The following is a 230,686-nucleotide window of genomic DNA, read 5'->3' on the forward strand; positions in this document are numbered from 1 at the left end:
GGCACAACTCGCTCAACTGCTGTTTGTAAGTCCACAGGCAGTTGGAAAATGGGAACGCGGAGAATCAATCCCCGACATCATTACATTTAACCGGCTGGCAGAAATTGCAGGCCTTGATCTTAATTATTTTTCCGAAAACTTTCACTCTACAGACGAGGAGATGACTGTCAAGATGCCCGCCACCGTTATTGATAGGGAGCAGGCGCAACAGGAGTTAAGCAGCACCTCAGGGGCACAACAGCTACTCGCCAACTTCAGCGGGAGCGACCTGGCTAAGAGTGACTTTGCAGGCCTTACCGCCCATAAAATGAAATTTAATGGCTGCTCCCTGCAGGGCGCTGACTTTTCCGGTGCCGATATCAGCGGCAGTTCATTTGCGGCCAGCGATGCTCATGAAGTCAATTTCGACGGAACAAATCTGACAGATTGTACCCTGACTGCCGTTAACCTTACCGACGCCAGCTTCAACAAGACCATTCTCCTACGCACTGAATTCAGCGCATCCGAGTTGACCCGCGCAAAGTTTACCGATGCAAAACTGATTGACGCAAAGCTGGTCAAGACGGATCTTAGAAACACCATCTTTGAAAACTGCGCCTTTAACGGCGTGGACTTTAATTATTCCGATCTGAGGGCATTATGTCTGGACGGGCAGACCTTTACCGGTGTCAAGTTTCACAACACAGCCTTAAACGATACCACCTTTAATGGCGCAACACTCAAAAATGTCTCCTTCCGCTCCACATTCGCTTTAACTAATAAATACTACCGGGCCATCAAAACCATCCGCTTTGACGGTGCGATGATGGATAAACTGACCTTTGCTGCACTCAAGGGCATGGGAGCCGATCTGTCAAAGGTCACAATCATATAACGAGGAAAATATATGGAAAACAAGCCTTTCAAGTGACTGAACGCCTGAAATCCCATATTGCGAAAGGTGTGGATCTCCTTTCTGAAAAGGACAGTAATGTCCTTTTTGGGCTTGTACATATGGAAGACTTAAATTTGCACAACGTTGAAGACAATAGCAAAATGTTAATATAAAACAAGTAATGTGTTGATGAACGTTTCAGATTTTATTATAAATGACAAAGAACAAGTATCACTCAACGATGTCTTATTAAGTCATGACAACAGGACCGGCATTGAGCAGCTTATAAAAGAGCACTTATACATAGAAGAACTGCATAAGTTTGGACTTCCTGTAAATAATAAATTATTACTACATGGTAGTTCCGGTTGTGGTAAAACAACAACGGCCAAGGCAATTGCAAAAGCATTAAACAGAACATTACTGATATTGGATCTGAGTAGTATTGTGTCTGCCCGCATCGGAGAAACCTCACAGAACATCAAACAGGTTTTCGACAAAGCGATCAGGGAAAGAGCTGTATTGTTCCTGGACGAATTTGACCAGGTCGCTAAAGCGCGTGGCAATGACGACAAAGACGTTGGTGAAATGCGGCGATTGGTGAACACCCTTATACAGCTTATCGATTATTTCCCTGAAAAAGCTTTGCTGGTCGCAGCCACTAACCATGCACACATTATAGACAAAGCACTGCTAAGACGATTTCAACTGCAAATAACGTTCGATATGCCTGGCGAAACGGAACTGGATAAATATTATGACAGGCTGTTAAATAAATTCCCGCATGATATGCAGAATATTAAACGCCGGTATAATATATCCTACGCAGAAGCGAAAGATGACGCATACACACAGATAAAAGCAACACTGCTGGCGAACCTGGAGAATAAATTAAACATGCCTGCATAATACATTACTTGCCGGAAGCTTCCGATATTTTCATGCCCCGGTCGCGAGCCTGCCTGCGACCGGGGCATGGCATGTAAGTCCTGCGGTCCAAAAACTTTGTGCAGGAACAATTTGCCTGCAACTATTTAGCCTTTATCTACAATATCTCTCACCATCTGCCTGATCCTGAGACTGACCTGGTTACTTTTCTTACCCGAGGTCCGTGTGAAGATAATTCCAACAAGATGATGCCTGGTATCCTGCCAGGGATGCGTACCAAACAACCCCGGGCTGCTGCTTTCCTGTACATGACCGCTGGCGTCAACAACATCAAGCCAGTTACCTATTCCATATCTTACGACGCTCAAAGGATAAGTTGCAAACGGATTTGCAGGATAGGGCGTACTCCGGATAACTGCATTGTTCGTCTGATCTTTCATCATCTGATCAATGGCCTGCGTGCTTAACACCTGCCTGCCATTAAAACGCCCCTTATTCTCCAACATTTCCAGGAAATTCAGGTAATCATTCGCTGTCGTATGTACTCCGCCGGCAATTAAAGGGTTCAATATATTCGTCGTCGAGTATACTGCGTTCATCTCACAAGGTTTCCCGATCTTTTCATTAAACAGCACCTGCCAGGATTTACCTGAAACAATTTCAGCGATCCTCCCGGCTATCTGCATGCTGGTACTACCATAGCTGAAGGCCGCACCCGGAGTATTCGCCAGTGGTGTATAAACAGCAATAGAATCCACCGCCTGGGCAAGGGTCAAATTACGTCTGTATTCATATTTATTGCGCAGATTAGTGGCATTCTCATCTCCTGCAAAACCCGCAGTGTGAGAAAACAACTGCCTGATGGTGATACCTCCTTTGCCATATTGTGAGAAAACCGGTAAAAACCGGCCGACGCTATCGTCCAACACCAATTTCCTGTCATCCACCAGGGACATGATCACAGCGGCCGACAACCACTTGGAGGCAGAAGCTATGGGGAAATTAGTATTGGCAGTCATGTTGATTTCCTTATGATAGATCAGTTCTCCATTCCGCGAAATAAGCACAACTATATGATTGTTATACACACCCAGGTTATCCTCAATATAGCGGTCAACAGCCGAAAAATCGTATTTGCCGCCGGAAGCGGGCGGCCGGGCCGTATCATCAGCACTACAAGCCAGTAATACAATTACAGTCAACATTGTAAGTAAAAAAAACCTTTTCATGGTTGCTCAGCTATTTAATTGTTACGTCGGTTTTCCTTTAATTCCTGCCGCATCTCTTCTTTAAATTTTTCATACTGGCTGAACTGTTCATCATTCAGCACGGCCTCCATTTGCCTGTCCTTCTCGGAATTCAGGGATTTGAATTGTTTAAGCTTAGCCAATTTACCAGAAGAGGACCTTTTCACGTTTGCAAGACCTATCAGGTAACTGGAATCTATTGCCCTTACTTTTTGCGCCTGGTCTGCCGATAAATTCAGCTTCGATTTATATTCCTGGAATCGTTCCTTCAAGGCCTCCTTTTGTTCTTCGGTAAGACGCGACTGTGCTTTTAATGTAAAGCCGATACTCATCATTAGGATGAATATGAAAATTTTTCTGTTCATGACATTGTTGGTTTTAATAATTCTGATGATAAGACGTATCAAATAAGCGTTTGTTAGCATTGAACCGGTTAAACGAACAAATTGCACCCCGAAACGTCATATTGCAGGGGTGAAATATAGTTGTCTCATCATTTGTTCACCGCCCCTTAAATGTAGCCTAAGCCATCAGATATAGCAAACATTATCCATATAACGGGTTAACACAGAACAAAAATCGGGTGAAACGCGTCTATTTATATGATCATAATCATACTTAATAGGCAACAATGATGACAATATTCACAAGATACATTGATCCACATCATATATAAACAACATAACCACCCCGACTTTTGTAGAGTGAAGTTCACCAAAAATCTTTCCTTTATGAAACTAAAACTTTTCTGTATTGCCTGTTGTGCAATGGTCGTGGCGCTCTTTAGCTGCGGGACCTCGGAACAAAAATCGTCTTCAGATGAAACGGCTCAAACTTCCCCGGCGGAGCCAGCTCCTGCTCCATCTCCGGCACCCGCGGGAGATCCAAAAGGCGTTGGAAAATTTACGAATGTTCAATTAACACATCCCCTGGATGAAAAGATGATCGCTGCAGGCCAGCAGACCTACGATGTCAAATGTGCCTCCTGCCACAAGACTACCAATGAGAAACTGGTAGGTCCCGGCTGGAAAGGAGTTACTGACCGGAGAACACCCGAATGGATCATGAATTTCATCACCAATACCGATGAAATGTTAAACAAAGACGCCGAAGCGCAGGCCATGCTGGAAGTCTGCATGGTCAGAATGCCAAACCAGAACTTAAAAGATGAAGATGCGCGTGCCATCCTTGAATTCATGCGCAAAACAGATGGTAAGAACTAATTGAATCCTCTTTCCAATTATATAAATAAATTTTATGAAAAGGCTTTCTTTTCTCGTGATTTGCTGTGCCGTTTTAGGCGGTATGCAAAGTTGTAAAATGAAGAATACGGAATCTGCCGTAAGTGGCGATGCTGCTTCCAAAGTATATGTAGCGCCCGGCAAGTATGATGAGTTTTACAACTTCGTCTCCGGCGGTTTTAACGGTCAGGTATCGGTGTATGGCCTTCCTTCCGGAAGATTACTTAAAGTGATCCCCGTATTTTCGCTGAACCCGGAGAACGGGTATGGATATAGTGAGGAAACCAAAGAAATGTTGAAAACAACTGCCGGTTATGTTCCCTGGGATGATCAGCATCACCTGGAGCTGTCGCAGACAAACGGTGAACATGATGGCCGCTGGCTGTTCGCGAATGCTAACAATACTCCCCGCATTGCCCGTATCGATCTATCCACCTTTAAAACAATGGAGATCCTCGAAATCCCTAACAGCGCAGGTAACCACTCTTCTCCTTTCATCACTGAAAATACAGAATATGTAGTGGCCGGTACCCGTTTTGCCGTACCTATGGGCAACGAAGATGTTCCTATCAATTCATTTAAACAGAACTTCAAAAGTACCGCCACCTTCGTACGTGTAGATAAAAATACCGGCAACATGGATATCGCCTTCCAGATCATGCTGCCAGGTATGAACCTTGACCTGAGTCATGCAGGTAAAGGCCCGTCTCACGACTGGTTCTTCTTCTCTACCTATAACACCGAACAGGCAAACACATTGCTGGAAGTGAATGCTTCACAAAAAGATAAGGACTTCATCGTAGCGGTGAACTGGAAAAAAGCAGAAGAATATGCCAATGCCGGGAAAGGTAAAAAAGTACCTGCAGGATACATACACAACACCTTTGACGAGCACACACAAAACACTACTTCCGCATTGCAGAAAGAGGTGCTGGTGCTTGATCCCAAAGATTGTCCTGACATGCTATATATGATACCCTGCCCTAAGTCTCCACATGGATGCGACATAGATCCTACAGGCGAATACATCGTAGGTAGCGGTAAACTGGCTGCATTGATCCCTGTATTCTCCTTCAACAAACTCCAGTCTGCCATTCAGAATAAGAAATTTGAAGGCGACTACTACGGCATTCCTGTAGTGAAATATGAGGAAGCGCTCTACGGTGAAGTGAAAAAACCAGGCTTAGGCCCTTTACACACAGAGTTTGATGCAGAAGGTAATGCATATACCTCCTTCTTCATTTCATCTGAAGTGGTTAAATGGAATATTAAAGACCTTAAAGTGATTGACAGATCACCTACCTTTTACTCTGTGGGTCACCTGATGGTACCGGGTGGTGATACCAAAAAACCTTATGGTAAATACCTCGTTGCTTACAACAAGATCACTAAAGACCGCTTCCTGCCAACAGGTCCGGAACTGGCACAGTCTGCACAGCTCTATTCCATTGAAGGCGATAAATTAAAGCTGCTGCTTGACTTCCCAACCTTTGGCGAACCACACTATGCACAGGCACTGCCTGCCCAGAAAATAAAAGACAAGAGTGCGAAGTTCTACGACATCATGCAGAACAAGCATCCGTTCATATCATTGGGTGAAAAGAATGCAAAGGTTATCCGCCAGGGCAACAGGGTCGATATCTATATGACAGCTATCAGGTCCCACCTGACTCCGGACAATATCGAAGGAGTCTTTGTTGGTGATGAGATCTACTTCCATGTAACCAATCTCGAACAGGATTGGGATGTTCCGCATGGCTTTGCTATTAAGAATAATGCCAATGCCGAGTTACTGATTATGCCGGGCGAGACTTCTACACTGAAATTTGTTCCTGATAAACAAGGCATCTATCCATTTTATTGTACCGACTTCTGTTCTGCGCTGCATCAGGAAATGCAGGGTTACCTGAGAGTTTCTGCCAAAGGCAGCAATGTACCGCTGAAATATGGTACGAATGCCACAGATACAGCAGCTGTTCTTACCGCACAGAAATAAACCTGTTCCTTTACTAATGGCAGTACCCCTGGTACTGCCATTGCTATCTTTTGAAGCATGAAAAAATTAACCACATTCGGGAAAGCAAGTATCATCCTGGTCATTATCTTTCTCGCTTCCCTATGGATATTCCCTATGTGGCAGATCGACCTGCGGGCGCCACAATACCCCGGAGGTCTCTCAATGAAGATCTGGATCAATAATATTACCGGCGATGTGGATATCATTAATGGCCTGAACCACTATATCGGAATGAAGACCATTCACAAAGCCGACTTCCGGGAATTCGTCTATCTGCCGGTAGCCATACTGTCTTTCATGGGGCTCGGAGTAGCAGTACTACTGCTCAACCGGAAAGTCAGCTACTACCTTTGGACCGCTATCTTCCTGGTGCTGGGGTTGGTATCATTCTATGACTTTTACAAATGGGAATACGACTACGGGCACAACCTGAATCCGGATGCTCCCATAAAGGTGCCCGGCATGGTGTACCAACCGCCACTTTTGGGGTATAAGAAGATGTTGAACTTCGAGGCGCTGTCTCAACCACATATCGGCGGATGGTGTTTCATTTTTGCCGGTGTCCTGCTCGTAGCAGGCAGTTATTATGAATGGAAAAAAAACACACGACCATGAACAAATTATTCTTTCTCGCTACAATCTTCTCAATGCTGTTCTTTGCCTCCTGCAAACGCAGCTTTCAGCCGATCGACTACGGAAAAGAATCCTGTGCCCACTGCAAAATGGTTATCATGGACAAAAAATTTGCCTGTGAAATCGTAGATAAAAAGGGGAAAGCATACAAATTTGATGACCTGATCTGCATGAGAAAGTTCACCAGCGAGCAGTCATTGCAGGAAAATGAGCTGCTGATTTTTGTCGCCGCATTTAACGATCCGGGCAAATTCATTGACGCCAAAAAAGCGATCCTTCTAAAAGCAGATGCATTCAGAACTCCGATGAGCGGGGGGCTCGTTGCCGTTGAAACAGCGGAAGCAGCGGCTGACATTCAACAATCAGTGGAACACGCCGAGAAAACGGCATGGCACGATCTAAAATAACCATCATGTCGCCTTACAAGCTGATCATATTACTACTTATATTCCTGCCCGGAGTAATCCGGGCAAAATCCGTAAAAGTATACCCCGGCAGGAATAGTTTTCAAAAAGCTATTGATGCTGCTAAACAGAATGATACACTTTTACTGCAGCCAGGCTTATATAAAGAACACGACATTCTTATCAATAAAAAGCTCGTGATCATTGGTATAGGCTATCCTATAGTTGACGGGGAACATAAATCCCAGATCATCTTTATTACGGCCGATTCGGTCATACTACAAGGCATCCAGGTACAGAACACAGGCCGTTCCAGCATGACAGACATGGCGGCCATAAGAGTGCAGAATGCCAATCACGTTGTTGTTCGTAGTAACAGGGCCTTCAATAATACATATGGCATCTATCTACAAAATGCCGGTTTCACTACTGTACAGCACAATACCATCCAGGCCAGCTCAGTAGATGAACTGAACAGTGGTAACGGTATCCATGCCTGGAAATGCCATGACCTGCAGATTGCAGGCAATGACATTTCCGGACATCGTGATGGTATCTACTTTGAATTCGTTACCTCTTCCGTTATCACAGCGAATGTCTCGCACAACAATGTCCGTTATGGACTACATTTCATGTTCTCTCATAATGATACCTATACCAGTAACCGCTTTTCCGACAATGGCTCAGGTGTGGCGGTTATGTATTCCAGGGGAGTAACGATGACCGGCAATATCTTCCTGCACAACTGGGGTGACGCCGCTTATGCCATTCTATTAAAAGAAATTTCAGATAGTAAGATCAATCATAACCAGTTCCTAAAGAATACTGTCGGCCTCTATATGGAAAGCACGACCAAAATTGCTGTGAGCGAAAACCAGTTCAGTGAAAACGGCTGGGGCATTAAAGTGATGGCAAGTTGCTCGGGAAGTGATTTTACGAAGAATAATTTCATGGGCAACTCTTTTGATGTTGCCACGAACGGCACTACCATGTTGAATCACTTTAGTGAAAACTTCTGGGACAAATATGATGGTTATGACCTCGATAAAGATGGGATCGGCGATGTTCCCTACTATCCTGTAAGCGTCTATTCGGTTGTTTCCGAACGTGTACCAACAGCAATGATCCTGTACAGGAGTTTCCTGACAGGCATCATGGACCAGGTTGAAAAAGTAATGCCAAGCATTATACCAGACCAGCTCAAAGATGATACTCCAAGAATGAAAAAGTGGAAACTATGATTAAGATAGAACATCTCACCAAATCCTTCGGCAAATTTGCTGCATTGAAAGATATCAATGTTCATATGCGCCAGGGGCAGGCCATTTCCCTGCTTGGGCCGAACGGATCTGGTAAAACGACCCTGATAAAATCCATTCTCGGCCTTGTAATTCCCGAGAAAGGCAATATCACCATTGATGGCCAGTCGGTGAAAAGCGACTGGTCCTACCGCTCACAGATCGGATATATGCCGCAGATCGGGCATTATCCTGACAATATGACCATAGACCAGGTATTTGCCCTGATCAGGGAAATGAGGAAAGACATGCAGCAATATGATGAAGAACTGATCTATGGGTTCCAGTTGAATAAACTCGGCAACAAGACGATGCGTAGTCTGTCAGGTGGAACAAGACAGAAAGTGAGCGCATCACTTGCCTTCCTTTTTTCTCCCAATGTATACATTCTTGACGAACCCACAGCTGGCCTTGACCCGGTTTCAAGTGAGCTGCTAAAGGAAAAGATCCTGAAGGAGCGGGAGGCAGGCAAGCTCATACTGATCACATCACATGTACTGAGTGATCTGGAAGGAATAGCCAGCCATATTATCTATCTGCAGGATGGCGAGCTCCTTTTTTACAGAACCATCGAAGAGCTTCAGGAAGTGACAGGCGAAGAAAAACTAAACAGGGTCATTGCGCATATCATGAAGAATGAATCACGCGTTGCTAAAACCATACAAAGATGAAGACAATTATTAAATATGTGCTGCTCGATCTGATGCGGAATAAGGTGATACTATTTTATACGATCATCTTAGCCGTACTTGCAGTGAGCGTGTTAGGTATTGACGATAATCCAACCAAGGGACTATTAAGCCTGCTGAATATCACCCTGCTGTTCGTACCGCTTATTACCATCCTGTTCTCTACCATTTACTTTTTCAACGCAATAGAATTCACAGAACTACTACTATCCCAACCCATCAAGCGGAAGAAGGTTATTCTGGCAGAATATTCAGCCCTCACATTATCTTTATCTGCGGCCTACGCTGTAGGAATTGGCATTCCGCTGTTATTGCTTGTATCCGGTATTGAATCATTCATCCTTACACTGGTTGGCATCCTGCTCACCTGCGTATTTTCTTCCCTGGCCCTCCTGATCTTTGTAAAATGCAGAGACAAAACAAAAGGTATCGGTATAGCCATTGCTACCGCATTATTTTTTACACTGCTGTTTGACGGGTTTCTGCTGGCATTTATATATTCATTCAGCGATTATCCTATAGACGAGGCGGTGGTAGGTATTATTGCATTCAATCCTATTGATCTTGGAAGGGTACTGATGTTGCTACATTTGGATGTGGCGGTACTGATGGGGTATTCCGGCGCACTGTTTAAGAAGTTCCTGGGCTCAGCCACCGGCAGCATTTTCTCTATTGCCTGTATCTTATTGTGGATAATAGTCCCCTTATTACTTTCTGTCAGGATATTTAACAGGAAGGATCTTTAAGCGACCATCCCTGTCAATGACAGGGATACGCTGATACAGGTTCCGCCTGTTCTGAACGGCCATCAACAAGGCTCCCAGGAACAGGCAAACGGCAGCGATCAGCAAAAGCCAGTTCAGTATTGAACTACTCATCATCAGCATATATCCAAGCCCCTGGGAAAAAAGTACCAGTTCGTTCAGGACAATGCCTGTTACAAATGTCCATAATGCAATTCCGCCTGGTATACTGTACCGGAACAACCCCTTCTCTATGCAATAGGCAAGGATGAACAATGAAACAAAGCCCAGTAATACGAGGTGTAAGAAACCTATCACTACTGGCCGGTTTGAAAAGGCGAGCATACCAAGTGAGGGTATAATGGTCAGCGCCTGAAAGAGCATTTTGCATATAAAAGCGAGCATTGCAATCCCGCCAATCTTTTTAGTAAGTGGCTTCATGGACCGTATACCTGACATTAAACCGGGAAACATAAACAGGAAACAGGTGAGTGTAACTACCAGCAAAATACTCCCTGCAAAAGCAATTATTTGAAAGAGATGGCTGACATCATGCCAGAGATAACAAAGAAACATAGCAGGCAACACAGAGGAAGTCAAAGACCATGTAAACCACTTTGTATACCTGTTCTCTATCCTGAGCTGGTGTAACATCAGCGCGAAGACAGACAAAGAAAAGAAACCACAGTATTGCAGGTGCAGGTAACTATATATTGCATCCCTGTACAAATAGGTTTGCTGCGATTTTGTAGCCATCAGGAATGCCAGGGTAAAAGCCCCTGCCGAAGAAAGGGACATATATATAACAGCGCTGATAGCAAGTACCTTCACAGCGCTGCTTAGGGCGGACTTCCGGATATCTTTAATAAAAACCGCCGTAAATGCATAAGAAGAAAAAATAAATAGCGTCGAAAATAAAATGCTGTAGAAGCCATATCCCTGAAATGGGAAAGTGAACAGCATGCCATAGGAGTTGATCAGAATTGCAGCCAGCATCCATCTGTATACCGCTTTTCCCGCCCGTTCAGGAGGTAAAATGACATATGCCATCAACGACAGCAGAGCCACCGTAATCCAGCCTCCAAAGGCAAAATGCGAGTGGGCATGCAGCAGGTATTTGAAATCGAGGATGGGAATATTGAAAAGGATCTTACTGCGCAATATCAATCCCAATAGAGCAACCACTGCCAGATTTGCCAAAGCTATTTGTATCCAGGATGACAGGGAAATATTTGCTACTCGCCGGTGAAGGCCACTTGTTATCCGCCACCACCAATTGGTTTCCCGGCCCGCGGATAACGGCGCCAGCTGCTCATTGCTCGTTCCTGACTTCCTTGATTCCATAGCAATATCAAAAGTAGTAAAGTTGTCAATAAAAGACAAATTTATCCTTTTTTATCCGTACTTTCATTTGCTTTGCGTAAGTCTAACTGCGGCTCTCCTTTCTGACTTCCGGTTTAGTATATATCCACCACCTTCCAATATCGCTCAACAGCGGCCCTGTTCTGTTTTCCAAAATTTGAAGTTAAGCCCGGCCTTCATTATTTTGTAGCCATATTTAAACACTCCCTTCCCTATGACATCTCTTAAAATGATTGAAAAGGTCTTTAATACAACGCTTCCTAAGTCCTTTACCGAATCCTGGGAAGGATTGTTGGAAACCAGGCTGTGTAAATTAAGGGCATACAATTTCGGGGAATTCTACATACTGAATGAGGCTGCCATTACAGCCCTGAATACCAGGAAGGAACCTGGCATTACACTCAGCAATGAACTGGAGACCGTACGCAAATTTATTGAGGAACGGCCCCTTATACGTGACTATGTTCCTATTGCTGTAGAAAGTCTGTACAGTTATTTTTATTGTTTCATTGGCTTTAAAAAAACCAGGGGAATCATTGAAGATGATAGCGTATACTGTGTAACTTCCTTCGTAGACAGCTCCCCGGAAGTATTCAACTTTAAAAAAATTGCGTCGAAGTATACTGACATATTCGGCGATGAGCGTTATGCTGAGCTGGCCGCTCACTTTCACGCAACCGACAGCCTGCTGACTACCAGGGCAACGGATCATTTATATAGCCACCTTTTTGAAAGGTATACTTTTATTGATAGCTATCTGGATTTCATCGCCAAACGATTAAATAGTCTGTTCAGCATATTTGACGATATAAAGTTCTTTGATGAAGGAGGGCATACTTTATACTGTGAATCAGGAGGAATAAAGTCAGTCGTTTTTGATACCGGCGATAAGGTAATGCAACGTATTGAAAACACTGAAGTAGGAGTACCGGTTCCTCAAACGGTACTATTCGATAATCTGAAACGTGTCCTGGCCGACAAACTGGGGCCATATACATTATACATATTCAGTTGGTGGTTCTTTTCCGAAGATGTCGCCGCTACCGGGTTTGGTCTGTCCAGGAACAATGATCTTGGTCCTTTGCTTGATCAATATGGCATGACGTTAACGCGTTTTTAAGATAACAGAAGGTGTATCAAGGGGTCTGATACACCTTCTGTTTATCTGGATACGCAGTAGAAGCTTATCAGTGAGCTACCACTAATTTCTGCGTTACACTGTTTCCCTGCTGTTCCACCTTCAGGAAATATAATCCTGAATGCAGATCATCTACCGGTAAACTCGCCTGGCCCCTTTCGATATTGATCATCCGCTGGCCGGCAGCCACTCCGTTCACATTGAGGATTGTCACCAGGCCGCTCCCTTTCCATCCGTTTCCGAACTTCAGGATGGCGGTATTAACGGCAGGCTGCGGATATACCTGCAACAAGCCTGATAACCGGCTTTCATCTACCACTGTTGGCAGCACATACGCTGCTTCGCCTGGCAGCCTCAGCGCACTGTTCACACTGATTGTATCACTGATGATAATATCTTCTATATAGGTTTTAAAATTACCGGTTTCTACACCATGGTCATATGCGATCATGATACGGTCAATCGTTTTTCCATTCAGCCAGTTACCAATATTACAGAAGATGCGGCGCCAGTTATTTGTCACTCCGTGGCCGGCGCCGGGATGCATGGAGGTCCCGTTCTGGTCAGTAGCACCTATGTCGCGCAGGGTAGTACCGTCTGTCATGACCAGGTCTACCGTTACATAACGGGACAGGTTATTGGTAGGATAGGTCCAGAAGCTCAGTTTGGTAGCGGCATTCACCGGGATGTTCACATCAAATGCCCGGAAGTAATAATAGGAGCTGGCGGCAGAATTGTCTGTACCGCTTACACGTATGGATGAAGGGCCGGTGTGACTGGTTTCGCCGCTTACCACGCCACATAATGGAGCACTGACATTCTGTGGTACAGAACTTGGGTCGGCGCTGTTGGTCCAGCTTAGCATAGCATCATAACCAGATTCCACGCTGGTACGGAACCAGAGGGGCGCCACGGCGTATGGAATGGGCACATTCGTGGTGAGTGGCTGCGTGCCCTTCAGCACTTGTGTGGCCCTTCCGGCAAGACGCAGGTAAAAGTCGGACCCGATATAGGTACCATCTGCGCTGCTGGTCAGGAAATATTGGTTGTTAGGCACAGCGAAGTAGCTGTCGGCCATTTTCATAATGTTGGTGCCTTCATCATATTCATCAAACATGGCAATATAAGCCGTGTTCATTCCCAGGTTTTTGATATTATATAGCTGACGCCAGAAGAACTCACCCTTATTACGGGGAATTTCATTCACCGGACCGCCATTCCAGTTACTCCATGCAAAACCGGAGAAGATCACAGGCTGATAGTCAATGTTGTGTGAATTACAGTAAGCCAGGTCGGGCGCAAGCTGGTTATTTTTGAAATTGTCCGCACCAGCAAGATCTTTGAAACGACCTACTGACCATGGAGAGATCATGTTGAACGCATCATATACTGCAGTATAGCCGGCATAAGAATCATCAGTACCGCTAAGCCAGTGAGTAGGTACGCCCCCGATTACATAATACCCTTTCCCTTTCAGCCAGTTAATAATAGCCAGGCTGTTGCCCGGAGCATTTGTACGGCCGGTAAGGCCAAACCCCCAGATACAGATCACTGGTTTACCATTCTGGTGCGCATAATAAGGTGAGTTGACCACCTGCAGGTCATTCTCTATATGTAGCCAGTCGCTCTTAAAATACGCCGTATCATCTGCGCTCATATCGTACATGATGTAAAAGATGCGCTGATATTTCTCAGCCGCACGACGCAGACGGGTAGTGACGCTGTCGCGGTTAGTTCTGAATACGCCATCGCGGGTCTCCCCCAGGAAACGTTGGAGGGCCGCACCATCAATGCCATTGTCCTGCATCCATTTGAAATGGCGGTCTATCACGTCCGGAAACCAGGACGAGAACAACTTCGAAGGCTGCCCGTTGTTCAGGTTGCCTAGCGCTGTCTGGAACAGCTGGCCGGCGGCGTATTCCGTAACATCGGGATAGGCCTCAAAAGTAACAGCTCCGGGAGCAGGTGAGCCATTGTTGGTCTGGTACTGTCCGGCCGACCAATGCCGCCAGCGGGCCACCGGCGAGCCATCTCCGAAGGCGTTAAACCAGGCCTGGTACCCGCAGATCACCTTGCCTGTAACAGATTGGGCGGCAGGCGCCACCTGGGCTGATAAAAATAAAGGGCTGCAGCACGGAGCTGCGATCAATAGGATTTGTAACAATATTTTCCGCATACAAGTGGAATTTGGTTCGCTACAATTTAACAGGCAGGATCTTAATAAAGGGATTAATAATCCGCTTAATCAGGAACTAAGTTCAAAAATATTTTCTAAACCGAATGATTATTCGTTTATATTTGCAGTATGAGAGTTAAAGATGAAAATAAGGAGCTGACCATCCGGGAAAAAGCGATCGAGATGATTGTAAAAGAAGGATTTGATGGTCTTAGTATGCAGAAATTGGCAAAAGAGGCCAATATCTCTGCCTCAACTATTTACATCTACTTCAAAAATCGCGAAGACCTGCTGAACCAGCTTTATTTAAGTGTATGGGAAAAATTTGAAAGGGATGCCCTGACCGGTTTTTCGGCCGACATGTCATTTGAGGAAGGGCTATGGTTACAATGGAAGAACCGTTTTAAAAACATTTGCCAGAACCCTCTGGAATATCAGTTTTCAGAGCAATTCCGTAATTCTCCCCTTATTAATCACAAAGACATAAAACCAAGTGTTTTCAGAAAGGTAATGAACGACTTTGTGGATAACGCCGTTAAGAAAGGAGAGCTGGTAGATGTACCGGCTGAACAATACTGGGCGGTTGCTTATGGTCCGTTTTACACGCTGGTGAAATTTCATTTTGAGAACACGATGGCCGGTAAACCCTTTACGCTGACAGAACAGAAGCTGAAACAGCTATTCAGGTTAGTAATAAAATCCCTGCGTCCATAAAAAAATTTTCCTTCATAAAAGAACGAACATTCATTTATTATTAACATCAATCTTAGAGAAATGACAATTAACCACCTTAACTTACCCGTATCAGATGTTGCAGCCGCAACAACATTCTTTGAATCTCATTTTGATTTCAAATGTCTGGAAACGAAAGGCGACAACATGATTGCTGTATTGACAAACCCGGCCGATTTTACGCTTGTACTGATGTCTTCAAAAATTAACAAGGGTGAGAATACCGCCTATCCTGATGCATTTCATATTGGGTTTATACTTGACAGTGCAGAAAAAGTGAATGACATTTTCTCAAAGCTAAAGACCGGCGGTATATCACTTGAGCGGGAGCCTCAGAAAATAAGAAATAGTTTCGGCTTCTATTTTTACTTTGACAATCTGTTTATTGAGGTGGCGCATTACCTGAACTGATATCATTGCTCCTGATTGCGTGCCATCCGCTTTGAAATCACCTCCCTTAAACGGCCCGCATTTCCATCTCCCCAATTGCCCAGTGCGGCAATAACCGGGATCAGGCTTTCCCCGAAAGCAGTTAAACTGTATTCAACTTTCGGCGGCGCCTGTGGATAGACAACCTTTGATATCAATTCATGCGCTTCGAGTTCATTCAACTGGATATTAAGCACTCTTCTTGAGGCATCAGGAATTTTCCTTTGCAGTTCGCTGGGGCGTTTATATCCTTCATTGATAAACCACAACAGGCGGAGCTTCCACTTGCCATACAACACTTCGGCAACGAGGTCAAGCCCGCAATGCAGGTTCGGAGAAATTTTCCTTTCGTACATAGTAACAAAATTAGCCAATACGTCAGATCTGACAATATGGGGAAAAATTTGTCCCTAGAATATGTCATTGATGGCGGGACAATTCCGACAGTTTAACTTGTATACAATCAGTATATCAACGGTGTGGAAATGATCTTAATTTACGTTCAGGATGTAAGATGAACGTAAATAAAGGCCATGGTTACACCGTTGGTACCGGATTGGTAGACGGAGCAGGCACATACCGCTGCTGCGATCCACTTCGTGAGGACCTAAAATATGTATAGAAGAAACTTCCCGGTCTTATTGCATCATTCAGCATCTACCAGCTGAACGGGCATAAGAACAGATAAACCGTTTTAGCTAAAACGGCTAAGTTAATTGTTAATATTCCTGTAGCGTGCCAGGTCCAATTTCCCCGTGTACTTCTCCTTATGATCAATCGTCTGGTACATTACATTACTATTCGGTAATGACTCAATAAACCGGATAATTTCCTCAATCGTGAATGGAGACTCCAAATGCACTTCCACTGCGGAAGATCCTTCTTTAACAGGTGATATCTCATAATCACCACCCAGAATGCGCTGCAATTTCAGGACATCCTGTTTGCTCTCGGCTCTAAAGCGATAAGTATTAATCATTGTTCCAGGTATAAGAATATCTGTTTGCAATCGTTACCAAATATAAATAAACACAAGCAATCGGTAATCAGGCTCAACCATACAAGGAAAGGATGTTGGAACGATCATTCAAGGCCGGATGGCTGTCGACGGAAAAACCAAAACCGGCTTTTGCACTATATTGTGGGATATATACTTTTTTCACATGACATCCGATAGAAATATTAGGATTTCGTGCATATTTTAATAAAGTGTGAACGTGACATGAATATGATCATATACAGGGAATTGGAAGACTATATTTACGAATACTGCCTGCAGTTCCAGACAGAAAATGAATTAAAGGCACACAAGACGCTCATGTGCCTGTCTAATAACCCCTCCGAACCTATGCTTGCCATGATGCGGAAAAAAGGCTGGATCAGCGATGAGCAGGTCATCCGGGAAATGATTGCAGATGGTCCTCATGAGCTGAAACGCCGGGTTGTAGAAAGGATCTGGCGGGAACACAAGGATGTACTGCCATTAAACCTTTGCCCTAAGTGTAACCTGATCGCCCGGACACCGCAGGCCCGTCAATGTCGCTTTTGCGGACATGACTGGCATCCTGCAGATACAACAAAGTAGCTGATACCAAGCATCAGGACAATTCCAGTATGCGTTCCACATTTATCTGCTCCAGGAAATATTCGTCATGCGACACTACGATGAGCGTACCCTTATACTCATTCACCGCAGCGGTCAGGATCTCAATATTCTGGATGTCCAGGTTGTTGGTAGGTTCGTCCAATACAATAATATCAGGCGTCTTATCGCTGATAGTCAGGCAGCAAAGCATTAAACGCATCTTTTCGCCACCACTGAGCGCACTGCAGGGCTTATCCCAGTAGTCCTTTGTAAACAGGAAACGTGTAAGACGGGTCTTTATCTCATGCTCCTGCAATGCAGCATCATTAAATCGCTCTGCCTGTTCATACACCTGAAGGCTATTATCGATCAATGAATAATCCTGGTCAATATACACTGCCCTGTTGTCCGCCCTGCTAACCGTTCCTGATACAGGTTCCAGTTTGCCCAGTATGATATTTATCAATGTGGTTTTGCCCGAGCCATTCAATCCCTTCAGCGCTATCCGCTCCCCACTGGTGATCTGAAAAGTTAAGGCCTGCTGCCAGAGCAAACGATCACCATAGCGGTGGTTCATATCATTCGCAGCAAATAATATCTTTCCTCTGTGCAATGTGGAATTATCAAAGCCTAACTTCATCTTATCCATGTCAGGCAAGTCTTTCCGCAGCTCGTTCAGTCCCTGGGAAATAGTAACTATCTTTTCTGCATGAACACCTTTTATCCGCGCAGTACTCTTCTCCGCGTTATTTCTGAAAGTGTTCATGGATATAGTTGGCAGTCCCGCTTTCTCCTGTTTTTTCTTACCGCGGGCATCCAGCTTTTGCTGTCTTTCCGCCGTCTCCCGTTCTGTTTCACGGGCCTTCCGCAATGCCTTTTCCTTACTCCTGATATCCTGGTCTAATGCATTGCCTTCAATCATTTTCTGTTCACGGTAAAAATCATAGTTACCTCCGTACACGACTATACCACGTTTGCTCAGTTCACAAACAGTATCCAGCAGGTTTAACAGTTTCCTGTCATGGCTGACTACGATCAAAGTACAGGAGGCCGACTGAATAAACTCGTACAACAACATTCTGCCAGATCTGTCCAGGTGATTACTCGGCTCATCCAGCAACACTATTTCAGGCTGATGAATAGCGATCCCTGCCAGGAAGACCTTGGTTTTCTGTCCACCGCTGAGCGTCGCCATTTCCTGGTGAAGATCCAGCTCCTCCAATCCCCAGTGGGTCAGGGCTTCCTTACATCTTTCTTCGATAGTCCAGTCATCGTTTAATATTGTCAGGTTCTCTTCCGTTACATCACCACCGAGAATTGCCTGCAGGGCCTTCAATTTATCTTCGATGCGAAGCGCCTGTGCAATGGTGATATTGTTGAACTGACCGAACAGCTGTGGTATGTAATAGGGTATACTATCAACCTGCATGACTCCGCCGGAAGGCTGGAGTACACCGGCGATAATTTTCAGCAGGGTAGATTTACCTGCGCCATTGTTGCCTACAAGGGCAATCTTATCTTGCCTGTTAACAGTCAGATTGATATTATCGAACAATAAATCCTTATTGGGATGGGTATACGTGAGATTTTGCAGAAATAACATAATTCCTTTCTTTTAAAAGCCAATAAATACAGCCCCACCCTGTTCGGGAAGTGCTGCTTATCTGTTTTGAAAGAAATTATATCTCACATTGACGGGTCTTTTCTTTTGATTGCTGCAAACTTAAACACTTTTTTTCATTTTTTCATTCACGTAAGGGTAATCCTTTCTCCGCATTGTGTACCTCGACGTCAATTTTTAAGCGCGCGGCATTGGAAGTGGTAAAAGTGCCCGTTCCTACCTTTACGTAGCTACGCACAACCATTGCCTGAATCATATCAAAAGCAGGAAAATACGGCAAAAGCACTATGACCGGTTTGCCGCCGGCAGGCAGGAGGGCAGTACGCTTTCGTTGTTTTACAGGCTGTTCTAAGCATTTAACAGGCCTGAAAAAAAGAACTCCTTCTTGTTAACTTAATGGACATTAAGCGCATTATTCATTAAATCCGTGTCGTTTTTTCAGCCCTGTTGTTGCAGGCATAGCTTAAGACTTTATTTTATTGTAAGCATGCATCAGCACTGGTGGCACAAAGTCTTTCAGCGCCCATCTTTTCCCTCCCTTATAGTCTTCCACCCGGTGCCTCCTGATCTTAAATAATGTGGTATGACTACCCAGTGCCGGATCCACTTCCTCCTGAGGCCTGCCATTCGTGTAATAATACAGCGCAATGGACTTCCTCGTACGATCTTCAGGACAATTCAATGGATCCGGATGGCCGTGATAGGAATCGGAAGTAGTACTGAAAATAGCCATCCTGTTAAACAGCGGTAATATCTTTACTTCTGCCTTTTCCATATTTCTGTCCCAAAGTTCAAAATGCCCCCCATAAGCCTCTTCCCAGTCCTTATTCAGGTATATTAAAACATTTAAACGGCGGTCAAGGTTGGTAATAGGATGCTTATTAAAGTCGGCATGTATCTTCAGCAATCCTCCTCTGACAATCTGGTGTAAACCGCCCCCTTCCAGGTAAGGATCGGGTATTAAAGCATCTATACCCGTAAGCGCTTCCAGGAACTTAAGAAAAGGACGGGAATTCAGAGAATTAATAAAATGTCGCGTGAAGGCGCCATAGTTGCTCTCATCTTTTAATGCCAGTTTCAGTTCCTGTGCATTATGGAATCGTTGCCAGTGTGCATTATTTGCTCCCGGAAATTCTTCGAGCACCTTATTCAGAGCTTCTTCCGGGAAGACATTATCCAGATAGATATGCGGAAACGGATGCCCTTCTATGTATTTATTTCGGTTCCTGGTAGCAAGTGCCTGTAGCTCGGCAACATCTGGCATATAGTAATTCATGACATGATAAATTGAATGAAAAAACATTACATATCGCCTATACGACAATTCAATTTAGGCTACCCTCATCAAATTAAAAATTATTTATTTTCGTAATATTATTTAACTTTACCATGGCTTACAAAAGAAAAGGACATCTCACCGTAATAGCAGAATGGTGCACACATCTGCGCAAAAAAATGCATAGACAGTACTGGAAAACAGAAAGAAAGGCTGGCAAGACATTTATAAAAAAGGAGCTGATTGAATACAGGAAACCCGCGGCTTAACTCAACCATTTCCTTAAAGCACTGGATTTTTCCCTGCTCACTACTACTTCCTCTGCGGGAGGGTTCAGGTCAAGTTTCAGCTTACCATTAAATACCTGGTGGATCTTTTGTATAGCGCCGGCAGATACAATGTATTGCCTTGTGGCCCTGAAAAAATCCCTGGGGTTCAGTTCCTGCTCCAGCTCTTCCAGGGTCATATCTATTGCATAACGTTCCGATTGCCTGGTCACGAGATAGACCAGTTTATGTTCCGAAAAGAAATAAGCGATGTTCTCTACCATTACCGGTATCAGCATGTCGCGGTAAGATACCAGGAAACGGGAACGGTATACTGCTTCCCGGTGTTGCATCTTCCTGATCACATCCAGCAGGTCTGGTCCGTTTGATTGGGAAACTAATCCTTTTATTCTCGTGATGCTTTTTTCGAGCTGTGCTTCCTCCAATGGTTTCAGCAAATAGTCAATGCCATTCACTTCAAAGGCCTTCAGGGCGTATTCATCGTAAGCGGTAATAAAGATAACATGCGACCGGATCTGTACATGGTCGAAGATCTCAAAGCTTAGCCCGTCTGTCAGTTTAATATCCATACAGATGATGTCGGGGTGTTCGTGCGCTTTCAGCCAGTCGATACTTGCCTGTACTGTCTGCAACTCTCCCACGATCTCAGTTTGTTTATCGATCTGTAACAACAGTTTTTTCAATCTTGCGGCATTAGGCAATTCATCTTCAATGATCAGTATGCTCAGCATGTTCCTTTGCATTTTTTTTCATCAATGGTATCTTCACTTCGAAATAGCTGCCGGTATTGCTAATAACAGGTTTACTGCCGCTTAGCAGCAGATAGCGCTGGGTAATGTTCTTTAGTCCCAGCTGTGCCCCTGGTTCCTGTATACGCTTCGGATTTTTGTTATTGCGCACCACCAGCCACTTATTGTCTGCGATGTAAATATCGATAATCAGCGGCGAATCGGTCGTGAACTGGTTATGTTTAATGGCATTTTCGATCAACAATTGCAGGGTCAGCGGAGCAATATCACTTTGCAGCTGTTCCACTTCCGGCGATATATTGATACGGATGGCCTGCCCATACCTGATCTGATGCAGGAAAAGCACATTCCTGATGAAATCGAGTTCCACTGCTATTGCAATTGTATTCTGCGTACGGTTTGTCAGCATATAGCGATAGATGGAAGATAGCTTTACCACGTAGTTAACAGACAGTGAGGGATTCTCCTCTATTAAGGATGTGAGCGCGCTCAGGTTATTAAACAGGAAATGCGGGTCCAGCTGCAACTTCAGGGCATCCAGTTGTGCCTGTACCGCCAGTTCGTTCAACTTAAATGCCTCCAGGCGTGCATTGTTCAACCTGTTGATGAGATGTTCTGCCGCGAAGATGGAGGTGATCACCAGGCAATAGATCATCCCGGTGATGGAAGATTGCCGGTAAAGTAACTGGTTAAAAGCGAATTTTTCCGGGAAGGGAACGTGGAAAAAAAGATAAAGCACCAGCAGAATAATACCCATGTGCGATATAAGCTGCACTATGAAGCGCATGCGCATATTCTTTTCCCAGGGCAACCTGCGGTGCAGCATATAGGTGAGCCATATACCGGTTTCTATTACCAGCAAGGGGAACAACCATGACACCAGGGTGTTGACAATAAAATCAAATACGGTGAATTGTCTCCAGGCGTTGAAGGTACGCTCGTAAGGGTTAATCAGGAAGAAAATGAGATTGGTAAGTAAACAAAAAATAGGATAGCCATAAAGTCGCAAGAATTTATAGTTGGATGTAGCCATAATATGTGAGACTTTTTACCAGGCCACACTATCCTATTGATGAATATGTTTAGTTGGAATATACGCGACGAACTGGCTTTGTCAGCAACTCCCATATCATATATAGTATGCCTAATGATAAAACAGATAAAACGATTTTAATAATGTTCAGCAATTTACCTATTTTATACAGCTGTGACGCATAATGAATAGTATTAGTCATGATCGCTTCCGTTTATTTGACGGCAATTTGGGGCAAATGCCAGACAATTACAGGCCAATCTGACTGAACTTACAAAAATCAGTACTGAACTGAAATTATGGCCTACCGAAGTGAAATGCCTGGTACGGCACACCTATTCCGGCAGGGCAAATGCCACATATGTATCGCCCGACTTACTCCCTACTTTTCCACCGCCACAGGCAATTACCACGTACTGCCTGCCCTCCAGGGAATAAACAGCCGGGGTAGCATACCCTGCGGCTGGCAATGCGGCCTGCCACAGCTGGCGGCCGGTCTTTTTGTCGAATGCCCTGATCTTTTCATCCTGTGTGGAGGCAACAAATATCAACCCGCCTTTGGTAACAACAGGTCCGCCGTATACCTGGGTCCCTGTTGGCGGTATCCCCCTCTTTTTAAGCGCTTCAAACTCACCCAAAGGTACTTTCCACAGCAGCTTACCTGTATTCAGATCGACGGCATTTAAAGTACCCCAGGGCGGTTTTATGCCCGGGTAACCATCTTTGTCCAGGAAGCGGATGTAACCTGTCATGGTGTAGGGCACCTCGTCAAGTATGCTCTTCTTCCCGGAGGTGTTAGCCCTTACCTGGGCCCCTGGTTCTTTAGCCGTGCTTTCTGTATGTAACAGGAAATCGATCAGCGCAGCTCTCTCTTCATCGGGGATCTGCCTGAACGAGGGCATCATATTCCTGCCGCTTTCTATTATTTTCCTGATCTGGTCCCTTGGGTATTTTCTACCAATGTTCACCAATGAGGGATAGGAGGTCCCGTTCCCCTTTAGTTCGGGGCCATGGCAGCTGATGCAATATTTATTGTAGGTATTGTGCCCGGTTGCATCATTTTCACCCTCCCCGGGTGCGTCTATCATGGTCAGCGTCCAGGGAAGTTCGGTACTGTTCACATACAGGATCTGCGTTTCAGGGTCTACAGCGGCGCCACCCCACTCGCCGCCGCCATCAAAACCCGGGAATATCCAGCTGCTTTCTTTGGAAGGAGGTGCAAACATGGCGGAATACTTCACCTTGCGGAACTGCTCCAGCATTTCCTGGTGCGCTTCGGGGCTCAGGTCGGTCAGATCTTCCTCGCTGAACTGCTGCCGGGCAAAAGGCTCCGGTAACACAGGCACCGGCTGCGTCGGCCATGGCGTTTCCCCCGGCAGCGCTTCCTGTGGAACGGCCCTTTCTGCTATCGGGAAAACCGGTTGGCCGTTCGTTCTGTCAAACAGGAATATATATCCGTGCTTGGTGATCTGCGCAACTGCGTCAATTGTCTTTCCGTCTTTATGCAGGGTCACCAGGTTGGGATTGGCAGCCAGATCGCGGTCCCAGAGGTCATGATGCACCACCTGGTAATGCCACAGATATTTCCCCGTGGCGGCATCCAGCGCTACCAGTGAATTGGCGAAAAGGTTACTTCCTTTCCGGAATCCTCCATAAAAGTCCCCACCTATACTTCCTGTCGGGACATATACAATGCCCCTTTCTTCATCCAGGGACATTCCCGCCCAGCTATTGGCGCCTCCGAGTTTTTTCCAGGCATCCTTATCTGGCCAGGTATCATACCCTGTCTCACCGGGATGAGGAATGGTATGAAAGATCCATCGGCGCCCGCCGGTACGTACATCAAAAGCACGGATATGACCCGGGGCCGCATCCGCCGATTCTGCCACCCTGCTCCCCATGATCAGCAGGTCTTTGTAGATAATACCCGGTGTATTGCCCGATACATAGGCATCTCCCTCCGTTTGCCGGTCAAGGTGTTCTGACAGATCAATATACCCACCTTTACCAAAACTTCTGACAGGCTTGCCATCCACAGCATTAATAGCATAAGTGCGATTACCTGCATTGTAAAAGATCCGCTTGTCCTTCCCATCTTTACTTTGCCAGTATACCACACCACGGCTCACCTTCATCAGGACGGCCGGATCATTCCTGGCGGCAGTATCTTCGGAAGCGGGATCGAACAGCCACTGTTGTATGCCGGTAGCAGCGTTTAGCGCAAAAAGTTTCAGGCGGGGAGAGAGGCCGTATAATATACCATCTACCATCACCGGGTTGCATTGATTCTGTGACCGGCCGGCGGTATCCTTATCATGTGTACTGTATGTCCAGGCTACCTGTAGCCGGGAAACATTATCGGGATTGATCTGCGTATTGGCGGAATAACGGATGCCATCTTTGGAGCCTGCATAGGTGGCCCAGGTATTATAATCTTTTGTAGCAGCAGGATCTTTACAGGAAGTAAGTATCAATAACGTGGACAGCGATACCAACCAAACAAGGTTCCTCATTAAACAAAGCTTTTGTATCCAATATAATAAAACAGGGACTGTCCTTTATTACCCTTGTTCTCTTTTTTACAATTTTAGCTTTGTCAGGTAGGCTTTCTTTGCGGTAGTATACAGGGGGAAAAGAATCCGCCATTCTAATAAAGGGGCAACCGGCTTCATTGCCAGCTGCCCCTTCCCCAATTTATACCGGATAAGGACCATCTTCGAATGCTTCCGCATGATAGCCCTTGGATCCTACTAGTTTGGCGAGCGGGCTACGCAGTTCTTCTCCCGCTTTCAGGCGCTCTATAACATACCTGAAATCATAGACAGGGTTCCATCCCAGCTCTTTCCTGGCTTTTTCATTCACGTATACCCTGTCAATTCCCTGGAACATCTTCCAGCCCCGCCGCTCATATTCCTTTACATAATCAGGAACGAGCCCCTGTACTACCCACAACGCATTATTCCGCAGATAGGTAGCATGTCCATGTACAAAAGGAGTAGTGGCGCTGATAATGTATTTCCCGAAACCTATCTCTTTTGCCTTTTTAGCCGCCAGTATATGTGCATTGACAGCGTCCTCCAGCTCCACGCGGCGATGGAGGAATTCATTGGCCTTCAGATTATCGTCAGCATAGGCATTTCTTACCTTGCGGTTATCGTCTTCTTCCGGGAAAAAGCGGGATGTTCTCAGTACAATACAGGGCAGTCCCTGGTTCCTGAAGAACAGCTGGCAGAGATCTTCCGCTGCTGCTTTGGTAACGCCATAGATGTTCTTGGGCACAGGTGTCACGTCTTCCGTGATCCAGGCTGCAGGTGCGCCCTCCTTAGGCTCCATCGCATCTCCGAAAACACTGGTCGTACTGGTAAAAACAAAAGCTTCCACACCTGCCGCAACAGATTCCTGCAACAGGTTCAGGGTACCTGTTATATTGGTATCAATGAAATCCTGCATGCTATGCGTGGCTACATGCGGCTTGTGTAATGTAGCGGTATGAAATACAGCCTCCACACCATCAAGACAACTTTTTACAAAGTCCCTGTCAGTGATGGAACCTACATGCGTTGTAAACGAAGAGGCAAGAATATCTATGCCAATCACCTCATAGTGCTGAGCCTTCAGTATACGGGCCAGCCCTTCTCCAAGATGTCCGGCGCTTCCGGTAACTAAAACTTTCATATGTTAGTGGTATCTTAATGTTCTTCACCCCTAAATTACGGGGTGTTCATCCAAATTTTGGGACATTTGTCCCACTTACAGATATGATCACAACGAATCTGCAACTGCGGAATTTAATGGAAGAGCTGACAGGCAATGAAAGCACCGGCAATGCTATCACACTGCGGACCCTTCAGCCCAAACAGCGGCTGATTGTACAGGATCAGGCGCTCCAGAGTGTATATGTTATAAGGTCGGGGGTGACAAAGTGTTTCATCACAGAAAACAATGAAAGAGATTATATCCTGGATTTCCTGGGAGAAGGTGAGATACTCGGGGAAATCGAAGCCATCAGGCACACCAGGGCAACGTGCACGATAGAAGCCATTACACCGCTGACCGTTTATACTATGACTAGCGTGCAGTTCCATCATTTCTTTAAAACACTGCCTGCCTTTGGCAGCGTTGTGCTGGAACTGATAGCCACCCGCCTGGCCAGGATCTCTGAAAAAGCAGCAAGACAACAGCTATATACCTTATCGGAAATATTGCCCCAGCTGCTGTCTGCACTGGAATCTCAACAGATCACATTTACGAAACAGGATCTTTCCGAATACCTGGGCATTTCCGTGAGAAGCCTGAACAGGTTATTGAAAGACGCCGGTCATACTACTTCTTAAGTGCTGCCATAAAAGCTTTCGTTTCTTCCCTGTATACAGTTATCAGGTGCGTACGCATGGAATCGGGCGTAGGGCTGGTTTGCCCTTCGGTCAGCATGGTAATATTCCTTGATGGCAATGCCGGCATATGGCAATCAATACAATTCTTCGAAAGTACCGCTGCCGGCAGTGAAGTCATTTTACAAAAGGCAGGTCCTTCCGGCTGATGACAACTCATACAACGCTGCGAGAAAGCCTGTAACCGGTTCCTTTCATTATTATGCGGATCATGACAGGATGAGCAGGTCATCTTATCACTTTTTATAAAACATTTACTGGCAGTAAATAACTGGTATTGTTTTCCATGTACATCCACCTCTGCCGCTCTCTCCGGACGGGTGAAATCGGGAAAGAAATAATCAGACAAGGCATCTCCCGGTTTAAATTCAAAAGCAGGTTTTTGCGGCGTACCCAGCCCGGAATGACACAATGCGCACATGTCCAGTTGTTGCTGTTTTTTCAAACCACCGATCTTTGTAATATGCATGGCTGCTTTTTCCTGCGGATGCGTGGTATGAAAAGCCACGTGCTCTGCCGCCGGACCATGGCACCGCTCACAATCAATACCGTACACCAGCTGATTTTTTTCAAACTCTTCAGACAGTTGCAAGCCTTCCATACTTACGCTCTTAATACCCACAGCGGAGCTATGGCAACCGAAACAGGTACTGGGTATCACCCTGTCAAATTTTGGATAAGAAGGAGGAAAACCAGGACTGTTCGCCCAGCTATGTGCAGGAATAAAATAGGACAGCGGCAGCTGGAAATACTTTCCATTCCGCCAGGAAAGAAAGGTCTGTGCCTTTCTGCCCGATCCGACACTAATGTCAAAACGATGCAGTTCCTGCAAAACACTATCTCCATAAGCAACCTGGAAAAGACCGCTATCCCTGGCTTCCATCACCACCTTTGTTCCATTGCCGTAAGAAAAGACATTATGAGGGTTCACAAAACTACCTTTGATAAGGGCCTGGGATGCAGGGCCGGAAGTTTTATAATGCCCTGTGCTCAGGTAACTATCATAAATACGCTTATGACAGCCCATGCAGGCGGCTGATCCGGCAAATTGTTCTCCCCGGAGATCTTTGTTATCTTCACCCGGCTGCTTATGGATGCATTGCGAAAAGATGATAATACAGGAAATGATCAACAGGGATACATATAGCAGGCGTTTGTTCATGACGTTGGAATAATGGTCTCAAGATATATATTTATAGTATGAAACAAAAGATCGCTCATATCACGCTTGTCGTAGACAATTACGATGATGCTATCCGGTTCTATACCGAAAAACTACACTTTACCCTTATTGAAGACACCCCGCTGAGCGATAACAAAAGATGGGTGCTGGTAGCACCACCGGGTTCAGACGGAACCTTCCTGCTGCTGGCACAAGCTGTTGGTGAACAGCAGAAAAGCAGGATAGGCAATCAGACCGGAGGAAGAGTATTCCTGTTCCTTTATACCGACGACTTTGAAAGAGACTTTCAAAACCTGCAGGATAAGGGCGTAAAAATCGTCCGGCAACCTGTCCGGGAACCCTATGGAACAGTCGCTGTTTTTGAAGACCTGTATGGCAATATGTGGGACCTGATACAGCCTGCGGGATCACGATATTTTTAAAGACAATACAGCTACAGAAGTATTCGCAGACAGCCACACTGAATGCCCGGACCTAGCCGCATTTAAGTGACATCACCCATATTGCCCCGAACAATATTCAAATATTTATGCACATCATCCAACTGAATGATTATCAAATAACAACAGCCCGTTTTTGCAGTACATTTTAACGCCATTCTTTTGAATCTTTTTTGCAATTCAGAAAATTGTTATAACCTTTGTATGGTAATTAAATTTACAATGGACACTGATTCCTCTATACGTGCAGACCTGCACTTCTTACACTTCACCATTCTTAACACTTCTCCCCCCGGAATTTAGTTAAATGAACGACGGAAAGTTTTAACAGGCTTACTGTCTGCACACGTTTAACTACAGCCAACAACTGTAAGAACAACGCTATGTACACTTGTACGGACTCGTACAATCAATTCGCATATATGCATCTATATGCGTCAACAGCATCCTATTTTCTATATCATATAAACACCACACATTTATGCAAACATCTGAAGTGTTCAGGTGGCTGGTCATTATCGGCTTACCCGTACTATGCCTTATTCTCTACAAGTACATCCTTCGCGTCTTCTTTGGTCTTGTTATAGTACCGGAAGACAAGCTCGGTCTTGTTACAAAAAAATTCGTCCTGGTTGGTAAACAGGAATTGCCGGAAGGTCGCATCATCGCTACAAATGGCGAAGCAGGTTTCCAGGCACAGACACTGGCGCCCGGTGTTTATTTCGGAAAGTGGTTCTGGCAATACGAGGTCACTTTCCAGTCCTTTACCATCATCCCTACCGGTAAGATCGGTCTCGTACTTGCAAAAGACGGTACTGAACTAAGACCGGGGGCTGTTATGGCCCGCCGTGTGGATTGCGATGCATATCAGAACGCAGAAGCATTCCTTAACAATGGTGGACAAAAAGGACGGCAGACGGCCATCATGACACCAGGTTCTTATCGTATCAACACATTCCTTTTTGAAGTGGAAATTACTGATATGACCACCGTACCTGACAACGCAGTAGGTATCGTTACCACACTGGAAGGCCAGGCCATCGAAGCCGGCCAGATTGCAGGTAAGACTATCCCTGACCATAACAACTTCCAGAATGCAGACGCATTCCTGAACAATGGCGGTTATAAAGGTCTGCAGGAGCAGGTGATCCTGTCCGGTTCCTACTTCCTGAACCCCTGGTTTGCCAAAGTAGAGATGCGGCAGATGACAGAGATACCGATCAGCCATGTGGGTGTCGTGATCTCCTATGTGGGTAGTGATGGAGAGGACCTCAGTGGTATAGAGTTCAAACATGGTAATATCGTTGCAAAAAACCATAAGGGTGTATGGGCTGACCCATTGGGACCAGGTAAATATCCTATCAACCCATATATCATGAAGGTGGAATACGTACCCACTACCAACCTGGTGCTGAACTGGGCTTCTGCACGGAGCGAAGCGCACCAGCTGGATAAGAACCTGTCTACTATCACCGTACGTAGTAAGGACGGTTTTACCTTCAACCTGGACGTAGCACAGATCATTCATATTCCGTCTACCGAAGCGCCTAAAGTAATTGCCCGTTTCGGTAATATGGGGAACCTTGTTACACAGGTCTTGGAACCTACCATCGGTAACTACTTCCGTAACTCCGCACAGGATGCTGAGGTGATCGACTTCCTGAAGAGCCGTAAGGAAAGACAGGAATCTGCCAAATTACACATTGGCAGGGTACTGGAACAATACAACGTATTCGGTGTGGATACACTGATCGGTGATATCGTACCTCCTGAAAGCCTGATGAAAACTCTGACAGACCGTAAACTGGCCGAAGAGCAGAAGGTAACCTACGACACGCAGATGCGTGCACAGGAAACCAGGCAGGCACTCGAAAAAGAAACGGCTATTGCTGAAATCCAGAAAGAGATCGTTAAGGCTGACCAGGGTGTACTGATCGCTGAAAGGATCGCTGACGCTGCTGTTAAGAAAGCCACTGGTGATGCCAATAGCGTGCGTCTGCAGGCGAATGCGGAAGCTGACAGAATGAAACTGCTGGCAAGCGGTGAGGCAGAAAAAGTACGCGTACTGGCAAAGGCGGAGGCCGAAAGAACAGAGCTGATCGCAAAAGCCGATGCCGAAAAGATCTCACTGACAGGTAATGCAGAAGCAGAGAAGATCCTTGCTATTGGTAAGTCCAGCGCCGAATCCTATAAACTGGCCGTGGAAGCAATGGGTGGTAACAACTTTACCCAGCTGAAGGTGATGGAAGCCATCGGTGAACAGCATATCAAGATCATGCCTGACATCCTCATCGGAGGTGGTGACAGTACCAACGGTTCTATCAGCGGTCTGCTGGGACTAAAACTGCTGGAGCAGCTGGGCAACAAACAGGAAGCATCCAGAGAAGAAAGTAAATAACCCTTTCATCCATTTACATGCAATGAAGGGCCGATCACGAAGACCGGCCCTTTTCCATTCCTGTTCGGACAGTTATACTGTCGTTAGTTTATCTGCCGGAGAGCAAAAATTCATATAAAGAAAAGCAATAGCAGCAATACGCCAGGCAATGCTACCGTCCACATTCCAAAATGAGCCGCCAGGAATGCACCTGCCAGGCAACCAGCCAGGAAGCCCCCAATAACAATGAACTGTTTCGCAAATGCCGGCCGGTGATCGCTGTTCCATACACCCGGCATCAGTATTTTTGCAATGTCCAGCGTCAGCTGCGTTACATTACCCGTCATCATCGTAGTTGGTGCATACGCTGCAGTAGCGTACAGGCGCCCGAATGCATTCTGAATGCCCATAGCCAGCACCACTATATAAGGCATTACTGCACTCCATGCACTACCCGGTCTGCCAAAAGCAATATCGAGTCCCCCCGCTACCAGCAGGATCGCACCTTCTACCAGCAGCAGCGTATAACCGCTTTTCAGTTTTGGCGCAAACCATCCGGCTGCAATAACAGCCGCGGTGAATACCGGGAAGGAAAGTAATTTCAACCAGGACTTTGCTTCAGCGCCCCTGATGAGGTCATACGCAAATACAACGAAGTTGCCGGTCACGTGCGCAGAAAATAATTCGTCTGCCGCAGTAAAGGTAGCTGCATCGCAAAAGCCCGCAGCAAAGGCCAGGCATATGCTGATGTAGGCAATATTCTTCTTTTCGTCCATAGTCTGTTATCTTAAATGTGCTCTTAACATCCAGGCCATTTTTTCATGTTGTTCCATAAGACCTGTAATGTAGTCGCTCGTGCCCTGGTCATGCCAGTCGTTCGCAAAGCGGTTGATATTCTCCCGCAAATGAATGATCAGGCTTTCATGATCAGACAGTAACTCGCCGATAAAACCTGCGCCATCATTTGCCGAACGGCTTTTTTCAGTCAGGTGTGTCAACGCAAGGTATTCCTTGAGCGTGGCAGGAGCATAATGGCCCAGGGAGCGTATGCGTTCTGCCACACCATCCATGATCTCATCCAGTTCTTCATACTGCTGCTCAAAAAACACATGCTTGGAATGAAAGTCCGGACCTTCTACATTCCAGTGCGCATTACGGGTCTTGGCATACAACAGGAATTCATCTGCCAGTATCCTGGCCAGCTCGTGCGAGATCTGCGACAGGTAATCTTTCTTGATACCGATATTTGGCTCCATCTGTAAAATATTTTATTGTGTTAATAGTGAATAGATGTAATGATCTGCTGAAATAGTCCCGGCGCCCACGCACAAGAGGAAAAGGAAGCAAAGCGTGTACATATAGGGAACATCCCTTACTTCAACGTTATCGTGCCGGTGTACTACAAAATAACCAATAGCCGTCACACCGATGACAGGTAGCACCACCAATCGTGTAGCAATACCGATCATGACCAGGAAAGGCGCTACGGTATCAGATAGTGTCGCCACCATGGCGTTCAGTTTCTCAGGAAGATGTAAGGGGTTAGGTACATGTTCCCGCTGTCCGTTCTCCAGCCTGAATTTCTTCAGGCCGTGTACCCTGAACAACTCCAATGCAAGTAATATCCTGAAAACAAACATTGCCCAGTTATTGATATCACTTCCCATATCGGAGTATAATACACCTTTCAGTATGTCTGTCATCTTCTCGTTATTGATTTAAAAAGCAAAACAGGAGCAGCCCAATGCGCCCCAGAAAGCTGTATAATTATTTACCGGCACATCACTTCTGCGGGCTTTGTCATGTTCATGACCATGCACGCCACAATTGCCTATACATTGATGCACCATAGCGCTGATGTCATTTACAGGGGCCTTTTCTGCGAACTTATAGGTCTTGGCGCCTAACTTATTGGAGCCGGGATGATAGCCATTATAAATGGCTGTGGGAGACCAGTCCGGTAATATCGGGATGGGCGGTGGCGCCCACTGATTGAAATCGCCTTTGGCATATACAATCCGGCCATCTACAATGGTCAGGTCAGCTTCAATCCCCTTTATTTCTTCTTCCGTTACGGTGAAATAGTCACTGTCCAACACCGTCAGATCTGCCAGCATGCCAACCTTTATAGCGCCCTTCTTTTGCTGTTCATTAGAGAACCAGGCACTACCCCTGGTGTACAGTTCCAATGCGGTCTCCCTGCTCAGGCGCTGTTGATCGGGGTATAGTTGCAGACCGCCTACCGTTCTTCCTGCACTCAGCCAATATAGCCCTACCCAGGGATTGTAGCTGGACACACGGGTGGCGTCACTACCTGCTCCCACAGGTACGCCCATTTCCAGCATTCGTTTAACCGGCGGCGTATGCGCTGCAGCTGCTTCACCATATCTGTCTGTAAAATATTCTCCCTGGTAAGCCATGCGGCTTTGGATGGCAATACCTCCGCCCAGCGCTTTCACCCGCTCTATATTCTTTTCATCGATCGTCTCTGCATGGTCAAAGATCCAGGGCAAACCCTGGAAAGGTATATCCCTGTTCACCTTTTCAAACACGTTCAGGAAACGGGTGATGCTTTCATTGTATGTAGCGTGCAGGCGGAAGGGCCAGCGATTGCTTACCAGCAGGCGCACCACTCTTTCCAGCTCTTCTTCCATTACAGCAGGAAGATCAGGACGCGGCTGTACAAAAGATTCAAAATCCGCCGCAGAGAATACCAGCATTTCTCCTGCACCGTTGTGCCGGTACATATCGTCGCCCTGGTATACTTTCACAGATTTTATCCAACTGTCAAAATCTTCCTCTTCGTGTTTCGGCCTTTGTGTAAACAGATTGTAGGCAATACGTACAGTAAGCTGCCCCTGCTTGTGCAGTTCATCTATCACTTTATAGTCGTCGGGGAAATTCTGGTATCCGCCTCCCGCATCAATCACACTGGTAATGCCAAAACGGTTCATTTCGCGCATGAAATGCCTGCTGGAATTCACCTGGTATTCGTAAGACAGCTTAGGTCCTTTGGCCAGTGTAGAATACAGGATCATGGCATTCGGCGTGGCCAGCAACAAGCCGGTAGGTTCCCCGCCTGCATCCCGCTGGATCTTTCCTCCCGGAGGATCGGGTGTATCTTTTGTATATCCCACCGCTCTTAATGCAGCCCTGTTCAGCAAAGCCCTGTCGTACAGGTGCAGGATGAAAACGGGCGTATCCGGCGCTGCCGCGTTGATCTCATCCAGCGTGGGCATGCGCTTTTCGGCAAACTGAAATTCGCTCCAGCCGCCTACTACGCGTACCCATTGCGGCGAAGGCGTACGGGCTACCTGTTCTTTCAGCATCCTCATGGCATCTGCCAGGGAGGGCACACCATCCCAGCGTAATTCCAGGTTGAAGTTCAGGCCACCACGTATCAGGTGTGTATGGGAATCATTTAAACCGGGAATAGTACGTCTTCTTTTCAGATCTATTAATGTAGTGCCTTCGCCCGCCATTTTCATGACGCTTATATCGTCGCCGACGGCTACGAATTTGCCGTCTTTGATGGCAACCGCTGTAGCAGCAGGGTTATCCCGGTCAACTGTATGTATACTCCCGTTATAAAGTATCAGATCTGCTTTCATGAACGCTTATTTAACGTGCATTGGTGTAACTGAATAAGGGACAGCTACTGTGAAAGAGAAGTACGGAAACCGTACTCCTCTCACAGTCTTTGAAACGCCCTGTCCCTGTATTGTCTGCAGAGGATCTCTGCTATTAAGAATGTCTGTTCTGCTAGTGCTTTAACATCGTATGCGCATACTGGATGCCGATGCCATAACCACCTCCGTGTTGCTTCATAAGTGTGGTAACTGCTTCATAAGTACCTTGTCTTGCCCAGTCGCGTTGCAATTCAAGCAGGTATTGTATGGAAGTAACCGGCTTGGCACCTGCCTGTATCATACGCTGTACTGCTCTTTCATGAGCTTCAACGGACACGTCGCCACAGGCATCTGTGATCACATACACCTCATACCCCGCCGCAATTGCAGAAAGTGCAGGTCCAACAATGCATACGCTGGTCCACAGTCCGCCCAGCACTATTTTTTTCTTTCCTTTCCCTACAATAGCATTGTAAGCATTAACATCTTCCCATGTATTCATGGAAGTTCTGTCTATGTAACCTGAACTGGCTTTTGGATAGGCCGCTTCCAGCTCCAGGAACACCGGACCACTGAAACTTTCCTCGGCTACAGTTGTCACAACAGTGGGAACATTGAAGATCTTTGATGCGCCCGCAATAATGGCAACATTATTACGAAGCTCTGTAATATCAATACTCTTGGTGGCAAAACCCATTTGCCCTTCATAATCGATCAGTACAAGTGTATGATTGTCGGGATTGAGTAGTTCTGCAGATGGTTGAGCTATTTGCGTGGCGTTTGGCATGATCTATAATTTGGTATATTAATAGATCCAAAGTTATTAAGGAGGGGAGAGGGGCGCAATTGCCAGATGCAGAGAAATGTTGTACAATTCACCGAAGATCAGGGCTAATCTGTTTTCAAAACATAATTTGTGTTTTTCCCGGCTGAAGATGATTTCTGTAGCATGCCTTTATCAATGAGATACTGGATGTCGCGCAAAGCAGTATCCTGGGAGCATTTTGTCATCTTTGCCCACTTGGAAGACGTCAGGTTGCCTTCAAATCCGTCAAATAGTTTATTTATCATTAAACGCTGACGTTCATTCAATATAACAGCCATATGTTTATCCCAATACCGGGCCTTTTTCAATACTGCTGATAATATGTCTTCGGTAGCGATCAGCGTACGCTCCAGGCAATCAATAAACCATTCCAGCCATCTTGTTATATCAAGACTTCCCTTCTGCGTTTTCTCCAGTATTTTATAATAGGCATTCCTTTCCCGCTTGATCTGTGCAGACATACTGTAAAAACGAAGACTGGTCTGATCGGCACGCGCCAGCTGCATATCGGCTACAGCACGTGCAATCCGCCCGTTGCCATCAGCGAAGGGGTGGATCGTCAAAAACCACAGGTGGGCAACAGCAGCTTTCAGCACCGGATCAATATTGATATCGCCATTAAACCAATCCAGAAAGATTTTCATCTCCCTGGATACGATATCAGCATGTGGCGCCTGAAAATGTACATGTTCCTTCCCCGCGGCGCCGGAAACAACCTGCATAGGACCTTTAGAGTCGTCCCGCCAGTCCCCCACAGTAATTTTATACATGCCACTTCTTCCCGTAGGAAACATGGCAGCATGCCAGTCAAACAAGCGTTCTTCAGTAAGTGGCAGATCATACCGGAGGGTAGCATCCAACATCATCTCTACCACTCCCTCTATATGCCTGTCTGAAGGAATAAGTCCTGGTACATCCATTCCCAGCTTACGGGCTACCGATGAACGTACCTGTTCAGGGTTTAGGAGTTCTCCTTCTATCTCATTTGTCTTCACAATATCCAATGTCAGGATGGCGAGCATAGCTTCCTCCTGGAGGGGAAACCCTAATGCCTCCATATGCCCCATGATCTTCCCCTGCCGATGGCGCACAGCACCCAATTTCACGGAAAGCGTTTCCTGCACCCAGTGAAAGTTCGGCCAATCTTTAAGTTCATATAAATAGGCAACCATTCTCCGCAAATTATGCGGTGAATATACGTATTATTCATGGCAGGAGAGCCTCATTCTCCGCATAATTTGCGGAGAATAAGCCCTCCAATCTCCGCAAACCCCACCCGGCAAAATTCTTATGAAATTCCTCCCGGTACTTGTTATTTTTACTGACAGCGCTTTTAACCAAATGATTGTCAATTAACTTAACATAATAGAATCTTATCAACAGGTCCAATGAGAATGAACAAAACCGCTATTAGCCGCACCTATCTTATGCTTTTTATAATGGTAGTCGGCTTAGGCTCACAAGTCCAGGGGCAGGTAAAGAAAGGAAATACCAGCCCTGCTGTTTACAAAAACCCTTCAGCGCCGGTTGACGCCCGTGTAAAAGATCTGCTGAAGCGTATGACGCTGGAAGAGAAAGTAGGGCAATTATGTACCCTGCTGGGATGGGATATGTATGAAAAGAATGGCGACTCAGTAGGCATCAGCGAAGCATTTAAGGCAGTCATCACCAAAAGGCATATCGGTAGCTTCTGGGCTACTTTAAGAGCCGATCCATGGACGAAAAAGACACTGGTGACCGGTCTGACGCCAAAGTTGTCTGCAAAAGCTACTAATGCCCTGCAAAAGTATATGATGGAAAATACCCGGCTGGGTATACCGTTGCTGCTGGCAGAAGAATGTCCCCATGGACATATGGCCATCGGCACCACGGTATTCTCCACTTCTATCGGTCAGGCCAGCACATGGGATCCGGCCCTGATCCAGGAGATGGCGGCTGCCATCGCGAAAGAAGCACGCGTACAGGGTGCACATATTGGCTACGGCCCGGTACTGGACCTCGTGCGTGAGCCCCGCTGGTCCAGGCTGGAAGAAACATATGGAGAAGACCCCTACCTGATCAGCCAGATGGGTCTCTCTATGGTAAAGGGCTTCCAGGGCAGTAATATCAACTCCGGTAGCAATGTCATCTCTACACTGAAGCATTTTACCGCATATGGTTCTCCTGAAGGCGGCCATAACGGCGGCATCGCACTTACCGGTCTGAGAGACCTGTATTCATCCTACCTGCCTCCTTTCCAGGCGGCTATCAAGGCTGGCGCGCTGTCCATCATGGCTTCCTACAACTCGATTGACGGCATCCCCTGCAGTTCCAATAGTTTCCTGCTGAAAGATGTGCTGGTAAAACAATGGGGCTTCAGAGGCTTTACCGTTTCTGACCTCGGTGGTATTCCCGGTGTACGTTCCAACCATCATGTTGCTGCCACCATGGAAGAAGCAGCTGCGCTGTCTATTAACGCAGGTCTGGATGCAGACCTCGGCGGTGAAGCATATGGCGATGCTTTAATGAAGGCCGTAAATAACAAAAAGGTAAGCATGGCCACCATTGATACTGCCGTAGCGCATGTGCTCAGATTGAAATTTGCCATGGGATTGTTCGAGCATCCGTACGTTGATGCAGACGTTGCGGAAAGATCAGTAGGTACTGCCGAAAATAAAGCACTGGCAAAACGTGTGGCAGCCGAATCCATCGTGCTGATGAAGAACGAAAACGGGCTCCTGCCGCTAAATAAGACCATTAAAAACCTGGCCGTGATCGGCCCGAATGCGGATAACATTTACAACCAGCTGGGCGATTATACCGCTCCGCAGCCACAGGAAAAAATAGTGACCGTACTGGAAGGTATTAAAGCCAAAGTATCGCCCGATACTAAAGTGACCTATGTAAAAGGTTGCGCCATCCGCGATACGGCGCATGCCACTATCAATGAAGCAGTGGCAGCCGCTCAACAGGCAGATGCGGTAGTGCTGGTACTGGGTGGGTCCAGTGCACGTGATTTTGAGACCTCTTACCAGAGCACCGGCGCCGCAGAGGTGAAGTCGGCAGAAGTAGCGGTGAGCGATATGGAAAGCGGAGAAGGATATGACAGGGTAAGCCTTGACCTGATGGGCTTACAATCCCGCCTGCTGGAACGCATTGTTGCTACCGGCAAACCGGTGGTACTGGTCCTGATCGAAGGCCGCCCGCTGAATATCAACTGGGCGGCACAGCATGTACCTGCCATTGTGAATGCATGGTACCCTGGCCAGGAAGGTGGGAATGCAGTGGCAGATGTGCTCTTTGGCGATTATAACCCTGCCGGTCGTTTGCCTGTTTCCATTCCTAAGTCCGTAGGACAATTGCCGGTGTACTACAATTACAAACATGCATCAAGACATGCCTATGTAGAAATGGACGCGAAACCTTTATACAGCTTTGGCCATGGTTTAAGCTATGCTACTTTCGACTATCAAAACCTGAAGACTAACGTACAGGCATCAGGCAATAACCTGAAAGTGTCTGTCAGCTTTACCCTGAAGAATACCAGCAAGGTAGCCGGCGACGAAGTTGCCCAGTTATACATACGCGATGATGCCAGTTCTGTTGTTACTGCGGTAAAACAACTGAAGAAATTCAAACGCATACATCTGGCAGCAGGCGAACAACAGGAAGTTACCTTTGAATTGTTACCTGACGATCTGAAACTGCTGAACGTCGATATGAAATGGGTGGTAGAACCTGGTGCCTTCTCCGTAATGGTAGGCGCCTCCTCTGAAGACATCCGTTTAAACGGCAGCTTTGAGGTAAAACAACAGGTATTGTGTAAATATTGATCACTGGCATTTAACAAACATAAAAATAGCCATCCTGTACAAAACGGGATGGCTATTGTTGTTTATGACTATTTCTACATGACACCAATGTTTACAGGCAGCTGTTGCTGCTCGGGAATACCAATGATGAAGGTAGCGCCATTGTCAATCACACTCGTTGCTGTAATAAATCCGTTGTGCTGTTCCATGATCTTTTTACAGATAGACAAGCCGATGCCCGTCCCCTCTATTTCATGATAACTGTGCAATCGCTTGAACACAACGAAAATATCTTCTACATACTGATTTTCAAAACCAATACCATTATCGGTCACAAAGATCTTATAGTAATTCCCATTGTTCCTCTCCTTCAGATACTGATGATCCGGTGAGCTCACCATTTCTGCATAAATATGCACTTCAGGCGCCACTTCTTTTTTCCGGAACTTCAATGCATTGCTGATGAGGTTATAGAATACCTGCCGCATCAGGGTAGGTATCACCTGTAATGAGGGCAGGGTATCAATCTGGATCCTGGCATTGGTTTGCTGGATCTTGATCTCCAGCTCTGTCAGCGCTTCTTTTACAATGTCATTCAGATCGCAAAACATGAAATCGCCCCCCTGTATAGAATGACGGGAAAACCGCAACAGATCGCTCACCAGTTGTTGCATGCGGATAGTTGCATTCGTGATCTTCTGCACATACTTATCCACTTCTGCTTCGCCACTTTTCTTTTGCAGGATCATATCGCTGAATACCCTGATCTTACGCAAAGGTTCCTGCAGGTCATGAGAAGCGATGTAGGCAAACCGGTCCAGTTCTTCATTTACTGCTTTCAGATGCAGGTTATTCTGCAGCAATTGCCTGTTCAGCTCCCGCACTTTAAGTTCGGAAGCCTCTCTTTCCACTACTTCCCGTTGCAGGGAAGCATTGGCCAGCAGCAACTTCTGTTCCTGTGCAATGAGAGATTGCGTTTTACGGTACAGCTCTACGAACAGGCCCACCTTTATACGCAATAACTCAGGATTGACAGGTTTATAGATGAAGTCTACCGCCCCTACCCGGTAGCCTTTAAAAATGGTATCCTCTTCATGGCTGTGCGCCGTAATAAAGATGATCGGTATCTCTTTCAGTTTATCCCGCTGGTAGATAAGTGCAGCTGTTTCAAAACCGTTCATATCAGGCATCTGCACATCCATCAGTATCAATGAGAAATCGAATTCCTTTAAGAGGATCTTTAAGGCAGCCCTGCCAGAATTGGCTTTTACGATGGTATAGCTTTCCCTTTCCAGGATAGATTCTATAGATAATAGATTATCCGGCCGGTCGTCGACAACCAATATTTTAATTAAACCCTGGTCCTGCAAGTTGTTCGATTTTCAAATGAGTACTTTAAAACTATCTGTACAGCCATACACGCATGAGCGACAGCAATTGATCAATTTTTAACGGTTTTGTGATATAATCAGACGCCCCGGCTTCCAGGCATTTCTCCCTGTCGCCCTTCATAGCTTTAGCCGTTACAGCAATAATAGGCAATGCACTGTTCTTATGCTCTCTCCTGATCTTCTGCATTGTTTCATAACCATCCATTTCAGGCATCATAATATCCATCAATACGATATCAATATCACTGTTTTCGCTAAGAATATTCATTGCCTCCTTACCACTTTCCGCCGTGATCGTATTAATATGGAATCTTTCAAATGCAGTGGTCAATGCAAACAGATTACGAACGTCGTCATCTACAACCAGTACATTCTTATGGATCAGTACATCTTTCTGAGAACGGAGATCTTCAATTAACTTCCTCTTTTCCGGTAACAGGGACTGATGATTAAGATGCAGCTGCATCACTGTTTCTTCCAGCAACAGGTCAAGGGAATTAACGCCTTTCAACAGTATTTTATTGGCATACTGTTTCAGTTTTGACTTTTCACTGGTTGAAAAATCCTTTGCTGAATATACGATCACTGGCGTTGCATTGTGCCGGTTCACCGTATTCATGTTGGCTACGAATTCCGCACCGTCAATATCCGGCAGCATGTAATCTGCAATGATACAATCATATACTGTATTATTCATGCGATCGATCGCTGCTTTCCCGTTTTCAACAAAATCCATCTCGATCAGATCACCATTCCCCAGTATCCTGGCTATCTGTGAGGCATCCGGTTCATTATCTTCCACAACCAGTACCCTTTTCGTTTTCCGACTGTCATGATCCAGGATGTTGGCAAACAATATATTTAATGCTTCGGCCTTCAATGGTTTCAGGCTAAAGCTCCTTGCGCCACGGTGCATTGCCAGCAATCGGTTCTCTTCTCCGGATATCAGGTGAATAGGAATGTGCCGCAGATTAATATCATTTTTAAAGAGATCCAATACCCTCCACCCGCTTGCATCAGGTAGTTTAACATCCAATGTTACGGCTATCGGATTATATTTATTCGTCAGGTCGAACACATCTCCGAAACTGGTAGCCACTACTACTTTCAGGCCCATCTCATGCGCCTTCTCCAGCATGATCTTGGCGAAACGCACATCATCTTCCACTATCAGTACTACTTTGTCTGTATCGACAATATGTGTACGGTCATCGCCTATTTCATTGATGATCTCATTCAATCCGTCCAGATCTTTTGTTTCAGGGACCTTCACTACCGGTAAAGTCTGGATGAGTGTAGCGTCATATCCGTCAGGCAACTGGTATTGCCCTACTGTCAGGCTGCTTTGTTTTTCCCTTCTGATGGTGGCAGGATTGTATTGCAGCGGCAGGAACAATGTAAAAGTACTGCCCCGGCCTGCTTCACTTTCCAGTTCAATGGAACCACCCAACAGGTCTGCCAGGCCACGGCTGATGGACAATCCGAGGCCGGTACCTCCATATTTACGGCTGGTAGAACCCTCTGCCTGCTGGAATGCCTCGAAGATAATGTTCTGCTTATCTTTCGAAATCCCTATTCCCGTATCCCTGATCTCGAAGGCCACCACTCTGTCGGCACTTTCCAGGCTTTCGCTGATCATACGCCAGTTACGTTTCGCTTCATAGATGCGGAGCTTCACTTCACCTTTTTCAGTGAACTTAAACGCATTGGAGAGCAGGTTTTTCAGGATCTGGTTCAGACGCTGTACGTCCGTTTCCAGGGATGCCGGCAACTGGTCGTCCATATCGATCCGGAAACGCAGGTTCTTGCTTTCTGACACGTGTTTGAATGTAGTCTCCACAAAAGATATCACCTCGCTGAAACGTACCTTGATGAAGTCTGTGGAGATGTAACCGGATTCGATCTTCGACAGGTCAAGAATATCATTGATCAGCTGGATCAGGTCATCGCCACAACTATGGATGGTCTTTGCATAACGCACCTGCTTTTCATTCAGGTTACCGTCATGGTTCTCATATAGCTGTTGCGCAAGGATCAGCAGGGAGTTCAACGGCGTACGCAGCTCGTGCGACATATTGGCCAGGAACTCAGATTTATACTTGGATGTAAGCTGCAGCTGTTCTGCTTTTTCTTCCAGCGATTTCCTTGCTTCTTCCACCTCTTTGTTCTTCTCTTCCACTTCCTCTTTCTGTTTCACCAGCAGGTGGGCTTTATCCTGGAGCTCTTCGTTGGTACGTCTTAATTCATCTGCCAGTGACTGGGACTGTTCCAGCAGATCTTCCGTCCTGGAGTTTGCCTCGATCGTGTTCAACACGATACCGATACTTTCCGTCAGCTGGCTGAGGAAGTCCAGGTGCGTCTGGCTGAATGTATCGAAGGATGCCAGCTCTATCACCGCCTTGATCTGCGTCTCAAATAGTACGGGCAGTACGATCAGGTTTACCGGCGCAGCTTCTCCCAGGCCGGAACTGATCTTAATATAATTAGAAGGTACATTGGTCAGCAGGATGCGCTCTTTCTCCACCGCACATTGCCCTACCAGGCCCTGTCCGAGCGCAAACTCGCGGGACATGCCGACCTCGCTGCCATAAGCATATGCTGCAAATAATTTCAGTTTCGGATTTACCAGGTTCTCTTCCTGCTCCAGGATGTAGAACATACCTTTCTGTGCGTTCACCACCTGCGCCAGCTCGGAAAGGATACGGCGGGTTACCGTGTTCAGGTCTTTCTGTCCCTGCAGCATCTGTGTGAACTTGGCCAGGTTGGATTTCAGCCAGTCCTGTTCCTGGTTACGCAGGGTTGTTTCTTTCAGGTTGGCGATCATCTGGTTGATGGTATCCTTCAATTCTTCTACCTCACCTTTCGCTTCCACACGGATCATCTGGGTCAGGTCACCTTTTGTTACCGCAGATGCTACCGCCGAGATGGCACGTACCTGGGTGGTCAGGTTTTCCGCCAGCTGGTTTACGTTCTCCGTCAGGTTCTTCCAGATACCGGAGGCGCCTGGCACGCTCGCCTGGCCGCCCAATCGTCCTTCCACACCCACTTCACGGGCCACCGTCGTTACCTGGTCGGCAAACAAGGCCAGCGTATCGATCATTTCATTGATCGTTTCCGTCAACTGGGCTACCTCCCCACGCGATACGATGGACAATTTCTGTTTCAGGTTACCGGTAGCCACGGCAGTTACCACCTTGGCGATACCACGCACCTGGTTGGTCAGGTTGGAGGCCATCATATTCACAGAGTCGGTCAGGTCCTTCCAGGTACCACCCACACCCTGTACTTCCGCCTGGCCACCCAGCTTACCTTCTGTACCCACCTCACGCGCCACACGGGTCACCTCGAACGCGAAGGAGTTCAGCTGGTCCACCATCGTGTTGATGGTATTTTTCAGATCAAGGATCTCTCCTTTAACGTCTATCGTTACTTTCTTGGACAAGTCGCCGGAGGCCACGGCCTTCGTTACCTCTGCAATGTTACGCACCTGCGAGGTCAGGTTACCCGTCATCTGGTTCACCGAATCCGTCAGGTCTTTCCAGGTACCCGCCACACCCGGTACGAATGCCTGGCCACCCAGTTTACCATCTGTACCTACCTCACGTGCCACACGCGTTACCTCGGAGGCGAAGGCTCGGAGCTGGTCCACCATGGTATTCAGGGTCTCTTTCAGCTGCAGGATCTCTCCACGCACATCCACCGTGATCTTACGGGACATATCTCCGTTTGCCACGGCAATGGCCACATCGGCAATGTTACGCACCTGGGCCGTCAGGTTGCCCGCCATCTGGTTTACAGAGTCGGTAAGGTCTTTCCAGGTACCACCTACGCCCGGTACGAACGCCTGGCCACCCAGTTTACCGTCCGTACCTACCTCACGCGCCACACGCGTTACCTCGGAGGCAAAGGCGCGCAGCTGTTCCACCATGGTATTGATGGTATTTTTCAGTTCCAGGATCTCTCCTTTTACGTCTACTTCAATTTTACGCGACAGGTCACCATTTGCCACCGCCGTTGTTACCTCGGCAATGTTACGTACCTGTGATGTCAGGTTGGACGCCATGATGTTCACTGAGTCTGTCAGGTCTTTCCATAAGCCCTCCACACCCGGTACATCTGCCTGCCCGCCAAGCTTTCCTTCAGAACCTACTTCACGCGCCACACGGAACACCTCTGAACCGAATGAGTTCAGCTGGTCCACCATGGTATTGATGGTATTTTTCAGTTCCAGGATCTCTCCCTTTACGTCCACAGTGATCTTACGCGAGAGGTCACCTTTCGCTACCGCCGTCGTTACCTCGGCAATGTTACGCACCTGGGCTGTCAGGTTAGATCCCATCTGGTTCACCGATTCTGTCAGGTCTTTCCAGGTACCACCCACACCCTGCACTTTCGCCTGGCCGCCCAGCTTACCTTCTGTACCTACTTCCAGGGCCACACGCGTCACCTCGGAAGCGAAAGAGTTCAGCTGGTCCACCATGGTATTGATGGTCTTTTTCAGTTCCAGGATCTCTCCCTCTACGTTCACGGTGATCTTCTTGGAAAGGTCACCATTCGCCACCGCTGTCGTTACTTCAGCGATGTTACGCACCTGGGCCGTCAGGTTGGATGCCATCTGGTTCACAGAATCAGTAAGGTCTTTCCAGGTACCACCCACACCCTGCACTTTCGCCTGGCCACCCAGCTTACCTTCCGTACCTACTTCCAGGGCCACACGCGTTACCTCGGAAGCGAAGGAGTTCAGCTGATCCACCATGGTATTGATGGTATTTTTCAGTTCCAGGATCTCTCCCTTCACATCCACCGTGATCTTACGCGAGAGGTCACCTTTCGCCACCGCAGTTGTTACGTCTGCGATGTTACGCACCTGCGCCGTCAGGTTGCCCGCCATCTGGTTCACAGAATCCGTCAGGTCTTTCCACACACCACCTACACCTTTTACCGTTGCCTGGCCTCCCAGCTTACCTTCGGAACCTACCTCACGCGCCACACGCGTTACCTCGGCAGAAAAAGAGTTCAGCTGGTCCACCATCGTGTTCATGGTGTTTTTCAGCTCGAGGATCTCTCCGCGTACATCCACCGTGATCTTGCGCGACAGGTCACCCCTCGCTACCGCGGTTGTTACCTCTGCGATGTTACGTACCTGGCCGGTCAGGTTGGACGCCATCTGGTTCACAGAATCAGTAAGGTCCTTCCAGGTACCTGCCACCCCTTTTACTTCTGCCTGGCCACCCAGCTTACCATCCGTACCTACCTCACGCGCCACACGCGTTACTTCGGAAGAGAAGGAGTTCAGCTGGTCCACCATGGTATTGATCGTATCTTTCAGTTCCAGGATCTCTCCCTGTACGTCTACCGTAATTTTCTTGGAAAGGTCTCCTTTCGCCACCGCCGTTGTCACATCAGCAATATTACGCACCTGTGCGGTCAGGTTGCCCGCCATCTGGTTCACAGAGTCGGTAAGGTCTTTCCATACACCCGCTACGTCTTTTACTTTCGCCTGCCCTCCCAGTTTACCTTCAGAGCCTACCTCACGGGCCACACGCGTTACCTCGCGGGAGAAGAGGTTCAGCTGTTTCACCATCCCGTTCACCTCAGTGGCAATGCGGGCAAATTCCCCCTGCAATACGTGGCCTTCTATCTGCAGCGGCATTTCCTGGGAAAGATTCCCTTTCGCCACAGAACTGATTACATGCGCTATTTCGATGGTAGGATGTACAAGATCCGAGATCAATGTATTGATAGAAACCACTGCGGTATCCCAGGAGCCTTTTGCAGTACGGGGCATTACCACCCGGTGGTTCAGACGTCCCATCTTCCCGATGGTATTCCGCGCCAGGGTCAGTTCTTCTACCAGTGTTTCATTCAGGGAAATGATCTCATTGACCGTATCACAGATCTTGCCGCTTAGACCAATGCTATCTGCCGGCATTCTGGCCGAGAAGTTGCCACTTCTAACTTCAGACAACACCTGGAACAGCTGACGTAAATCTAATTCGTCGGCTACAGGCGCAAGGATTTGCTTTGCTTGTCTCTTATTTTTTGTTGTGGAAGTTTGTGGACTTTTTTCCACACCCTTTTCAGACAAAGCAGTATTATCGGGACTTTTTCTCCGCGTGTTCATGATAAAGGTGTTAGCTGAAGCGATGTATATAAATCAATTTTCTCTTTAAGTTGTGTTTACAGTTCTGCTGACTTAACTCTATACCATATAGATGCTATGTGTTATGTGGTTTGAAGTAAGTACATTTGTTTCTATAAAACAACATAACAGATGCAACTTTTAGGCCATTCGAAGAGGCTGATCCTGTTGGCAGAAGATGATATTGATGACCAGGAGCTGCTAGAAAATGCAATTGAAGAAATAGACCCTGGCTGGCAACTGGTCTGCATTCCCAACGGCAGAAAGTTTGTCAAATATCTGGAGAGTATCGGAGAGGAAGAATTGCCAGCCCTCATGATACTCGATTATAATATCCCGGAACTGACGGGGGTAGAAGTTGTTAAAGAACTGAACGATCGGGGACGTTTCAAGGATGTGCCAAAAATTATCTGGAGCACTTCCACTTCGCCTATATTCAAAGCTAAGAGCATCGAACTGGGGGTTAAAGACTATATAACCAAACCGAGTGACCTGGCCTCTTTCCTGACTACTGCCAGGTATATGCTTTCTTTCGCCAACCAGGGGAAAGCAGATAATATGTAGATTGCACCAACGATGGTGAATCTTTCCTTTTACAAAGAACAATATCAGTCACTGGATGCCGACACGAGGATCGTCATTGACGTACTATCCGTTTATCTATATCCCCTAGAGCGGTATACGTTCATCGACGCTGTAAACCGTGTCAGAGAGATGCCACAGGACAGGATCATCGATATACTGGAACTGCTGAGAGAAAAAGGCCTGGGCAGTTATAATCTGGCCGGCAATTATTCATTGGTACCGGAACTGGGTTTTCTCCTGTTTCCCGATAATATACGCCAGCCGCAATACCTCCGCTTACTTGATCATGCCAAACCGTACTCCTTTTACAGTACCAGTGCACGCCTGCAGGAACTGCAGCAGCTACTGACAGCTTTCTTCACGGGAGAGCGATCTCTATTGCTGCCCCCGGTAAGAAAGATCTCTTTTGAACTGCAGGAATATATCCCACACCTGTGTTATCTGTTGTATTACCCGGAGTATAAAGATCTGCTACGTTTATTTGATACAGATAGCATCATAAAAATATACGCCGCGGCTGTAAAACAGCACCTGCTGGCTATGACATCGCTGGAAGCCTTACATACATTCCGCCAGGAGGTGGCGGAATTTATCCATGTGGAAGCATCTTCACTGGTCCATGCAGAGGTGGCATTGCAGGAAGGATATATAAAAGAAGACATTGTTGGTACTGATGCGCTGTACGCAGCTGCAGTGGTACAATTGTATGAAGGTCTGCCAGACAATGCCCTTACCTTATTTGAGCAGGGTATCAAACAGCAGCGGCAACAGGATAAAAAGAACAGTATTCCCCTGTCCCCGCTTTTTGCCTTCCTGTATGCTTATACACTGACCGTATTACCGGAAGAAAAAACTTACACCATTATCAATAAGGTACTGGCAGCATATGATAAAAAGCTTTTCCAGGATATCACACCAGCCATCAGCCTCTTACAATTTCATAACGGCAGGAAGGAACGGGCGGAACACATGCTGCAGATCCTGCTGGAATCTACCTCCCGGCAACCTGAAAAACACCTGCTCAGCTATCTTTCAGTGATATGCCTGCAGGCTTTTTATCCGAAAAGCAAGTTGCTTAAAATATATGCCCCTTTCATCAAAGAGCTGCTGTACAAGGGCATACGTCATCACTATCGCCTGCTGACCTATGAACTGCTTTACTTATTTCAGGAACAGGCCTACCTGGGTACAGAAAAAACCTTCCGCGATCTCGCCGCCTTCACAGGTAAACAGCCCATATTTTCCCGTATGCAGGCCGTGCCCGAATGGGAACGGCTGCTGAATACCCTGGTGCTGCCAGCAGCCAGTAAACCACTGAAAGAAAAAGCAGCAGCCATTACCCGCCTGGCCTACCTCATAGATGTGGCCCGATCGGAGATCCTGCCCGTTATACAAACGCACCAGGGAGATACCGGCTGGAGCCGTGGCAGGCCTACAGATCTGAAAAAGCTGAAGGAAGGGCAACTGGAAAACATGACAGATCACGACCTCCGGATAGCGGGCACCATCCTGAAAGAAAGCTATCATACCTATGGTACGGAGTCGTATATTTTTGGAGAAAGGGTCTGGCAGGAAATAAGCGGTCATCCCTGTCTTTTTTTGCTGGATGATCCCACCGTTCCGGTAGAAGTGGTCAGGGGGCAGCCGGAGCTGATCGTAAATGGCACCGGTAAGGGATACATTTTTAGCACCAACATCCCCGATCATACACGGGAAATAGTGCTGATAAAAGAAACGCCTACCCGTTTAAGGGTGATCAGGCTCACACAGCAGCAACGATCCGTGCTGCAAACATTAAAACAGATCGGTACTGTGCCTGCAGAAGGCAAAGATAAATTGTTGCATGCGCTGCGCAATATTGGCGCACACATCACCGTCCACTCCAATTTAGACGATACAGCCGCTTTAAATATAAAACAACGTACTGCCGATGCCCGTATACGGGTACAGCTACTCCCTACCGGAGATGCGCTGAAAGCGTCTTTCTTCGTGAAACCATTTGCCGTCGATCCTCCTTATTGTAAACCGGGAGAGGGTGCCCGGCACCTCATTGGCGTGACCAATGGTGAAAGATGCCAGGCTATCAGGGACCTGGAAGCTGAGAAAAGCAACCTGGCCAGATTGATGATCCTCATCCAGGAATCCGTGGCGCAGGAAGTGGTGGACGATACCATCATCTTTGACGATCCATTGAACTGCTTACAACTGCTTGAGATCATATACCGGCATCCTGAACTGGCCGTAGCGGAATGGCCGGAAGGACAAAAACTGAAGGTCAGGAGCGTGGCGCATCAGGCACAACTACGTATGACCGTCCGGAAGGTGGACGGCAAATGGTTCACCTGCAACGGTGAACTGAAAACAGATGAAGACACCGTCCTCTCTTTAAAAGAATTGCTGGATGCCGTTAAAGTCAGCCCTACGCGGTTCATTACTTTACGAAACGGTGAGTTTCTCTCTCTCACCACGAAATTGCACCGGCAGCTCAATGAACTGGCCAGTATTGCGCTGACGGAACATGAAGAGATACATATCCGGCCACTGGCGGCACATATGCTGGATGAACTGCTGGAAGGAGCAGGCAATGCCGATACGGACGAGCATTGGAAAGCATTACGTGCCAGGCAGGCAATGGCTGAAGATATCCACCCTGAAGTACCTGCCACCTTACAAACGCAATTGCGTCCATACCAGGAGGAAGGTTTCCGCTGGATGGTGCGGCTTGCAGGCTGGGGAGCAGGCGCCTGCCTGGCGGATGATATGGGACTTGGTAAAACCATACAGGCCATCGCCATGCTGTTATACAGGGCCAGTGAAGGACCTGCGCTGGTAGTATGCCCGGCATCGGTACTCCCTAACTGGGCCAATGAACTGTACAGATTTGCGCCTTCCCTGCAGGTAAAGCAGATCAACAACGGTAACAGGGCGGCCGTGCTGAAAACAGCCGGACCTTTTGACCTGGTCCTGATCACGTATGGTATATTACAGTCAGAAGATAAATTGCTGGCAGGCATTCATTGGAACACCGTTGTACTTGATGAGGCCCATACCATCAAAAACTACCAGACCAAAACTTCCAGGGCAGCCATGGCATTGCAGGCCGGGTTTAAACTGATCCTGACAGGTACACCCGTACAGAATCATCTGTCGGAAATATGGAACCTGTTTAACTTTATCAATCCCGGTTTGCTGGGCAACCTGCAGTACTTCAACAAACAATTTGCGACGCCTGTCATTTATAATGCGGAAAGCAGTGTAACAAAACATCTCAGGAAACTGATCAGCCCATTCATGTTGCGACGCACAAAAACAGCGGTGCTGGATGAACTGCCGGAAAAAACCGAGATCGTTAAAATGGTTTCCCTCTCTCCCGATGAAGCGGCGTTTTATGAAGCCATGCGCAGGAATGCAGTGGAGAACATCAAAAAGTACAGCAGGGAAAAGAATAGCAAACAACATCTGAATACGCTGACAGAAATAGGTAAACTGCGCATGGCCGCATGTAATGCCCGCATGATAGACCCGGAGATAAATATACACTCATCCAAACTTTCCGTGTTCCTGGAAATTGTAAAAGAACTGATCGACAACAACCATCGCGCGCTCGTATTCAGTCAGTATGTGCGTCACCTGGAGCTGGTACGGCAGGCCCTGGATGAATTGTGTATATCCTATTGTTACCTCGATGGCAGCACGCCTATCCCTGCCAGGGAAAAAGTAGTGCAACAATTCCAGTCGGGCGAAGGCGCACTATTCCTGATTAGTCTGAAAGCAGGAGGAACTGGACTAAACCTGACCGCCGCCGATTATGTGATACATCTCGACCCCTGGTGGAACCCTGCCATTGAAGAACAGGCCTCCGACAGAGCTTACCGCATTGGCCAGACAAGGCCCGTTACCATTTACCGGCTGGTGGCAAAACATACCATCGAGGAAAAGATCATTGCGCTACATCATAGTAAAAGAGACCTGGCCGACAGGCTGCTGGAAGGAAGCGATATCAGTGGAAAATTATCCACAGAAGAATTGCTTTCACTGATCGCTAAGAGTTGATAACAACGTTAAATAAATCTATTGCGTTACCGATAAAAACGACCGATAGATTTTTAATAATTTATCGATAAAAAAATGCGGAATTTTTATTCGACAACGTTATTTTTTTCATTTTAATATTAAATATTTCAAAAAGAGAAGAAATAATTTCCTGATATCAAAATTTGATTATCTTTAGCGTATACTATCCTATGAAACGCCTTTTTCTTCGGCTCGGATCCCGCTACAGTGTGGAGTTTGAGCCGAAGATTGAAAATCTTGAAAATAATTTTTACTATCCTATGAATTACCTGCCTTTGTTTAAAAAGGCATCAGAAAACCTTAATTAATCCCAACCCCATATTGTCAAATATCACTACTTTCAGGACCGGCTGGTATCCTGTTGTGATTTTTTATTTTCTGCTGCGAATAATAAGATAAAATATCTTATTCATGACCTTAATTGCAACCATTTATGCCCCCTTCAAAAGAAGATAATGTCTTTCTATCGGTAATAGAACAGCATAAAGGAATTATCTATAAAATAGCGAACTCCTATTGCAAAAATGCGGAAGACAGGAAAGACCTTATACAGGAAATCGTCTACCAGCTATGGCGATCGTTCGGCAGGTACAATGATCAGTATAAATATTCTACCTGGCTATACAGAATAGCCCTGAATGTGGCCATTTCCTTCTACCGGAAAGACAGCAAAAGAACCGGCAGTACTTCCGGGCTTACGGCGGACATTATCATCGCCACCGAAGAAAAAGAAGATACCGGCCCGCAACTCGGGCTCCTTCAACACTTCATCAGTGAACTGCCGGAACTGGACAAGGCTATCATGATCCTCTACCTGGAAGAAAATTCCTACAGGGAAATTGCCGATATTCTGGGGCTCACGGAAACAAACATTGCGACGAAGATCAACCGCATCAAGAACAAACTGAAAAGAAAATTCTCCACTATTCATCATTAATTAATATGGAAGACATCACATTAAAGGAACTGTGGGCTAATTATGATAAGAAGCTCGAAAAAACACTGGCACTTAATCACCGCCTCATTACCGAAATACAAACACAAAAAGCCAGGACTGCCTTGCGTCCATTGAAAACAGTGAAGATCATCGCAGTCATTTTAGGGGTCCTGTGGGTCTTATTGCTGTCGGTGCTCATATTTTTTGCTATATCGGCCATGACCGCTTACCGGCATTTCTTCGTGCTTTCCGCACTGGCCATTATCGTTGCCACTGTAAGCGCCATTGTTGTTTATATCAGGCAGGTATTGCTCATTCAACAGATCGACAATAGTATGAATGTGCTGGAAGTACAACGTAAACTCGCCGTGCTACAATCTTCCACCATTAATATTGCCCGGATATTATTCCTTTCTGCGCCCTTTTACACCACCTTTTACATTAACAAAAGCATGTTTGAACATGGCAGCATCGGGTTGTGGGTATTGCAACTGACGGTTACCACTATTTTCACCATGCTGTCGGTCTGGCTATACCGGAATGCCAAAATGGAGAATGCTGGTAAACGCTGGTTTAAGTTTATATTTGGGAGTAGTGAATGGACCTCCGTCATAAAGGCGATGAACTTCCTGAAAGAGATCGAAGCTTACGAAAAAGAGTAAATCTGCAAAATGTCTAAGAAAGTAACTTTTGATGCTGTGATAGTGCAACACGGCAGTATGAATGCCGGCTATGTTGAATTCCCCTACGACGTACAGGAATTGTATGGCGTAAAAGGCCAGGTGAAGGTAAAGGCATTAATAGACGGCAAGGTTACCTACAGGGGTAGCCTTGCAAAAATGGGCACCACCTGCCACATTCTTGGCATCACCCAGGCTATCCGTAAAGAGTTGGGCAAAGAACTGGGCGATACTATCCATGTGGTGTTAGAACAGGACCTGGCACCCAGGGAAGTGATATTGCCTGAAGAAGTTGCGGCACTTTTCTCCAAACATCCCGGGGCGAAGGCCTTTTTTGATACGCTATCCTATACAGACAGGAAGGAATATATTGTCTGGATCACCTCGGCTAAACGGGAAGAGACCAAACAGAACAGGCTCGGCCTGCTAATCGAAAAACTAAAAAATGGCAGGAAGCTGAACGATAAATAATATTCAGCTGATTTATTAACTTGTAGGTGTTACTGTACTGCCAGAGAGAAAATGAGTGAGTTCACAAAACCCGATACATCCATCCCAAGGGATCAGGAATTACAGATAAGATTTGCATTGCATGCCGCCGGGATCGGCACGTGGGATGTAGACATCCTTAACCGGCAAATCATTCTTGATGACCGGTGCAGGGCACTTTTCTGCCTGGAAGAAACGGAAGAGCCCACTTATGAATCCGTGATCAGGCATATTCACCCTGCCGATCAGGCAGCGATAAGAGAAACCGTCAAACTGGCTTTACAACCAGATTCAGATCATCTGTTCAATGTACGTTTCAGATGTATTACTGAGGGTAATAAAAACATCGTATGGCTGAATGTTAAAGGACAGGCATACTTTAATAACGAAGGAACAGCTACCCGGCTTTCAGGTATCAGCCAGGACATTACAGCAGAGGTTACCGCCAATGCAAAAGCCCAGGCGGCAGAAAAAATGGCGGCTCTCGCCGTTGAAGGATCCGATGCTGGTATCTTTACGATAGATCTTATCAATAATACCATCGATTTTTCTCCCAATCTATATTATATCATAACGGGCAGGAGAGAACCGGTTGTCAAAGACCGTGACTTATTGATCAGCCATGTTCACCCCGACGACAGGGCGGTCAGAGAGCAGGCCTATGAGCAGGCCGAACATACCGGCTCGCTCCACTATGAAGCCCGCTTCATCTGGGATGACGGTTCCGTCCACTGGGGGAAATTACGCGGTAAATATGAGTATGACATTTCCGGTACGCCGCTGACCTTCTCGGGCATATGCCTGGATATTACTGCCCAGAAAGAGCAGGACAGGTTGCTTAAAGAAGTAGAACAGCGTTTTTCCCTTTCATTTAACAATGCTGCTATCGGAATGGCCTTTCTTGATGGGAAAGGCAGGTTCCGTATGCTGAACAGGGCATTTGCCCTCTTATTGGGCTACAATGCAGACGAGCTGACAGGTAAAGCCTACCTCGACATTATTCATTCAGATCACCAGCAGGAAAACAATCAGCTTTTTGAGGAGCTTTTACAGGGGAAAAGAGAGGTCTTTAACCAGATAAAACGTTACCGGCAGAAAGATGGCCGCAACCGCTGGGTGCAGGTAAATGTAGCAGGTATCCATGATCAGAATGACAGTAAAGAGCATATACTGGTCATTGCCTTCGATATCAGTAACGAGGTGATGGCAAGAAAAGAACAGCAGAAACTACTGACGCTCGTGGAAAACAGCAGTGACTTTATTGCTGTTGCCAACATGGATGGCACCATCACCTACATTAACGATGCTGGTGTGAAGCTGCTGGGAATAGGCAGCAAAGCATCTACCCTCACCCGCAATATCAGGGACATCTTCACACTGGAACACCTGGTTGAACTGGAAAGAGACGTCTTACCCGCTGTTGTCAGGAACGGCAAATGGATGGGAAGACAATATTATACCCACCAGGCTACAGGCGAACAGATTCCTTTCCATACCAATGCCTTCCGGCTGGACAGCCCCATGAGCGGAGAACCCATCGCTATTGCCTGTGTAGCCCGCGATCTGAGAGCAGAGCTGGATGTGCAACAGGCGCTGCTTGAAAGTGAAGGCCGTTTCCGTTCCCTGGTAGAAGAGGCCCCCGTGGCAACCGCTCTTTTTGTGGGACCCCGGTTTATTATAGAAGTGGCCAACGAACCCATGATCAGGTTCTGGGGCAAAGGTTACTCCGTATTGGGTAAGCCCCTGGGTGTAGCGGTGCCCGAACTGAACGATCAACCTTTCATGAAGATACTGGACACCGTGTATACTTCTGGTATAGCCCACCATGAAAAAGAAGCCAGGTCAATACTGGTCATTAATGGCAAGCCTGAAACCTTTTACTTCAATTTCACCTATAAGCCCCTGCTGAATGCAGCCGGAGAAGTCTATGCCGTTGTGGATATGACCATTGATGTGACGGAACAGGTGCTGGCGCGCAATAAGCTCCTGGAATATCAAAGCACCCTGGAACTGGAAGTAGCGGAAAGAACGGAAGAACTAGCCGCTTCTAACGAGGAACTGGCGGCTATGAACGAAGAACTGCAGGACGCCAATCTTAGCCTCGTACGCTCCAACCAGGAACTGGAACAATATGCCTACGTTGCCAGCCATGACCTGCAGGAACCATTGCGGAAGATCCGGATCTATGCCGATCTGCTGAATAACAAGGCAGACCTCCCTGAGCACCACAAACGGCTGGTAGAGAAGATCAACCAGTCATCAGAGAGAATGTCCATGCTGATCAAAGACCTGCTGGAATTCTCCCGCCTGTTGGAAAAGGGGAATATGATGCGGGAAATAGACCTGACCATTATTCTGCAAAGTGTGATCAGCGATTTTGAATTGATCATCGAGGAGAAACATGCAAATGTTATCATCGGTCCATTACCTGTTATACAGGGTATTCCCCTGCAGATCAACCAGCTATTTTATAACCTGATGAGCAATGCCCTGAAATTTACCCAGCCAGGCGCCCACCCGGTGATCGAAATCAAGTCTACCCCCATCCCGGGAGAGCTGGCCAGTATGCATATGGGCAAGCCGGAACGCTATAAACAATACTTTGATATCACTTTCAGCGACAATGGTATCGGCTTTGAACAAAAGTATGCCGACCAGATCTTTGAAGTCTTCAAACGCCTGCACAATCGCTCCGAATATCCCGGTTCAGGCATCGGGCTGTCGCTATGCCGGCGTATTGTGGCCAATCATTCAGGACATCTGTACGTAGAGTCGTCACCGGGAAAAGGCACGACTTTCCACATCATTATACCCGGTATGTAAGACCGCCCGGCGCTTCCATCAGCTAAAATAAAAGCCTCCAAAGGCTTATGAAAAGGCGTTGGAGGCTTGACTAATGTATATTATCAGTTAGTACTGATCCTGTGTACTTTCAGGTTATCGTAATAGATGTACCCATCTGTAGCTGACTCCCAATAATCCTGGCTGCCACCCCGGAAGGTATGGAAGGTTAAACCTTTGATCAGCCGTTTGCTGTCGTTTGTAGTCCAGCGGATATCCTGGTCCAGCACCACTGTCCCATCAATCACATACTGTACGTGGCCATTGGTGTTGCTGCCCGTATTACTCTTCACGTACAGGTGTACGTGATAGGTTTGCCCTTTATTGAGGCTGCCTGAAGAAGGATAGGACTTACCAAATGTTTCTCCGTACTGGCCGGATTGGTCTTTAAAATAAACATAAGGCTGGAAGAACACCCTGCCTGCGTCGGTCTGGTACCACATCAGGCGTGCAGAGCCGCCGTTACCGTCCCAACCCGGGTCGCCGCCGGTGTTACCATCGCCGATAGAGAAGCCGAAACCTAATTTTCCGCCCCTGCTCCAGTCAAACTGGCTATGGAACCTGATGTCATAATCAACCTCATAGGCAGTACCGTCCGAGATATCAATGTTGGCTACCACACCGCCCGCGCCGGATAAGGCATTCTTTAATAAGGTGATACGCAGATTCCCGTTAGAGATCATCCCCCGGCTGTCCACCCAGCCGGTTACGTTCCCGAAATCTGTAGCGGCATTGTTTGCCGTGTAGGTGCTGCCATGGGCATAATTATCCCAGTTTACACTCCAGCTGTTCAGAATAGTGCTGCCTACAGCCTGGGTTTCCAGGCTGCTGCCTGCTGCCAGGCGTTCTTCCTTAACGTTTTCTTTTGTACAGGCTGATAGAAATACGATCATGGAGAGTGTCGCGCATCTGGTGACATTGACAATTTGATGTCTGTTCATCATTGAATTGGTTTTTTAAGGGAAAATGAAATAAGATATGTGCTATAGACTTCGCGGTATCGTCATTTTAGTCATTGAGACAATCGATTGCATCTATATATACAAAGGTTTTTCTGTTTTTCTACACCGTGGATTGTATATATGTCGGGCGAGGCTGGAAGTAGTACTACTCAATCAATAAAAAAAGAGAGGATCTATCAAAAATAGATGAACCTTCCTGGAATTGCGTAAAACTGCTACCTGGCTCCATTAAGTACCAAACAAAAAGAGGCCGTATCTTATTTTTGATACGGCCTCTCTGCAATTATAAGTAGAACACTGATTAACGGGAGGTATTGTTCACCAGTATCTTTTCCTTCCGGATCACCTGTTTATTGTCCCTTACGGTAACAATGTACACGCCGTCCGGCAGGGAAGAAATATTCAGATTATTGTAATTGCCCTTTACCCGTTGGGATAATCTTCTCACACCCGCAATGCTGTATACCTCTACCGTATACACTTTATTATCAGCAGGTAAAGAGAGGTTCAGCGTATTGCTGGCAGGGTTAGGCCAGATACTCAATACTGATCTTTCCTTCACCGGCGCCACTGCTGCTGTGTTGATACTGAGCGGCTGCGGATAAGTGAACGGAAAATCTATCTGTGCCTGTTTAAACTGCATCTCCACGTCTTTTGACCAACCGAAAGCAGTATCGGCCTGCGCTTCAAGACTGAATTGCGCGGCGCCGCTCCAGAAGTGTATAAATTCACCCAGGTTCAGGTCACGGGTATATTCACCATTGTGTTGCGGGAAGTATTGTGCCAGCAGTTCAAAATAGCGGTTTAATGCTGCACTGGAATCTGCCCTGTCATAGATCGGGTAGAACCAGTCGCGGAACCAGTGCGTACCAGGCTTAGGGAAGGTCTCCTCTTTTACCACGAAATCATTATAAGCCTGCTGAGCGTCTCCTTCCCAACCCAGGCGTTTCATCACATCATAAATGAATATTTCCGCCCATTTGCTATCACCCCAGATCGGGAACGAAGGAGAGTTATGAATGCCCTTGCTGCCGCCTTCCACAATATGCCCTACTTCATGAATAGATGCATGCAGGTTCCATCCTTCCCTCGTATCCCAGCTTCCTCCCAGGTCTCCGGAGTTCTTATAGTCATGGTCAGCATCAAATACTACTGATGGATGCCCACCGGAATAGCCGGACTTGCTATGGAAGATCATGTTCAGTTTAGGATCGCTGAAAGAACCATAGTTCTGTTTTACATACTCCCACACATTTGTGAAGTCCTGGTTCATCCAGGTAGCGGAACGGCTTACCGCATCATCAAACCAGATATTTACGCTGCTGTTGCTGTACACGCGCGACAACAATTCTGTATGGCCGGCCCAGTGTTCCTGCCATTGTGCAGGCACTGCATCCGTCAGGGTGGTGTTGCTACCGCTTGCCCATGCAGATACGCCATTCGCATTTTCAGCCCTTACCCTGTAATAGTATGTAGTCAGCGGCGACAGGTCCAGGGAGAAATAGCGGCTGGTACTTGCCGGCAGTACAAACGCATCATCCCAGTTCAGGGTGTCTGTGGTCCTCTCCAGGCGATAACTGGTCTCTGTAGCCGCATTGTCCTGCCAGTTCAGGATGATCTGGTTGCTGGAAACTGCCTGCGTTGTAAATCCGGTAGGTGCTGCAGGAGCAGCAGTGTCTACTGCACCGGCACCTGCACCAAAGATCTCCAGTTCCGCCAGTTGCGTAATACCGGCGCCGTTATTGGCCGTAATATTCAAACGGTAATATTTGTAGGAAGTCGTATTGGGCACTACATAAATACGTTTCTTAAAGCGGGTGGTGAACAGCTGATTGGTCTGCACCTGCAGATCTGTCCAGGTATTACCATTGTTGGAGCCCTGGAATACCCAGTTCTTCGGGTCTCTTTCCACCGCGTCATTGGCAGATGTAATACTGTAACTGGTAGCAACTGCACCGCCCTGCAACTGGTAACGGATCCAGGTTACCGGCGCCCATGCCAGGTATTTGCTGTAAGCATTGTTGTCTACCACTTTCGCCAGTCCTTCCACACCGGTGGTATTGTACTGATCTGTCACCACGGCATCTGCAAAATTGGTGATATCAGTCCCCGGTGGCACTACCGGCGTCGTAATGACATCAGAAGTATCGGCAACAGATACTCCTGTCGCATTCACGGCCCTTACACGGTAAATGAAATTCGTACCCGTGCTCAGTGAAGAATCCGTATAGGATGTCACGTTAGCGCCTACCGTGCCACGCAGCACAAAGGTCATCGCATCCTGTGAGCTCTCGATGCGGTAACCTGTCTCATTCGTCGCGTTGTCAGACCAGCTGAGGCTTGCTTTATAGCCTGGCTGCAATGTGGCCGTCAAGCCAGTGGGAGCAGCCGCTGGCCCGCCGATGGTTCCCGTCAGTTCCCATTCCGAGAACTGAATAGCGTCAGCGCCATTATTAGCGGTAATATTCAGCCGGTAATAGAGGTAAGGGGTTGTGTTGGTAAATGAATAGGTTTTCGTCTGGAAACGGGCTGTAAAGGTCTGTCCTGTCCGGGTATCCAGTGTGGTCCATGTCCGGCCGTCGTCCGAGGCCTGAAGGTTCCAGTCTTTAGGGTCCCTGGCGGCAAAATCATTCGCAGAGGTGATAGTATACTGGTTAACAGTAGTGGACCGGGCGCCTTCAAACTGTATCCAGATAGCCGTTCTGGCAATGTAATACTTTGTATTAACATTGTTGTCTATCAGCTTTGGATAGTTTTCTGCCGCATTTGAGTTGGCATACTGTACCGTCAGCACACCAGGGGCAGATGTTATGTCAGTCTGTGCAAGGGCCGGCACAGCACCGCATAGCAGGGTTACATACAAAGACAGCTTTGTAAAATTACGCATACGCATAGTAATTGGTCTTTTAAGGTTTGTGAATAAAGGCGCTATTGATCTTTATGAAACATAGATTGATGTGAAGTTTTCTCGTGGTCTGACATTGGTTGATATTGCGTACTCACAGAACGGGTTACACACGTACGATATACGATCTCACTAATATAGCATGCAATGACAGGCAAAGCTGTCAATAGATATCAAATGGAATGTTAACAGAAATTAAAGCATTGATCATTTCAGGACGATGCCAAAAACATCCTTCAGTGCCTTCTTTGCGGCATGATAGCCACACATACCGTGAATACCGCCGCCGGGAGGCGTGGAAGAAGAACATACATAAATACCTTTAGCTGGTGTGGTATAGGGCGACCATCGCATGGCAGGTCTTGTATAGAGTTGTGTGATATCGAGTATACCACCATTAATATCTCCGCCGATGTAATTGGGGTTATAGGCTTCCACATCTGCAGTGTTCATGACATGCCTGCCGATAATGAGATCTTTAAAACCGGGCGCAAAACGCTCCACCTGGTTCTCAATAGCGGCTGTCATATCTTTTGTAGAACCATTTGGCACATGGCAGTAAGCCCAGGCGGTATGCTTGCCCTTCGGAGCACGTGTATCATCAAAGATACTCTGTTGCACAAACAAGGTATAGGGCTGATCAGGATGATGCCCATCCACAGTGCGTTGTTCGTTGGCAGCAATTTCTTCAATGGTATTACCCAGGTGCACCGTGCCTGCTTCCCTGCAGGCTGCTGCTGTAAATGGCGTTGGTCCCTCCAGCGCCCAATCAACTTTAAACACACCCATACCATAACGGTAGCGTTGCAACTGCCATTTGTAAAACGAGCTAAATCTGTCGCCCGCTATCTTCAATAACTGGCGTGGTGTTACATCCAGCAATACTGCCTTTGATGGCGGCAACTCCTTCAGTGTATTCACATAAGTACCCGTCACAATCTCGCCACCCAGTGAAATAAAATAATCGCCCAAAGCAGTAGCCAATGCCCTGGCCCCGCCGCGGGGCGCTGGCCATCCGCCTGCATGACTGTTCAGCATCAGCACCAGACCAATAGCTGCCGTGGCAATATTTGTCAGGGGTTGAATAGCATGTGCCGCTACGCCCCCGAATAAACCACGGGCTTCTTTCGTTTTAAAGCGTTTAGCCAGCTGCATGGCCGAAGGCAATGCCTTCAGTCCGAATTTTGCTAATGTCAGCGGATGCTTTGGGAACTGTAAAGGTCCCAGTATATCTTCCGTCAATCCTTTAAAATCTTTCAGCAAAGGCCGGAACAACTGTTCATAACTCCCGCTGTCCATCCCAAGCAGGCCTGCAGTTTTTTCCAGTGATGGATATAAAGCGGCTGCCGTGCCATCATCAAAAGGATGCGCTGCATCGACCGCAGGATAGCGATAAGACAATCCAAATTGCGCCAGCGGTAACTGGCTAAAGAAAGGAGAAGTAACTGCCATGGGGTGAATGGCAGAACAGATATCATGCATAAAACCCGGCAGCGTCAGCTCTTTTGAGCGCAGGCCCCCGCCTATTTCATCTCTGCCCTCTATCAGCAAAACAGATAAACCCTGCTGCTGCATAGCTATAGCTGCTGCCAATCCGTTAGGTCCTGATCCGATGACGATGGCGTCATATCCGTTTTTATGCATTGCGTTTATTTGAAAATTAGGGACCAACAATTACGACCCGGGGATTATTACCCGATCCGGGATTATCACCCCGTTCCCGGGGTTATCACCCCACCCGGATTATCCCCCCGCACCCGGGGTTACCACCCCGCGCTACAAACACTGTGGCTCCTGACGGAGCCTATCGGTGTTTTGTTGCCCGGATGATTGATTCCGTGATTTACGCCCGCCGGTTATCATCCAACCCCGGGAGACACCCCACCCGGGGGTTAGCACCCCGCGCTACAAACACGGGGCTCCTGACGGAGCCTATCGGTGTTTTGTTGCCCGGATGATTGATTCCGTGATTTACGCCCGCCGGTTATCATCCAACTCCGGGGGGGACACCCCACCCGGCACCCCGCGCTACAAACACGGGGCTCCTGACGGAGCCTATCGGTGTCTTGTTGCCCGGATGATTGATTCGGTGATTTACGCCGGCCGGTTATCATCCAACCCCGGGGGACACCCCACCCGGGGTTAGCACCCCGCGCTACAAACACGGGGCTCCTGACGGAGCCTATCGGTGTTTTGTTGCCCGGATGACTGATTCCGTGATTTACGCCCGCCGGTTATCATCCAACCCCGGGGGACACCCCACCCGGGGTTAGCACCCCGCGCTACAAACACTGTGGCTCCTGACGGAGCCTATCGGTGTTTTGTTGCCCCGGATGATTGATTCCGCGATTGAATATATTAATACTGACCTGCTTCCAGCTTGCTGGGTGAGAGCAGGTACTGCTTATCTACTTTGTCTAAAATTACGTAAATCGAATCTTTATTCTGATCTAAACCATAAAGAATGATCCGTGTATCACTGGGTCTTTCATAATGTAATACAAATGGAGGGTCTTTCTTCTTACTGGTATTCGGACGATCAGTTGCATTACGCCGCTGCCGTTCCCGGCCCTGGTTCGATGCACTTCTGTTCTTGTCCCGCAGCGAAAGTTCCTGCCTTACTGTGTCAGCCTCATAATAGAAGAACCTCCTTCCGCCGGCAACACCCGCCAGTTCAAAATTACGGTCTATATCATTTTTCGGGGAACCACCGCCATTGCTGAGGTCCAGCCACACCGGCCTGTTCACCTGGTAAGTGAGGGTAGACCATTTTTCGAAAGTTACATTTTGCCATCTTACCGAATCCAGTGGCGAATAAGGGATCACCTTGTTATTCAGCCGGAATTCAGTCACATTGTAATAACCACGCGTACCGGTCAATCCTTTTTCAACAGGTTGCTTGTAAGGATCATACAGAAAGTTCCACATCTGCAGGTAAAACAGTATAAATACGAACAGGAGGAAAGTAACTCCCTTCAGTGCCCAGCGTCCATATTTCTGCCATGCCTTGCTGAAGCTGGGATAATAATGCACAGGTACTGTATAACGTTCCAATACCAGCAGGTTGTAGATCTTTGGAATATCATATGCCAGTACGAACATTCCCAGCAATACAAAGTAAGAGGCATATATATGCACACCGCCATCATAAGCAAAATTCACAAAAGTGATATTGGCCAGCGCACCTGCCAGCAATACAGCGCCAATAGCGGCTGTACCCCGGAAGAATAACAGTATACCTGCCCCTACTTCCACAATACCCGCAAATACCTGGTACCAGGGCACAATGCCGATCGACAACCAGTAGATCTTCTGTGCAGTGAAATCGCCGAAATTGGTATGCAGGTTAGAGATAGACGGATAAGGCATCTGCACCGGAAACAATTTGGTATAACCAAACCCGATAATACCTATCCCTGCACGATAACGCACTATCACCCGCAGCCAGTAGTACAGCAGATTGTACTCCAGCCTTTTGCGGTCAAATAAACTCCAGATCACCGCTCCCGCTACGGCTATTGCCAATGCCGCCACCCAGCTGGCGTAACTGGCAATTCCCCAGCGACCGCTTTCTGAGTCTACATTCCAGAGGTTAGGCTGAAACCTCGCGATATCATATACATCACGATACTTCAGATGCACCCAGTCCATTGTGAAAAGGTGTGTATACCAGTTCCAGCTGGTAGGAATGCTCATGATCACAAAAAAGATAAAGGCAATACGGAATGCCCATCTTTGATATACCTTCCAGGGCTTTGGCGGTACAGCAGCAGCCTGGTTTACAGTATCCGGCGCTATCGGTGCTGCCTGCGCTATGGCAGGTGAATTAGCGATATCAGACATAAGGTTGATTTTAAAGTTTAAGCGGTTTACGGCGACCTTCTATCAATGGATATTTCCTGTTGAGCTTATCCAGCACTACATACACGGAGTCCTGCTTTTCATTGATACCGGAAAGAATGATCCGGCTGCTGTCGGGCCTTGTATAGTGCAGCACCAGTTTTTCCTGCTGATGATACCTGTTCTTATTCTGCAGGTATAATACCTGTCGGGAAGCATCAATGCCATAGCTATAGTAATGCCTGCTCACCGCGCCTGCCAGCTCATAATTCCTTTCCTGATCTTTTGCATAGATCTCTTCCGTATTTGCCAGGTCAGGATGCACATAGCGGTTGGAACGGATACTGAGCGTAGCCCATTTCTCAAACACAACATCTTTCCAGCGCAAAGTGTCTGTCAGTGAATAAGGCAGCTCCTGGTTATTGACGCGGAACTCCGTTACGTTGTAAATACCTGCGGCATCTGCCAGTCCGGGCGTTTCCGGGTACTGGTAGCCATTATGCTTATAGCTGGCATAGGTCTTATATCCATACAGCCCTACGAAGAAAAAGATGAACAGGGTTTTCAATACCACCCTTGCACTGCGGTGCCATGGCCGGGCTAAATAAGGCCTTACCGTATTGGGAGCGGTAGGCAATTCCAGTGTCAGCAAATGAATGATACGCACCGCATCATATGCCAGTAAGAACAGCGCCAGTATCACCAGGTAGAAGCTATATACATATTCACCACCTTCATAGGCAAGATTGGACATGAATACATTGCCGGTAAATGTAATGATGATGCCTGCACCGATAGTTGCTGTTCTTCTGCTGAACAGTAATAGCCCTGCGCCTGTTTCTACCAGTCCCAGGAAAGTTTCCATAGAAGGCACTACGCCCGTGCTCATCGCAAAGATCTTCCAGGCCGACAGGTCGCCGTACTGGGTATTTAACTGGCTGATGGAAGGATAGGGCAATTGTTGTGGGAACAGTTTGAGCAGTCCGTAAGCGATAACACCTATCGCCAGGCGGTAGCGCACGATGACGCGCAACCAGTAATACAGCTGGTTATATTCCCTGCGCTGCCTGTCCAGGTAAGTCCAGATCAGTGTACCTGTCAATGCGATAAAAGCAATGATCCCCCAGTCTGCAAAGCCGCCAAAAGGGCTATCAGAGGGCAGCAGCTTAGGCGTATACCTCGCGAGATAAAAAATATCTCCGAAGCCCGATCCTCCCCAGTGGACGTGGAACAGGGTACTGAAATATTCCGGGGCCAGCGGAATACACTGGATAACGAAATAGATGAAAAAGAAACGGAAAAGGATCTTCCAGGATGCTTTCCACGCCTGCGGTGGTAATAAGTTTGCCGGATGTGCCATACCTGCAATGTTTATGTGATGAAATATCGGATAGTGTTCAATAACCGGGATTCGGATCCAAAGCCTTGTCAGCGCTCAGTTCCACGGCAGGAATAGGCATCAGGTACCGGCGCTCGTCTGTTAGACCCAATACGGTTGCGGCCCGGTTCGTTCTCACCAGGTCATACCAGCGGTGCGGTTCAAAGGCAAACTCCAGCCTTCGCTCGTTCTCTATTGCCAGCAGAATATCGCCCTGTGAAATAGCGGTACTGGCTGTCAGACCGGCCCTGTCCCGCACAGCGTCGAGGTCTGCCAGAGCGCCTTCCAGGTTGCCCTGTTGCGCCCTTGCTTCAGCACGAATGAGGTACTGCTCTGCAATACGCAGCACATAAGCAGGATCTGTTGCAGGGCTGCGGTAATAGAAGTTGCCATACCATAGTCCCTGGTTGGTAATGGCCACTGCGGCCTTACGGTTGCCGCCAACAGCCCGGTCATTGATCAGCGCAATAAAGGCGTCATTGGGCGCCCATTGACGGGTACCCCCGTTTGCAGGGGGTTGCCAGTACCCCCTGTGCGCATTCACATTGTTTGCGCTGTAGGATATTTCGAAGATGGATTCGTTTGTGGCCACCACGTTATTGGCAAAAAAGGCGCTATAGGGCTTTATAAGGCTATATTTTGCGTCGGCTATCAGTTTTGAAGAGTAGGCCTCGGCCTGCTCCCAATTCGCTCTATAGAGGTAAAAACGGGCCATTAATGCCCATACGGTTTTCCGGGTGGCACGGTAGCGGTTAGTTGTTTCCGGCAACAAAGGCTCTGCCGTCTGCAGGTCGCTCAGTACCTGTGCGTATGTCTGCTCCAGCGTACTCCTTTTAAGCCCTTTCGTATCGTTGATGTTGGTGGTAGCTTTCAGCACCAGCTGTACGCCTCCCCAGGTACGGGCCAGGTCAAAATAAGCCAGTGCCCGTATGAAATAGGCCTCGCCTGTCAATGCATTCTTTTCATCCTGTGTAAAGGTGGCATCTGCCACGGCGGGTACTTTACCGATCACCTGGTTGGCCCTGTTGATGGTGGAGTATATTCCTGCCCAGACAGTGGCTACATTGGCGTTATCGGCCTTTACATTGTGTGAAATGAACTGCTGTATCACCGACTGCGATCCTGTCCACTGTATGTTGTCGCCCGATAAATAGCCGATGGTCTGAAAAAGGGATCCATAATAGGCATCGTCCCCCAATTCACGATACATACCTCTGACAGCCGTTTGTGCGGAGGCTTCGTCAACAATGGTCGCATCATCCGAAACGGAGTCACGGGGCTCGACATCCAGGAAATCTTTGCAGGCAGAGAGCAGTAATACAAGTGGTAATATGCGGATAAGTATTTTCATGATATTCTTCGTTAAATGTTTCCTACAATGTCACGTTCAAACCAAACTGCAAAGTGCGGGACTGTGGCGGCGTACCCAGGTCTATACCCTGTACCGTCTGTGTGGCGGTCACATTTGCTTCGGGATCAGGTCCTGTGTATTTGGTAAGCAGCCACAGGTTATTCCCGGCAAAGTAGACCCGTAAGGCATTCAGATGCCAGCGGCTGGTCAGCGACTTAGGCAGTGTATAACCTACTGTCAGGGCCTGCAGCCGCAGGAAGGAACCATTCTCGATAAAACGGCTGTTCTGTTCCAGCGTGTAGTTGTTGCCTGCTTTCGTCAGGCGGGGTACGTCGGTGAAATCGCCTTCCTTCTGCCAGCGTTTCAGCTGACTGGCAAACAGTACCCTGTTCGCATCGCGGGTACCGCCCCCTTCTCCAAAGAAGCGGTTCAGGTTCAACACCTTGTTGCCATACTGGAAGTTGAACTGTACAGATGCATCGAAGGCTTTCCAGGTGAAGCTGTTATTGATACCGCCGAAAAATTTGGGCAGGGCATTCCCCACGATCTGCCTGTCGGCTACCGTGATGCTACCATCTCCATTCACATCCTGGAATACGGCATTACCGGTTTTAGGATCTACATATTGTTGTTTGTACATCCAGAAGGAATACATGGAATATCCCTGCTGCATCCTGATCCAGTCACGGTTGTACTGCGTGATGGGTACCGGCAGCTTTTCCACCTTGTTCACATTGCCGGAAATGGTGAAAGAGGTATTCCAGGTAAAATCTCCCTGCTTGATATTTTCAGAGCGGATAGCCACTTCATACCCCTTGTTGCCGATCTCTCCCGCATTGGAGTAATAGGTGGTATAACCGGTATTGGAAGGAACGGGAAGCTGGAGCAGCACATCCGTAGTCTTCTTTGAATAGACATTCACTTCCAGCGATACACGTCCATCCAGGAAACCTGCGTCCAGTCCCAGGTTGGCCTGTGTGGTCTTCTCCCAGCGCAGATCGGGGTTGGCGAGTTGTAATGGCGCGGTGGCTGCTTTGTCTCCTCCGCTTTCAGCGTCAGGATAGCCGCCGGCGCCCGTCCACAGGCCGCGGGCTGCATAGTCGTTGATGCCGCTCTGGTTGCCGGTCACACCATAGCTGGCCCTCAGTTTCAGGTCGCTGAGGAACTGTACATCTTTCAGGAACTGCTCTTCCTTCAGCCGCCATGCTGCACCCACTGCAGGGAAGTACCCCCAGCGGTGATTACTGCCAAAACGGGAAGAGCCATCGGCACGAACGCTCAACTCGAGGTAGTACTTACTGTTGTAGTTGTAATCAACACGGGAAAAGAAAGAGGCAAGTGTTCCCTGCGTCCATGTCTGGCCGGAGGTACGCGTGGATGCGGACGAAATATCCTTATAGGCATTGTTCGGGAAACCTGTACCCTGGGCGAAAGTCCTTCCCAGTGTATTCTGCTGGATAGTATTTCCCACTACGGCGCCAAATGAATGTCCGCGGCCCAGTTTCTTACGGTAGGATAATGTCTGTTCATTGATCCAGGTACTGTTCTGTGTAATGGAAGATGTAGCCAAGCCATTGGCAGGCGCTGCGCCCAGCTGTGTTTTATCATTCCAGTATTCGGATTCATCATAGTTGTTATAATCCACACTCCAGCTGGTACGGAACTTCAGGTCGCGCAGTATTTCCGCTTCTGCATATACGTTGCCGATATACCTCAAACTGATCGTATGCACATCGTAGTTATTCAGCAATACCTGCAGGTTGTCGAAACCGGCCCAGCGGGCAGGTGTGCCATCAGGATTGGTTTCCGGCAGATAAGTGGGTGTATGCAAAGCAGACTGCAGCAAGCCACCCTGCGGCCCGTCGCCCGCGCGGGCCTGGTTCCTGTAGGAACGGGTAATACCATTGCTCACGCCTATCTGTACCCTGTCATTGATCTTATGGTCAACGTTCAGTTTCAGGCTGGCCCTTTCAAAGAAAACGGGACGGATATTGGCTTCCTGTTTGGTATAACCGGCGCCGATGTAGAACTTCGTCTTTTCCGAACCGCCATTCAGCGACAGATCATAATTAGCCAGCTGGCCGGTGCGGAAAAGTTCTCCCAGCCTGTCGTAGGTTTTCTGCTCTTCCGGTAGTCCGCGGCCACCTTCTGCAACAGGACGGAAAGGCCTGTTGGCAAATGTCTGGTTCAGGGAAGGATTGTCTATGCCTGTATTGATCCAGTATTCATTGATCAATGCAGCATGCTGAGGCCCTGTTGTTAAATCCCATAATTCCGGCGCCTTTGCAAAGCCATGCGATACATTCACATTGACCTTCGTACGCTCGCCGTAATTCCCCCTTTTGGTAGTAACGATCACAACACCATTCGCGCCGCGTGAACCATAGATAGCAGTGGCGCTGGCATCTTTCAATACTTCTATACTGGCAATGTCTGCCGGATTAATGTCCGCAATAGGAGAGGTGGCACGGCCACCGGTGCTGACAGTCTGCAAACTGGTATTATTCACAAACACCCCGTCCACCACATACAAAGGATCATTGCCTGCATTAATGGAAGTTGTGCCACGCACGCGTACAAATACACCATCTCCCGGCACACCGGTGTTGGAGTTGATCTGCAGGCCTGCGGCCTTTCCCTGCAGCTGGGCGTCAAAGCCTGCCACAGGTATATTCTTCGTTTCAGCAGCGTTGATGGTTGATACGGAACTTGTCAGGTTACGGCGTTCCTGTGTACCATACCCCACCACCACTACTTCGCTGAGTTTCTTATCGTCTGTTTCAAGTTGTACATGGAGGGGAAGGTTTGCAGCCACCTTTACTTCCCGTGGTTTGTAGCCGATATAGGTAAAAATAAGTACGGCATCTGCAGGTACATTTAATTCGAAAGAACCGTCTATACGTGTGAGGGCGCCCCGTTTTGAGCCCTTTACTATTACACTTACACCGGGCAATTGCTGGCCGTTTACATCTGTTACCTTTCCTTTTACGGGAACATCTGCCGGAAGATTGCTGGCAACAGCATGTTTAGCGGCTGCTGGCAGCGCCGCCCCCCATATTTCCGGGCTTCCCAGTACGGCGGGAATAAGCAGGAAACCCGCATTTCGCGCAAGTCTGCGTATCGCAGGAACATGCCCATAGTCGAAGAACGTCATATAGCTGATTGGTTTTTATGCTGATAATTCTATTTCCATTTCTCAGGACTATACACCACCTGCCCATCCCGTCTGATCAGCCATGCTGTAACAGGGTTAAGATGATATCCTGTACCGATACCACGTGCAGCGATCAGTTCTTCCAGTGAAGGTTGTACATAGCCTGTTTCATCAATAGCGCGGCTCATAATAGCTGTGGTGTCCCCGTCCCATTGCCATAGGTATCTGAAGTAAGTATGTGCCTTGTCTAATACAGGTTCCTGCAGGCGCGCAGCGTTCCAGGTCTTTCCGGCATCTGTGCTGATCTCTACCTGGCGGATCTTACCGCGCCCGCTCCAGGCAAGTCCCCTTATTTCCACCCATCCTTTCTGCAGCTGTGCAGGGTACGCAGGATAAGTGATAATTGAGCGGGCATCCATCGTAAAACTGAACTGCCGGATCTTGCCATCTTTTACAGGTTCTGTGTATTTTGATGTCTCTTCTCTCGTCATGAAAGGGCCGTCCGACAATTCAATACGCCGTATCCATTTCACACTGGTGTTGCCTTCCCACCCCGGCAGCAGCAACCTTGCGGGATATCCCTGCTGGGGGCGAATGGCCTCCCCATTTTGTGCATAAACGATCATAGCATCTTCCCAGCCTTTACTGACGGGAATGCTGCGCGTCATCACTGCTGCGTCTGAACCTTCTGCCAGGAACCAGCTGGCCTTGGGATGCACACCTACCTCTCTGAACAGCGTGGACAACATCACGCCGGTCCACTCACTCTGGCTGGTGAGCCCGCAGATGTCCTGCGGCGTTATGTTTTCTTTGTCCGGTTTTCTGAAATTGCCTGAGCATTCAATGAAGCAGATCCTGGATACAGATGGAAACCGCTTCAGATCGGCGAGTGAAAACACAGTCGGCTTGTCCACCATACCATGTATCATCAATTCATAGCTGTTGGGATCAATAGCAGGCACCCCCGCATGATGCCGTTCAAAATGCAGGTCTGATGGCGTGATCATGCCATAGAGATCCTGCAAGGGCGTCTGTGAAGAAGTGAGAGAAGGCTTTCGCTGCGGATGCTCAAACGGAGATCTCGTACCCAGTACACCGGGCAGCGGTCCCACTTGTTTGGTAGGATCCACAGCCGCCTCGGGAATACCTGTCTGAACCATTTTGCCAAAAGATGACTCTACCAGCACCACAGCAGCTGTGGCAGCACCTCCCAGCAAAAGGCGACGACGCGTCATCTTTTGACTCATATTAAGTTCTATTTCGAATTACAGTTTTGTACGACACATATGGTTATTCATATGGTCCGTCCCCTCCTTTCCTGCTGTCTGTGACATAATATTTCCTGGCAGGCATGACTATGCCAGGTAAGGTTTTCGCATTGATGACAGCATCTGCGTCAATCAGTTTGTTGGCATGTAAGAGCCAGGCTGTGACGCTGTAAACTTCATTATCTGACAGTGAGCCAGGCGCATTAAAAGGCATTGCACGACGCACATAGTCGAAGATGGTGGTGGCATATGGCCAGTAATTGCCAATAGCCTTCACACGTTTGGGCGCCTGGTCGAAAGGCAGTGCATCTGCAGTATCAGGCGCTACAAGTATGTTGTATGGTCCTTCCACACCGGTAGCACCATGACAGGAAGCACATTTCCCGGCATAGATCAAAGCGCCATCCTGTACAGTACCACTACCCGCAGGTAGTCCGACGCCGTCCGGACGAATAGCAATAGCTTTAGCGGCTATCTCTTTCTCCGTAGCAGGCCGGCCATATCCGAAATGTTCCGGCATAGCTGCATTACGGCGTTCACAGGCAATCATAAGGGTCCCTGCAACGCAGGCCCAAAATGGCATTCGTAGCTTAAACATCAGATAACTGAGACTTGGATTCTTGGTTGATTATAATGCGCAGAGTGTAACCTTACCGGTTACTGCATTTAGTCTCTTGGTGGGAGCACAATGATAATCGATGCAAATATATGCAGTTCATTTTTAAAAGTCTACTATTTGTGTAGACTTTTATATGAATGGTAATATTGGAGTCAAAATGAGTGGGTATATGAAGAGAGCAAATATTAATGTTCCATCATATCCAGTATGTCTGTCCAGATGATGCGGGCAATCTGTTCACTTTCAATAGTCTTCACCCTTTCATCCGGAGTGATCATACGATCATCCTGCCAGTCTATTTCTTCAGGCATAAAGTCCCTGAGAATATTTCCGCTGGTAATTACTTCGTATGTTGTTTCCTGAGCAACATCGTCTACAGTGATCGCTAGCTGATACGATCTACCTTCGATATAAACTGTTATTGTACGCCTTTCCATAACAAACAATTAAAACAATCAATTAATAAGGAGGTCATACCATGGAATCACTCCATGGCAGATTAATTAGAGAGCATAAGTTTGATATATTTATTTACTGGCTGCTGACTGCCCGGGGTACACTAAAGTTGTCACTGTTCACTGTCTGATCTGCTACTGTTCCCTTTACACTTATCTTCTTCGCCTCTTGCCCCCTGCTCGAATACTTCTTCATAATCTCACATTTAAATGGGTTAGTAATAAGCTGACATACTAAATAGAACAAATTATTTGCCAGTATGTTTTTAGGAGTGGGGATGTGGAATAATTCTCCCCAACTCCAAAGCCTTGAGGCGCTCTACGGGGTAAAAAATGCGCGTTATGTATGCGCCAGAGCGGGTTATGCTCCTTGTCAACCCACCATAAACCAGCTTAAAATCATTGAAAATCAGTACATTTACAGGAAAAGCTCATCCATATGACGGGAATGTAGGGGCAAGCCCGGCTATATTGGCATAATAGGAATTGTTTCGATCTGCAACTTCCAAAAATTGGAGTATTTTTCCATATGCGGGAAACATATGGCCCGGCATCTTATACCGCCTGTGAAATTGTTCCTTTCCACCAGGCAGTGGTACGTGCTCGCTTTTTATAGCTATTATAGCTATCTTCCCTGCATTTAAATTAACGGGTTAACAACCTACAAGCCGCACACTATGTACAGCCTGTAGTTTGTTTCATCTCTAAAGATGGCTGAGTACTTATTTCGTGGTAATTAGCACAAAGGTCCCGCAGGACTTGTCTGTATCTGAAGATCCGGCAATTGATCATGCGATTGTTGAAATAATATGCCGGTAACCGAAGATAGCAAAGCATCTGTAGAAAAGTTGTAAATGGAAAGCAAACGAAGTGTAAACAATCTTAAACAGATTGTGAATAAAAGTTAAATTTCCAATATTTAAATATGATTAGAAAATTATGGAGTTTACTGAAACTGCCATCTGAAAGAATATATTTGTCTTTCAGGAATTTTTTGATGAAGCATCCCTTTAAGATCTATATAACAACGTCTATCGTCTGCTTTCTTGTTTTAGCGCTCGTTCAGTTTATTCTGGTCTACAATACCTATGATCTGCTTAACAGGCGTTTCTACTACGAGAAAAAAAGTAAGATCAATGACGAATACAGCAAGGCGATCACCAATGATAAGTTATATCCCGGGGGACAAGCAATCATAGACAGCGTCCTGGTGCCTGAGCTCAGAACATTGGAACAACTTTACAATACCGACACCACTAAATTCCAGGTATATTCTCAGCAGTTATTAAACAAAATATTCCACCGGCTTATAAAGGGGCAGACGGTCGACAGCCTGATGCAGCAGATCCGTAAAAAAGAAAACATCACTGACTCACTGCGATATGCGCTGAACATTTCAAAGATCGATATGATGACCGGCAACAGACAGTATATCACTATCTACGACAGCCGGAAAAAATATGAACTGATAGACGATTCCCTGCAATGGTCTGACGGCATCCGCATTTATGGTGATCTGAAGAACCCTGATGAACGTAGCCAGGTGGCCAGACTGAATGTCAGTAACCCGGCGCCTTATACTTACGCCATGGCCTTCAGCTTCCATGCTGAACCTTTTAACCGCCGGCAGATGGTATTCAGGCAGATGCGCCTCATGCTCACCATGTCGCTGCTGTCCATGTTAGCCATTATTTTATTATTTTTCATCACCATGCGGAACTGGATAAAGCAGAAACGCCTTTCAGATGTTAAAACTGATTTTATCAATAACATTACGCATGAATTCCATACACCGCTGTCGGCCATTATGGTAGCCAATAAAAACATTCAGAACGAAAAGATCCTGGACAATAAAATGGCTATCAAGTCGCTGTCAGACGTCATAGAGCGGCAGTCTCACCGTTTGAAACTGCTGTTCGGACAGGTGCTGGACCTTGCTACGGTAGATAAGCTGTTCGTACAGAAAAAGCCGCATCATCTGAATATGCTGGTGAGTGAGATCCTGACCGACTTCAGTATCAAGTTCTCTTCTTCCAATGTGCAGATCGCGTTTACGCCTGCGGAAGAAGACCTGGTAGTGAACCTGGATAGTTTTCATTTTACAACCTTAATGTTGAATATACTGGACAATGCAGTGAAGTATAATCTCCAGCCTGTCAAAGACCTGGTAGTGTTGATCAGCAATGACAGGGAGAATATTTACATTACGGTCTCAGACACCGGTATCGGCATGTCCAGGGAAACGCTCAAACATATTTTTGAGAAATTTTACAGATATCAGAAAGATCTGACGCAGAACACAAAGGGATTGGGACTGGGGCTGCATTATGTGAAACAGTGCATAGATGCTCATCAATGGAAATTAAAAGTAGACAGTGAAGTAGGAAAAGGGACTACATTTGTAATCGTGATACCTGTATAATAATTTTTGTAAAAACGTAAACACGTCGCTGCTTCAAATTAAAATTGAAAGCCATGAGACATCGTATTTTATTAGTAGAGGATGAAGCAGATCTGGGTAATGTAGTAAAGCAATACCTGGAGCTGATGGACTTTGAGGTAAACTGGCAACAAAGCGGCAGTGATGCGTTGGAAGACTTCAAAAGAGCTCCTGAACGCTATCAGATACTGCTGATCGATGTGAACCTTCCCGGGATGAACGGATTCGAACTGGCCGAACACGTCGTAAAGATCAATAACCAGGTACCATTTCTTTTCCTGACCGCCCGCGGAGAAAAAACCGACCGCCTGAACGGCCTTAAAATAGGGGCTGACGACTATGTCGTGAAGCCCTTCGATGTGGATGAGCTGGTACTGCGCATCCGTAACATCATCAAACGCAAACAACCCGTGGTAGCGCCGGAAGTTGTAAAGGCTAACAATGTCATCACCATAGGCAATACACAGCTATTTGTTGATTCCCTGAAACTGATCACAGAACAGGGCGATGAAATAGTGCTTACACCGCGTGAATGCGATCTCCTGGTATTGTTCTTCCACAATGTGAACCGCGTCATAAAACGGGAAGAGATCCTTACCAAGGTCTGGGGCTCCAACGACTATTTCGTTGGCCGCAGCCTGGATGTGTTCATTTCCAGGTTCAGGAAATATTTCCAGCAGAATCCCAGCATCAGCATCAAGAACGTATACGGGATCGGATTTGTGTTCAATGTGAAATGATCATACCGGATACAGACGCTTCACTTTCCACTGATCTGCACAATGCTCCGGTGAATTACACCTACGGGGGATATCTGCAGCCAACAGACGTATACTATACAAAGAACTTGTTTCAGTCATTCGCTTAGTAGCGCAGGAGCCGCTATAGCGCCCGCCTCAGTAACGAAATACCTGTTTATTTAAACGCGCTGATAGCGCGGAATTTTTGGGAAAATGCGGGTAAACACAAACGGGATCAACCAACCTATTTACCGGCTTTTTTTCTGATTACATCACAAAGCTAAGTAGAAAAATGATGCGGGAAATACGCATTTTTCACATCCCTCAACACCACACAATAAATTGATTAACAACTATTTAAACTAAACTCCACTGAAAGATGCTCCGATGAGGGCCAATCTGTTTTTTCTCCAGGCAACAAACCCGGTTCAGGATTTACTTTACAGATGATGATAATTTCATCATGTGCCGCTACTTACCCGCACCTCTATTCCTTAGATGTTCGTTTGAGATTCGATTGAGATAGCTTTAGCCTGCGTTCATCTTACGTCTTGAACGTAAGATGAACGCAGGCTAAAGCTATCTCAAAGCCGTTTGTAAGCCGTTCCAAAGCTATATAGCCCCCCGGGGATCGGGTAAACCGAAACCAGGATTTATCGGGTAGAGGTTTAGCAGAACTTCGCTCGACCTAGCCTAATCCTCCCTTAATCTTCCCTTCGGAAGGGAGGATTAAGGGAGGATTAGGCTAGGTCGAGCGAAGCTGTACCGAACTTGAGGCGAACGAACAAAAACGCTTTACAGTTTTATTCCAGCAGTCAGGATTGACTTTACAGATAATGCTCTTTCAGCACAACTATGTTCTTTTCACAGCTCTCTCAGCTCTCCTGTATGCCGTCTTCATCTTGTAGTCAAACCATTTCTTTCCCAGTATCTTCCGCATGGCATCGTCAAAACGCCGCGTTATGAAGATATTCCGCACGCCTACTGCCCGCTTCAGCATAGATACCGGCAAAGCACGATAAGCAACGGAATAACCCTCTGTTTCGTACTGGATGTAATGCCAGTAACCGGAAGGGATGAACAGCGTTTCTCCGAAATGCAGCGAACACTCCCAGCCATTCAAATGACGGAGCGCGGGGAAAGCATCATAGTCAGGATTGCGCAGATCGGCAATGCCATGAAAATTCCAGGGCAACCGGTATAAAAGATCCGATTGTTCATTAGGAAACAACCATACTTTTTTGATGCCTTTAAACTGCGACAGAAAGACGTGTGACATGTCGATATCGTAGTGATAGCGCACGGAAGAGCCCTCGCCTCCGAAGAAGAGGAAGGGCAGCCAGGTAAGCAGGTTATCTGCCAGTTTGTTCACCTTCAACTGCTTTTTGATATCCGGCCGCTCCCGCAGCAGGTTAAACAGGAACAGGCGCCTGACGGTGGGCCTTGACTCGATCAGATCCAAGTAGTCGCCAAATCTCATTTTTTCAGCCGGCTGACTCGTAGCCTTGTCAAGATGTGCATTCTCTTCATTATGCACACCTACCATCACATCGCCCGCTTCCTGCCGGAAATAATCGTAATTCCATTTTGTGAGCGCTTCACTCTCGGGGCGAATAAAGTCCTTTATGAGCACAGGGATACCCGGTTCCAGGAACTCGGCCGTAAACCGTTCCCTGGTGTATCCGCTAATGGTTGTTACAGGTTTCAGTTGCATGATATGTTCTGTTGTTAGTTCTCAAGATGTGTAATGACAGCGCCTCCTGTCGCCGGCTTGCCTGGTACCTGGTACAGGAAAACAGTATAACTCTTTCCCGCTTCCAGCGTCAGGTTAGCAAATGTTTCTCCTTCAATCGCAAGTGGGCTATTGTCCGAAGCGCTACTCACCTCCAGCCCCGAAGCACCCGCAGGCACTTCGATAAAGGGCCCCAGCGACCATACATGCAGGCTGTCGCCCGCCAGCACAGAACCGCCGGCGCGACCATAATCCACGCTCCCGAACAACAGGCTTTTCCGGCCCTGCTGCTGTAATGTGATACTGACTGCCGGGATGCCCGGCGCCAGGTGAACGAAGCGTAGTTTGGCCTTACCGGCGGCTGGAGGCTGCAGGTTGTCGTAGAATAGTATGAGGGTGTCTTTCGTAATATCTGTTTTACTGGCAGCTGCAAATACCGTATGGTAATAACCTGCTATAGGCCCATTAGGCCCGCCACTGGCAGTAAAGGCCACCTGGTTGCCAAACTGGCGCGACAGCTTATAACTGGTACCTGTACCTTCCGTGAAATTGATCTGCACATTGCCAAATACGGTTGGCAGATAGGCCGAGGCCTGGCCAACACCCACGGCTGTTGCCGTTACCTGCGTTGTAAAGGCCCAGAACTGTAAAGGAGTATTTACCGGGCGCGCATTTACAAAGCTGATCTTTGCATTGAGCGGTGGTCTTTCACCGGCATTCACATCCAGGTAATCAGCCTTGCTGCAGGCAGCCAATGCACCAACAACAAGCAGTACTCCGGTAAAACGGGCCAACAGGCCGCCTGGATGAATATGGTTCATGATATGCATGTGCTTCATTTTGTTGTGCCGGCAGGCACGTTTAAAACTTCGCCAGTAACCTGGCAAAAGGCTGGATACCGGCGCTTCCATTCTGTATACCCACCACTGTCGGATTACGCAGGCCCGCTATAGCAGGATCTGTATAATCGCCCAACACATCAAAGACATTGTTTACACCTGCTGTAGCCAGCAATTGTGGGGTGAAATGGTATCCTACAGACAGATCTGTTACCCAAACGGGCTTCAGTTCCTGGAAAAAATAATCTGGCCTGGGAAAGGTGGCATTCAGGGCTGTAGCTGTGGTTACAGCGCCGAAATAGACGCTGCGTAACAGGAAGTTCCACTTACGTACATTGTATACGCCCTGCAGGGTTATTTTTTGCTGCGGGATATTGGTCGTTACACGGGCCTTCTCCGCTTCACTGAAGATGACGTAACGATAGGCTTCCAGCCCTCTGGGCGTATTCACACCTGTCACTTCATTGCGCGAAAAATTAGCGCCCGCCAGGAATGACAATGTGCCATTATCTAACAGCAATTTATAACTGCCCGTAAACTCAATACCCCTGGTACGCGTGCTGAAGGCGTTATAAAAGAATTTAGCCTGTGTCGTGCCTGTTTGCAACAAGAGCGTTCTTACATCTTCCGGCAGATGGGTGTCCAGGGCGGAAAAATTGCCCGTGTTGCCTACCCGGTTTTCAATGTCAATATGGTAAGCATCCAGTGTTAACTCTGCTCTTGGCGCCGGCTGGGAAGTAATACCGGCACTGAAACCTTTCGATCTTTCCGGTGTCAGGGAAGGTATGCCCAAGGCCCTTGCAGCAGCACTTTTGTTGGATGCGGTGACCAGGTCTACCGCGCGTCCCTGCTGGAAGGTGGTAGAGGTTTCTGTATAGTAGAATTGTGCAAGATCGGGCGCACGGAAACCGGTATTATAGGCTCCCCGGAAGGCCAGCCATTTAGCCAGGCTGTAACGGCTGGCAACTTTCCAGGTAGTAACATTGCCAAAGTCAGAGAAATGCTCTGCCCTGATGGCGGCCGACAATAACCAGCTGCTGGTAATGTTGGCTTCAATATCGAGATAACCTGCGGCAACAGCCCGGTTAACATTTACTTCATTGGCAGGTCTGAACCCTGCATGTATCTGCGATCCAGGCGACAGGCCATTCAGCGCTATCAGGCCGGCAGAGGAGAGATAAGGTACTCCCCCCGCACTCGTGTCAATGTTGTACACTGTTCTCAGATCTGCTTTTGCATAAGATGCTTCTTCTCCGGCAATGATCTGGTACGTTTCTACCCGGTACTGTCCTCCAAAGGCTACATTAATACCTTTCAGCGCCTTGTCGAAGTACCTGGAAACGTCCAGTCCCGCCGTATTCTGCGACGCGTTATAACGCCCCGCATCGAAAGTAGTGGGACTCTTTAAACCATAACTTGCATTCAGGGAATTGTCTATTACATTCCCGAAATCATTCCTGCCATATACATTGGAAAGATCGGCTGTCCATTCCCCTAATTTCCCTTTGACGCCGATGGCGATAGATTTGTCGGTAATCGTATTGTCCATTTCGGGCAGAAAGCCGTCGGGATACAGGAAGGAATTATTTCTTTCCGTCCATCCCGGCAGGCGGTACACGGCCGTGAACTCGGAGTTACGGTGACTGATGCCGCCAAATGTATACAGTTCCACACCATCCTTGAGAGGAACGGCTGCGTTGAATGCCAGCAGTGCATCTTTGGCCTTGTTAGACCCGCCGCCCCGCTGGTCAAAGTAATGACGGTCTATACCACGGCTGGCCAGTATGGCGTCATCTATTTCTTTTGTGTAGATGGCATCATAGCCGCGGGTATTGGCGCCGCCACCGTAGATAGGCCCATTATACAACCCCGCATCCTTCCGGCCTGCCGGCAATGCAATACCCTGTGTGGCAAATTCGGCGGTGAGGTGCAGGTAACCTCCCTGCTGTCCTATCTTAATGCCGTAGCTGATGTTGGAGCGTGTTGTTAATCCGTCGCCCCGGCGCCTTACGCTGGCAGTTGAACTGACGTTAATATCATCTGTTGACTTCTTCAGTACGATGTTGATCACGCCTGCAATAGCGTCAGAACCGTATTGTGCCGCAGCGCCATCCCTGAGTATTTCAATGCGCTCTATTGCTCCTGAAGGGATGGCATTCAGGTCATATCCTGTAGCCCCGTTACCCAGGCCTCCCCAGTTGATATTGGCGCTCTTATGCCTTCTTTTCCCGTTTACAAGCACCAGCAGCTGGTCCACACCCAATCCCTTTAATTGCGCAAGATTGAGTGCGGAACCTGCATCGCCGGCGTTGCTGCCATTCACTGAGTGAAAGGAGGGCGAGATGTACTGCAGCAATTGAGTAACACTTGTCTGTGGGGCGTTTTCCTGTAAAGACCTCAGGTTAATGACATCTACCGGTACCGGCGCATTCAGCCGCGTACGGGTCACGCTACGGGAACCAACTATCTGCACTTCACCCAGATGACGCCGGGTAAGTGTATCCTTCTCCTGCGACTGTGCCTGCGCAATATTGCCTGCAACCAGCAGTAAAAAACTGATAGTAAAGATTCTCATGTTTATTAAGTTATAAGATAAGGTTTCCGCCTGCGGCGGACTGATTATTGGTTGATGAAACGGTCGTCTGTCAATGTTTTTAGAAATGCCTCCAGTTCGTTTATTTCTGTGTCTGTTAAGTTCAATGGTGTATTTAGTGAAAGATCCCGTTTGATACCATTGTCTACAATCGCATCCGGTTTGTTATAGTATTGTATCACTTCACGCAGCGTCTTAAACATACCGTTATGCATGTAAGGCGCGGTAACGGCTACATTCCGGAGACCGGGCACTTTGAAGAAACCCATTTGGGCACTGTCTTTTGTTACTTCAAAGCGCCCGGCATCTGCCAGTGTAGTGCCATTGTACAAACCGATGTTCTTAAAGCGGTCGGCAGTGAAATCTTCCCCGGAATGGCAATTGCTGCAATTTGCTTTGCCGATGAATAACAACCTGCCCCTGGCGGCCTCCGGCGAAATGGCATGATCGTCTCCGTTAATATATCTGTCATAAGGACTGTTGGCTGTTTCCAGTGTGCGCTCATATGCTGCGAGCGCGTTTAGCAGATTTCTTTCAGTCGGCACGCTGTTGAACAATGTCCTGAAAGCACGCACATAACTACTGTCTGCATTCAGCCGTTTTACCGCTTCCTCTATAGGCAAGCCCATTTCAGCTGCTGAGATGATCGGTTGCTTTGCCTGCTCTTCCAGCGAAGCACTGCGCCCATCCCAAAAGAAACTGGGCCTGCCACGCTGATTGGTGATAGAAGGCGTATTCCGCCTGGTGAGCTGACCATGAATGCCCTGGCTGAATGCAACAGTGTCTGCAAATGCAAACTGCGGTTTATGGCAGGAAGCGCAACTGATGGTCCTGTCTCCGGATAATATCGGATCGAAGAACAACTGTTCTCCCAGTTGTGCACGTGTTAACGGTTGCTCTGAATGAAAGGCCAGCAACATGACGGCACATGTTAATATGCCAGCTATATACCACTGCTTCATTACTGTGCATTTGCCACCAATGTTATATCCAGATCGAAATCGTCGTAGATAGCTTTGTCGCCCAGGTTTTCAAAATAGTTTTTCGAACGGTATTTGATGTCATACTTCGTCCTGTCTATTTTCACCTTTGCCGCAGCAGTCAGTTTATCTTTATCTACTTTGATGGTAGCGGGGAAACTGATATCGTTGGTAATTCCTTTGATGGTTAGTTTACCTGTCAGATTATATTCGTTACCGCCATGAGGTTTGATACCTGTGATAACGAAATCGGCTGAAGGATATCTTTCCACCGCAAAGAAATCATCACTTTTCAGATGTCCTGTAAGCTTCGCATTGCCCTCGGCATCTTTAATATCTGTCACTGTGATACTACGTGTATCCAGTTTGAAACTGCCGCTTTTTAAAGCGCTGTTCTCTACATTCAATGTGCCGCTGCTGATGTTGATAGTACCTGTATGCTCGCCCGTTACTTTGCGTGCAGTCCACAGCAGTTTACTGTTTTTATTATCTACCTGGAATGCCGTTACTTTATTCGCTGCAATAATATTATCATTAACAGTTGCAGGTATGGCCTGTGTATTTTTTACCTGTACAGTAAATGCTGTGATGACAGCTATTACACCTATAGACGCAAAGGAGGCTGCGTGTTGGAAGAGTTTCATAATAATTCGCATTTTAAAGAGCCTGTAAGGCCGTCAGCACAGCCCTACAGGCATGACAACAGAAACAACATGTAGAACCGGGAACATATGTGATCATCATCCGATGATATAGTATTGTTTAATGCAGGCTGGCAACATCCTGCGGAGCTGGTTCTCCGATCAGCTCATCCAGGTCTTTGTTCCATTTCTCCACATATGACTGGAAGTACTGACCGGTTACTTCTCCAGTATAACCTGTATGGATCTGCCTTACTTCTCCTTTACGATCAATAATGATGGTAGTAGGGAAGGCCATCATGCGGTTGAGGGCCGGAAGTTTTTCCGAAGCCACTTTCTTATCAGCAATGCCACCAAAAAGAATATCATATTCAATTCCGTATTTATCTTTTAATTTACCCAGTGTATACCTGGCATATTCGAGATCATCTTTCTGCTCAAAACCAATGGCAATAGCCTCTACGCCACGCGCTTTGTTCTTTTTGAACCAGGGAGCAAGGAATGCTGTCTGGTCTGTACAATTAGGGCACCAGGTGCCAATGATCTCTACGATGACCACCTTGCCTTTGTACTTGGCATCACTCAGTGAAACCTGTTTGCCGTTCAGATCGGGCAAAGTAAAATCCAGCTTATTATATCCTTCTTTGAGATAAGTCAGTTTGTATGGGTCCGGCAATTCTGCTTCCGCATTTTTATTGCCGTCAAACTTTACATTGTTGTAGATGCCCAGGCTCAGCTCTCCGCTGAAAGACTGATCATCATTGATCTTTCCTTTTATATAAATAGGGCTCGGACCTGTAAACCCGGACAACTCAAACTGGTCGCCCTGTACAGTACCTTCCAGTTCACGGCTGTCGCCCACTACCGACATGATCACACCGGTCAGTTTATTGCCTTCCTGTTTCAGTAATCCGATACGGTTGGGCGTAGGGTCTTTACTATAGATCTGCAGTTCCCATTTGCCGGAGAGATCGTATGCAGGTTTGACATTTTTTCCCGGCTCCACAAAGCGGTATTTCTTACCGGCTTCTGCGACGAAAGGCAATGCATTGCCGCGGAAATTAGGCACCAGGCTTCTGTATTCACCGGTAATGCGGCCATCCGATTCGACCTTTGCCACCAGTGCAGCGTCGTAAGTATTCATCTTGATAAACAGTGAATCGTCTGCAATACGCTTCACTTTAAACTCATCGCGGCGTTGACCGTTGATGAGTGTAAAAACAGCATGCTCAGGGTCTTTCCCCTTCAGTTCAAAATTGAAGGGCACTGTGGCTTCGTTGACAGTAAAAACGCCACGCCATACGCCTTCTTTTAAGAAGAGAGGCTTTTTCTCTGCTGCGAGTACAGTGCTGCTGAGAAGTACAGTGGCCAGCAGGCCTTTTACTCCAATGCGGGTAATTGTCTTCATGAGAGTAGATTTGGTTTGAATGGTTGATAGTTCAGGGCATGGCGATCTCCTTCCGCTTAGCGGTCAGCTGTAGAGTATATCTGACAAATGAATGGGAAACGCCTTGCTAAAGGCAGGATTAGCTACAACAACAGGGCATACAGCCGGAAGAACGAAGGAAGTTGTACATGTTGAACAGTGTTAGTTAATTTCAATAAATCAACTAATTAATGGTGGCTTAATTAGGGTGGTGATAACAAAGATAGAATGGCAGATCCTATTTTCCAAAAAATAGTCCATTATTTTTGTAGACTAATAAAAAATAGCGTGTACGACACTACTGCTGAAGGTATAGGCATAGGATATAAACTGCATCTTCAGTACAGAAGCTTGATGCTACTCTATAACGCGGGGGTTACCTGATGCGTGGCTCTTAAAGCTGTTCATTGTTCTCCTTCCAGTTGATGCTAGTCTTGTGACCGTAGAACCTATTCACTAAAATAAACATAACTGTAATGCTCGCAATGATAACGTAATGTAAAACGATTGACGGCATGATGATAAACTGATAAAGTATAAACTATCTAAATCTACATAAAACAGGTTGAAAATAAACGGCAGTACCAGCGTTTGGGCACGAACCGATAAATTCATTAACAAAAGTTAACACAGCTTTGCCAATCTAACAATACCACGATCGTTTAATCCTTGAAAAAAATAGTCAGAAAGCAAAAGTCCCCGCTATGTGCGGGGACTTTTTAATAAAGAGTCGGTGCTGACAGGCTTCCCAAATACAGGCCACCCGTCCTTATCCCAGGTAAAACGCTGGATACGCGGCGAGCGTTTATCTCCGCAGCCATCGCCGGGATGATCGTTCGCATGATAAAGTATCCAGTACTCCTTCCCATCCGGTGAAGTAAAGAAAGAGTTATGTCCTGGTGCATATACATTATTTTCAACTGATTGCCTGAACACTGATTCAGGCTTCTTCTTCCAGGATGCAGGGTCCAGCAGATCGCTGTCTTCATCTGCAGCAAGTATACCTAATGCATAGTCGTCTGTCCAGCAGGCTGATCCTGAATATACTATGAACAGCTTCTTCCCGTATTTCAGCATTTCCGGCCCTTCGTTCACATCTATATGCCGGAGATTGGGATCGCCTATGTCTCCTTTCGTTTCCCACGCGTATTCCGGCTTTGATATCCTTACCCTTTTTCCTTTGATTGTCAGCGGGTCTTTCATGGCTGCGATATAAATATCCTGCCGGCCATTCCTGTTGCCTTCCCATCCGGACCAGATCATATATAAGTTTCCGCGATGTTCAAAAACACTTGCATCGATCGCCCATTTATCTTCCACGTCCGCTACCTTGCTTTTGAAGACCCAATCGCCCTTCATCGGATCGGCCGAACTATTCTCCAGGGCATATATCCGGTGATACTGATTATCACCGCCATCGGCCGCAAAATAGACATACCATTTACCCCTGAGAAAGTGGATCTCCGGCGCCCAGATATCCCTTGAAAAAGGCCCGGCTGCAGGCGGCGTCCATATCGTCTTATGTGCTGCATCTTTCAGGAAAGCGATGTTCTTCGTTTTCCAGAGCTCCAGGTGATCGCCCATGGTGTGCATATAATAATAGTAACCGTCCTTATAGACGCACCAGGGATCAGGTCCTTTGGACAACAGCGGATTACGGAAAGTATCCTGCGCCTGCGCCACAGTTCCTGCCAGGAGCAGGAGGAAAATAAATGTTCTTATCATCATTATTTAATGTTAATCTGCTGCACCTCAGAAAACAACAGGTCTTCCACACCACTGATCTTTACGCCGATACGCGCAAATACATAGTCCTGGTTGCCCGTGATACCATTCCCTGAAATGACATCAGGAATATTCACACTCAGGTGTACATTGGCAGGATCGCTGATATCGGTTCCAGCCAGGGAAGCGCGCGCAATGTAATTGGTCGCATCTACAAACCGGGTCTGGTTCAGGTACAGGAACACGGTTTCCACGTTCCTGGCATTTGCGTCGGTGATGATCTTCTCCAGGCGGCAGCTGCTGTTGACCGCCCTGGTACCGCCCAATTCCATTTTGGCATCCCTGACCATATAATAGGGCATCACCTCAATGTCCATCTGCCGGGTCCCATTGATAGTCAGCAGCATCGTGTCTGACTTGGTCTCCGGATCGGTAATGGACCTGAAAGGTCCCTGGGACGGAGGGATGATCAGTTTATAGTTACCGTTGAACAACAATGCGGAGTAAGAGCCATCTTCATTTACAGCTACATTAATGGCGCCGTTCTTACCCCAGCCGGGTTCCCACAATTCGAAAGTTACATCTTTTGAACTGACATTCACCGGCACTCCCTGGTAGGTTATATGCCCCGACAGCACAGCCGATGGCGCCTCGTAATTGTCTTTCCTGCAGGAAAAGGCAGTCAGTATCAATGTTGTATATACAAATATCTTTTTCATGTCGCCTTTTTTTAGTTGTTGGGATTCTTTACCAGTTTGGGATTGTTACTGAGAATGTCTGAACCGATGCGGGAATAATAGTTTCCGAAATTGAAACGGTGGGCGGCGGTCACATTGGATGGTTTCACCACCCTGTATACCCATTTTCCATGGTTAGGATTTCCCGGGTTGAATATCTTATATCCCCATAGCCCGTAAATCATGGTATTGACCTTATCTGCTCTCCCAATGTTGCTCACCACGTCTGCCGCCGATATGGTCTCTCCATTCCATACTTTATGCGCCAGGCGCCATCTCTTGTTGTCAAACATTTCATGCCCTTCAAAGGCCAGTTCCACGCGTCTTTCATGAACAATCCTGTCGAAGGAAATGGCGGCCTCCGGCAATGGGGTTGAAAAACCAGCCCGCTCTCTCAGCTGGTTAATATAAGTGGATGAAAGGCCTGGCTGTCCCAGTTCAAAAGCTGCTTCAGCAGCGTTCAGTAATACTTCTGCATAACGGTAACGTACCCACCATACATCACTGCGGGTACCGATCTGGCCGGAGCCTACCGTAGGGTCCATGAACTTACGCACAAAGAAACCTGTCTGGGCGCTGAACTGCAATCCGTCTACCGGTCCGTCGGTGCCTACCACCTGGGAGCTTTTAGGGGCGCCGGCTACCGGAATACTGTCCAGGTCTCCGAAGTTATCGCCGGTGATAATGTTGTACTTTCCGTCTTTCCAGTACATGACACCTGCCCAGATATCCAGCGGTACACCTTTAAATTTGGTGCCAGGCAGGATGATCGTACCTCCAAGACGCGCATCTCTGCCGGCAAAAATATCTTTAGGATCATTGTAGTACACGTAGTCGTTCCCGTTATTGGTCGCAAAGGGACTATAAGTATTATCCAGTTTCTCATACAGCAGCGCGAGGTTAAGCGAGGGATTCACCCTGCCGCCCTGTTGCTCTTCGGCCGATGACCAGGGCTGGTTAACGAGTGTCCATTCCTGTGTCTTGCCGGATTTCAGTTTAAAGTCCTGCGCAAAGATCACTTCCGGGTTATTGGCTTTATCGTAGAAAAGCGCCGCGAAGTTCTCTTCCAGGTCTTCTGCTTTCTTTTTATATAACGAATACCTGCCACTGCTGATGATCTCCCCGGCTGCATTCAGCGCTTTCTGATAATAAGACGCTGCTTTATCGGCCGGGATACCTACTTCCCCTCCGGGCAATGATACGGAGGGCGTATTCACCCCATACTTTGCAATGGATGCGGCATACAATGCTGCCCTGGATTGCATGGCCAGTGCCAGCCATTTGGTAGCGCGCGATTTAATACCGGCATCATCCGGCAGTACGGTTTTAACGCTGTCCATCTCACTGATCACAAAATCGTAGATCTCTGATTCTTTCGCCCTTGCATGTTGCAGATAAGCAGGATCTCCGCTGAAATTATATTCCATCGGCTCCAGTATCAGCGGTACTCCCCCCATACGCTTTACTTCTTCAAAGTAAATAGCAGCGCGCAGCAAACGTGCTTCTGCTACAAAACGGGCACGTACACCAGCTTCCAGTTCATTTGCAGCACTGCATTTCTGTACAAAAAGATTCAGGTCGCGGATGTATCCATAATCCCATAGATTCCACCAGTCGTACGGATAATCTACCTGTTTCGTTCTCCAATACTGGCCGGATTCAGAAGGAAATGCTTCATCAAAATTGGTGAACTCAGCCCAGTTGGTAATGGTTTGCTGTTCAGGATAGCGGTTATAAAGATCAGCAAGTACAGATAACACCAGGTCCGGGCTTTTCCATACCGCTTCGTCAGTAAGCAGGTCTTTCGGATCTGTGCTGAGGAATTCATCATCCTTTACACATCCGGATATCATTATAAGGGCAGCTGCTATTGCCAGCAAATATTTTTTCATGCTATAATGCAGTTAAAAGATCAGAGAGAAAGTTCAAAACCAATGTTCACAAATTTGCTCTGCGGATAGGTAAGACCGTTATCGTCCACAATCTCAGCGTCAATACCGATGCCCTTCATGTTGTCGATAGAAAACAGGTTGTAGGCGTTCACATAGAAACGGGCCCTTTCTATTTTCACACGGTTGAGCAGGTCTTTGGGAAGGGTATATCCCAATTCGATGGTTCTGGCGCGGAGGTATTTTACATTCACCAGCCAGAAGTCGGAGTTCCTGTTAAAGCTGCTGTGATCATGATTATTGAAGCGAAGCGCAGGATATTTCCCTGGTATCCAGCGGCTGTTCAGATCCAGCGGGTTCTCCCTGTGCCAGCGATCTTCATACAGGTCCAGCAGGAGGTTACCACCGTTCTGATAAGGGTTACGCATTTCCCAGTCGCGGTTGAAGGAATAACCGCCACCACCGGAGAAATCAATGCGTGCATCAAACCCATTCCATGAAGCCGCGAAGTTCAGACCGAAGTTCACAATTGGGTTTCTGCCTGTGCCATAGCCGATGGGACGCATGTCCATATCGTTGATCAGGCCATCGTGGTTAAGGTCTTTATAGATAAGATCGCCAGGCAGTAATGTTTTATTGCCGGCGCCATCCACGTTCACAGGGTACTTGTTGATCTCTTCCTGCGACTGGAACTGTCCCTGCACCTCGTATCCCCAGAAAGTGTTACTGAACCTTTCCTGTACAGAATTGCGGTAGTGATCCCAGGAGTTGTTGTATACCGGCTTGTAAGTATGCAGTGATTTATTCCTGGCATAAGAGATATTACCGCCTATATTCAGTGCCACTTTCTGAATTTTGGTAGACCATGCAATGGAACCTTCTATACCTGCTACCTGGTCGCTGTTCACGTTTTCAGAAGGGAGGGAATAGCCCAGCTCACTGGGCACCAGTATATCATATTTTGCGCCCAGCAGTCCTGTTCTTCTGCGGTTGAAAACGTCTATAGCACCAGTGATCTTGCTGTCCAGGAAACCATAATCAAGGCCAATATCCAGGGTCCTGCTCACAAACCATGAAATGTTCCTGATCGGAACGCCTTTATTGCCGGAGCCGATTACCGCATTTCCATCCAGTATCACAGTAGAGGCGTTGTAGTTATAACCGGCCAGGTAGTCGTACGGGCCAATGCCTACATCATCATCACCCAGCTTTCCATAAGAAGCACGGAGTTTCAGTTCACTCAGCACTTTACGGCTCACAAAGCTGAAGAACTTCTCTTCACTTACACGCCATCCACCAGATATAGCGGGGAAGGTACCCCACCTTTTATCGGGCGCAAATTTCCAGGAAGCATCACGACGGGCAGACACCTCGAGGTAGTATTTGCCGGCATAGTTATAGTTCAGGCGACCGATATAACCCAGGCGGGCTTCAGTACCATCAGCATCATTGTAAGTATCCATTGTGGAGAAATAGATCAATGGCAGCTGATTGGTATTGGGCACAGAATGCACATAAGAGCTCAGGTCCCTTCTTTTAATGCGCTCAGCCACCAGTGTAGCGCCAACGGTATGCTGACCGAACACTTTATTGTAATTGAGCTGTACCTGGATAGTAGGTGTGAGGATAGTCCTGTTGCGTCTTTCGCGATAAGGATTGGAGCTACCGCCTGTTACATTATAGGTACTGTCTGCCGGGTTAAAAGTATATACCTTGTAAGTATATTCATGCCCGTTCATAATTTCATTGGCATAGTAATAAGAGAACAGCCCCCTTGCTGTCAGCCCTTCCAGCGGGAACTGGTATTCGGCTGTCAGGTTGGATTGTAGTACGCGCCAGTCACTGCGCCAGTAGCCGGACAATTTCTTATTCTGCACAGCCCAGTTCTCTGTGTTGTGGCCAATGTCATTGGGATATTCAGGATTATCATTGGCGTAGGCGCGCTCGGTAGGCCGGTTACGGAGTATGGCAAAACGGGCAGCCCAATAGTCATCACCACCCGGTACGCCTGGCTGATCGCGGGTTTCAACACGCCCGTTGATCTGCGCACCGATCTTAAAACGATCGGACACGCGGGCTTCTATATTGCTTTGAACGTTGGTACGCTCGAATGTGAATTCTCTTCCAAGCACTGAATACTGTTTCAGATGCGTAGCAGATACGTAGTAGTTGATCCTTTCAGAACCACCGGTAAAATTGAGGTTCATCTGTGTAAGCGGAGAATTGCCTTTTACGATGAACTTATACCAGTCAAAGCTTTTATAGCCGGTCTCTGTTCCCTGTTTCCATTTATCCAGCTCTGCCTGTGTGATGGAGGTATTGCCATATTGGTTCATGTCGGCATCTGCTTTACCCACCATCCACTGATAGGCATTGGTCGTTTTAGGAAAGCGCGTCCAGTTCTGCCAGCCTCTGTAAACGTTTACGTTGATGGTGTTACGACTACCCAGTTTACCGCGTTTCGTAGTTACTACAACCACGCCGTTGGCAGCACGCAAACCGTAGATGGCAGCAGAAGCATCCTTCAGCACGGTAATGCTTTCAATGTCGTTGGGCGCGATGTTATTGAACTGGCCTTCATCCTGCTGAATACCATCTATTACATACAAGGGATTGCCCATGTTCCTGATCTGTATAGAGGCGCTGGCGCCGGGGCGGCCATCAGAAAAGCGGAAAGATACGCCTGCTATTTTACCAGCCAGGCCGGCACTAACGGTAGCGCCCGCATGTATGCCGTTCAGGTCTTTACTGGTAACAGAAGCAATAGCGCCTGTCAGCGATTCTTTTCTCTGTGCGCCGTACCCCACGATCACCACATCGCCGAGCGATGTGGACGAGGCTTCCAGTGTGGCATTCACATTATCTTTACCGTTGATCTCGATCTCTTTGGAGGCAAAGCCAACATAAGTAAATACCAGGATACCACTTAAGGCAGGCACATTGAAAGCATAGGCGCCGCCGGCATCTGTAGTAGCGCCGGTGGAAGTGCCTTTTAGTTTTACGCTGACGCCTGGCAGTGGCTGACCTTTATCGTCAGTCACCTTACCACTGATCCTTACCGGCTGCATACCGGGGTCCGGTGCAGGGGCGCGTAATCGATTTAGCACGATCTGACGACCAGACACATGGTACTGTAGTTGCAAAGGGGATAATAAGCCATTCAGGATGTTGGCCAATGTTTCATTTTCGGCCACTACATCCACCTTGCGGTCTGACTGGATCAGTGAAGAACTGTAAAGGAATTTAACGTCGACCAGCTTCTCTATCTGGTTCAGGACTTTGCCGATTGGCTGTTGCTTCAGCTCCAGGGAAATTTTCTGTTGGAGTATTTCCTGGGCTTTGCTGGTGCCTGCAAAGGCGAAGGTGGTAAACAACACTGCAAGCAGCAGCTGACAGGCACATGTACGCGTAACGTGAAAGATTAAATCACGGTTTCGTAATCTTTTTTTCATAACTTGGATTGTGTTCCTTAATAATGGGAAATAGAAGGGCTGTCTTATCCCAGTGGAGCGGGTATAAGGCAACGTGACATTAGTCATAGCCAGTGGTACGGCCATACCGCTGGCTATTTTCATTAAGTGCTAGTGTTCATTTTAGATCCTGGTTTAGTTTTCAATAACGATGACATCCTTTTGCTGAGAGGGTGATATCATTTCCTTCAATGATACATTCCGCCTCCAGCGCCCTGCAGATCAGGCGTATCTTTTCATATAGTGGTTCGTCGGTCAGTGACGCGGTCAACCTGCAATCCGCCAGTAAGGCCTTGTCATAGTGAATGTGCACACCATAGGCGTTTTCAATTGTCTTCATAACACTATCTACCGGAGCATCATTGAATACGAAAGAATAAGTGATTGGCTCCGGGGCCTGCGGGTCCGCCTGATATTGCCCGGACGACTGTACCGATACGACAAGTGTATTTCTCTGCAATATAGCCTGCTGATTGGCTGAAACATTGGAGACTACCTTAGTTCCCAATGGCTGTACTGATAACGCTATTTTTCCTGTTTTTACATATACTTCCACGAGGCTGTCGGCATCATATGCTTTCACACGGAAGCTGGTACCCAGTACGTTGATCACCATTTCATTTGCATATACAATGAAAGGTTGCAGGGTATTACGCGACACTTCGAAAAATGCAGCGCCGGAAAGGTATACTTCGCGTTTGCAATTGCTTCCCCTGCATACCGGGTAGCTTATCCTGGCGCCCGGTTGTAACACCACGGAACTGCCATCGGGCAATTTCACCGTGCGAAGCTCCTTTCCTTCATTTACTTCCTCTATGCGTTTATTGCCCTCGAGCTTTGCTTCCCGCAGCAAACGGGTATATACCACTGCCGGCTCTTTCTCCGGGCGCATCCACCACAGGGCAGCCCCTGCCATGATACATACTGCAGCTGCGGCCCAATACCAGTAGATAGAACGGCTTTTCTTTACAGGTGCTGCCGCTGTAGTATCTATCTGGTTGCTGATCTCATTCCACATTTTTAGCTGTTCCTGCTCTTTCAACTGAAAGGCCGGTAGCTGTGCTGCTGCCAGAATAATGGCCCTTGCCTGTAACATGACTTCCTGCTTACCCGGGTGTTGTGTTATCACCTGTTCCCAGTGAGCGCTATCCTTACCTTCCTTTACCCATGCCACAAAAGAATCGTCACAGACAAAATCTGCTGTATCGTATGCTGAATAATCCATAGCATTAAATGCCTTTCCGACAGTAATTATAATTATAAAGACAGGTGTGCGTTGTTTTAACTCACTTTTCCTGAAAAATTTATTTGCTGCTTTTGATTTACCGGAAGCCGGTCATCTTTGAATAATGTTGTGTCACTCGTCCTGGTGATGCCCAAATGTCCTTCGCTATTTCCATCCTTCACGTAGCTTGACAATAGCGCGTTGTACGAGGTTTCTCACAGATTGCTCATTGATCTGCAGGATGCCGGCTATTTCTTCCCAGCTGAAATTATCGTAAAAACGCAGGCGGATCACTTCCTGCTGCCGTTCGGGCAGGCGGGACATCAGTTGCTGCAGCCGCTGTGACAGCAACAGGTATTCTTCTGTTTTTATTTTAAGCTCTTCGATAGATTCTGTTTGCAGGGGAGTGATAGCGGGTACCGGCCTGATATCGGCCATCCGGTGCAAACGGCGGCGTAAAGACCTGAAAAGGTAATATTTGATAGAGCTGGTGTCTGACAGGTTATGACGGGTACGCCAGAGGTCGGCGAACAGGTCCTGCATGGCATCTTGTACCAGGGCGGCATCAGGTACAAGGTGATAGCCATAGTTATATAAGGTACCTGCATATCGCTGGTACATTTCACTGAAGGCCTCTTTATTTCCTTGCTTAAAAGCTATCCACAGCTCGTGGTCCGCTATGGATGCACGGTTGATATTTTCGGACCCCGCCAATTTACTTTCCTCGTTTAAGGTACAACAGTTCAGGCTATTGCATCTAAAGTACAAGCTATAAAAATTTAATGATACAGGCAGAAAATAAAAGGGGCCTGATGAAAATCAGGCCCTCCCCAAATTAACCATTAAAAAACTCATTTGAATTTTGCTATATCAAAAATAGGATGAATCAGTCTGCTATCTGTTAATCGTAAGTTAATGATTTTAAATAATTTGGCGGATCTGCGGGGGTGTTATGCGGAGTTGCTCTGCGCTGCTGCGGAGTATCATGCGAAGTAGCCAGGGATCGCGGTTGGTGCTGCTGCGGTTTTTTTATGCGAAGTAGCCCGGTTTCAGTATGGGATGGTGGTTGGCATAAAAAAACAGGCCCCCGCAAAAAATTGCAGGGGCTTACCATTTAACCTATATTCTGTACTGTAGCATCAAATTCTTTAAATATTTTCCAGGGAAAGAACAATTTATTCCTGTCTGTCATCACCGATATCGTGCTCCGAAAATGTCTCCCTCAAATATTTGTTGTATCTAAGACTGGCTATTATAACGGAAGTTTAATCGCCCCCGGATTTTTTTTCATTTTTATTCTAACTTGCCGTCATATGAACAGGATTGACCGTCTTTCTGCGATTCTTATCCAGCTACAGGGCAAAAAAGTAGTACGTGCCGCCGAAATAGCGGAGCGTTTCGACATCAGCCTTCGTACAGTATACCGGGACGTCAGGGCGCTCCAGGAAGCTGGCGTGCCTGTAGGCGCAGAAGCAGGTACAGGTTATTACCTGGTGGAAGGCTACCACCTGCCCCCTGTCATGTTCAGCAGGGAAGAGGCCGCTGCATTGCTGACCGGTGAAAAGCTGATGGCCAACCTGAGTGACCATTCCAACAGGAAGGAATTCAGTAATGCCATGCAGAAGATCAAGGCTGTACTGAGAGGCAGCGAAAAAGATTTCCTCGAATCGCTGGAAGACAATATTGCGGTGGTGAGCCGTCGTCCGCCGGTGGGCGAAGAATTCCCCAACCGTTTTCTTTCTGACATCCAATACGCGCTGGGCAAGCAGCAGATACTCCAGCTGGATTATTTTGCCCTTCATAATGAGACACTTACGAAAAGAGAGGTAGAACCGATCGGGATCATTTTCATGAGTGGCAACTGGTACCTGATTGCCTGGTGCCGCCTGCGGCATGGCTACCGGAACTTCCGGATGGACCGTATTAAGAACGTTTCCGTTTCTGCAGAGACCTACGACAGGAACCGGCATATTACCCTCAAAGAGTATATAGATAAATATGGCGAATACGACACACAGCCCCATGAGGTGAAGGTCCGCTTCCCGGCTGCATTTGCCCGTCGTATAGGAGATCAGAAGTTCTATTATGGCCTCATCGAAGAGCGGACGGTGGGAGAATGCACCGAAATGACCTTTATGGCGCCCTGCCTCATATGGTTCGGCCGCTGGCTGCTTACATGGGGTGCAGCACCTGAAATTATTGCACCTGCCGAGCTCACGGAAAGGATGCAGATACTGGCAATGGAAATAAAACAACATTATTTAGAACCCCGCGCTCACTCCTGACATAAGGCTGTCACTTCCCCTGTTTTTCTTTGTATCAGTAAAATAATGCTTTACTGATGAAACTACATTTATGGTGCCACTGGTTATTGCTGGTTATTGGTAGCGTGCACCAGTTCGCGCTGTCTGAGAAGACGTGCGTTATAACGCATAAGATTAAACGCAATACTAACCCATGTTATACTAAAACAATGTCTATGTCAAAAACAGACCTTATCAGCCTGCATAAAGCGCTTTATACTGCGCAGGCGCAGCCGGCAATTATCTTCGTGCCTGCCGGTCATTACATTGCCATCAATGGCCAGGGAGACCCCAACGGCCCCCTGTTTGCTGCCAGTACGCAGGCATTATATACTGCCGCTTACAGCATAAAAAATATATACAAACAATCCGGGCAGGATTTTACTGTCAGCAAACTGGAAGGCACCTGGTGGGTGAACACCAACACGCACAATCCGCTTGCAGTACCCAGGGAGGAATGGCAGTGGCAATTACTGATCCGCATGCCGGATTATGTGGTCAGCGCGGTGGTGCAGCAAACGTTAAAAGCGGCATTCGTGAAGAAACAATTGCCGCTGTTACAACAGGTATCGCTGATTGCGCTGGCAGAAGGAAAAAGTGTGCAGATACTGCATACCGGGCCCTATTCCGAAGAACCGGCCACATTGAAAGTAATGGAAGATTTTATGAAGAAGGAAGGCCTGACGTGGAATGGCAGACATCACGAGATCTATCTTTCAGATCCGCGCAAAACAGCGCCGGAAAGGATGAGAACGATCCTGCGGCAACCTGTAAAGTAAGTAATACGGCTGATTATTAATATGTCGATTATAAATACAGCTGACTATTAGTACAGCAGACTATAAATCCGGTTGATTATTTTTCGCCGAGACCTAACAGTTCAATGGCCTGCTGGGCGGCTATCTGGCTGGCGTCCTTTTTATTGAAGGCTTTGCCACTGCATATCAGTTCACCATCTACCACGGCGCCTACGGTGAATATGCGACGGCCATTGTCCATTTGTTCTTCCAGCAGGTCGAACTCCAGGGTCTTGCCGTGTTTATTGGCCCATCCGTACAACTTGTTCTTATGGTTCATCTCTACATTCTCGAGCTGTTCCAGGTCGATGTAGGGAACGATAAGGCGTTGATGTACGAATTGTTTGGTCCTGTTGTAACCTTTGTCCAGGTATACAGCGCCGACCAGTGCTTCGAGGGTATTACCAAAGATCTGGCTGATCTTCAGGAAGCTGTTGTATTTATCGTAGATGGTCAGTTTACGCAGACCCATTTTGATAGCAATATCATTAAGCTGCTGACGGTTAACGATCTTAGACCGCATTTCGGTCAGGTAACCTTCTGTTTTGTAAGGATACTTTTTGAAGAGGTAGTCGCCGATGATAGCGCCAAGTATTGCATCGCCAAGATATTCCAGGCGTTCATTGCTTTCAAGGAATTTTTCCTTGCTGGACCTGTGGCTGAGTGCTACCTCATACAATGAGAAGTTGCCCGGGGCAAACCCCAGCAAATTGTAAAGGTCCTTGTAAAGGCTCCTTTTTTTAGGAACGAATCGATATAAAAATCCTGGCAGTAATTTCACACAATCAAGCAACAAATTTTTTGAAAATAACTGATGCATTATGGCCACCAAATCCGAAGGTGTTACTTAATGCAGCGTTGATTTCTCTACGTTGTGCGACGTTAAAGGTAAAATTTAATTTGGGATCCAGTTCGGGATCCTTTGTAAAATGATTGATGGTAGGAGGTACAATGCCATGTATTATAGACATAATTGCTGCTATGGATTCGATTGCTCCCGCAGCTCCCAACAGGTGCCCGGTCATGGATTTTGTGGAACTGATGTTCATGTTGTAAGCATGTTCCCCAAAAACCTGTTGTATCGCTTTTACTTCCGCTACATCTCCGAGAGGAGTGGAAGTTCCGTGCACATTAATATAATCAATATCATGGGGTTGCATTCCCGCATCTGCCAAGGCTAGCCGCATTACATTCATTGCACCTAATCCTTCCGGATGTGGCGCTGTAAGGTGATAGGCATCTGCAGTTGCACCGCCTCCGGCCAGTTCAGCGTAAATTTTAGCACCTCTTGCCGTCGCATGTTCATAGGATTCTAACACCAGCCCACCGGCGCCTTCACCCATGACAAAGCCATCTCTGTCAAGATCAAAGGGACGGGAAGCAGTTGCCGGGTCATCGTTTCTTTCGGAAAGGGCTTTCATGGCATTAAACCCACCTATACAGGCTTCGTTAATAACATTTTCTGATCCTCCGGTGATCATTACATCTGCTTTGCCATACTGTATGTACAGCATAGCCTCAATAATAGCATTTGTAGCAGAAGCGCAGGCAGAAACAACTGAGAAGTTAGGGCCTCTGAATCCGTGGCGGATGGAAATATGCCCGGCTGCGATATCGAGAATTAAGCGGGGGATCAGGAAAGGACTGAAACGGGGAGTTCCGTCTCCCTGACCAAACTCTTTCATTTCCTGGCAAAAGTTGATCATACCGCCAATACCGGAAGCCCAGATCACCCCAACCCTGTCTGTATTAACAGTATTGCGGTCAATCCCGGCATCTTGTACGGCCTGGTCAGCGGCTATAACGGCCGTCTGCGTAAAAGGATCCATCTTGCGGGCATCCTTTTTATCCAGGAAATTGGTAGCGTCAAAGTTCTTCAGTTCGCAAGCAAAACGGGTCTTGAACTTGGCAGCATCAAAAAGTGTAATAGGGCCGGCACCGGATACACCGTCCGTCAATCCCTTCCAGAAATCGGAAACAGAATTGCCGAGCGGTGTAAGTGCGCCTAAACCTGTAACGACTACTCGTCTTGGTTGCATTAAAACAAATCTGATTAAGTAGGATTATTTCACATGTTCTTCCAGGTAGGCAACTGCCTGGCCAACAGTAGTAATAGTTTCAGCTTGTTCGTCAGGAATGGAGATGTTGAATTCTTTTTCGAATTCCATGATCAGTTCTACCGTATCCAAAGAGTCAGCGCCCAGGTCGTTGGTAAAGCTGGCTTCAGGAGTTACCTCGGCTTCGTCAACGCCCAATTTGTCAATAATGATCTTTTTAACTCTTGATGCAATGTCTGACATAATTTTAAGTGTTTTTGGTTTAAAACTTGAGTGCAAAAATATAATTTTTATTGAATTGACAAGAACGCACGCAAATTTTACGTCATATACTTTAGTTGTAGATCAATGAAACGAGCGCCCATCAAGGGTTTGGCACATTATTATTAATAACGGTAAAGCGGCTTTTCCTGTAAAAAAGCCTCCTTAAAGGGGTTTCAGGCCCCCATATATATGCGGTTATTGAGGCCTGGAGTGAATATTGCCACTCAACAGCCTAATCAGCCACCTATATACCGGAAAAACGCAATTAACTTTAATTAACACTGTAACTTCCCTAGCAGTAGTCCCATTTATTAAATTTGCCCGGATTTATCCCTTCTATATTAAATTAATACAAGCACATGGCTGGCAATAAGAAGATCCTGAAGACGGTTTTATTCCTGATAGTGGCTGCTGTCGTTATCGGTTTTATTATCACAAAAGCAACTACTCCGGGGAAAAAAGCAGAAAAAGCACCAGACAAAGCTGCTGGTGGCGGTAAAGCGGGTGGCGCCAAAAACCTCCTGGTGGATGCTTATGTGGTTAAAACCACCTCTCTGAATGAAACCATCGAAGCGAGCGGTACACTGCAAAGCAATGAAGAAGTACAGATACAGGCAGAGATCACCGGCCGTGTTACAGGTCTCTTTTTTAAAGAAGGTACGCAGGTCTCCAAAGGTACCCTGCTGGTAAAGATCTACGATGAAGATCTGAAAGCGCAGTTACAAAAACTGGAACTGCAGCGCCAACTGGCTAAAACAACCCTCGAAAGACAGGAGAATCTGTTAAAGATCAATGGTATCAGTCGCCAGGATGTAGATGTTACCCGCAACCAGGTAAGCGCCTACGGCGCCGATATCGAGTATACACGTACCCAGTTACAGAAAACAGAACTGCGGGCGCCCTTTTCCGGCAGACTGGGGCTCCGTAACATCAGCCTTGGCGCTATCGTAACACCTACCACTATTATTACTACCCTCCAGCAGCTGGACCCCTTGAAAGTTGACTTCTCCGTTCCGGAGAAATACCGTACAGCCATCAACCAGGGAGACCAGGTGGACTTTAAGGTGGCCGGCGATCAGCAAACTTATAAAGGTCATATATATGCGATCGACCCTAAGATCGATCTCTCTACCCGCACTATTAAAATAAGGGCCCTCGTGCCTAATGCCGGTAAATTATTCCCCGGCGCCTTCGCCCGCGTGCAGGTCTCACTGAAAAATATGCCTGATGCCCTCATGATACCTACACAGGCCGTTATTCCAGGTACACGCGATAAAAAAGTAGCTATCGCAGACAGCGGAAAAGCGAAATTTGTAATAGTAGAAACAGGCATCCGCAATGCGGACAATGTACAGATCACCAGCGGCCTCAAGCCCGGCGATACTGTGATCACAAGTGGTATCATGCAGCTCAGACCAGGGATGGTGCTTAAATACAACGAGATTAAATAGACAGGTCCATTATTCATATAATAACAACGTGTTTGCCGGCCAAAGTCTGCAAACCTTAAATATACTTCAATGAGTCTCCCTTCTCTATCGCTTAAACGACCCGTATTCGCCATCGTGATGAATATCATCATCGTGATATTCGGCGTGGTGGGATTCAACTTCCTGGGGGTAAGGGATTTTCCCGCCATTGATCCCCCCATCGTGAACGTGCGTACCTCCTATGCAGGCGCCAACTCCGATATCATCGAAACACAGATCACCGAACCATTGGAAAAGTCGATCAATGGTATAGCCGGTATCAAAAATATTTCTTCTTCCAGCAGCCAGGGCTCCAGCAATATTACCGTCGAGTTTGAACTGGGCATTGACCTCGAAGCTGCGGCCAACGACGTACGCGACAAGGTATCGCAGGCCCTCCGCAGCCTGCCGCCGGACATTGATGCACCACCGGTTGTATCAAAAGAAGACGCCAACTCAGACTATATTCTGTCTATGACAGTGCAGAGCAATGTGCGCAATCAGCTGGAAATCACCGAATACGCCAACAACGTACTGCTGGAAAGACTGCAAACCATTCCCGGCGTCAGCTCCATCCGCATACTGGGGGAAAAGAAATTCGCCATGCGACTCTGGATGGATCCTGCCCGCCTTTCGGCCTACAGCCTCACACCTACAGACGTACAGGCTGCGCTTGCTAAGGAGAACGTGGAACTGCCCTCAGGTAAAATAGCTGGTAATGCGACCGAACTGACTGTGCGTACTTTTGGCCGTTTAAACACGGAAGATGATTTCAATAACCTGATCATCAAAAATGAAAATGGTAATGTGATCCACTTTCGCGACGTAGGCCAGGCCGTGCTCGGCCCGGAAAACGAGGAAACTATCCTTAAGGAATCCGGCGTTCCTATGATCGCGCTCGCTTTAACACCGCAGCCCGGTTCTAACTATGTGGCTATAACGGATGAGTTCTATAAACGTTATGAACAGCTGAAGAAAGACCTGCCGGATGATATCACTACCAACATTGCTATCGACAATACTAAGTTTATCCGGAAATCTATTGAAGAGGTGGAAGAAACCCTCATCGTGGCATTGGTACTGGTGATCATCATTATATATCTCTTCTTCCGCGACTGGCTCATGGCCTTCCGTCCCCTGGTGGATATTCCTGTATCCCTCATTGCGGCATTCTTCATTATGTATCTCTGCGGCTTTACGATAAACATCCTGACACTACTTGCAATAGTACTGGCCACGGGGCTGGTGGTGGATGATGGTATTGTGGTGACGGAAAATATCTATAAAAAGATAGAAGCCGGGATGCCCCGTATGAAAGCCGCCAAGGAAGGGTCAGAAGAGATCTTCTTTGCGGTAATTGCCACCTCCATCACACTGGCTTTCGTATTCCTGCCCATCGTATTCCTGCAGGGATTTGTGGGAAGACTGTTCAGGGAATTCGGGATCGTTGTAGCAGGCGCCGTACTGATATCGGCCTTTGTATCTCTGACGCTGACACCGGTGCTGAACGTAAAGCTCGGCCGTAAAACGCATAAACACTCCTGGTTCTATGAAAAGACAGAGCCTTTCTTCACAGGCATGGAATCCGGCTACCAGCGGGCATTGGAAGCGTTCATGCGCATGCGCTGGATAGCTACCCTGATAGTACTGTCCTGCCTTGCGCTCATCTACCTTATATTTAAGACGCTGCCCTCAGAACTGGCTCCAATAGAGGACCGCAGCCAGTTCCGTTTGTCCATTACGGCTCCTGAAGGTACTTCCTACGATTATATGGATAGTTACATGGATGGCCTTACGCAGTTCATGATCGATTCCATTCCGGAAAAAAAGATCCTCATCACTGTTACTTCTCCCGGCTTTGGCGGTGGCGCGGTAAACTCCGGCTTTGCGAATGTGGTGCTCACAGAACCTAAGGAACGTGATCGTTCGCAAAAACAGATCGTGAACATGGTAAACCGTAACATGTTCCGTTTCCCGGAAGGTAAAGTCTTTGCCATCGAACAACAGACCATCCAGGTAGGACGCCGTGGCGGCCTCCCTGTTGCTTTCGTATTACAGCACATCAACTTTGACAGCCTCTCTGCAGCACTGCCGCAATTCCTGGAAGAAGCCAACAACGATCCTACTTTCGCAGCTGTTGACGTAGATCTGAAATTTAACAAACCAGAACTGCGTATCCAGATCAACCGTGCCAAAGCTAGTGAGCTGGGCGTATCTGTAGACGATATATCACAAACCTTACAGCTTGCGCTGAGTAACCTGCGCTATGGCTACTTTATACGTAACGGTAAACAATACCAGGTAATGGGACAGGTATACCGTGGCGCACGCGATAAACCAACTGACCTGCAGAATATCTATGTACGTAACAGCCGTGGAGAAGCTATTCAGCTGGACAACGTAGTGACGATAGATGAAGAGACCAGTCCTCCTGTTATTTATCACTTCAACCGTTATAAATCTGCTACCATCTCTGCCAGTCTCGCACCTGGTAAAACCATCGGCGATGGTATCAATGCCATGTATGGCATCTACAATCGCCTGAAGCAGAAAGGTGTGCTGAACGACAACTATGTGTATGCACTGGCAGGTTCTTCCCGCGACTATGCAGAAAGTGGATCCAACACGATGTTTGCGTTGATACTGGCATTGGTGCTGATCTACCTTGTACTGGCCGCACAGTTTGAAAGCTGGGTCGATCCTTTGATCATCATGATAACAGTACCGCTGGCTTTCGCAGGGGCATTGCTCTCGCTCTGGTTATTTGGCCAGACATGGAATATCTTCTCCCAGATCGGTGTGATCATGCTGATAGGCCTTGTTACCAAAAACGGTATCCTGATCGTGGAATTTGCCAACCACAAACGCGATGAAGGATATACCAGGTCCAGGGCTGCTATTGAAGCATCTGCCATGCGTCTGCGTCCCATCCTGATGACCAGCCTGGCGATGGCACTTGGCGCATTGCCTATTGCAATGTCGCTCGGCGCTGCAGCCACCAGCCGTATACCATTGGGTATTGTGATAGTGGGTGGTATCGTGTTCTCACTGATCCTGACACTATTTGTAATACCGGCGATGTATACATTCTTATCCAGGAGGAAACCTGCATCACACAGCATTGAAGAGGAAGAGACGGAGAAGCCATCAGTGCATGCATAAACATCAGCAATTAAATGAAACGTACATTTCTATATTTCTCTTTATTACTGGGCACCGCTGTACATGCACAGCAGGTGCTTACGCCTGAACAGGCGATAGACCTGGCATTAAAGAACAACTACGATATCCGCCTGGCAAAAAATGATGCAGCGATCACGGCTAACGATTACGCCTATGCTAATCTGGCCTTTGCGCCCCGTGTAAATGCTACTGCCAATAAAGTGTGGAACCTGACGCAGACCAAACAGGAATTTGCCAATGGCAGCAAACGTGATACCAGTGGTATTCATGCCAGCAGCCTAAGCGCCAATGTAAGTCTTGCATGGACATTATTTGATGGATTAAAGATGTTTGCCACCAGGCAGAAACTCGAATCGCTCCGCGATCTTGGCGAGCTGGCTGTAAAAGACCAGGTTGTCACCACCGTGGCTAACATCATTGCCGGCTATTACAATGTGGTACAGCAAAAGCAACAATTGCGCAACCTTGCAGAACAATTATCCATATCAGAAGAAAGGGTAAAACTGTCTGATGCAAAATTCCAGACCGGGCTGGGACCTAAAACAGACTGGCTGCAATCGAAGGTTGACTACAATGCATTGAAAGCATCTTATCTGCGTCAGCAAACACTGATAGAACAAAGCAAAGCAACGTTGAACCAGCTGATGGCCGTTGAAGCAGGTAATACACAATATGATGTGCTGGACACCATTCCGCTGAACATGGAGCTTTCCTATGGCGGTTTAAGACAGGAAGCGCTGCAAAAGAACACCGGTTTGATGGTTGCACAGCAAAATCTCAGGGTGTCTCAGCTACAGCTGAAAGAGAGCAAGGGAGATTATTTTCCGGTGATCAATTTCAACTCTGCCTATAATTATTCAAGAGTTAATTCCAATGCAGCTACCAACTCATTCAGCCCTATATACAATCAGAATGGTGTGATCAGCTATGGATTCTCTGCTACTATTCCCATTTTCAACGGGTTGAATGTTAAAAGGCAGGTGAACGCTGCGAAACTGAACGTAGGTTATCAGCAGCTGGCCCTGGAGAATACCCGTACAATAGTAGACCTTTCCCTCACTACTGCTTTCAAGGATTATGAGTATTACAAAACCGCCCTTACGCTGGAAGATGAAAACCTGGGGCTGGCAAGAGAGAATGTGATGGTGGCGATGGAACGTTTCAGACAGGGGGTAAGCACGGTGATAGAAATGAAGGAAGCACAGCAAAGCCTGGAAGATGCTTACAACAGATTGATCAATGCGCGCTATAATGTTAAGCTGGCGGAAACGCAGCTGCTGAGGTTGAATGGTGCACTTGTGAAATAAGTTAATTGCTCAGCAATAAAAAAAGAAGGCAGTATCAAAAAGTTGATACTGCCTTCTTTTTTTATTGTAATGATGATTATTTACTGCTGTTCCTCTTTCTTTGCCGGCATAGTGGCTTTATCCTGCTGGTAATGTTTGAAGCTCTCCTTGATAAACAACATCAGGTCATATTCAGTAGCCTCCTGGAGAAATTGATAACCCGGCCTGTACCGCAGCATAAAAGTATCGAGTTCATCTCCGCTTAATTTTGTCATTCTTTCCACCAGTTCAGGGTTATAGCGGTTGTCGATGTACTTTTCCTTTTCCCAGTACACCAGCTGTTCCTGGAAGTGCTCTTTACGCTTGCGCGCCTTACTGGGCACCAGGTAGGTGAGGGCGGTGATAGGGTTGGAAGGCAGTGTTTTTAACACATCCATCGCCCCAGGCTTATGATAGTTGAAATATTTGCCATATTCCTCGCGGGTGGCAAGCGAGTCGCGTTTATGGTCCTTTCCCACTACAGTTACCTGTCCCAGGCCAATGACCTGGCGTGTGAGATAGACATTGATGAACATGGAGGTGGTGGGTACTGTAAGGGCCTTCCTATAATAGCTTAAAATTGAAAATTCGAGTGTATCGCCCGGCATCGCGTCGATGGAAAAACGGCCACTTTCATTGCTGATGGTCCCGCTCCGGGTCGCTTTATTGATAATAGTAACCCCCGGCAGTCCGTTTCTGTTGTCTGCATCTGCAACCATACCCGATACCCTCACCTGCGCGCTGGCATGCTGCAGAAAGAATAACAGGTATAAAAACAGTGCTCCGATGCAACCGGAAAGTTGTAAAATTCGTCTAGGCATCGCTCAAATTTAGTTTTCCCAGCGCAAATGAAAAGTTAAAAAATAGTTCTCCATCGACAGACTACAGTCCATAGTTTATAGGAAACAAGCATTAAACTTAGGATTTTTCTTTCTAATAAACTCAACAGTTCATGCCGAACGGTAAATAAATTGCCTCTTCCGGACCTGATCATCCGTATGTAAAAACTATATTATTATCTTTATTCCTTATTTCAAAGAACATGCCTCACAGGATCTTATTTGCAACGCAACGTTACCAGTATCTGAAAGACAGGTTATTATCCCTTGTTCCTGAATGGGAAGAGGGCCAGCTGGACATCCGCGATTTCCCCGATGGAGAACATTATCACCGGATAACAAGTAATGTGGCAAACAAGGAGGTGATACTGGTGGGAGGCACCATCGACGACAAGGAAACATTAGAACTTTTTGATATTGCTCATGGCTGTATCCAGGAGGGCGCATGTTCCATCAATATCGTGATCCCGTTTTTTGGTTATTCCACGATGGAACGGGCTGTAAAAAAAGGAGAGATCGTGAAAGCCAAGACCAGGGCCATGTTGTTTTCCACCCTGCCCGCCACCAGTTCGGGCAATAAAGTGCTGATGATTGACCTGCATGTGGACGGAATTACCTACTACTTTGAGAGTGCTATCCGTCCTGTGCATTTATATGGCAAGGACCTGGTAAAAGAGGCAGCGCTGGAAATAGCGGGAAACCGCTCTTTTGTGCTGGCCAGTACAGACGCGGGCCGCGCAAAATGGGTAGAATCACTCGCCAATGACCTGCATGTTTCAGCAGCTTTCGTTTTCAAGAAACGCCTTTCAGGAGAAGAAACACATATTACTGCTATCAGTGCAGATGTACAGGATAAGCTGGTGATCATTTATGATGATATGATCCGCACAGGAGGCTCTTTACTGCATGCCGCAGAAGCATATCTGCAGGCAGGTGCATGTGAAATAGCGGTCATTACCACCCACGGTATTTTTGCAGGCAATGGCTTTAAGAAGATCAAACAAAGCGGCATTATTAAAAAAGTTGTTTGTACAGATACCCACCCCAATGCACTTGCCATCAACGATGAGCTGCTCACTATTAAATCAGTAGATAAGATCATTGCAGCTTACTTCAATTAGCAATACCCAATCCCCTGTTGTTTGTTGAGTATGCCCTTGGCAAGGTGTTTGATATACAGCGAAATAGAAGGGATTGCTGTTGTAACGGAAAACATAGCAAGGGTACATACGGGGAATGACAAATTGTTGTAAAAGCTGTCGCATCCTCACTTCAGATCAATATAAAAATTAGAATACAATTACGCAGGAATGTCCACACACCTGGCTGATAAGTGTGTGGACTGCCAACTAATAGCTGTATAAACGTGCGTGAACACACAATTTTAATAAATATCAGCCCAGGGCTCATTGTAAGGGGCGTTTAGATTGTATTGTAATTAGCAGAGAAGTTATCACATAATAGAGATAGAAGCGGCCACCTGCTTCAAAAAAATTTGTAACCAAATCTTACCATATAAGATGAGAAGCCATGTACTCAACTGGTTGTGGCTGTGCTTTGCCTTTTTCTGTAGTGTAAAACCCATAAAAGCAGGCACACGCGTTAACCACTCCTTTTACGGAACCAGCGCTGAGATAACCAGATATCAGCCGTCTGTCACAAACAATGTTAACTTTCAACAGAAAGATACCACTGTAAAACCCACTACCAGTCCGGTAGTCATTACACCCGCTTCATCTGGAAAGAAAGACACTACCAAACCTGCAACTGCATCACCTGTTGTAGTGACTCCTTCGTCAGATAAGAAAGACACTACTAAACCTGCAAGTGCAGCTCCTGTCGTAGTGACGCCTTCATCTGATACATCGCGGCCGAAGAAAGACTCTTCAGCCAATAGCAGAACAGCCGCTGATACGACAAGCAAACCTAAAAAAGATACTGCACTGATCCTTCCTGCCGATTCCAATAAACTGAAACAGGAAGCCAGTCAGTTCAATCTGAAAGGTATTGTAAAAGAAGCGGGCGGAACACCGATTCCGGGGGCGCAGGTAGTTAATCTCTCCACGAAGGAAGCCGTTGCTACAACAGCAGATGGCGCTTTTACATTAAAAGCATCCCTCGGAGATACTATCAAAATAGCTGCTGTCAGCTATGCCGAACAGTCGATCCCGCTTGACTCACGAGAGCAGCTCAACGTAAGCCTTACATCTGCATCTGCCAATCAGAAAGCACTGAAAGAAGTAGTAGTAACGGCGTTGGGTATCCAGAAAAACACACGTGCTGTTGGGTATGCGGTGGAAGAAGTGGGTGGAAATGCGGTGCAGGAGGCAAAGGAAGTGAACTTTGCGAATGCGCTCACTGGTAAAGTTCCCGGCCTGCAGATCAATACCAACACAGGTTCCATGGGTGGTTCGACGAAGATCACCATCCGTGGTGTGAAGTCCATCCTGGGCGATAATAACGCCTTCATATTAGTAGATGGAACACCGTTCATTAACAACAATACTAACCAGGGTGGTCAGTTGAATGGCGGCGGTGGTTATGACTTTGGTAGTTCTCTACAGGATATCAACCCTGAAGATATCGACAACATATCTGTGCTGAAAGGTGCTGCAGCCACTGCATTGTATGGTAGCCGCGGCGCAAACGGCGTCATGCTGATCACTACCAAGAAACGTCCTGACGTGTCCGGTGGTATAGGCGTTACCTATAGCATCAATGCACAGGTAGACAGGGTATATGTATTACCTAAATATCAGAATGAGTATGGCGGTGGTACCGGCGGGAAATTCGATACACTTTATTACAATCAGAATCCCGAGGCCTTCATCGATGAGGCGCATGCGACATACGATAACAATGATGGTAAAGGCCGCTATGACCTGTTAGTGAAATATTATGATGATGCGTCGTGGGGCCCAAAACTGGACGGTCAGCTGGTGCGCCACTACTGGTCATGGGACAAAAACAAAGGCAATCCTTATTTCGGCCAGACAGCTCCATGGACGGCCAATCCGAACAACGTGAAGGATTTCTACAGAACGGGGTACACCCTCACCAACAATATAGCCATGGCCGGTAATAACGACAAAGGTTATTTCCGTCTTTCCTATGGCAATATGAACCAGATCTTCGTACTACCGAACGCGTCTTTAAACCGTAACAACCTTTCCTTTAATGGTGGGCATGAATTAACTAAAGGCCTGCGCGCCGTAGCATCATTGAATTATACCGCCATGAAGGCCAAAGCCCGCCCCGGTACAGGTTTTACAGGTCCAAACCCCACCCTGCAGTTCACCATGTATGGTCAGCGGCAACTGGACATTGAACAGGAAAAACGTTATCAGTACGAAGACGGATCACAGATCACCTGGAACCGTAAATCATGGAACGACCCTGCAGTAGCTTCGAGTAATGGTCCTTACTGGAACCGTTATATGGATTATGAAACAGACAGCCGCAACCGTATCTTCGGTAATGCAGGTCTGGACTGGGATGTGAGCAAATGGCTGACCATCAGCGGCAGAGTGTTCATGGACGACTACAATACGCTGGAAGAAGAAAGAACGGCAAAGGACTATCTGATCGGAAGCTATATCAAACGCGTTCGTACTTCCAGGGAAATGAACTACCAGTTAACCGCGAACATCAATAAAGAGTTTGGAAAAGATTTTAAGTTGAATGCATTGGTGGGAGGTAATATCATGCATCGTAAATGGACTACTACAGGCGGTAGCACTGTGGGAGGTCTGATCATTCCCGGCGTGTATAACCTCAACAACTCACTGCAAACAGCATTGCCTATTGATGAGTTCTTCGAAAAACAGATCAACTCTGCATTTGCAACAGCCTCTCTCGGTTACAGGAATTTCCTGTTCCTGGAACTGACTGGCCGCGCTGACTGGAGCTCCGCTTTGCTGAGTGAAAACAACCCATACTTCTATCCGTCAGCATCCGCATCCTTTGTATTCTCAGATCTGCTGAAGGACTGGAAATGGCTGAGCTTCGGTAAACTGCGGGCCAGCGTATCGCAGGTGGGTAGTGATACCGATCCTTACCAGATCTATGACACCTACCAGTTCATTCCGCCATTCGGCAGTTTCCCGGCTACACAGCTGACTTCAACAAAGTACAATAAGACGCTGAAGCCTGAGCGTACAAGAGAGTATGAGACAGGTATCTCCCTGAAATTCCTGGATGATCATATCGGCCTTGATGTTACCTACTATGACAGGATCACAAAAGACCAGATCATTCCGCTGCCTATCTCTTCTGCTTCGGGTTTTACCAACACCATTGTGAATGGTGGTAGTGTACAGAACCGTGGTCTTGAAATAGGACTGAACCTGAATCCTGTGCGACTGAAAAATGGCTTCCGCTGGGATATCAATGCAAACATCGCACGTAACCGCAACAAGCTGCTGAACCTGGATATTCCCCAGTATAACAGCTCCCTGCCGGTATTGCTGATCGGTACAGACCGCAGAACTACCAGGGTGTCTGTAGCTGCTTATGTAGGTAAACCAATGGGAACACTGCTGGGAACTGATTATGTATACGATGCCCAGGGCCGTAAGATTGTAGGGTCTGATGGTTTATACAAAACCACCAACAATCCGGTGCCTATCGGTAATGCGTATCCTGATTATGTAGGTGGTGTGACCAACTCATTTACATATAAAGGCGTTTACCTGTCGGCCCTCGTCGACTTCCAGCATGGTGGCGACTTCTTCTCATACACCAACATGTATGGTAAAGGTTCCGGTTTGCTGGATATTACCGCAGCAAACGGGGTAAGGGAAAAAGGTATTATTGCTGAAGGGGTAACAGAAGAAGGCAGGCCTAATGAAGTAGTGTTGGATGCTGCCACCTATTTCCAGAACAACGAAGGTAAAACGCTGAGCAAAGCCAATCTGTATGATGCGAGCTACATCTACCTGCGTGAGGTGAAACTGGGATATAATCTGCCCGAGGCATGGTTCAAAAAAGTACATGCACAGAGTGCCCGTCTCTCCCTGTATGGACGTAACCTCTGGCTGATCAAGTCCAATGCGCCGAATGTGGATCCTTCCAATATTCTGAACTCATCTTCCAATATTCAGGGTATTGAAGGTGGTGCATTGCCCTCACTGCGTTCTTATGGTGTTAACCTGAGTGTTTCATTCTAAAAACTGAATTCGATGCTGAAAAGATTCTTAATATATGCATGGCCGGTGTTATTGATGTTTGTGATAATGGCAGGTTGTAGAAAGCTGGACGACATTAATCATGACCCCACCCGCCCTACAACAACAACACCCGCCTTCCTGCTGACCGGGGCTGAGAAAAATGCCATGGACTATCTCTACAGTACGTTGCAGAATGGTTACATAGGTATGCATTATGCGCAATACTGGTCTGCCAACTCAAGAGTAGGAGACAGCCAGTATGCCATTGATGAAAACAACAATACCGCCTTCTGGAATTTCATGTATGTGTCGCTGCACAACCTGGACAGGATCGTTACAATGAATAAAGCAGACAATAGTAATCCGGCGGCTAAAAATCAAAATGCTATAGCTACCATATTAAAGGTGTGGCTCTATCAGATCCTGACAGACTCTTATGTGAATATTCCGTATTCACAGGCATTAAAAGAAGGTGAAAATATTACGCCGGCATACGACAGCCAGGAGTCAATCTATACTTCACTGATCGATACATTACAGCAGCAGATCACGGCATTGGATCCGGCACAGCCAACGTTTACCTCCGGCGATGTGATCTACAACGGCGATGTAAACAAATGGCGGACACTGGCACATTCCTTACTGCTGCGTTTAGCGATCCGTATTGCGGATGTGGCACCTGAAAAGGCGAAAGCGCTTATTGAAGCGAATTACCAGTCAGCCATGCAAAGTAATGATGACAATGCACAGTTTGCCTATGTAGACGCTGCGCCTAATAAATTCCCATTGAATGATTCTGAAAGGGAAGTGCTGGATTTCTTTGTTAGTACGACGTTGGTGGATTATATGAAAGGTATCAATGACCCGCGTTTGCCAATCTATGCACGTCCTCCGAAGGATACCAGCCGGAAAATAATTACAGGTATGGTATATGGAATGAGTGCCAATGATCCTACCAGGCTGGCGCCTGATAGCTATTCCTACCCAGGTACAGAAATATATTCCCCCACTATGCCTGGTATATTGATGACATACCCGGAAGTGGCCTTTATACTGGCAGAAGCAGCAGCGAGAGGCTGGTCAGTAGGCCAACCTGCAGCCAGCTGGTACGAGGCCGGCATCAGGGCATCTATGGCATATTGGAAGGTGACCTCTGGTGTGGATGAATATATTGCGTCCGTACCTTATACTGCCGGCGACTGGAAGAATGTGATCGGTACACAGAAATGGCTGGCATTATATCCACAGGGTTTCCAGGCATGGTTTGAACGCCTGCGCCTTGACTTTAAAAAGCCCAATGGCGATTCACTGTTTATACCGCCTTATTCCGGCTCATTAGATCAGAATGTAAAATTTGTGCCTTCCCGTCTTACTTACCCGCTGGGAGAGCAGACGCAGAATGCGGCAGCCTATCAAAAAGCAGCCAGTGATATAGGAGGAGATACGAAAGCATCGAAAAGCTGGTGGGACAAGTTCTAAACACAACTATCCTTCATAAATTCCCGCCGTCCGAGATGATGGCAAAAGCCCCGGTCAATTGGCCGGGGCTTTTTAATTGATATTATCATTAGCCAGTCGGCTGAATTCTTTGTGTGCGTCTTCTGATTTAAAAGCGCTGGTAGGAACCAGGAAGAAGTTCTTTTTACCCCGGTAAAGGAAGAAAAAGTTTTTGGCTTCCACTACTTTGGTAAATGTGCTCCAGGAGAGCAGGCGCTGGTGTTCGCTGTTGCGGGTAGAGATGGTAATACCCTCTTCTGAATATTTCAGGTGGATATTGTCTTTGAAAGTAGCGGCTTTATTGTAGATAGATACGGGCAGCAAAAACCAGAACACTGCAATAATAAGCAGCACCATGGCAGCTATCCCTATGAGGGCGCCAACTGTAACTATTTTGAAAGCATATCCGGCCATTGTAAAGGCCAGCAGGATGAAGAGTGTGTTTCGGAATACTTTTATTTCTCCCCGCTGCAAGAAATGATAGCGTAATGCATTCAATACCTCCTCCTTATTGTAACTAAACTCCAAAAAATGCATTATGGCAAGGCAAACTTTTTATTTATTAACAGGGAGGGTCATCTGACTCTCCATATCGTCTCTTCTGCTGACAGGTGCATATTTTTTCCGATTGGCAACTGGTTGTTTCTTAACCGTGGAGGCGCCATCAGACAGGTCATCCTCGCTTAAACCTGGAAAATTATTCTTTACGAACTGAAAATACTGCTGGAGGGTCTTCGCATCCACTTTAAAAGGAAACGCCAGCTCATTGCCGGTCATCTTTAAAATATCATTATTATTGATGCGGGACTCATTCTGAAGGTACCATTTGTAGAGGTCTACAATGCCCTTTTTCAGCTCCTCTTCGTACATTTTATCACCATCCTGATCTTTGGGCAACATCCATACGTACTCCTCAACCCTACCGGGGCGGGCCGCGACTTTCGTAGTAGTTACTGATTTATCGTCGCAATTAGCATTCTTATTTCCGGGTTTCTCCCCTTCTTTGTCCTTCTCTTTCTCCTTCGCAGCTTTGGTTTTATCCTCGTCCTTCCATTTTTCGCTATTTGCGCTTGCTGATGCGGCTGAGGCTAAACTTACCAACAGCAGGAACAACAGCTTTTTCATAGTGTAAAAAATTTGTAAGACTAAAAGTACAAAATCAAAATTATAAATCCCAAACTAATTGTACCTGGGAGCGGCCTTGCCGGCGGAAAAAACAAAAGCAATGGATAAACCATTGCTTTCGAGAGTCATTTTACATTGCATGATGATTCACGCCTGTAGGAATATTTGGTTTTTCATAGGACAGTAACCATAATAAAATTAATACAATAACAAATATAATAAATATTTATTGCAATATAGAGGGGCTCATAAATATTTGAAATTCTTCAATTTGGGATATCCCTTTTTAAAAAGCTGGTAAAAAATTAAAAGGTTTGTTAAAAATCCAAAACCAGCTCTTTTACGGATATATTAAAATAAACTTAAACTGACCTTCCGTGGCATTGTTGGAAAAGGCAGTGAACAACCAAAAGTAATCGTAAACAGACAATGAAAAACTATAATAGCTTGCTAAAACAGATCAGTAAAAAAGAGAGATAACTTGAAGTAAAACAGGCAGATAGTCTGAGGGGGGTAAAAAGAGTAAGGGCACCTGGAAAGGCGCCCTCAATTTGTTACTATCCTATGAAAACCCTATTTGAATACAAATGTAAGCGCATGTTATTTTTCTTTAAAATTTTCAGGCCACAATAACAAATCATTAACAAAGAAAAAGATCAAATTATAGCTCAAAGCCTTTACTGCATTGGATTTAATACATTCCTGCTTTTTCGCTACATTCGTTAACAAACGCTGGAAATTCACTACAGATGGGGCTGTTTAGTGGTAATCTGATAAGAGATTCCTGGGTTAAGATCACAATAAGGGTGCTGGCAGCGTGGCTTTTTACGCTCATTTAAGTACTTGCCGTGGCTGTTAAAAAAGTATATTTTTATTTTATATGACACCCTTTTAACCTTTTTGGTTTTCATTGGTTTACAAAGAGGAAATGGCCTGAAGATTGTGAGGTAAACGAGCAGAACCCTTGTTTGACGGGGATTTTCACGGATAAAAAATGGATAATATGCATATTTAACTAACAATGTGACTTATTACCGAAAAATTTATACATTTGCGACAACCGGAACAATGCTATTTTAATGCACAATAAAATATACAACTCTTTTATCGATAGAAAGGCGAAGGGTATAAAATCTTTTGCTGTTCTGATTGATCCGGACAAGGTAACTCCTGCTGGCATAGCAGACCTTGCGGCGAAATGTACAGCAGCAAAGGTGGATTACATTTTTCTGGGAGGCAGTCTTGTGATCACTGATCATCTCGATGAATGCGTACAACAGTTTAAAAGTCTGTGTGATATACCTGTTGTATTGTTTCCCGGTAGCCCATCGCAGGTCTCCCGCTATGCTGATGCATTGCTCTATCTGTCCGTAATATCTGGTCGTAACCCCGAATTACTGATAGGCCAGCATGTGTTATCAGCTCCCGCCGTTAAAAAAAGCGGCCTGGAAGTTATTTCTACTGGTTATATCTTAATCGATGGTGGCGCCCCTACCACCGTTTCATATATCAGCAATACGACGCCTATTCCTGCCGATAAAGACGACATTGCTATGTGTACAGCCATCGCAGGAGAAATGCTCGGCATGAAGGTAGTATTCATGGATGCCGGCAGTGGCGCACGCAAGCCCATCAGCGAAAGCATGATAGCCCGCGTTGCAAGCCAGGTATCTGCGCCGATCATAGTGGGTGGCGGCATCCGCGATGCGGAGAAAGCCTACCTCAATTGCAAAGCCGGCGCTGATATTATCGTTGTAGGAAATGCGATCGAAAAAGAAACCTCTCTGATCAAAGAAATGGCGGATGCAGTACACGCGGCTGCTCCCGTCCTGAAATAATATTACAACCTGTAAAGAGAAACGCTGATTATCGTATTGACTACGGCAATCAGCGTTTCTCTTTGTATTTTATTATTTTCGGAACAGCCTTAGAGGCTCATCATCTCTTTAAACTTCACCGCCTGCCTGCGGCTCACTTCTATTTTTTCCCCGCCGCGCATTTCCAGCAACAATCCGCCGTTGAAATAGGTATCGATCTTCTCGATCATACGCAGGTTCACGATATGTTTCCTGTTGGCCCGGAAAAAGGTACGTTCGTCCAGGCGTTCTTCCAGGGCATTTAAAGATTTCAGTATCAGCGGTTTATTGCCTTCAAAATACACCCGGGCATAGTTGCCCACACTTTCGAAAAGCCGGATCTCCTGCAGTTTTACAAACCAGCAGCGGTCGCCATCTTTTACAAAGACCTGGTCATTTTCTGAGAGGATGGTGCGGATGGCGCCTGCTTCGGCCTGCCGCTCTTTTTCCTCCAGCTGATGTAGTTTGTGGATCGCATCTGCCAGCCGTTTGGGCTCAATGGGCTTCAGGAGGTAATCCAGCGCATTGTATTCAAATGCTTTCAGTGCATGCTCATCGTAAGCTGTGGTGAAGATCACCTGTGGCGCTTTTTCCAGTTCTGCCAGCAAATCAAAACCTGTTTTATCCGGCATTTGTATGTCCAGGAAAAGCAGGTCAGGATGCAGTGTTTCAATTTTTTCCAGTCCGTCCTTTGCATTTACGGCTTCGCCCACCACTACTATCTCGGGGTGGTCAGCCAGTAATTTCTTCAGCTCGCTTCTGGCCAGGCGTTCGTCATCGATTATCAAAGCTTTTTTCATGAGCAACTACTTTTAAACTTGGCGCGAATAATACTATTAAAACAAGGGCATCAGCACTTTTGCTTCAACCGTTGCCTCATTTTTATTATAAATATTGAATGACGCTTTATTCCCATACAACAAACTCAATCGCTGCCTGGTGCTTTGCAGCCCGAAACCATGTCCCGTTGTTTCTTCTCCTCCTATCTGTCCCGTGTTTTCTATTGTAATTTCGTGGTGCATGTCCTTTACATGTGAACCGATCACTACCGTTCCTCCGCTTACCGTCCGGGAAATACCGTGTTTAATGGCATTTTCTACCAGCGTCTGCAACATCATAGGTGGGATGGGCAGTTCGAGCGTTTCCGGATCAATGTCATATTGCACCTTCAGGCGCTCTTCGAACCGGATATTCTCCAGTGCAAGGTAATCTTTTACGATATCCAACTCGTTCTCCAGGTTCACCGTCTCCGCCTTTTCTACCTGCATAGAGCTCCTGAGAATGTTGGACAGCTCGGTAATGGCCGTCCTGGCCCTTTGCGGGTTTTCATCCACCAACGCCCGGATGCTGTTCAGGGCATTGAAGATAAAGTGAGGGTTCAGCTGTGACTTGATCGTTTTCAATTCAAGTTCCTTGACCGTACTTTCCAGTTTCAGTTTGTCCACCTGACTGTTACGGCTTCGCTCAATATAGTGCCACACAAAATAGACCAGCCACCAGATGGCAGTAAGTGTAAATATGGGTAACAGGAAGGTCAGCGTTTTCTGGTCTGTCAGGCCCCGTTGTTGCCACGAGTACCTGAACATGTTCCCCGCTGTAGTAATACCTACGTAAATAATGATCCCTGCGCTCACGGTAAGGCCGAAAAAAAGCAGCATCTGGCTTTCAAAGCTATACTGGAACCAGTTCAGCCTTTTGATGATGCTCCGCAGCAAGTGCGTGGCCAGTATCCCAAAGAACATGATCATCAGCAGGTTTATCAGATAGAATGAGCCAAATGAGCCAGCAAATGAATAGGCAAAGAAAAGATTGACTACTGCATATGTCGTCCAGCCGAGAATCTGACACCACCAATATCTTGATATTCGTTTAAACATCTATCTGAAAATTAGTAAACTACTGCTACATTTCAAAAATACCGATGTGCTTAGCCCACCTTGCCCCAAATGTTATGAGTGGGTTCCCGGCATGGCAGAAGTGCAAATGTGCTGATGTATGGAATAAATGTAGATTAGCACTTTAATTTGTACTTTTGTTTATTAAATCCTGCATCAAGAAGTATGAATATTACGCCGGGCCCATTGCTGGGCAAGATCGAAACCCCTGCCGATTTGCGGAATCTCAGTAAAGAGCAGCTGCACGAGGTGAGTGAAGAACTCCGCCAGTTCATTATTGATGTTGTCAGTGTGCACGGTGGCCACTTTGCGGCCAGCCTGGGTGTTGTGGAGCTGACCGTGGCACTACATTATGTATTTAATACCCCATATGACCAACTGGTATGGGACGTCGGGCACCAGGCTTATGGTCATAAGATCCTGACCGGCCGGAGAGACGTTTTCCATACTAACCGTAAATACCATGGTATCAGCGGCTTCCCAAAAAGGGATGAAAGCGAATACGATACTTTCGGCGTAGGACACTCTTCTACTTCCATTTCTGCTGCCCTGGGTATGGCCATTGCCTCCAAATACAAAGGCGAAACAGACCGGCAGCATATTGCTGTAATAGGCGACGGGGCCATGACTGCAGGTATGGCATTCGAGGCCCTCAATCATGCAGGTGTGGCCAATGCCAATGTGCTGATCATACTCAATGACAACTGTATGTCCATTGACCCGAATGTGGGCGCATTGAAGGAATACCTGACCGACATTACTACTTCCCCTACATACAATAAACTGCGTGACGACGTATGGAACCTGTTGGGCAAACTGCCCGTAGGCAAACGCTTTACCCGGGACATGGCTTCCAAACTGGAAGCTGGTCTGAAAGGCGTTGTATCCGGCTCCAGTAACCTGTTCGAATCCCTGAAGCTGCGCTATTTTGGTCCTATTGACGGACATAATATCGTAAAGCTGGTAGACACCTTACAGGACCTGAAAGATATTCCCGGCCCGAAACTGCTGCATATCGTAACCACAAAAGGTAAAGGATATGCACTGGCGGAGAAAGACCAGACCACCTGGCACGCTCCGGGCCTGTTCGATAAAATTACCGGTGAGATCTTCAAGAAACAGCCGGACAAACCACAGCCACCCAAATACCAGGACGTATTCGGCCATACCATCATAGAACTGGCAGAACAGAACAAGACCGTGATGGGTATTACGCCCGCCATGCCTTCCGGCTCTTCCCTGAAGTTCATGATGGAAAAAATGCCTGACCGCGCTTTTGATGTGGGCATCTGTGAACAACATGCCGTAACTCTCTCAGCCGGTCTGGCCACACAGGGTATGCGTGTGTTCTGCAACATCTACTCCTCCTTCATGCAAAGGGCTTATGACCAGGCTTTACATGACGTGGCCATCCAGAAACTGCCTGTGGTATTCTGCCTGGACCGTGCCGGTCTTGTCGGGGAAGATGGCCCTACGCACCATGGCGCCTACGATATTGCTTATATGCGTTGTGTACCCAATGTCATCATCAGTTCACCGATGAATGAGGAAGAGTTACGCAACCTGATGTATACTTCCCAGCTGCCTACCCAGCAGATGCCTTTTGTGATCCGCTATCCGAGAGGACAGGGTGTAATGCCCGACTGGAAGCAGCCCTTCAAGGAAATAAAGATCGGTACCGGCCGCAAGCTGCGCAGCGGTAAGGATATTGCGATCCTCTCCCTGGGCCATCCGGGCAATTTTGTAACGGAAGCCTGCAAGGAACTGCTGGCAGATGGTTTACAGCCTGCCCACTATGACATGCGTTTCGTAAAACCACTGGATGAAGCTTTGCTGCATGAAATATTCAGCGAATTCGACAAGGTGATCACCGTAGAAGATGCCGCTGTCACCGGCGGTTTCGGTAGCGCTATCCTGGAATTTATGGCTATCCATGGCTACAAGGCCGATGTACGCATGCTGGGCATTCCAGACAGGATCGTAGAGCATGGCAAACCGGAAGACCTGCACCGCGAATGCGGTTATGACGCTGCCGGCATTGCCAGTGCAGCACGCGCCATGCTGAAAAATAAGATCAGAGTTACGGCCTGATAAAACAGTTCGCCTAACAAAAATACATTTGAAGCCACCTTTGTGACATTGTTCATATGGGTGGCTTCCTTATTTTTATAGCATGGATGAATTGTATATACACCTCCGCATCAGGGAGGTCATAGCAGAAACACAGGATGCGTTTACCTACAGACTGGAAACAATCGACAGACGAGGGCTTGAATACCAGGCAGGGCAATTCATCACCTTCCTGATCTACCTGCATGGTACAGAATACAGGCGCTCCTATTCCTTCAGTTCCACCCCTGGAATTGACCCCTATCCATCTGTTACCATCCGGGAGAAGCAGAACGGGGAAATATCCCGTCACATCCTGCATCACTGGAAAGCAGGCGACCAGGTCACTGCATTATTGCCCTCCGGCCGTTTTACCCTGCCCGGGTATAGCACCACACCACGGGATATCTTTCTGCTGGGCGCAGGAAGCGGTATAACACCTCTTTTTTCCATTTTGAAGGATGTACTGCATCATGAGCCAACAGCACATATTAAGCTTATTTACAGCAATACTTCTGAAAGCCGCACCATATTCCACAGGCAGTTACAGGAGCTGCTGACACAGTTCCCGGAACAACTGCACATTATTCATTTGTATAGCAGCGACCCGCCGGATCAGATCATCCGCAGGCTCAGTAATCTTTCACTGGAACCACTGGTACAGCAGCAGCTCCGTTACATGAAAAAGGATGCCCGGTTCTTTGTATGCGGCCCACCGGAATATATGCGTATGGCGCTTTTAACGCTCACTTATATGGGCTTTGAAGAGGGACAGTTGCATAAGGAGAATTTTGTGGTAAATACGGCTCCGCAGCTGGCAAGAATAGGCACGCCGGAAGACAGTTCCATGAAGAACGTGGAATTACATCTGCGCGGGGGAGTGCACATACTCTCCATTCCCGGCAATCACAATATACTTGGGGAGGCACTTGCGCAAGGCATTGCCATACCGTATAGCTGCAAAGGCGGTGTGTGCGGTTCCTGTACTGCCCGCTGTACAAAGGGTAAAGTGTGGATGGCCCTGAACGAAGTGTTAACGGACAAAGAAATTGAGCAGGGCTTCGTCCTCACCTGCACCGGTTATGCGGTTAGTGCAGAAGTAGTGATCGAGATATAAGCTTTATACTTTATGAAAAAGCACTGAAAGCTTTAAACTCATCCCGTAACTCATTATACAGTTTCCTGAATGTTTCCATCCGGTCCTGTAAAACATCAAAATCATCCACGGGACGGTCGTCATGCGATATGAGAGGTTTCCCGTTGTTCGATATCTTTTTTGCTGATTGTTTCAGATCATGACGCAATTCGTCTGCTTTTTCTTCCTGACAGATGAACTGGTTCTGGAAGTGCTCTATCTGGGCCAGGGACTCGTCGTCAGTCTTCGTGAGAGAGAACTGCTCTAATTGGCTGCGCATAGACCGGATGGACTCCCTGGTAGTGTTCACTTCGTCCTTCCAGTTACTGATCTGTTCGAGATCTGAAGTTTGTGCGGATACTTCCATGTGTATTGATTTTAACGTTAAATAATTAAGCAATACAATATTTGTCCGTAACACATTTCTAAGTTACAAAGCTTTTTTCAATTGGGAATTAGGAATTAAGAACGGGGAATTGCAGCCTGCGCTTATTTATTACTTTAATAAAAAAGCTGTTATATAAGAAGTATATTCCTCCTATACAACAGCTTCTCTTTTATTCCCGATCGCTATTTCAGATAAGCATTGTACATCCATACCAGTTTCTCCTGCTCGCGAATGTAAGTCGTGATAAGGTCGTTGGTGCCATCGTCTCCTACTTCACTGCTTACAGCAGCCACTTCTCTTTCAATCTCGATCAGCGATTGCAGACCGGAGAGCACGTGCTGTACACACACCACATCTTTACTTTCATTCTTCACTTCTACTACAGTAGATTGTTCTATGTAATCAGAGAATGCGTGTGCAGGCGTAAATCCAAGCGTTAATATCCTTTCTGCGATCTCGTCTATTTTAGTCAGTGAGTCTGTATACAACTCTTCGAATTTAGCATGCAGTGTAAAGAACTTATCACCACGTATATTCCAGTGAAACCCGCGCACATTCATATAGAACAGCTGGTAAGTAGCCAGCAGTGCATTCAGTTTATCAGCCAGTTCCTTTGATGTTTTCTTTTCAAGTCCGATGTTCGTGGTTGCAGTACTCATAGTGAAGTATTTTTGGGTTATGTTTAATCAACTCATCGGTACATCGATCAACAAAAAGTCTGCCGCTTTGAGTGCTTTCACTGTTGCCATATCATACTTGCTCAGGCCAATAGCATCGCGGCGTTTCAACACTTCTCCCGCTACTTCCACTTCGCCTTCCAGTACCATCAGGTAAGTACCATGCTCTGCCATTTTTGGTGTGATGTCCACACTTTGTCCTTCCTCGAAATGACCTAAGGAGAACCATGCATCCTGGTTGATGAGTAATGCATTGCCATTCGCATCCGGCGATACAACAACCTGCAGTTTATTTAGCCTGTCAGCAACATCGAATGCCTGTTGCTGATAACGAGGTTTAATGTTACGCAATTTGGGGAATACCCATATCTGCAGAAAACTGACAGGATCTGTTTTGGAAGCATTGAATTCAGAATGCGAGATACCTGTACCGGCACTCATAAGCTGCACTTCGTTGCTGCGGATGATCTCGTGCCGGCCCGTGTTATCGCGGTGCTCAAGCGCACCGCTGAGTGGGATGCTCACTATTTCCATATTGTCGTGCGGATGTGTTCCAAACCCCATCCCACCTTTAACTGTATCGTCGTTCAGTACACGTAATGCACCAAAATGTATGCGTTCAGGATTGTAATAACCAGCAAAGCTGAATGTGTGATAGCTCTGTAACCAACCGTGATTGGCAAAGCTGCGCGAATCTGATCTGTGAATGATCTTTTCCATAAATCTTTTCTCCTTTTACACTACAAATATCCGCATTAGATACAGGCTGGTAAATGGATTGCTTGATGAAAAGAGTGGACTATTTATACAATAAAAAATCCCGTTCACCATGAAGAGAACGGGACCTTTACAGATGCGCGTTAAACCTATACCAGTTCAGCATCCAGCGTAATCTCTGTATTCAGTAATTTGGAGATAGGGCAGTTCGTTCTTGCTTCTTCTGCCAGCTCAGCAAACTTGGCTTTGTCCAGTCCGGGAACTGTTGCTTTCAATTCCAGGTGGCTGCTTGTAATAGCGCCATTATCCAGGGTAATAGTAGCCTTAGTGTCCAGGTTTTCAGGAGTGAAACCTGCACCTGACAAAAGGAAACTCAGCTTCATGGTAAAACATCCTGAATGCGCAGCTGCTATCAGCTCTTCAGGATTAGTACCTGTACCATCCTCAAAGCGGCTTTTATAAGAATATGCTGTATTGTTCAATACACCAGACTGTGAACTTACTGTACCTTTTCCATCTTTACCGGTACCTTTCCAGTTGGCGGATGCAGATCTTTTCATGATTAAAGCGTTTGATAGTTTAATGAATAAAGTGAATTGAAGGTGGTTATAGGGCTGAAATTACTATTTCTTTTTTTGTTTAGGAAAGAGTATTCCCTCGTAGAGTTTTCTCTACACACATCCGGACAACAAAAGACCGGATGAAATGTTTCACCCGGTCTACACTATTTCTGGCAATCATCCTCAAAAAAACCTCTTTCTCCACGTCATTGCTTACACTATTTCCATGTCCTTAACTTCTTTGTTCCATGCTATCAGACACCTAACAGCAACGACCTGACGCCAGTATGTTGTATGCTTGTTTACGCTTAACCCTGTTTTACTAACTGTACTCCTGCCTGCAGTTTCACTTCCTCGCTCAGCATAATACCACCAGTTTCAGTTACTGCATTGTATGTAAGCCCGAAATCCTTCCTGTTGATCTTACCTTTGATCTCGAAGCCTGCTTTGGTCTGACCATATGGGTCTTTCTGGATACCATTGTATTCAACTTCCAGTTCAACTGGTTTGGTAACACCACGGATGGTCAGATCGCCGGTTACTTTGTATTCATCGCTACCTTTTTTTGTTACACCGGTAGAAACGAAAGTGATCTTAGGATACTGTGCAGCATGGAAGAAATCTTCTGCCTTCAGGTGCTCATCACGTTGTTCGTTTTTAGTAGAGATGCTGTTTACATCTGCTTCGAATGTGATCTTAGCATCGGTGAAGTCATCATTGTTGCTTTCTACAGTTGCATCGTATGTACCGAAGTACCCTGTCACATTAGAGATCATCAGGTGTCTGATCTTGAATTCTACTTCACTGTGCATTGGGTCGATTTTCCAGATTGCCATAACTTTAAGTGTTTTTAAGTTTAATGTTTTTTTAAGTATGCCTTGTTTGCGTCTGTCTTCCTAAAATATTGATTAGCAATTCATCTCTTCCCCATTACTATGCCATTCTATTTTTATTTTCCCTCTTTCGTCCTTGCTGATATCTCCGTTTCATTAAGACAATACAAAATTACACGTTGCAACAAATGTTTGGAATGGATAGAATGACTTAATAGGTGTACTTTTTTTTATCGCGCGCCCTTTTTACACATTAATGAACACTTGCGCGGGAGGCATCCTTGAATTCTGATGGAGTCTGATTGGTATATTTCTTAAAAAAGCGGCTGAAATAGTGAGGATCGTCAAATCCCAGCTTATATGCTATTTCTTTAGCGGAAAGGTCTGTATTATAAAGATAACGCTGTGCTTCGAGGATCACGCGGTTGCGGATATGCTCTCCTGCGGTGATGCCTGACAGCTGCTTACTGATCTCGTTCAGCAGCACCGGTTTTATATGGAGTATGCCGGCATAATCCGACACGTTCTTCAGGGTTGTATATTTTTCTTCGATCAGGTTCTTAAACTGGAGGAACAAAGAGCTGTTATGGCTGGCATGTTGTTCCGGCGCCGCCAGCATGCTGCTGCCCTTGATACGGGATGCCAGCACCAGGAAATAGCGCAACAGGCCATGAAATGCTGTTTCATAATCGGCAGCCTGTTCATTCACCTCCTTCATCATCATATGTACCACCATCTCAAAATCCTTCTCCTGCCCGGCGTTGAGGGTAATGACGCTACTGAACTGGTTATTGAAGAATAAAGAGGAATTAATGCCCATCAGGGTGGCTGCCTGGTCTTTCAGGCACATAAAAGCGTCCTGGAACGCGATCATATAGCCTTCTACTTTCTCACTGAACTCCATTTTATGCACCTGTCCCGGAGCCAGGAAGAAAAGGGTGTTCTTTTTCACGGCATGGGTCACCGTGTCAATGGTATTGATCAACTGCCCTTTTTTGATCCAATAGATGGTATAGAAGTCGTGCCGGTGAGGAATGCCATTGCTGGCAAAGAACCCATCGCCCAGTTCACACAACCCGGACACCACAAACTTCGGATCTGTCTGTGCGTACCGGGGTAGTGGTACTACTTCTATATGTGCACGTTTGTCGCTCATTCAAATGTACCGGGTACTTCCACTTCCCGGTCTTCAGGCTCAATGTAGTCAATTATAAAGTTATTCCTGCCTTCTCCCACCATAATTCCCAGATATTTCATCTGCACCAGTTCCAGCATACCCAGGAACAGGAAAATGGCATGTACCCTGTCCCGGCACAGATCGAAGATCTTTTCGAAAGCAAGTGTCTTTTCCTTGCTGGCCAGGTCGATCATATATTCACGGGATCCTTCCATGGTGTAGTCATACTTATATACGACGTGCTGTGGCTTGTTTTCCCGCTGTTTTACGCGCTGCATCACCTTTTCGAAGGTCTTGGTCAGCTTAAAGAGCGTCAGGGTCTGTACTTCCGTTCCTTCGCTGGTAGCTTCCCCGATGGCGGCCAGTTCTTTGGCAATATTGCCCCGTTTGATCTGTAACATGCGTTCTGCTTCCCGCTCTGCCAGTTCTGCTGCTGCCTGTTTGAAACGCTTGTATTCCAGTATCTTATCGATCAATTCCTGGCGGGGGTCTATTTCCAGGCCCTGTTCATCCAGTTCCTTGCGTGGCAGCAGCATTTTAGCCTTGATACGCATCAGGGTAGACACGAAAAGGATAAATTCGCTGGCCAGCTCGATGTTCAGGGACTCCAGATGATGTATATAATCCAGGAAATCCTGGGTAATGGTCGTGATAGGAATATTATAAATGTCCAGCTCGTCTCTCTCTATAAAGAAGAGCAACAGGTCAAATGGCCCCTCAAACTGGGGCAGTTTTATCTTGTATGAGTTGTCATTCATAATGTTACGTATGGATTTCACTTATCTGCCGGCAACTGATCTGTTTTCAGCACTGTAAGTGAAATCCACCAAAAATAGCAAAAATTCCCGCTCATCAGAACTTGGCGGTAAAACCGACCCCGATCACCTGCTTGACCTGCAATCTCGGGCCTAATACGCCTGTTTTCTTATTCTCAAAGACCTTCACATCATCATCGTAGATCATATCCAGGGATATATTGGCGGAAATGTGCTTGTTCACCTGGAGGTTCAGGCTATTGGTCCAGAACAGGTCAATGTTCTGCGGATTATGCTTGTAGTCGGAAAACAGGTCCATTCTCGTCTTATATACTATGTTCTTGGCGAGGGTCTTTACCCAGTTCACCGTCAGATAGGCGCCCAGCTCATTTTTCACGTGCCTGCCGGTGTCTACACCGAAGGCACCCTGCGATGCCAGGTAATCATCCACTACAACCACGTAACGGGCAGTAACAGGAGAAAAGAACACAGAGAGCTGGTCATTGGGTTTATAGTCAAGACCCGGCGAAACCAGGATATATGCAGGTGCAAAAAAACGCGATACCAGTGTAGGTTTGGCAGTATCGGAAGAAGGATACAGGTAACCATCCGTAAACTGGGTGCGTATGTCCAGCAAGGCACTGAGGTACAGGTTCTTGCCTACTTCGTAACCGTATTTGGTGGTAATACCAATGCGGTCATCACTTTTACGGCCGCCAAGGCTGGTGGTGTTCACGTAACCATATGCAAGGTCTAGCACGTTATCCCAGTTATTCTTTCCTTTTTTATAGAAGGCATAAGCATTCAGATTAGATGCTACTGAGAAGGAGAATTTATCACCTCCCGCTGCCCAGTTTGTCAGGCTTCCCTGGTTGATATTCACATTGAAGATCCCTCCTTTTTTCCACAGGGTAGGTACTGTGTCGCTGGCATCCTTTTTAATTCTTCCGCTGGCTTCTTCCCGGGATTTCTTCATCCAGTCGCTCTGCGCGTGCAGCAATGAAGAACATACCAAAAAACAAATAATAGTCAGAACGGATCTTCTCATCAGTATAAACATTTAATGTAGTGGATAAAAATATTGTCGAAAATTGGCGCTACGAACTTGCCGCGTTACAGGAACGCGGGCCGCGAAAATATAAAACAAACGGGGAACTTCCCTGGGGGATATAAAGGCAGGCCAGCCCAAAGCACAACCATTGCAGCGATAGTTACGCTACAAAACTCCGGGCCGGCGTAATGACTGAGATTATTTATTTTTCAATGCATCACGGATCTCCATGAGCAGTTTCTCCTCTGTCGTCAGCTCAGGTGCGGCAGCAGGTACAGGCGCTGCTTCTTCTTTCTTCCTGGTCAGGCGGTTGATAAATTTCACCAGCAGGAAAATACAGAACGCCATGATGACAAAATCAATACAGTTTTGTATAAACACGCCGTATGATACTACCGGTATGCCGGCTTCTTTTGCCTTTTCAATAGTATCTACCGTTCCCTTGCTATAGTCCAGCTGAAAGAATTTTTCCTTGAAGTCTACTTTTCCTGTCAGGATGCCGAGTATTGGCATAAATATGTTATCGACCAATGAAGAAACAATCTTTCCGAAAGCAGCGCCAATGATAACACCGACAGCCAGGTCAATAACATTCCCTTTGGTGGCAAACTCTTTAAATTCTTTGAAGAACGACATAATAAACTTTTTAAGGGTGAAGACAATCTGCGCTAAAGATAATTATTATACTTTATAACTATATAACTGTTACCATTTTATCGCTACAGTGTCGGATATTCCATATTGAAAGAACGGAGTGTATCCCTCAGCGTTTGTGCTATCAGATATTCTTTATACCAGTTCTGATCTGATGGTACTATCTGCCATTTAACATCATTACAATGTTCGATCGCTTCTTCGTACATTTTCATGTAATCCTTCCACAGTTTGGCTTCCGTTGTATCATTCTTGTTATACTTCCACATTTTTTGCGGGTCCTTCCGCCTCTCCTTTAGTCGTTCTTTTTGTTCTTCTTCAGAAATATGCAGATAGAATTTCAGAATAGTGGTATTGTTATGTTCCGTCAGCAGGCGTTCAAAATCGTTGATGGCCTGCATTCTCTTCATGGCCGTTTCATCGTCTATCCATTTATGTACGCGTTGCACCAGGATGTCTTCGTAGTGAGAGCGGTTGAACACGTGTATCATTCCTTTTGCGGGGGCAAACCTGTGTATGCGCCACAGGAAGTCATGATCTTTTTCATCTTCCGTCGGGGCTTTAAATCCGCGGACATTCACTCCCTGGGGATTCATATTTCCCAGTACTTTCCTGATAAGCCCATCCTTACCGCTGGCGTCCATTCCCTGCAATACTACCAGTATGGCATGCTTATGTTCGGCAAATAACAGGTTTTGTAATCCATCCAGCTCGCCCAGTATTTCCTGGGTTACGGCTTTGACAGTCTTCTTTTCCATTCCTTCAGGGGCTCTGGTACTGATCTCTGCGAGATTGATCTTATTCATCTGTCAAGGGTTAAGTTCTTGTAATTGTAACAAAATACACTCCGAAGTGTTGTTATCGTGCGCAAATTATACCTGATCATATAGCAAAATATACGGACATTTGCTGGCTTAAAACAACCTATCGTGAACAACCGCGCCATCAACTGGAGTATTTTCCTCTTATTATCATTGACCTGGGGCAGTTCTTTTATACTGATGAAGATCGGTCTGGAAGCGCTTTCTCCCTACCAGGTGGCCAGTCTTCGCCTGTTCAGTGCAGGTATAGCCTTACTGCCATTCTTCTTCAAATATATTCGTCAGACGCCCCTCAATAAGATCCCTGTCATTATCCTGTCCGGCATCCTGGGCAATCTCTTACCGGCATACCTGTTCTGCATTGCTGAAACACGTATCGACAGTGCGCTGGCGGGTATCCTGAATGGTCTGGTACCGTTGATGTCACTGCTGGCCGGCTTTTTCCTTTTCCGTGCACCTATCGTCAGGCTGCAGTTGCTGGGCATCTTTGCCGGCCTGCTGGGCGTGGTGCTGCTCTTTGTTGTGAAGGGTGTGGATACCGGCTACTGGTATTATGGCCTTTGGATCGTGTTGGCCACCATCTGCTATGGTATCAATATAGCGTTGGTACATCATCATCTGAAAGGATACAGTTCCCTGCAGCTGGGCTCCATTGCGTTATTCTTCTGCGCTCTTTTTGCCTTACCGGTACTGATGTACACCCACTTCTTTCATTTGCTGTCGGGACCTGCCATTCCCTGGCGTTCACTGGCGGCCAGTGTTACCCTGGGCATACTGGGTAGTGGTATCGCATCCGTATTATTCTATATCCTGATCAACAGGGCGGGAGCATTATTCGCTTCTATGGTCACTTATGCCTTGCCGGTGGTGGCTATTGGCTGGGGATTGCTGGCCGGAGAGCGGATCTCTTTCCTGCAGGTATTATGCCTGGGCGTTATACTGGCAGGCGTATATATTGTAAATAAAGCAAAACGCTGATCCTGACGGACCAGCGTTTTGTATAAATTCTTTTCTTGTAAGTCTGGCTGGCAGATGATGATCTGCTGAAGCATTACACTGTTCTTTTGGCCAACAGGCAACCTCACTTAGATCACCATGATCTCTTTTTCCTTCTGCGCACAGTGCTTGTCTACCACCTCGATATATTTATTAGTCAGGCTCTGGATATCTGCCTCTGCATCTTTTGCAATGTCTTCACTCAGGCCATCTTTCTGTAATTTCTTGATGGCTTCGATCGCATCCCTGCGGATATTTCTGATAGCAATTTTCGCCTGTTCACCTTCACCGGCAGCTCGCTTTACAAATTCTTTCCTTCTTTCTTCCGTGAGTGGTGGCAGGAACATACGGATAATCTGACCGTCGTTCTGCGGGTTAATACCAATATTGGATGCGATAATCGCTCTTTCAATAGGCTGCAGCATATTCCTTTCCCATGGCTGGACGGTCAGGGTACGGGCATCCGCCACTGCAATGTTGGCTACCTGCGAGAGGGGAGTAGGCGCACCATAGTATTCTACCGTAATTCCATCCAATATTTGCGGGTTAGCTTTACCGGCCCTGATCTTGGTCAGTTCCACCTCCAGGTGTGCGATGGCCTTTTGCATGGTTCCGGTAGCATCGTCAATAATTAACGTTAGATCATCTTGCATAGCAAAAAATAATTAAGTGCCTGCAAACCTACAGGATTTATCTGAAATTGGAAAGTTGTTACAAAGGGAGGGGCGCCGGTTAAGGATAACCGGGCCTGAAATTATTTATCCTGCAGGATACCTTTTGTGTTCACGCGCAGGATCTTGGGATGATTGACCGCCGCCTGCGCCTCATTGGCCGCATCTTTAATAGCGGATACAGTAAGCGCCCGCAGCATAGCTTCCTTTCTCTTTTTCATCTGGTACAGAATGCCGGTGAACAATAAGGCTGATCCCAGGATCACGCTTAACAGGTAACCGGAGCCGATGTCCTGCAGGGCAAAAGCCAGGGCTATATAGCCTGCATTGATCATCACCATTACCACAGCTGTCTGTTTGTGGTTCAGTCCCAGTTCCAGCAGATAGTGGTGAATGTGGTTACGGTCTGCAGAAAAAGGTGATCTCCCGTGCATCATACGGATGGCAAATACACGTAATGTATCGAACAGCGGCATGATCAGGATAGCGATGGCCACGATAGGTACAGCGGTGATCGGTAGTTTACCGGCGGGGTTACCGGCTACTTCAATGAACTTAACGGCAAGGATGGCGTTTACCAATCCCACCATCAGTGAACCTGTGTCGCCCATGAATATACGTGCAGGAGATATATTATAAATAAGGAAAGCTGCCAGGCCACCGGCCATGGCAAAGCCCATCACTGCATACAGCAATTCGCCTGTGTACAGGAAATAGGTACCCAATACTCCGGATACCAGCATACCAATACTACCTGCCAGACCATCCACACCGTCTATCAGGTTAAATGCATTGATGATAACCAGGAAAGTAAAATAAGTCAGTAAGAGGCTGAAATGCGGAGGAAGGGCGTCAATTCCCATAATCCCATACATACTGCTGATCTGTAAATTGCCCAGGTATATTACGGCAAAAGAAGCCATCAACTGGCCGATCAGTTTCTTCAGCGGAGAAAGTCCCACGATGTCATCTTTCATCCCAACCATAAAGATCACGATGAATGCAGCCACCATGTATTGAAACGGGGAATCTGCAAAAGCAGGTACACACACTGCAGATGCCATCACAAATCCTGAAAAAAAACCGATACCCCCTAAAGTTGGTATACGAGCTTTGTGAGATTTCCTTTCGTCCGGTTCGTCATAAAGATGTTTCAACTCTGCTACCCTTATTAAAACCGGGATTGCAAAATAGGTTATAACAAAACTCAGGACGGTTGCAATTAAAACATTCTCCATGTTGGGAGGGGCTTGATTATTACAAAGATATTAATTTCAATCAAATGTGTATCATAAAAATAGGAAATTAAATAGATTTGGGCCCTGGATCATTAAAAACTATTAGCTTAGGGAGTAAATATGCCAGGAATCTATTTAATTTTTCTATTAATTTAGCAATTCAAAATTTGCAATTATCATGCCTCAGTTGAAAGACATAGCAACACAAATCAGACGGGATATAGTTCGTATGGTGCATGGCTGCCAAAGCGGCCATCCAGGCGGTTCTTTAGGATGTGCAGATTTCTTTACTGCCCTTTATTTCAAAGTTATGCAGCATAAGCCGCAACCTTTTGACATGGATGGTGGAGATCAGGACCTGTTCTTCCTTTCAAACGGGCACATTTCACCAGTATTCTACAGCACTTTAGCCCACGCCGGCTATTTTCCAAAAGAAGAACTGGCTACTTTCCGTAAGCTGAATTCCCGTCTCCAGGGTCACCCTACCACACACGAACACCTGCCAGGTGTAAGGGTTGCTTCAGGTTCCCTCGGACAGGGTATGAGCGTAGCCATTGGTGCTGCACTGACAAAAAAATTAAATAATGATGACCGTTTTGTATTCTCCCTCCATGGCGATGGAGAACTGGAAGAAGGTCAGAACTGGGAAGCGATCATGTTTGCTCCCCATCATAAAGTAGACAATCTCATCGTAACGATCGACTGGAACGGCCAGCAGATCGACGGTACCGTGGAAGATGTAGCAGGCCTGGGTAACCTCGAGCCTAAATTTGCTTCTTTCGGCTGGGAAGTGCTGCACATGGACGGAAACAATATGGATGAAGTAGTAGCTACCCTCGAGAAAGCAGTTAGCTTAACCGGACAGGGTAAGCCTATCGTGATCCTGATGAAAACCGTAATGGGTAAGGGTGTTGACTTCATGGAAGGTCACCACGAATGGCATGGTATCGCGCCAAGCGACGAACAGCTGGCTAAAGCACTCGCACAGCTGCCGGCAACAGAACTGGGCGATTATTAATTAATTGAATGATCAGTTAGCATCAGGAATTGGCAGTCTTTCTACCGTAACTCCTGCGGGAGATATTTTAAAGACCTGTCGATCAGGGGTGGGTATTGTAATTTTTACAAAGCGTCCCGAAAGTCTTTTCTGAGAATGATATAAATAAAAAAGCATCCGTTTTAAGGCGGATGCTTTTTTATTTATATCATATCCGGGTTATGTTGCCTTCAGTTCCATGTTCTGCCTGCCCGCCCTTCTTGCCGGGTACCAGCTGGCAGCCAGGCCTATCACTATAATTGTGGCGCTTACCAGGACGAAATCGCTCAGCTGCATACTCACCGGGTAGGCGCTCACCAGGAAGGACTCTTCTTCCAGTGTTATCAATCCGAACTTTTGCTGTAAGAGGCAGAATAAGATACTGATCCCAAATCCGATCAGGGTTCCGATGCCCGCTATGATCATGCCCTCCATCAGGAATATACGGGTGATCAGTTGTGGACGGGCGCCCATTGCCTTCAGGATGGTGATATCCTTCTGCTTTTCCATCACCAGCATGTACAAACAGCCTATCATATTAAATGCGGCAATCATCAGGATGAAACTCATAATGGCATATACCGCCCAGCGCTCGGTTTGCATAATGGCATATAATGCCTGGTTCTGCTCGTAACGGGTTTGTACATTATAGCCCTTGCCGAGCAATGCCTGCAAACGCTGTTTGAGCACCATATCGTCCAATCCGGACACTCCTTTCACCTCCAGCGCCGACATCTCATTTTCATTCATCCCCAGCAGTTCGCGCATGAAGGCTATGTTCGTGATCACATATTTACTATTGAATTCCTGCTGGATGGCAAAGGACCCCGCAGGATACAGCACTCCACTGCCCAGCGCTTCTTCCGGCGTGGTAAAGCTCTTCACATTCCGCCGTGGCAGGTATACACTGACGGGGGTCAGGTCCCGTTCCAGGTCTACCCCCAGGGCTATCTCCAACTCAATACCCAGTACTGCCTTGTAACCATTTTCATCGCCCGTGTCAAATTTACCATGGGCAATGCTTTTATCTACAGCTGCAACCTTATTGTAATTGCTGTCCACTCCTTTGAGAATGGCAATGGTCTGATCTCCTGCGCCATACCGTAATACCGCTTTCTCCTCCACAACTTCCGTCATATCCGCTACACCTTTCACGGCAGCGATCTGTTTCAGCTGTGCCGGTGTGAGCGTAATACTCTTCCCGGTCTCCGCGCTGATCTTTACCGAAGGATAAAAAGTGGTATATAAAGATTTCACCAATCCCTCAAATCCATTAAATACGCTGAGGATAATGATCAGCGCACCTGCCCCTACTGCAATAGCTGATACACTAACCCAGGCAATAATATTGATGGCATTGGTACTTTTTTTAGCCCTGAAATAACGGGACGCAAACTGCCAGATCAAATTGATACCATTTTATTTGTTTTCCTTCCCTCCTTCGTCGTCTTTGATCTTCTTGAACAGTTCTTCCATTTTGAATACGTAATCCAGCGTATCGTCGAGGAACAGCGAGAGCTCGGGCACGCGGCGTAATTGTTTGCCTACGCGATGCCCCAGTTCTTTCTTGATCTCACCCATTCTTTCCTTGATCCGGTTTACCATAGCGTGGTTATCGGCGATCTGGAACATGCTCAGGTACACCCTTGCCTCCAGCAGGTCTGGCGTCATACGTACGGCGGATATAGAGATCATACCTCCCTCCAGTACGTTGAATCCCATACGCTGAAAGATATCACTGAGTTCTTTCTGTAACAGCTGCCCGATCTGTTTCTGTCTTTTGCTTTCCTGCATAATATTTTAAGATTTGAGATTGTATTAACTTGCACCCTTAATTCAATCTTCTCCGGCAAAGATAAGGAAACGGGCATGTGCTGACAGATATAAAATCGGCCCCTGCTTCCGGAAAGGATAAACAGACAAGATAAATAATCTTAAGATGAAGACTTTTTTCAGGTTGCTGAGTTTGTCGAAGCCCTATCACCACTACATCCCGGAATATGTTGTGTATGTGTTACTTTATACCATCTTTGGCCTAATGAACTTTACGCTGCTCATTCCCTTGATGAATGCACTGTTCAATGCCGGCGAGCAGGAAATAGTGACGCAAATGCCCCATTTTTCATTCTCCATAGCGTATTTCAAAGATGTTTTCAATTATTACCTGACATCACTGCTACACCAATATAATGGCAATAAGTTCCCTGTGCTCATATATATATGTGTAGTCCTCTTTGTCAGTATCGTTCTGAAAAACCTTTTCGGCTACCTGAGCCAGAAGGTACTCACACGCATGCGTGTGAACATGCTACGCAAAATGAGGGACCAGGTATTCCATCAGTATACCACACAATCCATGGGGTTCTTTCATAATGAACGTAAGGGAGACCTGTTGTCCGTGCTCAGTGGCGACGTGGTGGAAGTAGAGAACTCCGTGACTACCGCGCTGCAGACACTGCTCCGCGATCCACTGGTGATCATATCTACCTTCATTGCACTGTTTACTTTGTCTAAAGAACTGACCTTTTTCACCTTGTTATTCTTCCCTGTTTCCGGACTGATACTCAGCACTGTTTCCAAAAAGCTGAAGAAGCAATCTAACCAGGGGCAGCTGCTGTTAGGTAAGCTGTTGAATATCACGGAGGAAACGCTGTCAGGTGTGCGTATCATCAAGGCATTCAACGGAGAGTCTTTTATCAAGAACAAATTCCACCAGGATAACCTTACCTATGCCCGCACCTTCAAGTCAATGCAGGACCAGCGTGAAATGGCGTCTCCTGTATCTGAAATATTAGGCGTACTGGTGGTGATTGTGATCATGCTGTATGGTGGCCGCCTGATACTGTCGGGCGACAACTCACTGACCGGAAGCGCCTTCATAGCCTACCTGGGCTTCTATTTTCAGATCCTGGCGCCTGCCAAGTCTATCGGCACTGCATTCACCGCCTTACCAAGAGGGATAGCCGCCGGCGAGAGAGTGTTGCGCATCATGGACCTGCCCAACAACATCGCTGATAAACCGGATGCAAAATCGCTACCCAGCTTTGAACGTGAGATCAGCCTTGACAATGTTTCCTTTGCATATAAGGAAAACCCGGTGCTGAAAAACGTACAGCTGAAAATAGCCAAAGGCCGTATGATAGCCCTGGTGGGTAAAAGCGGCGCCGGTAAATCGACCATAGCAGACCTGATACCCCGCTTCTATGATGTCACTGCCGGCAGCATCCGGGTTGACGGACAAGATATCAGGGATGTGAAAATGCATGACCTCCGGGCATTAATAGGTATGGTATCCCAGGAGGCTATACTCTTTAATGATACTGTTTTCAATAATATCGCCTTTGGACAGCCCGATGCTGACAGGGAAGCCGTGATCAATGCCGCTAAGATCGCCAATGCGCACGAATTCATTGTGCAGCTTGAAAACGGTTATGATACCTCTATCGGCGACAGGGGTATGAAACTCAGCGGCGGTCAGCGCCAGCGTCTGACCATTGCACGCGCCATTTTTAAAAATCCTCCCATACTCATACTTGACGAAGCAACATCCGCATTGGACACAGAATCTGAAAAACTGGTGCAGGATGCACTGGACAGACTGATGGAAAACCGCACCACTATCGTCATTGCACACCGTCTTTCCACCATTCAGCATGCCGATGAGATCGTAGTGCTGGACAAAGGAGAGGTCAGGGAACAAGGCACACACGATCAGCTGATTGCCAATGATGGCATTTACCGGAAACTGGTAGAGATGCAGGAGTTTAAATAGCATTAATATAGCAGCCCCTGCTATGGCCCCATTTTTGTGGCCCATAGGCCCTATGTCAGATACGGCCTATGGGCTTTTTTTATTTCGATAGGCTGATTATTCACTTAAAACAAGCGTTCGCCTATGATTTCCATTATTATTCCGGTTCTGAACGAAGGGGCTACATTACGTCAGGTAATAAAAACCATCAAAAAGACAACTAGAAAGATCGAGATCATTGTGGTAGATGACAACTCTAATGATAATTCTGTGGAAGAAGCCCTGAAGGAGAAAGTGCGTGTTATTACCAGCAGTCAGCGGGGCAAGGGAATCTCCATGCGGGAAGGCATGATGGCGGCAAAAAATGAGATTGTGATGTATGTGGATGGTGACATTCTCACCTATCCGGACAATATCGTAGAGTTGTTGACAGATCCTATTGTAGAAGGTAAAGCAGACTTCGTAAAATCCTATTTCGAACGGCAGGCGGGCAGGGTTACACAACTGGTAGCCAAACCCTTGCTGAGCATCCTTTTCCCGGACCTGGCCGGCTTCAATCAACCGCTCAGTGGCATGATCGCAGCCAGGAAATCTCTCTTATCGCAGGTCCGTTTTGAAAACGATTATGGAGTGGACATCGGCCTGCTGATAGACATGCACCTGATGGGTGCACGTATTACAGAAGCCAATATCGGACGGGTAGAAAATGCCATGCAGACATGGGAGCAACTGAGTAAGATGTCGAGGGAGGTATCCCGTACCATTCTGCGGAAGGCAGAGAATATTCCCCAGGAGAATCTGGAAACACTGGGCAAGATCAATATTATCAGGGAGCAGATGGAGTATTCCATCCTGGAATCTATTGACAAACTACACAAGATGGTCATCTTTAACCTGGATGAGGCCATCTTTGGAGAAGATTACCTTATGGCTGCCGCCAGGGAGTTTGGGTTTGGACATGCCCTTCAGCAGATCAGGGAACATTTCACTGACCCGGCGGTCATCCTGGAGCATACGGCTACACTATTTCAGGGCAGGAACCTGGCAGAGTTGCTGGAGGTGGCTGAGACTATTCCCCTGGTGCCGGACATCAAAAGTGTGGTAAGGGAACTAAAGAAAAGAGGATATACCTGCGGCGTTATTACCGATGGGTTTGAATGTGTGGCGCGTCATATTAAGAATAAGCTGGGGATGGACTTTGCCTTTGCAAACAAGTTACATCTGTACAACAGTGTAGCCACAGGCGAGGTAACGATCCCCGAATATTTCCTGTGTGCGGATAAAAATATACCTTCGCAGCCTGCAGTTTATTGTAAGAGCAATATATTAACCTATATTGCAGACAAATACCACGTCACGTCACAGAACATTATATATGTAGGCAGCGGTTCTGATGGCATACAACTACTCGAAGAGGCAGGTATAGGTGTCGCATTTGATGCAGTAAGCCCCGACACGGAAAAAGTTGCCGATAAAATTATTCCCGGCCCATGGATGGAACCCTTGTTGCAGATAGCCCAGGCCAGTCCCGACAGGTTCAAGCTGCGCTTACCAGCGATCAGTAAGAAACAGGCAAGACGGATAGGCGTAGGCAGTCTTATCGGATTAGCGTCCGCGGGCTTATTATACTTTGCGGCCAGGCAGATCAATAAAAGCAAGAAACCAGCGGTTTCATAAAGATAATCTCCTTGAAGCCCCTGTTTATTTACACTGGCGTTCCTTCTGTTGACAGGAGGGACGCTTTTTTTATGCCGCTGAATTTCTGTTGTAAATTTTCGTTTGTTTCGTTTATTTCATATAACTTTATTATAACCAACTGATAAAATAATAGATATATGGAAGCGCTATTAGAAAAGATCTCCAAAAAAGACCAAAAGATCGCCAGAGAATTGAGGAACAAAGCAGCGTTGGCACATTTCGAGATAAGCCAGACAGACAGCAATATAATTCCTGTTCAAGTAGGGGGACATATCCTTGAAATACCCAGATCAGCAATAGTGCTTTTTTTCAAAATATTAGACAACATGGGGAAGAGAGATACTTTTGCAGTATACTTTTCGGATAATAAAGAAGATATCAGCACACAACAGGCGGCAGAAATACTAGGTGTGTCCCGGCCCCATCTTGTTAGCCTTTTAGAGAAAGGTGACATTCCTTATAAGAAAGTAGGCACGCATCGCAGAATACAACTAAAGGACATTGTTGCTTATGATAAAAAAGTCAGGAAAAACAGGTCTAAGCAATTAAAATTTCTGGTGAAGCAGGCACAGGAACTTAATCTGTATTGATGGGGCACATTGAAAAACCTGTTGCAGTGCTAGATGCCAACGTCTTGTATGCGGTATCACTATGCGACTTTCTTCTGCACTTAGCAGAGTCGGACTTGTTTATTCCGAAATGGTCTAAGTCCATAAGTGATGAATGGATAAGAAATCTACTAGCTAATCGTCCCGATTTGAAAGCATCTCAACTGAAAAAGAGACATCTTGCCATGGAACATGCTTTCCCTGATGCAAATGTTACAGATTATAAAAGTCTGATAACTCATTTAAAGTTGCCAGACGAAGATGACCGACATGTTTTGGCAGCTGCAATTAAGAGTAAGGCAAACTTAATTATCACCTTTAACGAAAAAGATTTTCCTCCAAGGTATATAGGACAATATAAAATTGCCATCGAAAATCCTGACGATTTTATATGCCGCTTATTGAACGTGGATCAACCCCAAGTATTACAGGCATTCCTGACTCAGGTCAGATCGCTCGGAAATCCTCCCAGGAGTGTTGAACAAATATTAACTTCCCTTAAAAAGTGTGGATTAACAAAAAGCACCGCGATAATTAGAGATGCACTGAAAGAGATGCATTAAAAACCGGCACAAAAAAATCCTGATCTGCCCTCCGCTTTCGCACAGTGGCGGTGCCATTTGTGTGCTTAACGGATTTATAGATCAGGATCTTTAATATAGTGGAACCGGTATCCCGGTTACTTATTCCTTACTTGCTTTTTGCCAGTTTCGCTTCGATGCTCAGTGTAGCGTGTGGTACAGCACGCAGACGGGCTTTATCAATCAGCTTACCGGTAACACGACAGATGCCGTAGGTTTTGTTTTCGATACGCACGAGGGCTTTCTCCAGGTGGTCGATGAACTGGATCTGGCGGCTGGCCATCTGGTTCAGCTGTTCCCTTTCCTGGGAGCCGCTGCCGTCTTCCATGCTCATGTATTTGTTTTCAGTGTCATCAGTACCGGCTTCATCTTTGCGGGTAATGAGGCCCTGCAGGTATACCAGTTCCTTTTTAGCTGCTTCCAGCTTTTTCAGGATCAGGTCTTTGAACTCCTGCAGATCAGCGTCACTATAACGGTACACAGGACCTGCTGGTTGTTCCGGCTGGTCAAGTACAGATTTAGTGAACTCTGGCTGGTAGGTAACCAATGTAGTTGCTTTAGTGCTTTTTTTGTCAGTTTTATCAGCACGCTCAGCAGGCTTTTCAGCTTTCGCTGGCACTGCTTTTTCAGTTTTTTGCACTTTGTCCGCTGTTTTTTTACCGGCGTCCTTTGCAACAACTTTTTCTTTATCTTCTTTATTATTCTTTACTGGCATTATTACTTCTTTTTCTTCTGGCTTTGAAATTTGTTTGTCTTTATCTGCAGTAACGCTCGGCGTCACCACTTTCTTTATATCAGGCACTTTCGCGGAAGAAGCTGCGAGCTTAGCAGTAGCTGCTGCTTTCTTTACGGGTTGCACCGCCGGAGCTGCTATGGGTGCTTTCTTTACTACAGATTTACTGGACGAAGCCGTCTGGGAAACTGTTGATTTTTTGGCAACAACCTTTTCGGTTGCGGTGGGTTTGACCTGTTTGGTAGCAACTTTGGGCGCAGCATTCTTAGCGGCCGGTTTAGCCGGTGCTACTGCTTTCTTTGTCGGAGCAGGCTTTGCTGCCGCAGCCTTCTTAGCAGGAGTGGCCTGCTTTGCCGGAGCCTTCTTAGCCGGTGTTGTTGCTGCCTTTTGGGTCTTCTTAATAGCAACTTTCTTGCTTGTTGCCATGGGATTAGCTTTTTTTGTTAACTAATACGTTGAATGTCAAATCATTTACTTCTATTTCAATACCTTCCTGTAATTCCGGCACTATCTCCAGACTATCTGCCAAAATTTCCGTGCAAATATAGTCATTATAGTTAATAATCGCCGATTTCAGGCTGTCTATTACTGCCACTTTTACGTGTATCCTGTCAGTCAGTTCGAAGTCGCTATCCTTCCTGATCTTCTGTATACGGTTCACCAGTTCACGGGCATTACCTTCATCCAGTAGTGCAGGTGTAATAGTAATATCAAGCGCTACCGTGAGGGCGCCTTTATTTGCGACTGTCCAACCGGGAATATCTTCTGAGATGATCTCTACGTCTGATAATTGTATAGGTAGTTGTTCATCTTCAACCTGAAGGATAAATTCTCCATTGCGTTCGAGGGATGCGATATCTGCTGCTGAGAATGCACTGATAGCTGCTGCTACGGCTTTCATCTTTGCCCCCATTTTACCGCCCAGGGACTTATAGTTCGGCTTGATCTTTTTCTTGATGAAACCTTCCGTTTCCGTAAGATACTCAATACCTTTCACATTCACCTCACTTTTTATCAGGTCCTCGATTTTTTCAATTTGCTCCTTAATATGAGCATTTTGAACCGGTATCAATATCTTTTGTAACGGCTGACGCACCTTAATGTTCACTTTTTTCCTCAGAGACAATACCAGTGAGGATATATCCTGCGCCAGCTGCATTCTCTCTTCCAGGTCGGCATCCACTGCTGTAGCCACCACTACAGGGAAATTCCTGTGGTGTATTGAAGCATCCGCATGGCGATTGCTGACACTATTAAGATTACCAAATAACCAATCTGCAAAGAACGGTGACACCGGCGCCATTAAACCGGCCAATGTTTCGAGACATTCGTACAAGGTCTGGTAGGCCGAGATCTTGTCGTGCGCATATTCCCCTTTCCAGAAACGGCGACGGCAAAGGCGCACATACCAGTTACTCAGGTGCTCGTCAACGAAAGTTTGCACGGCCCGGCCTGCCTGGGTAGGCTCATAATCATCCAGGTAGCCTGTTACGTCTTTCACCAGTGTATTGAGCAGGGAAATGATCCAGCGGTCTATCTCCGGACGGTCTTTCAACGGAATGTAAGCTTCCCTGAAAGTAAACTTGTCCAGGTTGGCATACATTGCGAAGAAATTATACGTATTGTACAGGGTGGAGAACAACTTACGCTGTACTTCACGGATGCCTTCAATATCAAACTTCATGCTATCCCACGGAGAGGCGTTGGTAACGAGATACCATCGTGTTGCGTCCGCCCCAAATTGTTCCAGTGTAGCGAACGGATCCACAATATTCCCCAATCGCTTACTCATCTTCACGCCATTCTTATCCAGCACCAGTCCATTTGATACCACTGTTTTATAGGCGACATTGTCAAATAGCATTGTGCCCAGGGCATGCAGGGTATAGAACCAGCCACGTGTCTGGTCAACACCTTCAGCAATGAAATCAGCAGGGAAACCTTTTGCAAACTCCTCTTTATTCTCAAATGGGTAATGCCATTGTGCATAAGGCATGGCGCCGCTATCAAACCATACGTCTATCAGGTCTGATTCGCGGTGCATCAACCGGCCCTCATTATCAAATATGATATTATCAACCATTGGTTTATGTAAATCAACGGTCTCTAATACCTCAGCTGTTATCTCAACACAATATTCTTTAACGAAATCTGTCTGGTACCAGTTAGCCAATCCAAGATCAACCAGGGTGATTTCCTCTTTTAGGATCTTCTTTCTGATAGCGTCTATATCAACAGTGAACATAGCCTGTTCAAGTTGATCTTTACCTTCATATTTAGCATTGTGAGCTGCAATGCGTTTGCTCAGTTCACTTCCTTCATTCAGCACATCCGCCTTAAATGCCTCTTTCTTATCGAAGAGAAGCGCTCCCAGTAATTCAGCTTTTGCACCCAGACACTTCTGAACAATCGCTTCAGGCTGGTTCACGTCTTTATTGGCAACAGTTCTCCAAACAGGCAGCGGTGTACCCCAGAAACGGCTACGGCTGAGGTTCCAGTCCACCATATTTTCCAGCCAGTTACCAAAGCGACCGGTGCCGGTGCTGGCGGGTTTCCAGTTGATGGTCTTGTTCAGTTCCACCATTCTTTCCTTCACCGCTGTGGTACGGATAAACCAGGCATCCAGCGGATAATATAATACAGGTTTGTCAGTACGCCAGCAATGCGGATAAGTGTGTTCGTATTTTTCAACTTTGAACGCCCGGTTTTCTTTCTTCAGTTTTACAGAGATGTCGATATCTACATCTTTATATTCCGGATCGCTCTTATAATTTTTTACATAACGGCCACCAAATTCGCCTACTTCGTCCAGGAATTTACCCTGACGATCTACCAGGGTCAGTATACCGATTCCATATTTCTTTCCTACACGATAGTCATCTGCACCAAAGGCAGGCGCAGTATGCACGATACCGGTACCATCTTCTGTAGTAACAAAGTCGCCTAACAGCACGCGGAATGGATCGCCTTCTTCCGGTTGTACATATGGTAACAATTGTTCATAACGGATATTCTCCAGCTGACTACCTCTGAAAACAGAGAGGATCTGCCATGGAATGATCTTATCTCCCTCTTTATAAGCAGCAAAATCTCCATCTTCACCTTCTTTCTTAAAGTATTTGCCGATCAGATCTTTCGCCATCACCACAAATACAGGCAGGTGTGTATAGGGATTGAATGTGCGGATGAGCGTATATTCTATATTAGCCGCTACAGTCAGACCCAGGTTCGATGGCAAGGTCCATGGAGTAGTGGTCCAGGCCATGAAGAATACTTCTGCCGCCGGATCAACTTTTCTGGCTGCTTCAAACAGGAATGCAGATTTATCTCCCTCCAGGGCTTTAAACATCGCCACCACGGTCGTGTCTTTCACCTCTTTATAACAACCTGGCATATTCAGCTCGGCAGAGCTGAGACCAGTACCCGCAGCTGGTGAATAGGGCTGAATACTGACACTTTTATATAACAGGTTTTTATTATACAGTTCTTTTACACACCACCAGAGACTTTCTATATAATTATTTTCGAAGGTTATATATGGTGATTCGAGGTCTACCCAATATCCCATCTTACGGGTCAGGTCATCCCATTTATCTTTAAATTTCAGTACTTCTGTGCGGCAGGCTTTGTTGTAATCTTCTACGGAAATCGTTTTGCCTATTGCCTCTTTTGTGATACCGAGCATTTTTTCCACACCCAGTTCCACAGGTAATCCATGAGTATCCCAACCGCCTTTACGCTTTACCTGGAAACCGCTCATTGTTTTATAACGGCATACCAGATCTTTCAGGGTACGGGAGATGACATGGTGAATACCAGGCATACCATTCGCACTGGGCGGACCTTCATAAAATACGAAAGGAGTAGCGCCTTCGCGTAGGGACACGCTTTTCTCGAAGGCCTGGATCTTTTCCCAGTGCGCCAATATGTCCTTTTCTATCTGCGGTAAATTCAGCTGGTTATATTCCTGATATTTGCTGGCCATAAAACAATTCTCCGCCCTTTGACGTTAATAAAATAAGTTGATTAAAATTCTGCAAAGTTACGGATTTTAGAGCAGCCTTGAAAAAGGCTTGACCACTAAAAAACACAGATTTGCTTTTAATTGTGGTTTTTTTTGTACTTTTACCAGGCATTAGTTCGTTGCTAGCCTTTTTGGCATTGTTTTGGTAACTACGACGGAAGAAATAAGTTGAAAAACTTAACCCAATTGAAAAACCATATCTGATTATTTATGAAAAAGTTAGTATTAATAATTTGTGTGGCACTCATATCTTCCGGCACAACTTTTGCACAAAAGAAATCAGCAAAAAAAACAAAGAAGGTAGTTGCTAAAGAGGTTGTAGCTCCCGTAGCTGTAAAAGATGCGTTTCAGCAGAACTTTTCAGGATCGGAAGCAAAGTGGTCGAAGAACTATAGCGGACATTGGGTCGCAAACTTTACAAAAGAAGATGTAAAGACTACGGCAGAATATGACGCAGATGGTAAATGGGTAGCTACCCGTAGTTCATATGCAGGAGACAGGATACCGGAAGCAGTATCCTCTACACTCAGATCAAAATATCCAAGCGCCACCATAAAAGATGGCTGGAAAATTGAAAGATCAGATGTGGCCGCATATTATAAGGTTAATATTCAGGATAACGGTGCTGACAAAGTGGTGTTGATTAATGAAAATGGAACCGTTACAGAATAATAACCACATTAAGTAGTATTTCATAGGTATAGGGATAAATAGGACAGACCCTGCTCTTTTGGGCGGGGTTTTCTTTTTTGCATAAGTATAGAATTCAGCATAATACCAAACGCTCCCTCCTTCACATTTTCGTCTGTCTTACTATTTTTAGTACTTTTTCCGCTTCTATCTAGCTGGTAACTAACAAGTTGTCACTTACATTATGTCATATTAAGCGCCTATCTGGCGCCTGACTGCCAACGTACTTTCTCCAGTCCTTCTCATATGCGCCTCTATGGCACCATCGCGCCGAAGCAAGGCTCATTTTTCCTGGTTCCAGCTGCTTTTGTACAGGCTTTTCCCTGACGGATCGCGTTTGACGCCATAATGATCTGCCCTTCCGTTGTAAATCGTGAGTTATTTGCCGAGGGGCCTCGGTCAAGCTCCAGGAGGATAATTGTCTTACAAAGGCCATAAAGGGTTTTGAGGTTATGCATTACCAGCTTACAGGTATAGTACACCCAGGGTGGAGGTAAGTCATTTCAGTATGCTACCTCCAGGCCCACTGAATACTACCCTGACACGGCAATAGACCTGAGTGATCCAATCATTTTTTAATGGACCGGAATCCTGACAGTCAAAACAATTCAATTCGGGATGGCGATGTAAATCAGTATAACTGCATTTCAAATGGAATTCCTTTCAAAAGGAAAGCAGAGGGGATACAAACACAAACCGTCCCGTTTGAGACGGGACGGCTTTATGTATTTACGGTAGAAAGCTTACCTGGCAAAAATTGCACTTTCCAAAAGGTCAAAATTGGTGTTGATGAGGTGCAAAAAATGAATGGCTTTACTCATTTTTGCCCAGTAAGCTCTCTCCATGGTCAAATCTGATAAGGAAGCTTATAAGGAAGATCAGGATAAATATCTGCCGATCGTGATACAAAGAAACACCAATATTCCGGGGACCATTTGTGTATTCGGGAAAACATTTGATCAAATCGGGAAAAGTCTGCACATCCGACCATAGCATCTCATTTGCGGCATGAATTCCTACATTAATCAGATCCAATAAAAAATCCCACTCTGGTGAGAGCGGGAGCTTTATATGATAAGTTTTTGACGCTTAATAGTTTGATCTTCAACTATCTCAGCAGCAATTCACAAGGTTTTAAACCAGTATGTTTCTTAAATGCGGTAGAAAAATGGGAAATGCAGGAATATCCCATCAGGATGGCCACTTCGGAAACAGACATCCCCCTTTCATACAACAGGTTCTTCGCCTTTTCCATCCTTTCCTTCTGGAAATAATCATAGATGGTGGTGCCATACATCGCCTTGAAGCCCTTCTTCAGGTAGCATTCATTCATGGCAACCCGGCGGGCCAGATCACGGATGGTGATGGGCGCGTCCAGCTGTTCCAATAATATGTCCCGGGCTTTCTCTATCTTCTCACGATCTTCCAGTTGTGTCAGGAAACGGCAGCCGAAACGGTCGTCGGTATCATTCTGAACAAACTGGTCTGAACTGAAGAGGAGCAATTCCAGCGCCTTACTCTGGAGGAAGATGTTTTTGAGGGCGCCGTCATAATTATGATGAACCATCTGCTCCAATACCTCTTTGGATTTTGTACTGGGCTGGATCGTTTTAACAAAAGGCTTGCGGGACTGCATGTCGAAAAGGGTAGAACTGGTAGCCCCTTTTTGCAGTGATTGTATAAAGGAAGGCTGAAAACGGACGGTGATCATGTCGATGGAAGGGGACTTCTGTACACAGTTCTCTTTATGTCCATCCACACATACACGGTCAGTACAACCGGGATTCTGGCAATACTTGTTGCCGGCAACACAATAGCGTAATTCGATAGCGGCAGTCTGCCCTCTTTTGGCCGGCTGATATACTACCATCGCTACGTCTTCTACCGGCAACGGACGATCATACGTAAACCGTTGCAAAGTAAAATCCAGACAGTCCGGCACCGCAACGGCGTCGTCCTCTGCCAATTGCAGCTGATCGCTCATAGCGGGCTGCCGGATGGCCAATGATAATATGTCCTGTACCTCTTTCACGCCATTCATTTTGTTAAATCCGTGACAAAAATAGTCATTCAAAATTTATTCAGAAACGTTTTGACATTCAGGTTACAAACGAAAAGCGCCTGAAAAGTGTAGAAAAAAGCTCTAACCTAATGAAAAATAAGCACTTAGCATTTATTGATAAGCTTCAATATTTTTTTGGGTAAGAGCGCCAGGCATCTTTTTTACAAGATAGGACATTTTATTATAGGGACTATTGGTATGAATTTCGTTTAATTGTATATGATGCAGAAAAGACCATTCTTTCTACGGATCTGGAAAAAGGTACTCCTTTCCATAATTATATTGATACTATTGGTGCTAGGCGCAGCATGGTACATTGGCCAGCGCTGGAACAGGCAGATCCAGTGGCAGCTGAAGGCCTATATCCAGGAGATGTCGGACAGCCTGTATACGCTGCGTTATGCGGACCTTAACCTGAATCCCATCACAGGTAGCCTCACACTGGAAAAAGTAAGCCTGATAAGAGATCCTGATGTATATAAACGCCTTCAGGAGGAACAAAGGGCGCCCAAACTGATCTACAGCTTTACGGCCGATGAGGTGTCACTCAGCTACTTCAAGGTATGGCGTTATTTTATGAAGAAGGAGTTGAATGCAGGATCCCTGGTGTTCAGTAACCCGGTGGTTATGCTGGAGATGAACCTGCAGAACAAGGACACTACGGTCCGGAAGAATGCTTATCAGAATATCTCTTCAAAGATAAAGTCGCTCTATTTAGGCACCCTCCGGTTAAGCAACACCAATCTCAAATACACTGTCATAAAAAAAGATAGCAGCCTTGTAATGACCCACCTGGAGAACCTGCGCATACAGGTAAAGGATTTTCTCATCGATTCTGTGGCGCTGGAAGACCCTACCCGTTTCCTCTACGCCCGCAACTATGAATTCGGTTTGGAAGAATACCGCTACCGTACGCCCGACAGCCTTTACTGGATGCATGTGAAGGATATACAGTACAGTGCTGAGGAACAAATGCTACGGATCGGCCAGTTTGCCGTTGAGCCCAGGTACCCCAGGGCGGAATTTGATATCCGTTCCAAAGTACAGCGGGACCGTTTTGATGTAAAACTGAATAATATAGAACTGGCGCGGCTGCAACCACGCATGCTGCTGGAGCACCAGGTCATATGGGCAGACAAGCTGACCATCAATAACGGGACCCTCGACATCTATCACAACCGCAAACTGCCAGAGGCCCCGGGCAATAAACTGGGACAATTTCCCAACCAGCTGTTTAAAAAGCTGGCGATACCTATATATATAGATAGCCTGGTAGGAAAGAAAACAGACATTTTCTATACGGAGATCAATCCGAAGTCGGACGAAGCGGGGAAACTCAGCATCAAACAGGTGCATGGCATATTCCGCAATGTGACCAATATAGACAGCATGGTTGCGAAAAACAGCCATATCACAGCCGATCTCAACGCTATTCTTATGAATAGCGGGAAACTGAAGGTACATTTTAACTTTTCCATGAAAGATACCCTGGGAGGGTTTGGCGTTTCGGGACAGGTAAAAAGCATGGACGGAAAGGACCTGAATCCCGTATTAAAGCCCCTGGCAATGGTACAGGTGAAATCATGCGACATTCAGGACCTGAGCTTCAGCATGACAGGGAATGAACGCAGGGCTTCGGGGCAGGTAAAATTCATTTACAGCAACCTGAAAGTGAATATTCTGAAAAAAGAAGAAGGGACGCATGAGTTTAAAAGAAAAGGGTTGATGAGTTTTCTGGCCAACGTGCTGATCATCAAAGACAGTAATCCGGCCGATGGAGAAACCCGCCTGGCGCACCCCCGCTATGAGAGAGACATCAAAAAGTCCTTTTTCAACCTGGTCTGGAAAACCTTGTTTACAGGCATCAAAGAGACGGCGCTGGGTAAAAATTCACCCATCTGATTCTATGTGGATATCAACGATTCAAAAACCACCTCTTAAATATGGAAATAAGGCCCAATTTTCGTATTTTTGCACAATTCACGAGAATCCAATTCTAAACAGACTTTACACCCAAATATGAGCGAAGAAATAGCGCAAATAACTACGCCTGCACAAGGAGGATATGACGCGGACAGTATACAGGTACTCGAGGGACTAGAAGCCGTACGTAAACGCCCGGCGATGTACATTGGTGACATCGGGGTAAAAGGACTTCACCATCTGGTATATGAAGTGGTTGATAACTCTATAGATGAGGCGCTGGCCGGTTATTGTAAAAATATTGAAGTAACGATCTGCGAGGACAACTCCATCCGTGTTGTGGATGATGGTCGTGGTATTCCAACGGGTATGAACACCAAAGAGGGCCGTTCTGCCCTGGAGGTGGTAATGACCGTACTGCACGCCGGCGGTAAATTTGACAAAAACACATATAAAGTATCCGGCGGTTTGCACGGGGTGGGTGTGAGTTGCGTGAACGCACTCAGTACCCTTTTGCATGTAACCGTTCGCCGCGAGGGTAAACTGTTCGAACAGGAATATCAGCGTGGTATCCCGCAGTACCCCGTACGCGAGATCGGCCTTGCTGATACTACCGGTACCACCGTTCACTTTAAACCGGACGGCGAGATCTTTAAAGATACGATCTACAACCGCGAGATCCTGGCAGGCCGTCTGCGTGAACTGGCTTACCTGAACCGTAAGATCAGGATCACCCTGACCGACGAGCGTGAAAAAGACGAAGCAGGTAACCCTGTTTCAGAAACCTTCTACAGCGAAGGCGGTATCATTGAATTTGTGCAGATGCTGGACCGTAGTGGCCGTCGTAACGGACTGCTGCCCGATCCGATCTTTATCGAAGCGCACGATGCCTCCAGCAATGTTGCAGTGGAAGTAGCTGTGATATATAATGATTCCTTCAGTGAGAACATCTTCTCCTACGTAAACAACATCAATACTATTGAAGGTGGTACACACGTATCCGGCTTCCGCCGGGCCATTACCCGTGTGTTCAAAAGTTACGGGGACAAGAACAAAATGTTCGAAAAGACCAAGATAGAAGTTACCGGCGATGACTTCCGTGAAGGCCTGAGCGCTATCATCAGTGTGAAAGTGCCTGAACCACAGTTTGAAGGCCAGACCAAGACCAAACTTGGTAACTCCGATGTAATGGGTGTAGTAGACAGTTCTGTAGCCGCCGTACTGGAAGCTTACCTGGAAGAACACCCCCGTGAAGCCAAGATCATCATCAATAAGGTGGTGCTGGCAGCACAGGCCCGTGAAGCAGCCCGTAAAGCGCGCCAGATGGTACAGCGTAAGAGCGTACTGAGTGGCAGCGGATTACCAGGTAAACTGGCCGACTGTTCTGAGAACGATCCTGAAAAATGTGAACTGTACCTCGTTGAGGGTGACTCCGCGGGTGGTACAGCAAAACAAGGCCGTAACCGTAGCTTCCAGGCTATCCTGCCACTGAGGGGTAAGATCCTCAACGTGGAAAAGGCCATGGAGCATAAGATATATGAGAACGAGGAGATCAAAAACATCTTTACTGCCCTTGGGGTGACCATCGGTACCGAAGAAGATGATAAAGCCCTCAATCTCTCCAAACTGCGCTATCACAAGCTGATCATCATGACGGATGCTGACGTGGACGGTAGTCACATTGCTACCCTGATCCTGACCTTTATATTCCGTTATATGAAGGCGATGGTGGAACAGGGTTATGTGTACATTGCCCAGCCGCCGCTGTACCTCGTGAAAAGGAACAAGGAACAGATCTACGCATGGACAGAAGAAGACCGTAAGGCCGCTATCCAAAAAATAGCCAACGGGAAGGAAGACAGCGTAACCATCCAGCGTTATAAAGGTCTTGGTGAGATGAACGCAGAACAGCTGTGGGAAACTACCATGAACCCGGATAACCGTACCTTAAAACAGGTAACTATCGAAAGCGCTGCAGAAGCAGACCGCGTATTCAGTATGCTGATGGGCGACGAAGTTCCTCCAAGAAGGGAATTCATCGAGTCTCATGCAAAATATGCGAAGATCGACGCGTAATCAGATCAATAACATGCCTGCAGGTACCTCGCCTGCATCGCTATAAATAACTTTAAAGCTGCGGAAAAACATCCGCAGCTTTTTTATTTCCAGCTCATACCAGGCCACTTTAGAGCATTAACACTTAATCCTGGCACCTGATTCCCCAATTGTTGATTTTTTATGTCTTTCATTTCCAGACACTTCTCCATTTATTGTATCATAGCTGTTAAAAAACTTATAAATATTTTATTTAATTCGTCAGAAAGTAAGTAATTTGCAGTCCTATTTATCACTATACCTGAAGAAATTACCTATCCTATGAAACTCAATTCCCTCCTGGGATTCCTGTGCCTGTGTCTGGTCGCTTTCACGTCTTGTGATAAGGAAGAAGTAGCCAAGGCATCAGGGTCCTGCTCTTTTAAATTTGACGGTAAATCCTTCTCCGCAAACACCTCTTACGGAGAAGCTTTCGACACCACCGGCATAGGTAAGAAAGTCCTGCTCATACAGGGATTGACCGGAACCCTTAACAGCGCCATTGCAATAATGGTTGTTTTCCCCGACACATTAAAAACAGGCACTTTTACAACTACGGAACATGCAAGCATCGTGTTCACCAACTCTGTATCCGGAGCCGAAGCATATGAAAGTACAAGCGCTACAATAAAGATTACAAGCATAAATAGTAAGTATGCCGAAGGCACATTCGACGGCATTTTAAACAATGGCGAAACAGAAAAGCCATTAACGGACGGAACGTTTAAAGTAAACATTAATTGATCATCGTTTTTTTGAAATCTTTTTCCATCGTGTCCCGCCTCTCAAGGCGGGACTTTTTTTTGGTTAATATCCGTCTATAGATAGTCAAGAATCATAAAAAGTTAGCCCTGTTCTACTATTACATTTGGGTACACATCATTTTTAGTCATTTGCGCAGATGACGGGATAAGTTATTTAGAGAGGGGAATTCACAAAAAACCAATATCTAATCTCGTTGTATGAAAAGAAAGTTAATTAACCTGCTGGCATTGCTTGCGGGACTGCTGGCCTATTCCTCCATAAATGCACAGTCGAGGGGAATAGACGGGACGGTGACCGATGAAAAAAAACAACCAGTCAGTTTTGCATCCGTAATTATTAAAGGGACTTCTAAAGGGACAAGCACCGCACAGGACGGATCATTTAAACTAGACGTAGCACCGGGGGCAACACTCCTTATCCGCGCAGTAGGATATACTATCAAAGAGATCCCTGTGGGCAATGAACAAAATTTTAACATCACACTCACAGAGAACGCCAGCGATCTGAATGAGGTGGTAGTAACTGCACTCGGTGTCAAAAAAGAAAAAAGAAACCTCACCTTCAGTGCACAGGAGGTAAAGAGCGACGAGATACTACGGGCGAAAGAACCAAATGTACTGAACGCACTCACCGGTAAAGTAGCCGGTGTTCAGATCACCAGTTCTTCCGGTATGCCCGGCAGTTCTGCACGTATCGTGATACGTGGTATTACCTCCATCTCCGGCGAAAACCAGGCGTTGATCGTAATGGATGGTGTGCCTATCAACAATGATGAAAGCGGCAGTACCTACAATGGGGGCCCCGGTTCCAACCGGCTGGCGGACATAGACCCTGCAACTATCGAAAATATTAACGTGCTGAAAGGCGCTGCTGCCACCGCTCTATATGGTTCTGCCGGCGCACGTGGTGTAGTGCTCATCACCACCAAAAGAGGAACAGCAGGCCGTAAACCTGTAGTAACATTATCATCCGGCCTTTCATTCGAAAACACCATCTTTCCCGACAGGCAATACACCTACGCCCAGGGCGACCAGGGCGTGTATATCGACGGTGTGACCAGGAAAGCAAGCACCTCCTGGGGACCACGTATAGACACCCTGACCGTCAACGGACAAAAAGTGAAAGCACATAATCCGCTGAAAGAATTTTTCCGTACAGGCGTTACCTCCAATAGCACTGTGAGCGTATCGGGCGGTAATGCGACTTCTAATTATTTCATGTCCTATTCTTATTTCGATCAGAAAGGCACCATACCCAAAACATCTTATGCCCGTCATACTGTATTCACTAAATATAATACACAGATACTGGACAAACTGAATGCTACATTTCAACTGACCTACAGCACCGCGAAGAACGATAAAATGCCGGAGGGTTATGGACTGGAAACACCACTGTGGACTGTATTCACAGCACCTGTATCCTACGATCTGAAACCATATCTTAATCCTGACGGATCACAACGCCTATACCGCAACAGCCGTAACAATCCATACTGGGTGTTGGACAATGTCCTGAACTCCACCAGGGTGAACAGGTTCCTTCCGGTAGTTACTTTTGTATATACTCCTTTCGACTGGTTATCTATTACAGAAAGAGCAGGCGCTGATATTTATGCTGATCAGCAGAGCTATCACGTGAACATGAAAGATATTACTTACAGCACTGGTCTGACTTACAGCAACAACAAAAACTTCCGGCAGTTCAACCACGACTTCATTGTACAACTGAAAAAACAGTTTGGCGCAAAAACCAATGCCAGCCTGCTGTTGGGAAATAACGTCTATTCTGAACATGGCGATTTCATGACCGCATTGGGACTTGGTCTTGCTAAAGCGGGTTATTACAATATGGCGAGTGCGTCATCTGTAACATATACCGAATCGCAGTACCTGCGCAGAAAGGTTGGATTCTATGCACAGGCGGAAGTAGACTATAACCGTTTACTGGTATTGTCGCTCACGGGACGATATGATGGCAGCTCCGTATTATCCACAGAAAATACCTACTACCCGTATGGTTCTGTAGCAGGCGGATTTATCTTCTCAGAGTTATTCCATGATAAGCTGAAAGAAGTGATCCCGTTTGGTAAAATAAGAGCGTCCTACGCATCAGTAGGTAACGATAACGTGAAACCATACGCTACTACAACTCCTTATTACCAGGCGATCATCTATGGCGATGTAAGCAGCAACCTGACATTCCCTTACAATGGTCAGAATGGCTTCCTGATCAGTTCTTCATTAGGCAATCCTAATCTGAAGAATGAACTACAGAAGGAAATGGAGCTGGGACTGGAAATGAAATTCCTGAAAAACAGGATAGGCCTGGAGGCTTCTTATTTTGACAGGCGCATGTCGCAGGGTATAGTAGAGAACATCTCGCTGGCAAATTCCACAGGCTATTCCAGCACTACGATCAATTCTGCAAAGATGTCTACAAAAGGTGTTGAAGTATTATTAACACTCTCTCCTGTCAGAACAAGAGATTTCAGCTGGGATGTAACCCTGAACTATACCAAGCTCAATCAGAAAGTGGACCACATAGGTGGTGGGCTGACACAAACAAGTATAGGAAGCATCTATGCAAAAGAAGGGCAACCATGGGGTCTTATCTATGGCACCAAATACGCTCGTACAGCCGACGGTCAGCTTCGCATCAATGAGGCAGGCCTGCCTTATGCATCCGGCGACTTCGATGTAGTGGGCAACATTACTCCGAATTGGATAGGAGGTATTACCAACCAGTTACGTTACAAACAATTCGGCCTGACCTTCTTCTTTGATACAAAGCAAGGTGGAGATGTACTGAACTCTGATGATGGCTATGGCCTGTATTATGGTACCGCAATTGCTACAGCAAAAAGAGAGAACAGGGTAGTACCCGGCGTCAGCGATGTAACAGGCGCTCCGAACAAAGTATCTGTTACAGGACAAAGTTACTTCCAGCAGATCAGTGGTATTACAGAAGCAGCCATACAGAATGCATCGTATATCAAACTCCGTAACGTAAGTCTCTCATACACACTCCGCAAAGGCAGCAGCAGATTGCCTTTCACAGATGCGTCTATCGTATTGACAGGCCGCAACCTGTGGATACATAAAGATGCCAGCTTCAGTGGCGGCGATCCTGAAGTGAATTCATGGGGCGCCGGCAATGGCGGATTGGGCGTCTATACGTTCTCTGCTCCTACTTCCAGATCATTCGACTGTACGTTAAAATTCACCTTCTAGTAAATCATTGCTATATGAAAAGATCGTTCATTATCATATCCATGCTGACGGTTATAACGCTGTCAGGATGCCGGAAATATCTCGATGTCAATCAGAACTCAAATGTGCCTTCAGACGTATCGGAGAACCTGTTGCTGGCTCCGCTGGAAGCAGGCGTTTCACAATATATAGCGGCAGGTAACGCAGCCAGCCTTGTTAATCAATGGATGCAGAACTGCGTGCCTAACCAGCCCTTACCAAACACTGTCAACTACATGGTGACGAGCTCCACCTTCGATGATTTCTGGAACTCACATTATGTTGTATTACTAAACAACCTGAACATACTCGATAAACAGGCAACAGCAAACGGCAATGCGACGTATGCAGGCATTGCGAAAGTGCTGACAGCCTATACCCTTGGTTCAGCTACAGATCTGTGGGGAGATGTACCTTATTCACAGGCATTCTCCGGAACAGGCAATACAACACCGTCCTATGACAAACAGGAAGACATTTATAAAAGCATCCAGTCACTGCTGGATGCAGCCATTACACAATTGAACTCAGGTACCGGTGCTACGCCGCGTGCAGATGATTACTACTATGGAGGAGATATGAGTAAATGGGTGAAGATGGCTTATACACTGAAGGCGCGTTATTATATGCACCTTACCAAAGCACCCGGATATGATGCAACAGCACAGGCCAATCTTGCACTGACCGCACTATCCAATGGAATGAGTGGTAATGAGGATGATTGTGCATTCACCTATAATGGTACATCCACCTCTTCCAATGCCTGGTACCTGCATTTCTACAACACATCTACCCTTGTGCTTTCTTCTCACTATGTTGATTCGCTGGTAAAACATAATGACCCGCGTTTACCGTATCTGGTGAGCAAGGCAGAGAATACAGGATTATATACCGGTAATGTGATCGGCTCCGGAGCAGGCAACCTGAAAGACTATTCAGTAGCAGGTAGCTTTTACGGCGATATATCATCCAAAGTATACATCGTGAATGCCGCAGAAGCATTATTCCTGAAAGCCGAAGCAACCTACATTACTTCCGGCTATGCGGCTGCTCAACCCGTATTCCGCCAGGCTGTTGCAGGCAACCTGCTGAAGCTGGGTATTGACACCGCCGGCGCTGCGGCACAGGCATATTTGTCCAAAAGGGGCGTATTAACTGCGGCCAATGCATTACAGCTTATCATAGAAGAAAAGAACACCGCTAATTTCTTTTCACTTGAGAACTATGTAGACTGGCGCCGCACAGGTTATCCTGCTTTAACAATGATCGCTAATAACCAGGTAACAAGTTTACCACGGAGGTTCCTGTATCCTTTGAATGAGATCACTGCGAATCCGCAGGACCTGCAGAAAGCAAAGCTGACTGATAAAGTATGGTGGGATAATTAAACACTATTATAAAAAAGGAAAGGGAGCTACACATCACGTGAGCTCCCTTTTTATTTATGCTACAGGTTATTATTTGATAAAGAACACAGCTCTTACTTCAGCGCGCACTTTTATCTTTTTGAAAGAAGATGCATCCATTGATTCAGCGTTGGCTGCACGTGCATAACTGTTGGCAAATACAACTGGTTGAACATCTGAGTAATTATCAGTATTGATCTCCTGTACTTCCAGTACACCGTCAATGGTATTGCCGATAGCTTCCAGCATGTAAGTTGCTTTTGCCTTCGCAGCCTGTAATGCTTTGGTCTTTACCTGTTTACGATATTCCTCCATCTTGCTGTGTGTATAGCTGCTGATGTTCACACTTTCAATACCTTCAGCATCTACTGCACCCAGGATATCATTTACTTTATCGAGGTTGCTGAGTTTCAGGCGATATTGCTTGCGTGCCATGAAATCAGGATCTTTTTTCTTTTTGCTCCACCAATTGTCATAGTTAGTACCAAATACATTGGCAATGGTCAGATCTGCTGCCGGTATACCAGCCTCTTTCACCGCTTTCTGCAGCTGAGCTTCCAGCGTGCCCATTTCTACTTTCGTTGTCTTATTTTTAAACTCGCGCAGTGCGATATCGAGATAGATCTCATCCGGAGTGATCTCAATTTCTGCGGAGCCTGTTACTTCGATCTTTTTAACAGGGGGTTTGTTGTCTGCCTGCTGCGCCTGACTTAATGATGCTACGAATAATCCTGCCAGTAAAAACATTACCTTTTTCATACTGTTGTGATTTGAGTGTTAATTGAATATTTACGGTTTCCGTTGTTTGACTATATGATGCTACGATATATCATGATTCCATAAAGGAGGTAAAAAATATTTCCCGGTATACCAGTGTACAATACTTTACGAATAAAGATATATGGGGCGTTAACCTCTAACGTTTCAGGCTAGCATATGTTACACAGATTATTTTTTTTATTTTACTGACAGCAATAATCCTATGAACAGAACATTACCGCTTTTAACAGGATTATTATGGCTGTTGTTATCCAACTTACCATTATTCGCCCAGTTACAGACGCCGTACATTTTGAATGGTGCAGCCACCCAGCGGACATGTAACTGTTATGTGCTAACTGAAGATGTGATGAACACGAGCGGTACTGTATGGAATAAGAACAAGATCAGCCTGAATAATTCTTTCGATTATTACTTCGATGTAAATCTTGGCTGCAAGGACGATAACGGTGCAGATGGGATTGGCTTTATTCTGCAGACACGGGGTACCAATCTTGGTACAACTGGTCAGGGAATGGGCTTTCAGAATATCGTGCCTTCACTTGGTGTCATGATAGATACATGGGAGAACCTGGCAGACGGGGATCCCGACTATGACCATGTATCTATACAGGTTAACGGCGACATATCCCATTCCAGCGTCAATAACCTGGCAGGGCCGGTCACGGCGCTGGAAGGCAACGGCAACATTGAAGACTGCAACTGGCATATTTTCCGGATCAAATGGGATGCAGCCACGAAACTGATGGAAGTAAGCATTGATGGCGTTTTGCGCGTTTCTGTGCAGAAAGATCTCGTAGCGGATGTATTTGGCGGCGACCCGATGGTATACTGGGGTTTTGGCTCGGGTACAGGTGGAAGTTCCAACCTGCAGCAATTCTGTGCTGCACTGCGGCCCCAGCTGGCGTTTGATAATAACCAGTTGTTCTGCGATGGTACACCTATTGTATTTGGTGATGATTCAAAATCATTTGGCACTGTTACACGCCGCCTCTGGGACTTTGGTGATGGCACTACCAGCACTGTTGCCGATCCGCCACCACACCTGTATGCCAGGCCGGGAGAATATGAAGTCCGCTTAGTGATCGAAGATAACAGCGGCTGCATCTCGGATACGATGAAACAGCCGGTAACCATCGGTTCCTATCCTGTACCGGACTTTACTACTGATCTCTTATGCACGGGTCATCCTGTTACCATTACCAACAAGACGACACTTGATGTTGGTACTATCCGGCAATGGGACTGGGATTTCGGGAATGGCCAGACATCCGCCTCACAACACCCCTTCATAGCATATACTGATACAGGTACTTACAGCATAAAACTACAGGCTACAAGCACGCAAGGTTGCAGTGCCGGCATTGAAAAGATAATGGAGGTATATCCTACACCCGGTATCAGCGCCAGCGGAGAGAATGCCTGCATTGGCGTGCCTGTCAGCTTCACAGGCACTGATGAGACACCCACGGTTCCTTTATCACAATGGTATTGGGACCTCGGTAATGGCCAGCAGCAAACCGGCCAACAGATCAGCTACGTTTATCCGGCAGGAGGCACCTATGAGGCGAGCCTTCATACAGTAAGCACCGATGGTTGTTTTTCCGACACATCTAAGGTGACTGTTATTGTCACTGACATCAATTTATTTGCAGGCAACGATACTATCGTGGCCCGCAACCAGCCATTACAGCTGAATGCCCGAACAAATGGCAGCGGCCTTCAGTTCAGATGGTCGCCCGCCACCGGATTGACAGACCCCGGCATTGCAGATCCCCTTGCGTATCTGCAGCAGGACCAGGTTTACCAGCTTACGGTAACATCAGCAGAAGGTTGTATTGAAATAGATACCTTAAACGTGAAAGTTTATGCCGGACCGGAGTTTTATATTCCCACAGCTTTTTCTCCCAATAATGACGGCCGTAATGATGTTTTCCGGGCTATTTCACCTGGTGTATCTGCACTGGATTTTTTCCGCGTATGGAACAGGTGGGGCCAGGAGGTATTCAGCACTCACTCCCTTACCGCTTCCTGGGATGGCACATTTAAAGGCATCCCCATGCCAGCCGGCACGTATGTCTGGATGATACAGGGAACGGATTACAAAGGGCGGTTATTTAACAGGAAAGGCACTGTGACAATCGTCAGATAACATCATGCAATAAATCTCACAAACGATACTCCGCAGAATGATAACCGGGGAAGATAATCCCTGATAAATCGTACCCTGTAAAAACAGGCATAACACAATGCACACATCGCTCCGCCAGGAGCGCCGTGTTTGTAGCCCCGGGTGGCAACCGGGGGTCCATGATCCGGGAGGCAACCCGGGATCTGTTCATAACGGCGATAACCCGTGGCGTTCATAACCGGCACCACAACGGCGGATTATAACCGGGATTTATGCCCGGATTGATAACCGGAATATTTATAATCATGATGTCAATATCCCTTGACAACGGCATGTCTATACGCATACAAAAACACCCGGGAATGTTTCCCGGGTGTTTTATAAATATTTATTGTCAACGTTTATAGCACTAATTCCTCGCATCTTCCATTGCCTTCAGGAAATCATACAGGTCGCTCATGGACCGTATACGATCTGCCACCAGCATGAAATTCTTTCCTACCTGTTTCAGCTTCGCATTATTCACCCGCGTTTGCAGATAGGTGAGGATGTGATTAAAGGTAGGTGATTCGAAGTATGGAGAATCCGGGTTGTTGATAAAATAACAACGCAGGGTTTCATCTTTCAGCATCATCTTTTCAAAGCCGAGCTTGATCGCCATCCAGCGGCAACGGATCATGCAGAGCAGGTCTTTTACAGGTTCAGGCAGCGGCCCGAAACGGTCTATCAGTTCTGCTTCAAAGGCCTGGAGCTTACTTTCCAGGGTGATGTTATCCAGTTCCTGGTAGAGGTTCAAACGTTCCTGTATACTTTCCACATAGCTGTCGGGGATCAGTATTTCCAGATCCGTATCGATGGTACAGTCGCTTACGAAATCCTTCTTCTCTTCCAGTTGTTCCTTGAAGAGATCACGGAACTCGTTTTGTTTCAGTTCACGGATAGCTTCATCCAGGATCTTCTGGTACATATCAAATCCAATCTCTGCCATAAACCCGCTCTGTTCGCCTCCCAGCAGGTTACCGGCGCCGCGGATATCCAGGTCGCGCATAGCGATCTGGAAGCCGCTGCCCAGTTCACTGTGTTGCTCCAGTGTCTGCAGTCTTTTGCGGCTATCGGCCGGCAGTGTGCTCATAGGAGGCGCCAACAGGTAACAGAAAGCCTTTTTATTACTACGGCCTACACGTCCGCGTAGCTGATGCAGATCGCTCAATCCGAAGTGATGGGCATTGTTGATGATGATGGTATTGGCGTTTGGAATGTCCACACCGCTTTCCACGATATTGGTACATACCAGTACATCGTACTTCCTGTCAATGAAATCGAGGATCACTTCTTCCAGCTGATGCCCTTCCATTTGTCCATGGGCAGTAGCTACTGAAAGATCAGGACACAATCCTTTTATGAGGCTGCTCATTTCGCCTAAACCTTTCACCCTGTTGTACACGAAGTATACCTGGCCGCCACGTTCTGTTTCATAGTAGATCGCATCACGGATGAGGTCATGGTCAAATACATGTACTTCCGTTTCTATCGGCTGCCTGTTAGGTGGCGGTGTATTGATCACGGACAAGTCTCTGGCCCCCATCAGCGAGAACTGCAATGTTCTTGGGATGGGTGTTGCCGTTAGTGTCAGTGTATCTACATTCACTTTCAGCTGTTTCAGCTTTTCCTTGGCAGATACACCGAACTTCTGTTCCTCATCCACGACCAGCACGCCGAGGTCTTTGAATTTTACTTCTTTACCCAGCAGTGCATGTGTACCAATGATGATGTCTATCTTTCCTTCTGCGAGTTTCTGGAGCGTTTCTTTTTTCTCTTTTGCAGACTTGAAACGGTTCAGGTAGTCGACAGTACAAGGGAAGTCTTTCAGACGCTCTGCAAAGGTCTTATAGTGCTGGAATGCCAGGATAGTGGTAGGCACCAGTACGGCAGCCTGTTTACCATCTACAACAGATTTAAAGGCGGCACGGACAGCAATCTCTGTTTTACCAAAACCTACGTCGCCACACACAAGGCGGTCCATCGGCGACGGAGATTCCATATCCTTTTTCACATCTGCTGTGGCCTTGCTCTGGTCGGGCGTATCTTCATACAGGAAGGACGCCTCCAGCTCTGTTTGCAGGTAGGTATCCATTGTATGGGCAAATCCCTGCTGGGCCTTACGGACAGCATAGAGTTTGATCAGGTCTTTCGCGATATCTTTTACCTGCGTCTTCGCCTTTTCCTTCAGCTTATCCCATGCATCGCTGCCGAGTTTGTTCACGCGTGGCTCCACGCCTTCCTTACCCGTGTATTTGCTGATCTTGTGCAGGGAGTTGATGTTTACATACAAGAGGTCATTGTTCTTGTAAATAATACGGATAGCTTCCTGCATCTTACCACCTACCTCGATCTTCTGTAAGCCACTGTACATGCCGACACCATGATCAATATGCGTCACAAAATCGCCCGGCTGCAGTTCACGCAGCGTTTTCATGGTGATCGCCTTATTCTTGTTATAAGCCTGCTTTACCTTGTATTTATGGTAACGCTGGAAGATCTGGTGATCGGTATAACATACCAGTTTCAGGGTATGATCTATAAAACCATGGCTGACAGGAGATGGGATAGGGAAGAATGTAAAGTCTGCCTTCAGATCTTCGAAGATGCTGCGCAACCTTTCCAGCTGGCGGGCATTCTCTGCAAAGATGAAGAGTGTATACTTATTCTTGTTGTGTGCTGACAGGTCTTTGATCAGCATATCAAACTGCCTGTTAAAAACAGGTTGCTCCTGCGTTTCAAAATTGAGCGGCGTAAAGGGACGGTTTGTCTCTTCCCACCACTGACGGTTGCTGAACACGATACAATGCCTGCGCAAAAGCTCGTGCATCAGCGGATGTGCTTTTACGAAATCAGATTCTGCCAGCTCCAATTTATCATCGTCACCGACCTTTACTGATTGACCGGTTTGCAGGAATGCATCCAGCTTTTCTTCCAGCTGCAGCACAACGTCCTGTATATAACCGGGGTCTTTCATCCAGACGATGGTATTCTCCGGGAGGAACTCCAGGAGGGAGGTCTTCTGGTGATTCAGGCCCTGTGTATCCATATTGGCGATGAGGGTGACCTGTGTCAGCTTGCGTTCGCTCAGCTGTGTTTCCGGGTCAAAGAGGCGGATGGAGTCAATATCTTCACCGAACAGTTCTATGCGGTAAGGTTTTTCATTACCGAAAGAATAAATATCGAGGATGCCACCGCGAACAGCATATTGTCCCGGCTCATACACAAAGTCGGTATACTCAAAACCCCAGCCAACAAGTTTTTCCAGCAGCGCATCCACTTTAAGAACATCACCTACTTTCAGCTGCACCATATTACTGCTGAAGGCTACAGAGGCGGCCACTTTTTCCCAGAGCGCTTCCGGGTAGGTAACCAGGATCTTTTTATGTATGGCTGGTCCGGAGAACTTCATGAGCGCTTCGGTACGCAGCATACTGTGACTGCTGTTGATCTCGTTAAAGTAGCCGGCCTTCTTGAAGGAGTCCGGAAAATAAAAGATATCCAGCGCCTGGCTTAATGACTCAAGGTCATTATGGAAATAGGCGGCCTCTTCTTTGTCGTTGAGAATGAAAAGATGATTTACGGAATTAGCCAGCTCCCACGCTCCCGCTGCTATAAATGTGGTGGCACTTCCGGTTAGTCCTGTTAATTGAAAATACTGTGGATCGGACAAATGTATCCCTTTCACCAGCTGTTGCAGGCGGGAATCTCGCTGGTACAGTTGTAAAACAGCCTGTATATTCATGAGGGTTGCAAAGATACGGAATTAACGCATTTGTCCATCGCAGCATATGCCCCTGGAAGCCAACCGGCTATGGACAATTTTGGTTATATTTAGTATAAATTCCACACAAATGCTGGACCAATGGTATAAAGGGCAGGTGACCCGTATTGTACAGGAAACGCATAACACGCGGCGGTTCTGGATTCAGATCCCCGAAAAAGAGTGCTTCGACTTCAAAGCCGGTCAGTTTGTAACCCTCGACCTCCCCATACATGAGCAAAAGAACAAACGCTGGCGCAGTTACTCCATCGCCTCCCCACCAGACGGCACGAATACAATAGAACTGGTCATTGTATTCCTGGAAGGTGGTGCCGGTACCAATTACCTGTTCAATCAGGTTACGGAGGGCAGCGAGCTGACTTTAAAAGGGCCGCTGGGGCATTTCACCCTGCCGGAGCAGCTGGACAAAGACCTGTTCTTCATCTGTACCGGCACCGGTATTGCACCCTTCCGGTCCATGGCCCAATACATAAAAGCGCACGATCTGCCGCATCCTCCTATCCACCTCATTTATGGCTGCCGCCAACAATGTGACCTGCTTTATGCATCTGAAATGTGCCAGCTGGAGCAGGAGTTGAATGATTTCCATTATATCCCCACCCTGTCAAGGGAGGACGATCTGTGGACGGGGCGTAAGGGCTATGTACACCTGATCTATGAAGAACTGGCCCGCAAACAGCCTGCGCATTTCTTTTTATGTGGCTGGAAGAATATGATAGATGAGGCCAAACAGCGGATACTGGCCCTGGGCTACGACAGGCATGACATCCACCAGGAGCTGTATGGATAGCCTACACATGACGATATGATCCTATATATTTCCCATAAAAAAGGCGACATCGATTGATGCCGCCTTTTTCTATAAATCGTTTTTATTTTCTATTCGTTGATCTTATTCAGCACGATCTCTTTCACCTTGTCCATTGGCACCCTTTCCTGCTCCATGCTGTCGCGGTAGCGGATGGTAACGGTGTTGTCTTCTTTGGTCTGATGGTCGATGGTTACACAGAAAGGAGTACCGATGGCATCCTGACGGCGGTAACGTCTTCCGATCGCATCTTTCTCCTCATAGAAGCAGTAGAAGGATGATTTACATTTATCCATCAGTTCCTTCGCTAATTCAGGCAAACCGTCCTTTTTAGTGAGCGGGAAAATAGCCAGTTGCACAGGCGCCAGCTTAGCCGGGAATCTCATCACCACACGGCTGTCTTCCTTACCGTCTTTGCTCAGGTCTTCCTCTTCGTAAGCGTTGCAGATTGTCAGCAGGAACATGCGATCCAGACCAATAGAAGTCTCTATCACATATGGAATGTAGTTCTGATTGGTTTCTGTATCAAAATACTGGATCTTCTTTTTGCTATATTCCTGGTGGCTCTTCAGGTCAAAGTCTGTACGGGAGTGGATACCCTCTACTTCCTTGAAACCAATCGGGAATTCATATTCGATGTCCACAGCAGCATCAGCATAATGCGCCAGCTTAACGTGGTCGTGATAACGGTACTTCTCAGGAGACGTACCCAGGCTGAGGTGCCATTTCATACGCTCTTCCTTCCAATAGGCATACCATTCTTTCTGGGTGCCAGGGCGGATAAAGAACTGCATTTCCATCTGTTCAAACTCACGCATACGGAAGATGAACTGACGGGCAACGATCTCATTACGGAAAGCCTTACCTACCTGCGCGATACCAAAAGGTATCTTCATACGGCCGGTTTTCTGTACATTCAGGAAATTGACGAAAATACCCTGAGCAGTCTCCGGGCGCAGGTATATTTCACTAGCCTCGTCGGTCACACTACCCAACTGGGTAGAGAACATCAGGTTAAACTGACGAACGTCTGTCCAATTGACAGTACCACTCACAGAACATTTGATCTTATTATCTTCTATCAGCTTTTTCAGGCCTGCGAAGTCATTCTCCTTAAGCAGGTTATCCATCTGTTCTATCAGGGCATCACCAGCTTCTTTAGATAGAGTTTCAGCATGGCCTTCTATGAGATGATCTACACGATAGCGTTTCTTACTGTCTTTATTGTCGATCATCGGGTCGCTGAAATTATCAACGTGCCCGGATGCCTTCCAGGTAGTAGGATGCATAAAAATGGCAGCATCAATCCCGACGATATTCTCATGCATCTGGGTCATGCTCTTCCACCAATAGTCGCGGATATTCTTCTTCAATTGAGCTCCGTTCTGGCCATAGTCATATACTGCACTTAAGCCGTCATATATTTCACTGGACGGGAACACGAAGCCATATTCTTTACAATGCGAGATGATCGCCTGGAATTTGTTCTGATCTGTAGCCATAGTGGCGCAAATATAATAAGGGTTTTCGGAATTAAAGACGGCGTTTAGCTACCTTTTTCAGTCTCGATAGGGGCCGTTAAGGGCAATTCATCCGTTTCCACGGGCACTTCCTTGACATATACTGCGTATTCATTGGGTCTGATCCTACCACCGAAATGCTGTACATATACTTGAGTAAATTCAGCTCCAAAGTACAGGATAATGGCTGAATAATACACCCAAAGCAGGATGATCACGATAGAACCGGCCGCCCCGTAGGCAGTACCCACCTTGCTGGAACCAAGATACAGTCCTATGGCGAATTTTCCTATCATAAACAGGATGGCGGTAGTTACAGCGCCGATAATTACATGTTTCCACTGCACCTTCGCATCCGGCAGCACCTTGAAAATGATGGCAAACAGTATGCTGATCACCACAAAGGTGAGGACCAGGTTGATAATGTACACCAATACTATCGTCACCTGTGGAAAGAATACCGCCAGTTGGTTACTGAACAGGGCTATAATACCGTTCAGTGCCAGGGATACCATGAGAATAAACCCCAGGCTGATCACGATTGAAAATGACAGCAGCCTGTTGAGCAACATCTTGAGCAGGCCATTCTTAGGTTTGGCCTTTAGCTGCCAGATGAAGTTAATGGAATCCTGAATCTCTCCAAACACACTGGTGGCGCCAATGACCAGGGTAACAATACCTACTATTGTTGCCCAGCCCGAGTCTCCTGAGAGAGCGGCATTTTTGATCATTTCCTGGATCTGCAGGGCGGCCTGTCCCCCTACCATACTCTTGATCTGGCCATATATACTGCCCTCGATCGCCTCTTTCCCGAGAAATACATCACATAGCGTGATAATCACGATCAGCATGGGGGCGATGGAAAAGATGGTGTAGTAGGATAACGCGGCGCTGAGTTTGAGCACCTTGTCATCCATGAAGTCATGAAAGGTCTGTTTCAGGATGAGCCAAATGGTCTTCACCTTCTTGAATATCTTCATATGATAGCTTTAACAAAAAACCTGCCTTATTGGAGCTTTTCATTGTTCCTGTGCCTGCTGGCATCGCGGATATTTTTTTTCTCGAAGTTCTTTTCCAGGGCGGCGGTCATATCTACCCCGGTCTGGTTGGCAATACAGAGCAATACCCACATGACGTCTGCCAGCTCATCTGCCAGGTCTTTCTCTTTATCGGATTCTTTGAAGGACTGTTCCCCGTACTTGCGGGACATGATCCGGGCTACTTCCCCCACTTCTTCCGTCAGGATGGCCATGTTGGTCAGTTCGCTGAAATAGCGTACGCCGACTGTCTTTATCCAGCCATCGATCTTTTCCTGTGCTTCCTGGATGGTCATATTGATGATTTATTCCTTTGATTTTGTGTCTATAATGATCGTAACAGGGCCGTCGTTCAGCAGCTCCACCTTCATATCTGCACCGAAAATGCCGGTAGCAATGGTTTTCCCCATATCAAACGTCAACTGGCTGATCATCTGTTCATACAGCGGTATGGCTATATCCGGCTTACTGGCCCTGATATAAGAGGGCCTGTTTCCCTTCCTGGTAGCGGCATGCAGCGTGAACTGGCTTACCAGCAGGATATCTCCGTTCACTTCTTTTACAGAACGGTTCATGACGCCTTCCTCATCGTTAAAAATACGGAGGTTGACGATCTTATTACTCAGCCAGGTAATATCTTCAGTATTATCCGCGTCCTCAATGCCCAGCAATACCAGCAAACCTGTCCCGATACTGCCGGTAATACTGCCATCTACGGTCACGGATGCCCTTGATGCACGTTGTATAACTGCACGCATATGTGTAGTATGTTATTTTAATTGCGCCGGGAAATTAAAATATTTATGCGGTATGTGTGAAAATATCGCCGGCTTCCGGGTCCTGTACCTTTATAGTATCTTCTATTTCCAGTTTAGGGTAAAACAATTCCTGCATCAGGTAGTAGTAGAGATAGAGGAATGCCAGTGATAATACCAGCTGTTCGTTCAATGCAAACAGTATGGTGACCATATTCAGGCCCATTACCAGGAGCAGATAGGTTCTGCCGCTACGCAATTTTATATAGGCAAATATCTTCAGGAGGTATAATGCGCCCAGGAGCCCTATACCCGGCAATCCCAGCCCTGTAGGCGCTGTCAGCATGTGATAGATATTATATACGGTTACCATAATCCCTGATACGATCATCGTTTGCTGGGCGGCATACCTGTCGCACTCAAGGTATGACACCGCATGTTCTTCAACACTGGCCGGTTCGTCTTTGGCAAACAACAGTTTTAACGCTGCAATGATATTAACAACAGGGATATAATGCAGCATGATCAGCCAGGGGTTATATTCTCCCGTAGTCAATGCCCTGCCGGTAATGATATTCCTTAACAAGCCGGCAAGAGAATAGATACACAGTACCGCCAGCAGTAACCTGAAAATAGTAAAAGCGATAACCATCAGCGGCAGCGTTGCCCCCTGGAAAAAATTTCCCATTAAAAAGGTGAGCTCACCAATGCTTCCCATGTAAATAAACCAGATGGAGAGGAAGAGGAAAAAGTATTCCCAATTACCAATAGTCTGTATACGGGACTGCAGTTTTATAAAAAATGCCGGCCATCTGAAACTGTTCTCTGTCAGGAAAACAATTGAATAGTAAGAGATAAATCCGCCGAAGTTTACCAGCAGAGAAGCAAGGGATTCCGTTACCTCTCTCCACTCGCCGGTCGGATCCAGCCATCCGAAGGAGATAAAAAAACCTGTTGGGCTGCCGGTTTTAGGGATCACAAAATAGATCACTGCGGCCAGTACGGCTGCGCCTATTTTATCGCCCATCCCATTCAGATAGAAACGGGCAATGATAATCACGAGAATGACCGCAAATGAATTGACATAATAGATCAGCGAAGTACTTTGCTGGCCACTGCTACTTTTCAGGAACTCGTTCAGGACAAACCGCAGGCCGAACGCCAATATCACCACAAATGCCAGTAAACCAAACTGCTTCACATCTTTTTTAATAACAGCCTCCCATACTATCATAACAAGGGCGGGCAGTGCCAGAGATATTGCATTTTGCGTTCCCAGGCTAAGCGATAGTATTGATGGTAACAGGATAGTTGCACTCTTGTGCATCGTGAAAGCTATAAGTAGGGGAATCCAACTGGTTTTGAGTATGCGTAACTGTACAGGTGTAAAGAAATTCATGGCATGCAGGATTTAGAAGGATGGACGGCAAATAAAATCATTTACCTTTAGTTAAATTACGATAATCAATTATAAAGAAACGTTAATTAAATGAGTGTAGATCTTTCCGCCGAAATCAGCTTCCGCACCGCCAGGAGCGGGGGAAAGGGCGGACAAAACGTGAATAAGGTGGAAACCATGGTGGAGGGTTATTTTGATATTTCCGCTTCATCTTTGTTAACCGAAGAACAAAAAACACTGGTGCAGGAAAAGCTGGCGCACCGCATCAACGCAGAAGGACTGCTACAGGTACGCTCACAGGAAGAACGCACCCAGCTGGGCAACAAACAACTGGTAGTAAAAAAGATGAACGAACTGGTGAATAAAGCCCTCATCAAACCCAAGAAACGGGTGCCTACCAGACCATCGAAAGCAGTGAAGGAAAAGCGCATCCAATTCAAGAAAAGGCTGTCGGAGAAAAAACAACAGCGCAGGAAAGGGCTGGAATAATTAATTTTGGCTAAAATTTCAGGGAATTGAGTATAAAATCACTGGCAGGACAAACGATCTATTACGGCTTTAGTAACATAGCGAGCAAGCTCCTAAACTACTTCCTTACACCGCTCTACCTTGAGCTGATGACACAGGCTTCGTACGGGGAGATGTCTACAGTATACGCTTATATCCCATTCCTGAATATTATCCTGACCTATGGTATGGAGACGGCCTTCTTCCGGTTCGCCAAAAAGGAGAACAGCCAGACCGTGTTGAGCACGTCCACCATCTCATTACTGTTTTCTACCATTAGTTTTACGATATTGCTCTTCTTCTTCAGGGGGCCTATCATTCATTCATATATCGGGGAACTGAGCGGACTTGACACGCATCCCACATTCTTTACCTACCTGGTACTGATTATGGCCTTTGATGCACTGACCGCCATTCCTTTTGCCCAGCTGCGACTGGAAAACAGGCCGGTGCGTTACGCCTTTGTACGCCTGACGAATATTCTCTCCACTATCGGGTTCAATATCCTTTTCCTGGTCATCATCCCGAAAATGTATGCAGCAGGCCATACCTGGCTGCCGGATATACGACCGGGTAACCAGGTAGGCTACATTTATCTCAGCAATGCGCTGGGGAGCGGAATAGCACTGTTATTGTTCCTGCCTCAGCTGATGCGCATCCGCTGGGAGTTTGATACGGCTATGTGGAAACAGATGCTGAATTATTCCATTCCGCTGATCTTCTTCGGGATGGCGGGTATGGTGAATGAGACCTTTGACAGGGCATGGTTCCTGCCGGAATTCCTGCCGGGGAATAATATGACGGATAAGAAAGAGCTGATCGGGATCTATGCGGCCAACTATAAACTGGCCATCCTGATCACTATGTTCATACAGGCATTTAAGTTAGGCGCAGAGCCGTTTTTCTTCAAACAGGCAGAGGGCAAGGATCCGGAGAAGATGTATGCCCGCATCATGAAACTCTTTGTGGTGCTGTTATGTATGATGTTTCTCTTTGTAAGCCTGTACCTGAACGTCTGGAAGATCTTCCTGCGCAGGCCGGAATACTATCCTGGTATGAAGATCGTGCCCATTCTGCTGCTGGCCAATATGTTCCTGGGCATTTACTACAACCTGACCATCTGGTTTAAGCTCACTGACCGTACGAAAACCGGCGCAATGATCACGATTATCACCGCTGTGCTGGCCTTTTTACTGAACTGGTGGTGGATCCCTGTGATGGGATACTTCGGTGCAGCACTGGCCACGATGGTTTGCTACTTCGCCCAGATGACGATCTGTTATGCGCTGGGCCAGAAGTATTACCCGGTACCCTACCATCTTCCACGCATTCTCACTTACATCGTAACGGCCGTACTGACGTTTTACCTGTATGATATACTGAACAGGACCCTGCTGTCTCCGGGCGACATCTATGCATTGAAGCCACTGCCACTGTTTGTGGCTACGGTCTTCTTTGGCGGCTATATCTGGTTCCTGCTGAAAATGGAAAAGAAGGAGTTTTCCAGACTCCCGCTGATCGGAAAATTTGTAAGCAGGATTTAAACCTCCCTGCTCCTGAAGAGTCTGAGTACTTACTGCAGGAAGGGGTTGTGCCGCTTTTCAAAACCAATAGTGGTGGACTGTCCGTGACCGGGATACACCCTTACCTCATCGGGCAATACGAACAATTTTTGCTGAATACTGTTAATTAAGGTTTGATGGCTGCCTCCAGGCAGGTCTGTACGGCCAATACTCTGGTAAAACAGCACATCTCCACCTATCAGGAACTGCTGGCTGGCGGAATAAAAACATACACTGCCCGGCGAATGACCAGGAGTCAACAACACTTCCAGCTCATCATCGCCAAAGCGTATTGTTTCTCCGTCTTCCAGGAACCGGACAGGTTCCGGAGAAGGTTCAAAGGGAATATTATACATTTTACCTATTTCTGGAGAACGGTCAAGTACAATTTTGTCCTGCGGATGTATTTCCAGGCCAACTCCATAGGTCTTCACAACCAGTCTGTTACCGAAAATATGGTCAATGTGGCAATGTGTGTTCAGGAGCCGTGTAACTTTCAAACCCTCTTTTTCGATATACGTGAGTAACTGTTTCCTTTCTTCTTCAAAATAACAGCCCGGGTCTATAATTATACAATCCCTTTTTTCGTTAATGAGTAAATAGGTATTTTCCTGAAACGGATTAAAGGTGAAATGTTGTATTTCCATCATTGTTGCCGATTTTTGCTATTTTTAATTCAGAACGCAATATTATCAATACTTTCTGTATGAACCGACTTACTACCAGGTTATTAATTACCGGTACCCTATTACTTGGCTCGTATCTATCCCAGGCACAGACCAATACCGTGGAATTTGGACAGAACCGCATACAGCATAAGAATTTTAAATGGCGTTACTATCAAACCCGTCATTTTAATACTTACTTCAGCCAGAACGGTCTGGAATTAGGGAAATACGTAGCACAGGTAGCAGAAAGGGAATTACCACAGCTGGAGCAATTCATGGAATTTACCTTCCGTCAGCGGGTAAACATTGTCGTGTACAACAGCTTCGGGGAAATGAAGCAATCCAATATAGGCATTGGCGTTGACTGGCAGAACACCGGAGGTATCACCAAGCTGGTGGGTAATAAACTGATCGTGTACTTTGATGGCGACCACGAGCACCTGTATAAACAGATCCGTGAAGGTATCGCCCGTGTTATGCTGGAAAACCTGTTATTCGGAGAAGATATCGGGGAGTTTGCCGGCAACGCGGTACTCATCGATTTCCCAAAATGGTTCACCGACGGATTTATAGCCTATGCTGCTGAAAACTGGAACACCCAGCTGGATGATGAACTGAAAGACGCTATCCAGTCAGGCAGGTATAAGGACTTTTATCAGCTGGCCTACGAAAAGCCCACGCTGGCCGGCCATGCCTTCTGGTATTATGTAGAAAGTAAATATGGCAAGGACGCCGTGCCTTACCTGATGTATATCTCACGCATCAACCGCGGACTGAAAAAAGGATTTGAACAGGTACTGAGCCAGAAACCTAAAAATGCACTGAAAGACTTCATGGTCTTCAATGCCAAACGTTACCAGGACGATAACCGCCGCCGCCGCCAGACTACCCGTGGCGCCCGCACCGTAGCTTCCAGGGAACTGAAAAAGTCTGACTTCTATCGCTTCCAGGCCAATCCGAAGAGCAATTACTATGCAGTGGTGGAATTTTCCAAAGGATTGTACAAGGTACAGGTGCAGCTGGCCGATATGAAGCCGAAGGTATTGCTGCGTGCCGGGGTAAGAATGCAGGCCAGCCAGCTGGATCCCAACTACCCCTTACTGGCATGGAACCAGAAAGGTAACCGCCTGGCCATCATCTACGAACACGAGGGTGTGACGAAACTCATGGTATATGACCTAGTGACCAGAACTACTACCCGACAAGACCTTCCACGCTTCGACAGGGTGATCGATATGAAGTACTTCTTCGAATATGATAACTCCCTGCTGCTTTCCGCTGTGAAGAACGGTCATACAGATATCTACACCTACAGCATTACCAAGCAGACTGCAGAACAGATCACCAACGATGTATACGATGATCTGGATCCTTCCTTCGTTGCCTTCCCTGGTAAGAGCGGGATCATTTATTCCTCCAACAGGCCGTCTCCAACCGCTAAAAGCGGCGATACCGTCCTGCCGGCAGGTCATTACAACATCTTCCTGATCGACAACTGGAACAAGAGCGCTGACAAACAGATCTCCCAGCTGACCGACATGAAGTATGGTAACGCACGTTCGCCACTGCAATACAATAACACACACTTTACCTTTGTATCTGACATCAACGGTATCCGTAACCGTTATGCGGGTTTCTTTAAGACAGAAAGAACAGGCGTAGACTCCCTCTTCTTTATTGGATCAGAGATATTGCATAACCCTGACAGGGCGGACCTCGATTCAGCGCTGGCAGAATATGGCAGCAATGAGCCCGATTCCGTAATGGCAGTATCGCTTACCAAAGACTCTACTTATACCTTCCCAATGTCGAACTACTCTTATGGTATCAAAGAATCCAGGGGAGCAGGCGACCAGAGTGAAGTATCGCAGGTGATCCAGCAATATGGCTTCAAGAACCTGCAGAAGCTGAAGATCGATACGGTAACATTGCGCAAAAGGAATGTAAATAGCCGTCCGACTACCTTCAGAGCCCGCCAGATGCATGAAGACAGCCTCCGCCTGGGCCTGCCTACCTACCATGAAAAGACGAAGGTCGACACCGCAAAACATGACGATTTCTTCCAGAGTGAGTTTGGCAAGGAAGAACAGGATTCCAGTGTGGCAGCAGAAACACAGCTGTTACAGATCCCGCTGATGGAGCCTGTACTGAAGAAGGCCAAGCTGCTTCCTTATAAACTGAAATTCGCATCAGACTACCTGATACTCCAGATAGATAACTCTATACTGATCAACAGGTATCAGCCCTTCACCGGTCCTCCTTCAGGTCCTATCAGGCTTGTTGACCCTGTGAACGGTTTAATCCGCATAGGTGTAAGCGATCTGTTTGAAGATATTAAGATCAATGGTGGTTTCAGATTCCCTTCCAGCCTGGATGGTACTGAATACTTCATCTCTGCTTCCTATCTCAAAAAACGCTTTGACTATAAATTTACTTACTACCGCAGAGTAGATAAATATAGCGGCATCGGCTTTGACACATCGGGCAACCCGCTGGATTACCCGGCTAAGATGAAGACCAACCTCTTCCAGTTCGAGGTACGTTATCCATTTGATCAGGCCAGAAGCATCCGTTTGCAGGCGGGCTTCCGTAATGACAGATTCGTCATAGCCGGTTCTGATGAGACCACACTGAAGCTGAAGAATTATGCCGACAACTATGCATTGTTACGCCTGGAATATGTGTATGACAATACCATTAACCCGGCCATCAACATCTGGCATGGTACACGCTACAAGATCTATGGCGATATGAACGCACAGATCAACGGCGACCTGAATGACGTTTTCGATCAGGGGGCGTCTACAGGTAAGGGCAAGTTCACTTATAATATGGGTATAGATGTGAGACATTATGAATCCATCTTCCGCAACTTTATATGGGCCACCCGCTTCTCTGCCGACTTATCCTGGGGGACCCGTAAGTTGCTGTACTACCTGGGTGGTACCGACAACTGGCTGAATCCTAAGATCAATACCAATACACCAGTGAACATGAATGCAAACTATGCATACCAAACACTGGCTACTCCATTACGTGGTTATAAACAAAATGCGCGTAACGGTAACAATGTAATGGTGTTTAATACGGAATTACGCCTGCCTGTATTTGCCACCTTTATGAACAGGCCGATCAATTCAGCCATTGTACGTAATTTCCAGGTGACCAGCTTTGTGGACATCGGTACTGCATGGAATGAGAAACTAAGCTTTAAAGATGCCAACTACACTTATTACAACAATGGTAGCGGCGTGATCGTGAAAGTGAAAGAAGGTTTCCTCGGACCATTTGTTGGTGGTTATGGCTTCGGCGCCCGTACAACAATTGCCGGTTACTTCCTGAGAGTAGATGCTGGCTGGCCGATGGTTGCATTCTTCCGTGGTAAACCGATCTGGTACTTTGGAATGGGAGTTGATTTCTAAGAAAGATAAGTTTCAATATACAAAGGGTCTCGCTTTATGCGAGACCCTTTTCTTTTAGCACAGTATAGGGATAAAAATGACAGCGCCTGTGATAGCTGCCACGAGGGCCGAAACAAGTACTGCCCCTGCTGCAACGTCTTTGATCCATTTTACTCTTGGGTGGTATTCAGGCGACAGATGGTCCATGATCTTTTCAACAACAGTGTTCAACATCTCTGTGATCCATACCATGCCTGTTACTATCAGGATAGAGATCCATTGATTGGCAGACAAGCCGCAATAGACACCAGCCGCCGCCACCAACATCGTTGCTACCGCATGAATACGTGCATGTGGTTCACTGCGGAGAAATGCGATGATCCCCTGAAAGGCATATTTAAAACTTCTTGCACGCTGCAGCAGATAGCGACCGGTTTGCATGAGTATAGCTGTTTATATTTTTATAATTCTCCCCACTTGATCCTCCGGCTAAAGTACATCACAATAGCCAGTATTATAAACAGTCCCAGGCTACCCATGAGCAAAGCCTGATCTTCAGAACGGATAATGACATAAATAAATCCATAGAGCAGGCTTAATACGCCGCCGACAGCTATAGCCATACGGTTGCTTCGCAATACGCTGGCCGTATACACCGCTACCAGGAAGATGGTCAGTATGGCTGCTATCAGGTAGGCAATGCTAAAATTCAATTGTTCTGCGAGGGCGATCAGCAGGGTATAGAATACACACAATGCCGCGCCGACTAATATATATTGTAATGGATGAACGGAGGTATGCTGTAGCAATTCAATGAAGTAGAATACCAGGAATGTAAGGCCGATGATCAGGATAGCGTATTTAACAGCACGGGTGGATTGCTGGTAGGTATCCACCGGCAGGAATAATTTCACACCGAAATCGGCGGAGTGCAGATTGGCGTTGGCGCCAACCCAGCTTTGGGGAAAGTTACGATTCAGGTTTGATACCTGCCAGGAAGCGGTGAAGCCCTTTGCGTGTACGTTATGGGTATTAGGCAGGAAGGCGCCGTCGAAACTGGGGCTTTTCCAGTTGGAGTTCAGATTAATGGTTGTTGTCTTCCCCACAGGAGAGAAGAACAGCTGTCCGGAACCCTTCAGATCCAGGTTGACAGCAAAGTTGCCGGCAACAATGCCGGAATCTGACATGGTGAGTGGTACTTTCACCTGCATGCCATTCTCGAACAGATTAGTAGCAGGAATACCGGGATTAAAATAGAAGTTCTGCCCATTCCAGCTTACACCTGCCTGGTTGGTGATGCCTCGCATATCATTGATACCAACTGCCAGATAGGCATCCTTCAGCAATACAGTTGCCGGATCAACATTTAACCCGTTCAGGTCCAGTCCTGAAAATGCGCCGCTGATCTGTAAATGGGAGCTGTATACGGCCACTTCATAGATACCGCGCCGGCGTATTTCGGGCAGCAGCTCACCATTTACCGCCAGTTTATCCGGCAGGAATACAGCGATAGATGTTACGCCTGGTTTGCTGTAGTAAGGTATTACAAGTACAGGCCCTGTAATGGTCTGGGCATCCCCCCATTTCCCGCTGACCTCCCCCTTGGCTTCATACTGCCGTTGTTCCCTTTCAGAAATCAGTCCCATGATCATGGCAGTGGGAATCAGCAGGAATATCACAAGTATCCCGATAAGGAATGCTTTGACACCATAGGCGTAACGTTCGAAGAAGGAAGGCCGTGCCTTACCATCCTGTGAGAGGTTGTCCGTTGCGGGAGAAGGCTGGCCGGGAGGCAGGGGATTGGTTTCGTTGATGTTAGTTGTTTGCATATAATTATATTTAAAAGCACTTTGAACTTCAAAGTATAAGGGCAAAAAAATTTACTCCATGGAGCGGATCATATTTTCGAGAGCGGCCAGGTGGCCTTTAAAGGCTTTTTCGCCAGCTTTCGTAATAGAATAGGTGGTATTGGTTTTACGTCCTATAAAACCTTTATGCACTTTGAGGTAACCATTTTCTTCCAGGGTACTGAGGTGGGATGCCAGATTACCATCTGTCAGTTCCAGCATCTGCTTCAGGTCATTAAAGCTGACTTCCTCATTCACCATGAGGATACTCATTACCCCAAGCCGTATACGACTGTCAAAAATCTTATTTAAGTTACCTATGGGATTGTTCACGAGTACGTCTTTATTATTTCAACTTAGTTCCGATCTGCACCGGTTTTCACTCTACTGCTGCCTGCCGCTCATATTTCCACCACATAATGATGCCATACAATATATGCAATACACCAAAACCGATGGCCCAAAAATAAAGTCCTCTGCGCAAAAAGAAAACATTTAATATGCCAAGTCCTATTTCAGCAATACCCAGGTAACGGATATCAGAAAATGTATACTTGCTGGCATTCAACAATGCCATACCGTAAAATATAAGACAGGACGGCGCTACCAGCACATCCAGCCTGTTGTATATCAGACCGGCAATAAAAGCGCCTCCCGCCAGCATCGGGATCAATGCATTGAACAACACCTTGCGGGAAGTAGCATCCCAGATGGGAACATTGTTCTTTCTCGCCCTTCTCCAGGTGAAGTAGGTACCTCCGCACAGCGCCAGCGCCATTACGCCAAAACCCAGTATTATCAGTTGCAGCCGCAGCATGGAAAAGTCCGCATCATCATAATGTCCCCTTACTTCCCAGCGATCATAATAAGACCGGAACAGGGTATAAGCGGTTACGGCGCCTGCCAGGGCAGATACGCCGGCAAAAACGCCGCTTAATCCACTGAGGGAAAGAAAACGGGTGCTCCGTTCCATCATGCGCCTGATATCACTTAATGTTTCCAGGTGTTGCTGATCTGTCATACTTAAAGTACTTTGTACATCAAAGTTACATATTTCAACGAGAAGACAAAATATATTTTTTTGTTATAACTGGTTTTTAACAAAAAGAGATGGGGAGCCCAGCGTATCACTGTCAATTATTAATAGGGTGCTGTAAGGTATCATTAGCAGGGATTACTACAACACGTTCAATACAAGGGCCATTGCGGGTAAAAGAAGTCCTATTATAACAGAATAGCCTGCGCGTAGCCGCGCAGGTCGTTTAATATCTTCTTCAGGCGGAAATTCCTGTTACGTCATTCACAACATCAATGATGATCTTACATGCCTGCCGGATCTCTTCTTCACTAATGATCAAAGGTGGTGCAATACGCAGACATTCGGGGGCAAAAAGGAACCAATCGGTCAACAGGCCTCTTTCAATACACATGTCTATGACCTTTTTATTCATCGCAAAGCTCTCAAATTCCACCGCCATCATCAGTCCGAGGGAGCGGACCTCCTTAATGGCGGGATGCTGCAGGTATTGATGAAATAACTGCCCTTTGGCCTTCACGGCGTCTACCAGGTTATCTTCGAGCAGTACCCTGAAACCAGCCATGCCTGCTGCACAGATCACCGGATGCCCGCCGAAGGTGGTCATATGTCCCAGCACGGGTCTGTTGGTCAGGCTCCACATGATTTCCTTGTCGGCAATGAAAGCGCCCATTGGCATTCCGCCGCCCAGCGCTTTTCCCAGCAACAGGATATCGGGCACTATGCCCGCCTGCTCAAAGGCCCATAATGTGCCATTCCGTCCCAGGCCGCATTGTATCTCATCCAGTACCATCAGGGTACCGGTGGCAGTGCATTTCTCCCGGATGGCCTGCAGCCATTCTTTCTGCGGCACACGTACACCCGCTTCCGCCTGAACAGATTCAAGTATGATGCAGGCGGTACGCTCGGTGATCTGGTTCACCGCCTCCCATGTATTGTAAGTAAGATGCTGTATATCAGGCAATAATGGTCTGTAAGCATTCCGCCAGGTCTCATCTCCCATAATGCTCATCGCGCCCTGGGTAGAACCATGGTAACTTTTCTCAAAAGCGATGATCTCCGTTCTGCCGGTATAACGCTTAGCCAGTTTCATGGCGCCTTCCACCGCTTCCGCTCCTGAATTGGTGAAATAAACACTATTCAGGGAGGCCGGCAGGTGTTGTGTTAACAAAGTAGCAAAGGCCACCTGTGGCGACTGGATCAGTTCTCCATATACCAGCAGATGCATGTATTGCTCCGCCTGTTCCTTAATAGCATTCACTACGGCCGGATGTGAGTGCCCCACATTACATACGCTGATGCCGGCAATCAGGTCCATGATCTTTTTGCCTTCGGCATCCCACATGTACATACCGGACGCCTTCACTATTTCGAGTGCCAGCGGCGCATCTGACAGCTGGGCCACATGACGTAAAAAGAGTTGTCTGTTATTCATTCTGCCGCAAAAATACATTAAAGAATCAGTCGGCCGCCGATAAGATACACCTGTGCTGCCTACAGCAGACCTATACGAATTTCTTTACTTTTGCGTTAAAACTTACTATATGCCTGTCATCTTACCGGTTAAAGGAATACTGCCTACAATAGGAAACGACTGTTTTATTGCTCCCAATGCTACGATTGTAGGAGATGTGGTAATGGGAGACCAGTGCAGCGTTTGGTTCAATGCAGTGATCCGCGGAGATGTGAACAGCATCAGGATGGGCAATAAGGTAAATGTGCAGGATGGCGCCGTAATACACTGCACTTATGAAAAAACAAAGGCTATTATCGGCAACAACGTCTCTATCGGGCATAACGCTATTGTGCATGGCTGCACAGTTGAAGATAATGTATTAATAGGCATGGGCGCTATTGTGATGGATAATGCACACATTGGCAGTAATACCATCATTGCCGCCGGTGCAGTAGTGCTGGAAGGCACCCAGGTAGAAGCCGGCTCCATCTATGCCGGCGTACCCGCCAAGAAGGTGAAAGACATCAGTCAATCCCTGATCAGTGGCGAAATAGACCGCATTGCCAACAACTATCTCATGTACTCCGGCTGGTTTAAGGACGCGCCGGAAAGTAAATGACATATTTTAATTATCTTGCATCTAATAATAACCTTGCCCTATGAAAAAACTATTACTACTAATGGTGGTGTGCGGCGTGCTTGCTGTAAGCTGTAAAGTTGAACGCACCGGTTGCCCCAGCAACAACTACTATTCTACCAAAAATGTAAAGCAAAATAAGTCTTCATCCAGACAGATGAATGGCAGAGTATTTTAATTAATACCGTACCCTATGAAAAGACTTCTACTCTTTTTACTGGTGATATCGCTCACCGGATTGTCCGCCTGCCGTACCAGGAAAACAGGTTGCCCTACTCCCCGCAAAAACTGGGGTGCTGAAAAATTGCTGGACGAGATGAGCGCTCCCAAAAAGAAAAAACGTTGATATTATTACAGGGCGGTTGCCTTTACCGGTATAGCGATCAATACTGCTCTTCCTGTATCGACTCCAGGATAGTAGCATAGCTCACATACCTGTTCACATCGATATCCCCGGCATCTACCGCCGCTTTTACGGCACATCCGGGCTCGTTGATATGCAGGCAGTTATTGAACTGGCACTGGGTTAAATATGGCAGCATTTCGAGGAAATAATGCGATAATTCAGTTTTGGTGATATCTACAATTCCAAATTCACGCACACCCGGCGTATCAATCAGCTTACCACCCGCAGGCAGGTCGTACATCTCTGCGTAAGTAGTGGTATGCAATCCTTTTCCGCTCCATCCGCTTACGGCTTTGGTACGCAGGTCAAGGCCGGGCAACAAACGGTTGATCAGGGACGACTTACCCACGCCGGAATGACCAGACATCAGGGTGGTCTTATCTTTCATCTCAGCTACTAACTCATCTATCCCTTGTCCTTTCTCTGCGGACACCAGCAGTACTTTATACCCTATATCCTCATACAGAGCCTGTAATTCGGCAAACTTGTCCAGGTCTTTTTCCTTGTAGATATCCCGCTTGTTGAACACCAGCACCACCGGAATATGGTAGGCCGCCGCGGTGACCAGGAAACGGTCCATAAACCCATTGGAAGTACGTGGTTCCTTTACAGTACAGATCAGCATCGCCTGATCCAGGTTGGCAGCCACAATATGCTTCTGGTTCTTTTTATGCGGTGAGCTGCGCACTATATAATTCCTGCGGTCCACTATTTCAGTGATCATCGCATTATTGGCATTGGCGTCTCCGTCCTCGCGTACAATTTCGACAATATCGCCCACTGCAATAGGGTTGGTAGAGGTAATATCCTCATCTATTTTCATTACGCCTTTAATGCGGGCCTGAAATACTTCTCCCGTAGTTGCTTTAGCCGTATACCAGCTTCCTGTGGATTTATAAATAGTCGCTTGCAAATTCTCGATTTAGTTATTTAGGCTGTAAAGTTAGGGGGTTTTTCGGATCAGTTGACAACTTACGGGGAAGTCATGTGAATCCGTCCCTCAGCCACTGCCTGTTTATTGTGCAGTATGACAAGCATGGAATCATATATGAGGTCATTCGCGGCAATAGGAGCCATGTGTTTATAGCACAGCGTGATAATCACGGAATCATAATGGGATCATTCGCAATAGGCTCCGGCAGGAGCCTCGTGTTTGTAGCACAGCATGACAATCACGGAATCATAATGGGATCATTCGCGGCGATAGGCTCCGGCAGGAGCCTCGTGTTTGTAGCACAGCATGACAATCACAAAATCACATATCGGTATCATTCGCGGCAATCGGCTCCGGTAGGAGCCTCGTGTTTGTAGCGCGGGGTGACAACCCCGGGTCGGGGTGACAACCCCGAATTGGGTGACAACCCCGAATTGGGTGACAACCCCGAATTGGGCGACAACCCCGGGTCGGGGTCCCCCCGCTGGGTGATCCCGGGTTTTCCATTCGAATCATAAATGGGGAACAGATAAAAAACGAAGCCCCGGGAATAGAAATCCCGGGGCCTCGTTCGTTATGCAATTATTTTACGGCAGGCTTCTGAAAGCGGTATATCTCAGCACCACTTCCAGCAGCATACATGCCAGCGCAACCATAGCCAGCGGGAAGAAGTGCTCTGCGAAACGTTTGTAGGAAGTGATCTCTACTTTCGTTTTCTCCAGTTTATCGATCTCACCATAAATATTTTCCAGTTCCTTATTGTTTGTTGCCCTGAAGTATTTACCTCCGGTCTCTGCAGAGATCTTTTTCATCAGCGGCTCATCCAGCTGTACATCCTGCATCTGCATCTGTATGGAACCGTCGGGCATCGTCATCGGGAAAGGCGCTTTTCCTACAGTACCCACGCCGATCGTATACACGCGGATCTTGAATGCCTTGCTGATCTCCAGCGCGGTGAGCGGATCTATCAGGCCGGTATTGTTAACACCATCTGTCAGCAGGATGATCACTTTACTTTTAGCTTTGCTGGTGCGTAAGCGGTCTACAGAGGTAGCCAGGCCCATACCGATGGCGGTACCATCCTGCAGCATACCACTTTTCACCAGTGCTATCTGGTTTTTCAGCACACCATGATCTGTTGTGATAGGACATTGCGTAAAGCTTTCTCCGGAGAAGATCACCAGGCCTATACGGTCGCTGATACGGCTGTCCACAAAGTTCATCGCTACTTTCTTCGCAGCCTCCAGCCTGTCCGGCTGCAAGTCCTGCGCCAGCATACTACCTGATATATCGATCGCCATCACAATATCTATTCCCTCACTGTCAATACTTTCAGAGGTATTGCTGGTTTGCGGTCTGGCCAGGGCCACTACTAAAGCGGTAAAAGCCAGGAGGCGCAGTACCAGTAATACGGGACGCATTGTCACCTTCCATGACACCGGCAATCCTTTCAATCCCTGCAGGGAAGACATTTCCATGGCTGCCTGCCGCCTTTGCTGCCGGGCGATGTACCAGTAGATCATTACCGGTATCAGCGCCAGTAGCCCGAAGAAGGCGGGATGGGCAAATTCAATACTTTTCCAGATCGAAAAATCCATTTATTAATAATAATTTCTCTTTTGAAGGAGCGACCTACTTAGCAGGCTGCTTTATTTCTTCTTTCCCGGCTTCTGCCACTGCTGCCTTTTCTGCTGCAGGCTTCGTCCATTCCACTATTTCCTGTGCATGCTGCATAGCGCCTTCATGCTCTTCCGGAGACGGCGTCATTTTTGCAAACTTTGCCAGGTCTGCCAGGCTTAACAGGCCGCGTAATTTATCACGCTGCTGGTTCAGGATGGTGACAGGCTTGATATGTTGCAATAACTCTTCCGATGTTTGCTCCAGCGCAGGAATATTAAACTGCTGCTCAAAATAGGTACGCAGAATATCTGTAAGCCGGGTATAATATTGTTTGATATCGCCCTGCTGCCATACTTTTTCCGATTTCAGCTGCTGCAATTGCTGTAAGGCTATTTCGTAAGGTGGCACCACAACGGCTACAGGTACAGGAGCTGCCTTTTTCGGCCTGCTGCGGAAGTAAACGAACAATCCCACACCTACCAGCGCTACTGTAATGCCGATAGCAAAGTACAGCCAGTAGTCCCAGAAGCTCCAACCTACGGTACGCACACCTTTGATAGGTTTAAAAGCTTTTGTGGTATCTACGTCAACAGTATTTACGTCGATGCTCAGAGGCCCGGTGAAGGCGGAATCTGTAATACTACCACCGCTTACCAGGTCAAAACGCAGCGCGGGAATATCCCAGCGGCCCGAGTCAAAACTGGTCAGCACAATGGTCTGTCCCAATAGCTTTGTGTTTCCCTGTGCAGTTGTATCGAGGGGGGAACGGCGTACTACTTCAAAATGTCCGAAGGAATCCGGGATCTGGGGGAACACTACATTCATACCCTGCGGAGGCATGCTGGCAGACAGGTGTAACTTTACCTGCTCCCCGAGACGGATCCTGTCAGTATCAGCCTGCGCTTTTACGTCCACCTGCTGGGCAGATGCAATAAAAGGCGCCAGGAAGCATCCTAACAGGAAGAAAAAAATAAGGCGTTTAACTATAATCGGTTTAACCATGTTAGTACTTGCTCAGCTTTAAACTATCACCTGTTTACGAAAAAGGATTGTAAGGCTTTTACATAATCTTCATCCGTACGTATGCTGATAAGCTCCGCACCACTTTTCTTGAAAGAGTTACGGCAATATTGCACATGCTGATGGAACTGCTGGGTATAATACTGCTGCACTTTCTTGTCAGAAGAATCTACCCACTGGCGGTCGCCCGTTTCCAGGTCATTCATCTGGATCAGACCTACAGACGGCAATTCCTTATCGCGCTGATCGTAAATGTGCAGACCTATCATATCATGCCGTTTGGATGCAATGTTCAGTGCATCCTGGTAACTTCCGGTCAGGAAGTCGCTCATCAGGAACACAATGCTCCTTTTCTTGGCAGCGTTGTTGAAGAAACGAAGTGTTTCCTTGATATTGGTGCCTTTGCGTTTAGGCTCAAAAGAGATCAGCTCGCGGATGATGAACAGGATATGCGATTTACCTTTCTTGGGTGGAATGTATTTTTCCACGCCATCGCTGAAGAAGATCACCCCTACTTTATCGTTGTTGTTGATAGCGGAAAACGCCAGTACGGCACACAATTCAGTGATCATGTTCCGTTTGTTCTGCTTGGCCGTACCAAAGATGGAACTTTCACTCACATCCACCAGTAACATTACGGTGAGCTCACGTTCCTCTTCGAAGACCTTCACAAAGGGGTGATTGAACCGCGCAGTCACGTTCCAGTCGATGGACCGGATATCATCTCCGAACTGGTATTCCCTTACTTCACTGAAAGACATACCACGACCTTTGAAGGCACTATGATATTCCCCTGAGAATATATGATTAGAGAGGCCCCTGGTCTTTATTTCCAGTCGCCTTACCCTTTTTAGTATTTCTGCAGTATCCACCGGTAATGATTAAAATGAATAATAATTCGCATTGCTGTTACACAGCACCTATCAAGGTACTTCCACTGCATTCAGGATCTCGCTGAGGATGTTCTCGCTGGTTACATTTTCAGCTTCCGCTTCGTAGGTGAGGCCTACACGGTGACGCATTACGTCAAAACAGATGCTGCGCACGTCTTCAGGGATCACATAACCTCTGCGTTTGGTGAAGGCATAGGCTTTGGCAGCCATTGCGAGACTGATACTGGCCCTTGGTGAGCCACCATAGGCGATCAGTGGTTTCAGTTTCTGCAGTTTGTAGTCTTCCGGATTACGGGTAGCAAAAACGATATCGATAATGTAGCGTTCGATCTTTTCGTCCATGTATACTTCACGCACCAGCTTACGCGCTGCAATGATATCTGAAGGCTGTACTACCGGGTTGATGGTAGCGGTAGCGGTAGGATTCAGGTTCTGACGGATGATGTGACGCTCTTCCTCTTTCGTAGGATAACCGATGGTCACTTTCAGCATAAAACGGTCTACCTGCGCTTCCGGCAGCATGTAGGTACCTTCCTGCTCGATCGGGTTCTGGGTAGCCAGTACCAGGAACGGATCATCGAGTTTGAAGGTGTTGTCGCCGATAGTGATCTGTCGTTCCTGCATCGCTTCCAGCAGGGCACTCTGCACTTTTGCCGGGGCACGGTTGATCTCATCCGCCAGGATAAAGTTGGCGAAGATAGGACCACGGCGTACCACAAACTCATTCTTTTGCTGGTTATATATCATCGTACCTACCACGTCGGCCGGTAAAAGGTCCGGCGTAAACTGGATACGGCTGAATTTCGCATTAATAGCAGATGACAGGGATTTAATGGACAATGTTTTTGCCAGACCGGGCACCCCTTCCAGCAGTACGTGACCACCTGCCAGCAGGCCGATAAGCAACCTTTCTACCATGTAACGCTGACCAACGATCACCTTACCCAGTTCCAGGTTCAACAGGTCCACAAATGCACTGGCCTGATGGATCTTTTCGTTCAATTGACGGATATCCGATGTATTCTCCATGCTTATATAGTATTTACAAGTTTGCTAAAGTAAACATTCCGGCTGTAAAACCTTGCGGCCAGCGCAGGATTTGCCCGTTAAAATGCTGTTAATAATAACATTATAAATGACAAATTACGAATTACGTTCATGATTATCAGGGAACTGCGGTTTTTCAGGTTTTCCTTATATCAGAAAATGGTCATTCATAAGTCTCACTAACTCATCCGTCCAAATTAATAAAGCCTGAGCATATTTATATCATCTTTTTTTATAACGTACATTTGCAAACGTAACTTCTCCATACGGAGCTCATAATTAAATATTTAGAAGATGCAGGACGAATTTGCGCAGCAATGGAAACGGGTGGAGGAAATGCTGACTGAACGTTTCGGAAAGACGCCGAACATGGAAGCGATCCTCTTTTTGATAGGAATCCAGGAACTGGGCCATATAAAAAAGAAATTCACGAAAGAGCAGAAACAGGACCTCATGCATGTGGCCACCTGTACACTGCTCAGCCAGAGTGGCTATTTTGAACTGGAAGGATATGACAAGGATGGATGGCCTCATTTTAAAGAAGCCCAACCCATTCCTAAAATGAATATGATAGAGCAGGAACGATTCCTGCAGGAACATATCATTGCATACTTTGACGATCTTGAGGGGCGCTGACGGCGCTTCTCTTTTATTCCCGATCAACTCATAAAAATGACCTTAGACCATATCACCCGCGTTAGTCCCGACCAGCTGGATACACTGGTACAACTGGAACAGCAGACCTTTACGGAAACATTTAAAAGTTTTTATACCCCGGAAGATCTTGCAGCGTTTTTACATGACAAAAAAAGCAGGGACGCCCTCAGCGCTGAAATGGCGGCCCCCGGCGCCCTCTTCTTTATACTGTGGCAGGAAAATACGCCAGCCGGCTTCCTGAAATTAAACCTGCATAAACAACCGGACAGTGATGGCCCATTGCCTGCACCTGTCATGGAAATAGAAAAAATATATGTGCTGCAGCAGTTCCAGGGCTTACGGCTGGGCAAACAGCTCATTGAATACAGTTGCCGGATCGCTGCTGAAAATGGGATCCATACAATCTGGCTCGGCGTTTGGGAACATAATCTGAAGGCTATCCGTTTCTATCAGCAGCAGGGATTCGAGAAGTTTGGAATACATCACTTCTATATCGGAAACCAGACTGATACTGACTGGCTCATGAAAAAACATCTACAATAAACCACCTGCATGAAAAGACAGTTACTCCTATTGCTATTGTTGCTTTCATTTGGTACTGCCATGGCTAAGAACCGCAAAGTAAAAGTTATCACGCCCTATGGCACCATGATCATCAGATTGTACGATCAGACCCCACTGCACCGGGACAACTTCATTAAACTGGTGAAGGGCCATTTCTACGACAGCACACTGTTTCACCGTGTCATCAACACCTTCATGATACAAGGTGGCGACCCAGAGTCGAAACATGCCCAGGCAGGTGCTATGCTGGGCAACGGAGACGTGCCATATACCATTCCTGCAGAATTCGAACTGGACCTCTATCACATAAAAGGCGCACTGGCAGCCGCGCGCGATAACAATCCGACGAAAGCCAGCTCCGGTTGCCAGTTCTACATCGTACAGGGGAAGAAGTGGACCGATGAACAATTGGATCAGCTGGAGAAGACACGCCTGGGTGGCCGGAAGATACCGGTAGACCAAAGGGAACGTTACAAGAGGATTGGCGGCACACCGCAGCTGGACCAGAGTTATACAGTATTCGGACAGGTAATAAAAGGGCTGGATGTGATCGATAAGATCGCAACACAAAAAACCGATGCTAACGATCGTCCTTTAGCAGATGTACCTATGAAAATAAGATTGATACATAAATTCCTTTTCTTTTAGTATCACTGTTCTCAATTGGAATTTTCTTAATTTTACCGCTTAAAATCAAACTTGCCATGAATTTTCCATCAAACCTGCGTTACACCAAAGACCACGAATGGGTGCTCCTGGAAGGTAATACAGCGACCGTTGGTATTACTGAATTTGCACAGCGCGAATTAGGTGATATCGTTTTTGTAGATATCAATACTGTCGGTAAAAGCCTCGGTGCGGAAGAAGTATTCGGTACCGTAGAAGCTGTAAAAACTGTATCTGACCTGTTCCTGCCTGTAGCAGGTACAATCAATGAGATCAATCCGGAACTGGATGCTTCCCCGGAACTAGTGAACCAGGAGCCTTATGGCCAGGGTTGGATGATCAAAATGACCGTTAACAATCCTGCTGATGTAGCAGGCCTGCTGGATGCAGCTGCATACCAGGCACTGGTTGGCGAATAATCTGCCTACTCCTTCACGATATTTTAATAAAAGGTTAAAAAGGGTATAACCCTGTAAAGTTTAAGGTTATAAGGTTGTCAACAACTTTATAACCTTATAACTTTACGGACTAAACTAATACAGATGCCAGCAATGAGAATTATACGATATTATCTGCCAGCCATCATCTGGATCTTACTGGTACTGTATGTGTGTACGATACCGGGTGAGAAGATTCCGTCTTCTCCCTTCTTTGAAAAGATCCATATGGATAAGATCGTACATTTCGGACTATTCGGGGGAACGGTGTTTCTCCTGTGCCTGGGCGTGTATCTGCAAAAGCGGGTGCTCACCAAATTCACGCTGACCATCATTGCCCTTTCAGCATCCTTTTATGGTCTCGCTATTGAATATATCCAGAAATACATCGCTATTCACCGCAGCTTTGACATGAGTGATGTAGCTGCAGATACGGTGGGTGCTATTGCCGGCATCATCGCATTCAATCTTGTCAGGAAATGGTGGCTGAAATAAGCTAGTGTTCTGCTTTTTCAGGCTGAATAATAATAAAATGGATCAGCGGATAAGCGTCCCTGATCATCTTCCTGATACGGGTTATAGCCTCGTTAATATCTTCCGTTTCCAGCTCATCCCTGAAGGTAACCATCAATAGCAACATCACTTCTTCGGGCGACTGATAAGTAGAGAATAAGTGCTGTACTTTCACAATGACCGGGTCTTTCTCCACTAAACTCCTGATGTGCTTTTGTGTAGCCGGTGCTATTCCTTCCCCCATCAACAGGCTGTGACTTTCGCGTGCAAGCAGTACCGATACGATACTGAGGATAACGCCTACAATCAGCGAAGCCACACCGTCCAGGTGGGGATTGTTATAATGATGCCCCAGGTATACCATGATCGCAACTACTATCAATCCAGCCACGGCAGCACTGTCTTCAAACAATACTATAAAACTTGCCGGATCTTTGCTGCGGTGAATAGCCGTCCACCAGGACAACTCTCCGCGCACTTTGTCAAATTCCCTGATAGCCACTATCAGCGACGTTCCCTCAAACAATAACGAGCAGGCCAGTACAATATAGTTCCATGTAGGATCTTCCAGTACAGGCGGATTCTTGATATGGATAACGCCCTGGTAAAAAGAGATACAGGCCCCCACACCAAAGATCAGGATAGACACTATGAATGACCAGAAGTATACCTCCTTTCCATATCCGAACGGTCTCCGTTCATCGGGCGAACGTTTACTGCGCCTGATGCCGAACAGCAACAGGAACTGGTTGGTAGTATCCACCACAGAATGGACACCCTCAGAGATCATGGCGGAACTGTTGGTTACTGCGCCAGAAATAAACTTGATAACAGCAATCAGCAGATTGGCTGCCAATGCAGTGTAGATTGTTTTATTATTAGCCGCCATATACTGTGAGGCCATCAAAATCGTGCCAATGGGGCATAAAAAAAGTGCCCCCGCTTCCGCGGAGGCACCGTATGATAATTATATCAGTTTAATATTACTGCTGGCCAGATTCTTTCTTCGCATCAGATTTCATCTTGTCATTCGCGAAGATGGAGAATTCCACACGACGGTTCTTAGCCTTGTTCTCGTCTGTAGTATTTGGCACTTTAGGCTGAGTTGCACCGTACCAGTAAGTCTGTACACGGTTTCCTGCTACACCCTGTGCTTTCAGGAAGTTACCTACTGCTACCGCACGTCTTTCAGACAACTTCATGTTGTAATCGTAAGTACCGGTAGTATCTGTGTGTCCTTCCACACGTACGTAAGTGTCAGGATATTTATTCAGAATGGTGGCCAGTTCCTTAATGTTGGTTTGTGCCTGCGCAGTCAGATCTGATTTATCAAATCCGAACAGTACACCGGAAGCAAATGTTACATTGATACCTTCACCTACACGCTCAACAGTTGCATTTGGTACCTGGTTCTTGATTTCCTGTGCCTGTTTATCCATCTTCTTACCGATCAATACACCAGCACCGCCACCTACAGCAGCACCAATGATAGCACCTAAGGCAGTATTACCTGCAGCCTTACCGATAATAGCACCGGTTGCAGCACCGCCACCAACGCCAATTACAGCGCCTTTTTTGGTGTTATCCATGCCTTGCCAGGTTTTACAGCCAAACAACATCGATGCGGACAGCACAATAGCTACAATAGGATTTATTCTTTTCATCTTAAATTAATTTAAACGTTCTTTTAATTTGCTAGTTGTTATTATGCGTTATTCTATAGACAAATATGCTGCCAGATTTTCAAAGTGGCAGCATACCAGGTAACTAAATATTATTATGGGCGCAAATGTAACGTTTAATTATCAACCGCCAACTTTCAGCTTCTCCGCATTTTCAGCAAACTGCAGTGCCTGTACCATTTCCTGGATATCGCCATTCATGAAAGCGTCCAGGTTGTAGATGGTCATACCAATACGATGATCGGTGACACGGCCCTGAGGGTAATTGTAGGTCCTGATCTTGGCTGAGCGGTCGCCGGTAGACACAAGGCTTTTACGCTGTGAGGCAATCGCTTCCTCATGTTTCCGCACAGCCGCTTCATAGATACGGCTACGCAACATCTTCATGGCAATATCCCTGTTGGAGTGCTGGCTACGTCCTTCCTGGCATTCCACTACCACACCGGTAGGAATGTGCGTCAGGCGCACAGCAGATTCCGTCTTGTTTACGTGCTGACCACCCGCACCAGAGGAACGGAAGGTATCCATTTTAATATCAGCCTCCCTGATATCAACGTCCACTTCTTCCGCTTCGGGCAGAATAGCCACGGTAGCGGCAGAAGTATGCACACGGCCCTGTGTTTCAGTGGCCGGCACACGCTGTACGCGGTGTACGCCTGATTCAAATTTTAATGTGCCATATACATCATCGCCCGTCACTTCCACTACCACCTCTTTATACCCCCCTGCAGCGCCTGGGGTCTCACTCATAATGGTAGTGCTCCATCCTTTCGTTTCACAATAACGCAGGTACATACGCAGCAGGTCTCCGGCAAAGAGGCTGGCCTCATCGCCACCGGTACCGCCACGGATCTCGAGCATCGCGTTCTTTTCGTCCTGCGGATCTTTAGGGATCAGCAGGTTACGGATCGTATCTTCCAGTTCCAGCTTCTGGTTCTGGAGAGATTCGGTTTCTTCCTTTGCCAGTTCCCTCATTTCCTCATCACCGCTTTCCAGTACTTCTTTATTAAAAGCGATGCTGTCAAGCAGTTTCAGGTAGGCATCGTGCGCCTTTACGATCTTTTCAAGCTGACGGTATTCCTTACTCAGCTTACTGAATTGTTTATTATCGCTAACTATCTCAGGGTTAGTCAACGCCAGCGATACCTGCTCAAAACGGCCCTTTATCGCATCAAGTTTATCTATCATAATTATCTTTGTTGGGAGGATATGAATAATCTCCGGACGATTCAGCTCCTCTGACTGGGCGCAAAATTAATATAATTACTACATGTCTCAACAGCTGAAATTTAAGGGTACGGCATTATTTAACGGGCGGCAGCTATTGCCCGGCAGTATGGTATTGGTAACGTCGGACAAAGGGGTGGTCCTGGATATTGTCCACGAAAGCGTGGCCGGCAGCGATGTACAGCAACTGAACGGCCTGCTGAGCCCCGGTTTTGTGAATACGCACTGTCACCTGGAATTGTCTCATATGAGCGGAGTGGTACCCGAAGGGACGGGGCTCCCGGCATTTCTGACAAGTGTCATGGAAAAAAGAGCCCAACAGGACACCCTCGCCCAGGAAACCGCCATGCAAGCGGCGGCCACAGCGATGTGGGAGGGTGGGACCAGCGCTGTGGGCGACATCTGCAATGGAACAGCCTCCCTGGCGTTCAAAAAGGATTCCCCCATGTACTACCACTCATTCATAGAATGCATGGGCTTTGTTCCCGGCTTTGCACAGCAGCGCTATGAGTATAGCCTGGATGTGCTCAGGCAGTTCAGGGATATTAACGGGCCGCAACATTCCTGTTCTATTGTGCCCCATGCTCCCTACTCTGTGAGTGAAGCGCTTTTTTCACTTTTATCGGGCACTCCTCACAATACGCCTGTCAGCATCCATAACCAGGAATGTGAAGCAGAGAATAGCCTGTACCAGGATAAGACGGGCGCCTTCCTGGACTTTTACCGGCATTTTAATATGGACGCTTCGGCCTTTACGGCTACCGGCACAAACAGTTTGCCGGCATGGCTACCCTGGTTCAGGCATCTGCCGGTATTGCTGGTACACAATACTTATACTACCGGACAGGATATTGCATTCACAAGAGAACAGGCGCCACAGGCCTATTGGTGCCTCTGCCCGCAGGCAAACCTGTATATAGAGAACCGTATGCCCGATATTGAGCTGCTTCGCAGCCAGGGCTGCACCATTACCCTGGGCACAGACAGCCTGGCTTCCAATCACCAGTTGTCCATCTGGCAGGAAATTCAGACCATACGTAAGTACTACTCAAATATTGCACTGGAAGAAATGTTACAATGGGCAACGCTGAATGGCGCGAAAGCACTGGGCATTGACGATAAATATGGCAGTTTCGAAAAGGGCAGGCAACCCGGCATAACATTAATAGATGAGAAAGAAAGCCACAGGATTCTCTAATTTCGCGACCAGAAGAATGCAAATGTAAACTATGAACAATTTTTTAGACCAGGTTATACTTGGCAACCCTATCCAAAACTATTTTATACTGGCAATTCTATTGCTGTTTGTTTCCATGATCAAGCGTTACCTCTCAAGATGGCTGGCTACCCAGTTATATAAAGAGGTACGGCGTTGGGCGCCCGACATTGATCAGCATGAATTTTCACACCTGCTGCTGGTGCCACTGGAGTACTTCCTGCTGCTGGTCACCTTCATGCTCACGGTAGATCACTTCAACTTCCCGCCGGAACTGGATGTACCTGTATATAATGGTTATACATTGAAGCTGCTGCTCCATACCATCATGGAGTTAGCCCTTACCGTATCCATTATATGGATCGTACTGCGTGTCATCGATTTCATATCGCTTATGATCAGCAAAAGCGCGGACCTCTCACACGATATCACCGACAACCAGTTTATCGTATTCTTCCGCGACTTCTTCAAAGCGATCGTGTTCATCTTTGGCGCCATTGCGTTTATACGTATCCTCTTCGGTGCAGTACTGGTGAACAAGATCATTGCAGGTCTCGGTATCGGTGCTGCGGCCCTTGCACTCGCTGCCAAGGAGAGCATTGAAAACCTGATCTGTTCTTTCATTATCTTCTTTGATAAGCCATTCCGTGTAGGCGATTCTGTAAGAGTGGATGCTTTCCAGGGCAATGTTGAAAAGATCGGCCTGCGCAGCACCCGCATCCGTACACAGGAAAAAACATATGTGACCGTACCTAACAAAAAGATGGTGGACAGCGTGCTGGATAATCTTTCCCTTCGTACACACCAGCGCGCGGTATTACGACTGGAAGTAGCAGGCGATACCCCGGCTGACAATCTTATAAAGGTACTGCAGGATATTAAACAACTACTGACTGCCAATGAAAAAGTGCAGGATGGTTTTATTGTAAATCTGAATGAGTTCACCAAAGATACCTACGTTATCCAGATCATTTACCTGACACAGGTAATTGAGGGCGTACAATACAATGCCCTCCGTAATGAGATTAACCTGGCGGTCATTGCCAGCCTGGAAAAGAGAGACGTGAAACTATCGAGTACAAAAGTGGAAATACACGAAAAATAAAAAAATCCCGGGCAGATAAGCTGCCCGGGATTTTTGTTTATGCTGAATAAATACACTCAGTCTTTATCTTTCCTGTTTGCTTTCAGCAGGATCTTAGCCATATCGCTCTCGAGCGATTCACCTACTTCTCCGCTTACGCGACCGATCTCTTTTCCTTCACGGAAAAAAATGAAGGTAGGCAGTTGTTTTACCTTATAATCCTGTGGTGCGCCGGTGTTCATTTTTTCATCAGCGCCATAGGTCAGCACCTGTTCTTCAGGGCTGCCACCGAGTATCATGATCTTGTATAATGCAGGCAGTAAGCGGCGGCTCTGATCTTCCCATGTACCTACTACAGCTACCACATTGAATTTACCGCGATTATCCTTGATGTAGTTCAGCATATTGTCATTAGGCTGATATCCGTTCACACCAGTATAGAACCAGGCGAAAGCGCTGTCGTTCATTAAAGTCTTCATCTCTATTTTTCCTTTCAGTGCTTTTTTTCCATTGGATGCACGGCTTGCTGTGGTTTGCGCCCATGTCAGGGTTGACAGTAACAGACCGCCAACCAGTAGTAGTGATTTCAATCGCATAATGTATTTTTATAATTGTTCCTTCAGTTCAGTTAGAAAACCCTTTACCTTTAGCAAAGCTTGTACCATTTCGAAACTGCGGGCCGCCAGTTTGCGATCTTCCTTTAATTTCTGCTTTGCGCCTTCAATGGTGTATTTTCTTTCTCTTAGTAAATGATAGATAAGTTTCAGGTGCTGAATATCCTCCTGGCGGAATAGCCGGTCTCCTTTACGGTTCTTTTTAGGTTGTAAAATATCAAACTCATTTTCCCAGTAACGGATCAATGATGTATTTACACGGAACATCGTTGCCACTTCACTAATTGAGTAGTATTGCTTATCCAGCGGAATAGCATCGAGGGCTTTCATCAGGTCTGGATCATCCGCAACTTCCTTCAATGATTTTCTGCCACGTTTTTTTTGTGGCGGCTGTGTGGCCGTAACAGAGGCGCCTGTGCCGATAAAAGGAACGGGAGGGAGATTGTCAGGCGGCATCTGCACCTGTATCTTCACTGGTATCTCCACCTCCGGCAAGGGTTTGGGAGGAGGTTTCTGAACGGCAACCTGCTCCGGTACCGGTTCAGGTACTGGTGGTTTCGGTTTCGGATCCGGTGCAGAAAAGAGGTCCAGTTGTTGCATCATGGCACCAAATTACAAAATTCTCCACTGTTATTGCAGGTTCAGCTTTAACAAGTTAGTCGAAAGACTGATTGCCGGAGGCAGCAATTTTCAACATACGGTCAAACTCTTCCGGTGAGAGGTCGTTAAAGAAGAAGTATACAGGATCAACTTTTTCTCCGTTTTTCACTACTTCGTAGTGGCAGTGAGGCCCGGTAGATTTACCAGTACTACCTACCCAGCCCAGTACTTCACCACGTTTTACAACAGCGCCGGGTTTTACCTTGATGCGCAGCATGTGACCATATAATGTCTTATAGCCGTAACCGTGATTGATCAGCACGTGATTGCCGTAGCCGACAGCACTGGAGCTCGCATCTTCCACTACACCGTCGCCGGTAGCATAGATGGGCGTGCCTGCAGGCGCGGCAAAATCCAGCCCGGAGTGATATTTTACAGTCTTATAGATGGGGTCAATACGGTAACCAAAACCGGAAGCAATACGTTTCAGATCTTTGTTTGCCACAGGTTGAATGGCCGGAATGGACGCCAGCATTTTCTGTTTATTCTTTACCAGGTCATCGATCTTTTCATAAGATTTTGCCTGGATAGTGATGCGGTGTAACAATTCCTGCAGCAGAACGCCGGTACTGGCAATGATCTCGCTGCTGGAAAATGACTGTAACTGGGTCAGCTCTTCCTCTTTTTCCCTGCTTCCCGCCCGGGTACTGTCAGGAATAGGAGAGGCTTCGAAAATAACACGGTAGATCTCATTATCCCGATGCTCCAGTTCAGCCAGCTTCGACTTCACCTCATTCATACGGTCTTCCATGGCTTCATAGCGCTCATTCATTACCTCTATTTCCCGGCGCAGTCTTTTTTCTTTAGGGGAATCCAGTACACGATAGGATACCGACAGGAATATAAACCCTGTTACGATGGCAGCCGAAACAAACCCCAGTATTCTTAGCAGTTTCACCCGCATGGATACTACGAGCTTTTCATATTTCAGCGTCTGTGTATTGTAAAAGTATTTTACCTTCTTCATGTACCGGCCTTAAGCATTTAAGCAGAACCTACATCCCGATGGAAGTCCTTTATGTTACTTTTAATAGGGTTATACAGATATGGATGAGAGGTGTATAGATTTTTCAATATTTTTGCACTCCTTCCGCCAAGGCGGCAGGGTGTGCAAACCTAAGGGAAATAGAGTAAAAGGGCAATCTTTTGAGTGTCAATTTTCTAAATACCACTAGTTGGCTTAAAATACAAATTAAAGCCATTTAGGTGACACAAAATTATAATACATACTAATTATTTCAAATACTTATGACAGCTCCTGAGATTCGTCAGCAATTCCTGGACTTTTTTGTGTCCAAAGGCCACCACATCGTGCCTTCTGCTCCTATCGTAGTAAAAAACGACCCTACCCTGCTGTTTACCAACGCGGGCATGAACCAGTTTAAAGACTACTTTCTGGGCAACAGGGCGGCGGCCTGGAAAAGAGTGGTGGATACCCAGAAGTGCCTCCGCGTAAGTGGTAAACATAATGACCTGGAAGAGGTGGGCATCGACACCTATCATCATACCATGTTCGAAATGCTGGGCAACTGGAGCTTCGGCGATTATTTTAAAAAAGAAGCCATCGACTGGAGCTGGGAACTGCTCACAGAGATCTACAAGATACCAAAAGACCGCCTCTATGTAACTGTTTTTCAAGGAGATGCTGAAGATGGCCTGGAAAAGGACCAGGAAGCCTACGACTTCTGGAAAAAGCACATTGCAGAAGACCGCATCCTGATGGGTAATAAGAAAGACAATTTCTGGGAAATGGGAGATACCGGTCCCTGCGGCCCCTGCTCCGAGATCCATGTGGACTGTCGCCCGGACAATGAGAGAGCCCAGGTAGACGGTAAGACCCTGGTTAACGCCGACGATCCGCAGGTGATCGAGATCTGGAACAACGTATTCATGCAGTTTAACCGCCTGAAAGACAAATCTCTTGAACCGCTTCCAGCCAAACACGTGGATACCGGTATGGGCTTTGAACGCCTGGTAAGGGTACTGCAGGGCAAGAACTCCAATTACGATACAGACGTATTTTCCGGTACTATTGAATATACAGAGAAGCTGACCGGGCTGAAATATGGCCGTACAGACAGCAAACAGGACGTGGCCTTCCGCGTGATCGCCGACCACATCCGCGCTATCTGTTTTGCTATTGCCGATGGTCAGCTGCCTTCCAACACCGGCGCGGGCTATGTGATCCGCCGTATCCTCCGCCGCGGCGTAAGGTATTACTTCTCCTTCCTGAACCAGAAGAAACCCCTGCTGCATGAGCTGGTGCCGGTACTGGCGCAGCAGTTTGCCAATGTGTTCCCCGAACTGCAGCAGCAGGTGGACTTTGTTGCCAAAGTGGTGTTTGAAGAAGAAAATAACTTCCTGCGCACCCTGGATAGCGGTATCCGCAGGATCGAGGACTTTATGGGCAATGCCAAACAGAAATCTGTTGACGGCAGGACAGCCTTTGAATTGTACGACACTTATGGTTTCCCATATGACCTCACCAGCCTGATAGCCAGTGAAAACAGCTTTACCGTTGACGAAGAGGGCTTTAAAGCTGCCATGCAGGAACAGAAAGACCGCTCCCGTGCCGCTACTGAGCTGGATATGGGCGACTGGACCGTACTGGATGAGAACCCGGTATCTGTTTTTGTCGGTTATGAGCAGTCAGAAGCAGCAACCTCCGTTACCAAATACCGTAAGATCAAGGCAAAAGGTAAGGAACAGTACCAGCTGGTATTGTCTCAGACCCCTTTCTATGCAGAAAGCGGCGGCCAGGTAGGCGATACCGGCACCCTGACCTTCAATGGTGAATCTATCAACGTGACAGACACCAAAAAGGAAAATAACCTGATCGTTCATTTCGTAGATAAATTACCGGCTGATATCAGCACCACTGCCAAAGCGGTGATCAATAAAAAGAACCGTCAATCTACCACCCTGAACCACTCTGCCACCCACCTCCTGCATGCGGCGCTGCGCCAGGTGCTCGGTACGCACGTGGCACAGAAAGGTTCCCTGGTAAATCCGGAATACCTGCGCTTCGACTTCTCCCACTTCGCAAAAGTGACTGATGAAGAGCTGGAGAAGATCGAGAACATTGTCAATGAGAAGATCCGTGCCAACATACCGGTAGTGATTCAGGAACTGCCGAAAGATGAAGCGATGAAACTGGGCGCGATGGCGCTCTTTGGTGAGAAATACGGTGATATCGTACGCGTGGTGATCATGGATCCTAGCTACTCTGTAGAGCTTTGCGGCGGTACCCATATCGGCGCTACCGGTGAACTGGGCCTGTTCAAATTCACATCTGAAGGCGCTGTAGCGGCAGGTGTACGCCGTGTGGAAGCCCTGACCGGCAGCAATGCACTGGCATTTGTAGATGCACAGTTAAGACAGCTGAAAGACATTAAAGCAGCCCTCAAGAATCCAAAAGATCCTATCGCTGCGGTAGAGAATCTGCTGCAGGATAAAACATCCCTGGAAAAACAGCTGGAAGTGCTGGAACAGGAGAAAGTACGCCAGTTATCTGCCGGACTGCAGCAACAGGTGGAACAGATCAATGGTATCAACTTCCTGGGTAAGATAGTGGATGTGAACAATGCAGATGCGCTGAAACAACTGTGTTTTGCCCTGAAGAATGAAATACAGAACCACGTATTCGTCTTTGCTGCGAACATTGGCGGTAAGGCAAATGTGGCGCTCATGATCTCTGACAACCTGGTAACTGAAAAAGGACTTGAAGCGCCCAAGATCATCAAGGAGAAGATCGCCCCGATCATCAAAGGCGGTGGCGGCGGACAGAAATCGTTCGCAACTGCCGGCGGACAGGAAGCTGGCCAGCTGGATCAGGTGATCACGCAGGTGAAGGCGATATTGTAAGAGAAAATTTGCGATATAAGAAGGGCCTGTACTATGATACAGGCCCTTCTTATTTGTATACCTGATGGTTTCAGGTAATCCTTTAGGCACTTATAAAAACATACATTCTGGGGCAACATCCTCCTTTTACATCACATTCCATCGCATTATTTCTTTTCATCACCGGCCGGAGGTGGTGGTGTTATTCGAAGAGGTCCGGAACGGACAGCCTCGGCAAATTTCATCTGATATTGCTGCTCTATTTTTTTGCGTCCACGCTTTGTTTTAGGCAAAGTTGGGCCAACAAACCCCATGACACCTGCTTCCTCATACTCTTCACTGTTAATATCGAAAGTTGATCCGCCCGTCATTCTATCCAGATTAAATCCTCTGGCAGAATCCGAAAACAAGCCCGGTTTTTCCACCGGTGAAATAGTTGTATCTCTGCCATTCCTTGTATCGGGCATAGGCACCGCCGGCGTGCTGGTAGTATCTCTTTGCGTTATCTGCCGGATATCATCTGTCGGACGATGACTGGCAACAGCATTTGATGCAATACCTGCTACAAGCGCTGTACTCACCAGTAATGCAGGCACCAGGGCATTTGCCCTTTCTTTTTCCAGGGCCAACAGGTCCCTGTTAAGCTGACTTTCGCCGAACCGCCCACATACAGGCTCGCTGCTATCCAGCATGATCCTTACGACTTCATGATCCGCCAGTTTTGTAAAGTCGATTACTTTCTTCGTACAATGTCCGCAATATCTCCCATTATCCACAGGGGTCATATCATCCCATGATTGAGTACAAGGCATGGGGATATCTATTGTAAACGGATTCTTTCTTTTCATAGATCAGATGATGATTGGGACTTCATCAAAAATAATTTTATTATGTATCAATACTTCCCCGCTTCATCTATTTTAACTTTTCGTTTATTATAACCCCTCCTAAATTTGCCTTGTTAACTACAATTCATTATATAAAAAGGAGGATAATTATGAGCAAGCTATTGCAGACCCTCACACTGGCAAGCATTACCTGCTTTGCTTTCAGCTCTGCCACCATCGCTCAGGACAAACAGGAAAAAAAGAGCGATAAACTGGGAGAGTACGATGAGATCGTTATCAAACGCAACAGTAACAAGGACGGGAAAGTGACCATTGAGATCAAGGATGGCAATGTACTGGTAGACGGGGAGAAAATGGATGCTTATAAGGATGGAGATATCTCTGTTTACAGACGCCGCATCAGGCCTGTAGATGGTAACAACTTCAATTTTGCTCCCCGTGGAGGTATACAGTTCTTCAACGACGATGATAATGACGATTCCGCCGGAGCTATGAATATCAAGCCAGGCAAGGCCGTACTGGGTGTATTTACCGAAAAGAAAGAAGCTGCAGGCGCCACCGTACGTGAAGTAGCCAAAGAAAGCCCTGCTGAAAAGGCAGGTATCAAGGCCGGCGATGTGATCACCCGTGTAGATGCGGACAAGATCAGCGAGCCACAAGACCTGTTTGAAAAGATCGGTGCACACGATCCGGGCGACAAAGTTACCATCACTTACCTGCGCGACAAAAAGGAGAATACGGCTACAGTGACCCTGGATGAAAGAAAAGATGCCGGCACACTGGAACTCTTCCCTCGTGGCGGAGCCCAGGGTTTCCATCGCGCTCCCCGTGGAGAATTCAACTTCGGAGATAATTTCCCGGGATTTGGCGGTCCTAACCGCTTCCGCGATTATGATAATAATAATGACGCCAAACTGGGATTGTCCGTCCAGGATACTGAGGATGGCAATGGTGCAGAGGTATTGAGCGTAACGCCTGGTTCTGCCGCTGAAAAAGCCGGATTTAAAGCGAAGGATATTATTACGCAGCTGGCTGGTGACGATGTTAATTCTACGCGTGACGTAGCTAATGCCTATCGTTCAAACAAAGATAAAAGCACTATTACTGCCCAGGTGAAGAGAGCTGGTCAGCAGAAGACATTGGAAATCAAAGTACCTAAGAAATTACACAAGGCCGATCTGTAAGCAGATAAGCTGTTCAGTTAAAAAAGGATGCCTCTGAAGAAGGGGCATCCTTTTTTACATGTATCGGAGATCCTATCCAAAGAAGATTAACAGACACGAAAAGGAACTATTCAGTCAGGTAATATATATACATAATGTTATTATCTACTATAAAAGACATTTGTGTATAGCACAATACATAATAAAGTATTCATATTATCCTGGCAAAGCTAATACCATAGTGCATTTCCTGAGATAACCCATATATAACCCATATTTAAGAGATGTTGGCACCTGGTTACTTATCTCATCAGCCAGCGGACTAATTTCAGCTTATTCCTGAAGGGAGGATACTTCATGGCTACATCTATCCAGGTGCCGGTTTTCATGATGCTTTTCGGGTGTGTAAACGTCGTAAAACTGTATTTTCCATGATATTGTCCCATCCCGCTATATCCAACACCGCCGAAAGGCAGTTCAGGGTTGGTGAAATGTCCGAGTGTATTATTGATGCATCCTCCACCAAAACTAAGCTGTTCAGTAACTGCCTTTTCGGTGCTGCTTCTTTTGGTGAACAGATAAAGAGATAATGGTTGCGGTTGCTGCCTGACTAACCTGATGGCCTCTTCCAATGTGCTGAACGCCAGTACCGGCAGAACGGGGCCGAATATTTCTTCCTGCATAACAGGGCTGTTCCAGTCAACTTCTTCCAGCAGCGTGGGCGATATAAACAGCTCATTTTCATCAGTGGCTCCGCCATGCAGCACCGTACCCTGCTGTAAATAGGTATTCAATACGCCGAACCGCTTTCTATTGATGATCCGGGCATAGTCCGGACTTGCGGCAGGATCTTCTCCGAAAAATTGCAGGATCGCCTTCTTCATAGCCGCCACCAGTTCATCCTTCACACTATTGTGTACCAGCACATAATCCGGCGCTATACACGTCTGCCCCGCATTCCAGAATTTGCCCCATATAATACGCCTGGCAGCCACACGGATGTTCACCCTGTCATCCACAATAACGGGCGATTTCCCTCCCAGTTCCAGGGTAACAGGCATCAGGTGGGGCGTGGCCAGCTCCAGGACCTTACGGCCAATAGCAGCGCTTCCCGTGAAGAACACATGGTTAAACCGATGCTGCATCAGCTCAGGGATGACTACACTGCCATCACCCTCCAAAGCGGTAATATAAGCAGGGTCAAACGTTTCCCTGATAAGGGATGCTATTACTGCGGATGTCCGGGGCGCCAGTTCAGACGGTTTTACTACTGCGCAGTTGCCACCAGCAATAGCCCCTGCCAGCGGCGCCATGATCAGCTGGAAAGGGTAATTCCAGGGACCTATGATGAGCGTAAGACCTAAGGGTACGCGATGGATCCTGCTCTTACTGGGATACATGATAAACGGGCTGCTCACGTCCTCCGGTTTCATCCACCGTTTCAGGTTGCTGAGCAAATATGCTATTTCGACATAAAGGAACCCTATTTCGCTGCTGTAAGCCTCTACGGGATGTTTGTGCAGGTCGGCATGTAAAGCGGCCAGTATATCCTTTTCCCGCTTTTTAACGGCAGATTTCAGCAGCTTAAGCTGCTGACGGCGGAATTTATAGGGTAGTGTCTTACCCGATGCAAAAAAGGCCTGTTGTATGTTATAAACATCCTGGGTATTCATATTACCCTGAAGGTACTGAAAATGATAAAAGTGGAGATTGTTCGCTTAGTGCTGTAGAGAGGTATAGGAAAACAGAATATAGGTTGAATGGTTCTGCACCACAAGAATACTAAAATTTTGTTAAATTCCAATAATATTCCCTGGATTCCCCTTTCTACCCTTCATTACATATATTTGCGCTAATAGCAGAAGATTATCATGAGCGCAGCCATCGATTTTGACAAATATGAGGTAGTAATTGGCCTGGAAGTACACGCCCAGTTACTGACAGAAAGCAAATTATTTTGTGGAGACAGTGCAGCTTTCGGAGGCGCTCCCAATACCCATATCAGTCCCATTACACTGGGCCATCCCGGTACCCTTCCTGTGCTGAACCGCAAAGCGGTGGAATATGCCATCCGGCTTGGACTGGCTTGCCAAAGCAGGATTGAAAGGGATAACTATTTTGCCCGTAAGAACTATTTCTACCCGGATCTTCCGAAAGGATACCAGATCTCACAGCATACAGCCCCCATCTGCGATGGAGGATTGGTTACCATTCCGGTTCCCGGCGGCGAGCGGCAGATCAAACTGAACCGCATCCACCTGGAAGAAGACGCCGGAAAATCCATGCACGACCAGGATCCTTCCTTTACCCTGGTGGATTACAACCGTGCCGGCGTTCCCCTGGTGGAGATCGTAACAGAACCCGACCTGCACAGCAGTGACGAAGTATATGCTTTCCTGACCACCCTCCGCAGGCTGGTACGCTGGCTCGATGTGTGCGATGGTAACATGGAAGAAGGCAGTATGCGCTGTGACGCCAATATCTCGATCCGCCTGAAAGGAGAGACCAGACTGGGTACCAAAGTAGAGGTAAAGAACCTGAATTCCATCCGCAACGTAAAACGTGCGGTAGAGGGAGAAATAAAACGCCAGATCACTATCGTGGAAAGTGGCGGCACCATCATGCAGGAAACAAGGAGCTTCGATGCCGGCAACGGTACCTCATTCTCCCTGCGTTCAAAGGAAGAAGCAAACGACTACCGCTATTTTCCGGAACCGGACCTGGCTCCCTTTCATCTTACAGACGAATACCTGGACAGCATCCTGAAAGCGCTGCCCGAACTGCCGGAGGCAATGGTACAACGGTATGTCAGCCAATACGGACTGCCCGAGTATGACGCCCGTGTGATATGTGATGACAAGGCAACGGCAGACTATTACGAACAGGTAGCCTCTATCATTCCTGCACATAAAGCAGTGGCCAACTGGTTACTGGGCCCGGTTAAATCCACCCTCAATGAACAGGGTGCGGCCATGGCGGAATTCCCCTTGCCACCAGCCGCATTGGCCGGCCTGATACAACTTGTTGAAGATGGAAAGGTCAGCTTCTCCATCGCCTCTTCCCGCATCTTCCCGGAACTGCTGCAACACCCTGCAGAGCAGCCATTGGATATTGCTACACGTCTCAACCTCCTTCAGGATAACAATGCAAATAACATTGCACCTATCATTGATGAAGTCCTCGCCAAGTATCCGGATAAAGTAGCCGAATTCCGCGGTGGTAAAAAAGGATTGATGGGACTCTTTGTAGGCGAGGTGATGAAACTCTCCAAAGGCAAAGCTGATCCTAAACTCACCAACCAGCTGCTGGCAGAAAAACTGAAATAACTATAACTGATCAATATGAAGAAATTTGCTTTATGGGCAGTAGCCGGACTATTCCTGGCCAGTTGCTCGCAACAGACAGAGAAGGGAGATTTTGTTATCAATGCACATATAGACAATGCTCCTTTAGGTAAAATATACCTGGAGGAACTGACGCTGGAAGAAGCGAAGATCGTGGACACTGCTGTGATAAAAGATGCCAGCGGTAAATTCACCCTCAAAGGTATGCTGCCGGAACAGGCGCTTTACCGTATCCGTTTCGCTGATAATAACCGCTTTATCCTCCTGGGCCTCGATGCTGGTACGATGAGCATCGAAGGCGATTACAATCACCTGGAACAGGTTAAAATTGAGAATTCCGAAGCCTCTTCAGAAATACAGCAGTTGCTGAATGAAGCGAGCTCAAAGAATATAGCGCTGACAACAGAGATGAAAACCCTTGACAGCCTCTATCAGGCTAAAACGCCCGACAGCGTAATGAAACCAAGGGTGGCTGCATTCGAGGCAAAACGAAATGATCTCGAACAGTTCATCCTGAAAGCGGCAAAAGACACTAAATCTCCTGCTGTTGCTGCATTCGCACTGAGCATGGTAAGCACACCTACCTTACTGCAGGATCAGAAAGTGATCAACGAATTAAAGACCCGTTTTCCTGAAAATACACTGATTGCCAGCTTTACAGAAAAGCTGAACGAAGTGTCCAAAAAGAGCGCTGCTCCTGCTACAGACGCCATGGCTGGTGAAGACGAAAATATGACAGCTGTGAAGATCGGCCAGGTGGCACCAGACTTTACACTGCCCGACCTCTCAGGAAAAGCCACCAGCCTCAGCTCCTTCAGGGGGAAATATGTGCTGGTAGATTTCTGGGCAAGCTGGTGCAAGCCATGCCGTATGGAAAACCCTAACGTGGTACAGGCTTATAACACTTACAAGAATAAAAACTTTACTATCCTCGGTGTATCGCTAGACAGAACAAAAGAGGCGTGGGCAAAGGCCATACAGGCCGATGGTCTTACCTGGAGCCATGTGAGTGATCTGAAATTCTGGGAATCTGCAGTTGTTCCTTTATATGGACTGAACTCCATTCCATCCAACATGCTGCTCGATCCGGAAGGAAAGGTGATCGCTGTCGGACTAAGAGGACCTGACTTACAGGCCAAGCTCCAGGAAGTATTGAAATAATTACACCAGCAAATAAAAAAAGCGTCCGCCATCTGGCGGACGCTTTTTTTATTTGCTGGTTGACCACGGTTATTTTTTGTACCCCGGATTCTGTTCTATGTTACGGTTCACATCGGTTTCCCTTTGTGGAATGGGGAAGATCGCCGTATTTGAAGTTGCCTCAATGGTGCATCTGGGCGTATTCAACTGCTCCGGATTATTACAATGATTTCTTACAATATCCAGTTTATTTCTCAACAGGTCGAAATAACGATGTCCTTCAAACATGAACTCCACACGTTTCTCTTTGAGCACTGCTGCCAATACCGCATCATTGGCCACATTTTCCAGGGCTGCCAGGTTCCTGTGCGTGCGGATCGCGTTTACATCTGTCAGTGCGGCGGCATAGTTACCTTCCTTTGCATAGGCTTCGGCGCGCGCCAGGTACATTTCTGATATGCGCAGTATTTTAGGACTGTGCAAGCCGGAAATACCCTGCTGACCGGTAAACTTGTTATTCTGGAATTCTGAAGGACTGCCATTAAACGCAGAAATAAAAACCCTTCTCGCATCGCCAGGCTCCAATATATTCACCAGGTCGGGAGATACACGGATATCACCATAACCAGGCTTCCTGAACATCTGGCCAAGGTTATCAGAACCTGCTGTCTGGATGTCAAGTATTTTCAGCGTAAAAATGTCTTCTCCTGTACCTGGTGTGTTGTAAAAATCAGCTAAGCTATTGGCAGGCTGAATAGCATAACCAGCATTGATCACCCTCGTTGCCTCGGCAATAGCGGCGGCATTATCGCCTTTATACAGGTATACCCTTGCCAGCAGTGCAGATGCTGCATAGGAACTGGCGTTGAAAGGATCGTTGGTTGCTTCGGGCAGTAATGATTTGACCTCGGTCAGATCGGCAATGATCTGCGCATATACCTGATCTACCGTATTCCTTTTCGGCGAGCCCACTTCGAATTTCGTTATCACCGGCACTCCCAGCGATGTACCCCCGCCAACAATATATGGCTCAGCAAAGAAACGTAACAGATCAAAATGCGCCAATGCACGGATAAACAATGCCTGCCCCTTGGCAAAGTTCTTTTCTTCAGCCGTACCATCGCTGATGACAGGTATGCTGTTGATAATATTGTTAGCTCTTAAGATCACAGCGTATGCCCTGTTCCAGACGCCGGTTACATCCACATCTGAAACGATCCAGCTCAATCGCCAGCTGGACAGGAAGCGGTTACTGTTGCTTGTAGAAAGATACACGTTATCAGCAGTGATCTCGCCCAGTATCAGGTAGTTCCTTCCATAATAATCTGTGGATCTCATACCGGCATACATACCGTTCACCGCGGCATTCACACCTTTGATATTTGACAAGGCTTCATCCGTCGGCAGTTTATCTGCCGGCGAAAGCGCCAGTTCTTTATTGCAGCCCTGACCGACAGATAACAGGACCAACATAACCATATACACGAATATTCTTTTCATAAATAAGATCTTTGCTTGAATTAGAAATTAACGTTTACGCCGAAGGTGATGCTCTTGGCAGGAGGATATCTGAAGAACTCCATCGCACTGATATCCTGCTCAGGGTCCCATCCTGTATACCCGGTCCAGGTGGCGATATTGGCCGCCTGTGCATAGAATTTAACATCACTCACGTTAATAGCGCGCATCCATCTTTTTGGCAGGCTGTAACTCAGGTTAATGTTCTTAAGACGAAGAAAGGAACCATTTTCCAGGTACCTGGTTGACTGTGCATTGTTACCGTTATGGTTACCGCCAGGAATTGGCTTTGGACGTTCTGCCACATCACCGGCTTTCCGCCAGTAGTTCTGTGCAGCTAGTTTATCATAGCCAAATCCGAAATAAGCACCGTCAGCGTCTCCCAGTATCCTTGTTCTGTTAAGGATCTTACTGCCGGTTACACCGTAGAAGAATACGCTGAGGGATATACCTTTATAGCTTACGGTGTTTGTCAATCCACCGATAAATTTCGGCTGACTATTACCAACTATTTTTCTCTGCGCAAGGTTGATATTGTTGGTGGTTTTACCATCTGCGGTATACCATAATGGATCACCGTTGTCTTTGTCAACACCTGCCCACTCATTTAAATACCAGCTCTGTACCGCTTCGCCTACCCTGTGTAACTGAGTAGTGGAAGCAGATACATCCTGTCCGCCATACAGTGACAGTATCTTATTTTTATTGGTAGATACGTTCAGTTCAGTGGTCCATGTCAGGCCGGAAGCAGCCTCAATATTCTTGCTGGTGATCAGTGCTTCGATACCTTTGTTTTCCAGAGAACCAACGTTCACAGGCTGGGTCAGAAATCCGCTGGTAGAGCTCACCGGGGTATTCATCAGCAGGCCATCGGTCCGGCGTCTGTAAACATCAATAACTGCCGTCAGCCTGTTTTTAAAGAAACCGAGGTCCAGGCCAATGTTGAAGGATTTATTTCTTTCCCATGTCAGGTTCCTGTTACCAATAGTGGAAGGAGCGTTGCCAGGCTCGCCATTATAGGCAGTACCATAGTCATATAAAGCGGTTGCCACGAAGTTGTCAAAGTCAGCATTACCGGTAACACCATAGCTACCTCTCAGACGCAGATCAGAAAAGACTTTCTGCGATTTCATAAATGCTTCTTCCATCACTTTCCAGGAAGCCCCCACAGAATAGAATGTACCAAAACGGTTATTCACACCGAACCTGGAAGATCCATCTGTTCTGATACTACCGCTCAGGTTATACCTGTTCTTAAAAGTGTAGGTCAGCTGCCCGAGATATGACAGGAACGTATATTCTGTACCGTTACCACCTACGTCCTGCGGAACAGCGGTTACATCCAGCACTTTCAGTTTGCCGGTTACAAGACCGATACCGTCAGCGCTGATGCTCCTTGACTTAAACCTGTTATATTCAGTGAGTGCCAGGTAATCGAGCTGATGATCTTTATTGATCTTAATAGCGCCGCTGATGGATAACTGGTTGGTCAGCGTAGTGTTCTTTACGTTTGCATTATAGACCTCACCGCTCTTGGATGGTTCCGCCGTATTGATACCGTCTCCGGTGGTAGGGTCGTAGAAGAGATTGGCCTCACCATACACCAGGTCCATATTTACTTTCTCCTGCACTTTCAGCCAGTCGAACACGCGATAGCCTACACTGAGTGAGCCGAGGCCCCTGAAGTTGGTCAGGCGTTTGTCGTTCAGCGGCACAGAATACAGGAAGTTATCGCCGCTGGCAGCGTAAAATTCCGGTTCCAGTCCTGTATACATAGAGCCGTCAGCCTTGTAGGGGCTTTGGAAAGGAGACACGAAATAGGCGCCTAATATCGGGCTGGAATAATAGTTTCCGCCCATTGCATTATTCGCATTACTTTGAGACAGGTTGAGGTTCATAGCAATGTCCAGATGATCATTCACCTGCTGGGACACATTGGAGATGACAGTATATTTTTTAAACCAGGAATTGATCACGGTTCCTTCCTGGTTCTGATATCCACCGGAGATGTAAAACTTTGTTTTATCTGTTCCACCGGAAGCAGCAAGGCCATAATCCTGTGTGGTGGCGGTACGGAAACCGGCTTTATGCCAGTCGAAGGCTGTTTTCAGTAATGACGTAGGAAATTGATCATCTACTTCTGCCGGAGTAGCGCCATTGATGGCCAGTACATCCCGGTTGTAGGCCAGTGATTCTTCGGGCGACAGCATACCGGATTTGCCAAAGCTGGCTTTTGCAGAACCATATTGCGCTCTTGCATTGAAAGTGGTAACGCCGGCTTTCCCCTTTTTAGTGGTGATCACGATCACGCCATTAGCGCCTCTTGAGCCGTACAAAGCAGTAGCGGCAGCATCTTTCAGTACGTTTACACTTTCAACGTCATTGGCATTCAGGTTTGCAAGCAGGTCGTTCGACTGTAAAGCAAGGCCAGAGGTATTATTAATGTCCCTGCCATCTACGATAACACCATCTATGACATACAGCGGTGCAGCGCCGGCACTGATAGAGCCGACACCACGGATCCTTACGTTCTGTACGGCGCCCGGTTGTCCTGAAGCCCCGCCGACAAATACGCCGGCCGCTCTACCCTGCATGGCCTGGTTAATGTCAACGAAGGGAGTGTTGGCAATTTTCTCTCCGGTCACTTCAGACACAGAACTTACTTTCTTTTGCCTGTTGGTATTGCCATAACCGGTAGCGATGTACTCACTCAGTACATTATCGGCAACAAGGGAGATGGTCAATATTCCACTGTTACCGGGTTTCACTGTTTTTGCGGCAAACCCGATGGAAGATACGATCAGGGACTGGTTTGCACCGATCTCAATACTGAAATTTCCGCTTTGGTCAGTGGTGGTTCCTTTGTTGGCACCCTGGATCCTGACAGTGGCATAGGGTATGCCGGCGCCGTCTTTGGCGTCTGTAATTTTCCCTTTGATCGTTCGTGTTTGGGCAAGCGCGGGCATCACGCTAATGGCCACGAATAGCCACAGGAGTAAAGTGTGTTTCATAAGCGATTTTGATTGATGAAAAAACGTCCGGTTATTTCTTGCTACATAGAAAAAAATTTAGGATCGCACAACGCGTCAGCAATCATGTGCAGAGGATTCTGCGCATGCATTACTGCTTTACGGATTTAACTGTGTGAAACGGGCTGTGGGTTACGCCTCAGGTATCAGGAATACAGCCCCATATCAATCAGTACAGAGAAAAACCGGGTTGTCAGTTCATTAGTTAAACAATAAATACAATTCCTTTCGTCGGGCAATTAAAGTGGTAGTCGGGTTTCACTCTAAGGAATTAAGATTCAGATTTTGGTTCTTTAGTACTTACAATAAGTTGTTAATGCAATATATGAAATCACCGGAAATTATTCTGCACATTTTTTTCAATATAATGTAAGAAAAATGCTTCCGTATAAACCCCGAATACCCACGACCATGCATGATAATACCTGTTTTCATATATGCAGTGTTCGGGAAATATAACGCATAAAATACTAACAATGTTAATAGGTGGCAGGTCTTACAATGTGCAGCAAAACCTGTAAGCGAAGCCGGAATATTTTACATTATCAATACGGGCGTGATCATTCGGAGGCATTGCCTGTCGGGGCATTGACATTGAGAGCTTATGCCATGCGGCGTATTGTTACCGGGTGGTATTCTCTGTGCGCAGCCTAATCCGTGGGATATCGAAAGTTATAAATACGCCGCTCCTGGCGGAACAAAAAAAGAGCGGCTGTTCATTCTGAACAGCCGCTCTTTTTATAAATGTTTTATAGTGATCAGTACCCCGGGTTCTGATGTCCTTTCAATGCAGGGCTCAGGTCAATTTCGCGTTGGGGAATAGGTAGTATCACCCGGTCTGCGCCCGCTTTTTTCTCCGGATCATTGGCCCGCAGTGATTGTCCTCTTCTCAGCACATCCATTCTGCGGTGTCCTTCGAAGCAGAGCTCTTTACGTCTTTCATTCAGGATGGCAGTGATCAGTGCATCAGTAGTAGCGAAGGTAGTGATGGTCCATTCATCGAGTCCTGCACGTTTTCTCAATGCATTCATCAGGTCGATGGATTCCTGGTTCACACCATTCGTGGCAGCCAGTGCTTCAGCCCTGTTCAGGTACATTTCGGTGACCCTGATCATCGGAGAATTGTCTTTTGCGGGAGATACACTGGGAAACTTCAATGTGAACCTTCTCTTTTCAAGGTTAGCCGCGGTACCTTCGTCGCTCATCGCAAACCTCTTGTCACCCGCTTCTGCAGAAAATGCCTGTATCAATTCGGGAGAGAAGGGGCATGCACCGCTGCCGTTCACACCCGTGGGGCGATAGAAGTAGCCCCAGCTACTGCCTCCCGGATCGGTGTCTGTATTCTGAATGGAAAACACATCTTCTTTTGTATTACCGTCATAGAAGGCATAGTCGCCGGCCAATTTATAATAAGGAGCATCCAGCACTGCTTTTGCATACTGCGCTGCTTTGTCCCATTGTTCACGGTACAGGTACAGCCTTGACAACAGTGCATTTGCGGCGCCCTTGGTGGCGCGGCCCCTGGCCAGCATAGGATCGCTGAAAGTATCGCTCAGGTCAGGCAGCGCTTCCAGCAGATCTTTTTCTATCTGCGCCTGTACGTCATTTACTGTACCTCTGGCCGGGTATGTAATGGTACCATCAAAAGCCGCCGTTACCACCGGAATACCGGGCGCACCGCCCTGCGATACCTGGTAAGGCTGAGAAAAGAGATTGAGCAGGTCGAAATAGAGGATAGCTCTCATGAACTTTGCTTCCGCTACGTACATTTTACGGTCCGCTGTTGTAAACGAAGCGTCCTGTATACCCGGCACCTTGTCTACTACGGCATTGGCGCCCATAATAGCGTCAAAGTGAATACGCCACATCTCACTCACGATAGAGCTGGAAGGAGAAGTGATAAAATTGCTGATATCACTCATCGAAGAACCCAGGTAATTGACGTTATCGGCCATAAAATCCGCAATAATCTGAGGCTGGCCTCCAAATACCTCCTGACGTTGAGAACGGCTATAAACGCCGTATAATGCGCTTAAAGCAGTTGGCCCCGAAGTAAATACATCTTCTGTAGGAATCTGCTGCTCGGGTTCCTGGTCCAGATCCTTGCTGCAGGAAAACAGGCTGGTACAGGTAAGCCCTGCCAGCAGCCATATTAATATCTTTTTTTGCCCGTTCATTTTGGCTGTTTTCATATTTTAGAATAACAGGTTCACACCCACAGTGATAGTCTTAGGTTGAGGCAGGGAAAAGTATGATTCTCCGGCTACCTGGCCATTTGAGCCATACAGGGATACCTCAGGATCAGCGCCACGGAATTCCTTCTTCGTTACTGTCCACAGATTCTGGCCCAGCACATATAACCTTGCACCGCTCAATACATGCGTATTGCTCAACAAATTTGATGGCAGATTATATCCCAGCGTCAATGTTTTCAGTCGCAGGAAAGACCCGTCAAACAGCTGCCTGGTAGACAATTGGTTAAACGGCATGGTCTTCCAGGAAGCGCTGGTAGCTGCCGGCGCAAGAGCCTGATCGCCAGGCTTCTGCCAGTAATTCAGCATGTCTTTGCTCAGGTTGGAATTGGTCAGCGTTGCGTTATCCAGGGTCTGGAATTCATTCAGCATGACTTTATTACCGTAAGAGAAGTAGAAATTAACACCAAGGTCAAATTGTTTATAACGTACCGTGTTATTGAAACCACCTGTCAGTTTCGGCATAGCATTGCCGGCTATTATCTGGTCATTGGCGGTAGGAGTAGTGGTAGCTTTCCCGTCTTTGGTATACCATTCAGGATCTCCCGTTTGCGGATTGATCCCTTTATAATTAAGCACATAGAACGAGTTCAGTGCATATCCCTGTATTACCCGCTGGCCACCGAATGAACTGAGCACATAGTTTCTGCCTTCTTCATCTCTGCTATCCGAAGACAGCTTTATTACCTTGTTCTTCACAAAACCCAGGTTAAGGCTGGTGGTCCATTGAAGATCTTTTGTACGCACAGGCACTCCTGTTATTTGCAGGTCTACACCGCGGTTACGCATCTTTCCCGCGTTGCGGGTAGAAAATCCAAAACCGGTAGTAGAAGGCACCGCTTGGTACAACAGCAGGTCCTGGGAATTTTTGCTATAGTAATCCACTGTCAATTGTATCCTGTTGTCCAGCACATTTACTGCCAGGCCGAGGTCGAATTGTTTCGTTTCCTCCCAGCCCAGGTTCAGGTTCTTGATCTGGCTTGGTCTTACTCCCGGCTGTCCTGCATAGCCGGCATCACTCGCAGAATACAGTCCCAGATAATCATAGTAGTTGATACGGTCATTACCGGTTACGCCATAACTGGCGGTCAGTTTCATGTAATCTATAAAATGCAGTTCCTTCATAAACTGCTCCTGAGAAATGATCCAGCCACCGGATACCGCCCAGAAATTGCCGTATTTCTTATTGGTCCCAAAACGGGAAGAACCGTCCCTGCGTAATGATCCTTCAAACAGGTATTTATCCTGGAAGCGATAGTTAGCACGGAAAATGTAAGATTCCATGGCCCAGCGCTTACCGGTTGCAGAACCTGTGGTCACTGCGGCAGATCCCACATTGGGCAACTGGTCGTTTACGAAACCGTTACCGGTCACTTTAATATCATCATATCTGGCTGTTTCATAGCTATATGCGGCTAACAGCGTTACATGATGGTCAGCTCCTATGCTTTTATCGTAGTTCAGGCTATTAGTGCTCAGCCATTTATTATCCTGCCAGAGGGTACGGCTGGCAGAGCCGGGCGTTGTAGTGTTGCCTGTAAGTTTCGCCGACCTGCGGATGCGTTCTTCTGTTTCCAGGAGATCGATGCCCCAGTCGGTCTTTACCCAGAGATCTTTTGTGATGTTGACCTTTGCATAGGCATTGCCTGTGTTGCGGCGGGTATAGTATTTATTGGTGCTTAAAGCAATATTGGCGAGTGTATTGGTGGTCGGATTCGCAAACTGTCCGTCGTCTGTATAGGCGGGCGTGAATGGCGTATTAAGGAATGCGGCTGTATAAGGCGGCAGGTTGTTGTTGCCACTGGCATTTCCCTCCTGGTAGATGCGGTCCATGTTTGTATAAGCCGTACTGAAATTAACGCCCAGTTGCAGGTATTTGCTGGCTGTATGCTCCAGGTTCAGTCTTCCGGATAACCTTTGCAGGTTGTTGCCGATCACGAAGTTCCCGTCATCCATATAGTTACCACCTACATAGAAACGGGTCTTGTCGTTTCCTCCGCTGGCACCAAGTGCATAGTTGTTCGTACGGCCGGTCCTGGTAACCAGGGAAGGCCAGTCGGTGCTTTTTGCGGGGAAATCGACAGGCGCCGTTCCTTTTACTTTGGTGATGTAGTTATTGTAAAAAGTACGGTATTCATCCCCGTTCATCACCTTCAGCTTATCCGTGGGGCTTACCCAGCCGGTATAATAGTCCAGTCTGATCTGGGTTTTATTGTTCAGGGCACCTTTCTTTGTTTCTATCAGTATAACCCCATTTGAGCCCCTGGAGCCATAAATGGCGGCAGCGGCTGCATCTTTCAGTACAGTGATAGTAGCAATATCTTCCGGATTGATTTCCAGCAGCGGATTCAGGTTTGCGCCACCACCGTAAGAGGTATTGTAAATACCATCATTCAACGGCACGCCGTCCACAACAAATAGCGGCTGGCTACCAGCGGTGATGGAAGCAGTGCCCCTTACCCGGAGTAGAGAGGAATTGCCCAGCAGGCCGGAAGAATTGGTCATGTTTACCCCTGCCACCTGTCCCTGCAGCAATTGCTGGGGCGATACAGCCGGTACATTGGTGATCTGGCCGGCTTTCACAACAGATACGGCCTCGGTCGTATACCGTTGCGCCTGTTCTCCATAACCTACCACGACCACTTCAGACAGCCGGGAAGATGCGGGTTGCAGTTTTATATCCAGCCAGGTGACATCTGCAGCAACCTTCAGTTGACGGGATTCATATCCCACCATGGAAAACTGCAGTTCAGGCGTTCCTCCCACGCTCATGGAAAAGGAGCCGTCTGGATTAGTGGCTACACTATAGGTGGAGCCTTTAAGGTGGATCGTAACGCCGGACAGCGGTGTGCCGCTGTTGTCGGCTTTGACAGTGCCTGTAAGTGTCCTCATCTGCGCAAGAGCAGGCAGCACGGCCATTAATGAAAACAGATACAGGAATACTCCTTTTTTCATCAAACAGATTTTAATTTAATGCAGGAAGCAGCATTAGTGATAGTACCAAGATTAAAATACCACATCCGTGGTCTAAATGCGGTCAATTGTCCCCGTGTCTTTATTATTTTGAAAATAGCCAATCAGCTAAAAGTACCACAAGATATAAAAATTCTTAAAAAGATATACGGATGTGTGGTTTAACATGTAGTTATTCAAAAAATGAAACTCTCCGGATCAAAAAAGGGCTCGTTATATAACAAGCCCTCAGAATACATACATATACGTTATAATTAATTAGCGTCCCACCAGACCTTATCGTAAACCCGTTTAGCACCCGGGAACTTTGGATTCCTGGTGATTTCCGAGGTCGGATATAGTAACCGCTGCGGCATCCGGCCGGCAGGCAGCACGGATGCCTGCGAACGAACCAGGAAGGAAGGATAACCGGTACGGCGCCATTCTGTCCATGCCTCGAAGTTCTGGTTTCCGCACATGGCAAAGTATTTCTGGGTGATGATGGCTTTTACCTGCGCTTCGGTACCGGTAGCTGGGAAGGCATCAACAACGTTACTGATGTAGTTACGCTGAGCAACGTTATATGCAGTAAAGCTGGCAGTGATCCCCTGCCGGTACAGGCCTTTCGCATCTCCGGGAAGCCACCCGCGTGCAACAGCTTCTGCCTGCAGGAAATAGCTCTCCGCAGCGGAAATGAATTTTACAGGCGCCAGCGCAGAGGAGTCATTTTGCCCGTAAGCACCTACCGCTACATTGGGAGTGGAAAACAGGTAATTCCACTGCATCCGGTAAGTTCCCTGGGGAATACCAGCTATCCCCATGGTATCAGGATCCGTTCTGTAGAACTTATAAACACGGGGATCATTCAGTCCATTCATCCGGTCAACGGCGGTACTGCTGGCAACCAGGTTCTGTGTTCTTCCAAGCCCCAGTATTTCGGCGAACAAAGGGTTATTGTTCCCGTTAGTGTTTACATAGGTGATCTTTGCATCTGAGGTCAGAAACCTTGCACCATCAAGAGTGCTTATGCCACGGGCTGCAAATGCTGCATCAATTTTAGCCAGCCGCATATATGCGCGGAGCTTCAAAGTGTTACCGAAAGCCTCCCATGCAGCCATATTACCACCAAATATCAGGTCATCATTTCCCGGCCGCACAGTGCTTTCAGGATCTATCAGGTTCAACCCCCTGTCGATCATCGCAAAAATGCTATCGTACACCATTTTCTGGGGATCATAAGCTGCCGCCAGGATGTCCTCATCCACAGCCCTGACAGCATCCCTTACAGGGATATCGCCAAATGCGTCAGTCAGTACCTGATAGGTGTAAGCCTTCAGCAGCTCAGCTATACCGGCATATTGCTTCACCCTTTTGGTATTTGCTTTATTGATGATCACCTGCAGATTTCGTAAGGCCCCCACATATAGTAATTGCCATGGCCTGTCAAAATCTGATGGGGTCAAATTCACCTGTTCGATGTTCCTGTACTGGATCCCACTGATATCCTGTGTCCAATACTGCGCCCATATGCCACCGTAAACCTGGAAGTGGTTGCCAATCACCATACTGATATTCGCCTGACTGGTGGGCAACAGATAGCTGGGATCGGGATCAATAAGCTTCGTTGGCGCCTCATTTATATCCAGGAATTTATGGCAACCCGTTTGTATGAATAATAGCACAGAAAGTGCTCCCAAGACTGATCTTACAAAATTCTTCTTCATTATCAGCACCATTATTTATTATTTAAAAGTCACTTTTATATTAAAACCAAAGTTTCTCAATGAAGGCAGTGCTACAAAGTCGAAGCCCTGTTCATTGCCCGCACCAGCGGAGTTCACTTCCGGATCGGCATATTTGTTCTTTGCCCATAATGCGAGGTTGTTGCCGAACAGCCCCACTACCAGATCTCCAGACAGTATTCTGCTTCGTTTAGCCGCCGGAATACGGCAGCTAAGGCTGGCCTCACGAAGCCTGATATAGGAGGCATCAAGTATATTCTGTCCATCCGGCTTATTTGTCCAGTACTGTTCCGGAAAATAAGGCCTTGTGTTTGGCACCAGTTTGCCGCTGCCATCGTTAGTTACGGAGTTGGGCCAGATGGCACCTAAACGGTTTTGTTCTGCCGTAACTTCAGATACCCCGGCCAGGTCTGTGATGCTTTTAGTGTAGGAATAAAACTTACCACCCTGTTTCGAGTCAAACAGGATACTGAAGCTCCACCCTTTATAGACTGCATTCAGTCCCCAGGAGGCCTGGTATGCAGGATTGTAGGAACCAAGACGCACCGCAGTTAAAGTGCTCAACGGAAGGCCGGTAGACGGGTCAACAATGACACGACCCTGCTTATCCCGCAGGATGTCCCGTGCATAGAATTCACCGTATGGTCTGCCTTTGGCGGCGACAATGCTCATGTTGGAGAAGCCGCCGATCACTACCTGGTTGGCAAAGCCCAGGTCCAGTACGGTGTTTTTGTTTCTGGTATAAGTACCTAACAATTCAATAGACAGGCCGGCAGCGGTCAGGATAGGAGTTCCTCTCACACCAATCTCAAGCCCCTTATTTTCAACCGCTCCGGTATTTAGCATTTTGGTAGCAGCACCAATAGAGGGCGCTAATGGCACCGGAATGATCTGGTTTCTGGATTTATTTTTATATAAAGAAAGGTCCAGCAACAGCCTGTTGTTCATAAAATTCAGCTCAGCACCGATTTCATTAGCAATGGTGATCTCAGGTTTAAGATTTGCATTACCGTTCACGCCGGCCGGAGCATAACCATTCACACCCTTAAACGGGAATGTAGTGCTACCGAATCCACCATTGATGCTGGCAGCTTCATAGTAAGTATGCAGCAGGTACGGATCAGCATCGTTACCTACCTGCGCCCAGCTCACCCTTAATTTGCCATCCGTCAGTACATGGTTTGTATCCCGTTTACTAAATAGCTCGGAGAATACAAATGAGCAGTTTATGCTGGGATAAAAGAAGGAATTGTTTGCAGGAGGCAATGTAGAAGACCAGTCATTACGTCCTGTAGCATTCACATAGAGGATGTTCCTGTAAGACAGGTTCAACTCACTGTATATGCCTACCGAGCGGCGGGTTGACAATACATCATTGGTAATGACAGGACCATTACTGTTATCAAAACTATACCATCCCGGAATGATAAGACCAGCAGCATTTGTCTTCAGTTCTGTAGTATTAAATTTCCGTTGACGAATATTATTACCAACGGTCAGGGCTATATGAAAATAGGGGCTGAAATTTTTCGTAACAGTAAGTATCAGGTCATGTGCTACCTCTGCAAAGTCATACTGATTCTTGCTGTAATGACCACTCGCCGTCTGTATATTCCTGGTCTGGCTGTAGTTCCCTGCATCATCTGCAGGAGCGAAGGAGTATTTAGGTGATCTGTAAATACGATGGTCTGAATATATATCAGCGGCCACCCTTTCCAGGACATTCAACCATGTCAATGGTTTATACTCCAGGGTAAAAGCACCGGTGATCCTGTCTAACTCGTGCTGGTTCCTGTAGTTCTGCAGCATGAAATATGGGCTTTTCGCATAGGCGTTATAGTAACCATAGTAAGGGAGACCATCCGCATTCAGGAGGTTGCCGAAGCTGTAGTAAGGATTGTTCAGATCGCCCATTTTGTCAATAGGGATATCGCGGGGTGTTTGTAATACGATGTTATATACTGAACCTGCGCCCTGACCTCCCTGTACAACATTACTGCTGATCTTATTATAGTTGAAATTAACAGCAGTTGCAATCTTATCACTTAGTTCAGCCCTCCCGTTGAAACGGACACCGTATTTATTGTACCTATCGTAAGTACCCGGCATAATGCCGTCGGCATTTAGGCTATTTAATGACAGATAATAAGTGGTTTTATTGCCCGCTCCCGACAATGACAGATTGGTATTCACAGTTCTGGCCGGTTCAAAGAATCTTTTTACCGCATCCTTCTGCGCGCTGTAAGCTTTCTTTAATCTTACACCGTTGATGGATTGTCCCCATTCCTCTTCAGTCCCCATGAATGGGCGCCCCCAACTCAAGTTCTCCCTGGGATCAATATCAAACCCATCACCATTCCCGTTCAGATATCCCTGACCATATTGGTTCTGAAAATCGGGTAGTTTGGCAAGATGGGAAAAAGTCAGGGCGGAGCTCAGCTGAACGTGATTTTCCCTGTCGTTGTCCTTCACGCCCATTCTGGTAGTGATCATCAACGCACCATTAGATGCACGCGAACCATATAATGCAGCTGCAGCCGGACCTTTCAGTACTGTGATGGCTTCCACATCGTCAGGATTCAGGTCATTACCACGACTTCCGAAATCGGCATAAGCAAGGCTGTTGTCGGCACCGCTGATGCTGGTATTGTCGATCAGGATCCCATCTACCACCATCAGGGCCTGGTTATTACCGGTAATAGAGGAGCCCCCTCTTAACACGATCCTGGAAATGCCGCCGGGAGCATTAGAACCGGTAGAAACGTTCGCCCCGGCTACTTTACCAGCCAGTGCATTCAGCAAACTTACAGACTGCCCGCTGTTTAGTTCATCATGCTGCAAGATAGAAGCCGCGTATCCGAGAGATGCTTTATTGCGGCGGATAGCGTTAGCAGTTACAACAATTTCATTAAGCTTGTTAACATCTGGATGTAGTACTACATGCTCCTTTTCGCCGGCCAGTTTTACTTCCAGGTCTTTCATGCCCATGAATTTAACGATCAGGGCAGAAGCACCTTCAGGCGCTAAAATAGCATACTCACCCTCTGCGTTGGTTACGGTACCGGCTGTGGTACCTTTAACAATAACTGTAGCGCCAATTACCGGATTACCATCATCTGCGTAAGTAATTCTCCCTGTAATGGGACGGTTTTGCGCAAGCACCTGTACTGCGAGTGAAATAGCAGACAGGAGGAAGATCAGCGTTTTCCTCATAAGATTAAATGATAAGGTTGATATTTATCCCTCGTCGATAGATCTGCAGGCAATACATGGAGGGCATTAAACCTTAATTGATATACACGGGGAGTAAGGGTTATTTATGTGTCTTTTACAAGAGGTTAATGATTCCTGTTTCTGTTGTTCAGCGGAGTACTGAAAACCTGAAATTCACTTAGACATATTCATGCCTGGAAAAGGGTTGAACGAATGTGGTTAAAAACTTCGGGGGCTGACAAAAAAGTCGTTTACTCTTTTGTCAGCCCCCGAAAACTATCTATCTGTTATTGCTTAGTCTTTGGTATCCCACCAAACCTTATCGGTGATGGTTTTTGCTCCCGGGAAGTTAGGGTTCCTGGTCAGCTCAGTGTTAGGATACAGGAAGCGAACAGGATAAGTGCCTGCTGGCAATGTACCTGTAACAGGTTTTACAAAGAAATCTTTAGGATATCCTGTACGACGCCATTCTGTCCACGCTTCGAAGTTCTGGTTAAGCGCCAGTGCAAAGTATTTCTGTATCTGGATCGCTTCAACCTGCGCTTCAACACCCGTAACAGGGAATGCTGCAACCTGGGTAGTGATGTAAGTACCAGGAGTAGCATTATAAGCGTCGAAACTAGCCTGAATACCCTGCTCATACAAAGTCGCTGCATTGCCGGTCAGCCAGCCTCTCGCAGCAGCTTCTGCCTGCAGGAAGTAGCTTTCATAGCCGGAGATGAACTTAACAGGCGCTGTTGCTGCCGCTTCATTCAACGGATCTGCACCAAAAATAGGCGCTGGAGTAGAACCGTTAGGACCAACATCGTAGCTGGCCTGGTCCATACCTCTTCTAACACCGCTTATGAGCTGGAAGTATACGTTGATCCTTGGGTCATTCCTTGATTGCATTTGTTTGAACAAGGTGTTGCTTGCTCTCAGCTGGCGGTATTGTCCCAGTGCAAAGAGCTCAGCATACAGCGGATTGTTATTACTACCTGTGGTGATATAATCAATTTTTGCATCTTCTGTCAGGAATTCAGCACCTGCAGTACCCAAAGCCTTTATACCAGCTTCTGCCTTCGCAGCATTCACATAAGATAAGCGCAGATAAGCTCTTAATTTCAGTGTGTTTGCGAAACGGGTCCATTGCTCCATGTCACCACCGAAGATCAGGTCTTCTGAACCTGGCAGGAATGAAGACTCAGGATCAATCCAGCCTTTTGCCCTGTCGATCATAGCAAAAATACTGTCGTATACCTCTGCCTGTGGATCGTAGTGAGGCGCATAGTTCTCGTTACTTTCGCCCTGCAGTGCATCTTTTAAAGGAATATCACCGAAAGCATCTGTCAGCAACTGCAGATCATATGCCTTCATCAGCAGCGAAATAGCAGCATACTGTCTGTACCTCGCTTCTCCTGATTTGTTGATGATCAGCTGCAGGTCAGTCATAGCGTCAGCATACAGCGTGGACCATGGTCTGTCAAAGCTGGAACCCTGTATCAGGTACTGCTCAATAGATTTATACTGGGAGTTACCGAAGTTCTGTGTCCAGTACTGGTTCCAGATACCACCATATATCTGGAACTGGCAACCAACTACCATTGCGATCGCTGCCTGTGAAGACGGCAATATAAGCGAAGGCTCAGCGCTTTCTGCCAGGTTCGGATTGTCATTTATATCCAGGAAGTTAGAACAACCTGTGATTGTGAGGGACAGTGCAGTCAGAAAACCGGCAGCTGACCTGATTAGAATATTCTTTTTTGTCATTTTCTTAGCTCTTTAATCGTTAAAATGTCACTCTTACATTGAAACCATAGTTCCTCAGAGATGGCTGAGCTGTGAAGTCAAAACCCTGTTCGTTGGTAGCACCACCAGAGTTAACTTCCGGATCAGCAAACTTGTTCTGTTTTGCAGTCCACAGTGCCAGGTTGTTACCGAACAGACCTACGGTGATGTCACCGAACGGACTTCTGTTCAACAGGTTCTTAGGCAGTCTGTAAGAGAGACTTGCTTCACGTAATCTGATATAAGATGCATCAATAACATGTTGTCCTGAAGGGATAACAGAAGAGAAGTAAGCTTGTTTATGATAAGTTACTTCAGTGTTAGGCACCAGTTTACCAGTTCCATCATCTACCACAGAGTTAGGGAATGGAGCGTCTACACGTCCACCTTCAGCTGTTTCCCATGCAGCACCGGTGAAGTCCAGGATATCTTTTGTACGGGAGAAGAATTGATTACCCTGTTTAGTATCAAACAGGAGGCTGAAGGAGAAGCCTTTATAAGAGGCATTAGCTCCCCAGGAAGCCTGGTATTTAGGATTGTAAGAACCCAGATAAACGGCTGAAGGAGTCAGCAGTGGCTGGCCTGATGTAGCGCTTACTATTACACGGCCCTGTGCGTCGTGCTGAATATCCTGTGCATAGAAAGTACCATAAGGTTTGCCTTTTGCAGCAACGATACTCATACCACCAACACCACCAATTACTACCTGGTCTACACCATTTGCGATGTCAACCACGGTGTTCTTGTTGCGGGTATAGGTTCCGAACAGTTCCAGGCTGAAACCTGATGCAGTACGGATAGGAGTACCTCTCACGCCCAGTTCCACACCTTTGTTTTCAACCTCACCGGTGTTCAGCACTTTAGCAGTGAAACCGGAAGATGTAGCGATCGGTACGTTCAGGATCTGGTCTTTAGATTTGTTCTTATAGTAAGAGAAGTCGATAGAGAGCCTGTTATCCAGGAAGTTCAGTTCAGTACCTACTTCAAATGCGGTTGTGATCTCAGGTTTCAGGGCATTGTTACCTATCAGGTTACCGTAGGTGAAGCCCGGAATAGAATTGAATGGGAAGGTGATGCTACCGAAACCACTGGTAAAGTCAGCTTTACCGTAGTAGGTACGCAGCAGGTAAGGGCTGGCGTCGTTACCAACCTGCGCCCAGCTTGCACGGATCTTACCGTAGTTCAGGATGTGTGCCAGACCAGTTTCTTTGGTCAGTTCAGTGAATACGAATGAACCGTTTACACTTGGATAGAAGAAGGACCTGTTTGATTTAGGCAATGTAGAAGACCAGTCATTTCTGGCAGTAGCACCTAAATAGATCATGTTCTTGTAAGACAGGTTCAGATCTGCATACAAAGCAACCAGACGACGGGTTGTACGCTCGTTGAATGTGTATACAGGACCGTTACTGTTGTCCAGGTTGTACCATCCTGGAATAACCAGACCATTTAACTGGTTGGTCTGTGTTTCCAGTGTATTGAATGTACGCTGACGGATGTTGTTACCCACCATCAGGGACGTTTTGAAGTCAGGACCGAAGTCTTTCTTTGCAGTGATCATCAGGTCGTGAGTGATCTCGCTCAGGTTGTACTGATCTTCGCCGTATTTACCAGTCTGGATCAGACGGTTATCTTCCGGATCGTACCATTCTCCTGCATCGTCAGCAGGCAGGTAGTCAAATTTAGGATACATGTAACGACGACGGTCAGAGTAAACATCCGCACCTAATCTTTCCAGTACGTCTAACCATTCTGTTGGTTTGTAACCTATTGAGAAGTTACCGCTCACCCTGTCCACATCGTTCAGGTTACGGTAGTTTTTCAGGATGTAATATGGGCTGATAGTATATACACCATAGAAACCGTAGGTTGGGTTACCTGCAGCATCGTGGGTTACACCATATCCATAGTAAGGATTGTTCAGATCACCCATCTTGTCCAGAGGAATATCACGGGGAGTCTGCAACACGTTATCAAACACAGATGCATTACCCTGACCACCCTGGATCACGCGGCTGAAGATCTTGTTGTAGTTAACGTTAACAGCAGTAGTGAATTTGTTGCTCAGCTGTGCAGTACCATTAAAACGAACACCGTACTTATTGTACTTGTCATAGTCGCCCGGCATTACTCCATCAGAGTTCAGGGTGTTTAATGACAGATAGTAAGTGGTCTTTTCGCCTGCTCCTGACAGAGACAGGTTGTTATTCAGCGTTTTTCCTGTTTCGAAGAATTTCTTTACGTTGTCAGGTTGTGCTGAGTAAGGCTTGGTCTGTCTTACACCATTGATAGACTGTCCCCATGGCTGGTTAACGCCGGTGAATTTAGGACCCCATGTCCAGTTCTCACGCGGATCATTAGTCGCATCCGGAGTGTCACCATCGTAACCCTGACCGTAATCGTTCTGGAATTCAGGCAGTTTTACTACGTTAGAGAAAGTAACCGCTGTATTAAAAGTAACTTCGTTCTTTTTGTTGGAAGTTTTCTTACCACTCTTGGTTGTGATGATCAACGCACCGTTGGATGCGCGGGAACCATACAACGCAGCAGCGGCAGGGCCTTTCAGCACTGTAACAGACTCGATATCTTCAGGGTTGATATCGTTACCACGGTTACCAAAGTCAACAGTGCTACGGCTATCGCCACCACCGATGATGCTGGAGTTATCGATGGGAACACCATCTACCACCATCAGCGCCTGGTTATTACCGGTGATGGAAGAACCACCCCTTAATACGATCCTGGAAGAACTTCCCGGAGAATTGGAACCGGAAGAGATATTCACACCGGCTACTTTACCAGCAAGCGCATTCAGTGGGCTTGTGCTCTGACCTCTGGTCAGTTCATCATTTTTCAAAGTCGGAGCTGCGTAACCAAGAGATGCTTTGTCGCGGCGGATAGCGTTAGCAGTTACAACAGTCTCAGTAAGTTTGGTAACATCGGGATATAATACCACATTGTGCTTTGCGCCAGAACCCAGTTTTATTTCCTGGTCTTTCATACCCACGAACTTAACGATCAGGGCAGCAGCGCCTTCTGGTACCTGAATGGTATACTCACCATTCATGTTGGTTACAGTACCTGTTGTGGTACCTTTAACAATGACTGTAGCGCCAATCACCGGACTGCCATCATCAGCGGAAGTAATCTTCCCTGAAATGGGACGGTTTTGCGCAACCACCTGCCCTACCACTAATACAGTGGACAGGAGGAAAAATAGACTTTTCCTCATAAGCTTTGTTGTTTCTGGTTGTTTAGTTTAATATTCAAATGAAATAGAATATAGTTCTCAGAAAACCGACCACTGGCTCTGAAAGCTTGTCCTACGTTGATAAAACTTTAGTTGAAAAAATACATTTTGGTTCCCCTAAACGCAATTAACAATACTTGTCCTAAATTCCTTAAATGAGTATACAGAGGGCGAGGGGCCATTTACCGGCCTTTTCTCATAAGCAATTAACCCTTCTTTGTTGTTTAACTTAATTTTAACGTTCAAATATAAGTTTATTAACAATAATTCTGGCAAAAACCGGTTAACAAATTAGATGTTATAACATCCCTTTAACAGTTTTTTAACATAACTGGAAATTTTTTATTTGTAATAAACGAAATTTGTTATAACAGAACACCAAACCGCACAATTCCCCGTTTTTTACTTAAATAAGCAATAGCAATAGAATTAAAGGCAGGCGGTAAGATTACCACCTGCGCGCTCATCAACCAAAATCTAAATCCGGGTTTTGTTCCAGATCTAAATAAAAGTTCGCTGCATTGCTGCAGCAATATCGTAAAATGATCATCCGTCATCAGGAAAGACTGAGCGGCTGTGTCTTCAACAACTCCAGCAAGGTCTCGTAAATGTCTTCATTCCTGTTGTTGTACCGGAATTCACATTCCTTCAAATGCAGGTATACAGTACTGCGGTTCAATCCCTTAAACTTTGCAAGCCTGTGCTTGGTAAGTCCCCAGAAAGCATCTACATCGTCAGCAATACTGACAGCGCCTTCATTTTCAAGATTGTACAAACGGTACTGCCCCAGGTCTACCACATTGCTGAAACGACGGATCTTCTCCGCCGCGCTCTGCATTTCCAGTATGGAACGACTGCTTCTTACCACAGAATGGATCATAGACCTGCTTACATCCGGCAGTATCTCGGTATGCAACCGGTCGGAACAACGGTAGATACCAAATACAACCGGCTTTACATTACGGCCTACTTCTGTTTTAACGGAAACATCTCCATCATCTCCTGAGGATGCATGGTGTACGTTACGTACCGGGGCGGCGGGACGGTGATGGCTCTCCGCCGGTAATAAAGACTCACAATGACGGGCAATCTGTTGGCGGATCTTCTTGAGATAACTGTTTACGGTAACCCGACTTACTCCACTAATGTTGGCAATCTGCGTGGCCGTAAGATCTTCGGCGAATAGCCGTAGTATCTCCTTAAATTTACGCTCAGAAAGGTGAGCGCCCTTTAAGTATTTGTTTTTCATGAACTAAAAGAGGTTAGAATGGCATTATAAACCTCATACTTTTTAATGGGTATGTGGCATCCTTTTATACAAACGGCTAATAAGGGGGGATGAATGTAGTCTACTAGATTATTTGGGGAGTAACAAAAAACGCTCAATGCTGATAATCATGCATTAAGCGTTTTAACTATATGTGAATGACATACTTATCTAGTCTTCCTTCTCGCGATCCTTTAATCCGAGCTCAGACATATCCATATCTCTTTCTTCATCTAAAGTATTCCATAATTCTTTTTTCCTGGCTTTTTTCAGCAGGGCCTTTTCCATCCACAACAAAAGTGCCGGCAAAATGGTCAGGTTTGTGATCATAGCCATTAACAATGTCAATGACGTCAGCCAGCCCAAAGCCTTTGTACCTCCGAATTCTGAAAAGCTAAAGATCATAAATCCAGCCAGCAGGATCAGGGAAGTATAAATAATACTCAACCCGGTCTCGTGAATGGTCTGCTTTACCGTAGCCGAGATGTCCAGATTATGGTGAGGCAATTCCTGTTTGAAGTTCACCAGGAAACGGATCGTTACGTCTATCGCTATTCCCAGCGCTACACTGAACACCAGCACAGTAGAAGGCTTTAATGGTATATTCAGCCAGCCCATTACCCCGGCAGTTACAGCCAGCGGAATAATATTGGGGATCAGGGAGATCAGCAACATCCTCCAGGAACGGAACAGGTACAGCATACAGAAAATGATCAGTACAAATGCCAGCAGGATACTCTCAGTCAAACCATTGATAATGAAACGGCTACCCTCCAGGAAAATAACACTGGTACCTGTAAAGGTCACTTTATATTTCGTACTGTCGAAGATCTGGTTTACCTGTGGCCTCAGTGAATCCAGCAACACCGGCAACCTCGCGGAACCCACATCTGCCATATTCACACTCACACGCGCTACCTGCCTGGTACTGTCCATAAAGGAAGACACCAGCTTTGTAAAAGCAGTGGCATTTCCGCTGGCATTCGTTCCTCCCTTCATACGCAGGTAAGGCGCCAGGAAACCAATATCGAACTGGTTAGGCACTGAGTAGTTGGAGCTATCTCCATTATAATAAGCCTGTTTTGCAAACTTGATACCTTCTGCTACAGACAAGGGCCTGGCAAAATCCGGCTGTGCAGCTATCAGTTTTGACAACTGATCCAGTTTCTCCAGCGTCTGCAGATTTACAACTCCGTTTTTCTTCTTTGTATCGACTGCTATCTCCAGCGGCATCACCCCTTTAAAGTTCTTTTCGAAAAACTTAAGATCAGTATATAACCTGTCACTCTGCGGAATATCATCCAGCATGTGCGCCTCCGAATGCAGTTTCATCATACCCGTCACCGCTGCTATTACCAATACCAGGGTTACGCCATATACCCACGGACGATACCTGAACACCAGGGCGGTCAATCCATCCAGGAGGGAACGGAATAACCTGTTATTCATGTAGTTGGTATGTTTCGTCTTAGGTGCAGGCAGGTAGCTCAATACCGAAGGCAGGAAAATAAATGAGATCAGGAAGATCAGCATGATGTTCAATCCTGCCACTATTCCGAATTCCTTTAACAGGGCGCTCTTCGTAAAACAGAACACGCCAAAACCAATCGCTGCCGTCAGGTTCGTAAAGAGGGTCACAATCCCCATACGCTGGATCATATGCACCAGCGCCCGGGTCTTATTACCATCCTTGGCATATTCAGTATGATATTTATTGAGGAAGTATACGCAGTTCGGAATACCGATCACCACGATCAATGGTGGTATCAGTCCCGTCAGCAAAGTGATCTTATAATTAAGCAGTACGATAGTGGCCACAGACCATATCACCCCGATTGCTACTACAATCATAGACATCAGCACCGCCCCGAATGACCTGAAGAACAGGAACAGGATGAGTGCTGTTAAAACGAAGGACAATTTCAGGAACAGTCCCAGCTCATTTGCCACTTTCGTAGCTACAATGGTCCGGATCAGAGGCAGGCCGCTCATACGCACTTCCGTATGATGTTTTTCCCCAAAAGCAGTTCCCAGCTTCATCACATTGCTTACAACCTCAATACGTCGGGCTGTACCCATTACGCCCTTATTGATGTTGATCATCATCATGTAAGCATGTGTGTCTGGATTATATAGCAGGCCTTTATAGAAAGGAAGATTATTCAGGGCCCCGGCCAGGCTGTCCAGCACCGCCTGCTGCTGCAGGTCACCCTTAAACAAAGGCTCTGCACTCAGTTTACGGGTGCTGTCATTTTTTACAAGATTTATGGCAAACGGTACGCTCAGCACATTCTCGACAAACTCTACTTTCCTGATATCCTCGTTCAGCTTTATATAATCGTGAAAGAACTCCTTCTGAAAGAAGCTATCTGTCTGTACCCCTATCACGATCATATTGCCATCTTCACCAAACTGGCTTTTAAACTGAAGATAGTCCTGGTACTTTAAGTTGTCAAGCGGTATAGATTTATTAGGCTCATAGGACAATTCCACCTTGCTGGCATAATAAGTCATCACTGCAGTGCTCAACAATAATAAAACCAGGAGTGGTAGACGGAATTTCAATACGAATCCTGCTAAGCGTTGCCACATACGCGTCGTTGTAATTTAGTAGGGCGTAAAGGTAATCAAAGTTGTCTAAAAAAAGGGACCTCAGGGATATATACCGGTAGGTGTCACAAAGTAACAACATATAACTATTTTTGATGCATGTACCGCTTCCTGACATCCCTTTATGCCATTTTGAGCCTATCCTGCCTGACTGCCCAACAGGCCCGGGCCCAGACTATCCTGGGCCAATGGAGTGATTACCTTCCCTGGCGGCCAGCTGTGGCAGTAACGGTGAAAGCCGATAAAATATACTGTGCCACATCGCAGGGCCTGTTTTCCGTCACTACCGGTGCAGACGAAGAGATCAGCAGGTATAGCAAGATCAATGGGCTTCACGATATCGGCATCAGCGCTATCGCCGCAGGCAACGACGAAATATTGGTCGCTTACCGCAATAGCAACATCGACCTCCTGAGCGGCAACAATAGCTTCAATATTCCCGATCTGATGCGAAAACAGGTAGCTGCCGATAAATCCGTTTACCGCATTTTTTATTATAACAACAATGCCTATCTCTGCACGGGGCTGGGTATTGTAGTTATAAACACCTCTGTTCCAGAGATAGCAGCTACTTATGTAGTGGGCAGCACCGGCGATTATATTCCAGTCTATTCACTGGCTTTCCTCAATGGCACAATGTACGCTGCCACACCGGAAGGTATCAGGACAGCGGCACTCAACAGCAACAATCCATCCGACTACAGGAACTGGTCATTTTTTAATCAGGGCCTGCAGCAGGACACAGTTCAGGAAATCTTCTCTTTTAATGAACAGCTGATCTGCCGGCAGGGGAAACAGTTATTCCTGTTCTCCAACAATACCTGGATACCCTGGTATACAGATGGCTGGCATATTAACAACGTTGAAGTATATGGGAAGCAGCTCTTTCTTAGCGAACAGCAATCCAACACTGCACGTATCATTGTCCTCGATGCCGGCGCAAACCCTGTCAGAACATTGCAACATCAGCTGATAGATGTACCCTTGCAAACAGCCGGTACCGGTACTGATATATGGATAGCAGATTCACTTCAGGGACTTATCCGTTATAAGGGTGACGATAACAGCTTTACCGCTATTCATCCCGATGCACCATCCAGCACCATCACCGGCAATATGTTATTTGTGAACAACACCCTCTGGGCCACTGCCGGTAGCGTTAACAAGGACTGGAAGGCAACGGCTAACCCTAACGGTTATTATACTTTTTCACAAGGCAGCTGGACACAGTTTGACCGCAACACCAGGCATACACTGGATTCCGTCTCTGACCTCATTTGTCTTTCTCCGGATCCCTCCGGCCAGGGCTGCTATCTGGGGGCCTTCGGAGGGGGACTGATATATGCAGCTCCCGATGGCGGCCATACTATTTTCAAGCAGGGCGTCATCCCGCCGGCCAGCAACAATCCTGCTGCCTTTAATGTCAGCGGACTGACCACAGACGCCAGCGGCAATTTATGGGTAGCGGCCTATGGCGCCTCCGGCAATCTCCTCGTGAAAAAGCCTGACAATACCTGGCTGTCGTTTCGCAGTCCCTACGTTATGACAGGCAATGCTATCAGCCAGTTGCTGACGGACGACTATGGCCTGGTATACATGGTATCTCCGCAAAGCAATGGCTTGTTTGTACTGAACCACAACAATACGCTGGACAATAAGAACGATGACCAATGGCGGCAATACCGTCTGGGCAGTAACCAGGGCAACCTGCCTTCGAATGATGTCTACTGCCTGGCAAAAGACAAAAATGGCAGTGTATGGATAGGTACCGCAAGAGGTATTGCTGTTATCAACTGTTCCGGACAGGCCGCCACTGAAGGTTGTAATGCTATCCTCCCGGTTATCCGGCAGGACAATTTTGCCGGCTACCTGTTCCAGGACGAGCAGGTAACCGCCATTGCTGTAGATGGCGCCAACCGCAAATGGGTAGGCACCCTCAACGGGGCCTGGCTGGTAAGCGAAGATGGAGAGCAGATCCTTCAGCAATTCAATGCCGGCAATAGCCCGCTTCCTGACAATCATATTTACAGCATCGCTATAGATCCTCAAACAGGAGAAATATACTTCGCCACAGGAAAAGGCCTGATGTCATGGCATGGCACAGCCACGGAGCCAGCTTCCGGTATGACGCGTGATTCGGTACTCGTGTTTCCTAACCCTGTACCGCACAATTACAGTGGCACTATTGCTATCCGCGGACTGGTGCAGCATACAAGAGTGAAGATCACCGATATCAGCGGGAAAATGGTGTTCCAGACCAGGGCCTTCGGCGGACAAGCCGTCTGGAACGGATTGGATTATACCGGACACCGGCCGCAATCCGGCGTCTACCTGGTATTTGCAGCCAGCGAAACAGGAGGGGAGCACCTGGTCACAAAGATTGTATTGATCAATTAACGCCCGCTAATCGTACATTTGAGTTCAGCAGCTGCTGTCAGGTATGTTACACAAAACCCGCGGGATAGTATTGAGAACGGTCAAATATGGCGATACCAGCGCCATTGTCAATATATTCACTGAACTCTTCGGGGTACAGTCCTATATGGTGAATGGGGTACGCTCTTCCAAACCCAAAGCGAAAGGTAATCTCTTCCAGCCCGGCAACATCCTGGAACTGGTCGTCTATCACCATGAGCAAAAGAGCATTCAGCGTATTTCGGAGTTTAAACTGGGTTACATCTATACCTCGCTGCACTTCAATATTGTCAAGAATACAGTTGCACTCTATATGATTGAGCTTTTACAGAAAAGCCTGCGGGAACCGGAGCAACAACTGGAACTGTATTATTTTTCAGAACAGGCATTACAGGCGCTGGATGTTGCACCGCTGGCTATTGCGGCTAATGTTCCTTTGTATTTCACCCTTAAACTGGCTGAACACCTGGGCTTCCGCTTAAATGGCCGGTACTCCGAGTATGCACATTATCTTGACCTGCAGGAAGGTTCATTCACAGATCTGCCACCTCACCACAGCAATTACCTGGATGCTGCCAACAGTGAGATCACCGATCGTCTTTTTCAATGTACGAATTGGGAAAGCCTGGGAGAGATCAATATGAACAAAGACAAACGCAGAAAACTGCTGTACGCCTATCTGGATTTTTTCAAACTGCACTTACCTGACTTCCAGGAGCTGAATTCACCTCCTATCCTGCATGAGATACTGGAATAGCCCCACTATTTATCGTACAACAGGGAAGTACTTTTACCATCAAATACGGCATAGCTGCAATAGTATAACCAGTCTCCCAGGTTGATATAACGACTGTCGGGCCCTACCTGCAGATCTAATGGCAGATGCCGGTGTCCAAAAATAAAGTAGTCAAAATGGGATTGTTGCAGGATCTCTTTACTGTAGATGGCGAGCCATTCGTTCTCTTCTCCAAGGAATT

At 46.9% G+C, this 230,686-nt stretch carries 173 protein-coding genes and 1 pseudogene (2 of these 174 only partly in view); 69 read left to right on the forward strand and 105 right to left on the reverse strand.

Translation table 11 applies throughout. The annotated features are described in order from the left end of the window. Together MYF79_RS01525 and MYF79_RS01530 are read left to right on the forward strand one after the other, a co-directional pair. Positions 1–874: the 3' portion of a pentapeptide repeat-containing protein gene (locus MYF79_RS01525; RefSeq protein WP_247812232.1), read on the forward strand. The gene continues 62 nt to the left of window position 1, outside the view; only the last 874 of its 936 coding nucleotides appear in the window; its start codon lies off the left edge, out of view; its stop codon occupies positions 872–874. 189 nt (positions 875–1,063) lie between these two features. Continuing rightward, entirely contained in the window at positions 1,064–1,783 is a 720-nt protein-coding gene (locus MYF79_RS01530; protein WP_247812233.1) for an AAA family ATPase, read from the forward strand. A 125-nt stretch (positions 1,784–1,908) separates the two neighbouring features. Here MYF79_RS01530 and MYF79_RS01535 read toward each other — a convergent pair whose 3' ends face one another. Next, on the reverse strand, positions 1,909–2,991 hold the full coding sequence (locus MYF79_RS01535) for a serine hydrolase domain-containing protein (protein ID WP_247812234.1): 1,083 nt from the start codon (positions 2,989–2,991) through the stop codon (positions 1,909–1,911). A 14-nt stretch (positions 2,992–3,005) separates the two neighbouring features. Then, on the reverse strand, positions 3,006–3,374 hold the full coding sequence (locus tag MYF79_RS01540; RefSeq protein WP_247812235.1) for a hypothetical protein: 369 nt from the start codon (positions 3,372–3,374) through the stop codon (positions 3,006–3,008). A gap of 366 nt (positions 3,375–3,740) precedes the next feature. Here MYF79_RS01540 and MYF79_RS01545 point away from each other — a divergent pair, with 366 nt between their 5' ends. The 7 genes from MYF79_RS01545 to MYF79_RS01575 all read left to right on the forward strand — a co-directional run bounded on the left by MYF79_RS01545 (position 3,741) and on the right by MYF79_RS01575 (position 10,037). Continuing rightward, positions 3,741–4,232, forward strand: coding sequence for a c-type cytochrome (locus MYF79_RS01545; protein WP_247812236.1), 492 nt, complete (start codon positions 3,741–3,743; stop codon positions 4,230–4,232). A 97-nt stretch (positions 4,233–4,329) separates the two neighbouring features. Next, positions 4,330–6,246 carry a Sec-dependent nitrous-oxide reductase gene (nosZ, locus tag MYF79_RS01550; RefSeq protein WP_247812237.1) on the forward strand — a complete coding sequence of 639 codons (1,917 nt, stop codon included), beginning with the start codon at positions 4,330–4,332 and terminating at the stop codon, positions 6,244–6,246. Between the two features lie 57 nt (positions 6,247–6,303). Then, positions 6,304–6,882: a hypothetical protein gene (locus MYF79_RS01555; RefSeq protein ID WP_247812238.1), complete on the forward strand. Its 579-nt coding sequence runs from the start codon at positions 6,304–6,306 to the stop codon at positions 6,880–6,882. Further along, positions 6,879–7,307, forward strand: coding sequence for a nitrous oxide reductase accessory protein NosL (locus MYF79_RS01560; protein ID WP_247812239.1), 429 nt, complete (start codon positions 6,879–6,881; stop codon positions 7,305–7,307). The genes MYF79_RS01555 and MYF79_RS01560 overlap by 4 nt, the downstream gene beginning before the upstream one ends. Positions 7,308–7,312: 5 nt before the next feature. Then, positions 7,313–8,545, forward strand: coding sequence for a nitrous oxide reductase family maturation protein NosD (nosD, locus tag MYF79_RS01565; RefSeq protein ID WP_247812240.1), 1,233 nt, complete (start codon positions 7,313–7,315; stop codon positions 8,543–8,545). Continuing rightward, a complete protein-coding gene (locus MYF79_RS01570; RefSeq protein WP_247812241.1) occupies positions 8,542–9,273 on the forward strand; it encodes an ABC transporter ATP-binding protein in 732 nt (243 codons plus the stop codon). Before nosD ends, MYF79_RS01570 begins: the two co-directional genes overlap by 4 nt. Continuing rightward, complete coding sequence (locus tag MYF79_RS01575) at positions 9,270–10,037, forward strand: ABC transporter permease subunit (RefSeq protein ID WP_247812242.1); 768 nt, start codon at positions 9,270–9,272, stop codon at positions 10,035–10,037. The genes MYF79_RS01570 and MYF79_RS01575 overlap by 4 nt, the downstream gene beginning before the upstream one ends. Here MYF79_RS01575 and MYF79_RS01580 read toward each other — a convergent pair. Then, positions 9,999–11,417 (reverse strand): hypothetical protein, encoded by a 1,419-nt coding sequence (locus tag MYF79_RS01580; protein WP_247812243.1) that lies wholly within the window; start codon positions 11,415–11,417, stop codon positions 9,999–10,001. The genes MYF79_RS01575 and MYF79_RS01580 overlap by 39 nt on opposite strands. A gap of 193 nt (positions 11,418–11,610) precedes the next feature. Between MYF79_RS01580 and MYF79_RS01585 the strand changes: the two genes are divergently transcribed. Beyond that, positions 11,611–12,516 (forward strand): hypothetical protein, encoded by a 906-nt coding sequence (locus tag MYF79_RS01585; RefSeq protein WP_247812244.1) that lies wholly within the window; start codon positions 11,611–11,613, stop codon positions 12,514–12,516. 67 nt (positions 12,517–12,583) lie between these two features. On the opposite strand, the gene MYF79_RS01590 is transcribed toward MYF79_RS01585, so the two are convergent. Continuing rightward, a complete protein-coding gene (locus MYF79_RS01590) occupies positions 12,584–14,710 on the reverse strand; it encodes a T9SS type A sorting domain-containing protein (RefSeq protein WP_247812245.1) in 2,127 nt (708 codons plus the stop codon). A gap of 129 nt (positions 14,711–14,839) precedes the next feature. On the opposite strand from MYF79_RS01590, the gene MYF79_RS01595 reads away from it, so the two are divergent. After that, positions 14,840–15,424, forward strand: a complete 585-nt coding sequence (locus MYF79_RS01595; protein ID WP_247812246.1) for a TetR/AcrR family transcriptional regulator — start codon at positions 14,840–14,842, stop codon at positions 15,422–15,424. Between the two features lie 60 nt (positions 15,425–15,484). After that, positions 15,485–15,853, forward strand: a complete 369-nt coding sequence (locus tag MYF79_RS01600) for a VOC family protein (RefSeq protein ID WP_247812247.1) — start codon at positions 15,485–15,487, stop codon at positions 15,851–15,853. 2 nt (positions 15,854–15,855) lie between these two features. On the opposite strand, the gene MYF79_RS01605 is transcribed toward MYF79_RS01600, so the two are convergent. Next, positions 15,856–16,227, reverse strand: a complete 372-nt coding sequence (locus tag MYF79_RS01605) for a winged helix-turn-helix transcriptional regulator (RefSeq protein ID WP_247812248.1) — start codon at positions 16,225–16,227, stop codon at positions 15,856–15,858. Between the two features lie 356 nt (positions 16,228–16,583). Continuing rightward, the gene (locus MYF79_RS01610) at positions 16,584–16,850 is read right to left on the reverse strand and encodes a hypothetical protein (RefSeq protein WP_199653877.1); all 267 of its coding nucleotides are present in this window, start codon (positions 16,848–16,850) and stop codon (positions 16,584–16,586) included. Positions 16,851–17,093: 243 nt separating this feature from the next. On the opposite strand from MYF79_RS01610, the gene MYF79_RS01615 reads away from it, so the two are divergent. Continuing rightward, positions 17,094–17,456, forward strand: coding sequence for a hypothetical protein (locus MYF79_RS01615; protein WP_247812249.1), 363 nt, complete (start codon positions 17,094–17,096; stop codon positions 17,454–17,456). A gap of 13 nt (positions 17,457–17,469) precedes the next feature. Here MYF79_RS01615 and abc-f read toward each other — a convergent pair whose 3' ends face one another. The 6 genes from abc-f to MYF79_RS01645 all read right to left on the reverse strand — a co-directional run bounded on the left by abc-f (position 17,470) and on the right by MYF79_RS01645 (position 26,097). Beyond that, complete coding sequence (abc-f, locus tag MYF79_RS01620; protein WP_247812250.1) at positions 17,470–19,059, reverse strand: ribosomal protection-like ABC-F family protein; 1,590 nt, start codon at positions 19,057–19,059, stop codon at positions 17,470–17,472. A gap of 481 nt (positions 19,060–19,540) precedes the next feature. Continuing rightward, positions 19,541–20,353: a 2OG-Fe(II) oxygenase gene (locus MYF79_RS01625; protein WP_247812251.1), complete on the reverse strand. Its 813-nt coding sequence runs from the start codon at positions 20,351–20,353 to the stop codon at positions 19,541–19,543. A 265-nt stretch (positions 20,354–20,618) separates the two neighbouring features. After that, positions 20,619–21,371 (reverse strand): LytR/AlgR family response regulator transcription factor, encoded by a 753-nt coding sequence (locus MYF79_RS01630; RefSeq protein ID WP_247812252.1) that lies wholly within the window; start codon positions 21,369–21,371, stop codon positions 20,619–20,621. Continuing rightward, positions 21,349–22,422: a sensor histidine kinase gene (locus MYF79_RS01635; RefSeq protein WP_247812253.1), complete on the reverse strand. Its 1,074-nt coding sequence runs from the start codon at positions 22,420–22,422 to the stop codon at positions 21,349–21,351. Before MYF79_RS01635 ends, MYF79_RS01630 begins: the two co-directional genes overlap by 23 nt. A gap of 335 nt (positions 22,423–22,757) precedes the next feature. After that, positions 22,758–24,935 (reverse strand): PQQ-binding-like beta-propeller repeat protein, encoded by a 2,178-nt coding sequence (locus MYF79_RS01640; RefSeq protein ID WP_247812254.1) that lies wholly within the window; start codon positions 24,933–24,935, stop codon positions 22,758–22,760. A gap of 181 nt (positions 24,936–25,116) precedes the next feature. Next, a complete protein-coding gene (locus tag MYF79_RS01645; RefSeq protein WP_247812255.1) occupies positions 25,117–26,097 on the reverse strand; it encodes an NAD-dependent epimerase/dehydratase family protein in 981 nt (326 codons plus the stop codon). Positions 26,098–26,180: 83 nt separating this feature from the next. On the opposite strand from MYF79_RS01645, the gene MYF79_RS01650 reads away from it, so the two are divergent. Beyond that, entirely contained in the window at positions 26,181–26,756 is a 576-nt protein-coding gene (locus MYF79_RS01650; RefSeq protein WP_247812256.1) for a Crp/Fnr family transcriptional regulator, read from the forward strand. On the opposite strand, the gene MYF79_RS01655 is transcribed toward MYF79_RS01650, so the two are convergent. After that, positions 26,746–27,975, reverse strand: coding sequence for a multiheme c-type cytochrome (locus MYF79_RS01655; RefSeq protein WP_247812257.1), 1,230 nt, complete (start codon positions 27,973–27,975; stop codon positions 26,746–26,748). The genes MYF79_RS01650 and MYF79_RS01655 overlap by 11 nt on opposite strands. A 38-nt stretch (positions 27,976–28,013) precedes the next feature. Between MYF79_RS01655 and MYF79_RS01660 the strand changes: the two genes are divergently transcribed. Together MYF79_RS01660 and MYF79_RS01665 are read left to right on the forward strand one after the other, a co-directional pair. After that, on the forward strand, positions 28,014–28,418 hold the full coding sequence (locus MYF79_RS01660; RefSeq protein ID WP_247812258.1) for a VOC family protein: 405 nt from the start codon (positions 28,014–28,016) through the stop codon (positions 28,416–28,418). Positions 28,419–28,917: 499 nt separating this feature from the next. Further along, positions 28,918–30,834: an SPFH domain-containing protein gene (locus MYF79_RS01665; RefSeq protein ID WP_247812259.1), complete on the forward strand. Its 1,917-nt coding sequence runs from the start codon at positions 28,918–28,920 to the stop codon at positions 30,832–30,834. A 110-nt stretch (positions 30,835–30,944) separates the two neighbouring features. Here MYF79_RS01665 and MYF79_RS01670 read toward each other — a convergent pair whose 3' ends face one another. The 6 genes from MYF79_RS01670 to MYF79_RS01695 all read right to left on the reverse strand — a co-directional run bounded on the left by MYF79_RS01670 (position 30,945) and on the right by MYF79_RS01695 (position 36,440). Next, positions 30,945–31,589 carry a YoaK family protein gene (locus MYF79_RS01670; protein WP_247812260.1) on the reverse strand — a complete coding sequence of 215 codons (645 nt, stop codon included), beginning with the start codon at positions 31,587–31,589 and terminating at the stop codon, positions 30,945–30,947. Positions 31,590–31,595: 6 nt separating this feature from the next. Further along, positions 31,596–32,069, reverse strand: a complete 474-nt coding sequence (locus MYF79_RS01675; RefSeq protein WP_247812261.1) for a Dps family protein — start codon at positions 32,067–32,069, stop codon at positions 31,596–31,598. A 12-nt stretch (positions 32,070–32,081) separates the two neighbouring features. Then, positions 32,082–32,516: a DoxX family protein gene (locus MYF79_RS01680; protein WP_247812262.1), complete on the reverse strand. Its 435-nt coding sequence runs from the start codon at positions 32,514–32,516 to the stop codon at positions 32,082–32,084. Between the two features lie 15 nt (positions 32,517–32,531). Next, positions 32,532–34,424 carry an amidohydrolase gene (locus MYF79_RS01685; RefSeq protein ID WP_247812263.1) on the reverse strand — a complete coding sequence of 631 codons (1,893 nt, stop codon included), beginning with the start codon at positions 34,422–34,424 and terminating at the stop codon, positions 32,532–32,534. 151 nt (positions 34,425–34,575) lie between these two features. Continuing rightward, positions 34,576–35,229 (reverse strand): hydrolase, encoded by a 654-nt coding sequence (locus MYF79_RS01690; RefSeq protein WP_247812264.1) that lies wholly within the window; start codon positions 35,227–35,229, stop codon positions 34,576–34,578. Between the two features lie 104 nt (positions 35,230–35,333). After that, positions 35,334–36,440 (reverse strand): Fic family protein, encoded by a 1,107-nt coding sequence (locus MYF79_RS01695; protein ID WP_247812265.1) that lies wholly within the window; start codon positions 36,438–36,440, stop codon positions 35,334–35,336. A 216-nt stretch (positions 36,441–36,656) separates the two neighbouring features. Between MYF79_RS01695 and MYF79_RS01700 the strand changes: the two genes are divergently transcribed. Then, a complete protein-coding gene (locus tag MYF79_RS01700) occupies positions 36,657–39,080 on the forward strand; it encodes a glycoside hydrolase family 3 N-terminal domain-containing protein (protein WP_247812266.1) in 2,424 nt (807 codons plus the stop codon). 74 nt (positions 39,081–39,154) lie between these two features. Here the strand turns inward: MYF79_RS01700 and MYF79_RS01705 are convergent, their stop codons facing one another. Both MYF79_RS01705 and MYF79_RS01710 read right to left on the reverse strand, forming a co-directional pair. Continuing rightward, on the reverse strand, positions 39,155–40,429 hold the full coding sequence (locus MYF79_RS01705) for a sensor histidine kinase (protein ID WP_247812267.1): 1,275 nt from the start codon (positions 40,427–40,429) through the stop codon (positions 39,155–39,157). Between the two features lie 31 nt (positions 40,430–40,460). Continuing rightward, positions 40,461–46,574, reverse strand: coding sequence for a HAMP domain-containing protein (locus MYF79_RS01710; RefSeq protein WP_247812268.1), 6,114 nt, complete (start codon positions 46,572–46,574; stop codon positions 40,461–40,463). A 150-nt stretch (positions 46,575–46,724) separates the two neighbouring features. Here MYF79_RS01710 and MYF79_RS01715 point away from each other — a divergent pair, with 150 nt between their 5' ends. The 6 genes from MYF79_RS01715 (at position 46,725) to MYF79_RS01740 (ending at position 56,180) form a co-directional block, all read left to right on the forward strand. After that, positions 46,725–47,156 carry a response regulator gene (locus MYF79_RS01715; protein ID WP_247812269.1) on the forward strand — a complete coding sequence of 144 codons (432 nt, stop codon included), beginning with the start codon at positions 46,725–46,727 and terminating at the stop codon, positions 47,154–47,156. A 12-nt stretch (positions 47,157–47,168) separates the two neighbouring features. Continuing rightward, positions 47,169–51,230 (forward strand): DEAD/DEAH box helicase, encoded by a 4,062-nt coding sequence (locus MYF79_RS01720; RefSeq protein ID WP_247812270.1) that lies wholly within the window; start codon positions 47,169–47,171, stop codon positions 51,228–51,230. 454 nt (positions 51,231–51,684) lie between these two features. Continuing rightward, on the forward strand, positions 51,685–52,188 hold the full coding sequence (locus tag MYF79_RS01725; RefSeq protein ID WP_247812271.1) for an RNA polymerase sigma factor: 504 nt from the start codon (positions 51,685–51,687) through the stop codon (positions 52,186–52,188). A 5-nt stretch (positions 52,189–52,193) separates the two neighbouring features. Next, positions 52,194–52,850, forward strand: coding sequence for a hypothetical protein (locus MYF79_RS01730; protein WP_247812272.1), 657 nt, complete (start codon positions 52,194–52,196; stop codon positions 52,848–52,850). Between the two features lie 9 nt (positions 52,851–52,859). After that, complete coding sequence (locus MYF79_RS01735; RefSeq protein ID WP_247812273.1) at positions 52,860–53,339, forward strand: YdeI/OmpD-associated family protein; 480 nt, start codon at positions 52,860–52,862, stop codon at positions 53,337–53,339. 51 nt (positions 53,340–53,390) lie between these two features. After that, positions 53,391–56,180 carry a PAS domain S-box protein gene (locus tag MYF79_RS01740; RefSeq protein WP_247812274.1) on the forward strand — a complete coding sequence of 930 codons (2,790 nt, stop codon included), beginning with the start codon at positions 53,391–53,393 and terminating at the stop codon, positions 56,178–56,180. A gap of 83 nt (positions 56,181–56,263) precedes the next feature. Here MYF79_RS01740 and MYF79_RS01745 read toward each other — a convergent pair whose 3' ends face one another. From MYF79_RS01745 to MYF79_RS01790, 10 genes are all read right to left on the reverse strand, one after another. Then, entirely contained in the window at positions 56,264–57,142 is an 879-nt protein-coding gene (locus MYF79_RS01745) for a polysaccharide lyase (RefSeq protein ID WP_247812275.1), read from the reverse strand. Between the two features lie 319 nt (positions 57,143–57,461). Then, positions 57,462–60,047 carry a fibronectin type III domain-containing protein gene (locus MYF79_RS01750; protein WP_247812276.1) on the reverse strand — a complete coding sequence of 862 codons (2,586 nt, stop codon included), beginning with the start codon at positions 60,045–60,047 and terminating at the stop codon, positions 57,462–57,464. A gap of 225 nt (positions 60,048–60,272) precedes the next feature. Next, positions 60,273–61,709, reverse strand: a complete 1,437-nt coding sequence (locus MYF79_RS01755) for a phytoene desaturase family protein (protein WP_247812277.1) — start codon at positions 61,707–61,709, stop codon at positions 60,273–60,275. A 714-nt stretch (positions 61,710–62,423) separates the two neighbouring features. Further along, positions 62,424–63,908 carry a hypothetical protein gene (locus tag MYF79_RS01760; protein WP_247812278.1) on the reverse strand — a complete coding sequence of 495 codons (1,485 nt, stop codon included), beginning with the start codon at positions 63,906–63,908 and terminating at the stop codon, positions 62,424–62,426. A gap of 10 nt (positions 63,909–63,918) precedes the next feature. Then, positions 63,919–65,265: a DoxX family protein gene (locus tag MYF79_RS01765; protein ID WP_247812279.1), complete on the reverse strand. Its 1,347-nt coding sequence runs from the start codon at positions 65,263–65,265 to the stop codon at positions 63,919–63,921. A 37-nt stretch (positions 65,266–65,302) separates the two neighbouring features. Continuing rightward, positions 65,303–66,634 (reverse strand): RagB/SusD family nutrient uptake outer membrane protein, encoded by a 1,332-nt coding sequence (locus tag MYF79_RS01770; RefSeq protein WP_247812280.1) that lies wholly within the window; start codon positions 66,632–66,634, stop codon positions 65,303–65,305. Positions 66,635–66,656: 22 nt separating this feature from the next. Continuing rightward, complete coding sequence (locus MYF79_RS01775; RefSeq protein WP_247812281.1) at positions 66,657–69,788, reverse strand: SusC/RagA family TonB-linked outer membrane protein; 3,132 nt, start codon at positions 69,786–69,788, stop codon at positions 66,657–66,659. Between the two features lie 29 nt (positions 69,789–69,817). Continuing rightward, on the reverse strand, positions 69,818–71,035 hold the full coding sequence (soxC, locus tag MYF79_RS01780; protein ID WP_247812282.1) for a sulfite dehydrogenase: 1,218 nt from the start codon (positions 71,033–71,035) through the stop codon (positions 69,818–69,820). Between the two features lie 43 nt (positions 71,036–71,078). Beyond that, complete coding sequence (locus MYF79_RS01785; RefSeq protein WP_247812283.1) at positions 71,079–71,654, reverse strand: c-type cytochrome; 576 nt, start codon at positions 71,652–71,654, stop codon at positions 71,079–71,081. 206 nt (positions 71,655–71,860) lie between these two features. Further along, positions 71,861–72,112, reverse strand: a complete 252-nt coding sequence (locus tag MYF79_RS01790; RefSeq protein WP_199653913.1) for a hypothetical protein — start codon at positions 72,110–72,112, stop codon at positions 71,861–71,863. A gap of 943 nt (positions 72,113–73,055) precedes the next feature. Here MYF79_RS01790 and MYF79_RS01795 point away from each other — a divergent pair. Together MYF79_RS01795 and MYF79_RS01800 are read left to right on the forward strand one after the other, a co-directional pair. Further along, positions 73,056–74,552, forward strand: a complete 1,497-nt coding sequence (locus tag MYF79_RS01795; protein WP_247812284.1) for a sensor histidine kinase — start codon at positions 73,056–73,058, stop codon at positions 74,550–74,552. Between the two features lie 53 nt (positions 74,553–74,605). Beyond that, complete coding sequence (locus MYF79_RS01800) at positions 74,606–75,310, forward strand: response regulator transcription factor (RefSeq protein ID WP_247812285.1); 705 nt, start codon at positions 74,606–74,608, stop codon at positions 75,308–75,310. An 853-nt stretch (positions 75,311–76,163) separates the two neighbouring features. Here the strand turns inward: MYF79_RS01800 and MYF79_RS01805 are convergent. The 12 genes from MYF79_RS01805 to MYF79_RS01860 all read right to left on the reverse strand — a co-directional run bounded on the left by MYF79_RS01805 (position 76,164) and on the right by MYF79_RS01860 (position 93,281). Then, positions 76,164–77,024: a cupin-like domain-containing protein gene (locus MYF79_RS01805; RefSeq protein ID WP_247812286.1), complete on the reverse strand. Its 861-nt coding sequence runs from the start codon at positions 77,022–77,024 to the stop codon at positions 76,164–76,166. 14 nt (positions 77,025–77,038) lie between these two features. Continuing rightward, on the reverse strand, positions 77,039–77,872 hold the full coding sequence (locus MYF79_RS01810) for a DUF4397 domain-containing protein (RefSeq protein WP_247812287.1): 834 nt from the start codon (positions 77,870–77,872) through the stop codon (positions 77,039–77,041). A 31-nt stretch (positions 77,873–77,903) separates the two neighbouring features. Next, positions 77,904–80,456 carry a TonB-dependent receptor plug domain-containing protein gene (locus MYF79_RS01815; RefSeq protein WP_247812288.1) on the reverse strand — a complete coding sequence of 851 codons (2,553 nt, stop codon included), beginning with the start codon at positions 80,454–80,456 and terminating at the stop codon, positions 77,904–77,906. 44 nt (positions 80,457–80,500) lie between these two features. Continuing rightward, positions 80,501–81,436 (reverse strand): cytochrome-c peroxidase, encoded by a 936-nt coding sequence (locus tag MYF79_RS01820; RefSeq protein WP_247812289.1) that lies wholly within the window; start codon positions 81,434–81,436, stop codon positions 80,501–80,503. After that, on the reverse strand, positions 81,436–82,098 hold the full coding sequence (locus MYF79_RS01825; protein ID WP_247812290.1) for a YceI family protein: 663 nt from the start codon (positions 82,096–82,098) through the stop codon (positions 81,436–81,438). Before MYF79_RS01825 ends, MYF79_RS01820 begins: the two co-directional genes overlap by 1 nt. A 118-nt stretch (positions 82,099–82,216) precedes the next feature. Continuing rightward, positions 82,217–83,503 (reverse strand): peroxiredoxin family protein, encoded by a 1,287-nt coding sequence (locus MYF79_RS01830; protein WP_247812291.1) that lies wholly within the window; start codon positions 83,501–83,503, stop codon positions 82,217–82,219. A gap of 720 nt (positions 83,504–84,223) precedes the next feature. Then, entirely contained in the window at positions 84,224–85,249 is a 1,026-nt protein-coding gene (locus tag MYF79_RS01835; RefSeq protein WP_247812292.1) for a family 43 glycosylhydrolase, read from the reverse strand. Next, on the reverse strand, positions 85,249–85,965 hold the full coding sequence (locus tag MYF79_RS01840; protein WP_247812293.1) for a DUF3823 domain-containing protein: 717 nt from the start codon (positions 85,963–85,965) through the stop codon (positions 85,249–85,251). Before MYF79_RS01840 ends, MYF79_RS01835 begins: the two co-directional genes overlap by 1 nt. Positions 85,966–85,976: 11 nt before the next feature. Then, a complete protein-coding gene (locus MYF79_RS01845) occupies positions 85,977–87,875 on the reverse strand; it encodes a RagB/SusD family nutrient uptake outer membrane protein (protein ID WP_247812294.1) in 1,899 nt (632 codons plus the stop codon). Between the two features lie 20 nt (positions 87,876–87,895). Then, entirely contained in the window at positions 87,896–91,324 is a 3,429-nt protein-coding gene (locus tag MYF79_RS01850) for a TonB-dependent receptor (protein WP_247812295.1), read from the reverse strand. 160 nt (positions 91,325–91,484) lie between these two features. Next, a complete protein-coding gene (locus MYF79_RS01855; protein WP_247812296.1) occupies positions 91,485–92,567 on the reverse strand; it encodes a FecR family protein in 1,083 nt (360 codons plus the stop codon). Positions 92,568–92,732: 165 nt separating this feature from the next. Further along, positions 92,733–93,281 carry an RNA polymerase sigma factor gene (locus MYF79_RS01860; RefSeq protein ID WP_247812297.1) on the reverse strand — a complete coding sequence of 183 codons (549 nt, stop codon included), beginning with the start codon at positions 93,279–93,281 and terminating at the stop codon, positions 92,733–92,735. Between the two features lie 599 nt (positions 93,282–93,880). On the opposite strand from MYF79_RS01860, the gene MYF79_RS01865 reads away from it, so the two are divergent. Next, positions 93,881–94,852 (forward strand): helix-turn-helix transcriptional regulator, encoded by a 972-nt coding sequence (locus MYF79_RS01865; RefSeq protein WP_247812298.1) that lies wholly within the window; start codon positions 93,881–93,883, stop codon positions 94,850–94,852. Between the two features lie 194 nt (positions 94,853–95,046). Next, positions 95,047–95,649, forward strand: a complete 603-nt coding sequence (locus tag MYF79_RS01870) for a GyrI-like domain-containing protein (RefSeq protein WP_247812299.1) — start codon at positions 95,047–95,049, stop codon at positions 95,647–95,649. Positions 95,650–95,725: 76 nt separating this feature from the next. On the opposite strand, the gene rnc is transcribed toward MYF79_RS01870, so the two are convergent. Genes rnc through MYF79_RS01885 form a run of 3 tightly spaced genes read right to left on the reverse strand, consistent with a single transcriptional unit; the run spans position 95,726 to position 97,967 of the window. Continuing rightward, positions 95,726–96,448: a ribonuclease III gene (rnc, locus tag MYF79_RS01875; RefSeq protein WP_223233164.1), complete on the reverse strand. Its 723-nt coding sequence runs from the start codon at positions 96,446–96,448 to the stop codon at positions 95,726–95,728. Between the two features lie 4 nt (positions 96,449–96,452). Next, positions 96,453–97,706, reverse strand: a complete 1,254-nt coding sequence (fabF, locus tag MYF79_RS01880; protein ID WP_247812300.1) for a beta-ketoacyl-ACP synthase II — start codon at positions 97,704–97,706, stop codon at positions 96,453–96,455. Positions 97,707–97,730: 24 nt separating this feature from the next. Next, a complete protein-coding gene (locus MYF79_RS01885) occupies positions 97,731–97,967 on the reverse strand; it encodes an acyl carrier protein (RefSeq protein WP_012788038.1) in 237 nt (78 codons plus the stop codon). Between the two features lie 380 nt (positions 97,968–98,347). On the opposite strand from MYF79_RS01885, the gene MYF79_RS01890 reads away from it, so the two are divergent. The 3 genes from MYF79_RS01890 (at position 98,348) to MYF79_RS01900 (ending at position 103,947) form a co-directional block, all read left to right on the forward strand. Beyond that, the gene (locus MYF79_RS01890) at positions 98,348–99,439 is read left to right on the forward strand and encodes an efflux RND transporter periplasmic adaptor subunit (protein ID WP_247812301.1); all 1,092 of its coding nucleotides are present in this window, start codon (positions 98,348–98,350) and stop codon (positions 99,437–99,439) included. Between the two features lie 69 nt (positions 99,440–99,508). Then, positions 99,509–102,619: an efflux RND transporter permease subunit gene (locus tag MYF79_RS01895; RefSeq protein WP_247812302.1), complete on the forward strand. Its 3,111-nt coding sequence runs from the start codon at positions 99,509–99,511 to the stop codon at positions 102,617–102,619. Between the two features lie 14 nt (positions 102,620–102,633). Then, positions 102,634–103,947, forward strand: a complete 1,314-nt coding sequence (locus tag MYF79_RS01900) for a TolC family protein (protein ID WP_247812303.1) — start codon at positions 102,634–102,636, stop codon at positions 103,945–103,947. Positions 103,948–104,027: 80 nt separating this feature from the next. Here MYF79_RS01900 and MYF79_RS01905 read toward each other — a convergent pair whose 3' ends face one another. Further along, complete coding sequence (locus MYF79_RS01905; RefSeq protein WP_247812304.1) at positions 104,028–104,786, reverse strand: carboxypeptidase-like regulatory domain-containing protein; 759 nt, start codon at positions 104,784–104,786, stop codon at positions 104,028–104,030. 221 nt (positions 104,787–105,007) lie between these two features. Here MYF79_RS01905 and prs point away from each other — a divergent pair, with 221 nt between their 5' ends. From prs to MYF79_RS01920, 3 genes are all read left to right on the forward strand, one after another. Further along, the gene (gene prs, locus MYF79_RS01910) at positions 105,008–105,925 is read left to right on the forward strand and encodes a ribose-phosphate diphosphokinase (protein WP_247812305.1); all 918 of its coding nucleotides are present in this window, start codon (positions 105,008–105,010) and stop codon (positions 105,923–105,925) included. Between the two features lie 399 nt (positions 105,926–106,324). Then, positions 106,325–109,972 (forward strand): SusC/RagA family TonB-linked outer membrane protein, encoded by a 3,648-nt coding sequence (locus tag MYF79_RS01915; RefSeq protein WP_247812306.1) that lies wholly within the window; start codon positions 106,325–106,327, stop codon positions 109,970–109,972. A 12-nt stretch (positions 109,973–109,984) separates the two neighbouring features. Next, positions 109,985–111,451 carry a SusD/RagB family nutrient-binding outer membrane lipoprotein gene (locus MYF79_RS01920; RefSeq protein WP_247812307.1) on the forward strand — a complete coding sequence of 489 codons (1,467 nt, stop codon included), beginning with the start codon at positions 109,985–109,987 and terminating at the stop codon, positions 111,449–111,451. Between the two features lie 72 nt (positions 111,452–111,523). Here the strand turns inward: MYF79_RS01920 and MYF79_RS01925 are convergent, their stop codons facing one another. After that, positions 111,524–112,006 (reverse strand): YcxB family protein, encoded by a 483-nt coding sequence (locus MYF79_RS01925; RefSeq protein WP_247812308.1) that lies wholly within the window; start codon positions 112,004–112,006, stop codon positions 111,524–111,526. An 18-nt stretch (positions 112,007–112,024) separates the two neighbouring features. Then, positions 112,025–112,594, reverse strand: a complete 570-nt coding sequence (locus MYF79_RS01930) for a hypothetical protein (protein ID WP_199653944.1) — start codon at positions 112,592–112,594, stop codon at positions 112,025–112,027. Between the two features lie 1,079 nt (positions 112,595–113,673). Between MYF79_RS01930 and MYF79_RS01935 the strand changes: the two genes are divergently transcribed. Continuing rightward, positions 113,674–114,432 carry a geranylgeranylglyceryl/heptaprenylglyceryl phosphate synthase gene (locus MYF79_RS01935; RefSeq protein WP_199653945.1) on the forward strand — a complete coding sequence of 253 codons (759 nt, stop codon included), beginning with the start codon at positions 113,674–113,676 and terminating at the stop codon, positions 114,430–114,432. 89 nt (positions 114,433–114,521) lie between these two features. On the opposite strand, the gene MYF79_RS01940 is transcribed toward MYF79_RS01935, so the two are convergent. After that, positions 114,522–115,250, reverse strand: a complete 729-nt coding sequence (locus MYF79_RS01940) for a LytR/AlgR family response regulator transcription factor (protein WP_089828960.1) — start codon at positions 115,248–115,250, stop codon at positions 114,522–114,524. 36 nt (positions 115,251–115,286) lie between these two features. Beyond that, positions 115,287–116,327 (reverse strand): sensor histidine kinase, encoded by a 1,041-nt coding sequence (locus MYF79_RS01945; protein ID WP_247812309.1) that lies wholly within the window; start codon positions 116,325–116,327, stop codon positions 115,287–115,289. A 183-nt stretch (positions 116,328–116,510) separates the two neighbouring features. Between MYF79_RS01945 and dxs the strand changes: the two genes are divergently transcribed. Then, entirely contained in the window at positions 116,511–118,436 is a 1,926-nt protein-coding gene (dxs, locus tag MYF79_RS01950; RefSeq protein WP_247812310.1) for a 1-deoxy-D-xylulose-5-phosphate synthase, read from the forward strand. A gap of 82 nt (positions 118,437–118,518) precedes the next feature. After that, positions 118,519–119,571: a ferredoxin--NADP reductase gene (locus MYF79_RS01955; RefSeq protein WP_247812311.1), complete on the forward strand. Its 1,053-nt coding sequence runs from the start codon at positions 118,519–118,521 to the stop codon at positions 119,569–119,571. A 10-nt stretch (positions 119,572–119,581) separates the two neighbouring features. Here MYF79_RS01955 and MYF79_RS01960 read toward each other — a convergent pair whose 3' ends face one another. The 10 genes from MYF79_RS01960 to MYF79_RS02005 all read right to left on the reverse strand — a co-directional run bounded on the left by MYF79_RS01960 (position 119,582) and on the right by MYF79_RS02005 (position 127,207). Then, positions 119,582–119,956 (reverse strand): hypothetical protein, encoded by a 375-nt coding sequence (locus MYF79_RS01960; protein WP_247812312.1) that lies wholly within the window; start codon positions 119,954–119,956, stop codon positions 119,582–119,584. Positions 119,957–120,159: 203 nt separating this feature from the next. Next, on the reverse strand, positions 120,160–120,636 hold the full coding sequence (locus tag MYF79_RS01965; RefSeq protein WP_247812313.1) for a Dps family protein: 477 nt from the start codon (positions 120,634–120,636) through the stop codon (positions 120,160–120,162). A 27-nt stretch (positions 120,637–120,663) separates the two neighbouring features. Continuing rightward, a complete protein-coding gene (locus MYF79_RS01970; protein ID WP_247812314.1) occupies positions 120,664–121,374 on the reverse strand; it encodes a pirin family protein in 711 nt (236 codons plus the stop codon). A gap of 146 nt (positions 121,375–121,520) precedes the next feature. Next, positions 121,521–121,931, reverse strand: a complete 411-nt coding sequence (locus MYF79_RS01975) for an OsmC family protein (protein WP_199653954.1) — start codon at positions 121,929–121,931, stop codon at positions 121,521–121,523. 308 nt (positions 121,932–122,239) lie between these two features. Beyond that, positions 122,240–122,767: a YceI family protein gene (locus MYF79_RS01980; RefSeq protein WP_247812315.1), complete on the reverse strand. Its 528-nt coding sequence runs from the start codon at positions 122,765–122,767 to the stop codon at positions 122,240–122,242. A gap of 250 nt (positions 122,768–123,017) precedes the next feature. Further along, complete coding sequence (locus MYF79_RS01985; RefSeq protein ID WP_247812316.1) at positions 123,018–123,920, reverse strand: helix-turn-helix domain-containing protein; 903 nt, start codon at positions 123,918–123,920, stop codon at positions 123,018–123,020. Next, positions 123,917–124,699: a segregation and condensation protein A gene (locus MYF79_RS01990; protein ID WP_247812317.1), complete on the reverse strand. Its 783-nt coding sequence runs from the start codon at positions 124,697–124,699 to the stop codon at positions 123,917–123,919. Before MYF79_RS01990 ends, MYF79_RS01985 begins: the two co-directional genes overlap by 4 nt. A 94-nt stretch (positions 124,700–124,793) precedes the next feature. After that, a complete protein-coding gene (locus tag MYF79_RS01995) occupies positions 124,794–125,744 on the reverse strand; it encodes a DUF3078 domain-containing protein (RefSeq protein ID WP_247812318.1) in 951 nt (316 codons plus the stop codon). A 201-nt stretch (positions 125,745–125,945) separates the two neighbouring features. Then, the gene (gene mscL, locus MYF79_RS02000; RefSeq protein WP_247812319.1) at positions 125,946–126,383 is read right to left on the reverse strand and encodes a large conductance mechanosensitive channel protein MscL; all 438 of its coding nucleotides are present in this window, start codon (positions 126,381–126,383) and stop codon (positions 125,946–125,948) included. Between the two features lie 83 nt (positions 126,384–126,466). Then, positions 126,467–127,207 (reverse strand): PPK2 family polyphosphate kinase, encoded by a 741-nt coding sequence (locus MYF79_RS02005; protein ID WP_247812320.1) that lies wholly within the window; start codon positions 127,205–127,207, stop codon positions 126,467–126,469. 123 nt (positions 127,208–127,330) lie between these two features. Here MYF79_RS02005 and MYF79_RS02010 point away from each other — a divergent pair, with 123 nt between their 5' ends. Beyond that, on the forward strand, positions 127,331–128,200 hold the full coding sequence (locus MYF79_RS02010; RefSeq protein WP_247812321.1) for a DMT family transporter: 870 nt from the start codon (positions 127,331–127,333) through the stop codon (positions 128,198–128,200). A 107-nt stretch (positions 128,201–128,307) separates the two neighbouring features. Here MYF79_RS02010 and frr read toward each other — a convergent pair whose 3' ends face one another. Further along, entirely contained in the window at positions 128,308–128,871 is a 564-nt protein-coding gene (gene frr, locus MYF79_RS02015) for a ribosome recycling factor (RefSeq protein ID WP_199653964.1), read from the reverse strand. Positions 128,872–128,972: 101 nt separating this feature from the next. Then, complete coding sequence (locus tag MYF79_RS02020; protein ID WP_247812322.1) at positions 128,973–130,127, reverse strand: glycosyltransferase family 4 protein; 1,155 nt, start codon at positions 130,125–130,127, stop codon at positions 128,973–128,975. Positions 130,128–130,356: 229 nt separating this feature from the next. Here MYF79_RS02020 and MYF79_RS02025 point away from each other — a divergent pair, with 229 nt between their 5' ends. Further along, entirely contained in the window at positions 130,357–131,145 is a 789-nt protein-coding gene (locus tag MYF79_RS02025; RefSeq protein WP_247815105.1) for a transketolase, read from the forward strand. A 198-nt stretch (positions 131,146–131,343) separates the two neighbouring features. Here the strand turns inward: MYF79_RS02025 and MYF79_RS02030 are convergent, their stop codons facing one another. Together MYF79_RS02030 and rbfA are read right to left on the reverse strand one after the other, a co-directional pair. Continuing rightward, a complete protein-coding gene (locus MYF79_RS02030) occupies positions 131,344–132,570 on the reverse strand; it encodes an FtsX-like permease family protein (protein ID WP_247812323.1) in 1,227 nt (408 codons plus the stop codon). Positions 132,571–132,582: 12 nt separating this feature from the next. Then, on the reverse strand, positions 132,583–132,957 hold the full coding sequence (gene rbfA / locus MYF79_RS02035; protein ID WP_199653971.1) for a 30S ribosome-binding factor RbfA: 375 nt from the start codon (positions 132,955–132,957) through the stop codon (positions 132,583–132,585). Positions 132,958–133,102: 145 nt separating this feature from the next. On the opposite strand from rbfA, the gene MYF79_RS02040 reads away from it, so the two are divergent. From MYF79_RS02040 to MYF79_RS02055, 4 genes are all read left to right on the forward strand, one after another. Next, the gene (locus tag MYF79_RS02040; protein ID WP_247812324.1) at positions 133,103–134,935 is read left to right on the forward strand and encodes an ABC transporter ATP-binding protein; all 1,833 of its coding nucleotides are present in this window, start codon (positions 133,103–133,105) and stop codon (positions 134,933–134,935) included. Between the two features lie 123 nt (positions 134,936–135,058). After that, positions 135,059–136,591 carry a glycosyltransferase gene (locus MYF79_RS02045; protein WP_247812325.1) on the forward strand — a complete coding sequence of 511 codons (1,533 nt, stop codon included), beginning with the start codon at positions 135,059–135,061 and terminating at the stop codon, positions 136,589–136,591. A 158-nt stretch (positions 136,592–136,749) separates the two neighbouring features. Further along, positions 136,750–137,202, forward strand: coding sequence for a helix-turn-helix domain-containing protein (locus MYF79_RS02050; RefSeq protein ID WP_247812326.1), 453 nt, complete (start codon positions 136,750–136,752; stop codon positions 137,200–137,202). Next, entirely contained in the window at positions 137,202–137,783 is a 582-nt protein-coding gene (locus MYF79_RS02055) for a PIN domain-containing protein (protein ID WP_247812327.1), read from the forward strand. Before MYF79_RS02050 ends, MYF79_RS02055 begins: the two co-directional genes overlap by 1 nt. A gap of 127 nt (positions 137,784–137,910) precedes the next feature. Here MYF79_RS02055 and MYF79_RS02060 read toward each other — a convergent pair whose 3' ends face one another. Then, positions 137,911–138,960, reverse strand: coding sequence for a TraR/DksA family transcriptional regulator (locus MYF79_RS02060; protein ID WP_247812328.1), 1,050 nt, complete (start codon positions 138,958–138,960; stop codon positions 137,911–137,913). A gap of 4 nt (positions 138,961–138,964) precedes the next feature. After that, on the reverse strand, positions 138,965–142,519 hold the full coding sequence (gene ileS / locus MYF79_RS02065; RefSeq protein WP_247812329.1) for an isoleucine--tRNA ligase: 3,555 nt from the start codon (positions 142,517–142,519) through the stop codon (positions 138,965–138,967). Between the two features lie 249 nt (positions 142,520–142,768). Here ileS and MYF79_RS02070 point away from each other — a divergent pair, with 249 nt between their 5' ends. Beyond that, complete coding sequence (locus MYF79_RS02070; protein WP_199653980.1) at positions 142,769–143,230, forward strand: PepSY-like domain-containing protein; 462 nt, start codon at positions 142,769–142,771, stop codon at positions 143,228–143,230. Between the two features lie 596 nt (positions 143,231–143,826). Continuing rightward, on the forward strand, positions 143,827–144,105 hold the full coding sequence (locus MYF79_RS02075) for a hypothetical protein (RefSeq protein WP_247812330.1): 279 nt from the start codon (positions 143,827–143,829) through the stop codon (positions 144,103–144,105). A gap of 251 nt (positions 144,106–144,356) precedes the next feature. On the opposite strand, the gene MYF79_RS02080 is transcribed toward MYF79_RS02075, so the two are convergent. Continuing rightward, positions 144,357–145,280, reverse strand: coding sequence for a helix-turn-helix domain-containing protein (locus tag MYF79_RS02080; RefSeq protein ID WP_247812331.1), 924 nt, complete (start codon positions 145,278–145,280; stop codon positions 144,357–144,359). A 249-nt stretch (positions 145,281–145,529) separates the two neighbouring features. Here MYF79_RS02080 and MYF79_RS02085 point away from each other — a divergent pair, with 249 nt between their 5' ends. The 5 genes from MYF79_RS02085 to MYF79_RS02105 all read left to right on the forward strand — a co-directional run bounded on the left by MYF79_RS02085 (position 145,530) and on the right by MYF79_RS02105 (position 154,731). Next, positions 145,530–147,212 carry a hypothetical protein gene (locus MYF79_RS02085; protein WP_247812332.1) on the forward strand — a complete coding sequence of 561 codons (1,683 nt, stop codon included), beginning with the start codon at positions 145,530–145,532 and terminating at the stop codon, positions 147,210–147,212. A gap of 117 nt (positions 147,213–147,329) precedes the next feature. Then, entirely contained in the window at positions 147,330–149,309 is a 1,980-nt protein-coding gene (gene gyrB / locus MYF79_RS02090) for a DNA topoisomerase (ATP-hydrolyzing) subunit B (RefSeq protein ID WP_247812333.1), read from the forward strand. 300 nt (positions 149,310–149,609) lie between these two features. Beyond that, positions 149,610–150,071: a hypothetical protein gene (locus MYF79_RS02095; protein WP_247812334.1), complete on the forward strand. Its 462-nt coding sequence runs from the start codon at positions 149,610–149,612 to the stop codon at positions 150,069–150,071. A gap of 218 nt (positions 150,072–150,289) precedes the next feature. After that, entirely contained in the window at positions 150,290–153,325 is a 3,036-nt protein-coding gene (locus MYF79_RS02100) for a SusC/RagA family TonB-linked outer membrane protein (RefSeq protein ID WP_247812335.1), read from the forward strand. Positions 153,326–153,339: 14 nt separating this feature from the next. Further along, positions 153,340–154,731, forward strand: coding sequence for a SusD/RagB family nutrient-binding outer membrane lipoprotein (locus MYF79_RS02105; protein WP_247812336.1), 1,392 nt, complete (start codon positions 153,340–153,342; stop codon positions 154,729–154,731). A 69-nt stretch (positions 154,732–154,800) separates the two neighbouring features. Here MYF79_RS02105 and MYF79_RS02110 read toward each other — a convergent pair whose 3' ends face one another. Continuing rightward, complete coding sequence (locus MYF79_RS02110; protein WP_247812337.1) at positions 154,801–155,508, reverse strand: SIMPL domain-containing protein; 708 nt, start codon at positions 155,506–155,508, stop codon at positions 154,801–154,803. Positions 155,509–155,731: 223 nt separating this feature from the next. On the opposite strand from MYF79_RS02110, the gene MYF79_RS02115 reads away from it, so the two are divergent. Next, entirely contained in the window at positions 155,732–157,681 is a 1,950-nt protein-coding gene (locus tag MYF79_RS02115; protein ID WP_247812338.1) for a lectin-like domain-containing protein, read from the forward strand. 388 nt (positions 157,682–158,069) lie between these two features. Here the strand turns inward: MYF79_RS02115 and mfd are convergent, their stop codons facing one another. Next, positions 158,070–161,444: a transcription-repair coupling factor gene (mfd, locus tag MYF79_RS02120; RefSeq protein ID WP_247812339.1), complete on the reverse strand. Its 3,375-nt coding sequence runs from the start codon at positions 161,442–161,444 to the stop codon at positions 158,070–158,072. A 109-nt stretch (positions 161,445–161,553) separates the two neighbouring features. Between mfd and MYF79_RS02125 the strand changes: the two genes are divergently transcribed. Further along, positions 161,554–162,273 carry a ferredoxin--NADP reductase gene (locus tag MYF79_RS02125; protein WP_247812340.1) on the forward strand — a complete coding sequence of 240 codons (720 nt, stop codon included), beginning with the start codon at positions 161,554–161,556 and terminating at the stop codon, positions 162,271–162,273. An 89-nt stretch (positions 162,274–162,362) separates the two neighbouring features. Here MYF79_RS02125 and MYF79_RS02130 read toward each other — a convergent pair whose 3' ends face one another. Genes MYF79_RS02130 through MYF79_RS02150 form a run of 5 tightly spaced genes read right to left on the reverse strand, consistent with a single transcriptional unit; the run spans position 162,363 to position 167,002 of the window. Next, on the reverse strand, positions 162,363–163,793 hold the full coding sequence (locus tag MYF79_RS02130; protein ID WP_247812341.1) for a glycine--tRNA ligase: 1,431 nt from the start codon (positions 163,791–163,793) through the stop codon (positions 162,363–162,365). A 44-nt stretch (positions 163,794–163,837) separates the two neighbouring features. After that, on the reverse strand, positions 163,838–164,791 hold the full coding sequence (locus MYF79_RS02135; protein WP_247812342.1) for a YihY/virulence factor BrkB family protein: 954 nt from the start codon (positions 164,789–164,791) through the stop codon (positions 163,838–163,840). Positions 164,792–164,817: 26 nt separating this feature from the next. Then, positions 164,818–165,144, reverse strand: a complete 327-nt coding sequence (locus tag MYF79_RS02140; protein WP_199653997.1) for a nucleotide pyrophosphohydrolase — start codon at positions 165,142–165,144, stop codon at positions 164,818–164,820. A gap of 9 nt (positions 165,145–165,153) precedes the next feature. Then, entirely contained in the window at positions 165,154–165,606 is a 453-nt protein-coding gene (gene dtd, locus MYF79_RS02145; RefSeq protein ID WP_247812343.1) for a D-aminoacyl-tRNA deacylase, read from the reverse strand. 43 nt (positions 165,607–165,649) lie between these two features. After that, positions 165,650–167,002 carry a hypothetical protein gene (locus MYF79_RS02150; RefSeq protein ID WP_247812344.1) on the reverse strand — a complete coding sequence of 451 codons (1,353 nt, stop codon included), beginning with the start codon at positions 167,000–167,002 and terminating at the stop codon, positions 165,650–165,652. A gap of 108 nt (positions 167,003–167,110) precedes the next feature. Here MYF79_RS02150 and arfB point away from each other — a divergent pair. Continuing rightward, a pseudogene (gene arfB / locus MYF79_RS02155) lies at positions 167,111–167,491 on the forward strand (alternative ribosome rescue aminoacyl-tRNA hydrolase ArfB); the annotation flags it as partial. 26 nt (positions 167,492–167,517) lie between these two features. Continuing rightward, positions 167,518–169,053 (forward strand): lipopolysaccharide biosynthesis protein, encoded by a 1,536-nt coding sequence (locus MYF79_RS02160; RefSeq protein ID WP_247812346.1) that lies wholly within the window; start codon positions 167,518–167,520, stop codon positions 169,051–169,053. Positions 169,054–169,082: 29 nt separating this feature from the next. Here the strand turns inward: MYF79_RS02160 and MYF79_RS02165 are convergent, their stop codons facing one another. Beyond that, positions 169,083–169,721, reverse strand: a complete 639-nt coding sequence (locus tag MYF79_RS02165) for an MBL fold metallo-hydrolase (RefSeq protein ID WP_247812347.1) — start codon at positions 169,719–169,721, stop codon at positions 169,083–169,085. Positions 169,722–169,777: 56 nt separating this feature from the next. On the opposite strand from MYF79_RS02165, the gene MYF79_RS02170 reads away from it, so the two are divergent. Next, a complete protein-coding gene (locus MYF79_RS02170) occupies positions 169,778–173,161 on the forward strand; it encodes a hypothetical protein (RefSeq protein WP_247812348.1) in 3,384 nt (1,127 codons plus the stop codon). 54 nt (positions 173,162–173,215) lie between these two features. On the opposite strand, the gene MYF79_RS02175 is transcribed toward MYF79_RS02170, so the two are convergent. The 5 genes from MYF79_RS02175 to MYF79_RS02195 form a co-directional block, all read right to left on the reverse strand. Beyond that, a complete protein-coding gene (locus MYF79_RS02175; protein WP_247812349.1) occupies positions 173,216–173,581 on the reverse strand; it encodes a diacylglycerol kinase family protein in 366 nt (121 codons plus the stop codon). 20 nt (positions 173,582–173,601) lie between these two features. Further along, positions 173,602–174,969 carry a cell envelope integrity protein CreD gene (gene creD, locus MYF79_RS02180; protein WP_247812350.1) on the reverse strand — a complete coding sequence of 456 codons (1,368 nt, stop codon included), beginning with the start codon at positions 174,967–174,969 and terminating at the stop codon, positions 173,602–173,604. Positions 174,970–175,020: 51 nt separating this feature from the next. Further along, positions 175,021–175,260: a winged helix-turn-helix domain-containing protein gene (locus MYF79_RS02185; protein WP_247812351.1), complete on the reverse strand. Its 240-nt coding sequence runs from the start codon at positions 175,258–175,260 to the stop codon at positions 175,021–175,023. A gap of 106 nt (positions 175,261–175,366) precedes the next feature. Next, positions 175,367–176,008: a hypothetical protein gene (locus MYF79_RS02190; protein ID WP_247812352.1), complete on the reverse strand. Its 642-nt coding sequence runs from the start codon at positions 176,006–176,008 to the stop codon at positions 175,367–175,369. 253 nt (positions 176,009–176,261) lie between these two features. Then, the gene (locus MYF79_RS02195) at positions 176,262–177,458 is read right to left on the reverse strand and encodes an aspartate aminotransferase family protein (RefSeq protein WP_247812353.1); all 1,197 of its coding nucleotides are present in this window, start codon (positions 177,456–177,458) and stop codon (positions 176,262–176,264) included. 109 nt (positions 177,459–177,567) lie between these two features. On the opposite strand from MYF79_RS02195, the gene MYF79_RS02200 reads away from it, so the two are divergent. Beyond that, complete coding sequence (locus MYF79_RS02200; protein WP_247812354.1) at positions 177,568–178,098, forward strand: gamma carbonic anhydrase family protein; 531 nt, start codon at positions 177,568–177,570, stop codon at positions 178,096–178,098. A 211-nt stretch (positions 178,099–178,309) separates the two neighbouring features. Next, a complete protein-coding gene (locus tag MYF79_RS02205; protein ID WP_247812355.1) occupies positions 178,310–178,462 on the forward strand; it encodes a hypothetical protein in 153 nt (50 codons plus the stop codon). Positions 178,463–178,499: 37 nt separating this feature from the next. Here MYF79_RS02205 and rsgA read toward each other — a convergent pair whose 3' ends face one another. The 5 genes from rsgA to MYF79_RS02230 form a co-directional block, all read right to left on the reverse strand. Further along, positions 178,500–179,435 (reverse strand): ribosome small subunit-dependent GTPase A, encoded by a 936-nt coding sequence (gene rsgA / locus MYF79_RS02210; RefSeq protein ID WP_247812356.1) that lies wholly within the window; start codon positions 179,433–179,435, stop codon positions 178,500–178,502. Positions 179,436–180,043: 608 nt separating this feature from the next. Next, the gene (locus MYF79_RS02215) at positions 180,044–181,054 is read right to left on the reverse strand and encodes a vWA domain-containing protein (RefSeq protein ID WP_247812357.1); all 1,011 of its coding nucleotides are present in this window, start codon (positions 181,052–181,054) and stop codon (positions 180,044–180,046) included. A 34-nt stretch (positions 181,055–181,088) separates the two neighbouring features. Beyond that, the gene (locus MYF79_RS02220; protein WP_247812358.1) at positions 181,089–182,078 is read right to left on the reverse strand and encodes a hypothetical protein; all 990 of its coding nucleotides are present in this window, start codon (positions 182,076–182,078) and stop codon (positions 181,089–181,091) included. Positions 182,079–182,104: 26 nt separating this feature from the next. Further along, positions 182,105–182,968 carry a DUF58 domain-containing protein gene (locus tag MYF79_RS02225; protein ID WP_199654019.1) on the reverse strand — a complete coding sequence of 288 codons (864 nt, stop codon included), beginning with the start codon at positions 182,966–182,968 and terminating at the stop codon, positions 182,105–182,107. Between the two features lie 51 nt (positions 182,969–183,019). Beyond that, complete coding sequence (locus tag MYF79_RS02230; RefSeq protein ID WP_247812359.1) at positions 183,020–184,018, reverse strand: AAA family ATPase; 999 nt, start codon at positions 184,016–184,018, stop codon at positions 183,020–183,022. A gap of 312 nt (positions 184,019–184,330) precedes the next feature. Here MYF79_RS02230 and MYF79_RS02235 point away from each other — a divergent pair, with 312 nt between their 5' ends. From MYF79_RS02235 to MYF79_RS02255, 5 genes are all read left to right on the forward strand, one after another. Continuing rightward, complete coding sequence (locus MYF79_RS02235; RefSeq protein WP_247812360.1) at positions 184,331–184,672, forward strand: hypothetical protein; 342 nt, start codon at positions 184,331–184,333, stop codon at positions 184,670–184,672. 36 nt (positions 184,673–184,708) lie between these two features. After that, positions 184,709–185,236: a GNAT family N-acetyltransferase gene (locus MYF79_RS02240; RefSeq protein WP_247812361.1), complete on the forward strand. Its 528-nt coding sequence runs from the start codon at positions 184,709–184,711 to the stop codon at positions 185,234–185,236. A 9-nt stretch (positions 185,237–185,245) separates the two neighbouring features. After that, positions 185,246–185,905: a peptidylprolyl isomerase gene (locus tag MYF79_RS02245; RefSeq protein WP_247812362.1), complete on the forward strand. Its 660-nt coding sequence runs from the start codon at positions 185,246–185,248 to the stop codon at positions 185,903–185,905. Positions 185,906–185,961: 56 nt separating this feature from the next. After that, positions 185,962–186,342: a glycine cleavage system protein GcvH gene (gene gcvH / locus MYF79_RS02250; protein WP_199654024.1), complete on the forward strand. Its 381-nt coding sequence runs from the start codon at positions 185,962–185,964 to the stop codon at positions 186,340–186,342. Between the two features lie 132 nt (positions 186,343–186,474). Beyond that, positions 186,475–186,855: a VanZ family protein gene (locus tag MYF79_RS02255; protein WP_247812363.1), complete on the forward strand. Its 381-nt coding sequence runs from the start codon at positions 186,475–186,477 to the stop codon at positions 186,853–186,855. A gap of 1 nt (position 186,856) precedes the next feature. On the opposite strand, the gene MYF79_RS02260 is transcribed toward MYF79_RS02255, so the two are convergent. The 3 genes from MYF79_RS02260 to prfA all read right to left on the reverse strand — a co-directional run bounded on the left by MYF79_RS02260 (position 186,857) and on the right by prfA (position 189,743). After that, complete coding sequence (locus MYF79_RS02260) at positions 186,857–187,777, reverse strand: cation diffusion facilitator family transporter (RefSeq protein WP_247812364.1); 921 nt, start codon at positions 187,775–187,777, stop codon at positions 186,857–186,859. Positions 187,778–187,856: 79 nt separating this feature from the next. After that, on the reverse strand, positions 187,857–188,537 hold the full coding sequence (locus MYF79_RS02265; RefSeq protein ID WP_247812365.1) for an OmpA family protein: 681 nt from the start codon (positions 188,535–188,537) through the stop codon (positions 187,857–187,859). 141 nt (positions 188,538–188,678) lie between these two features. Continuing rightward, on the reverse strand, positions 188,679–189,743 hold the full coding sequence (gene prfA / locus MYF79_RS02270; RefSeq protein WP_247812366.1) for a peptide chain release factor 1: 1,065 nt from the start codon (positions 189,741–189,743) through the stop codon (positions 188,679–188,681). Between the two features lie 82 nt (positions 189,744–189,825). Here prfA and MYF79_RS02275 point away from each other — a divergent pair, with 82 nt between their 5' ends. Together MYF79_RS02275 and MYF79_RS02280 are read left to right on the forward strand one after the other, a co-directional pair. Continuing rightward, positions 189,826–190,980, forward strand: a complete 1,155-nt coding sequence (locus MYF79_RS02275; protein WP_247812367.1) for an amidohydrolase family protein — start codon at positions 189,826–189,828, stop codon at positions 190,978–190,980. Positions 190,981–191,011: 31 nt separating this feature from the next. After that, positions 191,012–192,103 (forward strand): mechanosensitive ion channel family protein, encoded by a 1,092-nt coding sequence (locus MYF79_RS02280; RefSeq protein ID WP_247812368.1) that lies wholly within the window; start codon positions 191,012–191,014, stop codon positions 192,101–192,103. Positions 192,104–192,159: 56 nt separating this feature from the next. On the opposite strand, the gene MYF79_RS02285 is transcribed toward MYF79_RS02280, so the two are convergent. The 3 genes from MYF79_RS02285 to MYF79_RS02295 are packed head-to-tail and all read right to left on the reverse strand — an operon-like array spanning position 192,160 to position 194,323. Next, positions 192,160–192,678 (reverse strand): thioredoxin family protein, encoded by a 519-nt coding sequence (locus MYF79_RS02285; protein WP_199654034.1) that lies wholly within the window; start codon positions 192,676–192,678, stop codon positions 192,160–192,162. Between the two features lie 9 nt (positions 192,679–192,687). Then, complete coding sequence (locus tag MYF79_RS02290; protein ID WP_247812369.1) at positions 192,688–193,299, reverse strand: MerR family transcriptional regulator; 612 nt, start codon at positions 193,297–193,299, stop codon at positions 192,688–192,690. Between the two features lie 52 nt (positions 193,300–193,351). Then, positions 193,352–194,323, reverse strand: coding sequence for a M23 family metallopeptidase (locus MYF79_RS02295; protein WP_247812370.1), 972 nt, complete (start codon positions 194,321–194,323; stop codon positions 193,352–193,354). 281 nt (positions 194,324–194,604) lie between these two features. Here MYF79_RS02295 and alaS point away from each other — a divergent pair, with 281 nt between their 5' ends. Continuing rightward, a complete protein-coding gene (gene alaS / locus MYF79_RS02300) occupies positions 194,605–197,220 on the forward strand; it encodes an alanine--tRNA ligase (protein WP_247812371.1) in 2,616 nt (871 codons plus the stop codon). A gap of 146 nt (positions 197,221–197,366) precedes the next feature. Here the strand turns inward: alaS and MYF79_RS02305 are convergent, their stop codons facing one another. Continuing rightward, the gene (locus tag MYF79_RS02305; protein ID WP_247812372.1) at positions 197,367–198,047 is read right to left on the reverse strand and encodes a hypothetical protein; all 681 of its coding nucleotides are present in this window, start codon (positions 198,045–198,047) and stop codon (positions 197,367–197,369) included. Positions 198,048–198,196: 149 nt separating this feature from the next. On the opposite strand from MYF79_RS02305, the gene MYF79_RS02310 reads away from it, so the two are divergent. Continuing rightward, positions 198,197–199,231 (forward strand): PDZ domain-containing protein, encoded by a 1,035-nt coding sequence (locus tag MYF79_RS02310; protein ID WP_247812373.1) that lies wholly within the window; start codon positions 198,197–198,199, stop codon positions 199,229–199,231. 281 nt (positions 199,232–199,512) lie between these two features. On the opposite strand, the gene MYF79_RS02315 is transcribed toward MYF79_RS02310, so the two are convergent. After that, positions 199,513–200,883: an aldehyde dehydrogenase gene (locus MYF79_RS02315; protein ID WP_247812374.1), complete on the reverse strand. Its 1,371-nt coding sequence runs from the start codon at positions 200,881–200,883 to the stop codon at positions 199,513–199,515. A 198-nt stretch (positions 200,884–201,081) separates the two neighbouring features. Between MYF79_RS02315 and gatB the strand changes: the two genes are divergently transcribed. Continuing rightward, positions 201,082–202,536: an Asp-tRNA(Asn)/Glu-tRNA(Gln) amidotransferase subunit GatB gene (gatB, locus tag MYF79_RS02320; RefSeq protein WP_247812375.1), complete on the forward strand. Its 1,455-nt coding sequence runs from the start codon at positions 201,082–201,084 to the stop codon at positions 202,534–202,536. Between the two features lie 15 nt (positions 202,537–202,551). Further along, entirely contained in the window at positions 202,552–203,715 is a 1,164-nt protein-coding gene (locus MYF79_RS02325; RefSeq protein WP_247812376.1) for a TlpA disulfide reductase family protein, read from the forward strand. 69 nt (positions 203,716–203,784) lie between these two features. Here MYF79_RS02325 and MYF79_RS02330 read toward each other — a convergent pair whose 3' ends face one another. The 10 genes from MYF79_RS02330 to MYF79_RS02375 all read right to left on the reverse strand — a co-directional run bounded on the left by MYF79_RS02330 (position 203,785) and on the right by MYF79_RS02375 (position 227,276). Further along, the gene (locus MYF79_RS02330) at positions 203,785–205,194 is read right to left on the reverse strand and encodes a RagB/SusD family nutrient uptake outer membrane protein (RefSeq protein ID WP_247812377.1); all 1,410 of its coding nucleotides are present in this window, start codon (positions 205,192–205,194) and stop codon (positions 203,785–203,787) included. A 20-nt stretch (positions 205,195–205,214) separates the two neighbouring features. Next, positions 205,215–208,223 carry a SusC/RagA family TonB-linked outer membrane protein gene (locus tag MYF79_RS02335; RefSeq protein ID WP_247812378.1) on the reverse strand — a complete coding sequence of 1,003 codons (3,009 nt, stop codon included), beginning with the start codon at positions 208,221–208,223 and terminating at the stop codon, positions 205,215–205,217. 776 nt (positions 208,224–208,999) lie between these two features. Beyond that, positions 209,000–210,433: a RagB/SusD family nutrient uptake outer membrane protein gene (locus tag MYF79_RS02340; protein WP_247812379.1), complete on the reverse strand. Its 1,434-nt coding sequence runs from the start codon at positions 210,431–210,433 to the stop codon at positions 209,000–209,002. A 3-nt stretch (positions 210,434–210,436) separates the two neighbouring features. Next, a complete protein-coding gene (locus tag MYF79_RS02345; protein ID WP_247812380.1) occupies positions 210,437–213,448 on the reverse strand; it encodes a SusC/RagA family TonB-linked outer membrane protein in 3,012 nt (1,003 codons plus the stop codon). A 272-nt stretch (positions 213,449–213,720) separates the two neighbouring features. Further along, on the reverse strand, positions 213,721–215,169 hold the full coding sequence (locus MYF79_RS02350) for a SusD/RagB family nutrient-binding outer membrane lipoprotein (RefSeq protein ID WP_247812381.1): 1,449 nt from the start codon (positions 215,167–215,169) through the stop codon (positions 213,721–213,723). Positions 215,170–215,187: 18 nt separating this feature from the next. Continuing rightward, on the reverse strand, positions 215,188–218,400 hold the full coding sequence (locus MYF79_RS02355; RefSeq protein WP_247812382.1) for a SusC/RagA family TonB-linked outer membrane protein: 3,213 nt from the start codon (positions 218,398–218,400) through the stop codon (positions 215,188–215,190). A 294-nt stretch (positions 218,401–218,694) separates the two neighbouring features. Next, the gene (locus MYF79_RS02360) at positions 218,695–220,149 is read right to left on the reverse strand and encodes a SusD/RagB family nutrient-binding outer membrane lipoprotein (RefSeq protein WP_247812383.1); all 1,455 of its coding nucleotides are present in this window, start codon (positions 220,147–220,149) and stop codon (positions 218,695–218,697) included. 19 nt (positions 220,150–220,168) lie between these two features. Continuing rightward, entirely contained in the window at positions 220,169–223,399 is a 3,231-nt protein-coding gene (locus tag MYF79_RS02365) for a SusC/RagA family TonB-linked outer membrane protein (RefSeq protein ID WP_247812384.1), read from the reverse strand. 574 nt (positions 223,400–223,973) lie between these two features. Continuing rightward, positions 223,974–224,666 (reverse strand): LuxR C-terminal-related transcriptional regulator, encoded by a 693-nt coding sequence (locus MYF79_RS02370; RefSeq protein ID WP_199654054.1) that lies wholly within the window; start codon positions 224,664–224,666, stop codon positions 223,974–223,976. 189 nt (positions 224,667–224,855) lie between these two features. Then, entirely contained in the window at positions 224,856–227,276 is a 2,421-nt protein-coding gene (locus MYF79_RS02375; RefSeq protein ID WP_247812385.1) for an efflux RND transporter permease subunit, read from the reverse strand. 117 nt (positions 227,277–227,393) lie between these two features. On the opposite strand from MYF79_RS02375, the gene MYF79_RS02380 reads away from it, so the two are divergent. Both MYF79_RS02380 and recO read left to right on the forward strand, forming a co-directional pair. Continuing rightward, positions 227,394–229,691, forward strand: coding sequence for a two-component regulator propeller domain-containing protein (locus MYF79_RS02380; RefSeq protein ID WP_247812386.1), 2,298 nt, complete (start codon positions 227,394–227,396; stop codon positions 229,689–229,691). Between the two features lie 70 nt (positions 229,692–229,761). Continuing rightward, positions 229,762–230,466: a DNA repair protein RecO gene (gene recO, locus MYF79_RS02385; protein ID WP_247812387.1), complete on the forward strand. Its 705-nt coding sequence runs from the start codon at positions 229,762–229,764 to the stop codon at positions 230,464–230,466. A gap of 5 nt (positions 230,467–230,471) precedes the next feature. On the opposite strand, the gene MYF79_RS02390 is transcribed toward recO, so the two are convergent. Next, positions 230,472–230,686, reverse strand: partial view of a UDP-2,3-diacylglucosamine diphosphatase gene (locus tag MYF79_RS02390; protein ID WP_247812388.1) — the end only. The gene runs 574 nt beyond the window's last position; only the last 215 of its 789 coding nucleotides appear in the window; its start codon lies off the right edge, out of view; the stop codon is at positions 230,472–230,474.

It is taken from the genome of Chitinophaga filiformis (assembly GCF_023100805.1).
In the GTDB taxonomy this organism is placed as follows: Bacteria; Bacteroidota; Bacteroidia; order Chitinophagales; family Chitinophagaceae; genus Chitinophaga; species Chitinophaga filiformis_B.

Bases quoted from the DNA above. Each gene is read 5' to 3' on its own strand.
- MYF79_RS01530 (WP_247812233.1), top strand. From the start codon at position 1,064: ATGAACGTTTCAGATTTTATTATAAATGACAAAGAACAAGTATCACTC.
- MYF79_RS01535 (WP_247812234.1), bottom strand. From the start codon at position 2,991: ATGAAAAGGTTTTTTTTACTTACAATGTTGACTGTAATTGTATTACTG.
- MYF79_RS01540 (WP_247812235.1), bottom strand. From the start codon at position 3,374: ATGAACAGAAAAATTTTCATATTCATCCTAATGATGAGTATCGGCTTT.
- MYF79_RS01545 (WP_247812236.1), top strand. From the start codon at position 3,741: ATGAAACTAAAACTTTTCTGTATTGCCTGTTGTGCAATGGTCGTGGCG.
- nosZ (WP_247812237.1), top strand. From the start codon at position 4,330: ATGAAGAATACGGAATCTGCCGTAAGTGGCGATGCTGCTTCCAAAGTA.
- MYF79_RS01555 (WP_247812238.1), top strand. From the start codon at position 6,304: ATGAAAAAATTAACCACATTCGGGAAAGCAAGTATCATCCTGGTCATT.
- MYF79_RS01560 (WP_247812239.1), top strand. From the start codon at position 6,879: ATGAACAAATTATTCTTTCTCGCTACAATCTTCTCAATGCTGTTCTTT.
- nosD (WP_247812240.1), top strand. From the start codon at position 7,313: ATGTCGCCTTACAAGCTGATCATATTACTACTTATATTCCTGCCCGGA.
- MYF79_RS01570 (WP_247812241.1), top strand. From the start codon at position 8,542: ATGATTAAGATAGAACATCTCACCAAATCCTTCGGCAAATTTGCTGCA.
- MYF79_RS01575 (WP_247812242.1), top strand. From the start codon at position 9,270: ATGAAGACAATTATTAAATATGTGCTGCTCGATCTGATGCGGAATAAG.
- MYF79_RS01585 (WP_247812244.1), top strand. From the start codon at position 11,611: ATGACATCTCTTAAAATGATTGAAAAGGTCTTTAATACAACGCTTCCT.
- MYF79_RS01590 (WP_247812245.1), bottom strand. From the start codon at position 14,710: ATGCGGAAAATATTGTTACAAATCCTATTGATCGCAGCTCCGTGCTGC.
- MYF79_RS01595 (WP_247812246.1), top strand. From the start codon at position 14,840: ATGAGAGTTAAAGATGAAAATAAGGAGCTGACCATCCGGGAAAAAGCG.
- MYF79_RS01600 (WP_247812247.1), top strand. From the start codon at position 15,485: ATGACAATTAACCACCTTAACTTACCCGTATCAGATGTTGCAGCCGCA.
- MYF79_RS01605 (WP_247812248.1), bottom strand. From the start codon at position 16,227: ATGTACGAAAGGAAAATTTCTCCGAACCTGCATTGCGGGCTTGACCTC.
- MYF79_RS01610 (WP_199653877.1), bottom strand. From the start codon at position 16,850: ATGATTAATACTTATCGCTTTAGAGCCGAGAGCAAACAGGATGTCCTG.
- MYF79_RS01615 (WP_247812249.1), top strand. From the start codon at position 17,094: ATGAATATGATCATATACAGGGAATTGGAAGACTATATTTACGAATAC.
- abc-f (WP_247812250.1), bottom strand. From the start codon at position 19,059: ATGTTATTTCTGCAAAATCTCACGTATACCCATCCCAATAAGGATTTA.
- MYF79_RS01625 (WP_247812251.1), bottom strand. From the start codon at position 20,353: ATGAATTACTATATGCCAGATGTTGCCGAGCTACAGGCACTTGCTACC.
- MYF79_RS01630 (WP_247812252.1), bottom strand. From the start codon at position 21,371: ATGCTGAGCATACTGATCATTGAAGATGAATTGCCTAATGCCGCAAGA.
- MYF79_RS01635 (WP_247812253.1), bottom strand. From the start codon at position 22,422: ATGGCTACATCCAACTATAAATTCTTGCGACTTTATGGCTATCCTATT.
- MYF79_RS01640 (WP_247812254.1), bottom strand. From the start codon at position 24,935: ATGAGGAACCTTGTTTGGTTGGTATCGCTGTCCACGTTATTGATACTT.
- MYF79_RS01645 (WP_247812255.1), bottom strand. From the start codon at position 26,097: ATGAAAGTTTTAGTTACCGGAAGCGCCGGACATCTTGGAGAAGGGCTG.
- MYF79_RS01650 (WP_247812256.1), top strand. From the start codon at position 26,181: ATGATCACAACGAATCTGCAACTGCGGAATTTAATGGAAGAGCTGACA.
- MYF79_RS01655 (WP_247812257.1), bottom strand. From the start codon at position 27,975: ATGAACAAACGCCTGCTATATGTATCCCTGTTGATCATTTCCTGTATT.
- MYF79_RS01660 (WP_247812258.1), top strand. From the start codon at position 28,014: ATGAAACAAAAGATCGCTCATATCACGCTTGTCGTAGACAATTACGAT.
- MYF79_RS01665 (WP_247812259.1), top strand. From the start codon at position 28,918: ATGCAAACATCTGAAGTGTTCAGGTGGCTGGTCATTATCGGCTTACCC.
- MYF79_RS01670 (WP_247812260.1), bottom strand. From the start codon at position 31,589: ATGGACGAAAAGAAGAATATTGCCTACATCAGCATATGCCTGGCCTTT.
- MYF79_RS01675 (WP_247812261.1), bottom strand. From the start codon at position 32,069: ATGGAGCCAAATATCGGTATCAAGAAAGATTACCTGTCGCAGATCTCG.
- MYF79_RS01680 (WP_247812262.1), bottom strand. From the start codon at position 32,516: ATGACAGACATACTGAAAGGTGTATTATACTCCGATATGGGAAGTGAT.
- MYF79_RS01685 (WP_247812263.1), bottom strand. From the start codon at position 34,424: ATGAAAGCAGATCTGATACTTTATAACGGGAGTATACATACAGTTGAC.
- MYF79_RS01690 (WP_247812264.1), bottom strand. From the start codon at position 35,229: ATGCCAAACGCCACGCAAATAGCTCAACCATCTGCAGAACTACTCAAT.
- MYF79_RS01695 (WP_247812265.1), bottom strand. From the start codon at position 36,440: ATGGTTGCCTATTTATATGAACTTAAAGATTGGCCGAACTTTCACTGG.
- MYF79_RS01700 (WP_247812266.1), top strand. From the start codon at position 36,657: ATGAGAATGAACAAAACCGCTATTAGCCGCACCTATCTTATGCTTTTT.
- MYF79_RS01710 (WP_247812268.1), bottom strand. From the start codon at position 46,574: ATGAACACGCGGAGAAAAAGTCCCGATAATACTGCTTTGTCTGAAAAG.
- MYF79_RS01715 (WP_247812269.1), top strand. From the start codon at position 46,725: ATGCAACTTTTAGGCCATTCGAAGAGGCTGATCCTGTTGGCAGAAGAT.
- MYF79_RS01720 (WP_247812270.1), top strand. From the start codon at position 47,169: ATGGTGAATCTTTCCTTTTACAAAGAACAATATCAGTCACTGGATGCC.
- MYF79_RS01725 (WP_247812271.1), top strand. From the start codon at position 51,685: ATGCCCCCTTCAAAAGAAGATAATGTCTTTCTATCGGTAATAGAACAG.
- MYF79_RS01730 (WP_247812272.1), top strand. From the start codon at position 52,194: ATGGAAGACATCACATTAAAGGAACTGTGGGCTAATTATGATAAGAAG.
- MYF79_RS01735 (WP_247812273.1), top strand. From the start codon at position 52,860: ATGTCTAAGAAAGTAACTTTTGATGCTGTGATAGTGCAACACGGCAGT.
- MYF79_RS01740 (WP_247812274.1), top strand. From the start codon at position 53,391: ATGAGTGAGTTCACAAAACCCGATACATCCATCCCAAGGGATCAGGAA.
- MYF79_RS01745 (WP_247812275.1), bottom strand. From the start codon at position 57,142: ATGATGAACAGACATCAAATTGTCAATGTCACCAGATGCGCGACACTC.
- MYF79_RS01750 (WP_247812276.1), bottom strand. From the start codon at position 60,047: ATGCGTAATTTTACAAAGCTGTCTTTGTATGTAACCCTGCTATGCGGT.
- MYF79_RS01755 (WP_247812277.1), bottom strand. From the start codon at position 61,709: ATGCATAAAAACGGATATGACGCCATCGTCATCGGATCAGGACCTAAC.
- MYF79_RS01760 (WP_247812278.1), bottom strand. From the start codon at position 63,908: ATGTCTGATATCGCTAATTCACCTGCCATAGCGCAGGCAGCACCGATA.
- MYF79_RS01765 (WP_247812279.1), bottom strand. From the start codon at position 65,265: ATGGCACATCCGGCAAACTTATTACCACCGCAGGCGTGGAAAGCATCC.
- MYF79_RS01770 (WP_247812280.1), bottom strand. From the start codon at position 66,634: ATGAAAATACTTATCCGCATATTACCACTTGTATTACTGCTCTCTGCC.
- MYF79_RS01775 (WP_247812281.1), bottom strand. From the start codon at position 69,788: ATGACGTTCTTCGACTATGGGCATGTTCCTGCGATACGCAGACTTGCG.
- soxC (WP_247812282.1), bottom strand. From the start codon at position 71,035: ATGAGTCAAAAGATGACGCGTCGTCGCCTTTTGCTGGGAGGTGCTGCC.
- MYF79_RS01785 (WP_247812283.1), bottom strand. From the start codon at position 71,654: ATGTTTAAGCTACGAATGCCATTTTGGGCCTGCGTTGCAGGGACCCTT.
- MYF79_RS01790 (WP_199653913.1), bottom strand. From the start codon at position 72,112: ATGGAAAGGCGTACAATAACAGTTTATATCGAAGGTAGATCGTATCAG.
- MYF79_RS01795 (WP_247812284.1), top strand. From the start codon at position 73,056: ATGATTAGAAAATTATGGAGTTTACTGAAACTGCCATCTGAAAGAATA.
- MYF79_RS01800 (WP_247812285.1), top strand. From the start codon at position 74,606: ATGAGACATCGTATTTTATTAGTAGAGGATGAAGCAGATCTGGGTAAT.
- MYF79_RS01805 (WP_247812286.1), bottom strand. From the start codon at position 77,024: ATGCAACTGAAACCTGTAACAACCATTAGCGGATACACCAGGGAACGG.
- MYF79_RS01810 (WP_247812287.1), bottom strand. From the start codon at position 77,872: ATGCATATCATGAACCATATTCATCCAGGCGGCCTGTTGGCCCGTTTT.
- MYF79_RS01815 (WP_247812288.1), bottom strand. From the start codon at position 80,456: ATGAGAATCTTTACTATCAGTTTTTTACTGCTGGTTGCAGGCAATATT.
- MYF79_RS01820 (WP_247812289.1), bottom strand. From the start codon at position 81,436: ATGAAGCAGTGGTATATAGCTGGCATATTAACATGTGCCGTCATGTTG.
- MYF79_RS01825 (WP_247812290.1), bottom strand. From the start codon at position 82,098: ATGAAACTCTTCCAACACGCAGCCTCCTTTGCGTCTATAGGTGTAATA.
- MYF79_RS01830 (WP_247812291.1), bottom strand. From the start codon at position 83,503: ATGAAGACAATTACCCGCATTGGAGTAAAAGGCCTGCTGGCCACTGTA.
- MYF79_RS01835 (WP_247812292.1), bottom strand. From the start codon at position 85,249: ATGATGATAAGAACATTTATTTTCCTCCTGCTCCTGGCAGGAACTGTG.
- MYF79_RS01840 (WP_247812293.1), bottom strand. From the start codon at position 85,965: ATGAAAAAGATATTTGTATATACAACATTGATACTGACTGCCTTTTCC.
- MYF79_RS01845 (WP_247812294.1), bottom strand. From the start codon at position 87,875: ATGAAAAAATATTTGCTGGCAATAGCAGCTGCCCTTATAATGATATCC.
- MYF79_RS01850 (WP_247812295.1), bottom strand. From the start codon at position 91,324: ATGAAAAAAAGATTACGAAACCGTGATTTAATCTTTCACGTTACGCGT.
- MYF79_RS01855 (WP_247812296.1), bottom strand. From the start codon at position 92,567: ATGGATTATTCAGCATACGATACAGCAGATTTTGTCTGTGACGATTCT.
- MYF79_RS01865 (WP_247812298.1), top strand. From the start codon at position 93,881: ATGAACAGGATTGACCGTCTTTCTGCGATTCTTATCCAGCTACAGGGC.
- MYF79_RS01870 (WP_247812299.1), top strand. From the start codon at position 95,047: ATGTCAAAAACAGACCTTATCAGCCTGCATAAAGCGCTTTATACTGCG.
- fabF (WP_247812300.1), bottom strand. From the start codon at position 97,706: ATGCAACCAAGACGAGTAGTCGTTACAGGTTTAGGCGCACTTACACCG.
- MYF79_RS01885 (WP_012788038.1), bottom strand. From the start codon at position 97,967: ATGTCAGACATTGCATCAAGAGTTAAAAAGATCATTATTGACAAATTG.
- MYF79_RS01890 (WP_247812301.1), top strand. From the start codon at position 98,348: ATGGCTGGCAATAAGAAGATCCTGAAGACGGTTTTATTCCTGATAGTG.
- MYF79_RS01895 (WP_247812302.1), top strand. From the start codon at position 99,509: ATGAGTCTCCCTTCTCTATCGCTTAAACGACCCGTATTCGCCATCGTG.
- MYF79_RS01900 (WP_247812303.1), top strand. From the start codon at position 102,634: ATGAAACGTACATTTCTATATTTCTCTTTATTACTGGGCACCGCTGTA.
- MYF79_RS01905 (WP_247812304.1), bottom strand. From the start codon at position 104,786: ATGCCTAGACGAATTTTACAACTTTCCGGTTGCATCGGAGCACTGTTT.
- prs (WP_247812305.1), top strand. From the start codon at position 105,008: ATGCCTCACAGGATCTTATTTGCAACGCAACGTTACCAGTATCTGAAA.
- MYF79_RS01915 (WP_247812306.1), top strand. From the start codon at position 106,325: ATGAGAAGCCATGTACTCAACTGGTTGTGGCTGTGCTTTGCCTTTTTC.
- MYF79_RS01920 (WP_247812307.1), top strand. From the start codon at position 109,985: ATGCTGAAAAGATTCTTAATATATGCATGGCCGGTGTTATTGATGTTT.
- MYF79_RS01925 (WP_247812308.1), bottom strand. From the start codon at position 112,006: ATGCATTTTTTGGAGTTTAGTTACAATAAGGAGGAGGTATTGAATGCA.
- MYF79_RS01930 (WP_199653944.1), bottom strand. From the start codon at position 112,594: ATGAAAAAGCTGTTGTTCCTGCTGTTGGTAAGTTTAGCCTCAGCCGCA.
- MYF79_RS01935 (WP_199653945.1), top strand. From the start codon at position 113,674: ATGCACAATAAAATATACAACTCTTTTATCGATAGAAAGGCGAAGGGT.
- MYF79_RS01940 (WP_089828960.1), bottom strand. From the start codon at position 115,250: ATGAAAAAAGCTTTGATAATCGATGACGAACGCCTGGCCAGAAGCGAG.
- MYF79_RS01945 (WP_247812309.1), bottom strand. From the start codon at position 116,327: ATGTTTAAACGAATATCAAGATATTGGTGGTGTCAGATTCTCGGCTGG.
- dxs (WP_247812310.1), top strand. From the start codon at position 116,511: ATGAATATTACGCCGGGCCCATTGCTGGGCAAGATCGAAACCCCTGCC.
- MYF79_RS01955 (WP_247812311.1), top strand. From the start codon at position 118,519: ATGGATGAATTGTATATACACCTCCGCATCAGGGAGGTCATAGCAGAA.
- MYF79_RS01960 (WP_247812312.1), bottom strand. From the start codon at position 119,956: ATGGAAGTATCCGCACAAACTTCAGATCTCGAACAGATCAGTAACTGG.
- MYF79_RS01965 (WP_247812313.1), bottom strand. From the start codon at position 120,636: ATGAGTACTGCAACCACGAACATCGGACTTGAAAAGAAAACATCAAAG.
- MYF79_RS01970 (WP_247812314.1), bottom strand. From the start codon at position 121,374: ATGGAAAAGATCATTCACAGATCAGATTCGCGCAGCTTTGCCAATCAC.
- MYF79_RS01975 (WP_199653954.1), bottom strand. From the start codon at position 121,931: ATGAAAAGATCTGCATCCGCCAACTGGAAAGGTACCGGTAAAGATGGA.
- MYF79_RS01980 (WP_247812315.1), bottom strand. From the start codon at position 122,767: ATGGCAATCTGGAAAATCGACCCAATGCACAGTGAAGTAGAATTCAAG.
- MYF79_RS01985 (WP_247812316.1), bottom strand. From the start codon at position 123,920: ATGAGCGACAAACGTGCACATATAGAAGTAGTACCACTACCCCGGTAC.
- MYF79_RS01990 (WP_247812317.1), bottom strand. From the start codon at position 124,699: ATGAATGACAACTCATACAAGATAAAACTGCCCCAGTTTGAGGGGCCA.
- MYF79_RS01995 (WP_247812318.1), bottom strand. From the start codon at position 125,744: ATGAGAAGATCCGTTCTGACTATTATTTGTTTTTTGGTATGTTCTTCA.
- mscL (WP_247812319.1), bottom strand. From the start codon at position 126,383: ATGTCGTTCTTCAAAGAATTTAAAGAGTTTGCCACCAAAGGGAATGTT.
- MYF79_RS02005 (WP_247812320.1), bottom strand. From the start codon at position 127,207: ATGAATAAGATCAATCTCGCAGAGATCAGTACCAGAGCCCCTGAAGGA.
- frr (WP_199653964.1), bottom strand. From the start codon at position 128,871: ATGCAAGATGATCTAACGTTAATTATTGACGATGCTACCGGAACCATG.
- MYF79_RS02020 (WP_247812322.1), bottom strand. From the start codon at position 130,127: ATGGAGAATGTTTTAATTGCAACCGTCCTGAGTTTTGTTATAACCTAT.
- MYF79_RS02025 (WP_247815105.1), top strand. From the start codon at position 130,357: ATGGTGCATGGCTGCCAAAGCGGCCATCCAGGCGGTTCTTTAGGATGT.
- rbfA (WP_199653971.1), bottom strand. From the start codon at position 132,957: ATGCAGGAAAGCAAAAGACAGAAACAGATCGGGCAGCTGTTACAGAAA.
- MYF79_RS02040 (WP_247812324.1), top strand. From the start codon at position 133,103: ATGAAGACTTTTTTCAGGTTGCTGAGTTTGTCGAAGCCCTATCACCAC.
- MYF79_RS02045 (WP_247812325.1), top strand. From the start codon at position 135,059: ATGATTTCCATTATTATTCCGGTTCTGAACGAAGGGGCTACATTACGT.
- MYF79_RS02050 (WP_247812326.1), top strand. From the start codon at position 136,750: ATGGAAGCGCTATTAGAAAAGATCTCCAAAAAAGACCAAAAGATCGCC.
- MYF79_RS02055 (WP_247812327.1), top strand. From the start codon at position 137,202: ATGGGGCACATTGAAAAACCTGTTGCAGTGCTAGATGCCAACGTCTTG.
- MYF79_RS02060 (WP_247812328.1), bottom strand. From the start codon at position 138,960: ATGGCAACAAGCAAGAAAGTTGCTATTAAGAAGACCCAAAAGGCAGCA.
- ileS (WP_247812329.1), bottom strand. From the start codon at position 142,519: ATGGCCAGCAAATATCAGGAATATAACCAGCTGAATTTACCGCAGATA.
- MYF79_RS02070 (WP_199653980.1), top strand. From the start codon at position 142,769: ATGAAAAAGTTAGTATTAATAATTTGTGTGGCACTCATATCTTCCGGC.
- MYF79_RS02075 (WP_247812330.1), top strand. From the start codon at position 143,827: ATGGACCGGAATCCTGACAGTCAAAACAATTCAATTCGGGATGGCGAT.
- MYF79_RS02085 (WP_247812332.1), top strand. From the start codon at position 145,530: ATGATGCAGAAAAGACCATTCTTTCTACGGATCTGGAAAAAGGTACTC.
- gyrB (WP_247812333.1), top strand. From the start codon at position 147,330: ATGAGCGAAGAAATAGCGCAAATAACTACGCCTGCACAAGGAGGATAT.
- MYF79_RS02095 (WP_247812334.1), top strand. From the start codon at position 149,610: ATGAAACTCAATTCCCTCCTGGGATTCCTGTGCCTGTGTCTGGTCGCT.
- MYF79_RS02100 (WP_247812335.1), top strand. From the start codon at position 150,290: ATGAAAAGAAAGTTAATTAACCTGCTGGCATTGCTTGCGGGACTGCTG.
- MYF79_RS02105 (WP_247812336.1), top strand. From the start codon at position 153,340: ATGAAAAGATCGTTCATTATCATATCCATGCTGACGGTTATAACGCTG.
- MYF79_RS02110 (WP_247812337.1), bottom strand. From the start codon at position 155,508: ATGAAAAAGGTAATGTTTTTACTGGCAGGATTATTCGTAGCATCATTA.
- MYF79_RS02115 (WP_247812338.1), top strand. From the start codon at position 155,732: ATGAACAGAACATTACCGCTTTTAACAGGATTATTATGGCTGTTGTTA.
- mfd (WP_247812339.1), bottom strand. From the start codon at position 161,444: ATGAATATACAGGCTGTTTTACAACTGTACCAGCGAGATTCCCGCCTG.
- MYF79_RS02125 (WP_247812340.1), top strand. From the start codon at position 161,554: ATGCTGGACCAATGGTATAAAGGGCAGGTGACCCGTATTGTACAGGAA.
- MYF79_RS02130 (WP_247812341.1), bottom strand. From the start codon at position 163,793: ATGGCTACAGATCAGAACAAATTCCAGGCGATCATCTCGCATTGTAAA.
- MYF79_RS02135 (WP_247812342.1), bottom strand. From the start codon at position 164,791: ATGAAGATATTCAAGAAGGTGAAGACCATTTGGCTCATCCTGAAACAG.
- MYF79_RS02140 (WP_199653997.1), bottom strand. From the start codon at position 165,144: ATGACCATCCAGGAAGCACAGGAAAAGATCGATGGCTGGATAAAGACA.
- dtd (WP_247812343.1), bottom strand. From the start codon at position 165,606: ATGCGTGCAGTTATACAACGTGCATCAAGGGCATCCGTGACCGTAGAT.
- MYF79_RS02150 (WP_247812344.1), bottom strand. From the start codon at position 167,002: ATGAATTTCTTTACACCTGTACAGTTACGCATACTCAAAACCAGTTGG.
- MYF79_RS02165 (WP_247812347.1), bottom strand. From the start codon at position 169,721: ATGATGGAAATACAACATTTCACCTTTAATCCGTTTCAGGAAAATACC.
- MYF79_RS02170 (WP_247812348.1), top strand. From the start codon at position 169,778: ATGAACCGACTTACTACCAGGTTATTAATTACCGGTACCCTATTACTT.
- MYF79_RS02175 (WP_247812349.1), bottom strand. From the start codon at position 173,581: ATGCAAACCGGTCGCTATCTGCTGCAGCGTGCAAGAAGTTTTAAATAT.
- creD (WP_247812350.1), bottom strand. From the start codon at position 174,969: ATGCAAACAACTAACATCAACGAAACCAATCCCCTGCCTCCCGGCCAG.
- MYF79_RS02185 (WP_247812351.1), bottom strand. From the start codon at position 175,260: ATGAGTATCCTCATGGTGAATGAGGAAGTCAGCTTTAATGACCTGAAG.
- MYF79_RS02190 (WP_247812352.1), bottom strand. From the start codon at position 176,008: ATGACAGATCAGCAACACCTGGAAACATTAAGTGATATCAGGCGCATG.
- MYF79_RS02195 (WP_247812353.1), bottom strand. From the start codon at position 177,458: ATGAATAACAGACAACTCTTTTTACGTCATGTGGCCCAGCTGTCAGAT.
- MYF79_RS02200 (WP_247812354.1), top strand. From the start codon at position 177,568: ATGCCTGTCATCTTACCGGTTAAAGGAATACTGCCTACAATAGGAAAC.
- MYF79_RS02205 (WP_247812355.1), top strand. From the start codon at position 178,310: ATGAAAAGACTTCTACTCTTTTTACTGGTGATATCGCTCACCGGATTG.
- MYF79_RS02215 (WP_247812357.1), bottom strand. From the start codon at position 181,054: ATGGATTTTTCGATCTGGAAAAGTATTGAATTTGCCCATCCCGCCTTC.
- MYF79_RS02220 (WP_247812358.1), bottom strand. From the start codon at position 182,078: ATGGTTAAACCGATTATAGTTAAACGCCTTATTTTTTTCTTCCTGTTA.
- MYF79_RS02230 (WP_247812359.1), bottom strand. From the start codon at position 184,018: ATGGAGAATACATCGGATATCCGTCAATTGAACGAAAAGATCCATCAG.
- MYF79_RS02235 (WP_247812360.1), top strand. From the start codon at position 184,331: ATGCAGGACGAATTTGCGCAGCAATGGAAACGGGTGGAGGAAATGCTG.
- MYF79_RS02240 (WP_247812361.1), top strand. From the start codon at position 184,709: ATGACCTTAGACCATATCACCCGCGTTAGTCCCGACCAGCTGGATACA.
- MYF79_RS02245 (WP_247812362.1), top strand. From the start codon at position 185,246: ATGAAAAGACAGTTACTCCTATTGCTATTGTTGCTTTCATTTGGTACT.
- gcvH (WP_199654024.1), top strand. From the start codon at position 185,962: ATGAATTTTCCATCAAACCTGCGTTACACCAAAGACCACGAATGGGTG.
- MYF79_RS02255 (WP_247812363.1), top strand. From the start codon at position 186,475: ATGAGAATTATACGATATTATCTGCCAGCCATCATCTGGATCTTACTG.
- MYF79_RS02260 (WP_247812364.1), bottom strand. From the start codon at position 187,777: ATGGCCTCACAGTATATGGCGGCTAATAATAAAACAATCTACACTGCA.
- MYF79_RS02265 (WP_247812365.1), bottom strand. From the start codon at position 188,537: ATGAAAAGAATAAATCCTATTGTAGCTATTGTGCTGTCCGCATCGATG.
- prfA (WP_247812366.1), bottom strand. From the start codon at position 189,743: ATGATAGATAAACTTGATGCGATAAAGGGCCGTTTTGAGCAGGTATCG.
- MYF79_RS02275 (WP_247812367.1), top strand. From the start codon at position 189,826: ATGTCTCAACAGCTGAAATTTAAGGGTACGGCATTATTTAACGGGCGG.
- MYF79_RS02280 (WP_247812368.1), top strand. From the start codon at position 191,012: ATGAACAATTTTTTAGACCAGGTTATACTTGGCAACCCTATCCAAAAC.
- MYF79_RS02285 (WP_199654034.1), bottom strand. From the start codon at position 192,678: ATGCGATTGAAATCACTACTACTGGTTGGCGGTCTGTTACTGTCAACC.
- MYF79_RS02290 (WP_247812369.1), bottom strand. From the start codon at position 193,299: ATGATGCAACAACTGGACCTCTTTTCTGCACCGGATCCGAAACCGAAA.
- MYF79_RS02295 (WP_247812370.1), bottom strand. From the start codon at position 194,323: ATGAAGAAGGTAAAATACTTTTACAATACACAGACGCTGAAATATGAA.
- alaS (WP_247812371.1), top strand. From the start codon at position 194,605: ATGACAGCTCCTGAGATTCGTCAGCAATTCCTGGACTTTTTTGTGTCC.
- MYF79_RS02305 (WP_247812372.1), bottom strand. From the start codon at position 198,047: ATGAAAAGAAAGAATCCGTTTACAATAGATATCCCCATGCCTTGTACT.
- MYF79_RS02310 (WP_247812373.1), top strand. From the start codon at position 198,197: ATGAGCAAGCTATTGCAGACCCTCACACTGGCAAGCATTACCTGCTTT.
- MYF79_RS02315 (WP_247812374.1), bottom strand. From the start codon at position 200,883: ATGAATACCCAGGATGTTTATAACATACAACAGGCCTTTTTTGCATCG.
- gatB (WP_247812375.1), top strand. From the start codon at position 201,082: ATGAGCGCAGCCATCGATTTTGACAAATATGAGGTAGTAATTGGCCTG.
- MYF79_RS02325 (WP_247812376.1), top strand. From the start codon at position 202,552: ATGAAGAAATTTGCTTTATGGGCAGTAGCCGGACTATTCCTGGCCAGT.
- MYF79_RS02330 (WP_247812377.1), bottom strand. From the start codon at position 205,194: ATGAAAAGAATATTCGTGTATATGGTTATGTTGGTCCTGTTATCTGTC.
- MYF79_RS02335 (WP_247812378.1), bottom strand. From the start codon at position 208,223: ATGAAACACACTTTACTCCTGTGGCTATTCGTGGCCATTAGCGTGATG.
- MYF79_RS02340 (WP_247812379.1), bottom strand. From the start codon at position 210,433: ATGAAAACAGCCAAAATGAACGGGCAAAAAAAGATATTAATATGGCTG.
- MYF79_RS02345 (WP_247812380.1), bottom strand. From the start codon at position 213,448: ATGAAAAAAGGAGTATTCCTGTATCTGTTTTCATTAATGGCCGTGCTG.
- MYF79_RS02350 (WP_247812381.1), bottom strand. From the start codon at position 215,169: ATGAAGAAGAATTTTGTAAGATCAGTCTTGGGAGCACTTTCTGTGCTA.
- MYF79_RS02355 (WP_247812382.1), bottom strand. From the start codon at position 218,400: ATGAGGAAAACGCTGATCTTCCTCCTGTCTGCTATTTCACTCGCAGTA.
- MYF79_RS02360 (WP_247812383.1), bottom strand. From the start codon at position 220,149: ATGACAAAAAAGAATATTCTAATCAGGTCAGCTGCCGGTTTTCTGACT.
- MYF79_RS02365 (WP_247812384.1), bottom strand. From the start codon at position 223,399: ATGAGGAAAAGTCTATTTTTCCTCCTGTCCACTGTATTAGTGGTAGGG.
- MYF79_RS02370 (WP_199654054.1), bottom strand. From the start codon at position 224,666: ATGAAAAACAAATACTTAAAGGGCGCTCACCTTTCTGAGCGTAAATTT.
- MYF79_RS02375 (WP_247812385.1), bottom strand. From the start codon at position 227,276: ATGTGGCAACGCTTAGCAGGATTCGTATTGAAATTCCGTCTACCACTC.
- MYF79_RS02380 (WP_247812386.1), top strand. From the start codon at position 227,394: ATGTACCGCTTCCTGACATCCCTTTATGCCATTTTGAGCCTATCCTGC.